The organism is Chryseobacterium sp. R2ACT005 (assembly GCF_049949215.1).
Lineage (GTDB): Bacteria > Bacteroidota > Bacteroidia > Flavobacteriales > Weeksellaceae > Chryseobacterium.
Window position 1 is genome coordinate 1,324,811 of the sequence record NZ_CP188192.1, and the last position, 230,686, is coordinate 1,555,496.

Here is a 230,686-nt window from a genome sequence, read left to right on the forward strand (position 1 = left end):
AATTCTTATTTTTGGACAGAAAAATGCGTCAGCTACTCTTGCGGAATATATGCAGGCTCAGGTTGAAATAAATAATTTTAGTGGAACTGTTCTTGTTGCGAAAGACGGCCATGTTTTACTAAAAAAAGCGTATGGTTTGGCAGATTATGAGTGGAATATTAAAAACACCATAGATACTAAATTTCAGTTGGCCTCAGTCACAAAACAATTTACCGCCACAGCTATACTTCTATTGATTGAAAAAGGGAAACTGTCCCTTGATGATAAACTGAGTAAATTTCTGCCAGATTATCCCAAGTCAGATAGTGTTACGATCCATATGTTATTATCGCATACTTCAGGGCTGGCTATGGGTTTTAAAGACATAGCTTTAAGCTCTATGGACAAAGATTCTGCCTATACCGAAATAAAAAAAATACCGTATGAATTCTCTCCTGGAATTAGAGGTAGTTACAGTAATATTGGCTATTATTTATTGGCTAAGATCATTGAAAAAGTGTCAGGTGAAAAGTATGCCGTTTTCTTAAAGAAGAATATATTTGAAAAAGCAGGGATGAATAATACGGGCGTCAGTAATAATAAATCGATAGTTGAAAAAAAAGCAAAGGTTTATTGTCTTACAGAAAGCGGGCTTATTCATAATCCCTATATCAACTGGGAGATTAATTTAGGACATGATGGTGTTTATTCTACTGTTGAAGATCTGGCCTTATGGGATAAAGCTCTGTATGGAACAGATATTCTTTCCGCACAGATGAAAAAATTAATGTTTAAGTCCTATAGCACTGAAAATTGGGGATATGGCTTTATAATCAATCCGTTTTATAATCACGGACATCAATTAATTGCCCATGACGGAGGTTTTTTTGGTACAATGACTTCCTTTAACCGATTTACGGATGACAAACTTTTTGTGACTGTACTTTCTAATAACGAATCATTTTCCCATATTATAGCGTATGGACTTTCCGCTATTGCATTGGGAAAAAAGGTTGACCTTCCTTACAAACACCACCGAATTGAAATAGACACAAGTTTATACAATCAATATGTCGGTAAGTATGATAAAATTGCCATATTGAAAATTGACGGTAAGCTTTATTTTAATAGTACAGAGATGGAACTTATCCCAGAATCTAAAACCAAATTTTTTAGAAAAGATAATAATGACAGAACAATTGAATTTATTCCGGACAGTATGGGGCTTTACAATTCTATAATTCTGACCAAAGGCGGAGTAAAAGAAGTTATAAGAAGGAGTAAATAACTATGATGATCAGGAGGTTTATTTATCTGAATCCGGAATGTATGACTATGGAGCAAGAATGTATATGCCAGAAATTGGAAGATGGGGAGTCCTGGATCCGTTGGCTGAAAAAATGACAAGGCTGAACCCTTACAATTATGCCTTTGATAATCCTGTAAATTTTATTGATCCGGACGGAAGAGAAGGGGCTGGCTGGGGCTATAGAAATGGAGCATGGGTCTTTTTGCCTGGAATGCAGCAGGGAGATGAAGAATATACAAAACGAGGTTTCACAGATTTCCGCCCTGACGGAAGTGTTGTAGATAATGTTGTCATTACCAACAGTTCTGAGCAGAATACGGGACATACCTATCTGGGTTTTAATGGCGAGGCAAAATACGTTACGCAGGGCTCATCTTTAGGAACGGCAATTCCACTTACTGTAGGCTGGGGAAACACGGGAGTCGGAACAGGTACGGGTACTATAGCAGGAACTGGAGCAGGACTTTCATTATTAACGATCCTTGCTTCAGCTGTAGCAATCTGGACACTGCATGGAGATGCTGCGGTTGATACTCCGGCAGACGAACCTGAAGACTTAAATAACTTATATTTGTACAGGAATATGAGAAGTGTTGGAGGGCTTCCTGAATTGGGTAACTCTCTTAACACTTTAGGAATAAGAAATAAGGATATGTCTAATAATATCTTTGGTGAAATAAAAGCTGATACAGATTATGTTTATGGCAGTTCAGGAATGGGAATGTCAGTAACACCAGGATATGGCAATGTTGTTCCGGTTGTAGAATTTGCTACTCCTAAAACAACTCTATTCAGAATAAAAGCCACAGATGTGTACAGATCCGGCTTAGGTATCAATGTAGATAAGATCAACCATGCAAATATAACACCAGTCGGAAGAATAATGTTACAACAATTTAGAACCCAAATACAAGCTACAGCACCATTATGGAAACCAGTAAGATAACAGAAGTAAATCATATTATAGATACCTATTTGAATTTTGAATCCCTTTCAGCTATTGATGATGAGCAATATAAAGAGGTTGTAATTGAATTTTTTAAAAAGCTGGATCAATTAAAGAACAAAGGGTTGGATAATGATGATGAGCTTACACGTTTTATCAATGAAAAATATTTTGGGATATCAGAAAAATTTGAAGAAAATCCTATTTATGAAGAACGGATTCAGACGATCTTTCCAGAAATAAGTGAGTATTGCTCGCCTCCTTATTTTTGGAGTACACCGCTAAATGATTATATGAAAAATAAATGGGGATTAATTATCAATGATACTGATATACAATCATAGTTCCAAGCCGAACTAAAATCATGCTCTAATAGAATGCCAATATCCTCTCATTTTTGAGAGGGTATTTGTAAGTTTTTAAGAATTGAAATTGAACTCAATATTATCGTGAAGAATGGAACAGCTGTCGTTCAAAATAAAATTTGGGGCTATCCAAACTCTTTTTTTACTGATATATAAAATGTCTTAGAATTATATGGTTGAAAATAAGGAGTATATAAATATTATCTTTACGTATAAACTTAAAAGATGCTCTTCAAACACATTTCCGGAAGATTTGCTCTTATAAATCAGTTTGATTTGCTAGAATAATTATTTTATATCTTAACGATTGATAACATATTGGTTGGTGACCAAAATATTAGCTGAGAAAAGAGCTGGAATATTGTGATTCACTTTTCTCCAATATATTATATGATGTGGACTAATTAGTAAATTTATTTGAACTAAAAAGGATAGTGTGCTCTTTACAGAATACATAAATTTGTATATAAATAATTTCATGGGCAGGCACCGAGCATATCCCGTTAACAGATTATTTAAAATTAAACTTATGAAAGTATTGGTCATTGGCGCAAATGATAGAGTAGGATCTCTCTTGGGTAATAAATTAGCTCGTCAGCATCAGTTTTAGCAGGCTCAAGAGATCCAAATTCAGCAAATAATACAGATCATATTGAGCACGTTTATATTGATCTGCTCAGCAATGCTGATACGCTTGTAGAAAGTATGAATGGTATTGATGCCATTTATTTTGTCTCCGGATCGCGTGGGAAAAATCTCTTACTGGTATCACCAAATGCTTTGATAATTTCAAAAATTTCGTTTTCAGTTAATTCTTTCGGAAGATTTTCTTTTTCGGAAAGTAATAGAGGCCCACTCGAAACAGCACTTGCACATACCACTTCGCCATTGGCAATTAGACCAGGAATTGTTTTATTTCCTGCGTGAAACATTTGTAAAATTTCCAAAATGGGAAATGGCTGATTAAAGAAAGAATCGGGTATTTCGTAATGATTGAATCGAGAACAATTTCATAATACAAAATTGTAAAGTATTAAGTCTTTTCAAGATTTTTTAAAGCGATAGAATTTTTTGTTTCGACAGAGAATTCTATTGACGTTTTACTTCTGTAATGATTTTAGAGCTGATTAGTTTGATTTTCTTAACTTTGAAAAATGAAAGAAAAGCTAAAAAGAGTTGTTTCGGAGTTTAATACTGAATTAAAACTAAAAGGCTTCCGTGCATTCCAGATTGAACAGGATGGAAGTGAAACCCGTGTCTACAGCAGAAAAGAATTTTATAAAATCTGCCTTACGACAGGGAAAAGTAAAATTCATTATTCTGATAAAAGTTTCGAGCAGGAAGGAACGGTGCTTTTTTTTGGAAATCCGCATATTCCGTATTCCTGGGAAACCATTTCAACAACTTATAAAGGCTATACCATTCTTTTTTCTGAGGAATTTTTCAAGAATTCTGAACGTTCCGAAAGCCTCCAGCAATCTTCTTTCTTTAAAATTGGCGGAACTCCCGTTCTGAAAATTACCGAAGAACAGAGACTCTTTCTCAATACAATTTTTCAAAAAATGATTGCTGAGCAGAAAAGCGACTATGTCTACAAGGATGAGCTGATTCGCAATTACATCAGCTTGATTATCCACGAATCTTTGAAATTAGAACCTGCAGAAGATTTTGACCAGAACAAAAATGCAGCATCAAGATTATCATCCGTTTTTCTGGAACTGTTGGAAAGACAATTTCCCATCGAAACTACAGACCAATCTCTGCAATTGAAATCAGCTCAGGATTTTGCAAAAAATTTGAATGTTCACGTTAATTATCTCAATCGAGCCGTGAAAGAAGTTACAGGAAAATCCACAACGACTCATATTACGGAACGAATTCTCACAGAAGCAAAAGCATTGCTGCAGCACACCGACTGGAATATCTCAGAAATAGCTTTCGCATTGGGATTCGATTATCCGACATATTTTAATAATTTCTTTAAAAAACAAACCGGAACCAATCCAAAAGCATTTCGTTTGACTGAGGTTTGATTTTCTTAATTTTTGGTTTGATTATCATTAACTGTCAGAACTACGCTGTTTCTAATTTTGTATCAGTAATTTTTAAAACAAAATTCAGATATGAAAATAATAACAACAGTGATGGCTCTGTCCTTTCTTTTCATTGGACAGGCATTTGCGCAGAATAAAAAATCAAATCCAGGAAAAATGAATGCAACAGAACAAAACGAACATTATACTTTCCAACTCAGTGATAAAGTTACCCGAAAAGCAGTTACCTTTAAAAACCGTTACGGAATCATACTTTCCGGAGATTTATATCTTCCAAAAAATGCAGAAAACGAAAAACTGGCAGCGTTGGCAATCAGTGGACCGTTTGGTGCGGTGAAGGAGCAGTCTTCCGGTTTGTATGCCAATCAAATGGCGGAAAGAGGTTTTGCTGTTATCGCTTTTGACCCTTCTTACACAGGCGAAAGTGGTGGCGAACCAAGAAATATAGCTTCACCCGACATCAATACCGAAGATTTCAGTGCAGCTGTTGATTTCCTGGGACTTCAGAAAAATGTAGACAGAAATAAGATCGGGATCATCGGAATTTGCGGATTTGGAGGAATGGCACTGAATGCTACTGCAATCGATAAGCGAATAAAAGCCGTTGCTACCACGAGTATGTATGATATGACAAGAGTGATTTCTAAAGGATATAATGATGTAGTTACACTTGAGCAACGAACAAAAACACTCGTAGACCTGAATCTGCAAAGATGGAAAGATGTAGAAACTGGGGAACAAGCATATCCATCTTCTCATCTTCCGGAAAAATTAACTGGCAGTGAGCCTCAATTTGTACAAGATTATTTTAATTATTACAAAACTCCAAGAGGTTTTCACGAGCGTTCAGTAAATTCAACAAAAGGTTGGAGATTGACCAGCGCATTTTCATTTATGAATATGCCCATTTTAAGTTACATCAAAGAAATTTCACCGAGACCTATTCTTTTAATTGCTGGTGAAAATGCACATTCAAGGTATTTTTCAGAAGACATTTACAAAATGGCTGCGGAACCGAAAGAATTGGTGATTATTCCGAATGCGGTTCACGTTGACTTATACGACAAAGTAGATGTGATTCCTTTTGAAAAACTGGATAATTTCTTCAGAACCAATTTAAAATAATTGAACATTGCAATAGCTGAATCTGCTTTTTTAAAAAGCGGATTCAGCCTTTTTATTTCTTTAAATATTTAATAATGAGCTTTAACGAAGATATCTTTACCAGACTAAAAAATAGTGAAACAATAATGCCCGGCGACCCGGAAATTCACAAATTGCTAGAAGCTTCTTATAAGGTTAAGAAACAATTGATTGAATTAAATAATTCTACAGAACCGGATGAGATTTTAAAAATATTAAGTCAAATTATCGGCAAAGAATTGGAGAATGTAGTGGTATTTACACCTATTTACATCAATTATGGAAAGAATCTCAATATTGGTAAAAATGTATTCATCAATTTCGACTGTACCTTTCTGACTCTAGGAGGAATTACCATTGAAGACGATGTTTTAATCGGCCCGAAAGTAAACCTGATAACGGAAAATCATCCTTTAGAACCTCAACATAGAAAAGGATTAATTGGAAAATCCATTTTAATCAAGAAAAATGCTTGGATTGGAGCCAATGCAACCATTTTACCGGGAGTTACGATTGGAGAAAATGCTGTAGTTGCAGCCGGAGCGGTCGTTTCTAAAGATGTTCCGGACAATGTTGTGGTGGGAGGAGTTCCTGCAAAAATCATCAAAACAATTGCATAAATTAAATGTAAAACAATGAAATATTTAATCATCATTCTTTTAGCGTTTAGTCCAACTGTAATCGCACAAAATAAAGTAAATTCAAACAAAATAAAATCAAACGAAATGAGTACAGATATTCCTAAAATAAGTGATTTTCCGACAGGTGAAGAAAACACGGCTTATGCGCAGTATTTTATTGGCAAGTCCTATTTGGCGCCACTTACAAGCAATAAAGATTTAAATGTTCCCCTTTCTAATGTCACATTTGAACCCGGTTGTCGTAACAATTGGCACAGCCACACAGGCGGACAGCTTTTGATTGTTGTAGGTGGTGAAGGTTTATATCAGGAAAGAGGAAAACCCGCACGTCGTTTAAAACCCGGAGATATCGTAGAAATTGCTCCGAATGTTGAGCATTGGCACGGTGCCGCTGCTGACAACTGGTTTTCGCATTTAGCAACGAATGGAAATCCGCAGACCAATCAAAATGTTTGGCTGGAAGCTGCTTCCGATGAAGAATTTGCTGAAGCCAACAAAAAATAATTTTCTATGATGAGCAAAAACAAGTTTCTACAATGGATAATTCTTTTTATTCTCACATTAAGTATGACAAAAATGAATGCACAAGAAAATAAAACCAATCAAAATTTGAATGCTAAAGAACAAAGTTTGGTAAAGATTTCTTCACTCACGACAACTGGAAATCTTGGAAGTCTAAAACTTCAGTTGAATGCCGGATTGGATTCTGGTTTGACGATTAATGAAATTAAAGAAGTCTTGGTTCAATTGTATGCGTACTGTGGTTTTCCGAGAAGTCTGAATGCTATTAATACTTTTAAATCAGTTTTAGACGAAAGAAAATCAAAAGGTATTAATGATATCGAAGGAAAGAAAATCATTGTCGAAAATAATGTTGAAGACAAATATGAACAAGGCAGAAAAACCCTTGAAGAACTTACAAAAATGCCACAAACCAAACCAGCACCAGGTTTTGGTGAGTTTGCTCCACGGGTTGACGCTTTTTTAAAAGAACATCTTTTTGCCGATATTTTTGTGAGCGATGTGCTGACTTATAAGCAAAGAGAAATCGTCACGATTTTTGCTCTGGCTTCTTTGGATGGAGTAGAAGGACAGTTGCAATCGCATATCAATATGGGAAAAAACACAGGAATTACTGAAAATCAATTAGCTCAATTGGCTGATTTGGTTCAAGAAACCGTTAATAAAACTCAGGCAAATATAGCTCGAAAAATCATTGGAAAACCGCTTGTTCCGATTATTGAAAACGATATGATGATTCGGATTTCCGAAATTGAAATTATCCCTGAATTTTTAGAAGAATATAATTCTATTCTGAAGGAAGAAGCTTCAGCATCAGTAAAGCTGGAGAAAGGTGTGATTGCAATTTTTCCGATGTATCAAAAGGAAAATCCAACTCAGATAAGAATTGTAGAAATCTATGCGGACAAAGAAGCATATCAGTTTCATTTGCAAACGCCGCATTTTTTGAAGTATAAATCATCAACCTTGAAAATGGTAAAATCCCTGAAATTAATAGATATGGAAAGTATTGACAAGGAAGCGATGTCTGATATCTTTAAAAAGATAAAGTAGTATTAGACCAGTAAATGGTAATATAAAGTCATTTTATTTACACGTTTAATTTTGAAAATTTTTTTAAAGACTTTAGAGAAATTAGTCTAAAAGAAATTCAATAAAAAAATGGCGTCATTTGTTTATTTATGAGGAAGATAACTGTATCTTCAAATACGTGCTTCATTTAAGCCAACTAAAACAAAAATTGTAAAGCTCATTTTTATCAAGTAATTTTTTTGTAGACTAATTTTAGTACAATTTAACTTTAAGCATTTTACAAAGGCAATCTTGGTATAGCCAGTCTTCAATTGACCTTATTAGTCTTTTATTACATATAATGAATAGAGCAGATTTAATACAAAATACTATCATTAAAAATTGCCTGTCTGCAACATCTTCATTAATATTGTGTTAATATGTTACCAATAAAATTATTAAAATTTTTCAGTTTTCTTAAAGCCTACAGGATATTATTCCTTCTGTTTTTCCTTGTCTTTTTTTCTTGTAAAAAACCGCAGAAAGCTTCAGATAAAATTACTATCGGGTTTTCGCAGGGATTGGGCAATCATCCCTGGAGATTGGCAATGAACCATTCTATGGAGATACAGGCATCGCTTCATTCCGAAGTAGAGTTGAATATACAGAAAGCAGAAAGTTCTGTAAGCAAGCAGGTTCAGGATATCCAAAAAATGATTGATGGTAAGGTGGATGTGATTATCATTTCACCCATTGATCCGCAATCCCTGGTTTCGGTAGTGGAAAAAGCAGCTACTAAAAATATTCCGGTTATTTTGCTCGACAGAAAGATCAATTCAGAAAAATATACGACTTATATCGGTGCAGACAACGTGGAGATTGGGAAAGAAGCGGCCAATTACATTCTTTCAGATTCCAAAAATTATAAAAAAGTAATCGAAATAAGAGGTGATGACCAATCTTCCCCAACCATAGAAAGAAGTCTTGGCTTTCAGGAAATCATCAGAAATAGCCCCAACACAGATCTGATAAAAACATTTAAAGGTCTTCCGGCTGATGCTTTCAGGAAATCATTGGATTCCTTAGGAAATCAAAGTCTGTATGTTTTTGCCTTTAATGATGAGCTTGCCACCAATGCATGGCAGGTTGCACGAAATAGAGGTTTGGAAAATCAAATCAAATTTATCGGCGTTGACGGCCTGAATACAAAAGACGGTGGAATCCAGATGGTTTTGGATGGAAAACTGAATGCCACTTTATTGTATCCGACTGGTGGAGCAGAAGCGATCGAGACGGCGATTAAGATTTATAATGGTGTTGCTGTTCCGAAACGCATTAAACTCAGCACAACGATCATTGACCGGATGAATGCGGAAATTATGCGCAATCAGTTTGATAAAATTATTGAGCAGCAAGGCGTTATAGAAAATCAGGTACAGGCGGTTAAAAAACAGGTCGAACTATATTCTTCGCAAAAAGAATTATTCCGATGGTCTATTATATTGTTAGTGTTGATGTTTTGTCTGGTTGCCTATTCCATTTACCTTATTTATGCAATAAAGATAAAAAATAAGCAGCTTACACTTACCAACGAGAGAATTACTATTCAAAGAAATCAGATTGAAACCATTGCCAATGAGTTGAAAGACAGCAATGAAGCGAGGGTTAATTTCTTTACGGGAATATCTCACGAATTTAAAACACCCATTACGCTTATTCTCAGTTCATTGGAGTCTTTAATGGATTTTGGCAAAACCAAAGGTACAAAACCATCCTATGAGCTGGAGCTGATCAATAAAAATTCCAACAGATTATTACGATTGATAGACAACTTGTTGGACTTCAGGAAGATAGAAAATCAAACTTTTAACCTAAGAGTTTCCAAGACGAATATTTATGATTTTACTTACTCAATTTTTCGTGATTTTGAAAATGAAGCTAAGAAAAGAAATATCAAATTCGAAATTCATTCACAGAATAAAAATCTTGAGCTTTACATCGACAGAAACCTGATGGATAAAGTCTATTTCAATCTTTTGTCCAATGCTTTCAAATTTACACCAGATAATGGAAAGATTAAAATCACGATTCAGGAAAAAGGAAATCAGGCGGTGATCAGCTTCAAAGATAATGGAATCGGAATCCCTGAAAAAGAAATCAGCAATGTTTTTGAAGCGTATTTCAAAGGCTCCAACAATAGAAAAAACAGTTCAGGAATTGGGCTTCATCTTAGCAGACAGTTCATTGAGCTCCATCTTGGGAAGATAGAAGTGAACTCTTTTCAGGGAACGGAGTTTATCATCAGTCTTTATAAGGGAAACAAGCATTTCAATGAAGACCAAATGGTAAAAGAACCTAGTCTCGCAGATGCCGAAAGCCTGACAAACGATGCTATTTTAAATGGATTGGAAGACGAGATTAATATCCAACATGATGAATCTCAGGGCGAATGCTACTCGCTTCTTTTGGTGGAGGATAATTTGGATTTGTCCTTCTTTTTAAGCAAAAAGCTTCAGAATGAGTTTAAGGTGACGGTTTCTGATGGGAATGATGCAATTGATAGGGCACTGAATGAAATTCCTGATATTATCGTCTGTGACGTTAATCTTCCAGGCAAAAATGGTTTTGAAATCTGTGAAATTCTTAAAAATGATCTTCGTACATCACATATTCCGGTCATTCTTCTGACAGCTCTTGATAATAAAGAATCTTATCTTCAAGGCTTGAAATCCGGCGTTGACCTTTATCTCACCAAACCTTTCAGTTACCCGATTCTGATACAATCACTACATACGCTGCTTTACAACCGTGAAAAGCTACGTTATTATTATACAAATAATATTGGCAGAATTTTGGATAGCAAATCGTTTGGAAATATAGAACAGAAATTTGTGAACAATCTGAATAATCTCATCAAAACCAATATCGATAATGCCGATTTTTCAGTAGAGAATCTTGCAGACCTGCTCAATATTTCCAGAATTCAGTTGTATAGAAAGATTAAAGCAATGTTTGATGTAAACGTTAGCGATTATATCAATAATTTCCGTCTTGAACAGGCCAAATCTATGCTTCAAAATCCTGAACTGACGATTTCGGAAATTGCATACAAAACCGGTTTTTCTTCCCCGAATTATTTCTCTACTGTTTTCAAGAATAAGTTTGGTATATCCCCGAATGCCTTTAGAAAGTCTGCGGGGAAGGAGTGATAATACTACAAAATCAAATGATTAAATATTTGAATATAACATTAAAGTGATAAAATATGGAGCTTCAATTTGTATTTAAAATCAATCCTCACATCTAATATTTTTTACAATATTGAGCAGCAGTAAATCAAACTGCTGCTTTTTTTATTATACTTTCACAACAACATACCTTCATCTAAACTAATAAACAGCTTTCTGAACGATTTATAATTCCTAAAAGTTCCTGAGCTAAAAACCATATAGCTTGATTCGTTTTTTGGTTAAAATTTTCATGACATTAGTTGTTCTTAAATCATAAAAACACCAAAACATACGTAACATTTTTATAAAACAATGTTACATTTTTGTAACCTGATGAAACTTTAATAAAATTATTTTTAAATAAATTATTGATTTTCAGTTAATTGAAATTAATTAACAAATAATTAACCTTGACGAAATATTTAGTTACATAATTAGACCTTCGGATTGCCGCCCGGGGATATATTAGCCAAAAACAAATAAATATTTTAACAGATGAATAAAATTCTTATGTGGTCTATCACGGCAGCTTTGGCAGGATTTCTTTTCGGGTTTGATGTGGTCGTGATTTCCGGCGCAGACAAAAAGTTGCAGACGCTCTGGAATAGCTCAGATGCATTTCACGGAGCAGTCGTAATGGGTATGGCATTGTGGGGTACAGTGATAGGCGCTATTTTCGGCGGAATCCCGACCAATACATTAGGACGGAAAAAAACGCTCTTGATCATTGGTGTCTTATATGCGTTTTCTGCTATAGGAACGGCGCTTTCCAATGATCCTTATCTGTTTGCATTTTTCAGGTTTATAGGTGGTTTGGGCGTTGGTGCTTCTACGATTGCTGCACCGGCCTATATTTCAGAGATTGCCCCTGCAAAAGATCGTGGCAGAATGGTTTCCCTGTATCAGTTCAATATTGTTCTGGGAATTCTGATTGCATTTTTATCAAATTATTTACTAAGCGGTATCGGCGATAATGACTGGAGATGGATGCTTGGTGTACAGGCAGTTCCCGCAGCAATCTATACATTATGTGTGTTTACTATTCCGGAAAGTCCGAGATGGCTGGTTTCGCAATCTAGAATAGAAGAAGCGAAAAAAGTGATGAAAATCCTAAGTCCCGATCAGGATTCTGACACCTTGATCACCCAGATGAAAGATGACCACGCAGAATCGCCAAAGGAAAATATCTTTATGAAAAAATACCGTTTTCCACTGATGTTGGCTTTTCTAGTAGCTTTTTTTAATCAGATGTCGGGGATCAACGCGTTCCTGTATTATGCACCAAGAATTTTTGGCGAAGCAGGATTGGGTGAGAAAACAGCACTTCTCAGCAGTATAGGAATTGGTGTTGTTAATATGGTTTTTACTTTGGTTGGAGTCAACCTTATTGATAAAGTAGGAAGAAGAACATTGATGTATTTGGGTTCCGTAGGTTACATCATTTCTTTAGGATTGGTTTCTATGGCGTTTTATTTTCATTGGTCAGGATTGGCGATTCCTATTTTCTTGTTCCTCTTCATTGCTTCTCACGCTATTGGTCAGGGAACGGTAATTTGGGTGTTTATTTCAGAGATTTTTCCAAACCATCTGAGGGCATCGGGACAGGCTTTCGGTAGTTCCACACACTGGCTTCTGGCAGCAATCATTCCATCACTAATTCCTACATTATTTTCCACCATCGGAGCCGGGACCGTATTTTTGGTCTTTACCGTTGCAATGGTATTCCAATTATTATTCGTAATGTTTATGATGCCGGAAACCAAAGGAATATCACTGGAAAAATTAAGCAAAACACTGACGAAGTAGATTTACAAACCAATATAATCATGGCGAAGAACACCTCTAAAATTTTTAAATAATTCGAAAATTTCCTATTAAATAATCATAATGAAGAAAATCATATCGACTTTAATAATGGCTTTCACGTTTTGTTCCGGACTCAACGCACAGTCGGACTCGAAAACGTCCGAAGAGCAACTTTACAGGCCCAATTATCACTTCACTCCTCAAAAAGGCTGGATGAATGATCCGAACGGTCTCTTTTATCTTAACGGAACTTATCATTTATTTTTCCAGCATACACCGTTTCAGAGCGTGCCGGATTTTGGTAAGATGCATTGGGGGCACGCCATCAGTAAAGATCTTATAAAATGGGAAGAATTGGCTTCTGCAATTGCCTATGACGAGAAGGGTGCAATATTCTCAGGAAGTGCAGTTGTAGACAAGGATAATACATCAGGTTTTGGAGATGGAAAAAATGTTCCGTTGGTAGCAATTTTTACCTACCATGATATGAAGAAAGAGAAAGCCGGAGAAATTGATACGCAGTCTCAGGCAATCGCTTATTCTTTGGATAATGGAAAAACCTGGACCAAATACAGTAACAATCCGGTATTGAAAAATCCCGGAATAAAAGATTTCAGGGATCCGAAAGTTTTTTGGGATGCGAAAAGAAAACAATGGGTAATGGGATTGGCGGTACAGGATAGACAGCATTTTTATGCCTCAAAAAACCTGAAAGACTGGACATTCCTTTCAGAATTTGGTAAAGATTTCGGCGGACACGGTGGTGTTTGGGAATGTCCAGATCTTTTCCCGGTAAAGGTAGAAGGAACCAATGAAGAAAAATGGGTGCTTATCGTTAACATCAATCCGGGTGGGCCAAACGGAGGTTCTGCAGCCCAGTATTTTGTAGGTGATTTTGACGGAAAAACTTTCAAAATGGATGATGCTTTTACAAAGCAGCTTGAAAAAGAAAAAGTAGTCTGGCTGGATTGGGGACGCGATAATTATGCGAGTGTCTCGTTTGATAACGTTCCGGATAACAAAAGAGTAATAATAGGTTGGATGTCAAACTGGGACTATTCACCGAATGTGCCTACAGAAAAATGGAGAGGAAGTTCCACTATTCCTCGTGAAGTAATATTGGAAAGGACCAAAGAAGGTTACACTCTGAAAAATATTCCTGTTTCCCAACTTAAAAATTACGAAGGAAAGACAGTTAAAAAAGAAATTAACCTTGTTTCGGATAAAAAACTTATCAGCAAAGGAGAAATAGACCTTTCCAAAGCAGTTTTAGATGTTGATCTCAAAAAAATGACCAAAGGGATTTACACTTTTGCTTTGAAAAATTCATTGGGAGAACGTGTAATTTTCGGAATTGATAATAACAAGCAGGAATTGTTTATTGACCGTACCCAATCCGGCAAAACCGATTTTAAGAACAATTTTGCAGACAGGATCTCAAAAGCTCCATTAGCAGAAAACTATCAAAACGCAACGTTCAAAATTGTATTGGATAAAACTTCCATCGAAATTTTCTTCAATAAAGGCGAAAAGGTAATGACCGAAATCTTTTTCCCGAATGAAAACTTCTCGGAACTGAGCTTATTTACAGATACCAAAGGAAGTACGGTGAACTTCAATGCTCATCAGATTAATATCAAATAAAAACTATAGTATGAAGAAATATAAAATAGCCATCGCCTTTTGCCTTCTGCCTTTTTCGTATGTGTTTGCGCAGGAAGTCATTAAAGGTAAAGTAGTTTCCTCAAATCAGAAACCGTTAAGTGGGGTTATCGTAACCGTTTCGGAAACCGGAGTCAATACCACCACAGACAATAGCGGTGCATTTCAGATCAACGACCTGCAAAAAGGAAACACTTTAGTTTTCACGTATCCGGATTATTCCACCCGTGAAGTCGTGGTGGATGGAAAAACAGTCCTTAACATTGTTTTAGCTGCAGAGAAAATAAAAGGTATAGATGAGGTGATCGTAACCGGGTATACCAAACAGAAAAAAGCAGACATTACCGGTGCGGTTTCTGTGGTAGATATGAAAGACCTGAACAAGCAAACCGAACCCAATCCGATCAAATCTTTACAAGGAAGGGTAGCGGGTGTTAACATTGCAGCTGACGGATCTCCTTCCGGCAGTAACACAAAAGTGCTGATTCGCGGGGTTGGAACACTGAACAATACAGATCCTCTGTACGTAATAGACGGTGTTCCCACAAAAGCCGGAATGCACGAGCTTAATTCAAGTGACATCGAATCGATGCAAGTACTGAAAGATGCTTCTTCAGCAAGTATATACGGTTCCAGAGCGGCTAATGGTGTGATCATCATCACGACCAAAAAAGGAAAAAAAGGGAAGATGAGAATCGACCTCAATTATTATACAGCATATTCACAATATGCAAAGAAAACAGAAGTTCTGAATGCAAAACAATTCGGACAGGTGCTTTGGCAGGCCAACATCAATGACGGACTGAACCCGAATAGCAACAACCTGAGCTACAGTTTTGACTGGGGGGTACAGAATGGTATTCCGACTTTATACAACAGCTATGTTCCGGAATACCTGGATGCCGGAAAAACGATTAAATCAGCCAATACCAACTGGTATGATGAGGTTTCGCAGACCGGGGTTGCCAATTCGCTGGATGTTTCTGCTTCAAGCGCTTCGGATAAAGGTTCTTACTTTTTCTCTATGGGGTATTATGACAATGATGGAATCGTGAAACTTACCAATTTCAAAAGATTGTCTGCCCGGGTTAATACTTCTTATAACTTTTTCGACGGAAAGTTGAAAATCGGGGAGAATTTCACCTTCAATAAAACCAATGAACTGATGGATCCGGGCGTTTTGGATCCTGCTTTACGTGCTTTGCCCATTATTCCGGTTCATACTGTGGACGGAATCGGGTGGGGAGGACCGGTTGGCGGAATGAATGACAGGCAAAACCCTGTCAGACTTTTAGAATATAATAAAGACAACGGCTACCAATACCAAAGATTCTTCGGAAATGTTTATGCAGAATTACAGCCTGTAAAAAATCTGACTTTAAAATCCAGCTTCGGAATAGATCTTTCCAATTATTACAAAAGAATGTTGCAAAGAAGCTATGTTTCAGGTTACCTGCAAAACAAAACCAATGCAGTAAACATCGACCAGTCAGACACCGAAAAATGGACGTGGTCCAATACCGCACAATACACCGCAAAAGCAGGAAAACATCATTTTGATGTTTTGGGTGGAATGGAAATGTACAAGGATACGTATAAAAATACCTGGTTGAGAAAAGAAGGATTCCTGATAGAAACACCGGATTATATGTATCCCGATGCAGGAACAGGGGATGCTTTCAATGGAGGAAGTTCCACCTATTACAGCCTGTTGTCCTACTTCGGAAAATTCTCTTATGATTATGACAATCGTTATCTTTTCTCTGCAACAATGCGCTATGACGGCTCTTCAAGATTCGGTAAAAATAACCGTTTCGGGACTTTCCCTGCATTCTCGGCAGGATGGAGAATCAATAAGGAACATTTTGCAGAAAATCTGATTCCGTTTTTCTCAGATTTGCGATTAAGAGCGGGTTGGGGGCAGACCGGGAACCAGGAAATCAGTAATTCCGCGGTGTATTCGCTTTATATAGCAAATTATGCGGGAGGAAATCCAACTTGGGCAACATCTTACGGTACGGCTTACGATATTTCCGGTGTCGGAAGCGGATTACTGCCATCAGGATTTATCGCAACTCAGACAAAAAATGATGACCTGAGATGGGAAACCACCACGCAGACCAATCTCGGTCTGGATTTCGGATTTTTTAATCAAAAACTGACAGGAAGTGTCGATGTGTATAAAAAAGCAACAAAAGACATTCTTGTACTGCCACCTTATCTTGGTGTGATCGGAGAAGGAGGAGATCGATGGATCAATGGTGCTTCTATGGAAAACAAAGGGATTGAAGTTGCATTGTCTTATCAGAATGAAACCGCAGGTGGTTTCCGTTACGAAGTTTCAGGGAATATCTCGATGAACCGCAACAAAATTACTGAACTTCCACAATCCGTTATCAACAATTATGGCGGAAACGGAACAACGGATAATATTCTTGGGCGTCCGGTAAACTCAATGTACGGTTATGTTGCCGACGGACTTTTCAGGACTCAGGCAGAGGTGGATAATTCTGCAAGTCAGTCAGGTAAAGGATTGGGAAGAATCCGCTATGCAGATTTAAATGGTGATGGAATGATTGACGACAAAGACAGAACGTGGATTGGCAATCCGAATCCGGGATTTATGTATGGTGTCAATCTCAACTTTTCATATAAAAATTTTGATCTTTCAACATTCTGGCAAGGCATCAGCGATGTAGATGTAATCAATTCAAAAAAATACCAGACCGATTTCTGGAGCGTGGATGATGTAGGTTCCAATAAAGGAACAAGACTTCTGAATGCATGGTCACCTCAGAATCCGAATTCGGATATTCCTGCGCTTACGACAGTGGATGGCAATGCAGAATCCAGATTCTCATCATACTATGTGGAAAGCGGAAGTTATCTGAAGCTGAGGGTTCTACAGTTGGGCTACACATTCCCGAAATCTCTGATGGAGCATTATAACATTGTTAATTTCAGAATGTATGCAAGTGTTCAGAATCTTTGGACGATAAAATCCAAAAGCTTTACAGGAATAGATCCTGAAACGCCGGCATTCGGTTATCCGTTACCGCTGACGTTTAATTTTGGAGTTAATTTTTCCTTATAATTTTTAAATAATAAAAAATGAAAAAGAATATACTTTTTACAATAGCTTTTGCCTTTTTGCTTGGAACTACTTCCTGCAACGATTTTCTGGACAATGAACCAAGAGGTGTTTTGTCGGAAGCTGATGTGGTAACACCTCAGAATGTGGATGGTTTTGTGGTTGCAGCCTATGCATCTCTCGGAAATGACCACTATGATACCCCTTTCAGTCTTTGGCCTTATGGAAACGTCCGTTCTGATGATGCGTACAAAGGAGGAAGCGGAACCAATGATATCCAGACTTTTCACTTTTTTGAAATTTCAAATAATATCCGTTCAGATTTTGGTGAGTTAGACAGATTATGGTATCTCAATTATGTAGGGATTTCCAGATGTAATAAAGCGATTGCAGCACTTAAGCAGCTTTCAGACTCCGAATACCCAAACAAGCAAAAGCGGATTGCCGAGATGAGTTTCGTAAGAGGACATTACTACTTTTTACTGAAAACGTTATTTAAATACGTGCCTTATGTCGATGAAAATACACCCATTGATGATTATCCGAAAATCTCCAACAGAGCAAAAACCGACCAGCAACTTTGGGAAGCTATTGCTTCTAATTTTGAATTTGCAGCGGCTAATCTGCCTGCAACACAGTCAGAAGTGGGAAGACCCAAGAAAAGTGCAGCTTATGCTTATCTTGCTAAAGTAAGGCTGTATCAGGCGTATCAGCAGGATGATAACTATACGGTAACGCAGGTAAATCCGGTTACGCTTCAGAAATCTATTGATGCTGCCAATCAAGTGATCGGAAATTATACGCTGGAGCCTGATTTCGGGTACAATTTCCTACCGGGAACACATGAGAACGGCCCGGAGGCAGTTTTTTCCATTCAATATTCTGACAATGACGGAACGCTCTTCGGAAGGCTCAATTACGGTGATGTTCTTTCTCTGCCACAAGGTTTGGGATGCTGCGATTTTCATAAACCAAGCCAGAATCTGGTGAACGCATTCAAAACGACGGCTCAGGGATTACCGATGTTTGATACTTTTAATGATACAGATTTGAATTACAATCAGCTCAACAATTATAAAGTGGATCCTAGGCTTTACCATACGGTTGCCTTGCCTGGACTGCCTTGGAAATATGAAGAAAATAAAATTTTTCAGGAAAGCTGGAGCAGAAGCCCTGGAACTTATGGTTATTATTCTTCATTGAAGGAAAATGTACCTGTAGGATGTGGCTGTACCGTGAATGTAGACCCTTTCTACGGTAATTCCAAAAATAGAATCATCATAAGATATTCTGATGTTTTGCTGATGAAGGCCGAAGCCTTAATTGAACTTGGACAAATCAACGAAGCATTGCCATTAATCAATCAGGTGAGACAGCGTGCAGCGAACAGTACGGTTTTGACCGGAAGTTATACCACGAACAATCTGATCAGCAAGTATGAGCCGGGCGTGAACTGTACCTGGAACCAGGATTTTGCAAGGAAAGCATTGCGATGGGAGAGAAGAATGGAATTTGCAATGGAAGGAAGCCGTTTCTTCGACCTTGTGAGATGGGGTGTTACAGCAGGAACGATGAATACCTATTATTCCGGTGAAAAAACAAAAAGATCTTACTATTCTCAGGCAGGATTTGACCACGGAATTGAAGAATATTGCCCGATTCCTTTGGCTCAGATCAATTTCAGCCAAGGGGTTTATAAACAAAATAACGGCTACTAAAAATATTAAAATATGAAAAGTATATTTAAAAATTTGCAGTTGGTTATAATGGTATTACTTTCAGCCGTAATTATAATGTCTTGTGATAACAGTAATGAAGATGGACTTGTTACGGATGTTTCGGTCAATATTTCTTCTTTCAGGGTGAATGGTGTTTCAGGGGAAATTGATCATAAGAATGATAAAATCACAATCACACTTCCTTACGGGACAAGCGTTAAGACATTGGTTCCGGTTATTGAAATTCCGCAGGGAGCAGTAGTTTCTCCGGCATCAGGAGCAACGCTTGATTTTTCACAGCCGGTTAAATTCAAAGTGAAAAATGGCAATATCTACAAAGATTATCAGGTAACTGTAAAAGCTCAGGATCCTATTATCAGCTTTAAGATCAATGGATTATCTGCTACTATCAATAATTCGGGCAAAACCATTTCTCTTACAATGCCGGAGGGAACAAATCTTACCGCATTGCAGCCGGTAATAGAAACAGGAAACAGCGTCAGCATCAATCCTGCATCGGGAACGACTCTTAACTTTACCAGTCCTGTTTCGTTTACTGTTTCTAATGGCAGTATTACAGAAGTGTATACGGCTAAAGTAACAACGCCTGTTTCAGGACCGTCCGTTGCATTCCTTGGAACGGCTGCTACAAGAACTGGATTGACAAATCCGGATGAGATTGCAGCTTCTGACTGGCTTTTCGGAAAATATTCAGGGGCAGTATATGTTTCGATTGCTGATGTCGCAAGTGGTGCAGCCAACCTTACGGGAATTAATGTGATCTGGTGGCATTTTGACTCGGCTACCGCTCTGCCGGGCGATGCGCTGAATACGAATGTAACTTCCAAAATCAAAACCTATCTTAATGGTGGAGGAAATATTTTGCTCACAAGCTTTGCTGCACAATATGTTGACGCGTTGGAAATAGTTCCCGCAGGAAAAGGACCGAATAATGTTTTCGGAGATTTTCTTCCGAACGGATTTATAGATACAGGAAGTGATTGGGGAATCTCTTTCAAAGGAAATGAGAATCATCCTGTTTTCGATGGTCTTCAGACTTACGAATCCGGGAAAGCCAATCTGCTTGAGAAAGGTACATTCCGTCTGAATCATACAGCCTGGTGGTTCCTTCCGGATTGGGGTGGATATGTAAATGGTGCCGGATGGAGAAACCAGACAGGTGGTAATAATCTTGCCAGCGAGGCTTGGGACAATACTTTGGACGGACGTGTCGCTATTGCTGAATTTCCCGGCGGAACTGCCAACAAAAAATGTATGGTCATCTGTACGGGTGCCTACGACTGGTACAATGAAACAGTGAACGGAAACCCAAGCCAGCCCAACTCGTTTCAGGATAACATCAAAAAGATGACGGAGAACAGTCTCAATTATCTTGTAACCCATTAATATCAGAACCAATGTCAATTAAAAATATATATGTAGCAGCTGTACTTTCGCTGGCAATATTCTCCTGTCAGAATCACGATTCGGATACGGAGGTTAATTCGGAAGATATTTACAGCAAAACCAATATCTTTCCTCAGCCACCCAACCGATGGATGGGAGAGAATAATCCTTATTATACAGAAGGTTATGCAGGAGACGTAATGCCTTATTATGAAAACGGGAAGTTCCATCTTTTCTTTCTTCACGATGCAAAAACAAAACCTGCAGGAGAAGGATTTCACGATATTCACAGCTTCGAGACCAGTAATTTTACAGATTTTACTTATCAGGGAAGACAGATTCCTTACGGAACTTCATCAGAAGCCGATTTCGGAGTGGGAACGGGAAGCCTTGTAAAGGTTGGAAATACTTATTATTACTATTATACGGGTCATAATGAAGTAGCTTCATTTCTTTCAGGTAATCCACGGGAGAGTGTTCTGTTGGCAACAAGTACGGATATGAAAAACTGGACGAAGATCAAGAATTTTAAAATCACTGCTCCGGCAGGGTATTATGATTATGAATTCCGTGACCCACACGTTTTCTTTAATTCTGAAGACGGAAAATATTGGATGCTGGTTTCTGCTCAGACCTCTGACAAGAAAGCAGTTGTGCTGAAATTTATCACCACCAATCCGGCAACCGGCAACTGGACCGTAGAAAATCCGATTTATACGACCAGTTCTTCCGAAAATTATATTATGCTGGAATGCCCGGACCTTTTCAAAATGGGCAATTATTGGTATCTTGTTTTTTCTGAAAACTGGAGCAGCAATACCGGAACGCATTACCGAATTTCCACATCGCCAAACGGACCCTGGACCACACCTCAGAATGACCGTCTTGACGGCTCTTATCTCTATGCGGCTAAAACGGTTTCGGATAATACAAACCGTTATCTGGTAGGCTGGACCGCAAGAAAAACTCCTGAAAATAATACCGGTGGAAAAGATTGGGCAGGAAATATTGTTGCTCACAGACTGGTTCAGAATTCGGACGGAACACTGGCTGTGAAACCTGTTTTAGGATTACAATCTGTATTTGGTCAAAATGCTGTATTATCAGTAGATAAGATTACAGGTAATGTTTCTCAGAACGGGAATAGTTTTAATCTTTCCGCGAATTCCCAGGTAATGTTCGGGAAGCTCCAGAAAGCCAATCAGATCAGCTTTACGTTGAACGCTTCTGTTAACGGAAAATCAGGATTGATTTTAGCGCAGGATAATGATGGGAAGAATAGTTTTAAAATTTCATTTGAACCTTCTTCCAACAGAATGGTAAGTTATGTAATGAATGGCGGGAGTGAGGATTTTGCCAATGCTTATCCTTTGTCTGGAATTTCAGGAACCAATTATAACGTAACGGTTTTCATCAGCAATGATGTTTGTGTAGTGTATGTGAATGATAAATTAGCGTTCAGCAATCGTGTGTACAATGTTGTAAACAAAAAATGGAGTATTTTTGGTACTTCGGACAGTTCATTCAACAATATTAATGTTAAAAATCCTTAATTAATGTTTCTTAATAAAAAAATAAATGCAGTAAGCTACGGAGAAGTTCTCTTCGATGTCTTTGGTGGAGAAAAGAAAATCGGCGGTGCTCCGCTCAATCTGGCACTCAGAACGGCGTCTTTCGGATTTCCGGTAGCGATGATAAGTGCTGTTGGTAATGATGAGGATGGAAAAGTAATTTGTGACTACGTTAGAGAAAATCAACTTGATACCAGCGGAATTATGACAACCCAGAATTATGATACGGGTATTGTCCAGGTAACACTGAATGAACGTGGTTCCGCAACTTATGAAATCAAATTTCCTTCTGCCTGGGATTTTATTGAAATCAATAATGATACTTTGAATGTCGTTAAAAATGCCGATGTCTTTTTTTACGGAAGCCTTGTCTGCAGGAATGATGCTTCAAGAAACACGCTTTTCAGGCTACTGGATTCCAACCCTGAAATGTTTAAGGTTTTTGATGTGAATCTGAGAAAGCCTTTCTACCATATTGAGCTTCTGGAACAATTAATGAACAAATCTGATTTCATTAAATTTAACGATGAAGAAATCCTTGAAATTGCCGGTGAGTTGGGTTTTAAATCAGATGATATTGAAGAAAACATCCGTTTCATTTCAGAAAAAACAAATACAAGTTCTGTTTGTGTCACGTTGGGAAAACATGGCTCAATATTACTTTGGAACAATAAATTTTACAAACATGGTGGCTACCCTGTGAAAGTGGTCGACACGGTTGGAGCAGGGGATTCGTTTCTGGCAAGTTTAATCACCCAGTTGCTATCAGATAAAAACCCCGAAACAGCACTGGATTTTGCAAGTGCGGTTGGTGCTTTGGTGGCGAGTTATTCGGGAGCTAATCCGAAGCTTCAAAATGATGAAATTGTGGAATTTATGAAAGAGCGGGTTTGATAGAAGTTTAGTTTTTGAAGAACGGAAAAGGTATTGCTATTCAGGCTCAGTATCCGCAGATTGTGTGGGTTCCCAATGCAGACACACAGGGAACATATACCTCTCCGTCTAATACCTTAGCTAATGAGCCGGATTGTGATTATGTCATTGAGCAGTTAATTATTAGTTTTTCTCAGGATCCTGAGAAAGAATCTTGTTATAAAAGTTTCTTGAATAAATATAATGATGTGCTGAGCAGCGGCGGAAGCTTCTGTGCCTTATTGAATGAAATCACCAACAGCAATCCTGATGGGTGTTTGACAGGAGAGACAATTCCGGAAATCCTGAGTTCTGAAATGTATTGGATACATCCTGATCATTTGGGAAGCTCTTCAGTGCTAACAAATAGCGTATCTAAAATCACCAACTGGTATGAGTATATGCCGTTCGGAGAACCATTGATGGAATTATCCAATAATGAATATGGTAATCCTTATAAATACAACGGCAAAGAATTTGATTCTCAAACTGGATGGTATTATTATGGAGCGAGGTATTATGATCCGCAAAGAAGCTTCTGGCTATCGGTAGATCCATTGGTAGAAATCACCATGTCACCATATGCCTATACATGGAATGATCCTGTAAACTATACAGATCCTACAGGGATGATGGGGGAAAGGATAGGGGAGCCTGGAGGGAAAAATCCTGATAGTTTTTGGCATATTATTTTTTGGTCTAAAGCACGTAGAAATGCAGAACGATATGCCAACTCTATGCGCTTTGGAAATAATGATGTTAATGTATATAAACATAATGATGGCGACTGGTCAGTAAATACTAATTATGGAAATGGAACCGGAAACAGAGCGACATTCTCAAGAGATGGGATGCGATATAATAGGGACTGGGGAGTTTATACGGGGGATATCCAAAGTCAGTTGGAAGGTTCCAATGTTATTAATAATTATCCTGCACCAGCTCCGAATCCTTCGGGACCAACTATAGGACCTGTTCCAGATAATCCATATGCAAATCCTTCATCTCAGCTAGCGTATACAACATTGATCGCGTTACAGGAAGCACCATTGACAATCCTTCCTGAACTGATTCCCGTAAAGTATTTAAATGCTGCCAAAGGTATTGTTTGTGTTCCTGTAAGACAGCTAACAAAAGGATTAATAAGTATATGTTTTGCAAAAGGAACTTTAGTTGCCACAGAAAAAGGAAACAGAAAGATTGAAGAAGTCAGGAAAGGCGATCTGGTATGGAGTTATAATGAAGAAACAGGCAAAAAGGAACTGAAAAAAGTTCTGGAATTATCCCGTAATATTTCTTATTCATTGGTGAAAATCTCTGTAAATGGTACGGAAATTATATGTACTCCGGAACACCCATTCTATGTAAGCGGAGGCTGGATAGAAGCCAAAGAACTTACCAAAGGAATGTACTTAACTACTTTAGATGGTAAAACTTCTTTGCTGGAATCTATTATTTTCTTGGATGAAAAAGTAGAAGTCTATAACTTTGAAGTGGAAGACAACCATAATTATTACGTTTCTGAAAAAAGTATTTTAGTGCATAATACTTGTTGGCCTGAGCGACTTGCAAAGTTTATGGAATATGCGGCAAATATTGAAACAAAAACTCTTACGTCTCAAGAAGCTACTATTAATCATTTAGAGAATGTATTTAAAGCATTAGACAAAACGAGAACAGATAAACGAATTTTAAAATTAGTTGGAGAAAATAATGTAGTCGTTCAAGATGGAGTTAAAACAATATATCAGGCTGGTAGCGAAACAGGAGGTAATTATACTAAAGTGTATCCAGATGGAGGTTTTCAGGTATTTATAGATCACAAAATAATAATTAATAAATTAAAATAATGGATTTTGAAAATTTAAAAATAACACTTTTTAATTTATATTGTAGTACAGGTGTTAATCCTTTCTTTGAATTTCTGTATGTTCAAAATGGAAAAATAATAGCAAAGAATAGAAATGTTTGCATTGAAGGAAATGAAAAAGAAATAATTGTTTTTTTTGATGAAAGTTTATATTTATACCCAAAAAAAATACTATACCTTAAAAAAGAGAATACATATAAAACGTTTCAATCAATTAATTTCGCGCTTGAATATTTTCAATACCTTATTAGAGCAACTAATGATATCAGATTTGAGTTATATCATTATTTCTTATATAGATTACAAAAAAATGGAATTACAAATGATTCCTGGAATTTTCATTATACAAATAATGAAAATATGGAAAGTATAATACTTAATCTTAGTATTTTTGGTTTAACAAAAGGAGATAAAAAATTATTTTTTAACATTGAAGTGTTATTTTTTAAAGAAAACATGTGTAAATTAAGATTTATTCCGGAACAACCAGCTTGGAATGAAGGAAAAACATGTCCCGAAACAGATGTTGATAAAATAATAGCATATGTTTTAAATCTCAGAGTTGATAATTATAAAGATATTCCATTAATAGAATCATGATCTTGCCAGCCGATATAGATAAAAAATAAAATGTATAAAGAATTTGGATTTTGGAAAGAATATGGAAATAGATATAAAGATTATCCATCTGTTAATTTGTATGTTAATAAAGAAATTAATCAGTCTTATAACAAGAATAAGTTAATTTCATATTTAAATTCGGGAGGTATTATCGCAGTGTCTAGTAAAATTAATTTTCCTCATTTATTTAGAGATAATGATAAAAAAATAGGTGAATTTTTATTATTTACTGATGGTTTTTGGATATGGCCAGAAGATCTATCGGAATATGTATCTGATTTTAATGTGATTTTGCCTGATGAGTGGTATCAATTGATATTAAAAAATGATTATAAAATATTAGATAAGGTTAAATTTCAGCAGAAAGATGTAGACTGGATTCGTTAATAATAAATATGGAATTCCGATGTTCCCTGCTGGGAGTAGTGTCGGTAGATAACAATAATCCACTGCAATTGCGGTGGATTATTGTTTTAAGTGGGATTTGAATCGAATGTAATGAAAATGGATTTATAGCAATTATGCTATTTTAGTGACAGATATTAAAGAAGCTTCTGGCTATCGGTAGATCCATTGGCAGAAATCACAATGTCTCCATATGCCTATACTTGGAATGATCCTGTCAACTATACAGATCCTACAGGAATGATGGGGGAAAGGATAGGAGAGCCTGGAGGACTGAACGTTAACAAAGTATATGAAGGTGGGGTTATAGAAGAAATCGTGCTTAAAGGCAAAAAATTGAATTGGCTGCAAAGAGTTGGTAGATTTTTGGGCTTCGGAAATTCACCATCCAGAAATGCAACGGCAGGAACAATCCCGACAATGTCCCAAGCACCTTCTGGGCGAACTCATAATACATTAGGACAATGGACACAAGCCTATAGAGATTATCAGCCTTCTTCTCCAGATATGTTTGGGCTAGTAATTAAACCTATTATTAATGGAGGTCTTGATGCCGCTAACTTGCTAAGAAATGTTAATCCTCTTTCTGATAAAAGAGACTATAATGGACTGGCTACTAGGATGACTAAGTGGGATGGTAATACAATGGGAGGAGAAGAAGGTCAAAATGCTACATTTAATGCGATTCTTTTCGCCGATGGATTAGTGACAGCTGGAGCTCTTACACCACAAACAACATCTGTTTACAGAGTGCAACGAACTGGTCAATTCTTAGAATTGGATGGTGCTAATAATGTGATTTATAATTCCATGAATGGTAAACCAAAGACAGTTTATATGTTTGTGGGTGACGAGACAGCTGCTTTAAATTATGCCAGAAATAAGCCGGGAAGTACAATAACAAAATTTGAAATTAATTCTAAATATGCAGATAAAATTTTAGAGATTAAACACCCACAAGAATTAGGGCTAAAAAGTATTTCTGCCTCTGATGCCAATGTGGTAGGAGGGTATAATAGAATTGGTGTTCATTCCTCTAAAATTAATGGTTTCCTAAAATGGCAGAAACGAGGAAGTGGTAAAATAATAAAAGTTAAATAATATTATGAAAATTAAAGATGTATTACAAGCAAAACTCGATAGCGAATTTTTATACGAAGAGTTAGTAGAGTTAAATGAAGGATGGAGTTTTTACACATTACTAAAATTGAACTCATCTATTCTCATAGGATGGTTAACAAATGACGATCTTTTAATTGTAAATGGTGATGGTATTTTTTTATATGATATAGAAAATAAAAATATTACTATGGAAGATTATGAGTCAAATTTTAAAAAAAATCTTTCCGCAGATAATTTAAAGTATTCATTAAAAGAAAGAAATGAGATTGTAGATGTTTTTGGATTAAGAGGAGGAGGAGGCAATTTATTAACTTCAGATAACGAGTGGAAATTGGAAATAAATAATATCCATAATAATTTCAAGATACCGAGATTAATGAATTATAAAACAAGAAAATCATGGTTTTTTCAGCTTCATGAGATGAGCTATGAAGGATATATGTATTGTGGATTTTCAAAAACACAGAAGTATTTTCTAATTATGGGCGATCAGGGAATAAACATTTATAAAAAGGATTTTTAAGGGTGAAATTGATTTCAGTAACGTATCAGATGTATTGATTTGATATTTTTTGAAACGATAACAGTTAATTTTAGTTATTTACAAAGTGAAATTTATTTTTTATAAATTCTCGCTTCACTATCACCTAAAAATATAATATGATTTATATATCATGGAATTATAGAGGAATTTCTTTCTTTAAAGAAGAGATTATTTATTTTACTGGTGAGAATAAATAATGAATTCCCATCAATAAAAAACTTTCAACAAAATGGATTCTATACATCAGAGATTAGAAATAAATTGTGTAATTATTTAGAGAATTGTCCCGAAATTGTTTCTAAAAGAACAGTAAAATAATGTATATGAAAACAAAGATTGTAGGATTAATACATATTATAAAAAGGCACCCTGGTATGGTTTTTTTTAATGGAGCTAATGCTGTTTTAAAAGATTATATCCATTTTTTTGAAGGTGTTTTTTATAGTTTAGGATTTAGTTATAATATAGATTTTGAAAGAGAAATTTCACAATGGTATCAAAACCGAACTAATTTTAAAGCTCCGAATATGAATTGGTTCGCACAGTTTGAGCATGTAAATAAAGATTTATCTGAAATAGAAAAGACGAATAAATTTTTAGATATATTAGAAGAGTTTTTTAAGAATCATGATGCTCTGTCTAGTTCTTAGATTAGTATGTGAAATATGATAAGAATATTGAACGAGGGCCTAATGGATTTAAAATTATTTGGTAAGCTGTAAAAAACTTATAAAAATGATAAATAATATTTTTTGTTGTGATGGACTTTTTACAGCTATCAATAATGCTGGACAAAGTGGATTTTCAATTTTAGTTAAAAAGGATAGCTATGATAAAACTTTTTTTTTCGTTCAACAATATAGAAACAAGGATAATGATGATAAAACAGGAATTTTACATGTAGGAGAAGTAGGTATAAAATATTGCCCTTGGTGTGGATGTGACCTTAATACAATTATCAGTAATCATTCACAATTAATAAAAGAAATGTATGAGAAAAATAAAGAATTTTTATTAGAGTTTTAATTATCAGAAATATAGTAATTCAAAAAATAAAATAAACATCTTTCTTAAGATTATCAAAGAATGGTTAATGCAAAGCATTTGAAATAAAATAAATTAATTCAAAAATTAAAGTTTATAACTCTACAATAATATGATAAAAGACGAAATAATTTTTTTAAAGCATGTAATAGAAAAAAATGGAGTTTATTTGATTAGTGATGTAATCGAATTTTATTTATTTTTCTTAGGGTATAGTATTGGAAATAGTGAGAAGTCAGATGAGCTCAATGAATTTTTTGATGAATTTACAGCGTTTTTACAAAAAGGTTTTGAAACAAAGGAAGAATTACAGTGGTATAAACTAATTCAAATGCGTTCATCAACAAAATATCATTCTTTAGAATTATTAAGAAAAACCTTTAATGAATTTTTAGAGTCTAGAGAGAATCTTGATGCTTAAGGTTTACTGACCTGAAAAACTTAAAATTAAAAGAGGCTGTACAAAAAAAACGGCTTTTTTAACAATTTAACACTTGATTAGAGAAGGCAGTACTATGCCAAAATGTAGTATCTCAAAAAAAGTATTATAATTACAAATGTGAGGAATGATATTTCGAAACCAGCTTGGTTGCTATTATACTGCGGGTAAAGACATTTTAAAGTGAACTGGCTAATTTTAGTCTATTATTGTAACATTTGGAAAAAGATAAAATAATGAAAGCAATAAGAAAGTTTAAACAATTAGCAATTCAAATTGCTTTGAAAAGTATGGATAAAGGAGAAAGAGATTGGATAACGTTTAATGATAAAATTCATACTAAGATAATAGGAGATGATTATTTTAGATCTGATATTATACTCTTAGTAAATGAGCTTCCTATTATGGAATGTGATCTTAAAAATTCTTACTTTTTAATTACAACAGACCGAATTATATCTGCAATAGACGGTTATTATAATGAAGTATTTTTTATTGAAATGAATAATGTATCAAACGAATACAATGCTGAAAATTTTAAACAAATAAACGGGAAGTATCCAAAAACAAATATAATTGCTGTTAAAAAAAATGATAATACAACCTTGATCGCAAAAATAGATTCTTATTATCCTGCTTATTTTGCTAAAATGTTGATATATAATATTTTTTCGTATAAAAAGCTTGGGAAATGGTATGTTAATCCAAAGTAATGTAGTCAATGAAAGTAAAACTCTTTCATAAATAAAAATTGTATATTTTCAGAAACTCACTAATTCAGTAGAAAAATGCAATTCAACTTAACAATATAGATATAAGGTGTAAGCCTATTTAACAAAAAATTAATGAATGAATTTGTAATATTAAAGTCAAGCTGGGGAATAGCTATATTTTATAATATAAAGGAAATTATAAATCATAATCAAAATGATAAAAATATGTACGAAGTTAGCCCTTCTGTCTTTGTTATGTTAAAGAGTAATTTTCTGGATAATAGCTCGTTAGAGTATTTAAAGAAAGGAATACAAAGTATAACACAATTTGTCAAAATATTTCCAGTCTGTTTTTCTATAGAAAAATTAGAATATAATGTCTGTGACTATCAGCCTGAGGGTATGTATTATATGTTTAGAAAGTGGTTTTTTGAAAGTCATAATATGGAAGTTCCCTCGATTAATGTTTATTATGATAAGGAAACAAATAAATACATTTTTCCAGATTTGATTGATATAGAAGAATTAGGTTAATTCATACACGTTATATGAATAAATCAATTAAAGCAGAGAATACGGAATTTATTTATTGGGATAATTTTGATTACCAAATAAATGATAATATACTTGTTTCTAATGACGCAAAAAAATATGTTTCTTCTGAAGAGCTATTGAAAATATGTCGGCCGGTTTTTACAGAGTATTATAAGAAGGGAGTCTTCATGCTGGATTATCTGTTTTGGATAGATTTTACTGATATTACTAATGTAGATTTAAAAGTAGAAAATAATACATTTCAGGATATAGATTTTGAAAGGTCTGTTAAAACTTATTTTGTAAATGATTTGACATGTTTTAGCTGTGGAAAAGTATATAAAGGAGCTTTATCTGTTGACCCGGGGTTAATATATCCAAATAATTTTGGATTAAGAGATAAGAAATTAAAAATGATTAATGAGGAAAATAAAACTCTTCAGTGTCATAATTGTGGAAATCGTTTTACAAGCAAAGTTTTGCACATATTTTAGAAATTTTCTCACAAATTGAGATTGTGATGGCTAACTAATGATTAATTACAGATGAAAATTCTGGACATAGATGGAATAATCAAATCAGAAAACAATTTGTAAACTGCATGGAACAGAAAGCAGGTCTAAAAGTTAATCATACAATATGGAAATAAGAATAATATATATATCAGAGATTAATTATGAGTGTTATTTTTACGATAGTTGTTGGAAAATAGTTTATGAAGGTAAAACGACAAATATTAATATAAATAATTTCCATGGTTATCCTTTTTATATAATTTTTGAAAATATAGAAACGGTGAGTAAACAGTTAACAATGCTAACTAATAAAAATAATATATTACTTTCCGATATTTTTCCAATAGAACTAATCTTGAAAGATATTATTGATCACGACCAAGGTTACTGGTTAAATTTATGTTTCCATTTTATTATTAAAATGGAATATTTAAACAGTAATATTATACAGCTTTTGATTACAACCCAAAATAATAAAAAATTTAGTCAAGAATTAAGGAATAAAATAAGAAAAGTTATACTTCTTAATAATTAAGTATAATACACTTTGTTTCTAATGACTTTAAAAAAGTATTGGTAAAAGAAAAAATACAGATTGATGGAAGGAAGTTCATCAATGTGTATTACGTTAAGGAAACAAATAAAGAATTTTTTCCAGATTAACTAATGTTAAAGAATTATGAGTATTATCTTTACTTGTACACATTAAATTGTAAACTAAAAAACAATTATTCAAAGTAAATAAAAATAGCGCCAACTGTATTCAGTTGGCGCTATTTGGCTTTTGGTGACCTCGACAGGATTCAAACCTGTAACCTTCTGAGCCGTAATCAGATGCGCTATTCAGTTGCGCCACGAGGCCTTGTGTTACCTTGTTGTTTAAAGGTTTGCAAATATAGCACTTTTTTCCGTTCTTTGAAAGATGAAACAAAGAATTTTACTTTTATTTACGGTTTTTGCGCTAACAGCTTGTAAAAGAGAATCAAAAATTTCGTCCTCAGATTGGACAAATATCTCCGCCCGGACCCAATTTAAGGAACATGATGGCACCTTGGAGCTAAAATCGGGGAATTTCACTTATCATTTTAAACAAAATCAGACTCCATTCAAGAAAATAATTCTGCTGAATGCAAGTATGGCAGGGTATATTTCAGAGCTTGGAGCAGAAAATCTAATCATAGGAGTTTCCAGCCCGGAATATATTTATTCAGAAAAAATTCAGAATATGCTTAAAGAAGGAAAAATCCAGAACGTAGGAAGCGAGCAGAAATATGATGTAGAGAAGATTATCTCCATGAAGCCGGATGCTATTTTTACCAATCATATTGCCAGCTTTGACAATACTTACGAACTGCTAAAAAACAATGGTATTCAGGTGATATTTCTGGATGAATACATGGAGCAGAAGCCTTTGGAAAAGACAGCTTATATTAAACTTTTCGGAGAGTTTTTAGGAAAGGAAAAAGAAGCGGAAACGAAATATCAGGAAGTTGAAAAAAATTATAATGATCTGAAACAGCTTGCATCAAAGGCTAAAGAAAAACCTTTGGTACTGGCTAATGAAATGTACGGGGATGTATGGTATCTTCCTGGTGGAAATACCTCTGTTGCCCATTATATTTCGGATGCCAATGCCAATTATGTCATGAAGGACAATAAAGATGAAAAGGCATTGACGATGAGTTTTGAAGAAGTATATGCCAAAGCTGGAGGTGTTCAGTATTGGGTGAATGCAGGAAGTCATACCTCAAAAAAAGAAATGTTGGGGATGAATCCTTTCTACGGAAAACTGGATGTATTCAATAAAGGAAAAATTTACACCATAGCAGGAAAAGAAAAACTGAAAGCCAACGATTTCTTTGAAAGTGGTGTAGTAAGGGCAGATTTGATCCTGAAAGATTATATTAAAATCTTTCATCCGGAACTTTTACCGGATTATCAGCTTACTTATATGAAAGAATTGCAGTAACTCGTACTATTTGCTTATTTTTGCCTTTCCTTTTTATAAAATTATGTGGAAAAAAATTAAACAGCTTATTTTCATCATTCTTGTTCTGAATGTAGTTTTTATTATCTGGGGCAGATTTTTTAATCCCCCGATTACCCTTACCCAGATAGGAGGGCTTTTTGAATATGGAAAACTACACAGAGATTATATTTCCTATGACGAAATGGGAAGCAATGTGAAAAAAGCCGTAATTGCTTCTGAAGACCAGAAATTCTTTGATCATAATGGTTTCGATTATACAGCAATCGAAAAAGCGATGAAATATAATGAGAAAGGCAAAAAAATAAGAGGAGGAAGTACAATTTCCCAGCAGACCGCAAAAAATATATTTCTTTGGCAGGGCAGAAGCTGGGTGAGAAAAGGGCTGGAAGCAGTCTATACTTTTATCATTGAAAAAGTATGGAGTAAAGATATTATCCTTGAAAGATACCTGAATTCCATTGAAATGGGGCAGGGTGTATTTGGAGTGGAAGCTGCTGCACAATATTATTTTGGAAAATCATCCAAAGACCTAAGTGCTTCAGATGCAGCCTGGATCGCCGCTGTATTGCCTAATCCAAAAAAATACGACCCTAAAAATCCATCTCCCTATTTAAGAAAGAAACATAATTGGATTATGAGACAGATGAGGAATGTGAGTTTGAAATAGTATCTTTGTACTAATGAAATTCTTTAATTCCAGCACAAACTTTGAGTCAGTTCTTAAAAAATATTTTTCTTTTAAGAATGAAACCCTTTCTTTAGAACCCTTTGCAGAGTTTTTAGAGACCATCAAAGAGGCAGACTTTACAGATGTGCTCAATTTTTTCAGAAGCAATCCTAATTTTGCTGAGAACTTTAAATATTACATCCACAATATTTTTAGAGGACGACCTTTCAATCTTTCGTTGACGGAAGCTAATATTCTTTCAGAGAATGCCTTCTTTCCGGAGCTTAAAAAAAGAATCCTGAACAAGGTTTTACCACCCGTTGAAAACGAAAAGACAGTGTGGTTTATGATTGATAATGTGAGTCTGAGACCTAAGAAAGATCTGAGATACCTGCATAACCTTCCCGAAAATGAGATTGATGAATTTTTAAACATGCTGGGGGCATCAGATTTTATTCTGAAACCCAATGTGAAAAAAGAACTCATTTTCTCTATGAATATTCTTTCCTGGAGGGTTACTGGGATGGCTATGGAGGTGGAAGTGGTGAGAATGGCCCCACAGTACAGAAATCTGGACAATCCTTTTCTTGCCCTTCAGAATGAGCTGGAAACATTAGCAGATGATCTGGTAAAAGAACCCGAACTTCAGCTTCACTCTAAAGACAGCAGATATAAACAGATAAAAATCTACGCAGAGCAATGTCAGGAGTTTGTAAATATTGCTTTTAAAAATTCCGCTAAATATGGTATTTCCGGAAAGATTAACCAATCCCTGCTTAAGATTCGCCAGCAGACTGAACGGATTTATGATATCGTACAGTTATTGGTCATTGATACCGATGAAGATGCTCTGATAAAATCTAAACAGTTGGTCTTTAATATTCTGAGCTATAAATCTCATAAAAACAATATTTCTGATCTGATTAACGATAGTACAAGGCTGATTTCCCACCTTATTACCAATCATACCGCAGAAGCCGGAACGCATTACATCACTTCTACCCGAAAGGAATATATGACGATGTTCTACAAGGCGAGTGGTGGTGGAATCATTGTAGGAGCACTTTGTGTTTTGAAAATGCTGTACGGGTATATTCCGGGAAGTGACTTTTCACACGCTTTTCTGTATTCGATGAATTATGCAATGGGATTCGTAATGATCTATCTGATGGGCTTTACTCTTGCTACAAAACAGCCGGCTATGACTGCTGCTACCATGACAAAAGTATTGTCTGAAGAAGGAAAGGCCCAAAGAAATAATACTGAATTTGCCCATTTGGTATCCAAACTGTTCCGAAGTCAGTTTATTGCCTTTGTAGGAAATGTATTACTCGCTTTTCCGGTGGCGCTTGCCATTATTTATGGACTGGATGTATTTTTCTCACAAAATCTGGCAGTAGACAGATCTGATAAACTATTAAAAGACCTTGATCCTTTTAAATCAAAAGCGATTCTGCATGCAAGTATTGCAGGGTTTTATCTTTTTATTTCAGGAATTATTTCAGGAAATATCGGGAACAATTCTGTGTTTTACCAGATTCCGGAAAGAATTGCCAAAAATCTTTCAATCAGAAGCTTTTTCGGAAAGAAATTCGCAAAAGGACTTTCAAAATATTACGCTAAAAACTGGCCTGGGATTGTTTCCAATTTTTGGTTCGGGGTGTTCCTTGGAGCAACAGCTCCGGTAGGAATGTTTTTCGGGCTGGATCTGGATATCAGACACATCACCTTTGCAGCGGGTAACTTTGCGTTGGGATTGTATGGAAAAGATTTTTCAGTAGATTCCTATACATTCTGGATGTCTTTTGTAACGGTTTTCCTTATTGGTTTCTTCAACTTCCTGGTAAGTTTCAGTTTATCCATGTTCCTGGCATTCAGATCGAGAAAAATGAATTTTGGACAGGTAAGTGATATCTATAAAGAAATTTTCAGATATTTTACAAAGCATCCGCTGAAATTCTTCCTGCCATTAAGTTCAAGATTGGATAAAAAAGCAGATGACCTGATGAGCAGTACTATTTCCAATAAATCTGAAGAGCATTAAATAAAAATAAAAAATGCTACCCTCAGGTAGCATTTTTCTATAGAATATCTTTTGTCCTTATAAAATCTGAAGGTCATTAAATTTTTCTGTCCCAAATTTATCCTGGAACTTTTTCAGGTAAAAGTTTTTACGCATTTTAAAATCATGTTTCAGTAAAGGAGAATCAATTTTAATAATAACACATTTATTTTCTATATTGACACTTCTAATTTCATTAAAAAGGCTTTCATCAAGATACTCTTCAAGGAAATCTTTAATGTCAAATGCAATAAGTTTATGTTCAAAACCGTAGATTCTGGCAAAAGATTTTACCAGTTCGGAGGATTGATATTCACGTTTTTTCTTCTTCATACTATTTTTTTCTCTTCATATTCAGTTGTTAGCCCCTTACTTTTAAAAAACTTTTGCAAATCTGGATAAAGATACTCACAAGTTTTGAAAGGATCTAGAATATTTCTGGGCGAAGATTCAATTCCTGAGCATTCAAAACAAATTTCGAAATAAGCAAAAATTTTATCATCTTCATCATAGAATAATATTGCATTTCTTGGAAAGAAACAACCACTGGAGGAAACTGATTTAAAATAATACTTATCACAGGTATTGTAGATTACATCGGTGAGCTCAGAAATCTCAGACAATGTTAAAGTTCTGGATTCCTGAATACCTGCAAAGATAGATTGTTCAATAGCTTCTCTTAATTCAAACTTTGTATTTTTTTTAATACTATCATAATATTTTGCAAGTCTAATGGAGTCTTCCTTCGTTTTTGACGGTGGCGGGGGAGGTACATAAGAATTGGCAGTGCTTCTTTTTAAATTCAGATTATAAGAAATGATCTTTACCTTAGTTGCTTTACTAAAAGGAAATGCAGCTATTCTCTTATTGAGAGGTGTAGGGCTGAAGTCCTTTCTAAGCTCGCCGTCTTTAAAAGAGTGATACTCCGCTAGTAGATCTACATGTTTTTTCTTTTTCTTCTGCCCGTAAGAAAATAGAAAAAGCCCTGAAAATAAAAAGATGAGGATTTTTGCTGTCATATCTCAAATTTCAAACGCGTCTCGGAACTCGCACCCCGTATCCCGAATTACACTTCAAAAATAATACTTTCTTCGTTGATTTTCTTTACCACACTTTCAGTTCTTTCCCTATGGGTGTCGGTAATGAAGATCTGTCCGAAACTTTCACGATTAACAAGTTCAATCAACTGTGAAACTCTGGTATCATCAAGTTTATCAAAAATATCGTCAAGCAATAGGATAGGCGTCTTTTTTGTGAGTTCTTTCACAAGACTCATCTGAGCCAGTTTTAAAGAAATCAGGAAAGATTTTTGCTGTCCTTGCGATCCAATCTTCTTGATCAGAACATGATCCATTTCAAAAAGAAGATCATCCTTATGAATTCCTTTTGAAGTATAGGTGAGCATACGGTCTCTTTCGATGCTTTCTTTTAAAAGATTTTCAAAAGAATTTTCCAGCAAATGAGATTCATAAATAACAGATACAGTTTCTTTCCCACCGGAAATAATCTGATAGAAATTCTGAACAATTGGATTGAGCTGTTCTACAAATTCCTTTCTTTTCTTAAAAATTTTAGTCCCGAATCGGGTAATAGGGTCATCATAAATTTCCAGCGAATCCTTGTCCCAAGTTCTGTTTTTGGCGAAATATTTCAGCAAAGCATTTCGCTGTTGAATGGTCTTCTGATATTGGATAAGGTCAAAAAGATACTCTGAATCCGTCTGAGAAATCATAGAATCCAGAAACTTACGCCTGCTTTCCCCGGAATCCGAAATAAGATTGGAATCATAAGGTGAAATCATAACACTCGGAAGGTAGCCGATATGATCCGCAAGCCTGTCATAGCTCTTATCATTCTTTTTGATGACCTTTTTAGCTTCCTTAGGCTGAGTGATTCTGATGATATCTTCGCTGTCTTCATTCTGAATTTCAGCATCAAGAGTAAAGAAATCTTCCTCTCTTTTAATATTATTGGCATCTGTATTTCCCAGGAAACTTTTTCCTACGGATAAATAATGCAGAGCATCCAGAATATTGGTCTTTCCCACACCGTTATTTCCTACAAAACAGTTGATTTGTGGTGAAAATTCAAATTTTTTCTCAGAGTGGTTTTTGAAATTGTAGAGGGAAAGCTTCTTGATAATCATTCGTCAAAAATACTCCATTATTAGTAAAAATAAAAAAGGAAGTGCCGAACAAGTTTCCACCCCGAATGAGTAATAAGCGTCATCTCTTTTATTATCAGAGAAATAGATAAGAATATAAGTTACGATGCTTGTCATAAAAAAAGCAAGAGCATATTCTAATTCAAGGTAGAAAATTGAGAGTATGCTGCTGATGAAAACAAGTGCGTAGGCAATGTATTTGGTGTTTTCTACACCTATCAGCATAGGAAAGGTCTTTACGGTGTCACTATTCATGTCCCGGATATCAAAAGGAAGCACAAGAGCAGTGATAAAGAAAAAGCTGATCAGGAAAATGGGAATGTTGAATTCCGGAAGGGTAAGCCAGCAATTCACCAGTGCCCACACCAGTCCTACATAGAAAACTTTAAGCAGAGGGATTCTCCGGATATAAACATCGAGAAAAAAACTGTTGTAAAGCAATCCAAGAACGACAATAATAAACCATTTCAGAAGTCTTATTTCATTATGATTGTGAATGATTAAAAAAGCACATGTGACTCCGGCTATTGCATTTACAATTACTATTTTAAAAAAATGTTTGGTGTATTGGTATTTAGTATACAGATAACCACTGAAATAAGTGATGAAAATTAATGCAAAGGTAGGGAAACGGAATGTGTTTTGCTCTTTCATGAAAAATACTGCAAAAAGAGTTCCCATAAGAGAGACATAAAGTTGGCTGTCTATGACAGTTTTTTTCAGTATTTTTAAAATGTTCATTTATCAAAATTAATATATATGAAAAGATTTTCCAAGATTTTTATGCTTTTGCTTGTAATGCTAAGCTTTTCAACGGTATCCGCACAAAAATATTACGATACCCAATGGAAAAAAATTGCTGAAAACAGTACGAAAGGAGCTTATAAATCTAATCTTCCCATTATTTTAGACATACAAAAACAAGCGATGAAAGAAAATAATGCCTTTGAACTGATCCGTTCTCTGAAAGCGGAGTTCAGTATTGTAAACCAAACGGTGGATGATGACCAGAACGATTCCGCTTCCCAATTTTTTAAAAAGCTTAAAGATGCAGAAGGCAAGATGAGCGGGGAAGGTAAATTGGTATACAAAGTTTTACTGAATGGTTTTTTCATGGATTATTACAACCAGAACTCATGGAAAATAAACGGAAGAACCAATATCAATTCTCAGGATGTTTCACAAATTGAGACCTGGAGTAAGCTTGATTTTAAAAATTATTTGACAAAAAGCTTTCAGGAACTTGATCAGGAAAAGCCTGAAATGAAAAAGATTTCTCTGGAAAAGTATAAGAATATATTTTCCGGAACGGGTGATACAGCCTATTTTCCAACATTGTCTGATTGGTATGCAATAAAGAAAGTAGAGTTTTTATCTGAAAACAATATTTTCACAAAAAATGAACTGACAGCAAACCGTACAACGATCAATGCGATTTATGATGAGCTGATTGCTCAGAATACAGGAAATGCAAAGCTGTATTTCATGAAAGAAAAGATTACAGAGAATTGTAATTTCAATCACTGCGAAGATAAACTTGAACAGCTTCAGAATCTTTTAAAATATAATGTAGAAGGAGATTATAAAGTGGTAATCATGGGAGAAATCATGGATGAACTTGTGGGCAAGAAGAAACCTAAAGAAGCTATTGCGTTGGCTGCCCAGGCAAAAAATGAATATCCGAAATCTCCATTTATTGAGAATATCAAAAGCAAGGAAGCTCAGATTGTAAATCCATATCTTACTCTAAAATATGAAGCCCAGACTCAGAATAACCTGCCGATTCATTTTGTTGCACAATATCAGAATGTATCAGAATTTACCCTGAATATTTATGAAGTAAAAGATGATTTTACATCACTACTCCAATACGTTCAGAATTCTTATTCTGATACTTTCGGAAAATTAAAGAAGAATCTGGTAAGGAAAGAAACATTCCAGCTTCCTGATCCTAAGGATTATCAGAATCATAGAACTTCACTGGAAGTGAAACCGCTTCCTTCAGGAGTATATGTAGCAGAATTTACGGTTGCCGGAGCCGACATGAAAGACTCAGACTCCAGACAGAATTTTTACTTTCTGGTATCCGGAAACAAGATCATCTACCAGTCTAAAACAGACAGAAAACCTCTTGCAGATGAATTGAAATTGGTTAACAGTGAAAATGGGAAACCTCTAACAAATGAAGGTCTTAAATTTTATGAATTTGTTTCCAATAAAACGTTAACTAAAATTGAAGGAACAACGAATGCAAGCGGAGTATTTAAGTTCCCTTCTTCTGAAAACAAAGACTATTACAGAACTTTCCTGATCCAACAGCCTAAGACCAATGATTTCCAGATCATGCAGGTCTATGGAAACAGAGGAAATGCTGACGATTATAATCCTAACAAAGAAACCCGTTCAACTGCCCAGATTTTCATAGACAGAGGGATTTACCGTCCTGGACAGACTGTTTATTTCAAGGTGATTAATACCAGAATCAATAAAGAAGTTGAATCTGTTCTTTCAGGATTAAAACAAAAAATTACCTTATTTAATACCAATAGCGAAGAGGTTTCTTCCCAGGAATTTACTACCAATGAGTTTGGTTCTTACCACGGAAGCTTCATTCTTCCTAAAGGAAAACTGAACGGTAATTTTTATCTGAGAATAGACGGTGAAAGCCAGGGATATAAAAATTTCAGAGTAGAAGAATACAAAAGACCAAAATTTGAAGTCACCTTTGATCCGGTAAAGGATGAATACAAATACGGACAGACTATAGAACTGAATGGAAAAGCAGTCATGTTCTCCGGTGTTCCGCTGAATAATTCTACAGTAAATTATGAAATCAAAAAGCATAATATCAGATGGAGATATTTCAGCTGGTATCCACAGGACAATGATAATGAAAACTCAATTCTGGGTGAGGCAAAGACCAATGAAAAAGGTGAGTTTACGATTCGTTTAGAGCTTAAAAAAGATGAAAAACTGGAGGGGATACAAATTGATAACTATGCCATCAATGCTTCTGTTACAGACATCAATGGGGAAACACAGACCGCCAATACGCAATTGAAAGTAGCTTCGGTCTCTCATTATATTCAGGCAGAAAATATCAACAATACTTTTGCAGATGAAAATGTAAAAGTAAAGGTAGAAACCAAGAATTATAATGATCAGAATCTTAAAAAACCATATCAGGTTAAGCTGTCGAAATTGATTGCTCCAGACAGAATTTTTAGAGATAATTTTAAATCTGATGTTCAGAATCTGCCGAAATATTCAAAAGAAGAGTTTATCAGCAAATTCCCACACGATCTTTTTGATAAAAATGATGAGATCAAGAATTGGAAAACAGAAAAAGTACTGGTAGAAAGACAGCAGCAGCCATCTGCTGACAATGCGCAGTTTTCAACGAATCTTGATTTAGGAAAGCTTGAAGCAGGAGATTACCAGCTGGAACTTTTCAATATCGAAGGGAAAGATACTATAAAAAAAGCTCAGAATTTCAGTGTTTGGGATAAAGCCTCTTTAAAACCGGCTCAAAAAACTTTCCTTACGGTGATTGCTCCGAAGGAAGAATTGTCAAGAGGAGAAAAAGCTAAAGTGTATGTGTTCTCAGCAATTCCTGATGCATTAGTGAATGTTTTTGTACAGGATGGATCCGGGAAAACGGTTTCAGAAGTTCATCAGATTAAAAAAGGAATATTGGAATATACCGTTGAAATTCCTAAAGACAAAAGTGTGTCCACACTGAATCTGCAGTTCCAACTGGTTGCATTTAATGATGTGAAAACAGAATCTGCAGCTTTAAATATAAAAGACACTGAAAAACCTTTAAAAATTGAAACAGTAACCTTCAGAGATAAACTAGAACCGAACTCTAAGGAAAAATGGACGGTAAAAGTAACCGGAAACGATAAAGAAAAGATTAATGCTGAGGTCTTGGCCAATATGTACGATATGTCTCTGGATCAGTTTGCCGCAAACAGCTTTAGTTGGAGAAAATTGTACACGCCATTTGTGATTGTTACTTCTTACGGAATCAACAATTATCTGCAACAGCAGAACTATCAGAAAAGACTGAGATATTTTGAAGACAAATATGTACAGGTTCCACAGTTTAACTGGTTTGATGGTGACTTTTTATATTCATTACAGGGGAATGTTGCAGGAGTTGTAATTCAGGAAGGAGTTAAATCCCCGGCTTATGCACCGCCGCCATCACCAATTGCTGGCGCAAAATTTAAAACTGCCAGAGCATCCGTAGCAAAAGAAGTTGTAATGAACGAAGCGGTAGACGCAATGGCATCTAATGCAGATGGTGTTTTAGATAAAGATGATCAAGAAAAAGCACTGGATAAAGTGGCCGTTCGCCAAAACCTGAACGAAACAGCATTCTTCTATCCGGATCTTAAAACAGATGCCGAAGGAAACGTAAGTTTTGAATTCACTTCTCCGGAAGCATTGACAAAATGGAAACTGATGTTCCTTGCCCACACAAAAGATGCAAGAGCAGCCACATTGGAAAAAGAAGTGGTAACACAGAAAGAATTCTCAGTAACTCCAAATTATCCAAGATTCCTGAGAGAAGGAGATGAGCTGAATCTGCAGTCGAAGTTATCTAACCTTACAGATAAAAAACTAAACGGTTCTGCAGAGTTACAAATTCTGGATGCCTTTACCAATGAAAATATTTCTTCAAAATTTGGAATAAATTCAGGAGTACAAAACTTTAGTTTAAATGAAAATGGAAGCAGTGCATTAACATGGAAATTAAAGGTTTCGGAAAATGTTTCCTCTGTTATTTTTAAAGTGGTTGCTAAAGCTGGTCAGTATTCTGATGGTGAGCAGCAGGCGATTGCAGTGTTACCAAACAGAATGCTGGTGACAGATGCTGTTCCTGTTTTTGTGAAAGAAGGAGAAACCAAAACATTTGTGTTGGACAATCTTAAAAATAATACATCCACAACAGCTTCTAATGTTTCCAATACGTTAGAACTGACAACCAATCCGATCTGGGAGATCATGTTTGCCCTTCCAAGTCTGAAAAATGATCAGAATAATTCAGCAGATGTGATCTTCAATAAATGGTTCGCAGATGTGCTGGCTTCAGAAATATTCAAAGCTAATCCGAAAATGAAAACGGTTTTTGAAGAATATCAGAATAAAGGATTATTAAATTCAAATCTTGAAAAAAATCAGGAGCTGAAACAACTGTTGCTGGAAGAAACACCTTGGGTACTGGAAAGTAAAAATGAAGGGGAGCAAATGCAGAAACTGGCATTACTGTTTGATGCCAATACGATGAAAAATTCTATCAGTCAGGATTGGGATGAGTTCAAAAAACTGCAAAATCCGGATGGTGGATTCTCATGGTATCCTGGTTATCCAAGTTCTTACGGTACCTCATTGTATATTCTTAAAAACTTAGGAAAGATCAACTCTTGGTTAAAAGAAAATGTAAAAGACTATCAAAGTGCCGACCAGAATGCTATGACAGCTAAACTGGTTCAGTATGTAGACAATGAGGTCAACAAGTATTTTGATGTGAAAAAAGGGAACGTTTGGAATAACTGGGCTATGGATTATCTTGATACCAGAAACTATTGGGAAAAACAATATCCGTTGAAAGGAAAAGGTGCTACTCTGAAAACGTTAGTTAAACAAAAAGCAAAAACAGCTAAGATTACAGATTTCACATTCTTCGGACTTCACCGTGCAGCATTGTTAATGAATGATTATGGTCTGAAAGATGTATCTGATAAATTGATGACTTACCTTAAAGAAACGTCAACGGATACAAAAACACAAGGCGTTTACTGGAAGCAGAATCTTAATGACTGGGGATGGTTTGGTTCAAAGGTGGTCAACCATGCTGGTGCACTGGAAGCATTCAACAAGTTAAAATCTAATGATCAAAACTTTATTGAAGATATGAAAATCTGGCTGGTAACTCAGAAGGAAGTCAACTCATGGGGAAGCTCAAGAGGGACAGCAGAAGTGATTTTTACTATTTTAAATTCAGGAAAATCATGGACAGGAGCAGAAAGTGATAAAGCTGCTGTCGTTTGGGGAGGAAAAGAATTAGCTCCTCAGACACAAGCCACGGGTTATGTGAAGTCAACTTTAAAACCAGAAGCCGTAGACAAAAACTTAGCGACAGTAACCGTTACAAAACCTGGTCCAGGAATTGTGCAGGGAGGATTGTTCTGGCAGTATTATGAAGATCTCGATAAAATCAAATCTTCTGAGAATTATATTTCCGTAACGAAAGAACTCTATAAAAAAGTGAAAACCGTAAACGGTGAAGAACTTCAGAAAATCTCAGCAGAAACCCCATTGAAAGTAGGAGATAAAGTAACCGTAAGAATGATTCTGAATACAGACAGAGCGATGGAGTTTATCCACATTAAAGATATGCGTGCGGCAGGATTTGAACCTGTAGATGTATTATCCGGATATCAGTGGAAAAATAATCTTGGATACTACCAGTCCACCAAAGATGCTTCTACCAACTTCTATATTCAGTACATGCCAAAAGGAAAATATGTTTTTGAATATGATGTGGTTTCCAATGCATCAGGGAAGTTCTCCAACGGAATTACAACCATGCAGAATTACTATGCACCACAGATGAATGCTCACACAAAAGGAAGTAATGTGACAATATCAGAATAATGTATAAAAAAACTGCAGTAATTTTTTACTGCAGTTTTTGTTTAAAGATTTCAAATAAAAATAGAATTAAATCGAAAAATCAAACAATTGTTTAATTCTGGAATGGTTTTTGGAATTAGGTTAGTAGAAATTAAAAAAATTATAAAGATGAAATTTTCTAAAACTTTAATTACTGGATTGGTATTGATGGCTGGAGTAAATGCTTTCGCGCAAAAGAAAGCAGAAAAGTTTGAAAAACTACAGATTGAAATGTTCCCCAAAGCTAAAGAAGGATATAAACAAGTATATATTCAGCTTCCCGTAGCAAAAAACGAAAACGATTTAAAAGTTGAACTTTTTGTAGGTGCTGAAAAAATGTTAGATTGTAACAATTATTTCCTGATGGGAGAAATGAAAACTCAGGATCTTCAGGGATGGGGCTACAATTATTATGAAGTAGAGTCTAAAGGAGAAACAGCAGGAACTCTTATGGGATGTCCAGGGCAGAAACAGACTAAAAAGTTTGTTACCCTAAAGCCTGAAACTGTAAGATACAACAGTAAACTTCCATTGGTATTTTATGTACCGAAAGATATTGAAGTTCGTTACAGAATTTTACGTCCGGATGCTGGCATGAAAAAAGCAGTTCAAAGATAAATCAGCTTATTATAATTATACAGAAAAATCCTCACAGCGATGTGGGGAGTTTTCGTTTTTATACAGTATCAATTTAGAATTAATTCAATGTTTTCCCCATTATCTTAACTAAGTGAAACGCCTTTGCGAACAAGTTTAAACCGATTCATAATGCATTTGCGGACATAGCGTTGTAATATATTTTTTGGCTAAAGCCGATAGAATTTGATCTTTTATCAAACGGACTCCCTTCGTCTCCGCTCAGGATGATAGTCCGTTCCTATTGAATATTGTTTTTCGCAAATTTTGCTAATTGAAAAGATTGTAATTTTCGGTGTCTCCCATCCAAGTTTGTCATTCCGCAGGAATCTAAATCTCAAAATTCAGAATAAAATACTAAAGCTTGTTTTTCCGGTCGAGTACTTTAAAACCCTTTTATTTCTTAATAAAATTACTTTAGAATTATTGTAAAAAAAGTAGAGTTAAATTTTTTTTCAAAGTTTTTTAGTTTTTAATTAACATTTAAACGATTCGCCCAAAACTTTATTTTATAAGATGTTAAATTTAAACACATTTTAAACTTACTTTAAATTCACCATATTGTAGAATTATCTTAAAGGATTTTATCTTTTTTTGCATTATATTTGTTATAAACATAAACCATGAAAAACAATTTATTGATTTTTACGTTTAGTTTTTTTGTTTTCCCCGCTTTTGGCTGGGCACAGTCTGCGCCGGATTTTAAAGAACTTCTGGATAGTGCTATGGTTCGGGATTCGAACCTCAAAATGCAGGTTACCCAAAACAAACTTACCGATCTTGACGAACACAAACTGAAAGACCTCTTTCTTCCTACCCTGGAATTGAGTGGTAAAGCCGGCTATCTTAACGGAACAGCAAGACTTACGTCACCGGAAATCAATCTCGCTCCCTTTATCAATATTCCGGAAGGAGCTTTTAACAATAATTTCAATGTATCAGGATTTTCAGGTATTGCCAAGGCAGATGCCAAAATGCTGTTGTATTCCGGAGGGAAGGTAAAGTACATGAAAAAAGCGGTTGAAGAAAAGAAGAAATCTGAAGATATTCTGCTGGAGAAAACAAAAGATGAAGTGATTGCCGGTATTTCCAGAGCATATGATCAGCTAGCCTTGATTCATCAGTCTAAAAAAGTGCTGGATGAAAGCAAAAAAAGACTAGATATCAACAGAAAAACTGCCGATAAAGCGCTTGGCTACGGTTTGATTACTCCTTATGACCATAAGAAAATCGAACTAGCTCAGGTCACCTTAGATGCAAAAATGGTAGAATATGAAGGGAAGAAAGAACTGCTTCTTACCCAGCTTTATATTTTAACAGGAATCAGCAGAGAAAGGCTCAGAATGATTGATCCGGTATTATCTCCTGTAGAATTGCTTGCGGCAGAAAAAGGGATAGAGCAGAGAGCTGAAATCCGTGCACTGGAACATGGGATAAGTGCAGCAGACTATAAAATAAAGGCTGAAAGAACATGGATGATTCCTAAAGTACAGCTGATGGCTTCCGCATATTATATCGGCTTGTACGGAAACAGGATCAAATCTTCAGAAAATGTAATCCCGGCAGTTCCACTACTTGGTTATGAAGGAAAAAAACTGGACTGGAGACCCAATAATATCAACGTATTTCCATTAATTACAGCAGGAGTAGGGTTTAAGTGGGAGATTTTTGATGGTAAAGAAGGAAAACACGCTGAAGAAACAGCTAAGGTCGGAAAAGAAGTATTACAGAACCAGAAAGAAGATGCGCTGAAAAAACTGACATTGAATCTGGCTAATAATCAAACCAATTATGATATAGCTTCTGCTCAGATTACCTTAAAAGCCAAAGAAAAAGAACTGGCAAAAAATGCACTCGTACAGGCAGAAAAAGAATTCAGGTACGGAATGAGCAAATCTTCTCAGCTTATTGATGCAGAAAACGATCTTGAAGCTGTTGAACTTGAATATCAGAATGCCATTTTCAACCAGAGAAGAGCGGGAATAGAACTGATGAGATCTACCCAGGAACTGGATATCACCAAATTTTATTTAATCCCTTAAAAATTTAAATGATGCATAAAAATATATCTATACTCTTCGCTGCTCTGTTTTTGCTGGGGAGCTGTGACAAAAAAAATGAAAAGATCAAAGAACCTGAAGGAAAAACCAAGAAGGATGTAATCTCTTTTGCCCCAAAAGTTACCGGAAGGATCTTAAAAATATACGTTTCCGAAGGCCAAACAGTGAAAAAAGGAGATACTTTGGCTCAGTTAGATGTACCTGAAGTGTCTGCAAAAATAGCACAGGCACAGGGCGCAGTAAACGCTGCTTCAGCCCAGGAACAAATGGCAAAAAATGGAGCGACATCCGATCAGTTGAGACAGCTTCAGGCCAAATATAAAGGTTTGAAAGAGCAATATGAATTTGCTCAGAAATCTTACAAAAGAGCAAACAATATGTTCCGTGACAGTTTAATGTCTCCGCAGGCTCATGACGAAATCTATGCAAAACTGCAGGGTGCAAAAGCACAATATGATGCGGTTGTAGCAGAGCTGGATGACGTAAACAGAGGAACCCGTTTTGAGAAAATAGAGATGGCAGCAGGACAGGCATCACAGGCCAAAGGAGCTTTGCAGGAAGCCAATGTAGCCTATTCTGAAAGATACATCATTGCCACCAACGACATGGAAATAGAAACCATCAGTTTAAACACAGGAGAGCTGGCTACAGCTGGTTTTGCCTTGTTTAACGGATATATTCCGGAAAGTACCTATTTCAGATTTACGATCCCGGAAAGTGCTATTTCAAAATATAAAAAAGGGCAGGAGGTTACGATGCAGATCGTTTATAATAAAGAAAATCTTACAGGAAACATTGTATACATCAAACAGCTTACAAAGTATGCGGATATTACAACGGCTTACCCTGATTATCAGTTGCAGGATGCGATCTATGAGATCAAAGTAAAACCTAAAGACATGAATAAGGCTAAAAGTATTTTAGTCAATGCTAATGTAATCCTGAAATAAATTGAAAAGAACGGATGAAACTTCTATTGAATTTCATGTTGTTCTTTAACATATAAAAATCTACAGATGAAAGAATTTTTCCGTCTTTTAAAACGTGAGTTCAAACTTTTTATCGGCAATTCTACCTTAAGAACCGTGTTCTTTTTGGCACCGGTTTTTTATGCAACCTTGCTGGGGTTTGTCTACAAAAGCGGAAAAGTTGAAAATACTCCCGTATTGGTGGTCGACAGGGATAATACTCCGCTGTCTAACCAGTTGACGGAAATGCTGGATGATAATAAGAGCATCAGGATTATCAGATACCTGCAGGAACCTCTGAGCATCAAAGATGAGGTGATCAGACATGAAGCTGCCGCTGTAGTGATTATTCCCTCAAGATTTGAAGGAGACATGCTTCAGAAAAAATATCCCGAACTGAATGTTTATATCAATACAGGAAATGTTTTAACGGCAAATTTTGCCTCCAAAGCCCTTCAGCTGACCATAGGAACATTTTCTGCCGGAGCATCCATCAAAGGACTTCAAAAGGCAGGAATGCCTGCAGCAAAGGCAGCAACACAATATGAGCCTTTCAAAGCCAATTATATTACCCTTTTCAATACTACCGGAAACTACCTGATCTTTATGTGGCCGGCAATGCTGGCAGTAGTATTGCAGCAGGTGATCTTATTAGCTATGGCCGTAAGTTTTGCCGCCGAATTTGAAAGAGGATCTTTTGTGAAAGAATACCTCAAGATGAAAAAATGGGCCTTCCCAACCATGCTGATAAAAGTGATCCCTATCTGGGTATTTTCTATTCTCATTGTAGGTATTTATTACTTTATGCACATGATTTTCCATGTTCCGATGCCTGAAGGAATATTTAATTTTATTCTCCTGACAGCGGTCTTTGTAGGATCAGTTTCATTTTTGGGAGTATTTATTAGTATTCTGATTCCCGATGCATTGAAAGCAACACAGATTTTGATGGTGATTGCCTCACCGGCTTTCATTATCAGTGGTTTTACATGGCCATTGAATGCGATGCCTGCTTTCGTTCAGTTCATCGCCAATATTATTCCATTAACCCCTTTCTTGCAGGCTTTCAAAATCTTATTAATTCAAAAAGGATCCGTAGAACTTACATTTCCTTACCTGAAACATTTAAGTGTCCTTTTAGTGGTATACGCCATTATTGGCTGGATTGCTTTAAAGATCAAACTTTGGTTTATTTTCAGAAAAGCGGCACCACAGGAAATTGCAGTTGAGAACACTTCTCCGGAGGATGTTGAGTAGTCGTAGAGGGACTAATCGCCGATATCAATTAACCTTAATTAGAAATAAGATTGTTTGTCATGATTTTATACAATATTATCTTTAATGTTTGCAAAGTTATATTGAAGAATATCTTTTAATTTTCCGATCACAAAGACACTCCGTTTAGCAAGACTTGATTACAGTTTTCGCTGAATGTAATGCCATTGCGAACAAAATTATTTTAAACTAAAATAATATTTTGCGACTCTTGCGTTAAAAAAATCATATTATTTTCTTCATTGGAATTCAGGTTAATTAATAACCAATAATCATTTGGTAAGCAGTTTCTTGTCTTGTATTTCAAATGCTCAGTACTGTGTAAGTCCTCTAATGAGTAATTGCAATAATTTCTTCTTTCCTTTTTTCAACCAACGATAAAATCAAACAAAAAAACTGATATATTTGTCCATAGTAAAATAGAAATTATATGGAAAATGTATTTGATGCAAAAGATGCTCAAAATTATATTGATAGGATAAACAAATTGGTAGAAGACACCCATGGTTTATGGGGAAAAATGACGGTAGACCAAATGCTGGCACACTGCTGTATAACCTATGAGATGGTTTATGAGCCGGAAAAACATAAAAAACCGGGATCTATTGCAAAATTTATATTAAAAACCTTTGTGAAATCTAAAGTAGTAGGAGAGAAAGCATATCCAAGAGATTCTCCTACGGCTCCACAGTTTTTGGTGACAACCAGAAAAAACTTTCACGAAGAAAAAACAAGACTAATTGGTTTTATCCAGAAGACACAGCAATTGGGGGCAGACGCTTTTGATGGGAAAGAATCTTTTTCTTTCGGGAAATTAAAAGCTCAGGAGTGGAACAATATGTTTGCTAAACATCTGAACCACCATCTGTCACAATTTGGCGTTTAAAACACACAGCATGAAAAAAATTTTATTATTCTTCCTTCTGGCGGCCAATTTTGTATTGGGCCAGATGCCGGATATTTCAAATACCTGGCTGAACAACAGCAAACCTTATCTGGGAACTATCGGAAACAAAGGCCAGGAACTGAAACTTAAGATCAATATTTCTGAACAGAATAAAAAGAATGACCAGGAGTATTTTGTTTCAGGATATTCCCTTGTGGATACCAACTACACAAAATTTGAAGGTAAGATTACCATTTCAAAATATAAAGATTCCAGGAAGCAGGGAACCGTGTTTGGGGAATATGAACTGGCAGAAGAGAATAAAGGAAAACATTCAGGACTTTTTAAGGGAAGATTTGTCTACAATTTTAAGTGGAATAAGAAAACAGAAAAAATTGAAGAGCAATATATTGAGCTTATAGGAGACTGGAAAAGCTATGACGGAACTATAGCGTTTAAAACCCATTTAAAAAACCAGTAACCATGCTGAGAAGAATATTAGCTGTAGTGGTGGGGCTTCTTGTAGGCTCCATTTGTATTACAGTCGTAGAAAAAATAGGACATTATCTGTATCCTCCTCCGGCAGAAGCGGTCGCCGGAGATATGGAGGCACTGAAGGTATATATTAATGATACTCCTTTTATGGCTCTGTTTTTTATCATTCTGGCATATGCCTTAGCAGCAGTTGTTTCCGGATTTACAGCCTCAAAAATCTCAAATAACGGAAAATCTACAGCAGCTGTAATCTGTGGAATCATTTTTCTACTGATAACCATCTATATGATGACCTCTTTACCTACTCCAATCTGGTTCTGGACTGTAGGAATCCTTGTTTGGGGATTGGTTTTCGCAGGACATAAACTTGCTTTAAAAACAAAAAAAATATGAAACTAGGAGCATTTTCAATCAGCTTAAGTGTAAAAGATCTTCAGAAATCCAAAGACTTTTATGAGAAACTGGGCTTTACAACTATGGCAGGAGCTACAGAAAGTAACTACCTGATCATGAAAAACGGTTCTACTTTGATAGGCCTTTTTCAGGCAATGTTTGATGGAAATATGCTTACTTTCAATCCGGGATGGGACGAAAATGCACAGAATCTTGAATCTTTTGAAGATGTGCGTGAAATTCAGAAAAGATTAAAAGAAAGTGGAGTTGAGATCGGTAAAGAAGCCGATGAAACAACCTCAGGGCCTGAGCATATTTACCTTAAAGATCCCGATGGAAATATGATTCTTATAGATCAGCACAGATAATATAAAAGCAATGGATCAATGGAGCCCATGGAATGACCTTGATCCTGCTATGAGAAAAGACTGGACGGGCACAACGGGGCAGCCCGGAGAAAAAGTGTGCTGGGACAGTAAAAATGAAAATGCTGGAAAGGGTTGTCAGGAACTGAAAAAGGTAGATGAGACAGGTAAAAGAATAGATACGGAAATCAAATTTCTTACTCCATATGAAAGTGAAGCAAACGCTTATGTAACAGTAGTTCCGGAAGGAAACGGAAGCAAGGCAACGTGGGGATTTACATCACAGATTCCTTATCCGTTTACTTTGATGAAACTATTTATAAATATGGAGGATGCTATTGGAAAAGACTATCAGAAAGGGCTTTCAGGATTAAAAGCTTTATCTGAAAAGCCTTAATAAAATATAAATTAAAACTAAACTTAAAAAAACAAAACAATTATGGCAACAGTAAACGTCTACCTTACATTCAATGGAAATTGCAAAGAAGCATTCGATTTCTATAAATCTGTTTTCGGAGGAGAATATCCTTACATCGGAACATTTGGAGAAATGCCTCCAATGGAAGGAAAAGAAACTTCTGAGGAAGACAAAGACAAGATCATGCACGTTTCACTTCCGATTTCTAAAGAAACAATATTGATGGGAAGCGATACAGGAGGAGAGTGGTCTTCCAATTTCAAAGCAGGAAACAATTTCTCCATTTCTATAAATGCAGAATCTAAAGAAGAAGCAGACAAATTATTCGGCGGTCTTTCTGCAGGAGGACAGGTAACAATGCCAATGGCAGATACTTTCTGGGGAGCTTATTTCGGAATGTTTAGTGATAAATTCGGGATCAACTGGATGGTAAACTATGATGATCCTGCTAAAATGCAGCAGCATCCATAACATTAATATTTTGTATTTGAAATATAGTTAGAACATACCGGCAATGCAATTGCCGGTTTTTTATTTGATATTATATTTGCATCCCAAAAATTTTTAAATTTGATGGAAGGAGTATATCAGACTCATAAAATGATAGAATATTTTATACTTAACACAAAAAATAGAAAAGATGAAATTTACAATTGAAGACATTAAAACAGAGCATCAGAAAGTGAAAAGCGGAGCCGATTTCCCGGCTTATATTCAGGCTGTAAAAAAGTTAGGAGTTTCTCATTATATAACCTATGTCTCAGATGGAAATACAATATATTTTGACCACGAAAACCAATCTGTTCAGACCGGAAGCAAGTATCATCCGCTTACTGTTTCAGAAAACCTAAATCTTGAAAATTTTAAACTAAGACTCAGACTTCACCAACAGGGAGGAACAGATTATATGACTTTCTGTAATGACTGTGCAGAAAACGGTGTCAAAGGCTGGAAGATGGATCTTCATGCGATGACCTGCACTTATTTTGACCAAAATGAAACTGATGTGCTGACAGAACAGGTTCCAGGATAATCTTTTAGAGAAAACCGTATGCAAATTATGGTACCCAACTTTCTTTAAATCGTTTTGAAATAGTATTTGCTATTATTGATTTAAATTATTAATTTTGTTAAAAACGATAGATAATAGTAATTGGTAAGCATGAGAAAGGTTTTTACGAAGTTGGCATTCACAGTATTAGGTTTGGGGTCCATATTGACATTTGCCCAAAAAAATGATCTGGGAGCATGGTATATGTATTTTGGAAATAACAAGATCAGCAAGAAGCTGAACTGGCATAATGAAATTCAATACCGTAATTTTGATGCAGTTGGAGATCTGGAACAGTTACTTATCCGTACCGGGATTGGATATGATCTTACAGAAAATAATAACAATGTTTTATTGGGATACGGTTTTATTCTGAGCCAGCCGTATGTAAACGGCGAGAAAAAAGAAAATATAGAGCACAGAATTTTCCAGCAGTATATTACCAAGCAGAAATTTGGACGTTTTTATCTTCAGCACCGTTACCGTTTGGAAGAACGTTTTCTGGAAGATGATTTCAGGATGAGGTTCCGTTATATGCTGGGAGTGAATATTCCGATTACTCAAAAAGAGATGTTGCCGAAAACCCTTTATGCATCAGTATACAATGAGATTTTCCTGCATTTCAACAGCCCGGTTTTTGACAGAAACAGAGTCTATGGCGCTTTAGGATATGTGATTAATAAAAACATGAGGATTGAAGCCGGTTATATGAACCAGATTCAGGAGAACAGAAACCGCGGACAGATTCAGATTGGTTTTTATAATAATATTCCATTTACCAAAAACTGATCATCACCGCTGCTGAATGCTTGATGAAAGCCATTATTTGAAAAATAAAAATAATAAACACAAAAAATAAACACCTATGCATTCAGGAAAAAGATTTGGAGCCCGTGAGTTCATTATCTGGACCAGACGGAGTATTTATGCTCTGATCGTATTATCAGCTATTCCTACAGTTCTGTACTTCCTAGGATTGAAATTTCTCTCACTTCCGTGGCAGCCCATTGCTATCATGGGAACTGCAGTTGCTTTTATCGTCGGATTTAAAAACAATGCCAGCTACAGCAGACTCTGGGAGGCAAGACAGATCTATGGAGCCATTATCAATGACAGCCGCAGCTTTGGATATATTCTGAGAGATGCGCTGCTTTCCAAAGATGCAGGTAAGGTAAAAGAAATGTTTCTCCGTCATTATGCATGGCTTACCGCATTGAGGTTTCAGCTTCGTGAACCAAGAGCATGGGAAAACATGGGGACAGAGCAGTATGATGAATATTCTAAAAAATATGACATTCCAGAGAGACTTTCCAAACTGGACGAGGAATTGAAAAAATACCTGTCCGAACCGGAGCTTCAGTATATTTTAAGCAAAAAGAACAGAGCAACACAATTGATGGCAAAACAGAGTAAAGCCTTGTCTGAAGCCTATGAAAAAGGAGAACTCAACGATTTTCAATGGACGCAGATCAATCAGCAATTGGTGAAGTTTACTGACGATCAGGGAAAAGCAGAAAGAATTAAAAACTTTCCGTATCCCAGAAACTTCTCTTCAATCACGACTTATCTTTTATTGTTGTTCATTGTTTTTGTGCCTTTCGGATTACTGAAAGAGCTTGATAAATTAGGAGACGGAACAGTAGTAGAAGGCTGGACAGTATGGTTTAATATTCCGTTTTCTTTATTAGTGACATGGTGTTTTCATACCTTAGACAGTGTTGGAGAAGCTTCTGTAAACCCATTTGAAGGAAGTCCCAATGACGTTCCAATCACTCAGATCAGCCGTACCATAGAGATTGATATGAGAGATATGCTGGATGAATCTGACCTTCCGCCAGCCATCACTCCAAAGAACAATATTGTACTCTAATTTGAAAATTAAAAGATTAGATATTCTCTGTAAAAAGCAGAAAGTGTATTGATCAAAACAAAAAGTAACATTAAAAAAAACAACTTAAAATGATTCACAGCTATGTTATAATATCCATTGCAGTACTGCTGTCTGTGATGATATTGGTAATGATCGGCCAGAAATTAAAAGTCGCTTACCCGATTTTTCTTGTGATTGCAGGATTGCTGATAAGCTTTGTGCCGGGAATGCCGCGTATAGAAATAGAACCTGATCTTGTTTTCCTTATTTTCCTGCCACCTATTCTGTTTGAAGCAGCTTGGTTTACTTCATGGCAGGACTTTCATAAATGGAGAAAACAAATATTTTCAATGGCTTTCGGATTGGTATTTTTAACATCCATCGTTGTGGCTTATCTTTCGTCTTCCATTATTCCAGGACTTACTTTAGCAATGGGATTTTTGCTGGGAGGCGTAAATTCTCCACCAGATGCGGTAGCGGCCACTTCGGTACTGAAGCATATGAAAATTCCTAAAAAAATCACCAATATCCTGGAAGGAGAGAGCCTTATCAATGATGCGTCCAGTTTAATTGTATTTAAATTTGCCCTTGCAGCGGTTATTTCAGGACAGTTTATCTGGAGAGATGCTGTTCAGGATTTCTTTACGATGGCTATTGGAGGAATTGCTGTGGGAGTGGCGACCGGCTTTTTATTTGGAGCATTGCTCAGAATTATTCCTACCAATTCCAATATAGATACCATTATTACCCTTATTGTGCCGTACATTATGTATGTGGGAGCAGAGCATTTCCATTTTTCAGGAGTACTGGCAGTAGTGGCCGGAGGATTACTGATGTCTTATAACTCACACTGTTATCTGAGCCACACTTCAAGGATACAGTCCGGGAACGTGTGGAGTGTATTGATATTCCTGATGAATACAATTATTTTCATTCTGATTGGCCTTGAACTTCCCATTGTAGTGGAAGGAATGAAAGAATATACAATCTCAGAAGGTATTTTCTACAGTGTAGTGATTGGGGGAGCTATCATCGGGACAAGAATTATTTACAGCTATGCATTGATGTATTTCCCAAGAGTTTGTTCCAAAGAATTAAGATTAAAAGTTCCGAAACCGGATTGGAGAGAACCTTTCATTATTAGTTTTGCAGCAATGAGGGGTGTGGTTTCACTGGCTGCAGCCTTGTCGATTCCTGCTTTTTTACCAAACGGAGATGCATTTCCACACCGGAACATTATTTTATTTGTAACCTTCGTTATCATATTGATTACACTGGTAGGACAAGGATTATTGCTGAGCCCGATCCTGAAATTATTGAATATTCAGGATGCCGGAAGTGAATTACCTGAAGAAAAGCAGGAAGTGATTCTGATGCGCAAGCTGAAAGAAACAGCACTGCACAAACTGGATAATGATTTTTCTGAACTGGCAGTCACAAACAGTCTGGTACGTCATCAAAAACACAAGCTGGAAAATGAAATGATGCTGATGGCCGACAAAGCCCAATGTATGGCTTCTACAGGAGACTATGTATCGGCAATCAATGAAAATAAAGACGTCTTGCGGCAGGTTATTCAGGCGCAGAGAAACGAACTGCACAGAATGAAAAGAGAAAAGATATTTGATGACCATGTGATGAGAGCCATTGAAATGCAGCTGGATTTTGATGAAGCAAAGATCACCGGATTTTCACATTGATCATTAAAAGGAAACCACAAAAGATAAGCTTGAGTTATAAAAAAGTCACAAAATGAAGAATCTCAGATTTTTCAAAGCTTAAATGTATTTTTCTTTATTTGAAATTTAACTTTAAACAAATTCAGGTTAAAACTTTTATGGCTTTTGTGGTTAAATATTTTAGACAAAATGTTTAATTTTAGACATATTAAATCTATAATATGAGCACACCCATCACTGTTCAGTATAAAATAAATGCTCCGGCAGAAAAAGTCTGGAAAGCATTGACCGATAAAAATGAAATGAAATCCTGGTATTTTGATATCCAGGATTTTGTATTGGAATCAGGTGCGGAATTTAATTTCTATGAGCCGGGAGGAGCCAATAAATACCATCATCACGGTGAAGTTTTAGAAATAATACCTGATCAGAAATTGAAACATACATGGTCATATCCTGATTTTTCAGCACTGAAGACCATTGTAACCTGGGAATTGCAACCCGAGGACGGACAGACTTTAGTAAAGCTGACTCACGATGATATTGAAAACTTCAAAGATTTAGGAGATGGTTTTTCAAGAGAAAACTTTACAGAAGGCTGGAAAACTATTTTGGGACAAAGCTTAAAAGAATATGTAGAAAAATAGACCATGATTACATTAAAACCTTTTACGATTCAAGATGCACCTTTGCTGATTTCAAAGATAGAAGATGAAAGAATGCTTCTTCAGTTTGCCGGACCCGCATATCGTTTTCCACTTACTACTGAACAGCTGGAAACCGATTTGTCTGATGAAAACAGAACCTTGTTTACCATTGCGGATCACACAGAAACTACCATTGGTCACGCTCAGATTTTTTTAAAGGAAAAGACATTCCTGCTGGGCAGAATTCTGATCTGGGACGAGAACAACAGAGGAAAAGGCTATGGTAAAAAAGTAATGCAGGAACTTCTGAAATATGGGTTTAGTCATTTTGATAAAGAAACGGCAGAACTGAATGTTTACGACTGGAATACCGGAGCTATTGAATGTTACCGGAAAGTAGGGTTTGCCTTTGACCCTGAAGTAAAAAGCGAAGCGAAGATTGATACAGAAACCTGGGTTTCCCTGAATATGAAAATCCATAAAAATACTTTTGAATTACAGGAATCATGACACAGTTTACAGCACTTCGTCCTATTCTCTGGACAGAAAATATTGATGAGACCATAGGATTTTATATGCGTGTTCTCGGTTTTATATTGATGGATAGAAATGATGACTGGCAATGGGCTTCCCTTCGTAAAGATGAAATATACCTCATGCTTTCTCAGCCTAACCAGCATGAAAAAAATACTTCAATTGGTTTTTCCGGCTCTTTTTATTTCAATGTAAATAAGGTGGATGAGCTTTGGGAAGACCTTAAAACAAAGGCCAAAGTCTGCTATGAGATTGAATCTTTTGAGTGGGGAATGAGAGAATTTGCGATCTATGATAACAATGGTTATATACTGCAATTTGGTGAACCCATAGATAATATTGGCAATACGGAATAAAATTTGCTATTTTTGGGGAAATATTTAGAAATTCAATGAAAAAAAATATAATAGCGGGTTTCGCAGCGATTTTATTACTGGCATCTTGTAACAAGAATAAAGAAATTCTTGATACACTGAATACTTATAATAATTCAATGGAGGCGAAAGGATACCATTTCGGAGATAAGCTTGAGCTTCCGAAGGAGGTGACGGAAAATGCAGAAAGTGTAACCATCAGCTTTGGAGATAAAGAAACAACAGATTTAACCGTTGATCCTAAGTTTTTCACATTAGGTGATAATGCTGTGACATTCAACGTTAAAACAAAAGGAGGAGAAGTATTGAATCAGGATGCAACCATTAATGTATTTGCAAAAAATCCTGAAAAAAATATTCCTTACCAGATTGTAGCAGAATATCCTCACGATCCTAAAAACTTTGTACAAGGTTTCCAGGTGGAAGGAAATACCATTTATGAAAGTGACGGACAGAACGGAGCTTCCCAGATTTTAAAATATACATTGGGAACTACAACTCCGCTTGCTTCTACCAAACAGGCTCAGGAAGATTTTTCTGAAGGAAGTACCATTGTAGGAGATAAAGTATATCAGCTGACATGGCAGAGCAAAAAAGGATATATTTATGATAAAAGCTCTTTAAAGCTACTTTCAGAATTTGCTTATCCAAATGTATTGGGTGAGGGCTGGGGACTGACATATGACGGGAAAAGTCTGATTGCTTCTGACGGAAGTAAACTGTTGTATTTCCTTGATGTCAATAACCCTTCAAAACTGATTAAATATATCGCTGTTGCCGGTAGTGCTCAGGCTTATGATCAACTGAACGAGCTGGAATACCACAACGGATTTATCTATGCCAATGTATGGCAGAAACCAATTATTTTAAAAATTAACCCAGCCAACGGTGAAGTAGTGGGAACTTTTGATTTCACAGAAATTGCAAAACAGAACACAAAAGGAAGTGATGACGTATTGAACGGAATTGCTTTTAAAGGTGAGAATATGTTGGTAACAGGGAAGAACTGGCCGAAGATTTACGAAGTTGTCATTAAATAACAAAAGTTTAATAACAATTTCTATCTGAATAAAATAAAGTATGTAAATTGGTAGCGTTCCATAGGGAGCGCTATCTTTAGTAAAAAAGAATTTTGAGATTACTATATCTGATATTAACTTTTGCTTTCTGCACATTTTCTGCGCAGAATATTATCCCATTAGATACTTTAAAATTGAAGGAAGCGAAAGATATGCTAGCCGATGACTATGGAAATCTGTATATCTATAAAAACAAAGATTTTAGTTTTACCAAATATGATTCTTTAGGAAAACAGATCGGGAAAATGATGCTTACTGTTCCTTATAAGGTGCAGAACGTACAAAATCCACTGAATGTGCCTTTATTTTCTGAAAACGCTCAGGAAATGAAGTTTATAGATCAGAATATGAATGAAATTCAAAGGCTTGATTTTAAGCAAAAATTTGGTTTCATCAGAATGGCTTATGCCGAAGATCTGCAGCAGCTGTGGCTTTTGGATGACAGCACAAAACGATTGATACAGTATAATTTCAGGAACGATACCACGATCAATTCCTATCCGTTTGATATCAGTTTTGAAGATATGACGGATATGCTGGTCTATGAAAATAAGGTCTATATTTTAACAAGAAAACATATCAGAATTTACAGCCTGAAATTTGAAAAACTTTTTGAAGTCCCTTTAGAAAACGGAAAACGGTTTCGAAGAGAGAATGATGCAATTTTGGTTGTTGCCAGTAATTTCATTTCACAATACGTTCCTGAAAAAGGAATGGTAACGGTTTTTGAAGATCCAGAGGCGCAAATTGTGGATAAAAATATCCTTTCTTATTTTGAAATCAAGGGGAACAAACTCTATCTTTACAGCCTTGAAAAAGTAAAGAAAGCCAAACAGCAGAAACAGCTTGAAGCTCAGCCGGAATCTCTACAGCAATCTACAGAAAAACCAGTAGAAAAAACTGAAGAAAAACCCGATGAGAATAAGGATGAAAAGACTTCAGACAATACGCTGCAGAAATTGCTTGAAGATACTTCCAAAGTTCAGACTGAAGGGATCGAAAAACTTATCAACTAATCAGTAAATACAAGGAAAAGAATATTATGCATATTGCAGTTACAGGAAACATCGGAGCGGGAAAAACAACTTTGACAACGATGCTTTCCAAGCATTACGGATGGGATGCACAATTTGAAGACGTAGATCATAATCCTTATCTGGAAGATTTCTATTCAGATATGAGTAAGTGGAGTTTCGCATTGCAGGTTTATTTCCTGGGAAGCAGATTCCGTCAGGTAAAGGAGATCAGAGAAAGTGGTAAAAATATCATTCAGGATCGTACCATTTATGAAGATGCCCATATTTTTGCAGAAAACTTAAATGATATGAATCTTCTTTCGGACAGGGATTTCAATAATTACTCATCGGTTTTCAATCTGATGAAGTCTTTTGTATCGGCTCCGGACTTACTGATCTATCTGAAATCTGATGTTCCCAATCTGGTTAAAAAAATCTATAAAAGAGGTCGTGAATATGAAGCTTCTATCAGTATTGAATACCTTTCAAAACTGAACCAAAAATATGAAAAATGGATATCCAATTATACAGAAGGAAAACTTCTTATCGTTGAGGTAGATGATCTTGATTTTGTGGAAAAGCCGGAAGATTTCGGGCTCATTCTGGAGAAAATTGAAGCAGAACTTCACGGGCTGTTTTAACATATTTTTATCAGAACATTAAGACAGACTCTGTTCAATTCTTTCTAAATTTGTTGAGAGAGTTTAATTTTTTGAATAATTTATCATGGTAGTTAAAGTTTTACATAACGGGAACTGTTCAAAGTCAAACGCCGTACTGGAATATCTTGACGAAAACGGAGTGTCTTTTGAGATCATTAATATCATTGAAGATCCACTAAGTATTCTTGAGCTCAGAACCGTGTTGAAAAAGCTCAACCAAAGTGTTTTTCATATCATCCGCAAGACAGATAAGCTGTATATTGATAATTATGCAGATAAAAATTATTCAGAAGAAGAATGGCTTAAAATTCTCTCCGAAAATCCTTCTCTGATCCAAAGGCCAATTTTGGTAAAAGGGTCAGTCGCTATGTTGGGAAGACCTATTGAAAATGTGAAATTCTTTATTGAAAAATAATAAATATACAAACATAAAAAAATCCGTTCTGTAAAAGAGCGGATTTTTATTTTATTGAGCTTTTGTTTTCTCAGTTCCGTTGATTGCATTATATAATGCTTCCAGTTCTTTTGGAGGATGCCCGGAATCAAAACTTGAAGAAGTATACTCTTTTCCGTTAGAAGTAATAATAATAGAAGCAGCCATGGCACGGTCAGAATGTCTGCCTGTAGTAGGAGATTTAAGATCTGATATCTTAGATAAATCAAGGGTTTCAGCAAGTTTAGAAACTGCTTTCCATTCAGCAGTAGATACCTTAGCATTGACGATGTCTTCATTTGTATTTGTTGTTTTTAATGAAGGAGTAAAAACAATGCTCTTACTAAACCCTCTCGTTCTTTCTGCTAACTGAATCTGTTCAATCCTTTGCTGCTGTACTACAGTGGTGATAGTTGTTGTGCTGTTTTCACTGCTGTTTTTGTGAACGCAGCTTGTTGCAGATGTGATTAAAACAATATTAAATAGGATCAGTTGGATGTTCATAGTGTTTTTATTTACATTTTTAAACAATAAAAAACCGCTTCATTACTATGAAACGGTTCCTGTTTTTACAATAGAATAACGCCTTCTATTTTTGCTACTTCTTTATAAATATTCACAACCTGGTCTGCATCCAAAACAAATGCATTGATGTTGCAGGCAGTGTATTTTCCATTTTTACTTTCGCGGTTTCCCAGTGTAAATTTAATGCCGTCAAAAACTCTGTATATTTCAGTAAGCTTTGACTGGTCTGTAGGAATAATAAATTTAAATAAATAATCTTCCGGAAAATCATGATGATCCTCCAGTTTATCCTTCAAAGACTTGTAAAAATCTTCAGGATTTGCGTGTTGATTTCCTTGTAATATATCCATCTGCAATTATTAATATAATATAAATATAACGAAATTTCTCCTATTTTCCAAATGGTCCCAGAAGAGATTTGGAGTTCTGATGCTCGTAATCTTCAATGATATTGAATAGCCCGTTTACCAGTTGTTCGGAAGCTAGCTGACTCAGTCCGCCTGAATTAACCGTGTTTTTATTTCCACCTAACAGACTGCCCAGAAAATTGCTTCCCGACAATGCGGAGTTGATGGTTTTTACAATCCCGTATTCATTCAGTTTCTCATCCACTTTGGGAGCAATCGCTGCAATAAGCTGCTGGGATGTTTTTTCTTTCAGAACCTGTGTTGCGGTAGTTCCCTGCATGATTCTTGTTACGTCCTGAGCATTCAGACTGTTGACGGCACCTTCCAGAATAGGTTTTGAAGTATTTACCGTGTAAGCTGCTGCCTGTGCAATATAATCTCTTTCTTTAGCAACCAATGACGGGGCCACCTTTTCCAGCATAGAATTGATGTCTCTCAGCTCTTTGGGAAGTGCTTTATCTACCATGTTATTCTGCAGAAAGGCTTCCTTATTTCCATAGATACCCATTCCTTTATCAATACCATTAAGCAGAATTCTTTTAATAATAGAAAGCCCCATGTCTGATGTGGCCAATGTTGTACATGATTGTACACTGGTGGTAATAACAGCACCGGTTCCTATGATAAGAGCGGCTGCAATGATATATTTTTTCATTGATCTTTTTATTATTGATTTCTAAATGCTTTTTTCTCAAAAACTGCACCAAAGGTAATTACTATTCTCTATTTAACAAAATATTAAGCTCGCAACAGGATTTGGTGATTTTTTGTATTGAAAATGTTAATTTATAATTAATAAAATGATTGATAATTAATAATTATTTTAAATATAAAATTATAAAATTTAGAACTTTGTCAATTTTAATACAGTAAAACTTTATAATTTTTAAATATTTAAGATAGTTTAACATTGTTCAATATTTTTTCTATTTTTGGCTAATGTCTTTTTTTGAGATTTTAAATAACTCCACTATTTAGAGACAGGTACAAAATTGAATTTATTTGAATAAAATTGAAACTATATGAAACAAAGTAATTTAAAGTATTCATGTCTCATTGCCGTATTATATTTTGGGATGAACGTGAATGCGCAGGTTACGCAGGATTCTGCTAAAGTCCAGAAAATTGACGAAGTCGTTATGATTGGATATGGTAGCCGTAAAAAAGTGGATAACACCACTTCTATTAGTTCTATCAGTGCAGAAGAAGTAACAAGAACAAAGGTATTGAATGCATCACAGGCTATCCAGGGTAAAGCAGCTGGGGTACAGGTAATTGCTTCCGATGCACCCGGATCGACACCTACGGTGATGATCAGAGGACTTGGAACCGTACTTGGAGGAAGAACTCCTTTGTATGTAGTTGATGGTATGTTTACTGATAATATTAATAATATCAACTCAAATGATATTCTGACATATGATGTATTGAAAGATGCCGCAGCATTGGCGATTTATGGTAACAGAGCAGCCAATGGGGTAATCATTATTACTACAAAGTCAGGTAGAGGGAAGTTAAGTGTTTCTTATGATGGATTGGTTGGATTTAGGACCCCTTTAAAAACCATCAAAATGGCTAATGGGTCTGAATTTGCAAATTACAATAATGCAGGTACAGCAAGTAATTATTTGAATCCTAATCAGCCATACGAAACTGATTGGTTTAAAGAAATTACAAGAACAGGTATTTACAACCAACATAACTTATCCATTTCCGGATCTTCAGAAGTTGCAAAATACTTTTTAAGTTTAAGCAATTATGATGAACAGTCTATCCTTAAAGGGACGAATTATAACAGGACTACAGTAAGAACGAATAACGAGTTCAGAATTACCAAAGGTATCAGATTAGCTCAAACCTTAAGTGCTACTTTTACTAATGATACTCCTAAATCGTATGGCGCTTTTACAAATGCTTATAAACAATCGCCATTAGTACCTGTATATTATCCGAATGGAAAATATGGTCAGCCAATTTATAATAAAACTACCGGAAATATCGATTATGAGGGAGGAAGATTTAATAATGTAGGTAATCCTGTAATGCAGCTTGCTTACGACAATCAAAGAGGTAGAAATTTTTTACTACAGGGTGGATTAAAATTGGATATAGATATCTATAAAGATTTAAAGTTTACTTCTCAGTTTAGTGGAGAATATGGAAATTATAAATACTATAATTTCGTAAATTCTAAATCTTTCTGGTTAGATAGTGACCCGATGAGAACGGATAATCAATACTCAACTACATCACCATTAACAAGGTTAACTAATAAAAGTCAGAACTACTTCAACTGGTTGCTCAATAACTATTTAACATATACAAAGAAAATTGAAAACCATGATATTGAAGTTGTTGTAGGTACAGAAGCTTCAGTAAAGAACGGTCTGGAGACTTTAATTATTAACAGAAAAGATGTTCCAATTTCAAAAGATTACTGGAACCTTAGCGGAGTTGATTACTATGGTAACCTATATAGTGATAGTGATACAAAAGCTCTTGAATCTATAAAAGGAAACAGAAATACTACAATTTCTTACTTCGGAAGATTCCAATATAAATTTATGAACCGTTACTTATTAAGCGGAACGATTAGAAGAGACGGTTCTTCTCAATTTGCGGCTGGTAACAAGTGGGGTACATTCCCATCATTCGGAGCAGGTTGGATTGTTTCTGAAGAAAACTTTATGAAAGATGGCTTCTTTGATTTGTTGAAAGTTAGAGGAGGTTGGGGTAAAATTGGTAACCAGAATGTTCCTTTGAATTATTTACCGCTTTCAATGGGAGCAACTTATAATTATGCGTTTGGAAGTTCTCCGGTAAGCAATGGAGTTACTGTTAATAAAGGTTACGATCCGGATTTAGGATGGGAAGTTACAGAAGAATCGTCTTTAGGATTAGACTTTGGTATCCTGGATAAAAGATTAACAGGTACTTTTGATATCTATAATAGGAAAACCAAAAATCTTATTTTGGGTGTTGTTCCATATATGGCAACCGGAATTTCTGATTTGAATTATTCCCATATGGGAAGTGTTGTAAATAAAGGTGCTGAGGTAAGTTTAAACTGGGCAGATAAAGTAGGTGAGGATTTTACCTATTCAATTGGTGCTAATTATTCTTATAATAAGAATAAACTTGCCAGCATTGATCTTTCTAAGCCGGTTTCTCAAATCGTGGGAGGAAATCTTGGAAACGGACAAGACACAAAACTTTTCAACGCTAATGCTGTTGGATACGCATTAGGAAGCTTCTATTTATGGGAAGCAGATGGTTATGATGCAAACGGTAACCTGAAATTTAAAGACTTAAATGGTAATGGTGTTACAGGAAGTGCAGATCCGGGAGACAGACGTTTCTTTGATTCTTACATACCAAAATCAACATTAGGTGTTAATATTTCAATGTCTTATAAAGATTGGGATTTTGCCCTAAGCGGTTATGGAGCTTTTGGCTTTAAAGTTTACAACGGTAAAAAAGCACAAAGAAATGGTGGAGAAAATGTTGAAGCATCTGTAGCGAATGATTTCTGGACACCAACAAACACTAATGCAGCAAATCCTGTAAATCCTGCAAATATTCCAATTGCATCAACGTTCTATTTAGAAAGCGGAGATTATTTCAGAATTAATAATATCTCAGTAGGATATACATTTAAGAACTTAACTGATTATGTAAAATCAATTAAACTTTATGTAAGTGCAATTAATCCTTTTGTGTTCCAGAAATACTCAGGATATTCTTCAGAGTTATCCGGATATAATCCTGCGGATCCCACTGCAGAAGGAGATCCATATAAACGTGCAGGGGTAGAATTGGATGCTTACCCTACATTGAGATCTTTTGTATTTGGTGTTAACCTAAATTTTTAAAAAATGAATAAGAAATATATCATAGCAGCCGCGTTTTTAATTTTAGGAGCTGTTAACCAAAGTTGTAGTAATGACTTTATAGATGTATCACCTACAGAAGCAATTCCTGAGTCTGCATTGGGTGAAATTTACAATAACGATGCAGGAGCAAATAGCTTAGTTACGGCTATTTACGCTAAGTTTTTAGACTGGAACATGAGTACGTTTGCCTGGATAGGAGTTACATCAATTGTTTCTGATGATGCAGATAAAGGTTCAAGTGCGAGTGATTCAGGTTCAGATAAAGATATTTTAGATGCTTTGACATTTACATCATCAACGCCATCGTTTAAAGAATTGTTTGCCTCTAATTATCAGGGAATTAATAGATGTAATCAGGCATTGAAATATCTTCCTCAATTAGATAAAGCTGATCCACAATTACGTGAAAGATTAGCAGGTGAAGCTAAATTTTTAAGGGCGTTCATGTATTTTACTTTAGTGAAATCTTTTGGAGGGGTTCCTTTGGTAGATCACGTTCCAGTAACGGGAGTTGAAGCAGATAAATTGATGACACTTACGAGAAAAAGTAAAGAAGAAATTTACGCATTTATAGAAAAAGATCTTAAAGATGCTGCTGCAGTTTTACCAGCCGGAACCGGAGGTCAAAGAGCAACAAAAGGAGCTGCTCATGCGCTTTTAGCTAAAGTTTATTTATATCAGAAGAAATGGCAGTTGGCTGTAGATGAAACTAATTTGGTTACAGGTTATTCGTTGACACCAGTTTTCCAGGAAATTTATAAAGTTTCTGGAGAAAATAACGCTGAATCTATCTTTGAAATTAATGGTAGCGGTGGAACAGCAGGAAGAGCAATCCAGCAGTATAGCCAGGTTCAGGGTGCAAGAGGTACTACAGGCTGGGGTTGGGGATTTGCTACACCTACCCAAGGTTTATATGATGCTTATTCCGCAACAGATTCGAGAAGAGATGCTACAATTATCCATAGAGATATGACATTATATGATGGATATTATGTAGGTCCAAATACCGAAAATAAATTCTATAACTATAAAGCTTACTCTTCAAATTACAGAGATCAGGCTTCAACAGATGTGAATATTCGTTACTTGAGATATGCTGAGGTATTATTAATCAAAGCTGAAGCAATGAACGAATTGGGACAAACTTCTGCTGCTATTCCTTTCCTGAATCAGGTAAGAAACAGAGCTAATATCGGTAATACTCCTGCTTCTTCTCAGACAGATGTAAGATTAGATATCTGGAAGCAAAGAAGACTGGAATTGGCTTTTGAACATGACCGATGGTTTGACTTAGTAAGAACAGGTCAGGCTCAGGCTGCAATGGCTGCCGATGGAGGAAAAGTTTTCAAGGTTGGAAAGCACGAATTATTCCCACTTCCACAAGATTTTATTATGGAATCAGGTGGATTGTCGGCTCAAAACCCTGGATATTAAAAATAAACCATAAACTTAGAGGAGAATGAAAGTTCTCCTCTTCTTTTAGAACCTATAACAAGAGATCTCATGAAAAGGAATGTATTATCAATGGCTGTCACCTCTTTATTTTTTGTGTATTCCTGTAAAAATGCTCCTGCAGCAAAACAGGAAGTTGGAAAAATTGAAGCTGTAAAAAGTAATATTACTGATGAACAGCTTATGGATAGAGTACAAAAAGATGCTCTGAAATATTTCTGGGATTATGCAGAACCTCATTCAATGTTAGGAAGAGAGCGTTATCACGAAGATAATATCTATCCGGATAATGATAAACATGTTATCACTACAGGAGGTTCAGGCTTTGGGCTGGCAACCATTCTTGTGGGAACAGAAAGAGGATTTGTTCCGAGAAAAGAAGCAGTAAAAAGGCTTACTCATATCATGGATTTCCTGGCCAAGGCAGACCGTCACAAAGGAGCCTGGCCACACTGGATCAATGGGGAAACCGGAAAGACGGTTCCTTTTGGCAAAAAAGATAATGGCGGGGATCTTGTGGAAACCGCTTTCCTTACTTCGGGAATATTGATGGTCCGTGAATACTTTAAAAACGGAAATGCAGAAGAAAAAGCACTGGCAGCAAAATGTGATGAACTATGGAAAGGAATTCAGTGGAACTGGTATACCAAAGGAGGCGAAAAAGTTCTTTACTGGCACTGGTCACCGGAATACCAATGGGAAATGAATTTTCCTCTGGAAGGATATAATGAATGTCTTATTACCTATATTCTGGCCGCATCTTCACCTACGTATTCCATTGATGCAGAAACGTATTATAAAGGCTGGACGAGAAACGGAACCTACCTTACAGACAAAACAAAATACGGATTACCTCTGTATGTAAAACACAACTACGCTGAAGAATATGGCGGGCCTCTTTTCTGGGCTCAATATTCATATATCGGACTAGATCCTACAGGCTTATCTGATAAGCTTGTAAAAAACTACTTTGACATCAATAAAAACCAAACTCTTATCGACTACAAATACTGTGTTGAAAACCCAAAACAATGGAAAGGTTACGGACCTAACTACTGGGGACTTACAGCCGGTTATACCAGAAATGAGGATGGAAGTATTGGTTATACAGCTCATATGCCGGGTAATAATGACAACGGTGTGATAACACCTACGGCCGCATTGAGTAGTTTTCCCTACACTCCGAAAGAATCAATGGCTTTCCTGAGATTCATTTATACCCAAAAACCTGAATTCATAGGATCTGCGGGTCCTTATGATGCTACTTCAGTCAATTACGACAACTGGTTTACACCAAGATATCTGGCGATAGATCAGGGAACAATAGCTCCAATGATCGAAAACTACAGATCAGGATTCCTTTGGAAGCTGTTTATGAATGCTCCTGAAATTCAGCAGGGATTGAAAAAATTAAGTTTCCAGTCAGCTAAATATGGAATTAAGTAAATTCAATAGAAACGGGCTTTAGCCCGTTTAAAAATAAAAAGATTCAAATCCAGGGCTTTAGCCAAAACTTAATAATATGAAACTAAAACTGAAATATATTCCTCTTTTACTGCTGCCGCTCTCATTACAGCTGAGCGGACAGGAAATAAAAGCAGAACTGAATCAAGAAATTAAAAGACAGGAAAAAATATCCTACATTCTGGACTATCCTCAGAATACCAAAGGGAATACACCTTTGATTGTTTTTCTTCATGGTTCAGGGGAGCGCGGAAATAATCTTGATCTGGTAAAGGCACACAGCCCGTTTACCTATAAAAACCTGATCAAAGAACCCGTTGCTATTCTGGCGCCTCAATGTCCGGAAGGTAAATGGTGGGATACCGTTACCGTTTATAATCTGATCAAGGAAATTCAGAAAAAATATAAAATTGATGCTTCCCGTATTTACCTTACAGGACTTTCTATGGGAGGGTGGGGAACTTTGAAACTGGCCATGGAGCATCCTGAAATGTTTGCGGCGGTAGCTTCAGTTTGTGCACCTACAGATCAGGTAATGACGGCCAATATTCATCAGTTTAAGGATTTGAATATGAAAATATTTCATGGCGGAATGGATGATATTGTTCTGCCTGCCAATGCTTTTAATTTTTATCAAAAACTGCATCCCGTAAATCCATCTGCAGAATTGGTTATTTTCCCGAATGATAATCATAACTCGTGGGATTCTGCCTATTCAAATCCGCAGCTTTATGAATGGATGCTGTCTAAAAAGAAGCAAAAATGACCTGACACACAATGATCGAAAGATAAACCCATCGAATTAAAACTAAAAATATAAAAACAATAATTTAAGAAGATAGATTTATGAAAAAGTTAATTGTAATCGCCACTTTAGCATTGGCACCTGTGTTTTCCGCACAGGAAATGGTAACGAAGCCCGTTCAGTCCTATCAGACGGCTCAGTACCAGGCTAAAAAGAAAGCATTTGTAGACAATCTTTTGTCGAAAATGACATTAGATGAAAAAATCGGCCAGCTTAACTTACCAAGTTCAGGTGATTTTACGACAGGTCTTGCTAAAAGCTCAGACATCGGTAAAAAAGTTGAACAAGGTTTAGTGGGTGGACTATTCAATATAAAAGGAGCAGAAAAAATCAGAGCAGTTCAGAAAGTAGCCGTGGAAAACAGCCGTCTGAAAATTCCTTTGATCTTCGGGATGGATGTTATTCATGGTTATGAAACAACATTCCCGATTCCATTAGGTTTAGCTGCTTCATGGGATATGAATCTGATTCAGCAGTCAGCAAGAGTAGCGGCAAAAGAAGCCTCTTCTGATGGTATCAACTGGACGTTTTCTCCGATGGTAGATATTTCCCGCGAACCAAGATGGGGGAGAGTATCGGAAGGTTCTGGTGAAGATCCTTATTTAGGAAGTGAAATTGCAAAAAACATGGTGTATGGTTATCAGGGTAAAGATTTGTCTGTTGGAAATACCATTCTGGCTTGTGTAAAGCACTTTGCATTATACGGAGCAGGTGAATCAGGAAGAGATTACAATACAGTTGATATGAGCCATGTGAGAATGTTCAACGAATATTTCCCACCTTACAAAGCAGCGGTAGATGCTGGTGTAGCTTCTGTAATGGCTTCTTTCAATGAAGTGGACGGAGTTCCTGCAACCGGAAACAGATGGCTTCAAACTGAGGTTTTAAGAAATCAGTGGAAGTTTAAAGGTTTTGTGGTAACGGATTACACCGGGATCAATGAAATGGTTGACCATGGTATGGGAGATCTCCAGCAGGTTTCTGCACTAGCTCTGAAAGCAGGTGTTGATATGGATATGGTAGGGGAAGGCTTTTTAACAACATTAAAAAAATCTTTATCTGAAGGGAAAGTAACACAAGCTGAAATTGATTTGGCAGCAAAAAGAGTTCTTGAATCAAAATACGACTTAGGATTATTTACAGATCCGTATAAATATGGTGATGCAAAACTGGCGGCAAAAGAAGTTTACAGCATGGAAAACAGAAATATTGCAAGAAGTGCTGCAGCTCAGTCTATGGTTTTAATGAAAAACGAAAACCAGGTGCTTCCTTTGAAAAATTCAGGAACTGTTGCCGTAATAGGACCATTGGTGAACAATTCATTAAACATGGCCGGAACATGGAGTGTTGCTGCAAAACATGATAAAGCAGTAAACCTTATGCAGGGGCTTCAGGCTAACTACGGTAAAGATGTGAAATTCCTTTCTGCTAAAGGTGCTAATATTGATTATGATGCTAAGCTGGAGGATATCTATGCAGCTCATGGTAAAAAAACAGATAGGGATAACCGTTCAAAAGAAGAATTGTTAAAAGAAGCGGTAGATATTGCAAACAAAGCCGACGTGATTGTTCTGGCAATCGGAGAATCTGCGGAAATGAGCGGTGAATCTTCTTCAAGAACAGAAATTACCATTCCTCAATCACAGGTTGATCTTTTAAATGAGTTAAAGAAAACCGGGAAACCCATTGCAATGGTACTTTTCACAGGTCGTCCATTGGCTTTAACCAATGTAAAAGATGCTCCTGATGCCATCCTTAATGCATGGTTTGCGGGATCTGAGGCTGGAAATGCGATTGCCGATGTTTTATTCGGAAAAGTAAACCCATCAGGAAAGCTGCCGATGACTTTCCCAAGAAGTCTGGGACAGGTTCCTATTTACTATAATGCTAAAAATACAGGACGTCCGCTAAGCCAGGAATTAACTGATAAATGTGAATATCAAAGATTCCGTTCCAACTATATGGATGAGTGTAATACACCATTGTATCCGTTTGGATTTGGTTTAAGTTATACAAAATTCGGGTATTCTGATATTGCAGTATCCAGTACCAATCCGAAAGGAAATCAGACTGTTCAGGCATCCGTTACCATAACTAATAATGGAAACTTTGATGGTGCTGAGGTAGTTCAGTTGTATATCAGAGATATGGTGGGAAGCATTACAAGACCGGTAAAAGAATTGAAAGGGTTCCAGAAGGTATTTCTGAAAAAAGGTGAAACTAAAAAAGTAACCTTCGACATTACTCCTGAAAATCTGAAGTTCTACAACGGAGATTTGAAATACGACTGGGAATCAGGTGAATTTGATATCATGATTGGAACCAGTTCTGATAATGTTCAACACTCAAAAATTAACTGGACTAAATAATTTAAAAAAGTTACTCACAGAAATGTGTATTATGTCTTTTTTGGCATGATTTTTAATAATACCTCGGTAATTACTATTATATGCAAATCGACATGAAAAAAACAATTTTATTGAGTACTATGTTCCTTGGTTCTTTAGCATTCGCTCAAAAAACACCTGTAGTAGGTGGAGACAGGGATGCACACGGATGTATTGGTTCTGCAGGATATACCTATTCTCAAATCAAGAAAGACTGTGTAAGAACTTTTGAACAGAAAATTAAATTGACAGAAGTAGCTCCAAAAGAAAGTTATACTTCAATAGCTGCAGTTATTTTCAGCAAAGACATGAAAAAAGCTGAGGTTTTTGTAAAAGATACCGACTCAGAAAGCATCATTCTTACCAGAGCAGGAGGTAAAGCCAAAGCATGGAAAAAAGATGGTTATGTACTGGTTCCTTACAAAAAAAACGGATATCAGCTTAAAAAGGATAATATTGTGATCTATCAGTAAGATCATATTTTCAAAATGAAAACCACTCGGAAGAGTGGTTTTTTTTGTACCTTAGATGAATCAACTAATACCCTATTGGGGGACATAGTTCTACCAACCAGAAAACAAAAATTTTACATATGAAAAAAACAATTTTATTCAGTGCAATGTTCCTTGCTACTTTAGTTTTTGCACAAAAACAGGCTCCTGTTCTGGGAGGTGATAGAGATGTTCACGGTTGTATCGGTTCTGCAGGATATACTTATTCACAGTTAAAAAATAATTGTATAAAAACATTTAATCAGAAAATAAAACTCAAAGAAGTAAATTCAGATAAAAGTTATACCTCAATGACAGCCATAATTTTCACGAAAGACATGAAAAAAGCTGAAGTTTTTATTCCGGATGGAGCAGCGAAAAGTATTATCCTGAATAAAGAGGGAAAAGGGAAAATATGGAAAAGCGGAGATTATATTAAAGACAGCTATGTTTTAACTCCCTATAAAAAAAGCTACCAGATCAAAAAGAATGATGAAATAATCTATCAGTAAGATCAGATTTTAAGAATAGGCAAACCACTCGGAAGAGTGGTTTTTTTTGTGCTGTATATTCATTAGTATCAAAATAGATTTTTATGCGACATGTTTTGTCGTTATCCGGAGATAATTTTGCATCAGGAAAATGAAAATATCAATATAAATAAAGTGAATTTAACAATAAATAGTATGATTTACAGGATACCATATGAAAGTGATTTTCATATCTTAAAAAGTGTTAAATTTGCGAAGTTTTAAGAAACTAATTACTAACTCAAAAAAACAACACGGGAATGAAAAAAATCTATCTCGGAGCGCTAACCTTATGCGCTATTCTGGGCACTTCTGCTCAGGAAGTAGTGTGGCAGAAAGACATCAAATCTTCTACCCAGGATTTTCTAAGCCAGGTTACTACAACCATTGATCAGCAGTATCTTATTACGGGAAGCTCTATAGAGTCAGGAAGCGGGAAGCTGGAGGCTGGAAGTAAGCAGAACAACGGTTATGATTTCCATTTGGTAAAACTAAACCAGCAGGGAAATGAAGTCTGGGAAAAATACTTTTCAGGCTCCAACCATGATTATTTATCAGCAACTGTTACCACACAGGACGGTGGATTTCTATTAGCTGGAACGTCCTATTCAGGAAAAGGACTGGATAAAAAAGAGGACTCTAAAGGAGGATCAGATATCTGGCTGATCAGAATCAATGAATTTGGTGATGAATTATGGCAGAAAACCTTAGGCAGTTCTTCCGATGAAGAAGCAAGAGCTGTTATCCAAACTACCGACTTAGGATTCTTTGTGGCCGGAAATGTACAAAATTCCTCAAAAGGTTACGGTTCCAAAGACGTTTTGATCACAAAATTGGATAAAGACGGAAAAGAACTTTCACAATTAATCTTAGGTGGAAAGGGCTTAGATGAAGTAGAGAAGATGATTCCAACGAGAGACGGCGGAGCATTACTAGGAATTTATTCCAGGAGTTCCGAGGTTCGCGTTTCGGGATCTGAAAAGGATTCCGGGATGCGAGATGCGGGTTCTGTGTCAAACATTCAAAACCCGAACCCCGTATCTCGAATCGCAAAATCAACAGACAATTTCGGTGAGGGAGACTACTGGATTGTCAAACTAGACAAGAACGGAAATGTAGAATGGGAAAAGAACTTTGGAGGAAAAGGTGATGATCATATCAGAACATTGGCTTTAACCTCAAATGGTTTCATCATCGGTGGAGAATCCAGATCAGAAAGATCAGGCAATAAAACCGTAGGAATAGAAGAAGGTACAGACCTTTGGTTGATTTCCTTAAATGAAAGAGGTGATGAACAGTGGCAGAAATCCTACAATTTCAAGAACAGAGACATCTTAATGAGTATGAGTGTTCTTCATTCTGCAGATGATAAATCATCCAAAGGAATTTTATTAGGAGGATATACTCAGGCAGAAGGAAGAATTCAAACCGATGATGAAACCTTCTGGATGCTTTATCTGGATCACAATGGGAATGAACAATGGAGGAAACACGTCAAAGGAGAATCTAGCAAGAAAGAAGAGAGATTATCTGATTTGAAACTGAACAGAGACGGTTCAATTGTATTAGCTGGAACCAGCGCAGAAGAACTGGGTAAAGAAAACTGGAAGATTGTAAAACTGGGCGACAAACGAGTTGATCAGCTGATTGAGAAATACGACATCAAAATCTATCCGAACCCTGTTTCAGATTATGCTTATGTAGAAATCGGCTTTGATTTTAAAGATGCAGATATTCTGTTGTATGATATGAGCGGAAGACAATTACAAAGTATAAAAACAAAGAATAGAGTCACTAAGATCAATACCCAGGCTTTGGTTCAGGGAGCTTATCTGATTACCGTAAAAACTGATACCAATAAAACGGCGAATGCTAAACTGATTAAGAAATAAATAGAGATGAAAAAGATATTAATACTTATTTATAGTTTATCTATAACTACAATATATACTCAGACAAAATCAAATTCTATTATCCAAAATGCTGTAAATAATACAGCAGTAGTATCTCCTAATACGGCAGCATTATTCAGGTATGCTGAAACACCAGTTTCTTTGTATACAGGAGTACCTGATATTACTATACCTCTTTATACGATTAAAGAAGGTGATATTGAAGTTCCAATCTCTATTTCATATCATTCTGGCGGAATAAAAGTAAATGATGAAGCTTCTTCTGTAGGATTAGGATGGTCATTAAATACAGGTGGGGTGGTATCACATATTATGGCGGGGGCCAATGACTTTAGTGCATATGGATATTATAATATTTATCCTAAAAATGCCACTGGTTATGTTGGATCAGTATCAGGTTGCCCTACTCCTACATGGAATAATAGTACTGCCGTAAGCTCATACTATAGTAATACTTTTCGAATGCTTGTTAATGATCCACAAGGTTCACTATATCCAGAATATGATTTTCAGCCTGATTTGTTTCTTATTAATTTGCCAGGTAAAAGTTATAAGGCCTACTTGGATATGGCAAAAACAACTAAAACTAATTATCCAAAATTTGCTATAGAGGGACAGGCTAATATTAATTTAAAAATTATTCCTAATATAGGTTTTCAGCCTAATGCTTTTGGAGATTATAACTTTCAGATTACTGACGAAAAAGGATTGAATTATTATTTTGATCAAAGGGAAATAACACGATCTAATTATACAACACCCGCTACCGGAATTTCTGATCTTCTTTCGAAAATAGAAGATACAAAAGGAAAAAGTGTTAAGTTTTTTTATTCTAATTTTTCACTTAGCGGGATATGGAGATTAGCAGGTTCAAGAAGTACGAGAGTGAACATTACGCAGACTCAGGGAATACCTTCAGGAAGTGGGGCAGGACCTGGCTATTTTAACAATAACCTTGGTGCAAATTATTATAGTAAACAAAGGATAGACGAAAATTATATTCAAAAAATTGAATTTACCAATGGTAAAGTTGAATTTACTTGGGAAGACCGGGAAGATATTAATAAATCCAAGAAATTAACTTCTGTTAGAATATATAACAACTATAAACTTATTAAGCAATATGATTTCAATTATGATTATTTAGTAGCTAATGATAATTTGAATACAGAAAAAATAGCTAGCTGGTTAGTTGCTCCAAACAATAAAGTACTAACACACAGATTGAGATTATTAAGCCTTACCGAATCACTGACTAATGAAAGATATTCTTTTGATTATAATACGGCTTATAATTTACCTAATAAATTGAGCTTTGCTGTGGATTTTTGGGGATATTACAATGGGCAGAATAATGATGATACTTTTATTCCATCTCCGGATAAATTTGTAAAAGGAACAAATCCATTTACCCTTACATCTTTTAATCAAGATCCAACAGGATACTGGTATCAACTCCCTGCGTATCAAATTCCAAGTCCAACAACACCTATTTTTGATGAAGAGACAACTATGCTTTATACTTACAAAGCAGATGGTAAAAAATATTTATCTGATAGGAGAGCTTCTCTTAGTGCATTAGCAGGAATTTTGACAGGGATAAATTACCCAACAGGGGGAAGAACAGAGTTCGAATATGAATTGAATACATTTTCCAATTATCCAATAAAGTCATTAATGGATAATATTAGTTCAAGTCCCGAAAAGGATTATAGTTTGGGAGGCGGAGTGAGGATAAAAAATATTAAAACAATAGAAAAGCCAGGTGCAGTACCTTTAATTAAAAATTATATTTATGAAGAACTGAATAATAATGGAACAAAAATTATATCCAATGGAAATTTAGCTGAATTTCCAAAATTTTATGAAATAGAAAACAGATGTTATTCCTTACAAAGTGATCTCGCTGGAGGCTCAATAGTAGCTAATCCAGGTTGTTCAATTCAATATTTACCTAGTACATATGCAGAATATCCATTTAGGATATCAGTATATGAAGGTACTCCGGCTCAAGGTGTATCAACTCTTACCCAAAAAGGCGCTGTAGGGTATTCTAAAGTTATAGAACAAGTTAATGGAAAAGGAAAAACGGAGAACTATTTTATTAATAATGTAAGTGGTTCTTGTTTGACCATGATGCCTAGAGGAAAGAATTATGTTATTGGAAATGGGGACATAACCAAACAAAGATATTATGATGAAAATAATTCATTAATTAAAGAGGTAGGATATAATTATAAGTTTAATTCTCAAGATAACTTAAATACCTATTTTATATCTGGAGCAGTATTAGAACCTGTAACTACGTTTGTTGATCATAATTTTACAACAAATGGTTATGCTCCATTTGGAGGACTTATTCATACTTATACGATTAGCCTATATAAGTCTTTGCTTGAATCTACCGTAACTAAAGAATATTTTCCAGTTGGTACTGGTAATTATATGGAAACAAAATTATTTACGACTTATAATAACAGATATTTACCTAAAACAGAGAAAACAACATTTCCCGATACGTCGATAAATGAAACCTCTTATAGTTATGCTGAAGAAAAAGGAAATCAGTTAATGATTAGTAAGAACATGGTTGAAATTCCAATGGAGACTATTGTAACACAAACAAAAAATGGATTAACCAAAACTTTATCAAAAATAGAAACTATTTATCCTACTTCATTACCCGATGTTCAGATTGGTGATTTTATACTCCCTAAATCTGTAAAATCCTCTGATTTGACTGATAATACATCTTCAACAGAAGTGACATTGGATAAATATGATGCAAAAGGAAATCTTATTCAATACACAACCAAAGACGGATCACCAGTATCTATTATTTGGGGATATAACTTTAGCTTACCAATAGCAAAAATCGAAGGAGCTAAATATGATGATGTAAGTACGTATATTCAGAACATCATTACATTATCTAATGAAGATGCAGCAAATCCTGTTAAAGAAGAGTTGCTATTAGTTGCACAGGATAATCTTAGAAAAAATAATAATTTAAGCAATTATCAGGTTACTACTTATACTCATGATCCTTTAATTGGAGTAACGAGTGTTACACCATCTTCAGGAGTTAGAGAGTATTATAAATATGATATTACTAATAGATTAGAAAAAATCGTAGATGTTAATAATAAAATAATAAAAGAATTTAAATATAGATACGGTAATAGCTCTCCTACAGTGAATACTAATGATGAAAAAAGTGGAGTGTTCACAAGAACAAACTGTACTGGTAATACAGTAGGAGGTTCTTATACCTATACTGTTCCTAGTGGAACATATACTTCTGATGTAAGCAAACTAGCAGCAAATTTGATGGCAATAGAAGACGTTAATACTAATGGACAAAATATAGCTAATCAAAATGGTGCTTGTATACCGATTGTATCTTGCGATTTTACATTCTCTCCAGCACTCGGAAATCCATCATATATTTATAATTCAACAACGACAGTAAATAACAATGTTAATTTTTATGTTTCATTTTCAAGTTATGGAATTTGGCAGAGCTGGGGAAGTGGGTTAACCTTTGGTAAGGTAGGAGCGTCTTGTATACCTTCAGTAAATAGAGAAATAATTTATACAGAAACAAGCTTTAATCGCAAATGGAGAATTTTTATTGATACCTCTGGAAATTGTAATGCAACACTTATTTCTGGAACGGTTGATCCTGCTTCGCAGAATTCAATAAATTTTTATTTTCAATACCAAAAATAAAAACAAGAATGAAAAATATACTAATTATAATAGTGATTCTTCTCATGGGAACAGCCAAGTCCCAGCTTACTAGTACAGAAAACTATGTGTATTCCAAGACTTATTTGTCAGATCCTACGCTTACTAATACTAAAGTTTCCGAAACGGTTCAGTATTTTGACGGGCTGGGAAGACCTAAACAAATCGTTAATGTAAAAGCCTCCCCATTGGGAAAAGATGTAGTCACTCCAATTAAATACGATGCGTTCGGAAGGCAGGTGCAGGACTATCTTCCTGTTCCCCAGGCAGGAACGCTCAACGGGGCCATTACTCCTGATCCCTTATCCAATGTGAGCAGTACCCCTTATGGTTCAGAGAAGATTTATTCAGAGAAGATTCTGGAAAACTCACCATTAGACAGGATTCAGCAGCAGGTTCAAGTGGGTACAGCATGGAGTACAAAACCTGTACAATTTGGGTATGACGCCAATGCCGATGGTGAAGTAAAAAAATACACTGCCACTTTTAACTATGCCACTTTTACTTCCCAACTCACCTTATCCGGCTCCTATGGAATAGGCCAACTGTATAAAAATACGGTTACTGACGAAGACGGAAACCCAACCATTGAGTTTAAAAATGGTCAGGGGCAGGTTGTACTGGTAAGAAAGGTAATCAGTGCTTCAGAAAATGCAGATACCTATTATGTTTATAATGATTATAACCAACTGGCTTATGTGATCCCTCCCAAAGCTTCTGTAGAAGCAGATCCCAATACGGTACTTAATGATTTATGTTACCAGTATAAATATGACGGGAGAAACCGTTTGGTAGAAAAGAAACTCCCTGGCAAAGGCTGGGAATATATGGTATATAATAAAGCTGACCAGCTTATCCTGACTCAGGATACCGTCCTTAAAGGAAAAGGGCAATGGCTCTTTACCAAATATGATCAGTTTGGAAGACTTATTTACACAGGAATCACAAATAATGCTGCCAGCAGGGCATCAATGCAGAACAGCATCAATGCCAATGCTAATGTATATGAAACCAGAACAGCTGCGGCAGGACTTACTTTAAACGGTATGCCTGTATATTATACTAATCTTTCAACTCCTACCGGTGTTACCCAGGTCTTAAGCGTTAATTATTATGATACCTATCCGGCAGGTTCTCCAGCAGTCACCAATGTCTTTGCCCAGCCTCTTCTTACGGATGATCCCGCTCAGGAAAGGACAACTAAAGGACTTCTTACCGCTTCTTATGTAAAGAATATAGAAGATGACAATTGGACGTGGAATTTCCTTTGGTATGATACCAAAGGAAGAAACATAGGATCAAGAAGTCGTAACTATCTTGGAGGCTATACTGTGATTAATAATAAGCTTGATTTTACCGGGGTTGTTCTTCAAACCAATACTTACCATAGAAGACTTGGTTCAGACCCTGAAAAGACCATCGTAGAAAAATTCACTTACGATTCCCAGAACAGGCTTCTGACCCATACCCATCAGATCGGCAGTAACCCAGTTGAATACCTTTCTCAGAATAAGTATAATGAACTTTCCCAGCTGGAATCTAAGAAAGTTGGGGGAACAGTTGCAGCATCCCCATTACAGACCATTGCATACCAATATAATATCCGTGGCTGGATGACAAAAGTTAATGATCCTGCCAATTTAGGGAGTGATCTGTTTGGCTATAAAATCAATTATAATCAGGTGGAAGGACTGGAAACGCCTAATTCAGATTTTAGTGATTTAAAGGTAAAACCGAAATATAACGGAAATATTGCTGAGGTATCCTGGAAAACCTTAACAGAAGATAATGAACCATTAAAAAGATATGGTTATGTTTATGATGGTTTAAACAGGCTGTCAGCAGGCTTCTATCAGAAAGCCGGATCTGAAACTGCCAAAGAATATTTTGAAAAGCTGGAGTATGATCTTAACGGAAATATTACACGGCTTAAAAGATCAGAAGGCGTTCTCCCGGGAAGCACTGTGGCACTGAGCATAGATAATCTTAAATATGATTACTCCGGAAACAGGCTGATAAAAGTAACCGATGAACAACAAAACTCTTCTGGTTATCCTTATCTCATAACTCCCAATACCATTGAGTACGATAAAGGCAGTATCACCGGCAATGGAAACATGACTAAACATTTGGATAAAGGTATTTCATCTATTGAATATAATTATTTAAATTTACCTAATCAGATTACCCAGAACTTAAAAGCAACAAGTTATCTTTACAGAGCAGACGGAGTAAAAGTAAAGAAGCTCTTTGGGGATTTGGAGACCTATTATCTGGATGGCTTTCAATATAAATCTACATTTTTAAGAGAATCCTGGGATGGTGAAGGAACATTCATTCCTGATCCGAACGAAGTTCCTGAATTGAAATTGAGGATAATTCCCACTTCTGAAGGATATTATGATGCTCTTCTTAACAAGTATGTCTACAATTTTACAGATCATTTAGGAAATGTGAGATTAAGCTATACCGATACAAATGGAGATGGAGTGATCCAGCCAAGAAGATATAATACATCAACCTGTTCACCTATATTGGGTTGTCTGGGAGAATGGAAACCGGGAGAAATTGTTGAAGTAAATAGTTATTATCCTTTTGGATTAATGCATAATTATACAGCTACAACGCAGAATGCTTATCAGTACAAGTACAACGGAAAAGAACTCCAAGAAACGGGAATGTATGATTATGGCGCGAGGTTTTATATGCCGGATATTGGAAGATGGGGTGTAGTGGATCCACTGGCGGAAACTTCGAGGAGATGGAATCCTTATACATATGCATATAATAACCCGATCAGATTTATTGATCCTGATGGTATGCAAGCAGAAGATAAGATTAAGATTTTTAATAACGGTAATATAGAAAGAACAAAAGACAATAATGCCTATGATACTATTACAAACGAAGATGAATCTAAATCTATTCAAATTGCCCGTACAAATGTGACAGAAGCAAACCCAACAGGAGATTCACAAATAGGAGAAGCTAAAGATATTAATTTTAAAACGCCAGGACACGAAGGCTCAAAAGGAAGTAACATTTATACGTATCTACAAATACAAAACGATGATGCAGCCAAACAATTTTTTGACTTTGCAGCAGAAAATACTAGTGTTGAATTCACTAGAGATACTTTCAATTTTGGAGATGGTTTTTCCTCAAATGTTATAACTACGAGTCATGTTACTAATGTAAGTGTTAGTGCTTATTTTGCTATTCCCTATGTAAACCTAACAGGAGGAAATGGTAATCACTTCATTAATCAAACCAAAAGTGTTGATTTTGATCATTCTCATCCACTAGGAGAAAGTATAGCTCCTGGAGGATTTAATTTTAGATTTGATAAAAATAATAGTCCTATTTTTTACAAAATCATTACAGGAGGTTATGTAGATGCTGATGTATCAAGCAGAAATAAAATATTTAAAACTACCAATGTCTATAGTACTTGGAAATGGCCAACACCAGGAAAAGGGTATGTTAACTTTAATGGTTCAACAGCAATATATACAGGTAGTAACAGAAAAATAAATTAATTATGAAAGCAAAATTGATATTTATTTTAGGAACTATACTAATTCTATTTTCTTGTAAAGCACAAGATAAAAAGATTGATCCTAAAGTAGTAATGCAAGTTATTGAAAGTTATATTGACTTCAAAAACAAAGAGCAATACGTAAATGCAAATGACAATATATTAATAGTTGGTGCAAGTAAAATACAAAATGAAAACAAATATTGGTTAAACGTATATTTTATGAATCCAGAACTAATGTCTGGCTTTAAGTATACAAAAGTCTATAAACTTTATAATTACAGAATAATAATTGATGAAGCACTGGATGAAACAATCATGTTGAAAAACGCATTTAAGAATATACAGGAAGTTCCATATGAAAACTTTAATCTAGCTTCTTATCCGTTTTCTTATAACACTAGTATGTGGTTGCTTACTTTCAATTATAAAAATGAAGTTATACAAGTATCACCCCAAGAAAAAGCTGAGACTATAAAAAATATTTTAGAAAAGAAAGGTATTAAGTTTTCAAAAGACTACGAAGAATAAAATCACATATACAATAAATATCAATAGACTGTCTCAAATTTAGATGGCCTATTACATATCAGTATAAGTACAACGGCAAAGAACTTCAGGAGACTGGAATGTATGATTATGGAGCAAGATTCTATATGCCTGATATTGGAAGATGGGGAGTTGTTGATCCGCTGGCGGAGGTAAACAGAGCGTGGTCTCCATATAGGTACACATATAATAATCCAATGAGATTTATCGATCCTGATGGAAAATTAGAAGATTGGGTAGGAACAACTGATGAAAATGGAAGTACAACATGGCATTGGGACGATAAGATAAAAAATGCATCACAAGCAGCAGCTCATTATGATAGTTATTCTGATGGAAAAACAAATAATACATATACATCTATTTCAGGATCAGAAGTAACTTTAAAAGAAAATGGAAATTGGTCTGAGGATTTTACTAATGTTAATAGAGAAAGATTAGGAACAGCCATTAATAATTGTACTGCATGTAAACAATTAGAGGGTGTTGAAAAGGCTTTGTTTATAGGTGTTCTATTAGCACTTGCAACAGGAGGAACAGGAGGTTTTGCTTTGTCCGGAGAAATCACTATAGGTTCTTTTGCAGCTAAATCACTTACTGATGCTTCAGTACAGACAGCAGCAAATTTTACAACGAATGGTGGGAATTTCATGGAGGCAGTACAGAATATAAATTTAACACAATCTGCTTTATCAGGGATAGGAATGAGCCCAGTAGGTAATGCGGTTATTTCAACTGCTGTAAATATTAATATGTCGGATAGTAAAACAGTATTTACGGGTGGCGTATCTGCTAGAACTTACATGATTCAAGCATCAATGAGTGCTGCGGGAGGAACATTGGTAAATAGAATAACTGGCTCTTCAGCTTTTCAACAAGCTGTAGCTCAAAAGACTTCAGGTTTAGGGCAAACAATAGGAACGGCCGTTTCATATATATATACGAATGGTCCTGATTATACAAGAGCAACTATTCAAAATAAGATACAATGATAAAAAGGTTATTGACTAAACTACATTATTATATTTTTGAAAGAAAATCAAAATGGAATTATTTAATCATTTTGATAATGATTTCTCCTTTATTTCTTTATATATATAATAAACAATCTCCTGTTAAGGCTGGTAATTACACAATTGGGTATGCTACAAAAATGTATTGGCCAATAATATCCTATAAAAGAATTAGATTCAATTATAATGTAAATGGGAAACAATATGAAACTACAAACATTTATGCCCAAGATCCTGAAGTAAAAATACCTGCAAGATATTTGGTGCAATTTTCTTTAGAAGATAATTCATTTTCTAACATTTATCCAAATATTCCTATTCCTGATAGTATCCAAAAATCTCCTCCAGAGGGGTGGAAAACATTTCCTGAATGGGCAAAAAAATAATTAGTAATAAGATGGAGATTTTACTTAACTAGATTGAGTATCCCCTCGCTGCCGCACGATTTCATTGTGTGGCATGATATAAAATAAGTAATTGCCTCAAAAGGCGGAGTTTGTGTATCTTCATTTTAAAAGTTCTAATTTTTTATGGATTAATTTTACAGTTAGTATTTTTGATTTTTTTAGACTAGAACAGGTGTAATTCCTATGAATAGAAAAGCAAAATTAATAATCGTTCCAAAAGACAGGAATGCCGAATTTGCACTAGAGTATGGCTGGGCAATCCCAGAACAAATGATAGAGTTGAGTTTAACTAACGAAGAATTTGAAAAACTGTGGCTTGAAGGTGTTTTTTCTTTGATTAATAGAATGTCAAATAGTAATATTGATGATTTTGAAGATGAGCATATTACAAATTTAGATTCTATATATAATTTATTGAATGAGTTAAAGAAAAATTCTAATAGCTCAGATGAAATCAATAGAATGTTTGAATTGGCTTTGTCATATGGAACCAGCATACATTTTTATTTCTAATTATCTTGTACCCCCGCTGGCGCGAGCGCCTTGCTCGTGTCCAAGCTAGAATAAATAACAATCCTTGCATTCTTTCAGGGGCTGTTTATATTATAAGTTTTACTACTTTTAAACTTTGAATACAAATCAATTTGCTTCAATCTAGCTTAATCTATAATTGAGTGTTGAACATGTAAATATATAAGATTGAGATATGAAAAAGAGTGAGTACCTTTATCAATAAGGAGTCTTTTATAAACGATCTAAAATATCTATATGGGATTTTTAAAAAGAAATATTAACAAAATTATTTTATTATTCTTCGGAATTGTACTTTGCGGGATAATTATAAAAAGAATATTTGATTCCAAACTATCTAAATATAAATATTTTAATCAGCAATGTAATGGACAAGTTATTTCAAACTCATATGACCTTATGACTCATTTTAATATTGTCAAATCATCAGATGGTAATAGAATTTATTTGGAAGATTTAAGAATAATTTCATTAATTAAAATAGGAGATTCTATAGTGAAGAATAAAGACATTACTTACTTTACTGTTTATAAAAAAAGCAATACTAAAGTAATTTATAATATGTACAATAAAAACTTGAAAATTATAAAATGAACATAATGTATTAATATTCATTTTTATTTTTAAAATTGTATAATTTTTGAGTATACTTTTCAGTCTCACTATCAGATAAATTATGCTACCACTCAACATTCACCTTATTCTAAAACTGATAGGTAGATTTTGTTTCATACATTAATCGTTTTTAGCATAAATCTTATATATTTTTTAATAGTTTATTATAATGTTTTTAAACTGGATAGATTTATAAATATCTATAAAGTGAATGATAGTGTTACTGTGGCCAAGAATATGATAATTATTGTATGTCTTATTCCAATTTTACTTTCCTATATGTACTATGCGATTTTTATTTATCGAAAGGAGAATTTATCTTTTAAAATTATTTTTTTTGTTGTGGTACTGATGTTGTCCCAACAATCTTATTCTTTTTGTATAAAAAATATACTAGATTAATATCAATAAATGAAAGTCATACTCAACATATTGCAAGCTATTTGTATTATTTCTTTTTTAATTTTTGTCTTTTTTTTATTAATGGCATTAGCGAGCAGTCACAAAATTCCTTTTCAAACTTATTTCACAGTAGGAATTGTACTGTTATTTTCAATTGTGCTTTATTTTTTTATTGGATATTTTAAAAGAAAAATAAAGTAGTTGGTGTTATATAATGGTCTACACTTATATCCATAATAAAAGTCTCTCATTTTGTATAAAATACCAATTACCACTTTCTAACCGTCTCTACCTACTTCAGAAGTCCCTCCAGCCACTTCCTCAACGGTCTACAACCCCTTGGTTAACGGTCTCTATCCCCTTATCAAAGAGGCTTTAGTCCCTTAATGAACTCCCTTTACCCATTTGTTTAACAGGGTATAGCCCCTTACCTAAGGGGGTAGAGGGGGTTGGTGAAGGGGGGAGAAGGCTATAGAGTGATATAAGTAGTATAAAATGAATAGGTTATATTGTATCTGAAAAAAATGTATATTGGTATTACCAAATTAAAGCGTAATCCGAAAAGCATATAGAGTAGGAAAAAAATCAAAAAATTAGTATTATGAAAAACCTAAGAAAACTTTCAAAAAGAGAATTAAAAACTGTTCAGGGAGGGATCCCAATGTGTCTGCCAGGATATTTCTGGTGTTCATTTGTAAAAAAATGTATCTCAGTAGGATCACCATGTGGACTTATTGATTAATTTGATTCATGAAAATAATGTAAAACAGGCTGTCTCAGAAATGGACAGCCTGTTTTTATATACGTTTATCAATAAACTTAGGAATCAGGAGCGTTAAGAAAATTTGAATGTAATCCGTTAAAAAATTTCCACTGTTTGAGCATGGGTTATAAGATAAAACCGAAGCAAAACCGTATGATCTATGCGAGTTTGGGAATTTTAGGAGTACAATCAAATTTTTAGCGGATGACTCCCGTCTTGAACTTTTGTATACTTTTGCTTCAAGGTAAAAGTATAAGTGAAAAAAATGTTATTTTGTAGTCCTAATTACAGAACTTTCGTGCGATCAAGAATAAATTATATACTAGCTATTAGTATCATTATCTTAAATATACTGACACTGTCAGCCAATATATACATTATTAAAAAAGGATTTTCTCCGCTTGAAGGAGGATTTAATTTTTCAATAATGCTAATGATTTCAAATACTTTTATCATTCCTGCACTCGCAACATTTTTTAAAAATTTAAGTTATAAATTCATAATATTATTATTGAATATATTAGGAATGTTTATAGCTGTTTTAGGAATTTTTCTGGCTTTTATGATGATAACAATCCAATGTTAACTTAGTATAACATTATAGAATCTAAGCAGAGCCATATGATTCATGCGAGTTTGGAAATTTTAGGAGTACAATCAAATTTTTAGCGGATGATTGATGTCCTGAACTTTTGTATACTTTTATTTCAGGGTAAAAGTATCAATGAAAACTCTTTATTTGATTCAGAATATGGTTGAAAAATCATAAAAGCAAGATTTTTATCTCTCACTGAAAAACCGTATTTTTGTACATCTAAAAAGTAAAAGAACGAATGAATTCCTACAAAAATCCATTGGAAGAGCGCTACTCCAGTGAAGAAATGTTATTTAACTTCTCACACAATAACAAATTCCAGAATTGGAGAAAGCTTTGGATAGCTCTTGCTGAGATCGAAAAAGACCTTGGACTTGAAATTACAGACGAGCAGATCGCTGAGTTAAAAGCTAATGCTGAAAACATCGATTATGTAAAAGCTGCAGAATACGAAAAAAAATTCCGTCATGATGTAATGGCTCACGTTCACGCTTATGGGGATGTGGCGCCTTCGGCAAAAGGGATTATCCACCTGGGAGCAACTTCGGCTTTTGTAGGAGACAATACAGACTTAATTCAGATTCGTGACGGACTTTTAATCTTAAAGAAAAAGTTGGTTAACGTAATGAAGAATTTAGCAGACTTTGCTATTCAGTATAAAGATCTTCCGACTTTAGGATTCACTCACTTCCAGCCGGCTCAGTTGACAACCGTTGGAAAAAGAGCGACACTTTGGTTACAGAGTTTGGTTCTTGATATCGAAGAATTGGATTTCTTCCTTGAAACCCTTCGTTTCAGAGGAGTAAAAGGAACTACAGGAACGGCTGCAAGTTTCCTTGAACTTTTCAACGGTGATTATTCTAAAGTAAAACACTTAGATAAAGAACTTTCAAAAAGATTCGGTTTCGAAAAAGTTTTCGGAGTTTCCGGACAGACTTACGATAGAAAAATTGATGCGAAAGTAGTTGCTTTATTAGGAAATATTGCACAGTCTGCACACAAATTTACAAACGACTTACGTTTACTTCAAAATCTTAAAGAAATTGAAGAACCATTCGAGAAAAACCAGATCGGTTCATCGGCAATGGCATACAAACGTAATCCAATGAGAAGTGAAAGAATCGGAGCATTGGCAAAATACGTAATGTCTCTGACAACAAGTTCTGCAATGGTAGCTTCTACACAATGGTTTGAAAGAACTTTGGATGACTCTGCGAACAAGAGATTAACCATTCCTCAGGCGTTTTTAGCAGTGGATGCAATTCTATTGATCTGGAACAACATCATGAACGGAATTGTAGTATATCCGAACAGAATCAACAAACATATTATGGAAGAACTTCCTTTCATGGCAACAGAATATATCATCATGGAAGAAGTAAAAGCTGGGGGTGACCGTCAGGAAATCCATGAGGTGATCAGGGTTCACTCTATGGAAGCTTCCAAGAAAGTGAAAGAAGAAGGAAAAGAAAATGACCTTATTGAAAGAATCTTAAATGATGATTCTTTAAAACTAGACAAATCAAAATTAAAAGAAGTTTTAGATCCTAAAAACTTTATTGGTTTCGCGCCGATTCAGACGGAGGAATTTATCCAAAATGAAGTACAGCCGATTATTGACCAAAACAAAGACTTAATAGGATTGGAAGCTGATCTTAAAGTATAAAACAATATGCAGTCTTTTCGGCTGCATATTTTATTTCCAACCCCAATTAATATGAAAAAACTACTGGTAACCATTTTATTGACACCAATCATATCCTTTTCTCAGGGTAAAGACGATTTGCATTATTTTAAATCCAAAGACTCTCTGGTTGGAGTAAAAAATAAAGCGGGAAAAATAATTGTTCCCGCGCAGTTCAAAGTCTTTTCATACCTTAAAGATGGAGATCCTGTAGAAGGAGAAACCATTCTTTTTGATGGGGATAAGGAAGGGGAAAAACCGGAAAAAAATGCCTGGGGAAATGTATATGATAGAAATGGTACATTCCTTTACAAGCCTTTTCTATATGATAATGGACCGGATTATTTCTCTGAAGGACTGAGAAGACTGGTTAAAAATGGTAAAGTAGGATTTGCAGACCGAAACGGAAAGATTGTGATTCCGGCTGAGCATGATTTCGCTTCACCTTTTAATTATGGATACGCCGCATTTTGTGATGGCTGCGATTGGGAGAAAACAAATGACGAGCACAGATCCATTGTAGGTGGAAAATGGGGAGTCATGAATACCAAAGGACAAACCGTTCAGCCTGTTGCAAAACGATCCGGTAATGAAGTTGAAATTGATGGTAAATATTATCTGAATCCATTTCAGTATAATGAAAAAGAAAAAAACATTCTTCAGTTCTTTGAAAAGCAGAAGAAAAAACTTTCAGATCTTTATTATGTAAACTTTTACAATAAGTTATCTGAAAATGAAAAGAATCTGTTTTTTGAAATTGTAGAAAGGCCAAAAGAGAATTTCCCGTATTATCAGGTAAATACCTATAATCACAGAAAGAAGGACCTGGATATGCTTTACCGTTTTAAGTTCCTGGTTTCAGAAGATGGCAAAATATTTTATGCAATAGGGGATTTTAATGAAAAGAAGATTTCTTTTGAAAACTGGCTGAAAGAAGAAATAAAAAATGCGGAGGACTATCAGAAAGAACATAAGGATAATCCGAATAAATTTAGAAACAAATAAATAAAATTGGAAATTCCAGGACTCAAATTTGAAGAAGATAGACTTATTCCTTTAAATTTGTACGGAATAATGGTTGAAGGGAAAATCTCTTTCAAAATTTTCCAATAGAGACGGATTTAAAGAAAGAAACTTTAAGTTCAGAAAAGTAAAAAGAAAAATAAATCTAATATTAAAAATCTGACATCTAATGTCTAATAACAAAAGAATTTTCGTAGAAAAAAGAGGAATTTTCGATGTTGAAAGTCCAAAAATTTTTGATGAAGTAAAAGCGGTTGTTCCGGCAGTTCAAAGCGTGAAAGTATACAATGTGTATGATATTTTCAATTTGAATGACGGAGAATTTGAAAAAGTGGTAAACAATACCTTCGTAGACCCTGTTACTGATATTTTGCATACAGAAAACCCATCAAAAGCTGTTCATTTCGGAATGGAGTTTTTGCCTGGCCAGTATGATCAGAGAGCAGATTCTGCGCAGCAGTGTATTGCATTGCTTACAGAAAATGAAAAATCAAAAGTAAGAAGTGGAAAATTAATCGAATTTGAAGGAGTTTCTGAAGTAGATTTGGTTAAAATCAAAGACCTTTTGATCAACAAAGTGGAATCTCAGGAAAAAGACTTATCAATTTTGGATATTCCTGCAGATGAAACCCCGTCAAAAGTAATCATCCACGAAAATTTCATCAGTTTCAATGATGCGGAACTAGAGAATTTCTATAACAATCATGGTTTTGCATTAGGGTTGGATGACCTGAAATTTATTCAGGAATACTTCAAAACTGAGCAAAGAAATCCTACAGAAACAGAATTAAAAGTATTAGACACGTATTGGAGTGACCACTGTCGTCACACTACGTTTGAAACAGAATTGTCAGACATTCAGTTTGAAGGTCAGTTCAAACATACATTGGAAACGATCTTCAATGACTATATTGAAAAAAGAAAATTCTTAGGCCGTGAATTAAAGCCAATTTCCCTAATGGATCTGGCAACAGTATGCGGTAAATATTTCCATAAAACGGGGAATCTTGATAACCTTGTCATTTCTGATGAGATCAATGCATGTACTATCCAGATCGAAGCCGAATATGATGGTAAAAAAGAGCCTTGGTATTTATTATTCAAAAACGAAACCCACAATCACCCAACGGAAATTGAACCTTTTGGTGGAGCATCCACTTGTTTAGGAGGAGCGATCAGAGACCCGTTATCCGGAAGATCTTTCGTTTTCCAGGCAATGAGATTAACGGGTGCTGCGGACGTTTTGGAGCCGGTTGACAAAACATTACCAGGCAAATTACCTCAGAAAACCATTACAAAACAGGCTGCCAACGGATATTCATCTTATGGTAACCAGATCGGTCTTGCGACAACAATGGTTTCCGAAATCTATGACGAAGGGTACAAAGCGAAGAGAATGGAAGTTGGTTTCGTTACCGGAGCTGTTCCTGTAGACTGGGTAAGACGTGAAAAACCTGAAAATGGTGATTCCATCATTATCTTAGGAGGCGCAACAGGTCGTGACGGAGTTGGAGGTGCAAGCGGAAGTTCAAAAGAACAGGACGAGACTTCAATCCACACCATGAGTTCTGAAGTTCAGAAAGGAAATGCAGTAGAAGAACGTAAAATTCAGAGACTATTCAGAAATCCTGAAGTGACGAAGCTGATCAAAAAATCAAACGACTTTGGAGCAGGAGGTGTTTCTGTGGCAATCGGCGAAATTGCAGACTCTTTAGAAGTAAACCTTGATGTATTACCCTTAAAATATGAAGGATTAAACGGAACTGAACTGGCTATTTCTGAATCTCAGGAAAGAATGGCAGTGGTCGTAGATCCTCAGGATAAAGAAAAATTCATTAAATTCTGTGAAGCTGAAAACATTGTTGCTGTAGAAGTAGCAAAAGTAACAGATTCAGGAAGAATGCAGATGTTCTGGAAAGGAGACAAAATTGTAGACCTTTCAAGAGCTTTCTTAGATACCAACGGATGTTCAAAATCTCAGGAAGTGAAAATCACTCACCTTGAAGACGTAAAAGAAGAAACCAAAGCTTTCACAGCAGAAAACTTCCTGAACATTTTAAAAGATAAAAATGTAGCTTCCCAAAAAGGACTGCTTGAAATGTTTGACTCTTCAGTAGGAGGAACTACAGTAGCAATGCCTTTAGGAGGAAAATACCAGCAGACCTTAATGGAAGGAAGTGTGCAGACATTACCTGTTTTAGGAGCAAAAGATATTAAAACAGTTTCTTTGGCGAGCTGGGGATTCGATGCTGAAATTTCAAAACAAAATTCACTGTTAGGATCATCTTACGCTGTAGTAGAGAGTGTGGCGAAGATTGTAGCGATGGGAGGTGATTACAAAAACATCAGATTAAGCTTCCAGGAATACTTCGAGAAACTAGGACAAACCCCGGAAAAATGGGGTAAACCTTTAGCTTCACTTTTAGGAGCTTATGATGCACAGATCAATTTGGGTCTTGCGGCTATCGGAGGGAAAGATTCCATGAGTGGAACGTACCAGGATCTGAATGTTCCGCCAACCTTGATTTCTTTTGCATGTGCCAACGGAGATAAAGAAAATATCATCTCTCCTGAATTGAAAAATGAAGGAAACAAACTGTATTTCTTTAATCATATTGCTCAGGAAAGCGGACTTCCGAATTATAATGCTTTAAAAGAAGTTTTTGAATTCATTTTCGAAAATATTAAAGCTGGAAAAATTGTTTCTGTGAAAACAGTGAAAGAAGGAGGTCTTGCAGTAGCTTTAGCAAAAATGAGTTTCGGAAACAGATTAGGTGCTGAGATCAATGCTGATGAAAACGTTTTATTGGCTAAAAATATCGGAAGCTTAATCATTGAAGCAAAAGAAGAATTAAGCTCAGCTGCTCTTCAGCTTATTGGGGAAGTAAAAGATTCAGGGATTGTAAAAATCAATGGTCTTGAATCCAATATTGTAGACCTTGTATCTGCGAACACAAACACATTCGAGAACCTTTTCCCGACAGTAGAAAAAGAAAAGATTACGGTTGAAATTGATGAAAAATCAAACTCAATCCATCCAAGAAATATCATCATTAAAAAACACGGAATCGCACAGCCGAAAGTGTTTGCTCCGGTATTCCCGGGAACCAACTGTGAATATGACACGCTGAATGCATTCCAGAAAGAAGGTGCTGTAGTTAGCAGCCTGCCTTTGATCAATATCAACCACCAGTTATTGGAGGAAAGTATTGATGCATGGGTAGAAGAGATCAGAACCTCTCAGATTCTGGCATTCTCAGGAGGTTTTTCCGCAGGTGACGAGCCGGACGGTTCTGCAAAATTCATTGTTAACGTTCTGAAAAACGAGAAGATGAAAAATGCAGTTCATGAATTGTTAGACAGAGACGGTATGATCATCGGTATCTGTAACGGATTCCAGGCTCTTGTTAAATCAGGATTGCTGCCTTATGGAAGAATCAAAGATTTGGATGAAAACTCTCCGACGTTAGCTCACAATGCCATCAGAAGACACATCTCTCAGATGGTAACGGTAAAAGTGGTAAATGACGAAAGCCCTTGGTTAAAAGGAATGAAAGGTCAGACTTTCACCATTCCGATTTCCCACGGAGAAGGACGTTTCATGGCTTCAGAAGAAGAAATCAAAAAGTTATATGAAAACGGACAGATTGCGACTCAGTACATCGATTTCGATGGAAACATCGCTCACGGAATGCCGTTTAACCCGAATAACTCATTATTCGGAATCGAAGGTGTCACCAGCTCATGTGGAAAAATCTACGGAAGAATGGGACACCCGGAACGATTTGCTGAAGGCCTCATGAAAAATATACCAACCGCGAATTATCACAATATATTCAAAAACGGTGTTGAATACTTCAAATAATAATACAAGAAAAATGATCGTCATCCATGGCGGTCATTTTTCGTCTTTAGCTGGTTTCTACAAAGAAATTTCCAATGTTCTGATGAAGGATGTGGATTGGAAAGTAGGAACGCTGGATGGCTTTGATGATATTCTCTACGGTGGTTTCGGAGTATTTGAAAACAAAGAAGAAATTGAAATCATCTGGAAAGAATCACAGAAATCAAAAGAAGATCTTGGCTTTACTGCCACCCGTGAATTCTACGAAAACAAAATCAGGCAGGGAAAACCATTCAATATAGAATTAATTCAGCAGAAATTAGATGATTTTACTGAAGGAAAAGGGCAGACCCTTTTTGAAATCCTGGTGGAAATTATCGAGTCACATAGGAATATTGCTCTGAAGCTGGAATGATGAATAATGAATAATGAGTAATTAGAAAAATCTTAAACCATTAAGAACAGTAAAGTTTTTAAGGAAAGTTAAGATTCATCAATGATGAATACAGTAGTCTGCTTATTAATAGCTTTAGCTATTACCTTCATCATTCTTCACCTCTTCACAAATCATAATGGTTCAAATCTCTTCATGGAACAAGGGGAAGAATACGTCTATTGCTGAGTGAAACGCCCTTGCGAACGAAAACATGGAATTAATATAAATACTTTGCGCTTTTTGCGTTAAAAATTATGTAAGTTGAAAGATATTAATAATTTTTCTCACTATTTTTACTTTAACAAAAAAGGAAACAATAAAAGTGGAATGAAGAAAATTATTTACGGGCTGTTCTTCGGTGACAGCATTACCTATGGGGAATATGATGGCGTTTTTGGAGGTTGGGTAGATATTTTGAAAAGATATGCCTTACAGCAATTTCACGAAGGAAATGGAGATGAACTGATTCTATTCAATCTTGGAATAGGAGGAGAAACTACGGAAGGTTTACTGAAAAGGATTCCTCACGAATTAGCCGCAAGAAATTCCCCTGATGGAAATATTGTTTTCCTAAGCTACGGAGCCAATGATCTGGCTGTGAAGGAAGGAATACAGATGGTAAATCCTGAAAAATTTAGAAACAATATTAAAGAAGCTGTTGAACATGCCAGACGATTCTCCAATGAGATTTATCTTGTAAGCATTCTTCCTTTCTCTCAAAAAATAGATGGAGTGGTAGTAAGTTCCGGTAAAAAAAGAATCAACGAAGATGTTGTTGTATATAATAAAATACTTAAAGATCTTGCGGCAGAACATTCACTGGGATATATTGATTTTTATTCTGCTTTTCTGGAAGATAAAGAAATTTTATTATCTGCAGACGGAGTACATCCCAACGAAAAAGGCTATGGAATGATGGCTGAGGTTGCCATCCCAATCATTGAAAAATATTTATAATGGCAAATTTATTTTCTTATGGAACTCTGCAGAAAGAACAGGTACAGCTTGAAACCTTCGGAAGACTTTTGCAAGGTGAGAAAGATGTTTTAACAGGATATAAACTGAACAGTCTAGAAATTACAGACCCTGAAGTACTGCGGAAAAGCGGTCAGAAATACCATCCTGTCCTAGAGTTTTCAGGAAACGATGACGATCAGATAGAAGGAGTGCTTTTTGAGGTAACAGAAGCGGAAATCCTACAGGCAGATGAATATGAAGTGGATGACTATAAAAGAATTGAAACTGTTTTTAAATCCGGGAAGAAAGGATTTATTTACGTCGGAAAATAGTCATTGCGAGCAAAGCGAAGCAATCTCAATAAAAAGTTAGTAATTAAATATTCAATAGGAGTGGGTTATTATCCTGAGCGTAGCCGAAGGGAGCCTACCCTTTCCATAAAACACAAATCCACGGCTTTAGCCAAAACTTAAAATACACCAATACTCCTGACATACTCTTGTCACAACCTGTCCTTATATTTGTCCTACAACAAAAATCAAGAAATGAATAACGTGAAAGTGGAACCTTTTAAGGTCATCGGAATCTCAGTAAGAACAACCAATGAAAATGAGCAGGCAGCAAAGGATATCCCTGTATTATGGGAAAAAATGATCAATGAGGATATTCTCAATTCAATTCCGGATAGGATAGATAACACCATTTATTCCATTTATACGGATTACGAAAAAGACCATACAAAGCCTTATACAACAGTTTTGGGATGTAAAGTGGAAAACCTTGACAATATCCCTGAAGGAATGGTTGGGTATTCTTTTGACGGTGGAGATTACGTAAAATTTACCACAAAAGGAGACCTTTCAAAAGGGTTGGTGATCAATGAATGGTTGAAAATCTGGAAAATGGATCTGGGAAGAATATTTACTGCTGATTTTGAAATCTATGGAGAAAAAGCACAGAATCCGTCAGATGCGGAAGTTGATATCTTAATCGCGGTGAAATAAAATCAGAAAGAAAATATTGACTGGTCAATAATAAAAGCCTGCCACATTCATATGGGCAGGCTTTTATTATTTCACTATTGATTACTTATATAAAATATATTTTGTATAATCATTAATTCCATCGTTGTTATGATCTTCATTATCAGTCACAAGGAAAATGAATTTGTTAGCAGAAAGTTCAAGTACTTTTGCCGTATTATTTCCTATTGTAATTTCCATATTGGCGGAAGAATAGGTATAATTAAGAGTAGCTTCAGCCTTTTGACATTCGGAATTCACACTGTTATAGTCTGTCATATAATATTTCCCGTCATTTCTGAATTCATAAGTGCTCTTCTTCTTGCAGTCATCGGGAGCATATTCTTTTATAACCGTTGTTTTATCAGTACCGGAAACGGTATATTCAGTTTGTATTTTCCATGTTCCGATAACATTATTTGTAGTATTTCCATTGTTGTCAACAGGTAAAGTATCGCTGTCGTTACTACATGATGAAAGAAGTACCAAGCCCAGAACTCCTGTCAAAATCTTTTTCATAAGTTAATTTTTCGCGAACATAATAAAAAATATTCAGAAGTATCTTGAATTTATAAAAACAGGTGTTTTATTGTTCTTATCAATCTTAAAATATATTTTCCATACACCAGAATCCCAACAATCACTGAGGCAACGGCTGTTAGCACAACGGCTCCTGCAGCAATATCTTTAATAAAGCCAATTCTTTTGTCGTAATCAGGCTGGATGATATCACAGATCTTTTCAATAGCCGTATTGAAAATTTCAGCACTTAAAACAGCAAAAGACGCAATAAGAACTAATGCAGCATCTGTACTGCTTAATTTGAAATAAAAAATAAAGAAGAGATTGACGAAGAATGCCAGCAGCTCAATCTGGAAATTTCTTTCCGTTTTTATCATCATGAAAACACCCCGGAAAGCATTGAGAAAACTTTTATGAATGGGAGGTTTTTGCATGATTCTAAAACTTTTCAGACAAAGATAGGATTTGTATTTTGATTGGTATGAATTATCTTTTATATTCGAAACAGGATATTATCAAAGAAAATAATCAATATTTACCCTCTTTTGCCTCCAATACCGATGTTTTAAATACGTTTTGAAGAAAAAAAGTACAAATAGAAATCCGGATAAGGTGAATATTTTAATGAATATTACAAGATCAAAAGAATTTTAAGCATAATATCAAGGCTCAAAACAGATTAAGGATATTTGTGAAAAACTCCTCCATATTATTCTTTTCTTTATTGTATCTATTTATTATATTTGTAGAAACTTATTTTATAAATCTATGAAATTTATTATTTCAAGTGGTGAACTGCAGAAGGCGTTGCAAACTGTAAGTGGCGTAATATCAAGCTCTCAATCGAGACCGATTTTAGAAAACTATCTTTTTGAATTAGACGGAAATAATGTTACCATTACAGCATCTGACGGCGAGACAACTCTTGTTACTTCTCTGGAAGTAAAGTCTGATGATACAGGTAAATTTGCTGTTCCTGCTAAAATTTTTCAGGATTTTATCAAGACATATGGTGAACAGCCTCTGACATTTGTTGTAAAAGACAATGCCGAAGGTACGGGAAGCCAGCTTGAGATTTTAGATGAAAAAGATAATTTCGCAGTAGCATTAGACAATGCTGATGACTATCCTGAATTGCCGGAATTTGACGCTTCACAAAGTGTTACAATGCCAGCTGGAGTTTTGTCTGAAGCTTTGACGAACACCCTATTTGCTACAAGTAATGATTCTCTTCGTCCGGTAATGACAGGAGTTCTTTTCCAGTTTGGAGAAAACGAAACCAATTTCGTATCTACAGACTCCCACAGATTGGTGGTATACAAAAGAGCTGATCTGATGAATGCTGAGCCGATGGAGTTTATCATGCCTAAAAAACCTCTTAACATTTTCAAAAATATCCTGGCAAGTTCCAACGAAGACGTTACGATTGACTTCAATGAGAATATGGCCAAGTTTACTTTTGATAAACATATCTGGATCTGTAGACTGATCGATGGTAAATATCCAAACTATACAGCGGTAATTCCAAAGGAAAATCCAAATGTATTGACGATCAACAGAAACCTTTTATTAGGAGCGATCAAAAGAGCATCTATCATGTCCAATAAATCTACCAATCAGGTAAGATTCAAGCTTTCCGGAAATATTCTTCACCTTCATGCAGAAGATACTGAATATGCAAACAAAGCAGATATGCAGATTCCTTGTGACTACAACGGCGAAGATATCAATATCGGATTCAGTTCTAAATTTTTAACTGAAATGCTGACAATTTTAGGATCTGACGATATCACTATGAAAATGTCTCAACCTAACAGACCTGGAATCATTGAACCTCTTGACGGTCTTGAAGAAAATGAAAATATCTTAATGTTATCAATGCCGGTAATCGGATTATAAGATTAATGTATATACATAAAAGAAAGCTGGAATTTTTCCGGCTTTTTTTGTAATTCTGCATTTCCACTCATAGTTACAATTATGTGGAATCAACTTAGGAATTAGGAGCATCAATAAAATTTAAATGTAATCCATTAAAAAAACACTGTTTGAGCATGGGATATACTGATGAACAAAAGAAGAACCGGATCATCCCTGCGAGTTTGGAAATTTTACATTCAAATTTTAGCGGATGATTGTATACTTTTGCTTTGAAGCAAAAGTATAATAAGAAAAACATTTTAATAAACATGAAAAAAATAACAATTCTCGGATCACTTATCTGCTCTATCTGGGCTTTCCCGCAGAAGAGTGCAAAAATATATTATGAACACTCAAAAGATATTATCACTTACTATGCTGATAATATTGAAATCTATCCAATTTCAATAACTTTCTCTGAACAGCCGGAAACAGAAAATTTGAAGAGTCCGGAGGCATTTAAAATGATCAGAGTACTACCTCCTAAATCAATGAAAAACAGAATTGCTTATTTTGTTGTCAATGATAATAAAAAAGGTTGGAAAATCAAGAAAATGCCTGCATATTATACGTTGGCGGGAGATGCAACGATAAAGACCTATGATACTGACTATACCTATGATCTTCCTTTTCAAAAAGGAAAGTCCTTCAATGTTTATCAGGGATATAATGGAATATTTTCTCACCAGAATGAAAACTCTTTAGATTTCGTAATGCCTGAAGGAACAGAAATTACAGCGGCAAGAGAGGGTAAAGTGATTGATGCCGTTCAGAATAATAATACAGGATGTCCTACATCAAGTTGTGCGAATCAGGCTAATTATATCTCAATTTTACACTCGGATGGAACCATTGCACAATATTTTCACCTGAAACAAAATGGAGTTAAAGTTAAAATAGGGGATGAGGTTAAAAAAGGTGATTTAATAGGATTGAGTGGCAACACAGGCTGGACAAATGGGCCCCATCTGCATTTTCAATGCTTTCTTCCCGATCCTTCAAAACCCAAACAGAAAAACACTCTTAAAACCCTTTTCAGAACTGGTAACGGAACTAAAACCGAATATTTAACAGAGAAAAAAACGTATTCAAAAGAATATTAGATACCAATTAAGAGCATCAGAATAAATAATCTATATGCTCTTGTTTTTTTATATTGTGCCAGCAACTTTTTCATCATGGAAATAAAAATACAGTCTTATCCTATCTCAGATTTTCCATCGGAACTCACTACTGAAAATTATAGTGTTGTTCTATGGAAAGGTTCCGGTATTTTCTCTGTGGATGATATTAACTATTCTTACAGCGGATACAATATACTGTTTCTTTCCCCTTACCAGAAGGCTAAATTGGTTTCAGAATCTGATGAGACTATTCATGTCCTTTTCTTCCATGGTGATTATTACTGTATAGAATATCATAAAGAAGAAGTAGCCTGCAACGGGCTTCTTTTCAATAATATTTATCTGAACCCGGGGGTTGAGCTGTCAGAAGAAAACTATAATTATATTCTCGAACTTTTTAATCATATCAAAAAAGAAGAATCCGAAAAGCATCAGTTTTCAGAATCCATTATCAAAACTTATATACAGCTTATCCTTGCCATTGGAAGCAAACAGAAAAGCAGTATTGAGAATAGTATGCTTTCTCAGGATAAATTACCCAATAAAAATGCTGCAGAATTTCAGAAACTGTTGGAGGTTCATTTTAAAAATGAAAAGGAGCTGTCATTTTACAGTGATAAACTTAGCATAACCAATAATGCATTAAGCAAGGCTGTAAAGAAAGAATTTTCGAAAACGCCTACTCAGCTTATCAATGAAAGAATCATCCTGGAATCCAAAAAATTGCTGCATTTAACCTATAGGTCTGTAAAGGAAATTGCTTCAGAGCTGGGATTTACCGACGAATTTTATTTCAGCAGGTATTTTAAAAAATCGGTAGGATGTTCCCCCAAAAAATATAGAGAGCAAGTAGGAATCTCTGTGGTGGCAAAAATGTCCATGTAATGTCCTCAAATATCTATGTTAGGGCTGTAAGCGTGTGAATACCTTTGTTAAAAAAATAAATCACATGCAAGACAACAGACTTTACCACCGCTTATTACAATTGGATATGTACTTTTTCAATTTTCTCAGAATTTCAGTTTTTATCGTTATGGCCTGGATTGGAGGCTTGAAAGCATTTCATTATGAAGCCGAAGGAATTGTCCCTTTCGTTGCCAATAGCCCTTTGATGAGTTTTTTCTACAAAAATGCCGGGAATAAAGTTCTTAATGAAGACAAAAAGCTTGTTGCAGAATATACCCTGTACAAAAATCCAGAAGGGAAGGTTATCCGGAAAAATATTGATTGGCATAAAGAAAACAGAACATACACATTTTCTTATGGTTTGGGGACAATGATCGTAATAATCGGACTTTTGATGCTGCTGGGAATCTGGTTTCCTAAAATCGGAGCAGTGGGAGGTGCTTTAACGTTTTTAATGTCATTGGTTACCCTGTCATTTTTGGGAACCACTCCCGAAGTGTATGTGCCGAATCTGGGTGGAGATTATCCGACTCCTCAGTTTGGATTTCCCTATTTGTCCGGAGCAGGACGTTTGGTCTTGAAAGATATTATCATGATGGCCGGAGGGCTGGTACTATTTTCTGATAGCCTGAAGAAAGTAATGAGACCATCTGACCAATAGATTCATCAATCAGAAGCGGAACTATTAATGAAAATTAATTATCTTAAAGTCGCTTCTAAATTTCTCTATTTCTCAAAAAAACACGACATTTGTAGCTCGAAAAATCACACCGGAATTAGGGGTGGAATTTCAAATAAAAGTTTCAAAATAGAGCAGATGAAACCTTAAGGCTCATTTGACGAATTAAATAAGTAGATAGATAAACAAATGAAAATATCAAACAACTGGCTGAAGGACTTTGTAAAAACGGAATCAAAAACTGAAAGAATCGGTGAATTCCTTACAGATATAGGTCTTGAGGTTGAAGGGATAGATAAATTTGAAAGCGTAAGAGGCAGCCTTGAAGGAATTGTTGTAGGTAAAGTATTAACCTGCGAAAAGCATCCGAATGCTGACAAACTGAAGAAGACAACAGTAGACGTAGGAAACGGAAAAATATTGAATATTGTTTGCGGAGCTCCTAACGTGGAAGCAGGGCAGACCGTTCCTGTAGCCGTTGTCGGAACAAAAATCTATGACAAAACCGGAAACTTTTTTGAAATTAAAGAAGCAAAAATCAGAAGTGAGGTTTCTCAGGGAATGATCTGTGCAGAAGATGAATTAGGTCTGAGCGATGATCACGGAGGAATTATGGTGCTGGATGAAACCAAATATGAAGTAGGTAAAAACTTCGCTGACTATTTTGAGCTGACTAATGATGAGGTGTTTGAAATTGGGTTAACTCCAAACAGAACAGATGCTATGTCTCACTATGGGGTTGCAAGAGATTTACATGCCTATCTTTCTACAAACCAACTGAAGTCTCAATTCAATAAAGTAGCTTCCGAAGTTTTGAATAATGAGGGAACTCATGATTTCAAACTGGAAATTGAAGATGCTGAATTGTGTCCAAGATATATTGGAGCCGTTATTGAAGACGTAAAAGTAGCAGAATCTCCATCTTGGTTAAAAGACAGACTAAAAGCGATCGGGCTAAGCCCGATTAACAACGTTGTAGATATTACCAACTATATTCTTCATGGCTACGGACAGCCGCTTCACGCATTTGATGCAGATAAAATTGCAGACAAGAAAGTGAAAGTAGGTGTCGTAAAACCGGGAACGAAATTTACCACTTTAGACGGGGTTGAAAGAACATTGAATGGTTCTGAAATCATGATCAAAGACGGTAAAGATAATCCAATGTGTATCGCCGGAGTATTCGGTGGTGAAAATTCCGGAGTATCAGAAACTACAAAAACCATATTCCTTGAAAGTGCTTATTTCAATCCGATTGCAGTAAGAAAAGGAGCAAAAGCCCATAGCCTGAATACAGATGCTTCTTTCAGATTTGAAAGAGGAGTAGACCCGAACCTTACAAGAACGGCAATTACTCATGCTATTAAAATGATTCAGGAAATAGCTGAAGGAAAATTGGTAGGAGACCTGTTGGAAGAATATCCTAAGAAAATAGAAGATAACTATGTGATTATTAGATTCTCTAAAATTGAGCAGATTTTAGGAACAAAAATTCATAGAGAAAAAGTAAAGGAAATCTTGAAAGCATTGGAAATTCAGGTTTTAAATGAAATTCCTAACGGTTTTGAAATCTCTGTTCCTGCTTACAGAGCAGATGTAACCAGAGAAATTGATGTCATTGAAGAAATCTTAAGAATCTACGGATACAATAAAATTGATGCTCCACAGAAGTTTTCATTTACGCCAGTTAAGCTTAGTACTAACGATCAGGATGAATTGGAAAATAACTGGGCAAGATCTTTACAAAGCATTGGCTTCAATGAAGTAATGAATAACTCATTGACTTCTGTAAAAGATGAAACTGATGCCGTAAAACTGTTAAATCCTTTAAGCGGGGATTTAGCATTCATGAGAAAGTCTTTATTGGAAGGACTTCTTCAGAATACAGTATACAATATCAACAGAAAGAATCAAGATATCAAATTCTTCGAATTAGGAAAAATTTATCACAAAAAAGATAAATACGAAGAAAGAAAACAATTGGCTTTGTTGGTTTCCGGAAGAGATGTTGCAGAAAACTGGCTTCAGCCTAAGTCTGCTGTAAGTTTCTATAACCTTAAGGCATATGTAAAAGTTTTATTGGAAAGACTTGCTGTAGATTATAAAGAAGGTGCTTTGTCTGATGAGAGATTCTCTGATGCATTGGTATATGAAGTGGATGGCAAAGCTTTGGTAAGAATCGGAAAAGTGGCACCAGCTTTGTTAAAAGACTTTGATATTGATCAGGATTGTTTCTATGCAGAAATTGAACTGGAATATGCTCAGGAACTGCGTTCTAAAAACGAATTGAAATTTAAAGACATTCCGAAATTCAACAAAATCAGAAGAGACTTAGCTTTATTGATTGATAAAAATGTAAACTATCAGGATTTATATCAGACTGCTAAAAAGAATAAATCTCCATTCATTAAGAGTGTTAATCTATTCGATGTGTATGAAGGTAAGAATCTTCCTGAAGGTAAGAAGTCTTATGCAATGAGCTTCGAGCTGTTAAACGAAGAAAAAACATTGGAAGAAAAGGAAATCACAGAAGTAATGGATTCTCTGATCAAAGCTTTCCAGAAAGAATTCAATGCAGAATTGAGATCTTAATACTTGAAAATATATATTTCAATATAATAGAAACGGACTTTTTAAAGTCCGTTTTTTTTAAGAATGTTGCTAGCGTTTGGCTGAAGCCATTTGAATGCTGGCTTTTATGTAAACGGGATGAAGCCTGTCCCTATTGAGTTGTATTCTAAGTATTCTTTTCTGACTTTATTTATACTCAATCTTTGTCACTCCGTAGGAGTCTTAGCACATTTTATAATCTAATTGTATAGATTTCTTTTGAATGACAAAGACAGTGTGAAATTTTATCGCAGATAAAATCCTGTGCCTTAAATTATTCGCTGTTTCTTAAAAATCATTTGGGGTTTTAATGTTTTCCAACCCTAATCAAGGCAATCAAAAAGACATTTATTATTAAAAATAAAACCAGAAAAAAAATCAAAATGTCAACTGTTAAAGAATAATAAAATTCACTGCAGCCCGTTTAAATAATATAATTTCCGTAAATTTGGATTAATTCAAAAAGAAAAAAATGAAAAATCTTTTTTTAAGTATATGTGCAGCAGCAGTACTGGCATCATGTGGATCCATGACAAGCCCGTCTGCATCTAAAGTAGGAAAGGCTCAGCCTGCTCTTGCCAATACAAAATGGACTCTGGCTGAAACTGTAAAAGGTAAGGTTCCGACATTAAATATTGAAGGAGAGAAAATCACTGGAAATGCAGGGTGTAACAACTATTTCGGAACAGCTTCAATAGATCCGTCTACAGGTGGCTTTACAGCCGGGCAAATGGGATCTACAAAAATGATGTGCAACAACATCGGAGTTGAGCAGAACTTTATGGATATGATGGGAAAAGCAAACAAATATGTGATTTCCGGAAATACTTTAGAATTGTATAAAGACAATCTCTTACTATTGAAATTCACTAAATCAGAATAAAAAACAAAAGGAACTCAATTGAGTTCCTTTTTTATGTTTAGAGTGTTATTAATCTTCCTCTTCTTCGTCGTACTTAGCCAACTCTTCGTCGCACCATTTAAACGCTGCTTCTACTACTTTAGTAGCTTCGTCTGCCATAGTTTCTTCATCATCACCTTCAAGATCATCTAACCACTCAACTTCTTCTTCCTCAACGTTTAAGATAAATCTTGGGTATTCTGTATGAACTACGAATAGATCTTCTGGAAACTCCGAATTATCTGCTAATAAAAACTTTGGTAATTTCATTTTTTTAATGTTTTAACTTTCTCAAAGATAAATAAAATTATTGACTTTAAAATTACTTCAAAAACATTTTTGAAACTTTTTCAGCTTTTTTGCTTTCAGAATAATCATAGAATCCTTCCCCTGATTTTACACCAAGTTTCCCTGCTGTTACCATATTTACAAGCAATGGGTTAGGGGCATACTTTGGATTTTTGAAACCATCATACATTACATTCAGGATGGCAAGACATACATCAAGACCAATGAAGTCTGCCAGCTGAAGCGGGCCCATTGGATGTGCCATTCCCAATTTCATTACTGTATCAATTTCTTCTACACCAGCCACTCCGTTATAAAGAGTTTCGATAGATTCATTAATCATTGGCATCAAAATTCTGTTGGCCACGAAACCTGGATAGTCATTCACTTCTACAGGAACTTTACCCAAAGTTTTGCTCATTTCATAGATTGCATCAAAAGTTTCTTTAGAAGTAGAATATCCTTTGATAATTTCTACCAGTTTCATAATCGGAACCGGGTTCATGAAGTGCATCCCGATTACTTTATCAGCTCTTTTGGTAGCTGCCGCAATTTTTGTGATAGATATAGATGAAGTATTGGTTGCCAGGATACAGCCTTCAGGAGCCAGTTCATCCATCTGGCCAAAGATCTTCAGTTTAAGATCCATGTTTTCTGTAGCAGCCTCTACAATAAGGTCTGCAGCTCCTACGGCCTCATTCAGTGCTGTAAAAGTAGTGATGTTTCCTAATGTTTCAGCTTTTTGCTCCTCTGTAAGGTTTCCTTTTGCAATGATTCTGTCAAGATTGGTAGTAATGGTTTTCAAACCTCTGTCCAGAGCTTCCTGAGATACATCTACAAGATTTACTTTAAAACCGCTTTGTGCGAAAGTATGTGCAATACCATTTCCCATGGTTCCCGCTCCGATAACTACAATGTTTTTGATCATTTTTCCTTTATTTTTTATAGATAGTTAAATTTTTTACGTCAATAAGATCTGTTTGAGAAACAACAGTTGCCGAATCAAAGAAAACGTTTCCTGTGTTTTGGGTTTTCTTACTGTTGTTCTGATTAGAAACAGTAGCCGTTAATCCTCTTATAAGACGGCTTTTTTGATTTTTTGTAAGATAGTCAGTACCAACATATAATGTAAATTCACCTTCTCTGCCTCTGCCTTTCTGTAAAAGAATTTCCAGGCTTTTTACCCTGCTTTTGTTCTTGAATTCCTTCAGATAGCTGATGACAGGTTTATCAGATGGTGGGCCGCAGCATACACTTCCATAGCTGATCTCTAAATAATTCTGATTCTTCTGTGAGTAAAAGAATGTGAAAGCCAGCAGAGCCGTTGTTACTATTATTTTTTTCATGTTAAAAATCGCTTTAAAAATAAGCTTAAAATTTTATTTATTAAAATATTCCCAAACCTCCTTAGAAATATCAGAAATCATCCTGCAGTTTACCGCATCCGTTTCCATTGAATTACTGATAAATACAGCTAATGCATAATGTGTCCCATTAGGTAAAGTAACGATGCCAATTTCATTTTCCGCTCCTGTTAAACCAGCCTTATTTTTTCCGGAAGCTCCCGTTTTTCTGGCCACAGGAGTGTTTTTTGGAAGTTGTTCTACCATTTTGTTTAATCCTGTTGAAGTAGACAGCATTACCTGCATCAGATAATCTGTTGATTTTTTTGATAATAATTTTCCATCATAAAACTTTTTCAGGACATGAACTGCAGATTTTGTAGTGCTGTAATTTTCATACTGAGCCTTCCAGTCTTTATGCATTCCCTCTTCATTATATTTGATCTGAAAACCCTTCACCCCTTTGAAATCCATGAATTTTTGTACGGGCTGGGTTCCTCCCAATAACTTAAGAAGAATATCGCAGCCATTATTATCACTTTTGGCAACAGTATATTCAATCACTTCACTTAACGGAACTTCAACATTGCCTCCCGGATACTTATCACGAAGCGGCGACCATGTATTTTCAAGTAAATTTGATTTGTTCAGTACAATTTTCTGATCTAACGAAAGCTTTCCCTGATCTACAAAATTCAGAACTGCAGCTGCAATGTGGAATTTGAAGACACTTTGCATCGGAAGCTTCTTATCCGCACTTTTATCATAGGTAAAACCATTTTCAAAACCCAGAACAGAAACTCCCACTGTTGCTTTTTTGTTCTTAAGAATTGAATGTATTTTTTGTTCCAATAGCGATGTCTGAGCAAATGTAAATGCAGAAATCAGAAGAAAAAGAAATGCTGTTTTTTTCATAATAGCGAAATTAAAAAGCCCTCCTTTGAAGACCAAAAGAGAGCTGCAATTTAAGATAATTATTACTATTTTACTTCAAAATAATTCAGATTGACCCCATCATTTTCAAAGAATATTCTGATCTTGTTTTCCCCCTTCTGAAGGCTAATGTTTTTAACAGAAACCGTTTTCCAAGTCTCATTTCTTCCACTGGAAGCTAATAATACGGTAGCTAAAACTTTTCCGGAAGCTGTTTCAATCCTTATTTTTGAATCACTGGCTGCCGCATACCGGATGTCAAATGTATAATTTTTGTTCCCTTTTGACTGAACAGTATACTGGAGCCATTCCCCGGATTCTGTTTTCCCCACATAATACTGATTGGTGATTTGATCATTACACTTATAAATGTCTACACCGTCATTTCTCATCTGCTGTCCGGAGTTCCATTCTGATCTTTTGGCAGGGTCACTTACCCATAGATTAATGAAATCTTTATCCAGATAGGCAGAACCCATTTTACCCAGATCATATTCTGAAGCAAATATCCTTCCCGGAACCTGATGATTTTTAAAAGGTTTTGTTGAAGCATCAGTTGTCTGCCTGAACATCGCATCAATAACATCTTTTTTGACTTCTGTATTGCTCAGTTTATAGTTGTCAGCAATCTGTAGTAAAGCTTTTTTTGCATACTCTTTAGACGGTTTTTCACCACCATTTTTCCAGTAATCCAGTAGTTTTTCATATTCAGGAGTGATCTTTACATTGGTGATCCCTGCAATATTATCAATCTTTTTCATCGGCCAGAATGCATACCCGATATTATGTTTATCCAAAAGTTGGATTAGCTCAGTAAACCAAACATTGGAATTTTCACCTGTTTCACCCAGCCAGATAGGCATATTATGCTTTTCTCTGAGATCCAGTGCAAATTTCAGTGTTTGATCATCATTGTAGTTCCAGTATTTATGGAAGCTGAAAGCCATATTGTTGTCCCAGATAGCCGGCAGCCCGTTATAATTATTCCCCCAGCCGTTTCCTTCAATGAAAATTATATGCTTTTTATCAACCTCTCTGATTGCTGCTGTAATATCCTTCTGAAGTTTCCAAAGCGGGGCATTAGACATTTCATCTGTACCATTAGGGTTTTTATCTGTGAAATTAATATTAGGCTCATTAATCAGGTCGTAGCCGCCAATCCATGGGCTGTCTTTATATCGTTCAGCCAGTTTTTTCCAGAATGCTATGGTTTTTCTCTGATTTTCTTCATTGGCCCAAAGTGAAGGTTTAGACTTATCATTATCAGAAATATTGACATCATTTCCCTGTCCGCCCGGAGCAGCATGAAGATCCAGGATGAGGTAGATTTTATTAGCGGCACACCATTGAAGCAGGTCATCGGTCATTTTAAAACCCTCTTCCAGCCATGTATCTTTTCCTTTTACAGGTTCTTTTTCAATCGGAAGTGTGTAAAGATTATAATGCATGGGAAGGCGTATTGAATTGAATCCGGATTTTGCCAGAAAATCAATATCCTGTTTGGTGATTCCGTTTTTCAGATAAGCTTTGTAGAATTCATTCATTCCGTCTTCACCAATTAAATCCACAATTTTTTCCTTAATCTTATACTGAGGGCCGGCAAAGTCAGCTGTTTTCAGCATATAGCCCTCCTGAAGCATCCAGCCGCCCGGGCCCAGGCCTCTCAATTGGATATTTTCACCTTTATCATTAACGATTTTCTGTCCTGAAGTCTTTAATAATTGTGATGTCCCAAATTGAGACAATAAAAGTACGGATATTACAATAGCTCTTTTCATAATGGTTTCAATGGTTTAAAATAATAGGAAAATTAGAGGTTATAATGAATGACGACATCACAAAATGAATCTGTATTCAGATCATTTATGGGGTCATATATCCATATATGTAAAACAAAATCTTTCAATATTGTATTGAATTGTTCTTCAAATATATTGTTTTTTTGTTTTGAAAAGGATTTTTTATTGATAAATCAGTAATTTTTAACGAAAAAATATTAAAGTTTAAAGATCCTGATAAATGTAATGGCCTATTTGAAAACTAAAAATGCTACCTCATAATCATTTTTCGAATATAAGATAGCACTATATGTATGGCTGTGATAAAAACAGCATATTTTTAGCTGATCAGCTTCATGATTTGCAAAGCAATTTTCAATGCTTCAGTTCCGTCTTCAAGAGAAACCTCTACATTTTTACCACTGGTGATGGCATCTGCGAAAGAATTTAACTCATCCAAAATAGCATTGTTGGACTGAATATTTGGGTATTCAAACAAGATCTGATTCTTTTCTCCATCTGCATTTTCAATGATCATATCAAATGGAGTAGGGTTTTCAGGAGCATCTTTCATTCTGATCACTTCGGCCTTTTTCTCAAGGAAGTCTACAGAGATATAAGCATCTTTCTGGAAGAATCTGCTTTTTCTCATCGCCTTCATAGAAATTCTGGAAGTCGTAAGATTGGCAACACATCCGTTTTCAAACTCTATCCTTGCATTGGCGATATCCGGAGTCTTGCTTACCACACAAACACCGCTTGCGTGAATGTTTTTAACCTTAGATTTAGCCATGCTCAATAGAATATCCAGATCATGGATCATAAGGTCCAGTACTACAGAAACGTCTGTCCCGCGGGGATTGAATTCTGCCAGTCTGTGGATTTCAATAAACATCGGATTGCTGATATATTCCTTAGTGGCAATAAAAGCAGGATTGTATCTCTCAACGTGTCCTACCTGTGCTTTAATTCCTTTTTCCTGGCATAAACGTAAAATTTCTTCTGCCTGCTCAAGAGTCTGGGTTACCGGTTTTTCAATAAAGAAATGCAGCCCTTTTTCAATGGCTTTTAAAGCATAATCATAATGATAAACTGTGGGAGTGACAATATCAAGCATGTCAATCTGCTCAAGCAATTCATCAAAATTTTCAAAATATTTATATCCGAATTCGGCTTCTAATTTCTTTCCGTTTTCAATATCTTTATCATGGAAACCTACAAATTCATATCTATCTGATTGATTAAGAAGTTTTAAATGTATTTTCCCCAAGTGTCCGGCACCTACCAAACCTGCTTTTAACATAGCTGTATTAAATTTTTGTAAAGATAGTGAATGTACATTTATAAAATACATGACTTTTCACTTGGAAATATTTAAGTTTGAACGCATGTATTCATTAAAGAAATTACAGTAAATTCACGGTCAGAAAAATAACGATGAAAAGAATAATTTCGATATTACTTATCTTAGGATTATGTACTGCCGGATGTATAGGAGATAGTCCATATGACCCGCAGGCTAGGTGGAACTCCAGAAAATCTGATATTTGAAAAAGGAAGTAACCAGCTTTCCTGGAATATGATTAGCCAGGGCGAAGGATATTATGAAATACAGTATGGAGAGCAAGGTTTTACTTTAGGAAATGGAACCACAGTTGTAACCTATAAGAATTCCTATAGTCTTCCATTGTATAAGAATAATAAATATGACCTTTACGTAAGAAAAAACTGCGGAATAGACAATGGCCGGAGCAACTGGGCGGGACCTGTTACCGTTTTGGCCAGTAATACAACAACTTGTGTAAAACCGGGATATGCAACGTACTCAAAAACGACTTCTTCCGCATATTCTTCTATTTTTGATGCTACAGTATCCTGGGAAAATGATGGGATTTCTATGTATGAAACGGTGTTAACAACCAGTTCTGCACCACCGGCAAGTGGGGAATTAGTGATTACAGGTCAAAAAGCCATTTATATAGGATTAAGTAAAACAGTGAACTATAACTTTTTTGTAAGAAAAAGGTGTGCGGATAATACTTTCAGCGATTTTTATGGGCCCTATCCAATAAAATGGAATTGAGAAATAAGAATAAAGCGGTCATTTTTAGACTGCTTTATTTTTTGTGGATAATTCTTTCATACGATTTCTGGAATCTAATTTCTAAATTCTTATTTTTGTCAAATGCAGGATTCGTTTGTACATAAAGGAAAAAGAAAGATTTTAGTTGATTATCTTCGAAACAGAATTGGAATTTCGGACGAAAATGTACTTTCGGCAATGGGTGAAGTTCCGAGACACCTTTTTATCGAAAGTATCTTTGAAGATTTTGCTTATGAAGACAGGGCATTTCCCATTCTGGCACATCAGACCATTTCCCATCCTTCAACGGTTGCAGAACAATCTGAGCTGCTGCAGGTAAAACCAGGAGAAAAAGTACTGGAGATTGGTACCGGATGCGGATATCAGACGGCTGTTTTAATAGCAATGAAAGCTCATGTATATACGGTTGAAAGACAGAAAGACCTGTTTGACTTTTCTAAAAAGAAACTCAGAGAACTTCATCTGTTTCCAAAATTTCAGAGCTTTGGAGATGGCTTTGCCGGGCTTCCTACTTTTGCTCCATTTGATAAAATTATTGTAACCTGCGGTGCTTCTACCTTACCAACAGAACTTTTAAAACAATTGAACATCGGAGGAATAATGGTAATTCCTTTGGGACCTACGGATGAACAGGTTTTATACAGATTTACCAAAATAGGTCTTACAGAATTTGAAAAAGAAGAATTCGGGGCTTATAAATTTGTGCCGATGCTTGGAAATACCAACCAATAATAACGGAATTAGCAGAAGAACTGGTGTTTGAGACCAGTTCCATCGAATACCAATCTTATCAATAGGAACGGACTATCATCCTGAGCGGAGACGAAGAGAGTCCGTTTTTTTTATCAACATACATTCTATCGGCTTAGCCAAAATTTAAAATATTTTAACTCATTTCGGAATGAAAATTGGACTCATATGAGAACCCAATCACTAAAATCTATTATTATGGATACGAACAGATTCAAAGCGTCACATGATTTTAGTAATCTTCAGAAAAACCTGAATAATAATCCGGGATATAACGCAGAAAGTTATTCCCAGCAGGTAAAAGATTACATTCATGACATGAAAAGCAGGAATCAGGAAGCGACCAAACAGGGATTTATGACACAAGCTCAGAAATCTGCGAAAGAAGTTTGGACAGAAATTCAGGAAATTGCTTCTGAAGCCTGGGAGAAGAACAATGACCGTTCATATGAAAAGAAATAATTTTTAATATTAAAGTTCAGGAACCTTACTTTTTTCGAGTGAGGTTTTTTATTTAGAATCATTAATCCATACCAATGAAAGTCTTTATCAATAAAAAAATTCCCGAAACAGGAATTAAAATGCTGGAAGAAGCAGGACTGGAAATTACAGTTCCTGAAAAAGAAAACCTTTCTTATGAAGAATGGCTGAATTACTGTAAAAATACCGATACCATTGTAAGTATTGGCGCAGAATTTAAATATGACAAGAATTTCTTTGAAGCCTGCCCCAATGTGAAAGCCATTGCTTTATATTCTGTGGGGTTTGATCATGTAGATATCAAAGAAGCTACCAAAAGGAATATTCCGGTAGGCAATACTCCTGATGTTTTGAGCAGGGCAACTTCAGATGTTGCTTTTTTACTCATGCAGTCCGTAGCGAGAAGAGCAAGCTACAATTTCCGGAAAGTAAAAGATGGAAGCTGGGGCGCATTTGATCCCCTGCATGCTTTAGGACAGGAGCTTTATGGGAAAACCCTGGGGATTTTTGGACTTGGTCGTATCGGTTATGAAATGGCTGAGAAATCTAAGAAAGCTTTTGGAATGAATATCATTTATCACAACCGTCATCATAATGAAGAAGCGGAACAGGAATTGGGAGCAGCTTATGTTTCTTTTGAAGAGCTCATCAAAAATTCAGATGTATTGAGTGTTCACGCCAATTTTACTTCTGAACATAAAGAACTATTCAATGAGTCCATATTTGAACAGATGAAACCGGATGCTATTTTTATCAATACTGCCAGAGGTGGTTTTCACAATCAGAAAGATTTGTATCAGGCATTGGTTGATCAGAAAATCTGGGGAGCGGGTCTTGATGTTACCAACCCTGAACCTATGTCAGCAGACGATCCTATTCTTGAACTTTCAAGTGTTTGTATCTTGCCACACATTGGTTCTGCCACTATTGAAGCCCGAAACGGGATGGCAAGACTGGCTGCAGGAAATATCATCGCTTTTTCAAAAAACGAAAAAATGCCGTATTGTGCAAATCCTGACGTTTATTCTGCCCCTTCATCATAACTTGGAATTATTTTTGTTCTGATTATATAAACTTAAAATCTTAAACATCATGGCACCAGAGAAAAATATTAATCAACAGAACAAGAGGTTAGAACAGATGGATTATAACCCTAATGAAGATATATTTAAGAGAGAAAAGCATATTTCGCTTGATGGAGACGGCAATCCTATTTTAGATGAAGATTTTGATGAGGATAAAATAGATAAAGGTTTAGATATTCCAGGAGCCGATGACGATGATGAAATGGAAGAAATAGGGGAAGAAGATGAAGAGAACAACTACTGGAGTCTCAGCGATAATGAAGATGACCATGAAGAAGAAAATGATGATGTTTTAACCTAAAATTTGATGATAACAGACTAGCCTTGCTGAATTTCAGTGAGGTTTTTTATGTTGAATAACGACTTCTTTTAGTAAGACAATTCCCCTCTCTTGGAGGGGTGGATTCAAAATTCAAAGAATTTTTGAAGACGGGGTGGTTCCATAGTACAACACAATAAAATCCTCCAGCTCCTTCATCACCACACTCAGATGATTCCTCACATCAAAATCTGTAATTCTGAAAATAAGCAGTCCTAATGACTCAAGATATTCCTCCCTTATCCCATCATAAACTTCTTTCTTATCATGGCTTGAACCATCAATCTCAATGATAAGACCCAATTTACATAGAAATCAACAATATAATTTCCAATAATTCTTTGTCTGTCAAAATCAATTGTATGAAAATTTTTAGCACGGACTTTTCTCCAAAAGATCACTTCACCCAAGATCCGGGCTTTACGTTTTTCTTTTAATAATATTTTTAAATAGGGGTTGTAGGGCAGGTTCTCAACGAAATTCCTGCGGATCGGAATTCCGTTGATGATGGTGAGGATTTCTTTCATTGTTGTGTTTTAAACCACCCCGTCTTTCAAAGCTCGCACTTTGAAATCCACCCCTCCGGAGGAGGGGAATCGAAGTTCGTTTATTCAAATATAGTATTTAATAGGAGATTGTGATTAATATCCGGATTCGATAATTTTGTATAAACCATAAGCTGAAGCCATTTTCATCCTTTCACTTGCCTATATTTTCTAATTTGAATATCTTTAAAACTTCAAACATTGTTTCAACATAGACCTTTAAATAGCAATATGACATTTCAAGAACAGATACAGCAGGGGATTCCTAATCAGCTGCCACAACCAAAACCATACGAGACCAATATCAACCATGCTCCAAAGCGTAAAGAAATCCTGGGGGAGGAAGAGAAAAAACTGGCATTGAAGAATGCACTACGTTATTTTGATCCTCAGTTTCATGCAGAACTGATTCCTGAATTTAAGCAGGAACTGGAAGATTACGGAAGAATTTATATGTACCGCTTCCGTCCGGATTATGAAATGAAGGCGAGGCCTATCACAGATTATCCGGGACAATCTGAGCAGGCAAAAGCGATCATGCTGATGATTCAGAATAACCTGGATTATGCAGTAGCACAGCATCCTCATGAATTGATCACTTATGGTGGAAACGGAGCTGTATTCTCCAACTGGGCTCAGTATCTGCTAACCATGAAATATCTTTCGGAAATGAGCAACGAGCAGACATTGGTGATGTATTCAGGACACCCAATGGGGCTGTTCCCGTCTCATAAAGATGCACCAAGAGTGGTTGTAACCAATGGAATGATGATCCCGAACTATTCAAAACCGGATGATTGGGAGAAGTTCAATGCATTGGGTGTTACTCAATACGGACAGATGACGGCAGGAAGTTATATGTATATTGGCCCGCAGGGAATTGTTCACGGGACAACCATTACAGCGTTGAATGCTTTCAGAAAAATAAAAAAAGACCCTAAAGGAGGGCTTTTCGTGACTTCAGGATTAGGAGGAATGAGTGGTGCCCAGCCAAAAGCAGGTAATATTGCTGGCTGCATTACTGTATGTGCAGAAGTAAACCCGAAAATCACCAAAATCCGTCATGATCAGAAATGGGTGAATGAGATTTATGAAGATCTTGATTCATTGGTGAAAAGAGTAAGGGAAGCACAGGCTGACAAAGAAACGGTTTCATTGGCTTATCTTGGAAATATTGTTGATGTTTGGGAGAAATTTGATCAGGAAGATTTAAGAATTGACATCGGCTCAGATCAGACTTCACTTCACAATCCATGGGCTGGTGGTTACTATCCGGTAGGCCAAACATTCGAAGAATCTAATATTATGATGGCTGAAAACCCTGAGTTATTCAAAGAAAAAGTTCAGGAAACATTAAGAAGACATGCGGCAGCCATCAACAAACATACAGCAAAAGGAACCTACTTTTTCGATTATGGAAATGCCTTTTTATTGGAAGCTTCCAGAGCCGGAGCTGATGTAATGGCAGAAAATCCGACATTGGGAAGAGAATTCAAATATCCGAGTTATGTACAGGATATCATGGGACCTATGTGCTTTGATTATGGTTTCGGACCGTTCCGTTGGGTATGTTCCAGTGGAAATCCGGAAGATCTTCAGAAAACGGATAATATTGCATGTGCAGTATTGGAAGAAATGGTGAAAAACTCTCCTGAAGAGATCCAGCAGCAGATGAAAGACAATATCCAATGGATCAAGGGAGCACAGGAAAATAAACTGGTTGTAGGTTCACAGGCAAGAATCCTTTATGCAGATGCAGAAGGAAGAATGAAAATTGCAGAAGCTTTCAATAAAGCTATTAGAAACGGAGAAATCGGGCCTGTGGTATTAGGAAGAGACCATCATGATGTTTCAGGAACAGATTCTCCTTACAGAGAGACCTCCAATATCTATGACGGATCGAGATTCACAGCAGATATGGCTATTCACAATGTCATTGGTGACAGTTTCCGTGGGGCAACCTGGGTTTCCATTCACAATGGTGGTGGAGTAGGCTGGGGTGAAGTGATCAACGGTGGTTTCGGGATGCTGTTGGACGGAAGCGATGATGCCGACAGAAGATTGAAGTCTATGCTTTTCTGGGACGTAAACAACGGAATCTCAAGAAGAAGCTGGGCAAGAAATGAAGGCGCTGTTTTCGCCATTAAAAGAGCGATGGAAGCAGAACCTAATCTGAAGGTAACTCTTCCAAACCTTGTAGATGAAAATTTACTGTAAAACATTTTAGATATAAAGAAAACCTGCTGTAAAGCAGGTTTTTTGTTTCTTGTTGTAATAAGAGTTTAGATTTCTTTGGAATGACAAAAGGAGCGCTTAGATTATCCACACAGTCTGTCATTCCGTAGGAATCTCTGCTTTCTCAAGTAGTTTTAGATTCCACGCTTCACTTCGTTTCGCTCTGAATGACAAACATGGTGTATATTTTAATGTGTTTTTAAAGGATCAATCTTACTCGCACAATTATCGGAAAACTTTTTAGCGTCCTCTTTGTCATTCCGCAGGAATCTCAAAAAAAGCTTTGCGATTTTCCAACAAAATTAAAATATTAGAAAATTTCACAACTCTTTCCAACTTTTTCTGTCATTAGTACATCTTTAGAAGAAAAGAGATCCTATGAAAATTACGATACCCAAACCCTGTCATGAAAACTGGAATACGATGACCCCTGATGAAAAAGGAAGATTCTGTGCTGTTTGTTCCAAAACAGTACGAGACTTCAGGAAAGCTCCGGATGATGATATTATAGATTTTTTTTCCGGGACTTCGGAAGAGATCTGCGGGAATTTTAATCCGTCACAGCTCAACAGAGATCTGAGTTATTCTTACATCAATTCTCTTTTTGTGAAATTTGCGGTAGGTGCCATGCTGACAACGGGAGGAATTGTAAGTGTGAATGCACAGCAAAATAAAACCTGTGATACCCTAAAGACCGAAGAAGTACAGGAAATTGTTTTCAGTACTCAGAGAGACAGAAAATTGCTTGGCTCAGTTTCAGTAATACCGGCTAATGCTTTATTAGACAGCAAAGAAAAGGAAAGAAAAGAACTCATTACAAAATTGCCGGGATTATCTGTTGAGCAGCCTCCTAAAGATAATAACAGTATACGTATTGGTGGGGCTCCTTCAAGCGGAGTAATCTATCAGCCTATGTATATTGTAGATGGAAAAATAAGCGATTATGAAAAAGTAAAAACACTGGATCCTAATCTTATAAAGACTATGAATATTCTGAAGGGAGCTTCTGCATCTACAAAGTACGGTGAAAAAGCCAAAGGCGGAATAGTAGTGATTACCACTAAGAAGAAAAGAAAGAAATAAGAACTCCGGCGATCGAAGATCGCCGGAGTCTGTGTTATATCCAAATAAATATGTATTATTTCACCGCTGCAATTGCCGCTTCATAATTCGGTTCATGAGAAATATCTGCAACCTGCTCTTCATAGATGATCTTTCCTGAAGGATCTATCACCACAACCGCTCTGCTCAGAAGGCCTTTCATTGCAGAATCTACCAGCTCCACACCATAGTTCCACCCAAAGTCTGAACGGAAATCTGAAAGCATCACTACATTTTTAATTCCTTCGGCACCGCAGAATCTTTTCTGTGCAAACGGAAGATCTTTGGAAATACAAAGGACTACTGTATTGGGAAGGTTTCCTGCCTCCTCGTTGAAATGATGTACAGAAGCTGAACAAACACCTGTATCTACACTAGGAAAGATATTTAAGATCACATTCTTCCCTTTGTAAGATTCCAGAGTCTGATCATTCATATTCACATCTGTAAGGGTAAATTTAGGGGCTGGCTTATTCAGCGCCGGTAATTTTGCATAAGTATGTACTTCCTTTCCTCCCATTAAAACCGTATTGGTTGCTTTAGATTTTTGTGCAAAGCCTATTGCAGAAAAGAATAATAGGGTACTGAAAACTAATTTTGAAAACATGAAATTTTATTTTTCAGCTAAATTATTCTTTTTTCAGGAGCTGAGATTAATTTTAATTCAAATAGATCAAATCTATTGTCAGATTGTTTTTTTCAAAACATTTTACTTCTACCTTTATATTATTAAACGAGGCTGTCTCAAGAGTCAAATAGTTTGGCTTTTGTCATTCTAACGAAGGAAGAATCTTATTGATGCTTGGAATGTAGATTCTTCACTACATTTCATTTCTTTCAGAATGACACGTTTGAGATAGTCTCAATCTTATCACATAAAAAATAGAAAGATTTATGAGTTCAGAAAATACAGCATCATTCCATCACATTTTTAAGAGTGAAAATGAAATTCCGGAAGAGTATAAAGTTCCGGTCATTCACCAGAGAACTTATTTGTTGAATGGTGAACTGGTAGAATGGAACGGAGATGTCACCGAAATCTATTCTCCGGTGTGCATTCCTACAGAAAACGGATTAGAAAGAAAGCTTTTGGGTAGTATCCCGAATATTGGCCCTAAGGAAGCTATGGATGTTCTTGAAGCCTGTGTAAAAGCCTATGATAACGGTCTTGGTGAGTGGCCTACAATGTCTGTGGAAGGACGTATCAAATGCATGCAGAAATTCGTATATCTAATGATCCAGCAAAGAGATCTGATCATTAAATTACTGATGTGGGAAATTGGGAAAACACTTGCTGATTCTACCAAAGAATTTGACCGTACCGTAGATTATATCAATCAGACCATTGATGCCCTGAAGGATCTGGACAGAGAATCCTCCCGCTTCCAACAGGCAGAAGGCACCATTGCGCAGATCAGAAGAGCTCCGCTTGGAGTGGTTTTAAGTATGGGACCATTCAATTATCCTCTGAATGAAATTTTTACCACATTGATTCCTGCTTTGATCATGGGAAATACCATTCTGTTTAAACTTCCAAAGCACGGTGTATTGGCTCATTATCCTTTATTAAACGCTTTTAAAGAAGCATTCCCGAAAGGAACTGTAAACACATTATATGGAAAAGGATCAGAAATCATCACGCCAATTATGGAAAGTGGAAAAGTGAATGTTCTGGCCTTCATTGGTTCAAGTAAAGTAGCTAATGGCTTAAAAAAGCTGCATCCGAAAGTGAATCGTTTAAGAGCTATTCTGAGTCTGGATGCGAAAAATGCAGCCATTGTTACCAAAAATGCGAATTTAGATGTAGCTGTGAGCGAATGTATTTTAGGGGCGCTTTCCTTCAACGGACAGCGATGCACAGCACTGAAGCTGATATTTGTTCAGAAAGAGATTGCTTTGGAATTTACAGAAAAACTAAGTGCTGCGGTTTCTGCTCTGAAACCGGGATTGCCATGGGAAAAAGACGTAAAAGTAACTCCACTTCCGGAAGTCAACAAACCTCCTTACCTGAAAGAATGTATTGATGATGCTTTACAGAAAGGAGCAGCTGTTTTAAATAAAGATGGAGGCTATACGGATGAATCTTTTGTTTTTCCGGCGGTAGTTTATCCGGTAAACAGTGAGATGAAACTGTATCATGAGGAACAGTTTGGTCCGGTGATTCCTGTTGTTCCATTTGAAGACATAGAAGAGCCTATAGAATATCAGGTGAATGCTTCACACGGGATGCAGGTAAGTATTTTCAGTGAAGATCCTCAGGAAGTAGCAAGATTGATCGATCCGTTTGTGAATCTGGTAAGCCGCGTTAATATCAACTGCCAGGCACAAAGAGGTCCGGATGTTTTCCCTTTTACCGGAAGAAAAGACAGTGCGGAAGGGACACTTTCTGTTTTTGATGCACTCCGTTCATTCTCAATCCGGTCTCTGGTAGCGGCAAAACTTACAGACTCCAATAAAGAATTACTCAACACGATTGTCAGAGAACATGATTCCAATTTTTTAAGCACAGATTATATTTTCTGATCATTTTATATTTAACATAAATAAAAATCCTCAATAAATTTTTTTATTTATTGAGGATTTTTTTAACTTAATGCCAGAAATTAGAGCTTTGTGTTATAATAAGATGATGTTTTTTAGAAATATTATCTAAGGATCAGTGTGTAAATCATGTCTTCACCGGAAAAAGAATTTTTAGAGAAAATTGAAAAGCACAAAGGTGTTGTTTTCAAGATCTCTAAAATGTATATGGATAATAAGGACGATCAGAATGATCTCTATCAGGAGATCATCTACCAGGCCTGGAAATCATACGGTGATTTTCAAAAGAGGAGTGATTTCTCCACATGGCTGTACAGAACTGCGCTCAACACAGCAATTGTTTTCCTGCGAAGTGAAAAAAAACGTAGTTTTATACAGAATCAGAATGTAGATGGGCTGAGTGCCCGGCAGGAACCTTATAATGATACAGATGATGTGAATATGAAGCGGATGTATGAAGCCATTCATCAGCTGAGCCCTATTGATAAAGCGCTTATATTTTTCTTTTTGGAGGGTTTTTCGGGAAAAGAAATTGCCGTTCAGTTAGGAATTACCGAAGTCAATACAAGGGTAAAGCTGAAAAGGGCAAAAGAGAAGCTGAAAGAGATCATTACCAAACAAAGTACAGGTTCTCATTAAAAGATAAAACGATGGAGTTAGAAAACTTTAAAGAACTTTGGAACAAAGATACAGGACAGGAGTCTCCTGAAATTTCTCTTGAAAAACAGAAGGAAATACATTCCCCGTTACAGATGCTGAAAGTAAATATGGAAACAGAGTTCTGGCTGATGATTGTAACGCTGCCTTTACTTTTAACCAATTTCCCGTTTGCTTCTGCCGATTCTAATATTAAAATCATATCCGCATTTGTCACAGTCCTGACCATTGTTATTATCGTCTATTTTTATTCCCGTTTTCTGAAATTGTATAAGCTGCTTCAAAAGAATAGTATCAATACAAATTATGATTTGTTCAATCTTAAAACCCAGCTTCTCATATCGAAAGAAATTTATATAGCCTATTATGTGTCCTATATTCCTCTTGGGTTTCTTCTCTCCCTGATCAGAATTAATTTCCATTTTGAGATGGAATATAATCTGGCTATTTTCGGGATCAGCCTTCTGATCACTCTGCTCCTGATTGCTTTTATCATAAAATACTGGATCTATTATATGTACGGAAGGTATATTGATGATGTAGTACGCCTGGTAGATGAACTGAATGAGATTGAGGTAAGTCCGAGACCTGAAAAGAAAAAAACATGGTTTGAGCGTTCACAGAAATTTTTTATGAATAAAATGGGTATCAAAGGAAATATTCTGAATACCGTTATATGGTTTGTTTCAATGTATATTTTTATCATTTTATTTTTGACAGCAGTACTTTTAATAATTATCGTGGTTGGTGCCAAATTTCATTTTCTTGATATAGGAGCACTGCAGAAAGCTTTAGACCAGTTGAATTAGAAATTGCTCTATTTTCTTTTATTTCCTATCTTTAAAGACGTTGAGGTAAAAAATGTAATATGGATGAGATCAAAAATCAAGTATATCCCATAGAGGAATTTCTTGAGCTTGTAAAGAATAAACAGGATCGGAAGACATCCTTTGATCCTGATTATAATTATGCGGTATACTCTTCAAAAGATGAATTTGAACCGGAAATGAAAATTTTTATCGGTGATCCTTTGGATATTGGTGAAAATGATAACGAAATCTTACCCGATTTTGTTTTTCAAAATAAACTGAGCTATATGTGTTCTGATGAGAATATTCAGGATGTAGTGGATCTTGCTTTTCGGCAGTATGCTGGTGTCACTTCATCTCAGCTTATTGATGCCCTGAACCATTATCTTGAAAAAGACGACTTCTTAGATTTTAAATAAAGACTGAACGATGGACCTTATATTTCCCATATCAGGTTCTTTTTTTATACACATTTTTACTGCTTTTTACTAGCTGTTTAGGTCAGTAAGGAAGATACCTTTAAGGATGATTAAAATTCAACAAGAATTATTTCAGGTACTATTCAAAAAAATAATAAACTTATAAGGACGCACAATGAGAGCCTGGCAGTATCTTTCTGTCCGGTTTTTTTATTTCTTTTGTAAAAATACTGTAACAATTTTTTTAAATGAAAACTAACTCTATAGAGTAACAAATCATGACCTCATTAGAACAAGAGTTTATAAGTCAAATTGAACAGCATAAAGGAATCCTATTTAAGATTTCTAAAATGTACATGACTGAAAAGGATGATCGGGATGATCTTTTTCAGGAGATTACCTATCAGCTCTGGAAAGCATTTCCTGGTTTCAGAGGTGAAAGCGAATTTTCAACATGGCTGTACAGGATCGCTTTGAATACAGCTATTATCTTCCTTAAATCAGAAAAAAGAAGAAGCTTTATTGCCCATGAAGATTTTTCCAATCATATCATTGTACAGGAAGATTATGATTACCGGAAAGAAGAGCGCCTGGCTGAAATGTATAAGGCTATTCATCAACTCAATCCTATTGATAAAGCCTTTATATTCTATTATCTGGAAGATTTTTCAGGAAAACAGATTGCGGAGCAGATGGGAATTTCTGAAGGAAATGTAAGAGTGAAAATGAACCGCTCAAAAAACAAACTTAAAGATATCTTAAGCCAAATAAAAACCAACAAACATTAAAATCAGTAATCCAATGAATATCGATGAATTGAAAAATACCTGGAATGAAGATATTATGGAGGAAACTCCTGAAATAAGTATAGAACAAAGAAATAAACTGAATCTTCCCCTTGAAAAAATACGTAAAAATATGCGTGTGGAATTCTGGTGGGTAATAGGGATTTTTGTTTTTGCTTTTCTGGTTTGCTCAGTCTGCAGGCCTTTTAAATTGCAATTATATATAACGGTTTTAATTGCTTCCATGCTTATTGTTACCGTTTTCTTTTTCAGTAAGTTCTTTAAACTGTATAACGAAATCAGTAATCCTGCACCTAAGACCTACGATTCTCTGAAAGATCTGGTGATGCAGCTGAATCTGAATAAACAATATTATCTTTCATACTACATCAGTTTTGCACCGTTTCTGGTATGTGAGATTCTTATTGTTCTGGAATTTATCCCGTGGCCAAAACCTTTGAGTGAACTGAAAATTGCAGTGATCTTAATAGGTTCTGTGATTGGAGGATTGTTTTTACTCTACCTGGCCGGGAAATTCTGGTTTCACCGGTATTACGGAAGATATATGCAGCATATTGAAAATCTTTTGGAAGAGTTGAAAAGATAGAAAAGAGTTCGGCGGGCTGAAAGCCCGCCGAACCTTTATAAATTATTGTCCCTTATTGTCTTTTTCCTTAGCAATTTCATTTTTTATCCAATCCAGTTGTGGATCTTTTTTGTCAATAATATCCTGCATGCTTTCAGTTACTACTACATCGGGAACAACACCTTTCCGAGAGTCTGAGAATTTGATATTAGGCTGCACCAGAAGTAATCCGATTGGAAACCTGATTTTAGAATTAGGAAGTTTCTGATAAGAATAGAAACCTGCAACAGTTCCATCGTTAGCGCCACCGGTTTCTTCACCTACAAGAGTTGCCCTTTTATCATTCTTAAGCTTGGCAGTAATAATAGAAGATGCTGAGAAGCTTCCTCCGTTGATCAATACAAAAACTTTTCCGTGGAAAGCCTGTTTATTAGGTTTTGTGGGTTTATCAGCTTTCATTTTATAGAAAACTTTTCCGTCTTTTTTATACGTACTGAAAGCCTGCGCGAAGAAATAACTTGGATAAGCAATACTTTTAAGAGCATATTCTAAAGGATTGCTTTTTCTGAAATAATTTGTACGCAGTGGAGTATCCCTTGACGTTACCTGGGAAGGTTTGATCAGGGTAAAAGGTGAATCCGCTAAATAGGAGTACAGGTTATTGATCTCATAGAGAGAACCTCCATAGTTATTTCGGACATCTATGATGAGGTAGGGAGCTTTGGCCTCATTGATCTTGGCAAAGGTTTTTTTATAAAATTCATCAGAATAATCTCGGGAGAAACTCTGTACCTTTATATAAGCGATAGTGCTGTCTTTATCCAGGAATTTAAAACTTCTGTTATAAGAATTACTTGAAACTACATAATCGTTCAGTTTCTTTTCAAGCGTCTTTTTCTTCATTTCCTTATCCTTTTCAAGATCGGAATCAGATTTTATTTCCCTGCTTAAAGTATACGTTCGTTTTTCTCCCTGATAAAGTGTTTCAAGAGTTGCTTTACTCCCCAAACCGTTCTCTGCAGTATAAAAATTAAAGAAAAGGTCTTTTAAAAAATAGGGGTGGAAAGTTGTATTATCACCATCACTGCTGATCAGACTTCTGTACTTCTTTATATAATCTGATACAGGAACATTATTAATTGATAAAATTTCAGTTCCGGGTTGTATATGCTCAATAGAATCTCTGTTTTGAATAATATACATCTGATCGCCTGATATATAATATTCGAGACGGCTGAACATTCCCTTCTGATGTTCCAGTCTTTTAAACTCTCTTTTGTTAAACTTTTTTCTGGGAATTCTCAATGAAAGATGCCCTTCCCGGATTCCCGCAATGACAGGCTGAAGTTTAAAATAAAACTGAAGAGGAGTAAGAGATTCGGTGAGAGTCTGTTTAAGACTATCAAATTTATGATCCAATTCCTTCTTGGGAATATACCAGTATAATTGAGGATGCATTTGCTGTAATTTTGAATAAGCAAAGTCCACATCCTCTTTGAGTTGCTCCGGTGGAATACATGAGGCCCGCTGTTCGTTGTGTTTTTTTATAGAGGCACAAGACGAAAGTATTGCGAGAAGAAATATTACCGAATAATTTTTCAATAGATCTGAGTTTTTTAGGATGCTAAAATAGAAAGTTTAAATTTAATCATGACTTAAATGAATAATAAATTTTCCAAAATACATGATAAATTTAGTTAAAACAATATACTAAAACTGAATAAATTTTCATTTAAAGGCAAAAGTCAATACATTTGATATTTATTTTCTACAGATGATTTATTGGATTATTACGACAGTGGCTGTTCTGACAGTTACCTTTTTTATAGTGATCAATATGAAGGCGTTTGGCGGGGTGCCAAAAGGAAAGCGGCTGAAGCGTATAAAACATTCAAAACTCTATAAAAAAAGACAGTTTCAGAATATCAGCCATACCCCATCTATTACAGAAGGCTACAAAATGTCAAAAGTGACTTACGATTTCCTTTTGGGAAAAAAAGATCCGCTCTTGAAGCCTTTGAAAGAAATTCCATCCCTTCATACCGATTTAAAAAACAGAGACAAAAATCAGGATGTATTTATCTGGTTGGGGCATTCATCTTATTATCTACAGACCGATGGTATTTCCTTCCTGATTGATCCTGTGTTGAGTTTATATGGTTCACCTTTTAAATATTTTAACAAAGCATTCAAAGGATCAGACATCTTTAAACCTGAAGATATTCCCAATATTGATTATCTGGTAATATCCCACGATCATTTTGACCATCTGGATTACCCGACTGTAAAATCGATCAAAGACAGAACGGAAATGGCTATTTTGCCTTTGGGAGTGGGAGCACATTTAGAAAGATGGGGTTATGCTGAAAATTCGCTTATTGAAGAAGAATGGGGAACTGAAGTGAGGTTGAAGAATAATATAAAGATTGCCTTTACCCCCGCCAGACATTTTTCAGGCAGAAGAATCAGACAGAATGATACGCTATGGAGTTCCTATGTTTTGATAACACCAACAAAGAAAATTTTCTTAGGTGGAGACAGTGGATATGATAGCCATTTTAAAACTATCGGCGAACAATACGGGCCTTTTGATTATGCTATTCTTGAGAACGGACAGTATGGAGAAGCATGGAGGTATATTCATACGCTGCCGGAAGATGTTATTCAGGCTGGTATTGATCTTAAAGCCGAGCGTATCATCCCTGTTCATGCAGCAAAATTTGCACTCGCACTTCACCCATGGAATGAACCTTTACAAAAGATAACTGCTCTTGGAAAAGAAAAAGGATTGAATATCCTCACTCCGATGATTGGAGAGGTAGTAGATCTGAATCAGCATGAACAGCAATTTACAGCCTGGTGGGAAGATTGATCAGGCATGCCAGATATCTTTATATCTTACAGGGTGGTTTTCAAACTGTTGTCGCACAAAATCACATTCCGGGTCTACAAGCAAATCTTTTTCCTCTGCGTAGCGTACCAGCTCATCCAGTAACAGTTTGGCGTATCCTTTACCCTCACGCTCTTCATCAAGTTTCGTATAATACACAATAAGCAGTCTTCCATCAACTTCTATGGACATATAACCTGCCTTTTTTCCATCAATAAGTAGCTGCAATTCATCCTGATATGGTGATACCTGAAACTTTATATTTTCCATGATAATGTAAGATTTGGTTGATAAAAAATAATTTGGAGAACTTCCCAAAAAACATTCTCTCCACTAAAATTACGAAATTAAATAATATGAAATAATAGTTTTCAGAAATCTTAACGAAATTTATAACATAATGATTAAAAGATAAAAGATAAAAGATAAAAGATAAAAGATAAAAGATAAAAGATAAAAGATAAAAGATAAAAGATAAAAGATAAAAGATAAAAGATAAAAGATAAAAGATAAAAGATAAAAGATAAAAGATCTTGTCGTTAAAATTCAATAGAGGTGGGTTTTAACCCATCCTACAATAAATGATCCATTCATTGGCTTTAGCCCAAACTTACAATATTTATACTTTAAAATTCAAAATTTAATTCTAATGTGCTGATTTTTATTTGCTTACTAAAATACTTTGTTTAATAAAATTAATTGTATTCTGATTGTCATTTCAGGATGATTAATAGGTAATAATTTCATTAAAATGTATAAAATATTTCAAAGATAATCAGTTGTTTGTGATTTTTATTAACAAATATTAGTATTTGTAATTAATATTTGGCACTTTAATTGACTATACCATCATGTTTAATTTAAAAGGGGAATGAAATGAAAAAGTTACTTATAACAGTATTTTTGGTTGGAACATTTAGCTTGAGTTATGCCCAGTCAGATTATTATAACGATTACAGAAGGAGTATTTCGGATGTTAACTGGCAAAGAGTTGTTGCCGATCTGTTGCTGTCTACAACACAGGCAAACCAGATTTATGTACTCAATGACCGATATCGTGATTACAACACGTGGAACAGAGTGTATGTGGTAGAACCGGGAAGATGGAGAAACGACCGTTATTCGGAGCTGGAAAGAATTCTGGGTAGAGAAAAATATATCCTTTTTAAAAAGAAATATTATAGAGGTCAAAATCCTGTGATTGTTTATGGCAGAAATAAAAACGATTATAAAAAATATCGTAAACAACAGGAGAAATATTATAAAAATCAAGAAAAATACTATAAAAAACAGTCTAAACATCATGGCCGTGGTCATGGTCATGACGACGACGATTGGGATTAAAATTATTATCAACTATATATTCACTTTCAAATGGCTGGCATCTTTGTCAGTCATTTTTATTTTTTCAAACAGAATTGTTTTTATTGATTAATTTGTTTGAATTTTATAATTTTGATTCATGGAATCACACGAATCAATCAAAGGTTTTTATGAAAGAAATGCTCCCAATCTGGCATCACAGTGCATTGGAGTCAGCAGAATGGGGCACTTCAATGTATTTTCACGGGAATACTGTTCTCCGTTGACTCCCTACAGCAGGAGAGATTATTATAAGATTTCACTGATCATAGGAAAAGGAAAACTCCATTATGCAGATAAATGGATTAAAGTAGACCGGCCTGCTTTATTGTTTTCAAATCCTATTATTCCTTATTCCTGGGAAGCAGATGATGAAGATCAGAAAGGCTGGTTTTGTCTGTTTACCGATCAGTTTTTGCATAACGGAAGCCGTATGGGAAACCTGCAGGATTCTCCGCTTTTCAAGATTGGAGGAACTCCGGTTTTCTTTGTGGATGAAGAACAGCAGAGGATACTTTCTGATATTTATACGAAAATGATGACGGAGATTCAGTCGGATTATATTCACAAATATGATATGCTGAGAGCTTACCTTCATCTGATGATTCATGAAACCATGAGAATGCAGCCGGCAGAAAGTTTTGAACCCTATCAGAATGCCTCACAGCGGGTTGCTTCCTTATTTATGGAACTTCTGGAGAGACAATTTCCGATCGACAGTCCTGAAGCCTTTTTAAAATTAAAAACCCCCAACGATTATGCTCAGAGTCTTTCTATACATGTGAATTCCTTAAACCGTTCTGTAAAAGAAATCACAGGGAAAACAACCAGTCAGCAGATTACCGGAAGGATTATTCAGGAAGCCAATGCTTTACTGAAACATACAGACTGGAATGTAGCTGAAATCGCCTACGGATTGGGTTTTGAAGAACCCGCTTATTTTACCAATTACTTTAAAAAACAAACCGGAATTACTCCTAATGCCCTAAGAATGGACATTGTTTGAATTTTATAATTCTTAGTTTGAATTCTATATCGGGATTTGCCTTTTCATGTTCTAATTTTGTCTTATAAAATTAAATCATACCTATCATGAAATTTAAAAAATTAGGAAACACAGACGAACAGTTATCAGCAATTGGTTTAGGATGTATGGGAATGAGCTTTGCTTATGGTCCTACGGATGAACAGGAAAGTATCAATACCTTACACAAAGCTTTGGATTTGGGTGTAAACTTTTGGGATACAGCAGATATGTATGCCAATGGGGAAAACGAAAAACTGATCTCTAAGGTATTGGTTCCGAATAGAGATAAGATCTTTATTGCAACCAAATTCGGATTCAGGTTTAAAGACGGTAAAGCCAGCCACAGCGGAGCTCCGGGAACTTATTTTGACGGTTCTCCGGAATGGATCAGAAAAGCAGTAGATCTAAGTCTTCAAAGATTAAAAATAGACACTATTGATTTGTATTACGCTCACAGAGTGGATCCTAATGTTCCGGTAGAGGAAACAGTAGGGGCAATGGCAGAGCTGGTAAAAGCAGGAAAAGTGAAATACATCGGATTATCTGAAGCTTCAGCAGAATCTATCAGAAAAGCAAATAAAATTCACCCGATTGCAGCATTACAGTCAGAATATTCCATCCTTACAAAAGATGTTGAAAAAGAAATTTTACCAACCATCAGAGAACTGGGAATTTCTTTAGTGCCTTATTCGCCTTTGGCAAGAGGTCTTTTTACCAATATTTATGACGTACAGAACCTGGGTGATGATGACTTTAGAAAATCTTTACCACGCTATCAGCAGGAGTATCTTGAAAATAATACCAAACTGGCCAATGAGATTAATGATTTTGCCGCTTCCAAAGGGGTAAAAGGAACCCAGCTCGCCCTGGCCTGGGTATTGAATCAGGGAGACGACATCATCCCGATTCCGGGTACCAAACGAATTAAATACCTGGAAGAAAATATTGCAGCCGTCAATATAGACCTTTCCCAATCAGATCTGGATACTATTGAAGCCATTCTGAAAAAATACCCGAATGTAGGGGAAAGATACACTGAAGGTTCAATGAAACTGGTGAACAACTAAAAACTATTATAAAAACTGAGTTCCTGCTTCTGATGGGAGCTCAGTTTTTTTGTTATTATTCTCAATGAGAATGTATAAATAATGAAAAAAAACTAAGTTATGAACAGAAGAGAACTATTAAAGAATGGATTGTTGGCGGGAACATTAAGCATGATTCCTTTTTCCAGTGTACTGGCAGAAACTCCGAAAATCCCTGAAAAAACAGGTGATGATCTTTCCGGCTTTAAAAAACTGAAGCTTGGAGAACTGGAACTTTTTGTTCTTACAGACGGATATATTCATGAAGAAAATCTCAATGCATTTGCTCCCAGAGGAACTGTTGCTGAGCTGAAATCAATCCTTAAAAATAATTTCAGACCGGACAATTATATTGATATGGCAATGAATATTCTATTGGTTAAAACAAAGAATAAACTTATCCTCTTAGATACCGGAATGGGTATTTTTGCTGATGAAAGAACCGGATTCTTATTAAAAAGTCTCCAAAAAGCCGGCTTTTCACCAAAAGATATTACCGATGTTTTTATCTCTCATGCCCACCCTGATCATATTGGTGGCGTAGTTGACAAAAAGCAGAACCTCGTTTTTCCAAACGCCAATATTTTTATTTCAAAAATTGAACATGATTTTTGGATGAAAGCCACTATCAAAGATTTTAATAATAGTGCTTTGAAAGAGCAGCCTGAATTACTTAATCAGATTATTCCTGCTGTTCAAAATATTCTGAAAACGATTCAGCCGAAACTGAAGTTTTATGACCTTAATAATCCGCTTTATGACTATTTCAGTTTTCAGCTCGCTCCCGGTCATACTCCGGGTTTAACAGTGACAACCATTTCTTCAGGGAATGAAAAGCTGATCTACATTGCAGATTTGATTCATTCCGATGTAATCCTTTTTCCACATCCTGAGTGGGGCTACTTTGGAGATACTGATCTGGATATTGCTAGCGCTTCAAGAAAAAAGCTTCTTCAACAGCTGGCAGATACCAAAGTAAGAGCGTTTGCTTATCATTTGCCATGGCCGGGTCTGGGCTTTACAAAAACAAAATCCGGTGCATTTGAATGGTTTCCGGAAAGTTTTATGAATTAGGTTGCAGGTAATAGATAATAGGTTGCGGGGATAGGGATTAGGGATGCGTTGACCAAGATTAATAAATATGTGTTCAATATTCCCATCCTCTGGAGGGGTGGCGAAAATTCAAAGAATTTTTGACGGGGTGGTTAAATATAAAAGGTAATTCAATCAATAACAGCGGACTTTAGTCCGCTTTTTCAATAAATATTTATGCATTTGGCTTTAGCCAAAACATATTAATCATCGACTTGATATAACAGATCCTCCCGGCAACGAGAGGATCTGTTTCAACATAAGAAAAAATTAAAGTTTTATTGTAATTACGCCTCTCCAAATACCAGCTCTGGAGAATACATCTTTCTGAACATCAGGTAAGTCATCGTAAGGACAGAGAAAGCGACTATTGCGTCTATTGTAGCTGGAAAACCAAGTACCGCAATTTTTGAGAAGAAAGCAAAAATAATATCAAAAAACATTCCTGCAAATACCCATTCTTTCAACCTCAGTAATCTGTTGGGAAGGAGAAGAACAAGAACCCCCGAAATTTTGAAAACCCCCAGTATATAAATAAAATGAGATGGATAGCCAAGCTGTTGGGTGATATCCCAAACGACAGGATTTTTTGTAAGTTCAAAGAAACCGCTGGCTCCGAACCATAATGACATAAAAATAGCGCCCGCCCAATAGATGATTTTTGTTGTTTTTGTTTTCATTGTAGTATTATTTTTAGTTGTTATTATTACTGTGTTGTGTAAAAGTTATTTGAAAGCTGTTTTTGCAGACCCTGATATCTCTCCTGTTTTTTGGTTTTGAATAAAAGCTATGACTTCCCAGTTTTCAGCAGAAAAACCATTAGGAAGCTGAAATGTTGTTGTTCCTTCCATTTGTTTATTCAATGAGATCTGATTTTGCTTGTGAACAATCTGCCAATGGTGCAGATGGTGACCCTCATTTTCACCTTTTCCTACCTGAGTAGAAGAATGTTTTTCAACCAGATTAATGAGAAGTGTATTTTTAGGATCGGTGCCCGATGTTTTATATTCTACATTGATGCCCTTTTGAGAAACGTTTGCCGTTAATGCTATATTTGTTTTTTTAGAATTAAATAGAGCTTCCCGGATTGCATTTTTAATATTGTTTTCATCAGATCCTACAAATTCTGTTTTTCCATTGACAACCAACTGAGGCGTATAAACCTGTGAATTTAAGATACGGCTGTATTGCTGTTGTCGTTGGGAGTTATCTGCAGTACTGAATCGGTCTTTCCATCCAAGACGGTTCCAGTAATCCACATGGTAGGAGAGTAGATAAACGGGCTCATCTTTATATTCCTTCCCGATTTTGCCCATTAGTTCATCTGCCGGAGGACAGCTGGAGCAGCCTTCTGACGTGAAGAGTTCCAAAACAGCAAAACCATTTTCTGTGGTTGGATGTTGTGCTGTCTTTTCTGGTTTATCCTGATAAATAAATGCTGAAGTAGCAAATAATAACGCAGTGAAAGCAATTACTGTGATTAAGTTTTTTAGTATCATGTCTTTTAATTTGATTCAAAAGTAGATACTCTGGGAAGGCAGAAGAATACAAAAAAGGTTTAACCGGACAAATTAAAAGGTGAATCAGGAAATTGTGAGGGGAAGGGTTTTAAGGCTGGAAGCTGGAAGTGGGAGGCTGGAAGTTTTTGGGGTGTGAAAAGGAATAGCGTTTTATTTTTTTTAGATATAAGCAGGAAGAAGCTTAAGAAATTGATACAACCAAATAAAGAATAAAAAAGAAAACCCTGATCATATCAATCAGGGTTGTAATGTATTTCAAAAGAGTTCTATTTCTTAGAATGACTGCAAGTACTTCCAGCTTCCAGCCTTTCACTTTCAGCCTTTCAACTCCTCTATCTATCTTCCAGCCAGGTAAAGAAACTATGAGTCTTTTCTTTATTAATAAGAAGTTTTTCAGGTGTTTCAACAGTAAGTTTCACCAGTATTTTACGTTGAAAATAATGTTCCATCTCTTTAATAGCTTTGAAATTAACCAAATATTGTCTGTTAACCCTGAAGAATTGTTTATCAGAGACCTGTTCCGCAATTTGTCCCAAAGGCTGACTAAGGGAAAACTGCTCTTTGCCGAAGGTTACCAGATGGGTTATTTCATTATGGATATAAAAATAGGCAATGTCTTCCGTAGGAATCGTTGTATATTTTTGATTTTTAAATACCAGAAAATTACTCTTCCCGGCAGAAGCAGGCTGGTTGATTTTTTGTATCAACAGTTCCAGGTCAGGAAGATCATTCTTCTGAAAGAATTTTTTTAATTCGTCAACCTTTCTCAGAGCTTCAGCAATATCTTCTTTAGAAAATGGTTTTAAAACATAATCAACGCCTTTACTCTTAAAAGCATCCAGCATATACTGATCAAAGGCTGTACAGAAAACCACCGGGCATGTAATGTCCACTGATTTGAAAATCTCAAATGAAAGTCCGTCCGAAAGCTGGATGTCCATAAAAATGAGATCGGGTTTCACGTCTTTCAAGCCTTCAATACTTGTTTCGATACTGTCGTAAACCCCCAGTATCTTAGAATCCGGTTTTAAATCTGAAATTAAATTCTGAAGGGATTTTGCAGCCCTGAATTCGTCTTCAATAATGATGATATTCATGAATTAATGGTAGTTTTATCTGAAAATTCTTTTCGTCTGAGTTAATCGTAATTTCCTTTTCCAGCAAATGTTTATAGCGCATTTTAATATTATCAAGTCCCACTCCCAGAGAATCTTCAGTATTCATCTTTCGCTGTATAGGATTCTCAATCACAATTTGATCATCAGCGGTATATATTTTAATGTGCAGAGGTTTACTTTGCGAAACAATATTGTGCTTGATGCAGTTCTCTACCAAAAGCTGAAGCGTAAAAGGAGGAATAAGGGTTGGGTCAGTTTCTTTTCCGAGATCGTTGGTAAACTTAATTCCTTCACCAAAACGTGCTTTTTGAAGAAAAAGATAAGCGTCTACTATTTTCATTTCTTCCTGAACACTGATCAGGTCCAGTTTTCTGCTTTCAAGTGTAAATCGGTAAAAATCAGAAAGTTTTACAATGAAATCAACCGTTTCTTCGTCATGTGTTTCTGCCATTAATTTTAATGTATTCAAACTGTTGAAAAGAAAATGCGGGTTGATCTGTTGTTTTAATAATTCATACTGAGCTCCTAAATTGTCACTTTTTACCTTCTCCAGTTCAAGCTGTATCTGCTGGCCTGTATAGTTATTCTGAAGCAGTGTCAAAAACATATAACATACCAGATTGATTAAAATTCCTCTTACTTCAACCATTAGCATTACCGGGCCGAAATTGATATGAGATAAAATAAGCTGCTGAATCCAGGCAAGTCCAAACATAATTATCATCCCGAAAGCCAGTACGACCATCAATCTTGAGTAGGAAATCTGCTGTCTCCGTTTTGTGGTACGATTTAACATATAAATGTTGGCATACCACATGATGATGGAAAATGCTGCGGTAATAGCTGAGTTGACTATCGCTTCTTTCCAGTTGAATTCATGAGAAGCAAGCTGAGGAACAGAAGATAAAATACCCAGAAAAATAGAACTTATCCAGATAATGGCTTGTGAAATTTTTATTTTTTGCTGTTGCATGAAATCTGCTGATTTGAAAAGGTTAAATTAATGCTTTTTATTGAAAATATTATGATAAATAGTGAGGGACATCTGTTATGGTCTGCTAACAGGACGGTAGCTCATGAAGTACTTTATTCTTTCTTCTTTATCAGGAGAACTGCTTTCTGTAAGATCATCTTTAACAGCATAAGAAATATTTCCCGACTGATCGGTCTGAACTGTTTCGATACTTACCAATTCACCCGTGATGGTACCACCAATATATTGAGGGTTGTCGTGATATTTCCAGGTCACCAGTTTCATAGCAGCACCAACTTCCGGTGTCTGGCTTTCTTTCGATAAAGATTCCAAAGCCTTTTCATTGCCGTATAAAGCGGACATTGTTTCTTTTTTAGGATTTAAAGAATTGGAAATGAATTTAAGATGGCCGGGGTCAAAAACAACCCTTGAAAGCCCATTATCTTTATCGTTATTTTCTTTGCTGCAAGAGGTAAGAGCAACAAGGCTCACCAGTAAAATCAGGATGGTATTTTTCATTTTTTTTGTAAATTTTGGATTAATCTTTGTGTATTTACTTTCATCGGAACATCAAAAAGATAGCCTGTTTTTTCTGCGAGCTGTCTGTGGCAGGCGATGCATGATTCTTTAGCAAAAGATGCAGTTTTTCCTGTAGGATGAAGATCATCTCCGGAGAATTTTGCAAATCCCCAGCCTTCAGTATCTTTATATTGATGGGAATCTTTTACCATAAACTGAGCATTGATAAATTTTCCAGGTCTGATTTCCCCGTTAGAAAGTTCTTCCTGTTTCCATACGGATTTTACGACAATACTTCCGTCTGGCCATGGATGAAAGTTTTCTGTTTCTACAGCTTTTACAGCAATATCATTTCCGTAGATGACACGGATGGATTTGTCAAACAGCGTACTCATACTGATCACTTTCCAGTTTTTAAAATCAGGAGTGTACTGAACTCCATTGGGTGAAACCGGAAAATTTGTGGGAGCTGAAACAAAGGTAGTGGAAGAGGGTTGAGGTTCATTCTTATGTTGTGCTGCCGGATTTACTGAAGATAATGAAAGTGTATATTTTTTAATGATTTCAATATCTTTTGGGGTAATCTTAGCAGATGGATGCAGAAGAGTGTATTCATGAAGAGGCATTTTTCCGCTTTGCATCATATTAAGAATTGCATACATATTTCCCTGATGTTCAGCAGGAGATAGTTTTTCCCATTCTGAAAAATTCAGGACTTCCCGGGCTCTCCTGATGTCTTTATTCACAGCCCAGGAAACAGGGGCAATTTTATCATACCAGCTGAGGTTTTGCTGATTGGAATGACAACTAAAGCATGAGTTTTCAAGAATACTGATCACTTCCCTTGGTGCTTCAATTTTTCCTGTAACAGGTTTTCCTTCCAGGGGTTTGCTGAATAGCTGCAACCCTCCGAAGATTCCTAGTATAGCCAGAAATACGATAGCAATGGGGTTTCTTTTTTTCTTTACGGTATCCATAATGAGTATTGTTTTTATTTCTGGATCAAAAGTAAATGGATGGTATATGCCGCGAAACGGAAAACAGGCTTAACCGGACAAATCAAAAGGTGAATACAGAATTTTAAGTCCCGAAAATACACAAGAAAAATCCCGGTAATTATGTTACCAGGATTTGATTAAACCTATTATTTATAAAGTAATACCGCCGTCTATCACAATTTCGGTTCCGGTGACGTAACTTGAAATCTGATCATCTGACAAATAGGTAACCAGTTTGGCAACTTCTTCAGCGGCTCCCATTTTCTTCAATGGAATCTGGTCTATGAGATGATTTTGAATATTTTTTAAAGTTTCTTCATCAAGACCGGCTTTGCTCATAATCTCGGTTTTTATAGGACCGGGGCTTATCATATTCACTCTGATTTTTCTTGGAGCTAATTCTGCTGCTGCTGTTTTTGCAATCGAGTTCAATGCGGCTTTACTTGCCTGGTACGCTGAACTGTTGGGTTTATAAGTAGAAGCCACAATAGATGATAAAAATATGACAGAAGCGCCGTCATTCAATAAAGGAATGAATTTGCTTAATGTAAAATATGCACCCCTGAAATTGATGTTCATCACCTGATCAAAATTTTCGACATCCATATTCTCAATTGGAGTCAGGCTTCCTGTAATTCCTGCGTTAATAAACAGGATATCTATTTTCCCGAACTGTTTCTCTACTTCTTCCTTTAAAAGATCAATATCATTAAGGTTTGCCTGATCTGCGATGAAAGGGATGGCTCCAAGTTCCTGAGCGGCTTTTTCTACAGCTTCCTTTCGTCTTCCTGTGATAATAACCGTTGCTCCTTCTGAAATAAGTTCTTTTGCGGCAGCGAATCCGATGCCGCTGTTTCCTCCTGTTACGATAGCCAGTTTATTGCTTAATTTTTTCATTGTAAAATTTTTGACAAAGTTATTTCAAAATGGTATACTTTTGTAATCAGTATCACAGAGTATACCAGTATCATTCATGATATCACTTAACTTTGCAACTATGGAAAGAGATCAGACAGAAGAACTTAGAGCTTTACAGGATACCCTTTATTTTATCGGAGGGAAATGGCGAATTCCTGTGATCAATTCACTTTGTAATGGGAACAGACGTTTCAGGGAAATTGAAAGGAGTATTCCCGGAATTACCACCAGAATGCTTTCAAAAGAACTGAAAGATATGGAAATGAATAAACTGTTAAAACGTACCGTTTACCCGGAAACTCCCGTTTTAATAGAATATGAACCCACAGCATACTGCAGAACCTTTGGAAATATTATTATGGAAATGATTAACTGGGGGAGGGAGCATAGGAGAGTGATTGTTGAGGATAGGTAGGTGAGATGGCAGATATTAGGTTGCAGGTGATAGGTTGTAGGGATTAGGGAGTTGCCGATGTTTACCTTGATGAGTAAGTACGTGTTTATTATTCCCCTCCTTTGGAGGGGTGGCGAAAATTCAAAGAATTTTTGACGGGGTGGTCTTTATCGGTATATTTTTGACAGAGTAGTTAGAAACAAAAAAAGCCCCTTTAAAAAAAGGAGCTTTTTATCTATATCAGAACGAAAAATTAGATTCCGTCAATAATTTCATTTAAAACGGTACTAGGTCTCATTGCTGCATATGTTTTATACGTATCAGTTTTGTAGTATCCTTCAATGTTCTGAGGTTTACCCTGAGCACCTATTAATTCTGCATTGATTACCTCTTCGTTTTCCTGCATTACCTGTGCAACAGGAGCAAACTTAGCTGCCAGTTCAGCATCAGCAGTCTGGTTAGCCAACGCTTCAGCCCAGTACATTGCTAAATAGAAGTGAGAACCTCTGTTGTCGATCTGACCTACTTTTCTTGCAGGAGATTTATCTGTAGCTAAGAACTTAGCATTAGCTTCATCCAATGCATCAGCTAAAACCTGAGATTTTGTATTTCCCTGAGTTTGTGCCAGGTGCTCTAAAGAAGCCTGAAGTGCTAAGAATTCACCTAGAGAATCCCATCTTAAGTATCCTTCTTCTAAGAACTGCTCAACGTGTTTCGGAGCAGAACCTCCGGCGCCTGTTTCAAATAAACCACCACCGTTCATCAATGGAACGATAGAAAGCATTTTTGCAGAAGTACCAAGCTCAAGGATAGGGAAAAGGTCAGTTAAATAATCTCTTAATACGTTTCCGGAAACAGAAATAGTGTCTTTACCTTCTCTTGCTCTCTTCAGCGTTTCAGTCATGGCATCTTTTACATCAAGAATTCTGATGTCAAGACCTGTTGTATCATGATCAGCAAGATATTTTTCTACTTTTTTGATGATTTCTCTATCGTGAGCTCTTCCTTTGTCTAACCAGAAGATAGCCGGAGTATCAGATAATCTTGATCTGTTTACCGCTAATTTTACCCAGTCCTGGATAGGAGCATCTTTTGTCTGACACATTCTGAAGATATCATCTTTTTCTACTTTTTGAGAAAGAAGAACGTTTCCAGCTTCATCCTGAACTTCTACAGTTCCGTCAGCAGTTAATTGGAAAGTTTTATCGTGAGAACCATATTCTTCAGCTTTTTGAGCCATTAAACCTACGTTTGGAACAGATCCCATTGTTGTAGGGTCTAATTTTCCGTGCGCTTTCATATCGTCAATTACAGACTGATAGAAACCAGCGTAAGAACGGTCCGGAATGATACACACTGTATCTTCTTCGTTTCCTTCTTTGTTCCACATTTTACCTCCGCCTCTTACAAGAGCAGCCATAGAGGCATCAACAATGATATCAGAAGGTACGTGGAAATTCGTAATTCCTTTGTCAGAATTTACCATTGCCACTCTAGGTCCTGCAGCAAGAGCTTTTTCAATATCAGCTTTGATATCAGCTTCCTGAGCATTTCCTTTGATTTTATCAAAAAGATCAGCAAGACCGTTATTTGGATTGATGTCTAAAGACTTGAAAGTCTCAGCATATTTAATAAATACTTCTTTGAAGAATGTCTCAACGATAGCCCCGAAAATGATAGGATCAGAGATTTTCATCATCGTAGCTTTAAGGTGGGCAGAAAGAAGTACATTTTTTTTCTTAGCTTCCTCAATCGCTTCCTGAACAAATGCCTTTAATGCCTTTAAGTTCATTACAGAAGAATCAATTACTTCACCAGCCTGAAGACCTGCAAAGTCTTTTAATACAGACTCAGAACCGTCGTTTCCTTTGAATACGATTTTGTATTTTGTAGCGTTTTCTAATGTTGTAGAAGTTTCTGTACCGTAGAAATCACCATTGTTCATGTGAGCTACGTCAGTTTTGCTGTCAGATGCCCAGTCACCCATTCTGTGAGGGTTTGCTTTTGCATAGTTTTTAACAGCTTTTGGAGCACGTCTGTCAGAGTTTCCTTCTCTTAATACAGGGTTTACAGCACTTCCTAATACTTTAGCATATTTAGCTTTGATTGCTTTTTCATCATCATTTTTAGGTTCTGCAGGATAGTTTGGAACGGCGAAACCTTTACCTTGTAGTTCAGCGATTGCTGCATCCAGTTGAGGTACAGAAGCAGAAATGTTAGGTAGCTTAATGATATTAGCGTCAGGTTGAGTTGCCAGTTGGCCTAGTTCAGCCAAAGCATCACCTATTTTTTGGTCGTCTTTTAAAAACTCAGGGAAGTTGGCAAGAATTCTTCCTGACAAAGAAATATCCGGAACCGAGATTTCGATATCTGCTGATTTTGTGAAAGCTTTTACAATGGGTAAAAACGAGTGAGTAGCCAGCATTGGAGCTTCATCAGTAAGTGTGTAATAGATTTTTGATTTTTCTGACATTATACTGTTATTTTTTATTTGAAATTTTAAGTCCCACAAATTTAGTAAATATCATTGTTTTATTTAGGATATTTCCATAAAAAAGTGGCTTTTATATCTTTAATTTTATATCTGTGCAATTGTATTGCTTCCGGATGTGCTGCCATTAATTCTAAAAATAATTCTATTATTTCAGGTATTGAACTTTTGCAGTCTGAAACTTAATTTTTTTAGGAGCGCAGGTGCGTAAGTAATTTTGTTTGAAAACCGATGAGCAGGTGAAAAAGTTTTATTTTCACTTTAAGATTAATTTAACCATAATAAGTCGGGAAAAATTTTCTTTTTTGATTAAATTTGAAAAACTAAAAAAATAAAATTATGTCCACGACAATCACTTTAAAAGGAAACGAAGTACACACAATAGGAGCATTACCATCTGTAGGAACCACAGTAAAAGATTTTGCATTGGTAGATTCAGGATTAGCGGTGAAAACGCTTGAAACTTTTGCAGGAAAGAAAAAAGTATTCAATATTTTCCCAAGTATTGATACGCCTACTTGTGCTGCTTCTTCAAGAAAATTCAATGAAGAGGCTTCAAAACTTGACAATACAGTAATCATCAATGTTTCAAAAGACCTTCCATTCGCTTTAGGAAGATTCTGTGCCGCTGAAGGGTTGAATAATGTTGAAACACTTTCAGATTTCAGAAGCAGCTTTGGAGATGATTATGAAGTGACAATCGCAGATTCTCCTTTGAAAGGGTTATTGAGCCGTGCCGTGATCGTTACAGACGAAAACAACAAAGTAGTATATACGGAACAGGTTCCGGAAATTGCTGACGAACCTAATTACGATGCAGCTCTTGCAGCATTGAAATAATAGAAATAATTTTTGTAGAAAAGCCTTGTGAATGTAATTTGCAAGGCTTTTTTTGAATGTAAAATCTAATCGACAACACCAAATGATGCAAGACCATTACAAGAAATACGGAGAACTTTTTCAGATAGATTCAGATCATTTTAAAGAATTCTACGCTTTACTTCATGATACAGTGCTTTTAAAATCTGACTTTTTTCTGAAGCAGGGAGAAAAATGCAAATATCTGGGCTTTATCAAAAAAGGAACCATCAGGTCTTTCTATATCAATGATCAGGGACGTGAAATCAATTTTGGATTCTATTTTGAAAATGAATTTTTTACCGATTATGAAAGCATACTTTGTGATACAGTCTCCAATATGAATATTCAGGCGCTGGAAAACTGTGAAATATTATTGCTGAGTAAAGATCATCTGCAGAATCTATATAAAAAAGAAGCCTATTGGCAGCAGTTTGGGAGAATGATGAGTGAAAAGATTTATCTGGATGCCAAGAAACGGATCGACGACCTGCTGTGTTTTTCCCCTGAAAACAGATACCTTAATCTTGTAAAAAAACAACCTGCTCTTTTTCAGAAAATCGCTCAGAAATATATTGCCAGTTACCTTGGTATAACAGAACAGTCACTCAGCCGTATAAGAAGCCGTATTGTAAATTAACTTAAGTTAACTTCCACCGACATTTTATACCGTAGCTTTACCATTATCAAATTCTAACACAATCATTATGGAACAAAAAGATTTAACCATTATTTTGGTACACGGAGCATGGGGAGACGGATCACACTGGCAATACGTGATTCCTTCATTGACAAAAGCAGGATATAAAGTAAGAAGTGTTCAGAACCCATTAACGTCGCTGCAGGATGATATTAATAAGACCAAAGACCTTATTGATGCCCAGGAAGGGAAAGTGCTTTTAGTTGGACATTCTTATGGAGGAGCCGTTATTTCAGGAGCCGGGCACCATGATAAAGTAGCCGGATTGGTTTATATTGCTGCTTTTGCACCTGATGCCGGAGATAGTTTGGGATCTCTGTTAGGAAGAAGAGAATCACCGGGTGGAGCAAGCATTTATCCTGATAACAAAGGTTTTTTATGGATTAAATACAATGAATTTAAATCTGCTTTCTGCCAGGATTTAGATGATGAAAAAGCACTGGTTATGTCATTATCGCAAAAACCTATTCATGGTCAGTGTTTTGGTGATGTTGCGGGCGAACCGGCATGGAAAACACGCCCAAGTTGGTATCAGATCTCATTGCAGGACCGTATGATCCCTGCAGAAACTGAAAAAGAAATGGCAGAGCGTCTTGAACCTAAGAAAATAATCTCTCTGGATGCAGGACATGCTTCATTGGCATCACATCCTGAAGAAGTTACCCAGTTGATTTTAGAAGCAGCAGCTTCCATTTAATACAAGATACAATACAATAATTTATTAAGCCTTGTGAAATTTTATGTAATTTCACAAGGCTTTTTTTAATGAAAAACTAGTGCAAAATGGTAAAAAGAATTGTAGCCAATATCAAAACGGATGATCTTTCCAAAGCCAATCAGTTTTATCAGGATATTCTGGAACTGGATGTTCTGATGGATCATGGCTGGATTAAAACATTGGGAAACGATGAAGAAGCAAAAATTCAGATCAGTTTTGCCGAACAGGGAGGAAACAATACAGAAGTTCCCGATCTTTCCATTGAAGTAGATAATGTAGATGAAATCTATGACAAAATGAAAAATGCCGGTTTTGAAATTACTTATCATCTAACCGATGAAGACTGGGGAGTCCGCAGATTTTTCGTTAAAGATCCATTTCAGAAACTGATCAATATCTTGTCTCACCAATAAAAACATACAATGAAAGCAGAACGTATTATTCCTATACTAAGAATTTTTGACTATCAGAAAACAAAAGAATTTTATGTAGAATGGCTGGGATTCGAGATCGTCTGGGAACATTATTTTGATGAAAATACTCCCGTTTATATGGAAGTGAAAAGAGAAAACATGATTTTCCATTTAAGCGAACATCACGGAGATGGAACGCCCGGAACAAGGATTGCGGTCTGGGGTGAAGGCGTTCCGGAATATCATAAAGAACTTATTGACAAAAAATATAAATATAACCGTCCCGGACTTGAAAAAACGTTTTACGGATCCGTATCGTTTACTGTAGTTGACCCTTTTGGAAATAAAATTACCTTTGAAGAAGAATATAATGAAGCAAAACATAAAGATCTGAAACTGTACTCTCACGATTAATAAAGCAATGTTTTCAAATATACATCAGGAGTTTGCAGTTCCGGAAGAACTTAGGGATACCATTAAATGTTTTTGGTATAATAGAAGAGACTATGGTGAACAACAGTCCGGATTTACGGTGATGCCGGATGGTTATGCCGAGATCATCTTTCATTTTGGAAGTGGATGCAGTATTACCCATCAGGGAATTTTACAGGATTTACCTTCTCCGTTCATTATGGGACTGCTCAATCAGCCTGCTCTTTTTCATGCTCAAAACCAACTGGAAATTATCGGGATCAGGTGTTTTCCATGGACTGTTTTTGATTTGTTGGGACTGTCATCAGAAAAAACTGAAAACGGAGTCCATACATTTGAACATCCCGTTGTACAGCTTCAAACTATATTGAATGATCTCATCAATCAGAGGAAAATAGAGGAAGCTGTCTCTCAGGTAGAACAATATTTTCTGAAATTACATTCACAGATTACAATAGACAGTCTGCTCTTCAAAGCAGGTGCTGCCATGAGAAAAAATAATGGAGCGATCCCTGTCAATCAGGTGGCAAATTCAGCCCATACAACAGTTCGTACGCTGGAAAGAAAATTTAAGCAGTCTTCCGGTCATACCGTAAAGGATATATCCGGAATTATGCGTTTTGAACAGATAAGAAACCGTTTGTGGCACGCTCCGGAAGCTTCAATTGCTGCACTCGCACAGGAATTTGGATATACAGACCAATCACATTTAAGCAGAGAATTTAAACGGTACAGTGGTATAACACCTGCTGCTTTCGCACGGGAAGCCAGAAAAAGAAAACAAATCTTAAGCAATGATTTTGTCGCATTTGTACAAGCGTGATACCATTGCATTCCGGAATTTTGTACTATAATAAATACATTAAAAATTATGGTACTGAATCATAAAAAAGCAGCAATTATTGGCGCTGGGCCTGTAGGTTTAACCATGGCCGTTTTATTACAGCAAAAAGGTGTTGAAGTAAAAGTCTATGAAAGAGATATCAATGCACAGACAAGAGTTTGGGGCGGCACATTGGATCTTCATAAAGAATCAGGACAGAAAGCTATGAAAAAGGCTGGATTGTTGGATAAATATTATGAGATGGCGCTGCCTATGGGAATCAAAGTTTCTGATGAACACTGCAATATACTTTTTACGAAAGAAATCACCCCTGAAAATCAATATGACAACCCGGAAATCAACAGAAATCATTTAAGAGAAATATTATTGGATAGTCTGGCAGATGATACGGTAATCTGGGATATGAACTTTACAGGAATGGAAGAAAATAACGGCAAATGGTTGCTTCACTTTAAAGACAAACCCGATGTAACTGCCGATCTTGTCATCGGTGCCAACGGTGGAATGTCCAGAGTAAGAAAATATGTGACAGATACGGAAGTGGAAGAAACCGGAACTTTTATTATCCAGGGAGATATCCCTCAGCCTGAAAAAACTTGTCCTGAATTTTTCGAATGGTGTGACGGAAAAAGACCAATGGCTGCTTTTGAAGGCAATTTATTGGTAGCTAATCCTTTTAATAATGGAGCTTTGACTTATGGAGTCATATTCAAAAAGCCCGAAGAATGGAAAGATTGCTGTACCCTGGACTTTCAGAATACAGAACAGGTTCGTCAGTTTCTCGCCAAAAGATTCTCTGCATGGAATGAGCTGTACCAGCAGTTATTCCTGTCAACCTCCTTTTTTGTAGGGCTGCCAACAAGGAAGATCCCATTAGACCAACTCTGGAAAGACAACCGCTCTTTGCCTGTAACACTTATTGGTGATGCTGCTCATCTGATGCCGCCTTTTGCAGGACAGGGAGTAAATAGCGGGTTGATGGATGCTTTAATTTTATCAGAAAATCTAATAGAAGGAAACTATCAAAGCATAGAGGAAGCTATTGATGCTTACGAACAAAAAATGTTTATCTACGCTAAAGAAGCACAGGAGGAATCCAGTAAAAATGAACTGGAAATGCGTGATCCCGGTTTTTCTTTTACAAGCCTTATCCAATAACTGTAATAGTAGAATTAATGATCCGGATCATTAAATAGTAAGGGGAATAAAACTTAACTTTACATTTTTAAAAATATAATGAAACGTTCCGGAACAGCAGATTTACCTCTTCACTATGGCAAAGTACCGCCATGGCTGTATGAACGTATGTCGCTGGGACTTTCCATTATTGAAGTCATTCTCATGGATTACGGTAAAGATGAGGTATTGCGTCGATTGGCAGATCCTTTCTGGTTTCAGAGTTTTGGAGCGGTAATGGGAATGGACTGGCATTCTTCAGGCATTACCACTTCTGTCATGGGAGCGCTGAAACGTTCCATTAATCCCAATTCGCAATCGCTGGGACTTTATATCTGTGGTGGAAAAGGAAAGCTTTCCAGAGAAACGCCTTCAGAGTTAATCAGAATTGCAGATAAAACCGGACTTAACGGAACAGATCTGGTAAGAGCCAGCAAACTTTCTGCGAAAGTAGATAATACGGCCATTCAGGATGAGTATCAGTTGTATTTGCACAATTTCATTCTTTCAGATAACGGAAACTGGAGTGTTATTCAGCAGGGAATGCATGAATCGGATGGAACAGCAAGACGATATCACTGGCATTCCGAAAACATCACTTCATTTGTAGAGCAGCCTCACACAGGAATCAACGGAATCTCAAGAGGAAAGATTCTTAACCTTACCGATACTGAAGCTGCAGAGAATAGAAAAGGAATTTTAGATATTTCCCATACCGATTCCGCAGAAGTGATGAAAGATTTTGCAAGATTGATTCTTCCTGCCCATCATGATGTTCAGGCTTCCGATGTAGATCTGAAACGTCTGGGAGCACTTCTGTATGTTACCAGAGAACAGCAGCCACAGAATTTTGAAGATTTGCTCATGCTGGAAGGAGTAGGACCAAGAACCATGCAGTCATTGGCTTTGGTAAGTGAAGTAATTCATGGAGCACCGTCAAGATTTGCCGATCCGGCAAGGTTTTCCTTTGCTCATGGGGGTAAAGACGGACATCCTTTCCCTGTGCCTGTCAATACCTATGATGAAAGTATCAGCATTCTCAGAAGAGGAATAGAAAAGTCCAAACTGGGAAATTCTGATAAGCTAAACTCTTTAAATAAACTTCACCAGATCGTTGCCGAAGCAGAAAAGGACTTCACTCCGGATTTTGATATCCAGCAGGTCATTGAAGAAGAAAGACAAAACTCCTGGCGCTTTGGCGGAAAAACCGTATTTGGAGATGCTCAGAAACCCAGCACTCCAAAATCCATACAACTTTCTCTATTTTAAAAAATATCTCCTGTAAAAAATCTACAATTACTATCATCGGCAAATAGTTATTCCCATCCTTTGGAGGGGTGGCAAAAATTCAAAGAATTTTTGACGGGGTGGTAAAATAGTATTTTTTAAATAGTTGTTTAAAAAATATCAGTCTGTAAATCTCTTTCATTTCAGTGTAGTATGTGTCATTTTATAAAAGTGCTGAGTTCTTTGTTTAATGTTTTTTGCTCTTAATTCAATTAAAAATTTTACTTTTAAAGACTTAAAAAATTGACACCAATGACCAATAAGGCTTTAGAAATCTGCTATGATTTTCCCTTCTTCTTCCCTGAAGAGCTTGCTGAAATATTTCAGGCTCATGAAAAAACATCTTTCCAGAAAGGTGATTTCATTCTTGAAGAAGGAAAAACAGCCAATGAATATTATATTCTTGAAAACGGATTGGCGCGTTCCTATGTTAATGATTTCAACGGAAATGAAGTAACCACTCATTTTTTCGTAGAGAATGAAGTGATTATTGAAGTTTTGTCAATGTTTCAGCGAGTTCCGTCTCAGGAAAATATCGCTTGTATTACAGATTGTGAATGCTGGAGGCTGGATTATGATACGTTCCAGGAATTGTTCCATAAAATCCCAAATCTCAGGGAATGGGGAAGATCATGGATGTCTCAGGAGCTTTTTGCCTACAAACAGCGCTCCGTAGAAATGTTCACGCTCTCAGCAACCAGAAGATACCTTAATCTGCTGGAACAAAAATCTAAAGTCATACAATTTGCGCCATTGAAGCAGATTGCTTCCTATCTGGGAGTTACAGACACCTCCTTAAGCCGTATTCGTAAAGAAATAGTTTCCCATCCTAAGAAAAATTAAATCTTGCCTTATGACAAGTTGATTTTCATTGCACCTTGGTAATTTTGGATTACAAATTAACACTAAAATTATAAAAAATGAAAGTCAATCAAATTTATGTGAACCTTCCTGTAAAAGATGTACAGAAAACAAAAGAATTCTGGACCAAGGTAGGTTTTTCGATTAATGAACAATTCTCTGATGATAAAGCAACCTGTGTTGTGTTGAATGATACCATCTATGTGATGTTTCTGCAGGAGGATTATTTCATGACCTTCACCAATAAACCTGTTGCCAAAGAGAATACCAGTCAGGTTCTTGTAGCAGTAGGGCTGAACAGCCGTGAAGAAGTAGATAAAGTAGTGAATACCGCTGTAGACAACGGAGCGTGGCAGCATGAAGAACCTCAGGATTACGGATGGATGTATCAGAATTCTTTCTGGGATCTGGACGGGCACGGCTGGAATATCACTTTTGCCGATCTATCTCAAATGCCAACAGAATAATTAAATCCAAATAAAAATTAAATCTTGTCCTATGACAAGCATATTCTTACCGTATCCTGGTAATTTTGAACTACAATCACCACTAAAATTTACAAAATGAATATTAATGATATTTACGTCAATTTACCCGTAAAAGACGTACAAAAAACCAGAGAATTCTGGACAGATCTTGGCTTTTCTATCAATGAACAGTTTTCAAACGATAAGGCAATATGTGTAGTAATGAAGAAAGATCATATTTACACGATGTTTCTGAAAGAAGAATTTTTCCAAACCTTTACCAACAGGCCTTTTGCTAAAGGAGATACCACACAGGTACTTCTTGCCATTGGGGTAAACAGCCGGGAAGAAGTAGATCAAATGGTAAAAACAGCCATTGGAAACGGAGGCTCAAAATATGGTGAGCCCGTAGATTACGGATGGATGTATCAAAGTAGTTTTGCTGATATCAATGGCCATCAGTGGGAAGTGATGCATGGAGATGTATCTCAGATGCCTGCAGAATAACATTATCATTCACTTATTAAATACATATCCAATGGAAGCAATATCAAACGATATAGAATTAATAAAGAATCAGGTTGTAAGCAACTATCAGGTGATTTCTTTGAATATTGACGGCATTACCCATGAAGAATCTATGATTTTTCCTAATGGTGAAGCCAATTGTATGAATTGGATTCTGGGGCATTTAATCCATATCAGAAATCCCTTTCTTAATATTCTAGGCGAAGAATCCGTTTGGGACAGTGAAAAGTTTTCATGCTATAACAGAGGGGAAATTCCTTTGGAACGGAAAGATGAATTGGTCAGCTTTGAAGATTTAAAATCCTACTTGAAACAATCTCAGGAAAGGCTGGAAACAAAACTCGGTACTCTTACGAGCTTTAAACCTGAAATGGTTAATGATATTTCAACGCTAAGCCTTCATGAGATTTACCACAGCGGACAACTGGGTTATCTCCGCAGAATTTTAGGAAAACCGGGCGCTATAAAATAAATTCCTTGCTTCGCTTGGAATGACAAATGAACTGTCAAATTTTTCCATGCTATTTTTAGAAGAGTACAACTTTATCGAAGATAAAATCTTCGCGCCTTAAAAACACACAGCTTATAGAAACCTTGTGTCTTTGCGTTTATCCGACTCTTTACCCTTTAATTTCTAACTTCTAATCTCTAATTAAAATGGACACACCAAAATCAAAAAAAATGGAACTCGTTATTCCGGCTTACAGAATGCATTCCCAAAGCTTTATGAATGTTTTGGACGGCATTTCGGAAGAAGACGCGTTGAAAAGAATTGAAAATAAAACCAACCATATTGTATGGATGGCAGGAAATTTTGTTAACATGCGCTATGGCTTAGGCTGGGTGCTTGGAATACAGGAAGAAGACCCTTACAGTGACTTGTTTTTCCAGGGAAAAGCACTGGATGAAAGCTTTAAATATCCAACTTTAACTGAATTAAAAGAAAACTTTCATAAAATTTCTGCTAAAGTATACCAAAGACTTTATGAAGTAACTGATGAAGAACTGGATGAGATATTTGAAATAGGAATGAATATTCCGTTTATTAAAGAGACAAAACTCAATTTTGTCGGAATGTGTATCGGCCGTGAAGATTATCTCTGCGGGCAGATAGGCCTGATGCGCAGAATTCTGGACTATCCCGGAATGAAATATGATGTGGACGAAAATCTTAAATATTAATTATGAATCCGGTAGAAAAAGGCTATAAAAAAGTCAATGGAATCCAATTATATTACGAAATCTATGGATCCGGAAAACCCCTGGTTTTAATCCATGGCGGAGGTTCTTCTATTCTGTATGATTTTAAAGAAGTCATTGCCAGACTGGAAGACAAGTTCCAGCTCATAGGGATCGATCTGCAAAACCACGGACGCAGTGAACACCGCGATATTCCTGAAACATTTGAACAGGATGCTGACGATGTTGCCGGACTTTTAGCAGAATTAAACATTGGAAAAGCTTCCTTCTGGGGATTCAGCAATGGTGGAAGTACGGTAATGCAGATTGGACACCGCCATCCCGGAATTGTAGAAAAACTGGTCGTTGCCTCAGCATTTTATAAAAGAAACGGAATGATAGACGGCTTTTTTGAAGGAATGCAGGAAGCAACTTTTGAATCGATGCCGGAACCTTTCAAAATTAATTTTTTAAATCTCAATCCTGATTTTTCAAAACTGGAAAACCTTTTTGAGAAAGACTGCAAACGGATGCAGACGTTTAAAGACTGGGATGATGAGGTGCTGGCTTCCATACAATCACCTACATTATTCATCAGCGGTGATCAGGATGTGATGAAACCGGAGCATGCTGCAGCGATGTGGCGTCTGGTGAAAGGCTCCCGGTTAATGATACTTCCTGCAACTCATGGTGTTTATATGATGCCTGACTTTGACGGAAGTATTGATGTAAACTTAATAGACTTTACCGTAAGAGAAGTGGAAAAATTTATAAACCATTAAGAATTTTGAAAAATAGGAAATGGAGCTCAGTGAATTGTAATGATTTAACAATCAAGCTGTATTTACTATTCATACTAAATTAATTATTCCTTAATGGATCAACAATAGAACCTTATATTTTATAATAATAACTTTAAAATTAAAAATCATGGCTAAATTAAATCCGTATCTGAATTTTGATGGAACAGCTGAAGAAGCGTTCAATTTTTACAAAACTGTTTTCGGGGGTGAATTCGTCGGAGGAATTCATAAAATGGGAAATGCTCCCGGTACAGAAAACCTTTCAGAAGAAGAAAAAAACAGGGTAATGCACATTGCTTTGCCTATTGGAGGTGACCTTTTAATGGCATCAGATATTGTACCGGGTTTTGGGCAGACTCTGACTGTAGGAAATAATAATTATGTTTCTATTTTCCCGGATTCCAGAAATGAAGCCGACAGAATCTTTAAAGAACTTTCTGATGGCGGAAATGTAGAAATGCCGATTGAAGATCAGTTTTGGGGAGACTATTTCGGATGCTTTCAGGATAAATATGGTGTTCATTGGATGGTGAACTATAATGATGAATATGCAAAATAATCTTATATTTAACTAATGATAAAAAGAGGTGTGGCTGTCTCGTAAGTGTCATTCTGAATGAAATGAAAGGTAATGAAGAATCTCAAGTACTTGTTTATCAGTAAGATTCTTCCTTTGTCAGAATGACGAAAAACAAATTATTTGACTTTTGAGACAGCTATAACTCTTTACTTAAACTATAAAAAAATTAGAACTATGGATCCAATTAAAATAGACATTACAATTTTAGCACCCGTTGAAAAAGTCTGGAATTATTTCAATGAGCCAAAACATATCACAAAATGGAATTTTGCCCATGAAAGCTGGCAGTGTCCTAGTTCTGAAAATGACCTGAAGGTAGGAGGCAGATTCAAAAACAGAATGGAAGCTAAAGACAAAAGTTTCGGATTTGATTTTGAAGGCGTTTATGATGAAATCATTCCTCACGAGGTGATCAAATATCATATGGAGGACGGACGGAAAGTAGAAGTTGTTTTCGATAAAATAGATGAAAATACAACGAAAGTTATTGAAATTTTCGATCCGGAAAAACAAAATTCTGTGGAAATGCAGCGAGATGGCTGGTATGCTATTCTTAATAATTTCCACAAGTATGCTGAGAATCATTAACAATATTTTTTGTAGCCATGATCAATTTAGTTATCATGTCCAAGAGTTTAAATTCCATTTATGCTTTTAATTATGACCCTAAAGAAGAATTTCTTCATGGGGTTATTGCAATACCTGCAAGAAGAGCCTTAGAAAAAGAAAAAATAAATTCTTTGGAAAAACTTTCAGATTATTCCGAGAAAGAAATTATGCAGCTTCATGGTTTCGGGAAAAATACGATGGTAAAGCTGAAGAATTTTATGAAAGAAAATCAGGTATGCTTTAAAGAAGCATAGAAAGTATAACCAGACATATCTAAGATGTCTTGCAGATAAAGTGAAGCAGCTTCCTTTAAATGTAAAGACATAAGATTTCTTTTGCTGTAAAATTTCAGCAGGTAAAAACTATCCCTAAGAAAAAAGAAAAACAATATAAATCAATCCATTTAAATATAAAATTATGAATAACGATATTTTCCCATGTCTCTGGTATGACGGAGATGCCAAACAGTCTGCCGAATTTTATTGTAAAGTTTTTGGGGGTGAGATTACAGCAGATACACCTGTAGTGATGAATATTGATTTGTTCGGACAAAGATTGATGCTTCTGAATGGCGGTCCGCAATTCAAAAAAAATCCTTCCATATCTTTCATGGTAATTTGTGAAACAGAAGATGAGGTACAAAAATACTGGGATCAGCTGCTGGAGGGCGGAATAGCTTTGATGGAGCTGGGATCTTACTCATGGAGTCCAAAATACGGTTGGGTTCAGGATAAATATGGAGTAACATGGCAGTTGTTTTTGGGTGAAAAAGCAAGTGAGCAGAAAATAATTCCTACCTTAATGTTTATTCATCAGAACAATGGAAAAGCAAAAGAGGCAATGGAACTTTATACCAAAACGTTTCCCAACTCAAGCATAGGAAACATATTGACCTATGGAGCAGGAAGTGAAGGGCACGACATCCCGGAACCAGCAGAAAATGTTCAGCATGCCCATTTTACGATAGACAATTACAACGTATTCTGCATGGATAATTCTTACGATCATCAGTTTGATTTCAATGAAGGAATATCATTGGTGGTAATGACGGACAACCAGCAGCAGACCGATAACTACTGGAACACTCTGACAGCAGATGGTGGCAGAGAAAGTATGTGTGGCTGGCTGAAAGATAAATATGGGTTGAGCTGGCAGATAGTGCCTAAAAGACTTATTCAGCTAATGAACGATTCTGATCAGGAAAAAGCCTATAAAGTAGTTCAGGCTATGATGAAAATGCAGAAAATTATCATTCAGGATTTGGAGGATGCTTATCATTCTTAATCTATTTCGGCGTATTGTTTGATGTGATTTAGAGAAAAGATTTGCATATGAAAACACAGAACAAATCAGAATCTAAGTCAAAAGTCCCTAAAGAAGGGCTGTTTCCGGAAATTATCCGGAACGATTATCAGGGAAGTCGGAAACTGCTTGGAAAAAAAGCGGTAATCTCAGGAGGAGACAGTGGAATAGGACAGGCTGTAGCCGTTCATTTTGCCAGAGAAGGAGCGGATGTTGCTATCATCTATAGAGAAAGTGACGATGATGCCAGAGAAACCAAAAAACTGGTTGAAAAAGAAGGACAGAAATGCCTTCTTATAAAAGGCGATCTTACCCGGAAAACATTCAGGACCAAGTGTGCAGACAAGATTAAAAAAGAGTGGAAGAAGCTTGATATTCTTGTGAATAATGCAGGAATTCATACTTCCAAAAGCAGCCTGGAAAAAATCTCTGATGAGCAGATTCAGGAAACATTTGATACCAATATCATTTCTATGATTTCTTTCACCAGAAATTTTCTTCCACTGATTGGAAAAGGAGGAAGAATCATCTGCACAACCTCTGTCACAGCATACCGTGGAAGCGATCATTTATTGGATTATGCCGCTACAAAAGGAGCAGTGTTGTCTTTTATCCGTTCACTGGCGGATAATCTTGCCGAAAAAGGAATTCTGGTGAATGGAATTGCACCCGGACCTATATGGACTCCGCTGGTGAAAGAAGCTTTTGATGATCTTTCCAGATTTGGAAAAGATACTCCGCTGAAGCGTGCGGGGCAGCCGTCGGAAGTAGCTCCTGCTTATGTTTTTTTAGCTTCTAAAGATGCAAGCTATATCACAGGAGAAATCATTCACATCAATGGAGGTGATTTTGTCGGAGGATAGAATGAGAAGTTAGGAAGTTAGAAATTGTAGTTTAATACACTCTTACTTTAAAACCTTCAATTCCAACCCAATCACTTGCCACCCATTATCTACAACCAAATACCTAAAATAAAATGGAACGATTATCATATGAAATAGAAATCAATGCCGAACCTGAAAAAGTATGGAGCGTCCTGTGGGCAGATATTACATACAGGCAATGGACAACGGCATTTACAGAAGGTTCTTTCTATGAAGGAACACTTGAAGAGAACAATATTGTTAAATTTCTTGACCCAAAAAACAATGGAATGTACAGCAGGGTAGAAAAAGTTATTCCCAACGAAGAAATAAAATTTCTGCACCTGGGAGAAATTTATGACGGTATTGAAGTTCCTCAGGACTGGGGAGAAGCAACGGAAGCTTATTTTCTTGAAGAAAACGAAGAAGGAACTCTGCTGAAAGCAGAAATACAGACTCCTCCCGAATTTAAAGACTTTTTTGAAGAGAAATTTCCAAAAGCGATGAACATCGTTAAACACCTTTCAGAAAATCAGCTTTAAACACATCAGGTTGAAACAGACCTGATATTGAAAGTAATTCATAACCAAATCACTGTAAAAATATAAAAAATGGAAACTTTATCATATGAAACAGTAATTGATGCTCCTCTACAGAAAGTATGGGACATTCTTTGGAATCCTGAAACGTATAGTGAATGGACCCTGTTTTTCGGTGCAGGATCTGTCATGAAATCCGATTGGAAGGTAGGCGGAAAGACCTATTTTCTTAATGCTGAAGGAGAAGGAATGGTTTCAACCATAGACAGCCTGGAAGAACCCAATCAGATTGTTTTTAAACATCTGGGAATGGTAGATAAAAACGGAATAGAGGATACCCAAAGCAAGGAAGTAATGGAATGGAACGGAAGCTTTGAAAAATATTTTTTAATAGACTTTGGTGGGAAAACAAAACTTCATGCTGAAGTTCAGGTTGAAAAACAATGGGAAGATCACATGAACACTGGCTTTACAAAAGGTCTGATGGTCGTGAAAAGTCTTGCAGAAGGAGTAAGTCTTGATTCTGTGTAAAGGAGTTCAAAGTTTAAAGTTCAAGGTTTAGAATTTAAAGTTTGAAATTGTTGATTATCTAATCATAGTCTCAAATCTTTTACCTTCATCCCTAATCCCTAATCCCTAATCCCTAATCCCTAATCCCTAATCCCTAATCCCTAATTACTGCTACCTATCCCCTAAAAAATGAAACTACTCATAATACTTTTTACAACATTTATTCTGGCTTTGCTGGGAACTTTTTTGCTCCATGGAAAGCCGGATTTTATATTTTCAGGAAATCTGGGAATGGCTGTATTTATCATATTTACAGGTTTTTCACATTTTAAATTCCAAAAAGGGATGGCCATGATGATTCCGGAGTTTATTCCTGCCAGAATGTTTTGGGTATATTGTACAGGAGTACTGGAAATTGCAGCGGGAATCGGGCTTATGATTCCGGCAATTCGTGAAATTACCGCAATTTTACTGATCATTTTTTATGTATTGGTTTTTGTTGCCAATATCAAGTCTTCCAGGAAAAGGATTAATATTTTTAAAGCAGATTACACCGGCCCGGGAATGAAGTACCTTTATACTCAAAGGATTCCCATGCAGATTATCTTAATTGTCTGGACATGGTATTTCGGAATTTATTTACACTAGATAAAAAAGACAGTCACTAAGGCTGTTTTTTTCATATAATTGATATTTTTTTTAATTAATTGATAAAAGAGTGTAACGTTTTGTGGGTATCATATGTCTTATTATATAATGCATTTGTTTTCTATTGTTTTAAAAATGAGTGCTTTCTGATAACTTGAACCTTAAAAACAGAAGTTATGAACCTAAATCACAACATTTTCGGTACAGCCCTTGTTGTACTATCTACCATTATGATCAACGCACAGAGCTCTACTGCCAAACTGCCGGGAGATCCTACCTTACCGTCTTCCAAAGGTAATCTTGAGAAACTTATTTCTTATGACAAAGGAAACTTTAAATACAAAGTGGAAGACTATTTTGCAAGACCAAAAGCTTCGGCATTTAAAATTTCTCCTGACGGAAAATACCTTTCCTATAAAGAAAAAGATCAGGATAAAAAGAACCACGTTTATGTAAAAGACCTGAGTACAGGAAAAATTACTAAAGCCATCGTAGAAAAAGATGACCTGATCAGAGGGTATGGCTGGCTGAATAAAAAACGACTTTACTACACACAGGATAGAGGAGGAAATGAGAATATTCATTTGTATGCTACAGATGCAGATGGTGGAAATCAGAAGGATTTAACACCCTTTGACGGAGTAAAAGTACAGTCGATCATTCCTATCAAAGATACAGACTTTGTTGTGGTTACCATGAACAAAAACAATAAGCAGATCTTTGAACCTTTTAAAATCAATTATGTTACTGGAGAAATGACCCAATTATATGAAAATAAAGATGTCAACAGTCCTATTGACGACTATATTTTTGATAAAGACGGGACTTTGAGAGGCTACAGCATTCTTGAAAACGGATTGACAACAAAGACTTATTACAAAGATCTGCAGACAGGAAAATTCAATCTGATCAAATCCGCAGACTGGTCTGATACCTTCAGTATTATAGAGTTTAATGAAAATTCTAAAAATAAAGATGAAGCGTATGTAGTGACGAATCTGGATAGTGATAAAGCCAGAATTGTACTGTATGATCTAAAGAAAAATGCAGTGATTAAAGAAATTTATTCTAATCCTGTATACGATGTAAGTTCTATAAGTACAGCCGGTAAAAACAGAAACTATGAACTGGATTTTATCAGCTATGAGGGAATCAAGGGAGAAACAGTTCCTGTAAGTAAATTTTATAAGGAAATAGACGACAAATTGAAGTCTCAGTTTGGAGACAAGGAATTCGGCATTGTTTCTTCCGATGACAATAATGATAAACTTCTGGTTGTTGTAGGAAGTGATAAGCTGTATGGAACCTATTACGAATATGATACAAAAACCAAACAGACCAAGCTTCTTTACAACCTGATGCCTCAGCTGAAGGAAGAAGATATGGCTGAAATGAGACCTATCGAATTTAAAAGCAGAGATGGATTGACTATCCATGGATATATCACACTGCCTAAAGCCGCGTTGGAAGGGAAAAAAGTTCCTTTGATTGTAAATCCTCACGGTGGCCCGCAGGGAATCAGAGACAGCTGGGGATTCAATCCGGAAACACAGCTTTTTGCAAGCAGAGGATATGCCACACTTCAGGTCAACTTCAGAATTTCCGGAGGATACGGAAAATCATTCCAGAAAGCTGGTTACAAACAGATTGGAAGAAAAGCGATGGATGATGTAGAAGATGGAGTAAAATATGCCATTGAGCAAGGGTGGGTAGATAAAGATAAAGTAGCCATTTATGGAGGAAGCCATGGTGGATATGCCACTCTGATGGGGCTGATCAAAACTCCTGATCTCTATGCTTGTGGTGTAGATTACGTAGGGGTATCCAACATTTTTACCTTCTTTGCTTCCTTCCCGGAATATTGGAAACCCTATAAAGAAATGGTAAAACAAATCTGGTATGACCTTGACAATCCTGAAGAAGAGAAAATTGCTAAAGAAGTTTCACCTGTTTTCCAGATTGACAAGATCAAGAAACCTTTATTTGTAGTACAGGGAGCTAATGATCCAAGGGTAAATATCAATGAATCTGATCAGATTGTAAAAGCAATGCGTGCCAAAGGCTTTGAAGTTCCTTATCTGGTAAAATATGATGAAGGACACGGATTTGGAAAAGAGCCGAACAGAATAGAACTTTACAAATCAATGTTAGGATTCTTTGCGGAGAACTTTAATAAATAAACGATTAATGTAATAATAACGGAAACGGAAGGCTTGGGTCTTCCGTTTTTTTTGTCATTACGAGCCAGGCAAAAGAGTTTTATGGTAAAATTTGTTCTTGTACAGTTAGAATGAATTGCCAACTACTTTTGCTATTCAGAGCGAAATAGAGTGGGGCGTGGAATCCCAACTCACCGTATTCCATCCTAGCCCTGATAGCAGCGGTTACCCCGGAGCATGGGTGGGAGAGTCGGAGGGTTGGGGTTGCGGGACAGCTTGGCGTGAGGAGTATGAGCGGATAGCGGGAAATAGCTCCTTAAAAAAACATGAAATAAAAACTCGATGGATAAAAGAAAAATTAAATTATAAGAAAAATATTTTAAATTTATTAAAGTAAAACCAAAAGGCTGGCCGTCATAGCAATATGGAGGTTGTCGAAAAAATAACAATGCCACAGAAGGAGAAAGAAAGCATCATCTCACAGACCGTTTCCAACTACGGAGGGAAGCTGATGTCCTATATTCGTCCGAAAGTGAAAAACACGGAGGATGCGGAAGATATTCTGCAGGAAGTGTGGTATCAGTTCAGTAGCCTTACAAATATTTCGGAGATTGTAAATGTTGGTGGGTGGCTATATAGGGTAACGGCGAATAAAATTACAGACCGTTACCGTAAAAAGAAAACAGAAAATCTTGAAGATTTCGTATATGAGGATGAAGACGGGAGTTTTTCTATCAAGGATATCCTTTTACTGGACGATAGCGCAGGTCCTGAGGTAAAAATGTTTCAGGATGAGATCTGGAAAAAGCTGTTTGAGGCACTTGACGAACTTCCCGAAAAACAAAGACTGGTCTACGTAGAAAATGAACTGAACGACAAAACCCTCCAGGAGATTGCCGATGAACAGGGAGAAAACATCAAAACCATCATCAGTAGAAAAAACTATGCTGTGAAGCATTTGAGAAACAGATTGAGAAAATTGTACGAAGATTTAAAAAGTTAGAAAAAGAAATTATGAATTATAAACACAAAAAGGGTTGGATTTTTTTATTGTTATGCCCGCCATTAATTTTAGCCGCTGTTACATGGATTGTAATGCTGCTTTGGAATTGCCTTCTCCCGGAGATTTTAGGAGTAAAAGCCATCACATTCTGGCAGGCAATGGGAATACTGATCCTAAGTAAAATTCTTTTTGGAGGTTTCCATTTCGGTAAAGGAATGAAAGATTTTAAGGAAAGAAAAATGAGAGAAAAAATGGAAAGCTGGTCACCTGAAGAAAGAGAAAAATTCAAAGAAGTATGGAGGAATAAATGTTCAGGTGGATTCTTCAACAGAAACAACGAATAATTTGAGAATTTTAAAGAAGTAGTAAAGTAAAATGCAAATTCATTCGTCTCTATAAAAAACAAGAAGTAGTAAAATTTAAAATTTTGAAAAAATGAAAAATTCAGCATTAAAAGGAGCTCTGGGAGCATTAGCTGTTGTGGGCGTAGCCTTAATCGCTAAAAAAGCAATACAAAGAAAAAGATTTATCAAAGGTATTTTTGATGAGTATGGAATCAAGGAAAAATCACCTTTCGGGCTGGCAGATAAGATCAGAGAAATGAATGATGAAGACTATCAGGAACTGAAAGGGAAATTCAAAAAAGAATTCCATTCAAGATGCTGCAAAAAGGATAATACCTGCGAAGCATAATACGTAAAGACTAAATTGAAATTGTTTAATTCCGGCGCGGGAAGCAGAGCTTCCCGCGCCGGAATTTTTTATATAAAACGGTTTCCACAAAGGCTTTTTAACACTATATTTGTTATTACTAAATGCTATTTCACGTTATGATGAGGGTCAAAAATATTTTCATTACAGTATTTTTCTTTTTATCAATGATTGTGTTGGGTCAAAAGTCACAACAAAAACAATACATTTTCTTTTTACATAATAAATTTTTGGAAGATCATTCTTTTTGGGAAAAACATCCCAAATATGGTGTTGTAGAATATGAAGCAATACTCAACAAACTAAGGGCTCAAAATACAGTTGTTATTTCTGAGAAAAGAAAAGCAGGCATAGATCCATCGGGGTATGCTGAGAAGGTAAAGAAACAGATTGATAGTCTCCTGAAAAAAGGAATTCCAGCTGGAAGAATAACAGTGGTAGGAACTTCTCAGGGAGGTTATATTGCACAATATGTGTCTTATTATGAGAAGAATCCGCAATTGAAGTTTGTATTTATTGGAGCTAGTTTCAAAGATGATTCTTTGGAAAAGGATAAAAACTTCAGGTTGTACGGAAGAATTCTTTCCATTACAGAGAAATCAGATGACGGACATGTACGGTTATCACAGGAACAAAGGTTTATCAGATCCGGTATTAAGGATTTTAAAGAAATAGAGCTTAATACAGGAATGAATCATGGTTTTCTTTTCAAAGCTCTCAACGATTGGGTTATCCCTACCAAGGATTGGATTTCCCGTAAATAGATATTGGTAAGTCTATTACCTTTTAGTGGTTATCATTGAAGTTGTTGCGAAATGATCTTCGTAATCTGCGGGAAATACCTCTAATCGAAGTTGAGATTTTTCGCTATGCTCGGAATGACAAAAGTGCTGTTGAAATATCCATTTCACTTTTAGAGAAGTACAATTTTATCGGAGATAAAATCTTTGCGTCTTAAAAATATTCAGGCAGCTTAAAAAAACTTGGCGCCCTTGCGTTTTTCAACCAATAGATTACGAGCTGTATTGAGATTGCTTCACCTTCGGTTCGCAATGACTTTTTGATCTATACTTTCAACAAAATTTTACCGTAAACATCAAACACAAAGAAAAATAAATCCTTATTTTTGTATTTCTCAATGAAAGATTACTACTATTTTCTCGGTATATCCCAGGATGCTTCGGAAGAAGACGTCAAAAAAGCGTATCGAAAACTGTCTTTAAAATATCATCCTGATAAAAATGACAATGACGACTTTTTTGCTGATCGTTTTCGCGAAATCCAGGAAGCTTATGAAACGTTGAGTGATCCTGTCAGAAGACGTGCCTATGATCAGAATTTAGAAAATCATCAGAGAAGTTTCAGATATAATATTCCACCTGCGATCAAAACTTTTACAGCAAATAAAATTCATGCGAAAAAAGGGGAGGAGATTATCATCAACTGGCAGACGAGTAATGCCGATGTGGTGAAAGTACTGCCTTTCGGATTAGAAAAGCCATATGGAGAAAGGATCTTTAAGATCACAGAATTTAAAGATGGAAAATTCCAGCTTTTGCTTCATGCAACGAATTCTCTTTTGCACAAAACCGTTGTTCAGGGAATTACCATCACAGAAGTTTTTGAGAACGATTCTGAGAAGTTCAAAAACACGGTGGAAGAAATGTTTAAACCACAGCCTAGAACACGGATTAATAAATCCGGTCAGTCTAAGATTATGATGCTGATCTGGGGAATTGTTATTATAGCGATTGCTATCTATGTGCTGATAAAAAATTTCAGCTAGTTTATGCCATTTTCTTTCTTCCCGGACATTTTTTGCATCTTTTCCCTTTCTTGAATTTCTTACAACACGATTTCTTTTCACAGAACATCTCTTCGTTATTGAATGAGTAAGGTGCCAAAGGCGGAACTTTAAATGGGATAATCATATTCATGCTGCAAATATATTAATTTAGAATAAATATAATTAATAAAATTTCATAAAATTCTTTAAACCTGATCTATAGCAGATATTGCTTGCTTTTTAATAGAGTCTCAGGCTTAAATTCTATGCCCGAATAGTTCTTAGATTATCCTTTAATTGGGTTTAAGTTTACATTTTGAATAAAACTAATGATTGGAGAATATTCTAAAGATAACTTTAATCAGTAAGACATAACTCGTAAATAATTTACATTGTTTTAAATATGGTGTCAGTATTTTATTGAAAGTGAATTGATTGTTTTGTTGCATATTATGTATAGAATAAGGAATGTGTTTGTTGGGATTTACATAAACATTGTTAAAAGGTTAATTAAAATAGAGTGTGATAAAAATCACAAATATTTTTGTGAATTATCACCCCGGAAATGCTCTTGTACAATCATTCAAAAAATTGTAATTTTACACATCTTTTTACAAACAAAATCTAATAAATAAAAATGAATACAGAACAGTTTGTGAGCCGTCACATTTCCCTTAATGAAGCCGATAAACAGGCGATGTTGGAGAAACTTGGCGTTTCTAGTATTGAAGAGTTAATTTCTCAGACCATTCCATCTTCTATCCGTTTAGAGAAAGATCTTGAGATCTCGGAACCGCTTTCTGAATACGAAATGTTGAACCACTCAAAAGAATTGGCATCTAAAAATACAGATTATACGAGTTATATCGGATTTGGATACCACAATACACTTTTGCCTTCAGCAATCCAGAGAAATATTTTTGAAAACCCTAGCTGGTATACAGCCTATACTCCTTATCAGGCAGAAATTGCACAGGGAAGACTTGAAGCTCTTCTTAATTTCCAGACTGTAGTATGTGATCTTACAGGTTTTGCATTGGCTAATGCATCTTTGCTGGATGAATCTACTGCTGCAGCTGAAGCAATGCATATGTTCTTCAACAACAGAACGAAAGATCAGAAAAAAGCAGGAGCTAATAAATTCTTTATTTCTGACCTTGTTCTTCCTCAAACAGTTTCTGTATTAAAAACAAAAGCTGAGGGATTAGAAATCGAAATCGTAGTAGGAGATCATAAAACACACCAGTTTGATGGTTCTTATTATGGAGTTTTATTACAGTATCCTGGTAAAAACGGAATCGTTTTAGATTATACAGAAGATATCGTAGAATACAAAAAACTTGACCTTCAGGTAGCTGTTGCTTGTGATCCGATGGCTTTGGTGAAACTAAAGTCTCCGTCAGAAATGGGAGCTGACTGTGCGGTAGGAACTACACAGAGATTTGGTATTCCATTAGGATATGGAGGTCCTCACGCAGCTTTCTTTGCTTGTAAAGAAGACTATAAAAGAGATATTCCGGGAAGAATCATCGGAGTTTCTCAGGATATGTACGGAAGACGTGCATTAAGAATGGCGTTACAGACAAGAGAGCAGCATATCAAAAGAGAAAAAGCTACTTCAAACATCTGTACAGCTCAGGTTCTTTTGGCAGTAATGGCAGGAATGTATGCTGTATATCACGGTCCAAAAGGATTAAACTATATCGCTGATCAGATCCACTTTAAAGCAAATGCTTTGAAAGGAGGTCTTAAAGCATTAGGTTATCAGGTAGTAGAAGAGCCAATCTTTGATACTGTGAAAATGACGATGCCTGAAGATGAGAAAGGAAGATTAATCAGATTGATGCAGGATCACAGACTTAACCTTAACTACTTCACAGAAGGTGTGGTAAGCATTGCGATCAACGAAAGCACAACATTAGAGAAATTGAATATTCTGATGGCTTCTTTCGCTCAGTTTAAAGATAAGCAGACTTTCAAATTAGAAATAAAAGAAGGATACAGCATTCCGGACGAAAACTTAAGAAAAGACGAAATTCTTACGGAATCAGTATTCAACAAATATCATACGGAAACAGAATTGATGCGTTACATCAAGCGTCTTGAGAGAAAAGACTTATCATTGACACATTCAATGATTTCTTTAGGATCTTGTACAATGAAACTGAACGCAGCAACTCAGATGTTACCGCTTTCATGGGAAAACTGGGGTGCCGTTCACCCATTTGTACCTGTAAATCAGGCTGAAGGTTACCAGGAAATGATCCGCGAATTAGAGAAAGACTTAGCAGAAATCACAGGTTTTGCAGGAACTTCTCTTCAGCCAAACTCTGGAGCTCAGGGAGAATATGCAGGATTAATGGTAATCAGAGAATACCATATCTCAAGAGGAGACCACCACAGAAATGTAGTATTGATCCCTCAGTCTGCACATGGAACCAACCCGGCTTCTGCAGCTATGGCAGGAATGAAAATCGTAGTTGTGAAAAACCTTGAAAACGGTGAAATCGACTTCGAAGACCTTAAAGCTAAAACAGAACTTCATTCAGCAAACTTATCTGCTGTAATGATCACTTATCCTTCAACTTACGGATTCTTTGATGCTAACATTAAAGAAATTACCAACCTTATCCACGAACACGGAGGGCAAGTATATATGGATGGTGCGAACATGAACGCTCAGGTAGGATTTACAAGTCCTGGAAACATCGGAGCTGACGTTTGCCACCTTAATCTTCACAAAACTTTCGCAATTCCTCACGGAGGTGGAGGTCCTGGAGTAGGTCCAATCTGTGTTGCTAAACACTTAGTACCTTTCCTTCCTTCTAATGCGAATATCAGAATCGGGTCTAAAGAAGCTATTGAGGGTATTTCTGCTGCACCTTACGGTTCAGGATTGATCCTTAATATTTCTTATTCTTACATCAAGATGCTGGGAACTGAAGGTCTTAAAAAGGCTACAGGTCACGCAATCATGAATGCTAACTATCTGAAAGAAATTTTAGCAGAACACTTCCCAATCTTATATTCTAACGAAAACGGAAGAGTAGCTCACGAATGTATCGTAGATTTCCGTCAGTTCAAATCTTTAGGAATTGAAGTGGCTGATGTGGCGAAGAGATTGATGGATTATGGTTTCCATGCTCCTACTGTTTCTTTCCCTGTTGCGGGTACCTTGATGATTGAGCCTACAGAATCTGAAAGCAAATCTGAAATTGACCGTTTCGCAGAGGCATTGATCTCTATCAAAAAAGAAATTGATGAAATTGCTAACGGTGAAGCAGATGCTGCAAACAACGTATTGAAAAACGCTCCTCACACAGAGCAATTGGTAATCTCTGATTCTTGGGATAAACCATACAGCAGAGAAAAGGCTGCTTATCCATTAGAGTGGGTAAGAGACCACAAATTCTTCGCTTCTGTATCAAGAGTAGATGAAGCCTACGGAGACAGAAACTTAGTTTGTACTTGTGAGCCGATTGAAGCTTATATGTAATCTTAGTTTTTTAACTATAAAAAATCCCTTTCAGCAATGAGAGGGATTTTTGTTTTCTGTCATTACGAGCAGAGAAGTTGAAGTTTTTGAACCAGATTATAATGTAATTTCTTTAACGCAAATTTCGCAAAGATTTTTCTACTAACTGCTTACAATGTTCGCAAAAAGGCGTTCCACTCAGCGAAATCTAAACTATGTGTTTTTTTGCAAATCGGGAGATTTTGTACGGCTATTGTCATTGCGAGCAAAGCGAAGATCTCAAGTAACTTTTATGATCTCAGTTTGTAATTTACCGCTAGCTCCATTTTGCGGCAAAAGCAACAATCACAAAATAAATAGCCAGCATTACAATATTTGTGAAAAGATTGACCAGAAAAAATGGTTTTAATAATCCCCATCCTTTCTGTTTTGTTTTCAGTGAAAGCCAGTAAAAAGGGAATTCAATGATCAAAGTTGCTCCAAAACTGTATAGAAATCCAATAAAAAAACCTCCCAGTTCATATTGGCCTACCCTTGATTTCATACCCCAGAAGTCCGAATATCCGTTGATGAAAGAAAAATGAGGGGCAATGAAATAATATCCTATAAACATTGAAATGTAGTTGGCTGCAATGATCAGCCATTTTCTGTTTTCAAGATTAAACTTTTCTAAAAGAAGTTTGCTTTCAAATGTTCCGATTATAAAATTGATCCAGATCAAATGTAAAAAACTAAACCAAATCATGGGAGAACCAGCATTGGCTAAGAGAAAATTTGGAATCAGTAAGAGAATTAGCAGAAGATAGTTTTGGTTATTGGTTTTGATCATATAATAAAAATGAATGAATTTTAAAGGATAGAGCACTTCATTTGTGAGATGTTCTGCTTTATTTTATTAAACAAATTCTATTGAAATATCCGGGAAACAGGCTGTAGGGTTACAACAGTCTCAATATTATTACAAATGATTGATGTGGTATCATTCGAATTATTTGTATTTCTCTCTGTAATTTCCTTTTGCTTTAAAACGCTCTGTTTTTTGATCGTAAAGAAAAATGTATTCTACAGGAATTTTTTTGTAGGGATTATTGATAGAATATTTGATTTGCCTGCCATCTATTATTATATTGTCATACCAGAATCCATCCGGTGTTCGTCTCTGGATCAATACAAGTTTTCCTGTGAAAGCAATATCATTGAATCCATCATTATTATAATCTTTTATTTTTAATTGTAATTCATGAGGTTCATAAACCTTGCTGTCCTCATTAGTATCATAAGTTTTGACATTTCCATCATAAATATTTACTAAAGAATCTGCCGTTATTTTATAAATTTCATGACCTCCATTTCCGTGGCCTGTTACTAATGTCGCCAATAAGAAAGGGTTTTGTTTGGGAAATATTTTTATAAATTCATATCGTTGTGCAAACAAAGTTTTGACAAGCTTTCCATCGGATGTTAATAATATTTGGTTTTTCCAGGGATATCCTGCAGTGGGTCCTGTTTTCCAGTCATATTCAATGAAATAATAATCCTGATCTGAACCATTTATTTTTACCTTTCTGAATGTCGTTATTTTTTCACTTTCCTGCTGAAGCGGGCTTTTATGAATATGAAGATCAAAAGCCTGTCGAAGATTTGTAATAAACTTTGAAGAATCTTTGATTGCAGGGTAATCCGCAAGATATTCAAGTGGTATGGACATTTTAAGGTTTGGGTTCTCTTTTTTTGCCTGTTGAGTATTTTCTTTTTTATGAGTACAGTTCAAAATGAGCAAAGGTAAAAGTACTGCCAGAGGTATTTTTTTCATAGGTTTATTAGTTGCGGAAAGGAATTTTTTGAAATTTATTATATTTTAATGAAATGTCAATCATTTAATTACTATTTTAAAATAAAATCACCTCTCAAAACTGAGAGGTGTTCTATTATTTCTGTCATATTTCTTTACCTTCTTTTAATGCTATAGGCAAGCAAAATCGCTACACCCATAGTAACGCAGGTTATAATTGAAATAGTTTCAATTGAAATTCCACTTTTCATCTGTGTGTTTTCTTTTTCACATGAATAAAAGAATAATACTGCTATAAATAGGCAGCCCGAGAGTAATTTTTTTGTCATACATGTATTTGTTTGGTTACGAAAGTTTTACATCAAAAAGTATACCGAATTTGTAGACTGTAAAAAGCCTTTTGTTGTAAGGTTTTTGGCTATATCCTAATGTTGGTAATAAATGATAAACAATTAGGACAAATAGTTAATTTTATGAACGATTTTTTTTTATCAATCCCCGGTTTCCAAAATAGCAAAGTAAATGATTGATCAAAAGTGCTGAAAAAGGAAACAGATTACCGAAGATATCTTTAAAATTAGCCATGGTAATAATGAGAAAAATAAGCGAAAAAAGGTTTAGTTTCCATAGCTTTACTTCGTAAGTCAGTGTTTTATTGTTTTCATTATAAATGAATTTCCCATTGTCAATTAAAGATAGATAATGCCAATTGGATCTTTCTGTGAAAAGACCTTCATCGAAAGAAACAAAATTCGGCCCGTAAAGAATGTTTTGAACCTTTTTTTTTCCGCAATATATCACGGGTTGTATAAAATAACCTGATCAGATGTTTTGTCTTTGATAATTTCTCTCTCAAAAGTATAAGTAAATGGAAACATATAATTTTATGCTTTTTTATTATCTTCATTCCAATAGTAACTGTCCGGATAGATTCTCGCCCCAAAAACTGCAGTTCCCACCCGTACAATGGTGGCTCCTTCTTCAATAGCTGTTTCCAGATCTCCGCTCATTCCCATAGAAAGTTCTTTCATCTCCACATTCAGAATGTTTTCACGGATAATATCCTGTTGGAGTTTTTTCAGGATTTGAAAACATTCTCTTATTTTCTCGGTTTCAGCACTGAAGAGACCAATGGTCATCAAGCCCTTTATTTTCAAAGTAGAGTAGTGAGAAATTTTCCGGGTAAGCTCAATCGCTTCACTGGGATCAATTCCGAATTTACTCTCTTCATTGGACGTATTCACCTGAATTAAGACATTCATCGTCCTGTTTTCAGTCAAAAGTCTTTGATGAAGCTTTTCAGCAAGTTCCAGACGATCCAGAGACTGAACGCAGGTAACACCATATTTCAGGATATCTTTGATTTTATTGGTCTGAAGATGGCCTATAAAGTGATTTTCATGGGGGATGTTCTTTAAGTCCTCATACTTCTCCTTCAATTCCTGTACTTTGTTTTCTGCAATTAAGGCTTGTCCGTTTTCCAAAGCAATTTTGATATGATCTGCAGAAACTGTTTTAGTGGCCAATAATAACTTCACTTCATCAATATTCCTTCCGGATTTTTCACAGGAATTTTTTATTCGGTTATTGATCAATGCTAGATTGTGCAGGATATCTTCTTTCATGATGAGATGGATTCTTTTGCTTCCAGTTTTTTCATTAAAGCCACTTTAACGGCAGTTAAGGCATAGTCTTCAGCAAAAGAAATAGAATACTTTCTTTCAACTGTTTTTACGCTTAAATTAATACAACATTTATATTCATAAATCCTTTATCTCTTAATCTAAATATTTTCGTCTTCCCAAATAACTGAATTTATTTTCCAACCTTTTGCAGTCTTAACATACTGAAAAAATTTAGTCCCGCTTCCTTCAAAATAATTACCATTAAGGTATCCACGCTTTTGGTATTTAGAAAAGCGTTGGGCAATATTGTTAACTATTTTTGTTTCCTCATTTACTTCATATTCCTCAAATTCGATAAGGGTTCCGTCTGTTAAATTTTTTTTTCTTGGAGTAATAAAACTGTCAAGGGTATAAACTTCTTCGTTATCTTTATCCTTTTTGATTATTATTGTTTCATTTAAACAAATATCATCAATACTTTCAAAGTCCGGCTTTTTTCCATTAGTATTGGTAAACAAATTAAAAAATGATTTGGTTAGCTGATTGAGTAAAAATTTATCATCCATTTGTGTTGATTCTAGTGTTTTAAAATTAATAAATTTTCAAATTCAAAATGGGTTTTAATCAGTACTTACTAAATTGACATTTTTTAATAAAGAAAAAAAATAGTTTCTAGTAAAACGGAATCATATAATTTTGGCAATTAATTTAGTGATCTCAATTCTCAACTATTTTTGCTTCCAACTTTCTTATTAAAGCACCTTTAACCACGGTAAACGCATAATCTTTGGCTTCCGCAAAAGAAATTCCATACTTACGCTCAATATTCCTCATATTTTCCGGAAATTTAGACAATAAACTATCGTAAAACTGATCCAGAAATTCCTGAGACGGCATTTCATAATTGATCTTTAGCTGGAAACGTCTTAGCAGTGCCGTATCAATAATTTCAGGATGGTTGGTAGCACAAATTAACAGCGCATTTTCAGGATAATAGTCAATGAGTTGGATTAAAGTATTAACCAGTCTTCTCATTTCCCCTACATCTTTATCATCACTGCCTCTTGCTTTTCCGATCTGATCCAGTTCGTCAAGAAAAAGTACTGTTCTTTCCCTTGCAGCTTTATCAAATATCATTTTAATATTCTGGGATGTTTCGCCGATTCGTGAGGAGACAATATTGCTCAGGTTAAGGATTATAATGTTTTTTCCTAAGGCATTGGCAACAGCTTTTGCTGTCATTGTTTTTCCGCATCCTGAACTTCCCTGAAGCAGAATCTTATTATTAACCGGAAGTCCATATTCCTGCAGCTCTTTTATATAGTTGTGTTCCTTGATAAGCTGAACGAGATGCTCCTTGTTGTTTTTATCAAGAAATATTTCGTTAAGGTTGACTTGTTCTTTATCCTGGATAATAAGATTGTACAGATTCATGATGACGATAAAATAATTATTGGATAAACAAAGATAAAGCTTTATTGAATGTTAAAAAGAATCCTGAATAATAATAAACGCCTGGTCCAGTGTAAAATGAATGATGAATAATAAATGATGAATGGAAATCTATAGTAGGAAACAATTTTACCGCAACACGAAAAAAAGTCCCCAAACAATCTGTGAAGGTTTGTGAAAGCTGTGGGCAATAAACAATTTACACTTTTGCGGAATTCCTTAATAAAAAAGAAAAGCCAGACTTGCGACTGGCTTTTCTCATTTGGATATTAAAATTTGTTATGAAACTAAGATCTTTTTGTTTATGTTTTTGGGCCCTTTTACCCGATGGTAAAAGAGCAATCCGATCTCTCAGACTAAAAACATAAAACAATATAATTAGTATAGATTTTCTATAGGCTTGTTTTATTTAAGATTAGTTTCTTTCTCTTCTTACTGTCATGAAATATGAAGTGATTACTACTAAACCTGTTACGATACCGATATAAGTTATCATTTTGTATTATTTTTAATTATTTGACTTTTTTTTATTAATCTTTCAATTGCAATATTACTACTTTCAAATCACGTGCCAAAGTAAATACTTATGATGTATATCAGTATATTACGGTGGTTTGTGTTAATTTATTAGTGAATTTTTGTTTACATTAAATTAATGCATTATTGAGAATTTATTAATACTTTTATTATTCTATCTGTAAAATTATGTGAAAACGTTAACCGTTTCTTGACTTCTATATTGGAGTTGATAAAACAAATAATAAATAATGCTTAGCATAATATTGTTTTAAACCGCTTTTTTTGAATGTAAATTTTTCACGTGAAAAGGATTTTCATGTTAAGAAAATTTATTTTTAGCCTCATTTTTTGATTCGGAATTTTTGTCATCTGTCACATTTCATAACATGGAGAAATATTTTTTTGTGCCATATCGGAAAAATAAGTTTGTACAATGGCATACTTTTTCAAAATCTTTACAATATTGGATGGAGCTAAAAATAAAGCACTTAAGATGAATTAAGTGCCTGAAAGAAGTATAATTGCAGGATTGATAGTTAAAAAAAACTAAGAGTTTTCAAAGCGTTAAAGAAAGAGAAACATTTGCTGTCTCTTGATCAATAGCGAATTTTCCCATTATTCCTTTTTGGAATTACCAAAGTGCTTTTGTTACTTTTGTATAAAGAATAAATTTATGGGACGCAGTTATATTTTTCTTGCCTTAGCGATTGTATTTGAGATCATCGCCACGAGTTTTCTGAAAAAATCTGAGGAATTTTCCAAACTATGGCCATCCGTAATAACAGTCATAGGATATGCCTGTGCTTTTTATTTTCTAAGTCTCACGCTTCGTCAGATTCCGGTAGGGATTACCTATGCCATCTGGTCCGGCGTGGGAATTGTCTTTATAACAATGATTGGAGTTATCGCTTTCAAGCAGATTCCTGATCTTCCGGCGATTATTGGTATTGCTCTGATTGTAATAGGGGTGATTGTTATTAATGTATTTTCAAAAATGGGAACGCATTAAAAAATAATCTCCTGACGCTTTTGCATCTGTTTCCAATGTTGAGACCTTGATTTGTATAAAAAGAACTTTCCCAGTTTATATTTAAACTTTAAATATCCACGGAACTCAATGCCGCGAAATAGTCTAAAGGGAATAGCCGGATTTTCCTCTAATGATTCTCTGATTGCTTTACTGAATACAGTAGGACCTGTAGTAGCATGTACATCATGCGGAAAGCGGTGGTTTTTTATATTATCAATCATCAATTCCAATGTTTTCTTTAGAAAAGGATGATTTTTATTGAAAATAAGTGCCCATTGAACATATAGATTTTCGTGTCTTTCTACACTGATTACAGCTTCATCATCTTCCTGGATGAGTTGTTTAAAAGGTTTTATAATACCGCTGTCTATATCAAGGTATATTCCGCCTTTTTTATATAAAACAGCATATCTGAAGAAATCTGCTTTTGAAGCTCCTATAGCCAGTTTACGATAATTTTCAATATATTCAGGAGGAAATTCTTCAGTGATAAATTTCTCTATATCTTGGTCGTCATAGAAAAAATAGCGGTATTCCGGGTTTTTTCTTTTCATATTCCAGATGTGATATCGTGTAATTAAAGGAAGTTTTTTAGTTTTAAAAGTTTGAAATATCTGTTTGGGTACTGCCATTTTCTATTTTTTAAATTCTATTCTTATAAAATCTTTAAATCATTTGCATAAGAGGTAATAAGATTTTTCATAAAAGAGAATCTCTGAACTTGTGTTTTTCTGTAGTTTTGATTGCAATTTGTAATAATGGTTAAATGCTGAGAGGAGAAAATTTTAATTTTTTTTTAATATCCTTGATTAGAGAACTCTGGAGATCTATTCGGATATTGTAAAAATCAAAATCAAGTATTTACGGGAATTGTTTTCAACATCATTTTGTTCTTTTTCTTTCAAATGGATTATAAGAAATTCCAACATTGAAATAGAATGAAGGTTTATAATTCCCTTTCCATATATAATCATTAAAGGAATCCTGTTTATTAAAAGCTCTTGAGTTGATATTTGTTCTGAGTCCTGTTTTAAAAGTTCCTATAAAGTTTCCTCCAAGATTATGCTCATAAATTGCCCCTGAATTAAGAACAGCCTGCCGGAATTCATAGGTGTTGTTATTGCGGTAGGTATAAAATGATGTGTTATCCATTTCCGTTCCCAGAGAAATCCTGCCATCGGAAGAAATATCTTTTCGGATCAATACTTTTTTCGGAAGCAGAACATCCAATACCCATCCGTTGTTGAATTTGTTTTCATAAGTGAAGATAGGGAGTACAGGAATCTGGGTGCTTGGGTCAATAATTCCAGCCAATCCAAGCGTCATTTTTGTTTTTGGAGTTACTTTTAAAATCAATGAAGCAGTTACCAATCCTCTGATCCGTTCAAAATGCTGATCACTACCATCAGCAGAAATGCTGGCTGAATATATCGCTGTCTTTTTGAATAACCTTGAAAAATAGCTCAGATTAATCGCTTCCGAATGATAGTGAAAGTTTTCTTCAGATCCAATTCCCGGAATTACAGGATTTTCGTTCCTGATTGAAGTGTAGCGGTAGTTCAGTGTAGTACTCAAAAGCCAGCTTCTGTTTTTGATGAAATAAATATTGGCATCTGCCTTCATCTGCTGAAGGCTTTTTACTTTATTGTCCGGCAGATCCTGACCTTGGAGCTGTGATGAGAAGGAGGATGGCGTGACAAAGGTGTATTCGACGTTGAAGTTCCGGGCCTGCGGAATTTTATCAGCAAAAAAAGCACGTACCTTCAAAGGAATACTGTCCTTTTTCTGGGCATACGTAATGTTCTTTAAAGGGAGTATTGCCAGTGGCACAAGTACTCTTCTCAATGTTTTCATGGGTCGTTTATTTTAAAGGGTGAATAATAGATTGAAAGAAATTAAAGCTGAAAATCTTGTCATAGAAGATGTCCAGACTGTTTTCAATAATCGCATCAGCATAGGCGGATGTATCCGGTACAAATGTTTCCTCTACAAAAACAAACCAGAGTTCCGAAAGCCCGTATCTCCTTCTAAACTCTTCAGAAGCATTGCTGTCAGGCACTGCAGAATGTTTCAGGTCACAAAACAGGATTCCTTTTTTATCTCCATTATGTTCCACCATGTTAATAGGATGATGGAGGTAGCTGAGAATTTTCATTTTCGGTTCAAAACACTCAATAAAATGGTGCAAATCAATAAGCTGTATTACTTTTTCTTCCTGTTGAGATTCTGTCATAAAGAAACATTCCAATGATATTTCCTGAGTCAATTCGTGAAAAGCTGTTAATTCCATATGTGTTCATTTTACAGCACAAAGGAATAGAGAAAAGAGCAGCGTAAATTTGTTTTTATACAAAGTGGCCGGTATTTTATACGAAATCCCGGAACATCATAATTGGTATAATAAAAGAGAGGTTTCGTATAATAAAATAGTTGTAAATTCCGTTATTGTCTATTTTTGTTAATGATAAAATAAGCCTATCGTATGAAATACAGTCCGCAGAAATTTGAAGAAACCTTTGCAATGGATTTTTTGGTGGAAGCGAAGTATGGATTCCGAAGGCACCTCCTGTTTCTGATTTTCTTTTTCTTTTTGCTGTACAGCGCGAGATTCTGGCATTGGTATTCGGGAATATATCAATACTATGTTTTATTCTTTGTGTATACGATCCTCATTGCAATGGTCTATATAAATATATATGTATTGGTTCCGCGGTTTTTCTTTAAAACAAAATATGTTACCTATCTTGTATTGCTTGTTCTGATGGGAGTAGCGGGGCTTAATTTTATTGGTTACGGTTTCAGACTGTTTTTCGAAGAATTCAGAGTGAAAAATATTCTTAAGGAAAGTGAAAAGGGAGGAATTTATGAAGGAGTTCTAATGTGTATTCCGATCATTATGACGACCACAACGATAAAACTTTTGCAGAAATGGATTAATGATAATAAAAGGATCAATGAGCTAAGCAGCCTTACTATGAGTATGGAACTGAATGAACTGAGAAATCAGATCAATCCCCATTTTCTGTTTAATATGCTGAATAATGTAAAAGCACTGATCAGAACAGATCCTGCAAAAGCTTCAGTAGTGATTGTAAAACTTTCTGAATTTCTCAGATATCAGCTGTATGAAAACAGTGAAGAAAAAACGTTACTGGCTTCAGAAATTGATTTTTTGGGCAATTTTTTAAACCTTGAAAAAATAAGACGTGATCATTTTTCTTTTGATATTCAAACCGATGTTGATAAAAGAATAATCAGCAGCACATTTATTCCACCGAATTTGTTTACCACTTTTGTTGAAAATGCTGTAAAGCACAGTGTGGATCTCAATGGAGGAGAGTCTTATGTGAAAATAGAAATTAGTATTGAGAATAAACAGCTCCATTTTATATGTGTGAATTCAAGAAGTGCTGGTTATACCGTTTCGGACAAAAAAAGCAGTGGACTTGGGCTTGCCAATATCACCAGAAGGCTGGAACTTCTTTATAACGACACTTTTGACCTGCAGATAGAATCCGGTGAAAAAGAATATATTGTAAATTTAAAAATTCCCGTTTGATGAATTGTATTATAGTTGATGATGAACCTTTGGCAAGATCCGAAATGAGATCTCTGATCACTGAAACTTCCAATGTTGATATCCTTGGCGAATTTTCCAATGCTCCGTCTGCACTCGATTTTCTTAAAGAAATTGATGTAGATCTTATTTTTCTTGATATAGAAATGCCCATGGTGACAGGTCTTGAGTTCGCAGAAATGCTTCCCAAAAAATCGCTGATCATCTTTACAACAGCCTATTCTCAGTACGCACTGAGGAGCTATGAATTGGAAGCTGTAGATTATCTTCTGAAACCTGTTGATCCCAAAAGGCTGGAAAAAGCAATTGATAAAGCCATACTTTATACTGAACTTTTATCCAAAGACACTGTAAAAAATACGGTAGAATCCAATACTGCAGATTTTTTATTCATCAAAGCAGAACGAAGGTTCTATAAAATCAGTTTTGCAGATATTAAATTTATAGAAGGGCTTAAGGATTATGTAGTCATTCATACAAAGCAGCAAAAGCTTATCACTGCAATGAATTTAAAAACAATTCATCAGAAAATATCCGGAGAAACCTTCATCAGAGTAAGCAAATCTTACATCGTCAATATGAATTATATTGATTCATTTGACAATCATAATATATATATTGAAGACTCCGAAATTCCTCTTGGAGAAGTATACAGATCCGAGTTTTTTACAAAATTTGCCGGAGGGCTTCTGAACTCAGACTAATGTAAAATGAGTAGTGAATCATAAGGAATGGGTAATGTAAATCTCAGATACTACATCATCAGTGAAAATCTGTAGGGCAGGAGGTGTCATTCTGAACGTAATAAAATGTAGTGAAGAATCTTATGTTTTGAACAATAATAAGATTCTTCCTTCGTCGGAATGACAAAAGCTAAATGGTACAAAAGACCTCTTTAAATAAATAAACCCTTCAACAGCTTTAGCTAATTAATCTAATAAAGTTTCTGATCTTTTTCACAATAGAAGCTTCTTCTTTTTCCAACACCCGTTTGTTTTTTGATCAATTTCTGTCCACATACCGGACATATAGATTTAGTATGAACGAGCCAGTGTTTTTTCAAAACAAATTCTCTTTTCCATTTCAGGAAATCAAAACTGTAATTTCTGGCTTCAGCTATAAGTTCTTTCCTTTTTTTGACAGGTAGATTTCCCAACAGACTTTCCGGCTGTACTCCAATTCTGAAAAGCACTTCGTTTTTAACGATATTGCCGACACCCGAAAAAATATCCTGATTCATCAATGCATCACAAACCATCATTTTCGGATTGGATTTTAATTTCTCTTCGGCTTTCTTAGGATTCCACTGATCGCTCATTACATCTGCTTCCCAATCAATTGTGGAGAGGAATTCAAGGTCTACAGACTTTACAGAACAGGTGTAAAAATAAATGCTTCCCGTAGAGAAAAACAATGCTAAACGCAAGCTTTTATCCGGTTTGGTTTGTTCATCAATGCTGTAAGAACCAAACATTAATAAATGAATCCGGATCGCTGCTTTTTCAAAAACGAGATAAGTTTGTTTTCCAAAAGTGCGGATTTCCAGAAGGGATTGGCCAATGAAAATTTCTTTCTCGAATTTGGCAATTCCTGAAACTTCTGTTACTTGCTGACCTGCAAATGGCTGCAGGCTTTCTTTCATTAATATGATGGATGGACCTTCAGGCATACGTTTATTTTGAGATAAAGATTCAAATAATATTCCATAACCAAATAAAATCTGAGCTTTATCCCAAAATAAACCTGTTTAAAATATTCAGACCAGTTTCTGTCCGACAAAACGGATTACAGAGCCTGTTCCATTATGAAACAATCCCTCATTGAGCTCTATTTCTGTTTCTGCCAATTCAATAATGTTATAATCCGGAAAATCAGCCTTAATCTCTTCAATAGAAAATAAGGATTCAACGTCCTTTGGCCCGCCAACCTTTTCATTCTTTGCAATATACTCCAAGTGGCTTTTACTGAAAGCTTCAAAAATAATAAAACCGCCTTTACGCAGATACTGATTGAGCATTTGGTGAATGGAAGATTTAATATCTCCCGGAAAATGGGCATAGATCAGAGCAATAGCGTCAAACTGTTGTTCCTGATAATTCAGAGTTGAAAGTTCTCCCACCCGATAATCAATTGTAGTTCCGTGTTGCTCAGCAAGCTGTAACGCTTTGTTTCTGCCATTGGCACTGATATCGAAAGCTGAAACCTGCCATCCCTGAGTTGCCGCAAAAACAGCATTTCGGCCTTCACCTTCTGCGGGGAAAAGTATTTTACCTGGTTTTAATAGAGTAAGTTGTTCTCTCAGATAATTGTTGGGTTTTGTTCCATACGCAAACTCTTCGCTGCTATACCTTTCGTCCCATCTTTTGAGCCATGTGTTGTCCGTCATTGTAAAAGAATTTTAAAATTTGGATAAAGAAAAACTGTAAGTATTCTTCGGTTGTATTAGTTGCATCAAATGTAGAATATTTCTTCAAGCTTTCCGATCCCTAAAAAACGTTTACTATTATAGATTTTTTGAATGACAGATCTGTTTAATAAAAATCCAAATACTATTCCATACAATTAAAATTTGGAGTAATTTTGAAAAATGATGAATTTAAACCAGATTTTCACCAATCAACGTACAGGAAACAATCCACAGACCAAAGCTTCACGAACTGATTTTCAAAGGGATTTCGACAGAATTATCTTCTCTTCTGCTTTCAGAAGACTACAGAATAAAACGCAGGTTTTTCCTCTTCCCGGAAGTGTTTTTGTACACAACAGACTTACCCATTCTCTGGAAGTATCATCTGTAGGAAGAAGTTTAGGAAGTATTATCGGTGAATTTATTGCTGAAGATTTTAAAAGTGAACTGACTGAAGATTCAAAGAATTTTTATCTCTATAATCTGGGAAACGTAATTGCAGCTGCATGTTTATGTCATGATGTCGGAAACCCTGCTTTCGGACATTCTGGAGAAGATGCCATTGCAAGCTATTTTGAAAGGAATGAAAGAGACCTGAAGTCAAAATTCAATGAAAAAGAGTGGGCGGATCTGGTTAACTTTGAAGGAAATGCCAATGCGATCAGAGTACTGGCACAGCAGCAGCAAGGGAAAGATGCGGGAGGTGTTCAGCTTACTTTCTCCACACTGGCAAGTATTGCAAAATATCCTTGTGAGGCTGTAGCCAAGAAAAAAGGAATCATTCACAGGAAGAAATTCGGGTTTTTCCAGAATGAAAAAGACATATTCCTTGAAATTGCCAAAGGAACCCAGCTTATTTCTGAAAGTGAAGAACCTTATATTTTCAAAAGACATCCTTTTGTATGGCTGGTAGAAGCTGCTGATGATATCTGCTACAACATCATTGATATGGAAGATGCCCACAGATTGGGAATTGTTTCAACAGCAGACTGTAAAAATTTATTTTTTGAACTGGTAAAATCTGAAACAAATGATGTTCAGAGAATTGAAACAAAGCTAAGTTCTATCTCCAACGAAAACGAACAGATTTCTTACTTAAGAGCAAAAGTAATCAATGCTCTGATCAATAAGTCGATTGAGATGTACAAACATAACTTTGAAACGATTCTTGAAGGCAATCTTGGCAACGGCTTACTTGATATCTATAAAAAAGAAAATAAAGCACTGCAGGATATTGCAAGTTTCTCCGTAGAAAAAATCTATAATCATAAAGCGGTTGTAGAAATTGAAAATGCAGGATATAATGTAATGTATGAATTGCTGGATCATTTTATTCCTTCCATTCTGAAACCGGAAGACCATAGAAAATCTTATGATGAAAAAGCTTTGAAATTAATTCCAAAGCAATTCATTTACAATGATGGTACCGATTATCAGAAAGTTCTCGGAGTAATTGATTTCGTTTCAGGAATGACTGATAACTATGCTACCGATTTATATAGAAAAATTAAAGGAATAGACATCGGAATGACCGTGTAAATTCTATTTATTCAATAATTCAGAAGCCTCTTCAATTAATGACTGCATTAAAGTGGAGGCTTTTTTATGCTTTAAAAGCGGGGCAATCTGACCTGCCCAGAAAAATACCAGCTCATGCTTTTGCTGTTCCAAAGCAGCCTTTCTCAGTGCGCCCATAAAATGGGTCTGTAAAGGAAATGGTAATGTTTTGTCAGTGGCAGCCAATACATCCCGGGATATTTTTGTGGTAATTCCGCGTCCTAATCTTCCGGTATACGCTCTGGTGAGAGCGGTAGATCTTGCTGCATCAGAAAACAAAAACTCTTTATGTATCGGTAAAGCTCCGGATTCTTCAGTGACCAGAAATGCCGTTCCGATCTGTACCGCTTCTGCGCCCAGTTGGAAAGCTCCGGCAATTCCACGCCCGTTGACAATACCTCCCGCTGCAACTACAGGAATTTTTACCCGATCCTTTATCAGTTGAATCAAAGCGAAAGTTCCTGTTGTAGAAAGTTCAGCCTGATCCAGAAACGAAGGTCTGTGGCCGCCACTTTCAAAGCCGGAAGCCACAATAACGTCCACTCCGGTTTTTTCCAGAGCAACAGCTTCATCCAAGGTTGTTGCAGTTCCCAAAATAACAGTTCCCTGCTGATGAAGATCTTCGATGATACTTTCATCCATCAATCCAAACATAAAGCTGAAAACTTTAGGTTTGATATCAAAAATAACACTCAGCTGATTCTGAAATCTTGATTCAAAAGAGAGTGGAGGTGAAGGAATATCCGTGTCTAAAAGATCAAAATAAGGTTTGAAAATTTCAATGGCCTTTTGATACTGGTCTTTTGTATGTTCTTTATCAATAATATCGTGATCGTTTACCCAGAGATTAAGATTATAAGGTTTATCCGTTTTCGTTAGTATTTCTTTGTGAATATCATAAATTTCCTGCGGTGACAAAGTATACGCTCCGAATCCGCCTAGTCCGCCAAGATTGCTCACTGCTGTTGTCAGCTCAACTGTAGAAAGACCTCCGCCAAAAGGACCTTGCAGAATAGGATATTCAATACCCAGTAATTCCGTAATTCTATTTTTATTCCACATGATTTTGTTGATTTTTAATTAAAAAAACTTGAATTAAGGGTGTACATTGGTCAATGTCTTATTAACGATGAGCCATTTTTCGTCTATCTTATTGAAAGTTATGAAATTATAATAATTAAAATCATACATTCTTACATTTAATTTCACTGTAGCAATTGAATTAATGATGTCAATAGAAAGGATTTCAGCTTTAAAATCTTTTCCGGATTTTTCCGGACTTACACGGTTTCCGACTCCCTCAATATATTGATCCGCAGTTTTGAAATAGGGAACTCCATCTACATCTCCGAAAAACAAAGCTCCTTTATAGAAGGCTTTTCTAAGAAGGTCTGTATCTCCTTCATAAATTCCTCTGAAATAATAATTTTCAATGACATTTCTTATTTCAGTTTCTGGTGTTGGGTTGGTTTTCATATTCTTTACATTTTGTGCATGGCCGCTCAATGGAAAACTGAGCAGCCATGCTATAATTAATGATAGTTTCATGATAAATGATGTCCGGCACCCATTCCCCCGTCAACATTGATGATGGCTCCGGAAATTAATTTGTTTTTAGCAATCGCATGAATCATCTGAGCTACTTCTTCCGGCTCCCCGATACGGTTGATGAGGTGCATTCCGGCATTGTTATCAAGACCTGCACCATGCATCGGTGTTCTTATCAAGCCCGGAGCGACCGTATTTACCCTGATATTTTCTTTTCCAAACTCTGCAGCCAGCTGCAAAGTCAGTGCATGAATAGCTCCTTTGCTTGAAATAGGCGCTGTAGAAGGAGACTGTGCAATCGCATGATATACTAATGGAGTTCCTACATTGATCACAACACCGTCTTTTTGTTTGATCATTTGAGGAATGACAGCCTGTGTTGTAAAGAATGTTCCTTTTAAATTGGTTGTTAAAAAACGGTCCAGATAGTCTTCAGTGACTTCCAGAAAAGGTTTGTTCTCGTAAATTCCCGCATTGTTGACCAGAACGTCAATTGATCCAAATCTTTCAAGTGCAGTTTTTACCAAGGCTTCTCCCGTTGTTTTCTCGGATACATTTCCGGCAACCATGGCCAGGTTTTCTCCGGCTCCCAGCTCATGGTAAACTTCCTCTAATTTAGATGCTGTTTGTGAATTGATGATTACATTATCACCTCTGTCTAAGAAATAACGGGCTGTTTCCAATCCTATCCCTGAAGAGGCTCCTGTTACAATTATCGTTTGCTTTTTCATTTTATGTTTATTTTTTTTCTGTTGAAAATCCTTGTTCTTTTAATACTGAAACCTGTTCTCCGGCATATCCCCAGTTATCATCTTCGATTTCGTTGATCACAATATGGGTCAAATGAGGATCCTTATTCAAAACTGAAGTTACAGCTTCACTTATTTTTCTGATTAATTGTTGTTTCGTTTCGCGGTTAAGATCTTCGCGAAGCACATCTACTTTTATGAATGGCATGATGGTAAATTTTTAAGGTTAAATAATCTTTAAGTTCTGTTAGTAAGCTTTTGCAACAAGATGAATATGTAAATCAAAATTGTTATAGATCAGCGTATCACCAAGATTGGTAAAGAAATTGGAGGATCTGAATTTGATATTGAATTTTGTTCTGTCGACTACAATTTTAGCATCTAAAACAGCCGTATTATCCGTTGTTACAATCTGCAGACTTGTGTTGATAGAATGAGTAATCCCTTTTATGGTAAGATCTCCGGTTACGTTATACAGATTCTGATCACCAGGTTCAGCATGAGTGATTTCAAAAAGAGCTTCAGGAAACTGATCAGAATTAAAGAAATCGTCAGAGGTCAGGTGGCCTGCAAACTGAGCATTGGTTTCAGCATCCTCGATATCAAGGATTTTGATAGCACGGGTATCAATGACAAATTTTCCAGATACAGGTTTTCCATCTTCAAATGTGAAGTTTCCATCTTTTACACCGATTGTTCCGTTGTGGGCTCCGGTTACTTTTCTTCCGATCCAGTCGATCGTACTGTTTTCATTATTGACTTTGAAATTTTTTGTGTCCATTTTTATTTGGGTTTAATTAATGACACAAAGTTCAGCCGGTTGAAAGAAAAAGTTACGTGATGTACCTCACAAAATAGAAGAGAGGATAGACGAGGTAAGGGTGTTGTTTATTGATGAAGTCTGCTCAGGGTTTCCCTGGTTACTCCAAGATAAGATGCAATCAGGTGTTTAGGAACCAGATTGTACAGTTGAGGATACATGGCCAAAAGTTCCTCATACCGGAATTTAGCATCATTATTCATGAAAGAAAGCAGACGTTTTTGTGCTGCTACATATCCTTTGTTGGTTCTCCATCTGAAAAAATGTTCAACTTCATGAATTTCATTGCAGATTTTTTCCCTGTCTTCGTTGGAAATAGAAAGAATAGTAGCGTTCGTAATGCAGTCTACATTAATAGTAGCCCTGGTTTTACTGTAAAGTGCATCAAAATCTGTCACCCACCAGGTCGGCATAGCAAACTGAAGAATAAACATTTTCATGCTGTCGTTAAGATAAAAAGCTTTCAGACAGCCTTCCAGAACGAAATATTCATGATTTACGAAATCACCTTCCGAGATCAGGCTTTGCCCTTTTTTTAAAGTAATCAGGTTAAAATGCCCAAAAACATAATCAAGTTGTTCTTCAGCAAGAGAAGTGAATTTAGAGATGTGATTCTTTAATATTTCTTTAGAATTGACCATGATATGCAATGAATATTCAAAAGTAAGTTTTTTTCAGGATAATTTTAATTTAAAAATAATCAATCATTCTTGGGCTTGATTATTAGGAGATAATGTATTAAACCTTAGATTTATTTTTCATATATTTAAGCAAACACCAATAAAAATGTTTTAACAAAACAGGATTTATTACGACCTATTAAAAAATTAAAAGCTATGGGAATATATTTAGCGCCCGTTATTTTCTTCGGGCTAATCATTTTATTCGCTTCGTTCTTTGTAGTTAAGCAGGAGACCGCAGCGATTATTGAACGTTTTGGAAAGTTCCGGGCAGTAAAACATTCCGGTCTCCATCTTAAGCTGCCAATCATAGATCAGATTGCGAAAAGACTGAATCTGAGAATTCAGCAGCTGGATGTAATGATTGATACTAAAACATTAGACAACGTTTTCATCAAAATGAAAATTTCTGTTCAGTATCAGGTGATCAGAAATCAGGTTGGAGATGCTTATTATCGTTTGGAAAATCCTGAAAATCAAATTACTTCATTTGTTTTTGATGTGGTAAGAGCAGAAGTTCCGAAATTGAAACTTGATGATGTTTTTGTAAGAAAAGATGATGTGGCGATTGCAGTAAAAAGTGAGCTTCAGGAGGCTATGAACAGCTATGGATATGATATTATCAAAGCTTTGGTTACTGATATTGATCCGGATGAACAGGTAAAACATGCGATGAACAGAATCAATGCGGCGGAAAGAGAAAAAACTGCTGCAGAATATGAATCCGAAGCACAAAGAATCCGAATTGTAGCCGTTGCAAAAGCAGAAGCAGAATCTAAAAAACTTCAGGGACAAGGGATTGCAGACCAAAGAAGAGAAATTGCAAAGGGTCTTGAAGAGTCTGTAAGGATGCTGAATAATGTAGAAATCAATTCACACGAAGCATCAGCACTTATCGTAGTGACACAGCATTATGATACATTGCATTCCATAGGAGCAAGTAACAGAAGCAACCTGGTTCTTCTTCCCAATTCACCTACAGCAGCCAGCAGCATGTTGAATGATCTTGTAGTAGCTATGACTACTGCAAATACGGTAGGTGAGGCAGCTAAAGGTAAATACCCGGATCCACCTCAAAAAGAGAGTGGATTTTAAAATAGGGAAAAAGAGTATGAATACTGGAAAGATGAATCCTTGGAGAATTTTCCTTGATTGTCAAAAATAACTTCAGACTTCATTTCCTTCATAAAACAAAAAAGCTTCTGAAATTTTCAGAAGCTTTTTTTATTATTTTTTCGTTTTAGAAACCTGTTCTATCAATGTATATTTTATGGAAGAAGCGTTAGCCGGTGGATTTGCTATTTTTTCAGTTTTTACTTTTAAAACATATTCGTAACCTGGTTCATAGGTAAATCCTTCAATATTGCTGTAGAAATTGGTCCAGCTTTCGGAAGCATTTTCTTTTACCTGCATACACTTCATACGGCCTGCTCCTGCAGAACAGTCTACGGTTTGTGGGCCTACGATAAGTGTTTTTTCATTGGATGCCATTTCTTTCTTTTTCGTTTTAGAAACCTGCTTTACCAAGGTGTATTTTATGGATGATCCGTCAGCTGGAGGATTGGCAATTTTTTCAGTTTTTACTTTTAAAACATATTCATATCCCGGTTCATAGGTAAACCCTTCAATATTGCTGTAGAAATTGGTCCAGTTTCCGGAAGCATTTTCTTTTACCTGCAGACATTTCATAGGAGCTACGCTGGTACAGTCTGCTGTTTGTGGTCCTACGATGAAGGTGGCTTCATCGCCTGTGGATGCATTGGCTGTGGTTGTACATTGCGTCATTGCAAATAATGCTAATGCGGGTGCTGCCCCTTTTAGAATTGTTGCGATACTTTTCATAAACTTGATTTTTCCCCCATACTTCGCAATTACCATGCCGAACTTGGCTTTCCTGAATTTGTAGTACTTCTGCTATTGCTTTTTATTTTTTTAATCATTTAATTTGAAGTTCTTAAACACTAACCGCAAAACATAATTCTTACAATAAATATGGAAAATCAAATGCAAGTTGAAAATTACAGGATTCAAAAACCTGAAATGTGGGCAGGAAATATTGGAGATGAGGAAATAAAAAATAGAATCAAAGACTCCGAATTTGCCAAAAAACAAATTGATGAAGGCCGTGATTACTGCTACTTTTTAGACAAAAAATATTACACGAGCAATACGGAAAACAGTGAATATGTCTGCATGGCTTATACTCTGAACGAGCCGGGAAATCTGGAGCGAGCTTCTGTGTCTGATGTCATTGTGGAGGAAAATGAAGTCTATCAGATTCACAGGATCAGTGTTTTGAGAGATGGAGTACTGATAGATAAAATTCCGGATACGAATATTAAAGTTCTTGACAGCGAAAACCAGAGCAGCGGCGGAGTTTTGAGCAGTAATAAAAAGATCAATATTACTATTAAAGATCTCAGGCTGTATGATGTACTGATTTTAGAAGATTCAAGGATTAAAGCATTTACAGACCGGGATTTCCTAAGAAAGGAATTCTCAAAATATGTATGGGTAAGTCCGGATAATTACTGGGCCTATGGCAATTTTAAATTTACTTTTATCAATGAACGTGAGCAGACGATTGCCTATAAAAAGACATTTTTCAGAGATGAGCAGGGAGATGTTCTGGAACCGGAAACGAACCATCTGAAAAAAGGGGAGAGGTTTGTGATAGAAGAACAGAATTATATTAATCCTGTAGATTCAGGAAGAGAAATTTTCCCTTATGTGGACTTTGCTACCGAAAGCAGCTGGAAAGACCTTTCCAATTATATTGTGCCTCTTTATGAGGAGATTTTCAATAGCTCTTCCTTGAAGGATTTTGCGCCGAACCTGATTGAAAAGCTGGATGCTATTGCCGATCAGGGTGAAAAGCTTCAGTTTGCTGTAGAATATGTTCAGAACCATATCTATTATATCTTCAATGCGGATGAAATGAATGGACATAAGCCGCAAGCACCGTCTGTAACCTATGAAAATAAGCAGGGAGACTGTAAAGCGAAATCAGTTTTATTAAAAGTGATCCTTGATTATATTGGAGTGGATGTTTCTGTTGTATTGGTGAATTTCAATACAGATTATTATATCAAATATTACCTTCCATCACTGTTAAGCTTCAATCATGTTGTCGTAAAAGTGAATTATAAAGATCAGGAATACTTTATTGATGCTACGATTCGTGATGAATTCGGACTGATTGAAAACAGAGGATTCATGTATTTTATGCATTATCTGGAAGTGAAAAAAGATCAGGAGCTCCAGATAAGAAAACCTTATCAATTTCCTTATTTCTGTATTGACGAAAAAGTAGATTTTAATGTACAGGGGACTGTCGGAAAGTTTACTCTGTCAACAACTTACAAAGGAAGCAGGGCCAATGCCATGAGAAGGTATTTTAAAAGCACCAACAAAAGGGAAATTATAGACAGCTGGAACAGTTTCCTTTTCTATGGCTTAAATTATTCGAGTGACAGAAATGGTACAGATGTACGGAATGTATTCAAAGATGCAACCATTGATGTGATAAGTGATGATAAAAGACTGAATGAAGTGAAGATTCAATATACCGCTATCATTGAGAATCCTTACTATGTAGACCCTCAGAACAACCGTTTCCTTATGTATTTTGACAGAAATGTTGTGAAGGCAAGTGCAAGAGATTTTATGCATAAAGATTTATCGTTCTGGCATAATTTCGATACCGAAAAGTATGAAATTAATCTCTATACAGATCAGAAGATTGATACCGAAGAAAAATATACGGTTCAGGAATGCACCATTGCCAATCCGTATTTTGACTATAAAAGCCGTAAAAAAGTAAGCAAGAACGGGGCAAGTGTATACATCGAATACAACCCTCTGATCAATCTTGAAATTCCGCAAAGTGAGTTTGAAAAGTTCAGAACAGACCATCATACCATTGCAGACAGCAATTTTGGAATTGGAATTGACATCATAGAACCAGGGCTGATGAATAGACTTAAATTCAGTTTTAAGAAGAAATTTAAATAGAGCCTGGATTCTAAAATTCAAAGTTTAGAGTTTAGGGTTTAAGTTTCGGCGGGCGGCGGAGCCGCCCGCCGAAACTCTTTATTCCAATTATTGTATATTCATTTAAAATCATATAAAACACACAAATTTATCTATGCAGAAGATATTTTCTCTTGCTTTTCTTATGGCAGTATCTTGTATGAATGCCCAGAAATTAAAGAAAGAAAACGTTACAGGATTCTGGAAACTGAAAGAATCCGGGTTTTATGAAAATAAAAAGAAAGTGGTAAAAGAATTTGATAACTGCCGTCTGATGAGAAATTATGCCATCAGGGAAGACGGATATGCCATTTATAATTATGTAGAAGGGAAAACAGGTGACTGCAGCCCATCTGAACCAAGACTTTCTTTTTGGAGAATCGTAGAAAACAGAATTCAGTTTTATGTAGATGAGCAAAATATACTTGAAGAAGTGGAAGTGACCCTTAATCAGGATAACACAATGACTTTTTCAAGTTACATTCCCAATCCTATTAAAGTAAAAGGAGATGCTCTTGCTGAAAAAGTGGTAAACACCATCCACTACGATATCCTTGAGAAAAAATACTAACAGCCAACAGTAAACTTTTGATGTAATGAATTATGTAACGATAATCTATCTCCTTAATATTGTTCTGTATGCAATGTATTTCTTTACAAAAACTGGCGGAGAAACAGATTTTTCTGGTGTAGATTTTTTTATTTCAGGAATTTTATCTCTTTTTTTGATCTTTGCGGGATATCTGAATGCAAAAAAAGGAATGATCTACAGAACCGTTCTGTGGATGTTTTTTTTGAATGTTTTCTTATTCGCTTGCTCCGGTTTATTCGATCAGTTTGGAAGTCATTTTAATATTCTTTCTACAAATAATAGTGACAGTTTTATTTTTACATTGGCGCTCATTGTTTATAATGGATATCTTTTTCCTCTAACGATTAGTCTTGAGGGTTCTGGCCTTTCATTGATATTCCCGGTGGTATTATCTTTTATTCTGCCCTCATTGGGATATCTGATAGGGAAGAAGCTTCATCCAAATAAACAAAATCCCACTGAATTATAGTCATTGCGAACCGAAGGTGAAGCAAACCCAAAATTAAAAAATTATAAGTAGAAGTTTTTTTGAACACACAAAGGCGCTAAGATTTTTACAAACCATGTGTATGTAAGACGCAAGGATTTTATCTTTGATAAAATTGTAAACTGCATATTCTTAACCTCTCAAAGTTTTTACAAATTAGGCAGATTCTGATGAGAAAAAATGTTAAATCTCCGGAATGATCTCTGGGAAATTGATAATATTTCTTTGCTGAAAATCTTAGATTTTTTTTGCGCCTTAAAATTGACGAAATGTATAAACTTTTGCGCCTTTGCGTTTCCCAACACTCAATATTTTTCGTATAAAAAAAGAACTGGAAAAAGCTTTAAGGCTGTTCCTGCTTCTGTGGTTGATTATTGGATGTAAAGAATTTCTGCTTACCAATCAACAGTTCAAAAAAAAGTCTGAAATCCGAAATTAAAGACCATAATGGATATTTAAAAGTAGCCGGTCTGTTTCTCTCAATCACTGCATGACTGAACCAGGCAAATCCATATCCGAAAATTGGAATATACCAGAGAAATCTTTCCTTTCCGGAACTGATCACATATCCTATGACGAAAAATATGAGCAGTGTTCCTATAAAATGAAAAATCCGGGTTCCTGTTTTACTGTGTTCAGTAAGGTAAAACAGATAAAATTCTCTGTAGGTTTTAATTCTTTCAGCCATGGTAGGTTAGTTTATTGATTATATTGAAGTTATAGCAATAATTCGGCCGATTTTTTTAGAGTGTAAAAAATAAAAAAGGCAAAATCGCAAATCAGTCTGTTCAAATGTTCGACTTTTTTGCCATTTTGCCTTTTCGAAGTTTTGCTGCTATTTTTTAGCTATTCTTTAATTCTTTTCCAAGTTTACTGTTTTTATATCCGTAGCAGAAATAAATAACCATACCGATCAGGAACCACATTCCGAACCAGAACCAGTTTTCATGGCTCATTCCTGTGAGTAGATACAGACATGAACTTAATCCAACCAATGGAATCAATGATAAGTTCTTGACAAAAGCTACTACACATAAGATCAGGTTGATGATAATAAAGAAGAAAATAGAAGCTCTGAATTCTCCTTCATTAGGATCTGACCAGTTCATCAGGTTGTCAAAAAACTCCGGTTGCCACTTATAGAAAGCCATCAAACTACCAATGAAAACAACAGGGAAAATAATTTTACCATTCACATACGGAAGGTGAAATCTGCCTTTGATTTTCTCTTTGGCCGGAAGCATAAGTACCCCTGCACATACCAATACGAAAGCGAAAATAGTTCCGATACTCGTAAAATCCAGGATAAATGTTTTATCTGTGAATAGGATAGGAATACCAACTACAATTCCGGTAACAACAGTTGCGTAAGAAGGAGTTTTATATTTTGAATGTACCTTCTGGAATCTCTGAGGCATCAGTCCGTCACGGCTCATCGCATACCAGATTCTCGGCTGTCCCATCTGGAAAACCAATAATACAGTGGTAATGGCAACAATAGCAACAAAGGAAACGGTAAGTTCCATCCAGGCTACATTAGCATTTGTTTTTTCAAAGATGAATGAAAGCGGATCTCCTACGCCATCAAACTTTTTATAATCTACCATCCCTGTTAGTACAAGCGTTAGGGCAATATAAATTACCGTACACAGTACAAGAGAGATAATCATTCCTTTTGGTAAGGTCTTTTGTGGATCTTTGGTCTCTTCAGAAAGTACACTTAAGGCATCAAATCCGATATAAGCAAAGAATACTCCGGATACTGCACTCATTACTCCGGCAAAGCCGTTTGGCATAAAGGATGGTGTTCCGGTAGTAGGGCTTACTGGTGTCCAGTTTTCAGTATTGATATAAGAAAAACCAACCAGGATAACCAATATAATTACACCTAGCTTTAAGATAACCAGAGAGTTATTGAAGTTTTTACTTTCTTTTACTCCTACATAGCAAAGCCATGTAATCAAACCATTGATAACCAATGCCGGAATGTCTACAATGAATTTCAAACTTCCAATCAATGGAGCTGTTTTCCAGGCATTTAACAGTTCTTTGTTTTCTGAACCATATTGAACTGCTTTTCTTGCTTCAGTATAGCTGCAGGTCAGATAATCAGGGATATGCATTCCGAGACGCCCTAAGAAACTGGTGAAATAGTCCGACCAGGAAAAGGCTACGTAAATATTTCCGAAAGAATATTCCATAATCAGGGCCCAGCCGATTATCCAGGCAATCAGCTCACCAAAACTCGCATAGGCATAGGTGTAGGCAGAACCTGCGGTAGGAATTCTGCTGGCAAATTCAGCATAACATAAGGCGGTAAATCCACAGGCAAAACCGCAAATCAAATATAGAAGAATAACACCGGGACCACCTCTGAAAACGGCTTCTCCCAAACTGCTGAAACTCCCAGCTCCTATAATAGCCGCAATACCAAAAAATACAATGTCCCATACACCTAGGACTCTTAAAAGTCCCGTTGAAGTATCTGTATCTGAATAGATTTTTCTTCTAAAAAGTTGACTCATTCAATAACTATATTTGATTTGAAAAAAAGCAAATGTAATGATTTTTTATTTTGATGTTAACATTTGTTAAGAACATTTAGGTAAAAATGCTCAAACAAAAGGTTTTAATCCTTATAAACAGGTATTTCCACATAGCTGTCATTATACCATTTTACCTCCAGAGGTTCCCCGGAATCTTTTATCGTTTCGTCACTTACATCCTTGCCTGTCCCATAATTGATCTGCCAGTTAGGGTTTTTATTCACACCCACCAATAATAGCAGTTTACTTCCTTTTTCTATTTTTTTACTCATGAAATACGAGTTATTAATGGGAATCTGCTCCATTTTATTGGGTTCAAGAAGCTGTCTTACTTCATTGTTCTTTGCATAGCTGGCTCTCACAATATGAGTTGATAATAAAGATGATTTTCCGTCCGGCTGAATCTGATACAGATAGGTGTCAGTATCAAAGTCTTTTTTATTGATGGAAACATTGAAGAATCCTGAAAGGTTTCCGCTGATGATCATATCCTTATCCAATACTTCACTTTCAAAAGCAATTGAAGTAGTCATTTTTATACTGTCTTTTTTACTGACTTTGTAGTAAATGTCTTTCTGATCTCTGTTTTTAAAATCAACAATTTGTTTTGTGAAATTTTGGGTATCCGGTTTATTAAACACGGATGAGGTGTTTTTCTTGTCCTGAAGATAGAATTTAACAGTGGAAGTATGCATTTTGTCAAGATCAGAAACATGTTTCCACGTATTGGTATTCATCACCTGGAAATTAATTCTGTCTTTTAAAATTTCCGGTTTTTTGCCTCCTTTAAGAATATAATCAAACCATGAAAATGCAAGGTCATCGATACTTATTCTGGCTGCCGGATCAATAGGGCTGCCATTCACATAAGTAAAGCCGAAACTCTGTGCTCCTCCATGATTATAGGGACCTATTACCAGATAATGGTCTGCATTTTTATTGTATTGATGATGCTTTTTAAAATAATACAGCGCGCCTATCTGATCATCATCATAATATCCGGTTGTTGTCAGAATTGGAATGTTGATTTTAGAGAAATCCTCTTTGTAAGGAACCATTTTCTGCCAGTACTGGTCATACCCCGGATGATCCAGCCACCGTTGAAAGATTTTGCTGGGTTTCCCGCTTATCGTGTCCAAAGACCTGAATGATTTTCCACTTTTATACCATTCTGTATTGATTAAATTCCATTTTGCGAAATTGCTAAAGTCTACTTCATCAGTAAGTTTATTGTTGGTAACATACTGTATCCACTGCAGCATATAGCTCATAAATATATTATTCTGTGCCGGATAGTCTATCCCGATTCCTACTGCAACCTGCGGTACAATCGTCTTTAATGCAGGATGCAGTTTTTTAACAGCTGCCCACTGGCTGAAACCTAAATAACTTCCACCAATCATTCCTACTTTTCCGTTGCACCATGGCTGTCTGCTTATCCAGTCTATTACCTCATAGACATCTTCCGACTCATGCTCAAAAGGATCATTTACATCCTTACTGTTTCTCTTGCCGCGGGTATTGACAACAACTCCTACGTAATTATAAGTAGCCGCTCTCTTTCCAAAAAATTCATCAAACGGACCCGCATAAATATTATTGGTAAGTATAACAGGAAGTGGGGAAGTGTTTTCCTTTTTTCTGACAATGGTAATCGTTAAGGTATTCCCGTTCTTTATTTTAAGATCTCTGGTTTCAATAATGAATCTTTCCTTATCCTTTGAAGCCAGCAATTTCATCACCTGGGGTTTGATACTTGAATATGTTTTATAGTTGAGATAACTTTTGCATAGTGAGAGAGCAGTTTTGTAATCAATACTATCTTTGTTCTTTTGCGCGTCCAGTATTTGATTCATTTGTTTTCTGGATTCTTTCACATTGCCGTCAACTGCAAGAGGTAATCTGGGAATCAGTTTTTCCGGAATGCTTTCATATTTTTGATTAAATGCCTTCTGAAGCGCATCAGAAAAAGAGAGGCTGCTTTCTTTTTGTGCCAGTTTAGCCATGCTGTACAATTCAAAGCCCATCAATCTATAGTCTCCCATATGATGATCGGCAAAGAGATTACGGTTTTCTGACAGAGAAGCCAACGAGTTTTTATAATCCTGAGCTACTATCTGTAAACGGAAAAGATTGTCCAGAAGGTCGATCTTGTTTTCCGGTTTGTACTTTGCAGACTGAAGTTGAGGGATCACTTGCAGAGCAAGTCCTGGCATCTGTTTTTCCAATATAAGAGAGTCTGTTACAGCTGTCTTTGGAAACTGAAATTTTTGTGCCTGCAGCGGGTTTACAAAAATTAATGCTAAAAGTATCTTAAATTTCATGTGATAGTGTGTTTATGGTATGTTTTTAGCTGCTGTTGAAAAAGTATCAACTTAAAATATGTTTTTGATAACTTATTATTAAAATTGTTTACATTTTATCAGACGAAAGTAGTAAATTTTATCATTGAATGGTGAGAAATTTTTCATCATTGCTAAATTGCTATTTAAACCTAATAAATCTGTTAAAACTTGCTTAAACAATAAGTTTTTAATATTTTCGTTAACTTATTTAGACTAATTTTCTTATATCAAGAAGAATGAAATCAAAAAAAATACTTTTAGCGGCTGCAGTAGTTTATTTCGGAATCTCCGATGCTCAGCAGTCCCAATATTTTACCCAGAAAGAAAATTACAGGTTTAATCTAGCCGAAAATCTTTATCAGACCAAAATATACAACGCTTCTCAATACGAATATGCAAGACAATATTTCTACAATCAGAACTTGTCTCGTTCGAAAAAGGAAGCTGCGCAGTTTTTTGATAATGTGATTGGCGTGATTCTTCAGAAAAATCATGCTGAAGAAGGATTAACCGCTTTCATGAAAGAATATCCGAATTCTGCTTATTTTGCACAGGCTAATCTTCCATTGGCAGATTACTACTTGGCAAAAAAAGATTTTGATAAAGCTTTGGAGACTTTGAAAAAAGTAAACCAGTATCAGCTTTCAAAAGAGGAAAACACGCAGTATATTCTGAAGCTTGGGTATGCGAAATTCATGACAGGTGATTCTAAAGGAGCTATCGATGCCCTGGAGGAAGCTTATAAAACAGCTGATCAGTCTCAAAAAGGAGAAATCGCTTATATGTTGGGGCATTTATATTACAGCAACAGACAAAATGATAAAGCTTTCCAGTATTTTGATTCTATAAAAGATCAGGATAAGTTCTCAAAGCTGGTACGTCCTTATTATGTACAGATGTATTACAATGATAAGAACTACGATCAGGCAATCACGGAAGGAAATGCTTTGTTGAACGAAAATATTTCTGATTCTTATAAAGCAGAAGTTCATAAGATTATCGGGGAGAGTTATTTCATGAAGAATGATTATACGTCTGCTTATCCACATTTGAAAGATTATCTGAGTGTACAGCAGAATCCGTCTGAAAACGATTTGTATGAGATGGGATTTGTAGCTGCACAGCTAAAAAAATATGATGAGGCGGTTTCTTATTACAACCAGCTTCTGAACAGCAATTCAGCCCTGGCACAGAATGCTTACTACCAGTTGGGAAATGCTTATCTGGCAGTAGACAAAAAACAGGAAGCTCTTTCTGCATTCCGTTCTTCTTATCAGATGGATTATGATGCAAAAGTGAAAAAGCTGGCTCATGAGCAATATGCTAAATTAAGTTATGATATTGGAAACCCGTTTGAAAGTCCTTCTGCGGTAATCCAAAGTTATATCAATGACAATCAGAATGGAGCTAATGATTCAGAAATGAGATCATTATTGGTAAAATCATATCTGTATTCCGGAAACTATAAAGAAACTCTGAACGCTATTGACAGATTACAGAGTTCAACTCCTGAGATCAATAAAGTAGACCAGGAGGTTTCTTATTTATTGGGGACTGAAGAATTCAACAAAGGAAACTATGACGAGGCTGAAAAGTATTTCTTAAGAAGCCTTGGTTTCAATCTTAATAAAGAATTTAACAGCAGAGCTTTATATTGGCTGGCACAGGTGTATTACCAGAAAGGAAATTATCCGTCTGCCATTGTTCGTTATGAAAAGCTTCTGAACGAAAACTTCCCTGAAAAACAACAGCTTCCTTATGATTTAGGATATGCTTATTTTAAATCCAAGAAATTTGATCAGGCCGCTGCTTATTTCAAACAATATCTTACCAATCCGAAGCCGGAATTCAAAAATGATGCAGAACTTCGTCTGGCAGATATTCATTATGCCAATAATGATCTGAATGAAGCGATTGCCATCTATGATAAAAATGAAGATGCAACGGATTATACTTTGTACCAAAAAGCAATGGCTTTAGGATTCAAAGGAGATACTCAGGCGAAAATTACCAACCTTAAAAACCTTTTATCAAAATATCCGGATTCTGAATATTACGATGATGCTCAATACGAAATAGGAACAGCCTATGCTGCTCAGGATGATTTTACAAACTCCAATGATTATTTCGGAAAAGTGATTAAAGGATCTGCTGATAAAGATTTAATTGCTAATGCTTCAATCTACAGAGCACAGAATTATATTGATCAGAACCAGAATGATAAAGCACTTTCTGAGCTGAAATCTTTGGGTGAGCAGTATAAAAATACAGCATATGCCCAGAAGGTTGTTCAGGCAGCGAAACCTGTCTTCACGAAAAACGGAGATGTTTCAGGTTATGAAGCCTTCGCAAGAAATATTGGTGTCAATGTAGATGCTGCAGAAATTGATGAGATCAATCTGTCAACAGGTAAACAATTGTTTGCGAAGAAAGATTATAAGAATGCAATTTCTTATTACGAAAAATATCTGACTCAGAACCCAACAGGGGAAGGATTGTACCAGGCGAAGTATGAATTGGGGGAAAGTTATTACCAAACTAATAATTCAACTAAAGCTTTACTTGTGCTTCAGGAAGTTGCTGGAATTCAGAATGATTACCAGGATGATGCACAAACTCGTTTAGCTCAAATCTTTATTGCACAAGGGAATACTGCAGAAGCGAAAAAGTACCTTGAGGGAATTAAAAACTCTTCCAATATCAGCATTAAAAATTATGCAAATGTTGAGCTGATGAAGCTGTATGCAGAAGAAAATAATTTCTCTGAAGCTGAAAAATTAGCCAATGCTGTAATTGCTAATTCTAAAAACTCGGCAGCTGTTATTGAAACTGCGAAAGTGATCAAAGCAAGAAGTCTGATGAACTCAGGAAAAGATAAAGATGCACAGTCTGCGTATGTTTCTCTTGAAAAATCATCCAACACTTCAGTAGCTGCAGAAGCTTTATATGCAAAAGCCTATTATCAGAACAAAGGGAAAGCGTTCAAATCTTCTAATGAGACGATCTTTAAGCTTGCCAATAACTATGCATCAGAAGAATTTTGGGGAGCAAAAGCTTTGGTATTGATGGCGAAAAACTATATCGGCCTGAAGGATAACTACCAGGCAAGTTATACATGTGATCAGATCATTGCGAACTATAAGGATTTCCCTGAAATTGTTGCAGAAGCAAAAGAAGTTAAAAAACAGATTAAGAAATAGGACATGAAGGTTTTTAAAATTGCTATTTATTCTTTCTTTGTTTCGGCTTCACTCTGGAGCTGCATTCCATCATACAGTGCATATCCTAAAGAGTATAACCGCGCAAAAACTGACTTTCCAAAACAAAAGGCTTTTGTAGTGAACAAAGAGCTTAAGAATGAATTTGAGATTTTAAAACATTCAGATATTTATGAAATTGTAGAAGACAGTACCCATGCAGCTAAAATAACACTGCATCCCATGCTTACCCGTACTCCTCCATGTGGAAATCCTATGATTGGGAGTATGCTTACAGTCGGGTTATTGCCTTCAGGATTTCCGTATGATATTTCTTACAGTTATGATGTAGCTGAGAACAGTACAACGAAAAATTATCAATACAAATTACAAGTTTATCAAAGCCTTTGGCTGTTTAATATATTCAGACTAGGGAGAACTTTTTCAAAACAGTCAGGGAAAGCTTTATTAGGCAATTATATTGCTTCCAATAAGTAAAACCCGTTATATATTTTTTTCAAATAAAGAAAATATGAACAAGAAGATTCAAATATTATCCATATTATTTTTAGGAATTTCGTCAGTGGCGTTTTCCCAGATCAAGGAGGAAAAACTGGTTCTTAACAAAAAAAGAGAGCCGGAAGTGAAGAAGATCGAGAAGAAGAAGACTTCTGTGGAAACCATTAAAAACTATCCGCCGGAAGAGAAATCGCAGACTCCTGTGAAATATACCATCACGGATGTTCCCGCTGTTTCTGATTTCAAAACTTCAACGATTCAGGGTGAGGATGTTGCTCCGAAATTTGACGGAACGGCTCAAAATAATTATTTCCAGTTCGGAATGGGTAATTACGGTAAAATCTTAGTAGATGGAAACATCTCCAAGACCCTTGAAAATAAATTTGAAGTGGGAGCGGATGTTCACGTTCTTTCTACTAATGGTCTTAAAAAAGAGTATGACTGGAAATCCGGACAGACTTCTGCCAATATTGGTGCTTTCCTGAACTCTTACGGAGAAAAAGGAAAATTCAATATCAATGCTGAATATGGTTTAGACAACTATAATTATTACGGGATCTATGCGATGCAGCCGACTGGTGAGCTTGATCTGAAGCAAAAAGTAAATCAGTTTAAAGTAAACGGATATTATGACTTTTATTCCAATGAAATCTTAAATGATGTAAGGGTAAAATCATCATTCCTTAAAGATCATTTTGATGCTCAGGAAAACCAGGTTTCCATTCTTGCCAACTTTTCCAAGCATGCGGTAGAATTAGGAAAATCAGGAATCAATCTGAATGCTGATCTTGGAGTAGGATTGGATGCGGTGAAGACTGATTTTGCCATCAGAGATAAAAACTCTTCCAATTTCTTCAATACCAGCCTGACTCCGAAAGTGACGTTCAGAAAAGGTGATTCCTATTTAATGTTAGGTTCATCATTCTCTTTCCTGAATGCTAAAAACTCTAATGATCAGCTGGAACAGCAAAAAAATAATAAGACCTATTGGTTCCCGCAGGCAGAGTTTCAGTTTGCTGCAGCCAAAGAATTTAAATTCTATGGTGGGGTAGACGGAGGTCTGAAACTGAATACTTACGGAGATATGTTACAGACGAATCCATTCATCCTTTCTGATCAGTTTTTAAAGCCTACAGAGACGAAGTATCATTTTTATGTAGGATTGAGAGGAGATATTGACGAAACGCTGAAATACGACTTCTCTGCAGGGTATGGAAAGATGAGAGATATTATGTTCTTTAAGGGCAATGGTCTTTTTGATAATACCTCTGTTGAACGTTCTGCCTATAACTTTGCCAATACATTCTCTGCGGTCTATGATGATGGAAATGTAAGCGATATCAAAGGGAGCGTGCAGTATTTCCCATTAGCAAACCTGATTTTAGATGGAGAATTAAGATTTACAAAGTATGATCTTAAGAATTACGACAATATTTATAACGTTCCATTGTTCAATGCGAGCATCGGGGCAAAATATACGATGCTTGACAAAAAACTATTGTTAGGATTTAAAGGAATCTTTGCAAGTGACAGAACGACAAACTCTTTTGCCATTGAAGGAGTGGGATCTCCGGTAATCTACCAGTCTACGGAGAATACAAACGATAAAGTGGGTGGCTATGCTGATTTAAATCTTTCTGCAGAGTATAAAATTCACAAAAACTTCAGCGTTTTCGCACTCGGAAATAACCTTCTGAGCTCAAAATACCAGACGTACAAAGGCTATAAAGTCCTTGGTGCACAGATTTTGGGAGGAGTGAAAATTACATTCTAAACTTTAAGATATTTCAATAAAACAAAAAACCTTACATTTCAGGATGTAAGGTTTTTTTATTACTTGTCTTTAGCAGTTGGTAAGACGTCATTCAATAAGGTAACCAGCATTTTTCCGGGTTCTTCCCAGGGAATTAAATGTGCTGAATTTTCAAACCAGATTCCTTTTTTTACAGGAGCTTTTACATTTTGTAACCATGCATTGGTGGGTTCAGAAGGGGTTGTATAATCGTGGCGTCCCATGAACATGAAAACGGGAATAGGGAAATTTTTTACGGTTTTGAAATCAACGTTTAAAAACTCCGGTAAAAGTTTTTTCAATGTAAAAAGACTTCCGCCGCCAAGGGCATCAAGATCTTTTTCAGAATATTCTGAGAAGAGCAGAGGGGCCTGGAAATAATACCGTGAATTATTTCTGAAAGCCGTTAAACCACCATAATATTGCGGCCATTTTCTTGCAATAATAATTTTTTCCCGTGTAACCGGCTGATTTCCGGGATAGGGTGCAATGGATTTCAATTCTTTTATGGCAGTTTCATTTTTTAAACGGGTTGTTTCTTTTAAAGCAAACTCTACGCTTAAACGCTCATTATCTTTGGTATTGATAATCTGACCTATTCCAACATAGGAATAGAAGAGGTCAGGTCTTTTTAAGGCAGCATTCATGGAAACAATAGTTCCCCAGCTGTGGCCCATTAATATTACTTTTTTCTTATTGTATTTTTTCTGAATATATTCCGTCAGCTGAATCACATCTTTTACATATTGGTCAATATGTATGGTTTTTCCCAAATTAACGGTATCATTAATAGCATAGGTTTTTCCTGCAGCTCTCTGATCATAATTAACGACTGTAAAATACTCTTCAATGGGTCTTTGAAACATCCACATAACCGGAGCTACAGGAGAGGCGGGCCCTCCGTGAACAAACAGTATAATTGGATTTTCTTTATTCTGTCCTCTTACATATACCTGCTGTTTTATACTTCCTATGGTAACAGGATAGCTTTCCTGAATCCCATTGGGGGAAACAATGGAGTCGAGATCTTTAATGATTTCTTTAGCTTTGGTATACTCATCATTGGATGGGTTATTCTGTGCAAAAAATACAGCTGCCCAGAAAAACAGAAAGGCTGATAATATTTTAATTTTCATAATTTTTGATCTGCGAAAATGTGCTTTATGTTTATGGTATGAGTCTGAAGTTTATTTTGAATGTTACATATTTTATTTTTTAAACATCTGAACTTTAAATGTTTGCTCTTTTTCTTCATAATATTCCCCATTGATCCGGTTGCAAAAAGATAATTTACCTTATCAATGATTTTGTAATTAAACTTTTGCAGGCTTTATAAATTGTAAAAAAATCAGTATTTTCGCAGTCGAAATCATGACAATGGTATTTTGAGATTACTCATTACGTATTGTTTTATGAACACGGCTGCATAGTTTAATGGATAGAACTTCGGATTTCGGCTCCGACAGTGAGGGTTCGAATCCTTCTGCGGTCACTAAGGGAAATAATCAACCTGCTGTTTTTCAGTGGGTTGATTTGTTTTTAAAAACCTTATTTTGTAATTGTTTAGAGAATAGGAGTAATTTAAATGCAAGAAACTATTAATGAATTTTCAATTATAATATATTAATATCGTAAAACATATAGATTAATTTGCTGTTCTGGAACTACGGTAAAGTAAGTGTTTTTAAGCTATTTTAGGATATTTTATCAAGTTTTAAGCCTGAGTATGATGTAAGTATAAAAGTGGCTTAAAATAAAAATGATTGGCTTTACCTATCTGTAGTAGAACCAATCATTTTTTAGTTGAAGATATTAAGCGTAATTACTGTTTAGTAAAAATCAAATCTTTTGTTTCTGGAAGATAAATGGTTGTATCCAAAGTTGAGGGACATTTAAGTTATTGCTTTGTCAACACGATATCTTTAGGAAAATTCATTGGAAAGTCATTATTCTGCTCTACATAGGCATTGTGCTGGCAAACGTCATTATAAAAGCTTGGCAAATATTCAAAGTGCAAAGTCACTTGGTTTGGAGTGAAATTAGTAATGATTAATGTTGCTGTTTTTCTACACATATTTTTAGGAGAGAATGTAAGAGTTTTTTGTAGACCATTTTTTAGGTTTATTCCCATTCCTCTAAACTCTGGTGCTTTATAATCAAAATCAGAAATTCTGTCTATTTCCACAATCCCACTTGCGTTGATTATTTTTCGTTCTCCCAAAATTTCATCTCGATAATATGGATGTGTATCTCCAGGAATAGAAGAATAAGATTTATTTTTTTTCAATTCTAAAAAAAGTGTTTTACCATTCCAAGTGCCCTTCCATAATCCAACATATTTATCCAGTTCATTATTAGTATCTTTTAGATAGGCATTGTCTGGAATGTCACTTGGGCTTGTATTAAGAGGGTAAATCTGTGCTTTACAGAAAATTGTAATAATTATTGAAAATAATATTAATAATAATTGTTTCATAATTTTATGTTTTTGGACATTGTCTTGTTTTTCTGCTTCCGTTTTCAAGGTAAATTTCTGTATTAGTTCCATCACTATCAATTTTGAATAGTTTAAATCCAACCATATTCATTTTATCTTTCATAAATTTTAAAAACTCTTTCTCCAATTTCTCCATATCATATATAACTTCTTCACTTACATTTGTTACCTTAACAGCACTGCTAAGATAATCAATATATTTCGTGTTTAACTCTTCAAACTGTTCTGCTGTATAATTAGGAAGAGAGACAACATCTGTACCATCAAAAGCCATTAAATAATTACCATCGCTAGTTACTACTGTATATGTAAGGTCATTTAAAGGAATTTGAGGCGTACTCGTTAGCGTACTATTCAATCCATTCGCCCAAATTATCCATTGATTAAATTGTAAAATATCTCCTGGAGAAAATATTGGATATAAACCATCATAATGAGTATGTTGTATTGCAAATGTATTTGGGAAAAATTTAATGTCTACTTGCTTTGTTCCAGGCCTATTTTGTAAGAGTTGGTTTTCTGTTCCTGTTTGAGATGTACCCAATCTATAACCATTTTCATAACTGAAACCTGTTTTCTCCTTTAATGCAGTTATGTTAGCTTTAAATTTTTCATTATTAGTAGATTTTTTTATCCTTCCACAAGGAGTATACTTTGGAAGTACAAACGTCGGCAATGTAGGAGTCCCTTCATTTGGCCCACTTCCTAAGCCTGTAGTAGATCCCAATTCGCCACCTCCTGGCGAGCCGTCATCTCCCAGGGCTGTACTTGCTGTGCAGACTAATGCAACTACAGTAAGATGTTGAGCTGGATATCCTCCTTGATTTTGCCAATTACAGCCACCCCAGGAGCTCTCATTACCTTGGTGATGTTCTCCTGTATAGCAAGAGAAATACATGTCTACAGTTTGGTAAGAACAAGATGCTGTACCTCCCATATTTCTATTGGAAAGGCCCGCTCCATATGTTCCTTTTACAAGTTCTACTGCTGTTGTTTTTCCTGTTGTTTTCACTCCTTTTCCTGAAAGTAAGTCTAGTTTTTCCTGTAGTGTAAAATTATAAGTTACTAAAAGTTCTTTATAGCTACCGTCGGGTAAAGAAGCCAATACCAGATTTTCTAAAGGAGCATTTTCAGGAGCATTCTTTCTAACTAGATTAAATGTGTAAGTGTGGAAAGTAGGTCCAGATTCAATATAAGTTACATTGTCTGTATTAATAGAAAATCCATTTGTGAAATTAATTGTTTTCCCTGATACACTAATGCTGGTCTTTTGAAGAGTAGTTTGTGTTTTTTGTAATTCAGTTTTAAGAACCAATTTGTGTTTACTTTGTTCTAGACTAATTGTTTTAGATGTTGGTCTGAATTGATTGCTGTTGTTGTATGTCTCTTGTTCTGATATTAGTTCATTCCTACAGGAATATAACAAGATTAAAATGGTCACTAAGGGAAGTAACCTCGAAATAAATTTATTTTTCATTATTTGTATAAAATTTGAAAGTTATTTAGTTTTCTAGGCGACAAATATATAAAAATCATTAAATTGCTTACTACGGGAAACCATTTGTTGTTTAATAATACAAATATATTGGTCAAAGCGACAAAGCGTGTCGTATTATGATTTTCTCTGAATTTTCCCATTTAGAATATTTAATTAAGAGCCCAGAAATATTTTGTCGTTTACAATAAACTATGCATGATATTTCGTAATTAGTTTTATTTATATATTTTTGGTAAATAAGCAAAATGTTTATTAAAAAACTAATTCATTAATAAATAATTATGAAAAATCTAAAGAAAATTGCAAGAAATCAAATGAAAAGTGTACAAGGAGCGGGTACTCCAATTATGTGTCCTGCAAAATATTATCTTAAATGTGAATCTATCTATGTTTGTGATCCTGATCAAGGTATTTACGATTGTGTTTGCTCTTGCGTTTCAATCGGATCATAATAAGAATTTTTTATATACAAATTTGAGTCCTTTCACTGAGAGGGCTTTTTATATTTGATAAAGCTAAATTAAAACATTAAAACCCGTAAATATCGGGAAATTAAAATGGCTTCCCTAATGATTTGGTCTTATCTTATTCCTCGTTTTTAGGTTTAAAATTTCTTCCTACGCCTTGTCGCAGAAATGTAATTTTTCCCTGTGTTTTCTTTGCTTTTTCAAGGATTTCTAAGGCTTTAGTTCTCTCATTAACTTTGCCTGCGTGTGTTATATTGTCCTGAAGATCATTTTTTTTCATATATCAATATAGTGATTTTTTTTTATAAAAACAAATAATTTAGTGGAGATTATGAAATACTTGTTTTTTATGCTAAGTCTCTAATTAAGACATTTTACAATTAAAAGCCCTTTCTTCGTCTAATTTCCAAATTTCTTGACGTGTATCCTTTTCTCTGATACTTTGATAATAAATGGTTCAATGTTTATTATTTTTCCTGCCTGAACTGTAAAGTCCCGGTTTATTTTCTCACAATAGGTGTTTGCGGGTAACGAACTTTCCACAAGTTCTATTCTGTAATTTCCAGACCCAAGGAAAGAGCCGATTTCGCCATTGTCATCTGTAACAACACGCTGTATAAACTTATCTTTATCATAGATGCTGAAAATAATTCCTGCAGTTTTAGGTTCAAATTCCAATGCTTTTTTAGGGTCAAATTCATAAGTGATTTTTCCCAGCATGGTTCCGTTTTGATGCAGTGGAACTTGAAGAGAATAGCTGCTTTTTTTCACTTCAAACTCCATTTCATTATAATACCATCCCTGCTGGATTACCTGTTTTACCCTATACTGACCATATGGAATAGCTTTGTACACAATTTTACCATCATGATTTGTTTTGAAAGAGACATTATTGATCATAATAATGTAATTTTCAGCACTTTGGTCACCTTCATCATAGACACTGTTATTATTATTATCATAAAATACAAATGCAGCTATTTCTCCTTTTTTGCTGGCGATAAGTCTGTTAGGTTGAAGGTTCAGAGTGACACCTGCTTCAATAGTAAAAAAATTATTGCTGAAATTGTTGGAAGAATAATTAAACCAGGAAGAATTCAGGAATACTCCATATTTTTCTTTTGTATATTTCAGGTTAACAAATCCCGAAGGAGACTTACCATATAAAATATCATCAGTATAGGATAATCCTGAAGTAATATTGAGCTTTTCGCTTAACAGGTTTTTATTGACAAAAGCGGATACTGAAAATTTCTTATACATGATGTCCTCATTGAAATTTCTGGATGAAGCAAATTCGGAAAGGTAATAGCTGCCATGCTGATATATTCCGTTTATATTGAACCATTTATAACTGTAATTACCAGTGATTTTCATCTGATATTCTGCATTGTGGCCATCGGGATACTGGACTGAGCCTGCTTCCAGTGCAAGTAATGAAGAGTGTTTTCTATTATTGCTTATCCATGTTGTATTCTGAATGATTCTAAGTGCTTTCAGTGTTTGCAGTTCCTGATTTCCTGAAGTATCAAAAAAATTATTGTAGCTGTTAGAGCTTTCCTCCTGATATTGCATGCCCACAGCAAATCCGAAATTTTTCCTTTTCGCGAAGTTGATTCCAATATCTCCTCTTATGGTATTTGATTTAAAATCATTGTTGTAAGAGTGAAATTTTGGTGAAAAGTTAGAGATCATCGCATTCGCATACAAATAGTGGTTTTCAAAAATGGGGGTTGAAAAATTCTGCTGTATTTGCAGCATTCCTCTTCTATTTCCAGGATAATAGTCACTGCTGTAGAAATAGTTTCCATTCAGATTAATTTTTTTGATACTTCCTGAATACTGTGTTTCCAAAGCCAGAGAAGGCTGGGTAAGATGCGTATTTTCATAATAACTTAAACCACTGTATATTTTGGAATTCATTTTCCATTCTTTATTGAAAGAATACTGAATATCTGTACCTAAGACATGATGATTCGCTTTTTCATAAGGGTCATTTTTAAAAATATAGGTTGCTGAGAAATTTTTCGATGCATTTTGAGCGCCCATTATTCCTCTGGCATAAAAACCGTATCCATATTTCAGAAAAGAATTTCTTTCAATAAGACTGAAACTCTGATCTACAAAACCTACTTCAATTTTCTTGTCTTTATCTGAAGAAGTGTAAGCATATTCTGCACCTCTTCCAAATAAGGAGACTTCCATAATTTTACTGATATTCCCTAAAGTGAATTCACTTTGCTCTTTATGATAAGATATATAGGTATTGCTTACAACAGGATCTCTTTGATTGTTCAGCGTATAAATATTACCGCGGATAAACATATAACCCGAAGGAAGATTAAAGCCGCCTGACCCCATCAGCTGATACATGTCTGTAGTGTTGCCAACACGTCTGTAACTCGCAGTGATGGTGTTTTTGCTGTAATTTGAAAATATATCGAACTCCATATCCTGATAACGCTGGGTAGAAGAAACGTTTTGTACCGATATAGAAGTGTTACCAAAAATTTCCTTGTCCGGTTCTCTGAAACCTGCAATATTAATGGTAAACTGAGGGCTCTTAAGCAGATTTCCGGAAGGCAGAAACCGAAAAACAAATACAGAATCTTTCTGCACGTCGATAGTTCCTTTTTTTTCAATAAAAAGGTTCTTCTGGGCAGCTTCAGGAATTTTAAATACAAGGGTAACATGCTGTCTTTTGTTTCCTAAATTGGAAACCCTTGCCCGGACTTCCAGAGAATCTTTATAAGTTCCCATGTAGACAACAGGATTTTCAGCTGTTATCTTCATGTTGTTATTCTCCATCACCACATAGGAAAGGCTCTTTTTTACAACCTGTTGATTTTTTTCATCAGTAATGGTGAATGTGAGATCTGCTTTACCGGAGATGATCGTGTTGCTGGTCAGTATTTTGATGGGAATAAACAGATTCTGGCCAGGATTCAGTTCTATCTCTGAATTGCTGTCAGATATTGTTCTGAAACCTTTGGGAGTCCTGACTTCAACCTTGCCTTTGAAATGTTTGCTTTCATTGTTTTTCAAAACGAGCAGGATTTCTATAATGTTAGGATTAGCCTGATTGGGCTCATTACGGATCTCCATGCTTATAGCTGTACCAGTTTGAGCCGAAATCCAAATGGAAAACGGGATCACAATAAAAAGTATTATTTTCCTGAACAGCCTGTTATAAAGCATTATAAATTATTGAGGAGTAATCTCGAATTGTAGGGTTGTCGTATAATCTTCTGCTTTGGCATTGATAAATCTTTGATCATTAGGTTTAGTAGAATACTTCATGTCATAATAAACATCAGTATTCTGTGTAGAACTACCAGCTGCGATAATTTGGGGCGCCGTACTCAGCAAAACAGTATATACAGTTCCCATGTTGCCTGAAATAGGAATCAGATTAAGCTGTACTGCATCAAGAGGCAGGAAGTTACCGGCAGATGAACTGAACTGAGTCTGAAGGGATTTTAATTTGATCTGATACTTCGTATTGCTTTTTACAATAAGTGCATTAGAATACGTTACATTAGCCCCATTTACGTAATCCTGTATATTTTTAAATTCAAGAGTGCCGTTCATGGCGGCAGCTCCAAACTTCATAGACATCTCCGGAATATCCGTAGGAGTTCCTGAAAGCGTGCCAATCTGAAATTGAAAATTATGATCCATAGTACCAATAATATTGTTGTACTGATCATAAGCAGTAAACTGTAATGGCGCTGTAAAAGTAATCCAGGCAGGATATGCTCCCAGATAGGTTCCTCCTGCCAGATTCATGCTGTATTTAATCTGAAGGCTGTAATAACCATTCGGTTGTGCGGGCTGATTAAATAATGCTGCATTTGACTGGGGAATTAAGAAAACTTCTTGCCCTTCTTTCAAAATCACATTAAGCGGCATGCCAATTTGCGGGATAGACGGAACAGGGTTAGGGTAGGCCTTTCCTGAGGATGAAACCGGCTGAAAAGAAATTTTATTCGCAGGTAAAATATAATTTCCATTATTGGACGTGATAGGCTGTTTCAACTTTACCGAAACCCTCCAATAAGGGATGTTGATATTTCCATTACCCGATAAGGTAAGCGTGTACGCATCCGGATTTGTATTGCCGTTATAAGAATTAATTTGCAGATAACTGTTTACCCACGAGCTGTATGAAATTTGTGAAAAACAGCTCATGTAGATCAATAACAGGATAAGAAACAGTTTTTTATTCATGCGTAAAATTCAGCTCTGCCAGCTCCAGATTATTGTTGTCTCCATAATCAATCATTACCGATGCAGTATATTTTCCTTTTAAAAGGGTTGCAGGAAGAGGTATATTCACTTCTCTTTTATTTCCGGGCATAGTATAGAAAATAATCTGATCAAGTGATACTTTATTGCCGTTTTCTGTATTGACAAGTTCTGTTTGTATTTTTCCATCTGTCCATATATTACCCTGATTTTCGAACAAGATGCTGAGGTCTTTTTTTGACTGAGCTAGGGTAAGATTATGGATTTCAATTTTTTTACTGGCTTTGGCAGTTAACTTATGAAAGAGTTTAATTCCTGAACGGATACTTACTTTTATATTGGCTCCTTTATTATCTACATCATTCACGGGATTCATCTGGCTCACATACAGAACAGCAGTATGGGCTAACATCTGATCTGACAACGTGCCGGGAGGAGTTATGGTTACATCAATATCTTTTCTTTCCCCGGGAGCTAGGGTAAAATAGGTGTCTTCATTTTTTATAGATATCCAGCTGGCGCAAGATGTTGGCAGCGTATTGGCCGGAGACATTTTGTTTTCTCCTGTTTCATTATATTCCCAGTCACCTAAACTGACAGCCATATCCAAAGAATTTTTTGCACTTACATTGGTTACAGTTACTTTCTGGGTGGTGCTTTTTCCTGCATCAGATTCAAAATAAAGTCTGGGAGGAGACACAGATACACCTGTCTGAGCTTTGAGTTGAGAACAGAAAAGGAGTAAAGAGAATACAATGAAGATATAAGATCGGTTCATTATTATACTTTGCTATTAAAGTACAGATAAAGTGCTACAATTTGTAACACTTTATCTATAGTAGTTTATATAATATTTAAATACTTATTGAGAAATAATAGTATAGGTCAACTCTGTTGTATAAACGGTAGGATCCTGACCTGCAATATAATTGTCAAGATAAGCATTGGCACCAGCACCTTTATATTCAATGTTAATCTTTTTGTCTACACCACCATTAGCGGATGTTACTAATATTGCGTCATTAGCTGAAAGCTGTACATTCTGTGCATACTGAGCTCCGTTAAGAACTTCAGTTCCGGCACTGGCCTTAATCTGGATTGTATTGGCCTGGATATTCTTTGCCCCACTTTGCAATGCTTCATTGGCACCTTTTACTTTAACCTGGAAACCTCCTGTACTATAAATACTTAAATGGTCAGCATTTACAGAAGATACTCCGTTTGCATAGTCATCTTTGGTTTTATAGTCTAAGTTAACAACTTTTTGAGAAGGATTAACGATAAGCGTTTGGATAGGTTTTAATCTAACATTTAAAGTTACATTTTGCTGAGCCTTGAATGCAACAAAACCAAATAGCGACATAGAGGCTACAATATATTTCTTCATAAAATAACGGAGTTTTAATAGTATATTAATTCTTGTTTTTTTTCAGGTGCAAATGTAGAAAGAGGTATAGGTACTTATTTTGTGAAAAAGTACTAAAGATTTGTAAATTTGGTTTTGGAAATAATCTTGCTGAAAAAAAGTATTTTATAAAGAAATATGCGGATTTAAGTTAATTAAAAATTAAAAATATTGTTAATATTATTAAATCAATATTACATTATTGTCAATTTACTAAAAACGGATGGTTGAAAATTTAAAAAAATAATATTTATTGCATGATAAATAAGCTATAGAACGGCCTATTGAGAGATTAAAGTTAACATCATAGAAGTAGACTTATCTTTAAACAGTTTTATAATTTTATCTATTTTTTGATTTATCATGAATTTTTTTTCTATAACTCCATCCTGACTTTTGATGAGGTTATACTCGTCCTTATCATTCTGTTGAATTCCCAGCTGAAAGCCTGACGGACTTGAAATGATTACAGAACTTATTTCCGGCTGGATACTTTCATCTGTATCATCAGCCATTTCGCTGTCACCTCCAAGCGCCAGCATTTGTGTAGGATAAAGTCTTACATTCACCTGAATATCATCTGTCTGCGCATAGATGCTCATGGAAACAAAAAAGAAAATTACTGAAAAAATATATCTTTTCAACATATATTAATTTTTCACTGATCTGTTATTTATCCAAAAATACAATATTATTTTTACATTATTTCATTTCTGAGGGATTTTTTCCTGTATGTTTTTTAATAAAATTACTGAAATTTCCTTCATCACTGAATCCCAGATCATAAGCAATTTCAGAAATGTTGTAGCCTGAAAAACTAAGGGATTTTTTACACTCATTAATAAGTTTTTCAATAATAATGTGTTTGGCAGTTTTTCCCAGAACATACTCGGTCATTTCAGTTAGTTTTCTGGGAGTGATATTGAGTTCATTAGCATAGTGGGAAACCTTTTTAGCCTTTTTATAATCTCTCTGCAAAAGCACTTTAAATCTATTGACATAGTGGAGATAATCAAATTTGATGTCTTTTTTCAGTGTTTCTGCCGGGATATGTAAAAATGCATCCAGAATTAATCTTTCAATAGCGTTATGGGCTGCAGAAACATATAGACTTTCATCTTTATGCTGAAAGTTGTGCATCCTTCCCATAAAAACAATGTTCATTTCTTTAATATTTTCAAAAGGTGCTATAAAAACATCAGAATCATAATTGAAAAAAAGCCTTGAATTGATAAACATGCTGTCTTTTGCAGATCTTTCATAAAAACTTGAGGAAAATGCAATCACATAAATCTCACCTCGTTTAGTTTCACCAAATACAATTTGTTTTTGAGGACCTACAAATGCTATATGACCGCCTTTTACGGAATGTGGAATGTTTTCTATCTCTAATGTGATATCTTCGATAATGATATAGATACAGAAATACTCGAGTGTATTAAAACTTCTTTTATTATTATTTCTCTGTATTATATTATTCAATGTGTTGATGCTAAATCCTAAATTCTTTAATTGGTCTGTAATAACGTACATAGTTAAGCTTCAATAAAATGATTAATTTGTTATGTAAAGGCAGATTATAAAGCTAAAATGAGTTTAAATATCAAACGTTGTGGCATAGTTAGGATATTTGGGTACTTATTTTGAAGCTTGAGTTGAACTTATATAAATGTATAAAAATAATTATGTTTTATCATTAAATTCGGGCTGTTATCAGGATTTCTTTCAGATTCCTTACCCTAAAGTTCGCTTATAAATTATAATTACATTTAAGTATATTGAATACATTATCTTAACATTATTAAAACTGATTTATTGTATTGATTATGAAATTTCTGACTTTAATATTAACAGATAAATCCTGCGAAATCATTGATTTGCAGGATTTTTTTTTATTTAGTTATTCTATTATCGTTTTCTGAAATGCACCAAAGATTGCCGCAAAATTGGTTGGACTTTTATTTTTAAATGGGCTGGGGAATCTCAATTTGACTACAATCTATTGTTTTTGGGATGCATTTTTTTACTTTTTCACACCATTGATGAGTGTATATGCATACTGACGGAAATGGGCCGCCAATTGCTCCAGCTCCTGTTACTGTTTTTAATTCATTTCTTGAAAGTTTTTTTAGATTTTTCATAATACAAAATGTTTTTATTTTCCTACTCTTTTATATAAAGCTTTTCGGATACCGCTTATTTTATAGTTCAAAAATGAGATATAAGATATTCAATGCAAAGGAGAGGTTAATAAGTGGTGGTGTTTTTTATGTAAGTGAAGCCGTTTAAGGGTTTACTGTATGGGTGGTCGTAGGATGAAAATCTGATAATCTTTATTGTAATGCAGCCTATTTTTTTCATATTGATAGAAAATACCTAAGCTTTTAGATTGTAATACTCAATTCATTAGAAGCCTCTGAAAAAGCTACTCAATACTACTTGAAAAATGATTTTTATTGATTTCATTTTATGATTATAAATGGATTATCCGGCATAGTATAAAGAAATCCGGAAGCTGAAATATTACACAAAAGTGCTATAGACAGGCAGTTGATTTACATGTAATTTTACTATGAAATCAATCAATATCGTTAATACAGGTTTATCCTCAATCTTAAAATATAAAATCATGAAAACAACTTTACTTGTAATTGTATTAACCGCTGTTTTTTCAGGCAGCCTTTTTGGGCAAAGAAATTTTGAAATAGTGATTGAAAGAAAACTGTCATCGGCGGCCTGTACCTTAGGATATCTCATTGCAGATAAAAAAGTTATCTGCCATACGTTGGAACTGCCATGGGAAAATAATACAAAGAATATCAGTTGTATTCCTCCCGGATCCTATAACGGCATTTTGAGATATGATAAAAATGACGGATGGAGAATACAGCTTGAAAACGTACCAGACAGAGATGGGGTACAAATTCATATGGGAAACTATACAAAGCAGATCAAAGGATGTGTTTTGGTGGGGATGGAAACAGATATTAAAAGCTGTACTGTAGGAAATAGTAAACTCGCATACAGTAAATTGAAAGATGCTTTTTACGGAACCTCAAATCCTAACAGTACTCCTGATAAAAACATTATAGTAACCTTTAAATAAACTAATCATGAAAAATTTTTATGTAATCATGGTATTGCTTTTTGCCAATACCGGAGTTATTTGGTCACAAGTGACACCAAATTCAAACAAATTTTCAGTCGAGAATTATGCAGCTATAGATAGTAAAGGGAAATATGCGCTTTACAACACCCACGGCTTTTATGAAAATGTTGCCAAGGGTACTGTTGCTAAGGTGTTTATACTGCCTATTCTTAAGTTTGATATCAATAATATTAAATATATAGACAATAAAGGAAATGAAACATCCAAGAGTTCTGATCAAATCCGGACGTTGATTATTCCGGTAACTCAGGAGCTGGCATTACCCAATGAAAGCCAGAAAGCATCGATTTGTGCTGCAATAAGAAGCACAACAATAGCAGCCTTTTATGCTCCAATTTTAAAAAATATAAACGGGCAGCCCGTGTTAACACCTTACCTGATTACTAATCCTGGATTGACCAATCATTTCTTTTCCTTAGCCAAGCAGTATGAAACTACCATGCTGGCTCCTCAGGAACAGTTGATTAATGATTATAATACAAATTTTCAAAGCCAGATCATTTCACCTACTGAGGTAGAATTCATTGTGGAAGCAGGAGGGGAGGTTGTTTACAGCAAGCGCATTTCAGGAACTCTGGTTGGAAATAAAAGCTTTAAAAATATAAGTATTGAAAATCCTACGGAATATGTTAAGAATCTGCTGGCCAACGGAAATGGTGATATATCGGTTAGCTATAAATTTAAGAATTCTAAAAACAGTTATATTAATGCGCATATAGATGGGAGTACAGTTGTTAACCAATTTTTAAGTGATGCTCAAAAGAGCAGTGTCAGCCAGAGATCAAGCGGATGGGCCTTTCTCGGTTTAGGAAGCAGCAGGAAATCGATGAAGTCTTCATTTAATCAGCAGGTTGACAGTCAGTATGATGCTGAAAAAATTAATAATACAAGAATCGAAATGTATGATGCGGATGATGATATGATTTATCAGTTTGAAGAAAAATTCTTTCCTGATATCTCTCGGGAAGAAGCCATTAAAAATCACTTTCAGGCAGCCGAAAAAGCAAAAGCGGAAGGAAACGAGAAATTGCAGAATTTACATTTGCAGTTTGCAGAATCATTGCAAAAAAATGATCCTAACCTAACTCCTAATATCGAAGCAGCTGTAGCCGCTCTTGGCAGAAAAGATTATATCGGATTTATAGCCAATGGAGTAAGATGGGGGAATAATGAAGCCCGTGGTAACACCACCTTTAAAAGGGTGCTGAACAGTACTGAAATGACAAAGATGGTGGAGGATTATAGTCATACGAAAACCATATCGGTCCAGCATGCGGTTACTCAACCTGTTATTGCCAAAGAGGATATGAAGTTTAGAGCTTCTGTAGGAGTTATAGATGTTATTCCATGGGATGTACAGCTGTATATTTTTAACGGATATAATACCGTTTTGCAGAATGTAAAAGGGGTACTGATAGGTCCAACAACTTTAGGTGGAGCTTTACATCTTAATAATATCCTTCCCGGTACCCTGGTTAAAAAAGTAGGTTCTTATTCCGTATATGATGCGCAAACATTTTCAGATGCTTTAAAAAATTATGAGCCTGGTGAGAGGACTAATTTGACTTTAGTAGTACCCAATGCCATGAATCCCAATATTTATCAGGAAAAAACCGTACAATTTACTTTGGGGTCTTTTCCGGTAATTGATTAGGGTGGACGATTAGTATATATCAAAAATCATTAAATGACTCCTGTAGATTTTTCAGCAGGAGTTCTTTTTTGTGGAATACTCCCATTGGAATATTTTAAAATCTGGTATCTTTTTCCATTATTACTTATTTTTTCAACAATCTTATAAAATCAATCATAATATAATTATATTAATTATTTGATTACAGGTAAAATATTGAATATTTATCTCTTTTTGAAGTATTAATTTGTTGATAATCTGATGTGTAAATTTGAGTTATTATCATTGGAGATCTGTAAGTTGTTGTTATTCAATATTATAAATATATTTAATAATATAATGAAATTCCGTATTATTTAATAAAATTAATTTGTACATTTATTTCATTCATGAATGTATCTTGTTGGTAATTAGTGTAATATATTTTTTAAAGTATAGTTGCTGTTTTTATAAAGAGCTATATGTTTAAATAAAACTATTATACGATAAAAGATAAAACCATTAAAACATATAATCATGAGTAATGAAAATTTTAATCCTCTTGAACTTCTTCGTACAAAGTTCAGGTACCCGTTCCCAACCTTAAAAAATCCTCATGCGGATCAATTGCAGGAAATTACAGAAAATCAATGGATTGATGGTGAATACATGTGGCTGTACCAAAATAATCCTGATTTGCGTAAAAAGTACAAGAAAACCAAAACGGCCCACATCGCTGCTCAATGGTTTCCTACCGCTTCTGCTGAACGTTTCCGGCCTATCTGCAGACTGATGCTCTGGACACTTTACAATGATGATCTGTATGAAGAAAGTAAGCCTGATGACATTGATGATGTACATGCTCAATCCATTGCTATATTGAATGGTGAAATGTCTGTTTCTCAGTCTACAATACCTTTAGCTTCTATGCTTGCTTCGTTAAGACAGGAGTTGCTTCAGTTTATTCCAAAAGAATCTATGCATCGTTTCACACAGATGATCAGCAGGTATTTTAGCGGGCTTAAAAAGGAACAGCAATACAAAGAGAATAAGATGTTCCCTACAACGGCAGAATGTATTGTCTTAAGGGAAGATTCTATCTGTCTGTATCCTTTCCTGCAGCTTACTGAAGTTGAAACAGGGATCACACTGCCGCCAGAAATTCATGATCATCCGGTGATTCGCCGGCTCCAGGCACTTGCCTGCCATCTGGTAACTTTTTTCAATGAGGTTCAATCTGTAGTAAAAGATGAAGCAACGGACAGTATCTACTATAATATTGTGAAGGTAATCCAGAACGAACGCAGGGTCTCGCTAGAGGAAGCCTGCCTGGAAGACCTGCGCCTCCATAATGAAGATCTTAAGGAATTTATAGCCCTGCAGGCTTCACTTCCAGACTTTGGTATATGGCACGAGGCTGTGGTCAATTGGGTACATTATATGAGTATGGTATTGAGTGGCTGGAAAAATATATCCACTAAGCTTGACCGTTATAATGCTATGGAGTTTCCTCAGACAAATGAATTGAAAGAAAGGCTGAGCCAATTTTAATACCAAAATCGACAAAATTTCCAATTACATATTGCAATTTGAAAAAAACAAGATTATTGAAAATGTAATTTTTATTCTATTAAAATTAAAACAACATATTATGAACAAACAATTTAATGTACCCAAGCCGGTATATCCTTGGGAAACTCTTCGAAGTCCTTTTGCAGGAACTTTAGACCAAGAAGAAACTATCTGGTATGACCAGGATTATCAGTTTCTTTCAAAAGAATCCATGGCAAGATATAGGAAAATGCGTTTGATAGATGTAGGTCCTTTTATGGTACCCGGTGCTGCTGAAAAAGAAAGAATTCTTCATGCTACACGTTTTGCAATATATATGACAGTAACTGATGATTATGCTGAACTTTTACCCATAAAAGAAATTGCAGGTTTTAGAGACCGGATTTTTGAAGTTATGATGGGGGATGATCCCAAACCTGGCGAAATAGGAATATTCCGCCAGATGCAAGCCAATAGAAAAGAGTGGATAGCACTTGGAATGCCAGATTTCTGGCTTGAACGAATGGCTAAAAAATATAAGTATAATTTTGTTACTGATGGAATTATGGAAGAATCTCCTTATAAAATCAGTAAGGAAATTCCTCCCATTCCTTTATTTCATTTAATTCGTGCCAATTCAATAGGTATGATTCCATTTGTTGATTTGATTTGCCCAACAACGGGATTTGCTTTGCCTGATTTTATTTATAATCATACTGTTATCCAGCGCATAATTATGCTGCAGTCAATTATTGTTGCTTTACAGAACGATTTTGCAACTATAGGAAAAGAACTTGCGATAGAATCAGAAATGTTCAATATTATCAAATTACTGATGTATCATAATAAAATGTCTTTTGATGAAGCCTGTAGGGAAGGAATGAGAATCCATGACGAGCTTGTAGATGAATTTGTAACGCTATCCAACCATTTACCGGATTTCAGCCCATATCAAAAAGAAACAGAAGAATTTATTTATTACATAAAGCAAATGATTAGTGGATTAAATAACTGGTACTATCAAAGTGGGACAAAAAGGTATGAACCGGGAGGATTTGCTGTACCACCCAACGGAAAAGGTGAAACACTGGAAAGGGTGGAAATTAAGCATTTTTAATGTGCAACTCAATAATTAGTCTTCTAATTTTAAATGATATGAAACAGCAAGATGTTCCTGTTTTACAATATCCCTGGACCTATGAAATAGGCCCGTTTTCCCAATCATTCTATGAAGAACAGGATCGTTGGATTGATACGGATTATCAGTTTATGTCCGAAGCCACAAGGACTAAATATAAGAAACACGGCCTCGTAGAGGCCACGTTTTACATGTTTCCGGCGGCTAGTACCAAAGACAGATTACCTATAGCAAGGGCTGACTCTATTTGATGATTATTATGAGTATGGTATTGAGTGGCTGGAAAAATATATCCACTAAGCTTGACCGCTATAACAAAACAGAATTTCCAAGTGTTTCTGAATTAAAAGAAACATTAGGACATAACCAACTTCAATAAAAATTGAATGGTTGCCATCGCATTCCACTACAATGGTGATCATATATTAAGAACCTGCCAGAAGTCAGGTATACCAATATGCTTTACCTGAGTGAATGCATGATCTACAATACAGTTTTAGAGTAATAATCACGATGCAGAAGAAATTCGGTTGTGATGTATTGCATAAAGCTGTTCATGTTTATTTAAGTACAATAATTTTAAAATATAGATAAAAAATGACACCAGAACAATTTAATAGTGCAGATTACTTGCCAAGGGGATGCTATCCATGGCCTGACCTTATAAATCCACATGCTGAACAAATGGGGAAAGATATGGATGGCTGGATTGATAATGATTATACTTTTTTGACAGAAAAACAACGGAAAATTTATAAAAAAATGGAGCTTCATATGTGTACCGCACGTATGTGGCCGCACTTAACCTATGAGCAGGCCATTCCATGCAACAGGTTTATGCTCCAATATGTTGCTCTCGATGATCAGGTGGAGCATTTGTCCCTTGAAGAGATCCAGGAGCTACGGATCCGTTGTACAGATATTCTCAAGGGGGCTCAAGCTATGCCGGAGGAAAATGCGCTCTATCATCACATGGCAATGATCCGGGATGAATTTCGTGCTTTCATGCCAGACCTATGGTTTGAGCGTTTTGTATACTATTTTTATCAGTCTTTCAGATATGGAATCGAATTGGAATATCCATACAAAATAGCCCACCGCCCGCCATCACTGAATCTTTACAAAACCATTAGAGAATATTCTGTTCTAATGCGTCCTTATCTGATCTTTGGTGAGATTGAATCTGGTCTTGTCCTGCCGGAACATATCTTTGAGCATATCGTAGTGCAAAAGATGATTTCCCATATGACCCTGGTTGTTGCCTGGCAAAATGATCTTCACTCCCTGCCAAAAGAAATGGCGAAAGGAACAGAGGTTTTTAATCTGGTTTTTGTTTTGCAGCAGGAGTATAATCTTTCTTTGGAAGATGCTTGTGCAGAAGCTTTACGCATTCATAATGAAGAGCTGGCCAGTTTGAATGGCTTACATAATGAGTATCGGGAGTTTGGTGAATATCAGGAACACGTAGACAAATTCGTTTATTATGCCGGTGTTGGACTGCAGGGTGTTAATACTTTTTACCTGGAAACCAATAGGTATAAGCACGGAGGTGTTGGTTTTGCCTGGCCTGAGGATAACCTGACCCCCAAGACTGTAAAATAAGCTTAATTCAATATAACAATTTTAAATTTTAAAGATGAAACAGCAAGATGTTCCTGTTTTACAATATCCCTGGACCTATGAAATAGGCCCGTTTTCACAATCATTCTATGAAGAACAGAATAATTGGATTGATACGGATTATCAGTTTATGTCCGAAGCCACAAGAACTAAATATAAGAAACACGGCCTCGTGGAAGCCGCATCTTATATGTTTCCGGCGGCTAGCACCAAAGAACAGATCAGACCTATAGCAAGATTTATGGTATGGCTGACTCTGTTTGATGATTATTATGAGTTGTGTCCGGTTGATCAATTTGCAGATATCAGAGACCATATAATGGATGTCATGCTGGGAGAACAGCCTAAAGCGGATGATATCGGACTTATAAAACAAGTGGCTCTAAGCAGGCAGGAATTTATTCCTTACGTTAATAATGATTGGTTGATACGTTGGACTAAAAACTTTTATAATTATACGACCTATGGAATTATGGAAGAAACATCTTATAAATTGAAAAGAGAATTCCCAACCCTTAGTAATCTCCTGCTTATCCGTGAGTATTCGATTTCTATGTACCCCTATGGAGATCCGGTAGAACCTTCCATTAATTATATTGTTCCGGGGTATATATCTGAACATCCGATTATAAAACGGTTAAAAATGCTGATGTGCAGAATAATGGCGATTCAGAATGATTTTGCTTCAATAGAGAAGGACCTAGGAATTGATACAGAAATTCTGAACATTATATTGGTGATAAAGAATCAGTATCATGTTTCATTGGAAGAAGCTATTACTGAAGCAATGCATATCCACGATTCATATGTTCAGGAGTTTGTTGAACTCCAGAATAATTTGCCTGATTTTGGTCTTGAGCAAAAAAATGTTGTACGGTTTGTACATAATATGGCATTGATGATCTCAGGATTAGGAGCATGGTATCATAAAGGCAATTCCACCAGGTACAAAACTCCTGGTGAGTTTCCTAAACCAGAATATGGGATAATTACACAATAATCTTAATGAAAACACAGAGAGCAGGATCAATTCTGTTCACCCATATTCAATAACAGGCTTGAATTTTACTTTTGTAATCACTTTTAGAAGCTGTATCCTATATTTGCATCGTCAAATATAGGATACAGCCTTTTATTTGTGTTCATATAAACCTTTGTATCCTCTATTTAGTATGAAGTCTGAAGGTTTTGTAGAGCGGAAAACAAAAATTTAAACAAAACAATTATATAAAAATTTAATTGCGGGTTTCTTGATCTATTTCTTTGGAGTTAAAGAAAAATTATCCATATAAACAGCCTGATGTACTCCATTCAGTAAAACTTTCAGCCCCAGATGGGAGTCTTTTTTCAAAGAAATGGTATATGTTTTTTTCTCTCCTGTTATCTTTGATGGTTTAGTGATTGAAACATAGGATTTTGCATCAGAAGGGCTGTTTACAGAGAAAAGTTCTAATGTTGTTTCGCCTCCGTTATCCGAAAGGTCAAGTGAAAGTGTATAAGTTCCGGCTTTCATTTCCGGAGTTACCAGATACATATTTTCTCCTGGGTTGCTCATTGAATAAAAAATAATTCTTTTATCACTGGCATACAGCATAGCTTTCCCTGGTTGAGCAGTCCAGCATTTATTGATATCTTTCCAGGTATCAAAATTTTCTGCAAGAGTAGATACAGGTTTACACTGTGCATTTGCTGCTAGAAACCCTCCTATAACTGCGATTCCCGAGAGTACGATTTTTCTCATGTCTTATTTTTATTTATAATGAGTAAAAATAACAAAAAAAATGCATTGAAATACTCTTGCTTTTATGATTTAAGTTAGCTTTTCAGTTGACATGCTGGACACAAATAAAACATCTGGGCTTTAGCCTTCTCTTAGAGAGGGCTTTTCGTTATATTTGTGTTCTGGCACTTATTAGTGATTATTTTAAAGGTATATTTCTTTTTTACGCTGTAGAAGGAACCTTTTTATAATCTAAACTATTACGATGATGTAAGAATGGAGTATACAAATAAAAATAATATCTATTTATTGTTGAAAACTATAGTTTATACAATTGGTTTTCTAAGTTTAATAGGAATATCACGATTTTGGACAGGATCAAAAGAAAATTGGGATCAGATAAGAGAAAATGAATTTATTCCAGCTCTTATCACGAGAACTGTTGTTTTTACAACAGCAGGATTAGTGTTTCTAGGATTATCATTCTGGATCAATTATATTTTTAAAAAAGAGAGCCGTTTTTCGAAAGAACTGATTATTTTACTGTTGTTTTCTTTTACTCTGAATTTGATAGTATTGTCAGGTTTCATCTAATAAAGACTGAAAATAATGTATATTCTAAAATATCAATTATCATAACAATTTGTTTTTAGGATGTTACAAGAAGAAGCGGTCATTCTTTGACCGTTATATTATTTAAAAAATAAAAATATAAAACATAAAACTTTAAGTGGAAAATTTTCTAATTCTTGTCCATTTTAAAGCCTGTTGGCGTATAAATTGATACTACAAACTGTATTGAATTTTGATGACTAATGACTAGAACGATTGCAATTTTAATTTTCTTTTTAGGTGGTTTTTTCTTTTTAAATGCACAGGAGAAGAAAGATTCGCTGTATTACAAAATAGAAGAATTTTCAGATAAGAGAAAAGTTACCAAATTTATTCACCGCTTTATATTTCGTAGAGAGCCGGATTCAACTTCCGTTAAGTCCAGGACTGAAAAACTGTCGCAGGAGGCTTATAACAAAAAATACATCAGAAAAATCAGGATAGAGACTATTGATCCATTTGGATATGGTTCCAGGGACACTAAAGAAAGATCCAGATGGTATGATTGGGTGGCAGATCATCTTCATGCCAATACAAAAAACTCCACCGTAAATAATTATCTGCTTTTTGAAGAAGGTGAAGAATACAACGCCCAGAAACTCTATGAATCCGAGCGTTTGCTCAGAGCAATGCCATTTGTGAACAGAGTGAATATCAGTGTTTCCGACAGTACATCCAGTAAAGATTCTATTGATGTAGTGGTAAAAGTCCTGGATTCCTGGAGTCTGAAACCCAGGATCAGCTATTCAGGAAGTAAACTCGGTCTGGGAGCTACTGAAGAAAATGTATTGGGATTAGGACACACCCTTGATTTTCTTTACAGAAATGATTCCAAAGAAAAGCAGGATTATCTTTTGGGAAGCTATACAGCCTATAACCTTTTAGGCACTTATATCAATGCCCAGCTTCTTGGCGAACGGGATTTTTTGAGAAACGAAAGAATCAATTTCAATGTAAGAAGAGACTTTTTCTCGCCTTTGACGAAATGGGCGGGTGGTTTTACATTTGAATATTTTAAGAGGAATGTTTTGCTTCCTACAGAAACGGATACGGCTTTTCCGGAAGTTCAGATCAAAGTGTACAGCCAGGATTTATGGGGTGGTTATCAGATTCCCGTTTCATCAGATCCAAACGAAAAAGTATCCAGCAATATTGCAATAATAGGACGATTTCAGAATTACCAGTATAAAGACAGTCCGGGAATAGACCAGTATAAATACTTTAGCTCATACAACAGTTTTCTGATGTCTGTTGGGTTTATCCACAGAAACTTTTCGGTTCAGAGAAATATTTTTCAATATGATTTGCCGGAAGATGTTGCGTACGGTAATTCGGTGAACATTATTGCGGGAGGCTTATCAAGAAATAAAGAAGTGAACCCTTATGTGGGAATCTCTGCTTCTTACGGTAGTTTTATAAAGGTAGGATATTTCACTGTCAAAGCTCAGTTTGGACGTTTTTTTAATGAAGACAGTCAGAATAGGGAGTCTTTCCGTGTAGACGGAACTTATTTTACGAATCTTATGGATTGGAAATTTGCCAAAGCAAGACATTTCTTTTCTCCAACGTTAGCCCTTGGAAATCCACAGCATAATTACTCATACAAGGACAGGATAAACCTTTCTTCTGCAGATGAATTTCCTGTTTACAATTCAGATTATATCGGAACTAAAAAACTGGTTTTAAGATATCAGCTCCAGTTGTTTATTAACAAAACCTGGAAGAATTTCCATTTCAGTCCTTATTTAACTACCGCGGTTGGCTGGCTGGGAATGCCTGATGATAAACTATTGAAAACCAAAGCTAATGCAAAAATCGGAATAGGTGTTTTAATTAATAATCCGTATCTGGTGTTCAACAGGATTCAGATTTCTTTCATGTATTATCCGCGGGTTCCGTTTGATAACAACTCTGTTTTTGATTTTAACAGCAACAGAAATAATCTTTTACCAATGAATAATTTTGCAACAGATGTTCCTCATTTTGTGAACTTTGGGAATTGATAAAGGAGTGTTTTAAATTTCACCCATTACAAACATATTCTCCATGGTAGGCACTTTACTTCCGCCTTCTTTTTCGAGCGTAATGGCAAAAGCCTGAGCATTGGAAATATTGGCCAGTGCAATGTTGCTGTCTTTATCTTCGGTGTACATTCCTGCACTCACAGGTTGTCCGTCTTCGATGGCCCAAAGCTGATATTGCATTCCAGTAGGAGCTTTAGGCAGTTTTTCCGCATTCAGATAGACTTCTTTTGTTTTTTTATCCCAGAAAACCATTGCTTTGGAATCCGTATGTTTTTCTACCCCTTTCAGCATGACCATCTGCATATCCGGATTGGAGAACATATCAATCTTACGGTTCATTTTTTTCATTGCCAGATCCTGAGCTTGTTTTTCTGCAGACAGCAAAGCGATTTCCTTTTTATGGGAGGATTGGCTGTTCATCCAGAATAAATTGCCGGCAACACTTATCAGGAACAATGCAGAAGCTGCTATTGCATAGGTTTTCCAGCGGGTATTTCCCTGAATATTTACTCTTTCCGGAATTTCTTTATGATCTTTGGTCTCAGGAATATCTGTTGAAAGAACAGGTGTTACTTCTTCAACAGTTTGTTCCTGCTGAATTTTATTCCAGATTTTAGATTTCAAATCACTTGGAGGTGTTACAGCCTGAGCGGTAGCAAGATGTTCCAAAGTTTTTTGGGCTTCTTCAAAAGCAGCCTTTACTTCAGCATTATTTTTCATCACACACTCCAAAATCCCTGCTTCCTCAGGAGAAGTATGGCCAAGAATATAAGATTCTATAATTCCGGATGATATGTATTCTTTTGTGTTCAATTTATTGATAATCTTTTAGCAAATCTTTTAATTTCATCAGTGCATTACGCATTTTCGTTTTCACTGTTCCCAGCGGTATCTTCAGCTTTTCGGATATTTCATGTTGAGTGTATCCCTGATAATAAGCAAGATTTATGAGTTCCTGCTTGTCTGTTTCCAGCCCTTCCAGCACATTGTTAAACCCGATATAATCAGATGAATTGTTGACCGTTGAAAGCTCTGTAGTATTATATACGAAATCCGGAAGTGGTTGGTTTTTAAGCTCATTCTGGAATCCTTTAGACTTTAAATAATCAATAGCCGTATTTCTTGCAATATTGATCATCCAGGTATAAAACCTCCCTTTGGAGGCGTCATACTGATGGATAGAGTTCCATATTTTAACAAAAACATCCTGAATTACTTCCTCAGTATATTCTTTAGATTGAACGATCCGGAGAATGATTCCGTACAGCGCACCAGAATAGTGGTCATACAGATAATGAAAACCAGTTTCGTTTTTTTCTTTTAATAAAACGATAAGTTCTTCTTCCGAATAGGTTGTTTTAATAGCTTTTATTTTTCTATTCAAATGTAATAAAATAAAACATATAGTCAATAAAATCCAATTCGTCTTTTATTTCGTACATGATTTTTTGAAAATTATTGAAAAATATTTAATGTGAGAGATTACATTTTCAAGATTGTTTCTTTTTTTTAATAAAAAATAAATTACTGTAAATCAATGTGTTGTAATAAATTTCATTTTTTTTCAATCTGAAATGAAACCGACCTCGTAAATGACATTAAAAGCACAATTAAATATAATTAATTAAAAATCAACGCAATGAACACACAGTCAAAAATCACAGTTTTAGCAATGGTCGTTTTATCATTTGCTTTTGGCGGGAAGGTAACAGCACAAACGATGAAAGAAAAAACAGTAATGGTAGGAGGAGCCCCTATGTATCCCTCCAAAAATATTATTGAAAACGCAGTCAATTCCAAAGATCACAAAACCCTTGTTGCTGCAGTGAAAGCTGCCGGTTTGGTAGAAACATTACAGAGCGCAGGGCCTTTTACCGTACTGGCTCCCACAGATGCTGCGTTTGCAAAACTTCCGAAAGGAACGGTAGAAAGTCTTGTAAAGCCTGAAAATAAAGCAATGCTTGCAAGTATCTTAACCTATCATGTTCTTTCTGGAAAATACAGCGCAAAAGAAATCTGGGCTGCTGTGAAAGCAGGAAATGGAAAAAGTATGATGAAAACTGTACAGGGAGAAGATCTTACATTCTGGACTAAAGGAAAAGACCTTTACATAAAGGATGCAAAAGGAAACAGTGCCAAAGTGACTATCGCAGATGTGAACCAGTCTAACGGGGTGATCCATGTAATTGATACGGTTCTAATGCCTTAATAATGTAAGATACAAAACAGCATACCGGAATATGCTGTTTTTCTTTTTTATATATCCGAACACTAAAAAAATAATAGCATGAAAAAAACAATTCAGGTTTCTAATCAGGGAGCTACCCTTGATACAAGCAGAAGAAACTTTTTAAAATTAAGTGGAGTAGGATTAGCCATCGCAGGTCTTACCTTCATAGGATGTGATGACAATGATGATTTTCAGATCATAGATGAACCTAAATATGATCTGGGGACAGGAGATGTAGGTGTATTAAACTATGCCTATGCACTCGAGCAGCTGGAGGCAGATTTTTATACGAAAGTGGTGAATAATTTTTATACGGGAATTTCAAGTATTGAGAAAGAAGTTTTCACAGACCTTTATCATCATGAAGTGATTCACCGGGATTTCTTTAAAGCAGCCATCAGCGGTGCTACAGACCATGTGCTACCCAAACTGGAATTCCAGTATCCGAATGTGAATTTTAATGATCGTAATTCCGTATTAGCCACAGCAAAAGCTTTGGAAGATACAGGAGTAGCAGCCTACAACGGGACAGGGAAATATATTTCCAATCCTGCTTATCTGGTGATTGCCGGCAAAATAGTTTCGGTAGAGGCCAGGCATGCTTCCGCCATCAGAAATTTAATTAATCCGGGAACTGCTGATTTTTCGGGAGATGATGTGATAGATGCGAACGGACTTGATCTTGCAAAAGAGCCCAAAGATATCGTAATGGCTGCCGGAGCGTTTATCAAAACACCTTTTACCTGGAAAGAAAGAGGCATTAACTAATCATTCACCTTTAAAAATTACATTATGAATATTCTTAAATTACTGGATAAGCTCTCTTATGATCAATTTTTCACAAAGGAAGCTTCAAGACTGGAAACGATTACGAATATGTCTTTATTCGGAAAAAAAGCAGCTACAGCTGCAGTACCGCTTGGATTAGGAACGCTGATGGCTGCCTCCGCCAAAGCGGAAACTACAAAAACAAATTTAACAGGCTATGCTTTAAAAAGTACCCTGACGGATGCCTTACAACTGGCATTGGTTCTGGAATATCTTGAAAATGAATATTACAGTATAGGATTATCCACACCAGGATTGATCCCCACTGGAGACAGAACTGTTTTTATGCAGATTTCAAAACATGAATCAGCCCATGTCAGCTTTCTGAAAAGTACACTCACTTCTCTTGGAACAACACCGGGAAATAAACCAACCTTTGACTTTACAGCCAGCGGAAATTTTTCGCCTTTTACAGATTATAATCAGTTTCTTATTCTCGCCCAGGCTTTTGAAGATACCGGAGTAAGAGCTTATAAAGGACAGGCGGGAAACGTAATGTCCAATAAAGTTGTGCTTCAGGCTGCATTACAGATTCACTCTGTTGAATCCAGACATGCTTCACAGGTAAGAAGAATGAGAGCTAATAAAGGATGGATTGAGCTTGCTGACGGGGGAAATATGCCGTCCGCAACCAATCCTGTGTATGCCGGAGAAGACAATGTAAACCAGGAGGGCTATAATACAGGAACTTTATTTGGAGCGGCAGCAGGTTCTGCAGCTTACGATGAAATATTAAGTGGCAGCGATGCACAGACTATTGCTTCCTTGTTCATAGTTTAGTTGTGATTTGGATGATGATAAAGTGGTGTCCATTTCCGGAATTTTCCGGAAATGGATTTTTTATATTCTGTCAAATTGTATGGGGTTCATGGAATTTACTTCCCTCCTTTCTTTAATAATACTTTTGAAGTACTGATGGAGCAGAATTGGGCAGGTATTGGTTGAAATAAAAAATCCCCAGTAATCCTGGGGATAAAAACTAATAACCATGAAACTCAAATTAATGAGATAATCAAGCCACAAATGTATTGAAAAAAGATTCAAAGTCCCATTATTTTGAATTATTTTTTTTCTGTTTTTTTTTAAAATGTACAGAAGGTCTCAACGTTTGCTGCCCGAAAGCATCTGATTTGTGTTTTGAATATTTTACTTTTTTTAAAAACAAAACCTTCCTTGCCAAAAAAACAAGGAAGATTTTCAATCAGAATGTTCTTATGACATGCTGATAACTACACCACAACATCTATCTTTACATTGATATTTCCACGGGTTGCTTTTGAATAAGGACATGTCGCATGTGCCGTTTCCACAACTTTTCTGGCTTCATCTATAGGAAGACCCGGTAAAATAATCTGTAAATGAGCCTGTAGAAAAAATCCGTCATTATTGGATGCCAGATCTATTGAGGTATTGACAGACAGGTCCGTAGGAAGATTAACTCCCATCTTAACAGCACCCAAATGCATAGCTCCGATAAAACAAGCGGACCATCCTGCAGCTAATAACTGTTCCGGATTGGTTCCGTTTCCTTTTGCCCCTGGAGAGGTCAGTTCAATGTCCAGTTTTCCGTCACTGCTTTTAGCTTCCCCGTTGCGTCCTCCGGTTACTACAACGTTACCTGAATACAACACTTTACTGATGTTAACTACTGTTGTATTTTCTACTTCCTGAATGGTATTTAATTCCATATTTTTGTTATTTAGATTGAAAAATATTGTTGATTGATCTCTTATTAAAGTTTTTTTCTTAAATCTTTGAAAGCGGCTCTAAGTTCTTCTGTGAAGACTTGTGGCTGTTCCCAGGCGGCAAAATGTCCTCCTTTTGGAGCTTTATGATAATAATATAAAGTAGGATAGGCACGTTTTGACCAACTTTCCGGAGCCTGGTAAATCTCGTGAGGAAATACCGAAATGGCTACAGGAACTTTAATGTCTTTTGTTTTCTGTGCATCAGCGCTGAAGTTATTTTTATTGTTCTCCCAATAGAAACGCGAAGAAGATGCTCCTGTATTGGTAAGCCAGTAAAGCGTAATATCATCAAGAATCGCATCACGGCCGATTACATTTTCAGGGTGGAGGTCGCTTTCGCTCCATTCAGCGATTTTCTCGTAAAGGAATGCGGCTAAAGCACTTGGGGAATCAGAAAGTAAATACCCTGTTGTCTGTGGACGTGTTACCATCATTCCTCCATAGGCTGCATTTCTTCCAAAGAAAGTACTCATTGCATTGTAAGCCTGTGCTTCTGAAGCGGAAAGTCCGGCAGGCACAGGATCGCCTGCATTGATGGGTTTTACAAGCTCAGCAGGAATAGTGGCCGGCATGGTAAGGTGAATCCCCAAAAGACCGGAAGGAGCCTGTTTTGCCAAAGCATCAGATACTACAGAACCGTGGTCGCCACCCTCAGAAACATAGTTTTTGTAACCAAGTCTTTTCATGAGAACATCCCAGGCGCGGGCAACACGATCTGGATTCCAGCCCAATTCAGTAGGTATTTCTGAAAAGCCATATCCCGGAATAGCTGGGATGATCACATCAAATGCATCACTTGCTTTACCTCCATATTTCACGGGATCAGTCAAAGGGCCTATGGCATCAATAAATTCCAGTGGAGAACCCGGCCAGCCATGAGTAAGAATCACAGGCATCGCATTAGACTCTTTTGAACGTACATGAATGAACTGAATATCAAGTCCGTCAATCTTTGTTACAAATTGTGGAAGCGCATTCAGCTTATTTTCTACTTTTCTCCAGTCATAACCATTACCCCAATAGGTGATCAGTTCTTTTAACTGAGCGAGCTGAATTCCCTGAGAAGCATCTTTTACTGTCTCTTTATCAGGAAAACGGGTTTCCGAGATTCTTCTTTTGAGTTCATCCAGTTGAGATTGTGGAATATTGATATGAAAAGGACGGATACTGATGTCAGATTTTGACGAAGCCGTATGGGTGTTATTAGCTTGCGCTTTGAATATTGCAGGAGTACTTAAAATAAAAGTTGCTGCTAACAGGATGTTTGAAATTGTTGTTTTCATTGTTTTGTTGTATTTAGATTTAGATTTGTTTTTCTTTTTCTTTTTCTTTTTTGATGAGACAAAATTATGCTCTGAGAATCGCTAGGGAAACGGGTAATGTACTCAAGTAGTCATATTTCGTATCGAAATAGACACTACAGGTGGTAAATAGGAAATAGTATAAGGATTGATCTGGTGAAAAGACGTGTTGGAGAAGGCACCTGGTTCTTCATTTTTTTTGTAGTTTCGCTTTTCTGAAAACACGGTTTTCGGCCTATCACATTATATAAACTTCTATGAAACGAAATTTTATCAATCAGGAAGAACTTTCTGATAAATTCTGGAATATTGACTATTCAGGAACTATACAAAAAATTGCATTCGGGAAAACCGGAACCAAAGGACGTGAAACTATTAAAGAATTTGCTGACGAAAAGGAGTGCATCCGGGAATCTGAGAAACTCATCAGCCAAAAGATAAAAAAAGGATATACTGAAATTCAGGAGAACGAAGAAATACCCCAGAAAAAAGAGCTTTCAGAAAATGAAAAAGCAGATATTTATTTCTGGGAAGCTATCGAAAAATCTAATACATATAAAAAAGCCCATTGGAGTGAATATGATATTGATGAACACCTGGAAAATCTAACGGCTTATCTTGCCAAATTTGGGAAAGAAAGACTTATTCTTTTTGAAAAAACCCTTCAGGAAAAATTGAGTGAACTGTATACTGCCGAAATTGCTGAACTTTCCTTTATCCTTGAAGGTGATTTCAGATCAGAAAAAGGGACATATGTTTTTGATGGCTTCCTTTCTGATGACGGATTTATTTATTTCCGATGCTGGCTGATCCTTAAAGGAAAAGATTTTTTTGAAGATATTACGCAGGATATCCAGTCATTTGTAAGTGGAAAATATAGCTTTAATATTGGTGATTGCTGGGGAGAAGGACTTCTGTATGTATCAGATGAAGCCTATTCCGAAAATCATGACAATGAGGATGAGTCAGAAATAAGAGATGCGGTGCACGAGCAGTATCCGAATAATCATTATGACGGTATGAACCGCCAGATGAAGCGTAAGCCAAAAGGAGGCACTGATCTTCATAAGATGTATCCTAAATTAGTAAAAGAGATCTGTGAGTTAAGAAAATAACAGATTCCTTTTTTAAAAGATAAAAAATAAGCTCCGTTTTATACAAAAACGGAGCTTATTTTATGATTGTATTTTCTGAAAAATTATCCGTGAGCTTCTACGGATACTTCATTCCATTCTTCCCAGACTTTTAATCGCTGTTCATAATTTTGTTTTACAAAAGGAAGAGCGACTTTCCCAAGCAATAAACGCAATGGAGGATTTTCAGTTTCGGCTAATTTTATCAATGCCGGTGCTGTGGCTTCTACATTTCCGAAAGAGTTCTCAGCTTCCGAAAAGACTTTTTTAAGACCATCATAAACGGGGTTGCTTTGGGTATTAATTCCTGTATGCCAGATATTGGAAGCATAGCCGTTAGGTTCTACCAAAGTAACATGAATACCGAATTCTTTTACCTCTGTAGCTAGAGTTTCACTTAACCCTTCCAATGCAAATTTAGAAGCATTATAAAGTCCCATTGTTGGTAAAGTTGCCAATCCCAGAATAGAAGATACCTGAATGATATGGCCGCTTTTCTGATCTCTCATAATAGGAAGTACAGCCTGCGTAAGCCACAGAGTTCCAAAGAAATTGGTTTCAAACTGTGCTCTGGCTTCCTGTTCATTCGTTTCTTCAATAGCACCCGTTAATGCATACCCCGCATTATTGATCAGGATATCAATGCTGCCAAAGTGCTGTTGTACCTTTTGAGCCACAGCCAAAGATTCTTCCCGTTTGTCTACATCTAAGGTTAAAGGCAATACAGAATCTCCATATTTTTCTTTTAAATCATTAAGTGTTTCTACATTTCTGGCTGTTGCCGCTACATTGTATCCTTTTGCTAAAAAAGCTTCTGCCCATGCTTTTCCGAAACCTTTTGACGCCCCTGTAATTAAAACTGTTTTTGACATTGTTTTGTTTTTTAATTAATTGTTATGATTATACTTTTTAAAGTTTTCTTTTTAATTTAAATGACCGATCGGTCATATTTTTAATAAAAAAAATTACACTCTATTTTCTTCTATCATTTTTTTCAGGCTGCTGCCAATGATCTCCATTCTGTCATTATTACCAGACATTCTTGACATCAAATGACCTCCTTCAAGCATGGCAAAAAGAACTGTTGCAAAATCAGCCGGATTCCAGTCTGCTCTGAACTCTTTATTAGCAATTCCCTTTTCAATAATACCGGAAAGTAATTCCTGTCCCTGTTTAATGGCACGGTTTACCTTTTCTTTGACCACAGGATTAGTGTCATCAGCCTCCATTCCAAAATTTAATAAAGGACAGCCTCCGACAACCGGTGGGTGATTGGGATCACTAAAAAAATCAATATATGCTAATAATTGCTCTTCGGAAGTTGTATGCCGGCTCAAAACTTTTTGGAGTTTATCACTTAACAGTTTCATGTTATGCTCAACGGCAGCACAGGCAAGAACATCCTTATTTTCAAAGTGAACATACATACTGCCTTTAGACAATTTAGTAGCTTCCATAATATCGCTCATAGAAGTAGCTGCAATCCCTTTTGTGTTAAAAATAGGAGCTGCTTTTTCTATAATGAACTGTCTGGTTTCTTCACCTTTTGCCATGATACCTTTAAATAATGATACAAATATATGACCGATTGGTCATAAAAACAAAACTTTTCTTAATTTTTTTTAATGCATGTGTTTTAAAGTATTGATAATCAGTATTTTATTTATGCTTGTTCAGCAAGGAAGCATTGAAAGAATTTCAGATCCATTATGAATCCTTCCACAAAAGTTTTCTTTTGTGATTTGTTTCCCAGTCCTTAAGAGAAAGTATTTCTTCTTTTTAT

The 230,686-nt window shown here is 35.8% G+C and carries 218 protein-coding genes, 2 tRNA genes and 2 pseudogenes (1 of these 222 only partly in view); 155 read left to right on the forward strand and 67 right to left on the reverse strand.

All coding sequences use genetic code 11. From position 1 onward, the window contains the following. From ACPF63_RS06010 to ACPF63_RS06020, 3 genes are all read left to right on the forward strand, one after another. On the forward strand, positions 1 to 1,267 hold the 3' portion of the coding sequence (locus tag ACPF63_RS06010) for a serine hydrolase domain-containing protein (protein ID WP_426482379.1). 32 nt of this gene lie to the left of the window's left edge; 1,267 of the gene's 1,299 nt are visible here — the last part of the coding sequence; its start codon lies off the left edge, out of view; its stop codon occupies positions 1,265 to 1,267. Positions 1,268 to 1,331: 64 nt separating this feature from the next. After that, positions 1,332 to 2,234 (forward strand): hypothetical protein, encoded by a 903-nt coding sequence (locus tag ACPF63_RS06015; RefSeq protein ID WP_426482380.1) that lies wholly within the window; start codon positions 1,332 to 1,334, stop codon positions 2,232 to 2,234. Next, on the forward strand, positions 2,216 to 2,578 hold the full coding sequence (locus ACPF63_RS06020; RefSeq protein WP_426482381.1) for a hypothetical protein: 363 nt from the start codon (positions 2,216 to 2,218) through the stop codon (positions 2,576 to 2,578). The genes ACPF63_RS06015 and ACPF63_RS06020 overlap by 19 nt, the downstream gene beginning before the upstream one ends. A 746-nt stretch (positions 2,579 to 3,324) precedes the next feature. On the opposite strand, the gene ACPF63_RS06025 is transcribed toward ACPF63_RS06020, so the two are convergent. Continuing rightward, complete coding sequence (locus ACPF63_RS06025) at positions 3,325 to 3,531, reverse strand: hypothetical protein (protein WP_426482382.1); 207 nt, start codon at positions 3,529 to 3,531, stop codon at positions 3,325 to 3,327. A 222-nt stretch (positions 3,532 to 3,753) separates the two neighbouring features. Here ACPF63_RS06025 and ACPF63_RS06030 point away from each other — a divergent pair, with 222 nt between their 5' ends. The 25 genes from ACPF63_RS06030 to ACPF63_RS06150 all read left to right on the forward strand — a co-directional run bounded on the left by ACPF63_RS06030 (position 3,754) and on the right by ACPF63_RS06150 (position 31,709). Beyond that, on the forward strand, positions 3,754 to 4,632 hold the full coding sequence (locus tag ACPF63_RS06030) for a helix-turn-helix domain-containing protein (RefSeq protein WP_077418713.1): 879 nt from the start codon (positions 3,754 to 3,756) through the stop codon (positions 4,630 to 4,632). 90 nt (positions 4,633 to 4,722) lie between these two features. Further along, a complete protein-coding gene (locus tag ACPF63_RS06035; RefSeq protein WP_426482383.1) occupies positions 4,723 to 5,778 on the forward strand; it encodes an alpha/beta hydrolase in 1,056 nt (351 codons plus the stop codon). A gap of 74 nt (positions 5,779 to 5,852) precedes the next feature. Further along, a complete protein-coding gene (locus ACPF63_RS06040) occupies positions 5,853 to 6,416 on the forward strand; it encodes a DapH/DapD/GlmU-related protein (protein WP_426482384.1) in 564 nt (187 codons plus the stop codon). Positions 6,417 to 6,431: 15 nt separating this feature from the next. Continuing rightward, positions 6,432 to 6,941, forward strand: a complete 510-nt coding sequence (locus ACPF63_RS06045) for a cupin domain-containing protein (RefSeq protein WP_426482385.1) — start codon at positions 6,432 to 6,434, stop codon at positions 6,939 to 6,941. A gap of 63 nt (positions 6,942 to 7,004) precedes the next feature. After that, positions 7,005 to 8,012, forward strand: a complete 1,008-nt coding sequence (locus ACPF63_RS06050; RefSeq protein ID WP_426482386.1) for a carboxymuconolactone decarboxylase family protein — start codon at positions 7,005 to 7,007, stop codon at positions 8,010 to 8,012. Positions 8,013 to 8,410: 398 nt separating this feature from the next. Then, entirely contained in the window at positions 8,411 to 11,179 is a 2,769-nt protein-coding gene (locus tag ACPF63_RS06055; protein WP_426482387.1) for a substrate-binding domain-containing protein, read from the forward strand. 516 nt (positions 11,180 to 11,695) lie between these two features. Continuing rightward, positions 11,696 to 13,006 carry a sugar porter family MFS transporter gene (locus tag ACPF63_RS06060; protein ID WP_426482388.1) on the forward strand — a complete coding sequence of 437 codons (1,311 nt, stop codon included), beginning with the start codon at positions 11,696 to 11,698 and terminating at the stop codon, positions 13,004 to 13,006. Between the two features lie 81 nt (positions 13,007 to 13,087). After that, positions 13,088 to 14,650, forward strand: a complete 1,563-nt coding sequence (locus ACPF63_RS06065) for a glycoside hydrolase family 32 protein (protein ID WP_426482389.1) — start codon at positions 13,088 to 13,090, stop codon at positions 14,648 to 14,650. A 10-nt stretch (positions 14,651 to 14,660) separates the two neighbouring features. Then, the gene (locus ACPF63_RS06070) at positions 14,661 to 17,762 is read left to right on the forward strand and encodes a SusC/RagA family TonB-linked outer membrane protein (RefSeq protein WP_426482390.1); all 3,102 of its coding nucleotides are present in this window, start codon (positions 14,661 to 14,663) and stop codon (positions 17,760 to 17,762) included. Positions 17,763 to 17,779: 17 nt separating this feature from the next. Next, the gene (locus tag ACPF63_RS06075; RefSeq protein ID WP_426482391.1) at positions 17,780 to 19,477 is read left to right on the forward strand and encodes a RagB/SusD family nutrient uptake outer membrane protein; all 1,698 of its coding nucleotides are present in this window, start codon (positions 17,780 to 17,782) and stop codon (positions 19,475 to 19,477) included. 12 nt (positions 19,478 to 19,489) lie between these two features. Then, entirely contained in the window at positions 19,490 to 20,884 is a 1,395-nt protein-coding gene (locus ACPF63_RS06080) for a DUF4960 domain-containing protein (RefSeq protein WP_426482392.1), read from the forward strand. An 11-nt stretch (positions 20,885 to 20,895) separates the two neighbouring features. Beyond that, positions 20,896 to 22,437: a glycoside hydrolase domain-containing protein gene (locus ACPF63_RS06085; protein WP_426482393.1), complete on the forward strand. Its 1,542-nt coding sequence runs from the start codon at positions 20,896 to 20,898 to the stop codon at positions 22,435 to 22,437. Between the two features lie 3 nt (positions 22,438 to 22,440). Then, a complete protein-coding gene (locus tag ACPF63_RS06090; protein WP_426482394.1) occupies positions 22,441 to 23,349 on the forward strand; it encodes a carbohydrate kinase family protein in 909 nt (302 codons plus the stop codon). 14 nt (positions 23,350 to 23,363) lie between these two features. Beyond that, positions 23,364 to 25,217: a polymorphic toxin-type HINT domain-containing protein gene (locus ACPF63_RS06095; RefSeq protein ID WP_426482395.1), complete on the forward strand. Its 1,854-nt coding sequence runs from the start codon at positions 23,364 to 23,366 to the stop codon at positions 25,215 to 25,217. Next, positions 25,217 to 25,837, forward strand: a complete 621-nt coding sequence (locus ACPF63_RS06100) for a hypothetical protein (protein WP_426482396.1) — start codon at positions 25,217 to 25,219, stop codon at positions 25,835 to 25,837. Before ACPF63_RS06095 ends, ACPF63_RS06100 begins: the two co-directional genes overlap by 1 nt. A gap of 30 nt (positions 25,838 to 25,867) precedes the next feature. After that, positions 25,868 to 26,245, forward strand: a complete 378-nt coding sequence (locus ACPF63_RS06105; protein WP_414845052.1) for a hypothetical protein — start codon at positions 25,868 to 25,870, stop codon at positions 26,243 to 26,245. A gap of 186 nt (positions 26,246 to 26,431) precedes the next feature. After that, positions 26,432 to 27,364 (forward strand): hypothetical protein, encoded by a 933-nt coding sequence (locus ACPF63_RS06110; RefSeq protein ID WP_426482397.1) that lies wholly within the window; start codon positions 26,432 to 26,434, stop codon positions 27,362 to 27,364. Between the two features lie 4 nt (positions 27,365 to 27,368). Beyond that, positions 27,369 to 27,908 (forward strand): hypothetical protein, encoded by a 540-nt coding sequence (locus tag ACPF63_RS06115; RefSeq protein WP_426482398.1) that lies wholly within the window; start codon positions 27,369 to 27,371, stop codon positions 27,906 to 27,908. Positions 27,909 to 28,252: 344 nt separating this feature from the next. After that, the gene (locus ACPF63_RS06120; protein ID WP_426482399.1) at positions 28,253 to 28,579 is read left to right on the forward strand and encodes a hypothetical protein; all 327 of its coding nucleotides are present in this window, start codon (positions 28,253 to 28,255) and stop codon (positions 28,577 to 28,579) included. An 85-nt stretch (positions 28,580 to 28,664) separates the two neighbouring features. Continuing rightward, entirely contained in the window at positions 28,665 to 28,955 is a 291-nt protein-coding gene (locus ACPF63_RS06125; RefSeq protein WP_426482400.1) for a hypothetical protein, read from the forward strand. A gap of 130 nt (positions 28,956 to 29,085) precedes the next feature. Then, positions 29,086 to 29,394: a hypothetical protein gene (locus ACPF63_RS06130; protein ID WP_426482401.1), complete on the forward strand. Its 309-nt coding sequence runs from the start codon at positions 29,086 to 29,088 to the stop codon at positions 29,392 to 29,394. A gap of 254 nt (positions 29,395 to 29,648) precedes the next feature. After that, the gene (locus ACPF63_RS06135) at positions 29,649 to 30,125 is read left to right on the forward strand and encodes a hypothetical protein (protein WP_426482402.1); all 477 of its coding nucleotides are present in this window, start codon (positions 29,649 to 29,651) and stop codon (positions 30,123 to 30,125) included. Positions 30,126 to 30,257: 132 nt separating this feature from the next. Further along, the gene (locus tag ACPF63_RS06140) at positions 30,258 to 30,659 is read left to right on the forward strand and encodes a hypothetical protein (protein ID WP_426482403.1); all 402 of its coding nucleotides are present in this window, start codon (positions 30,258 to 30,260) and stop codon (positions 30,657 to 30,659) included. Between the two features lie 14 nt (positions 30,660 to 30,673). Beyond that, positions 30,674 to 31,153 (forward strand): hypothetical protein, encoded by a 480-nt coding sequence (locus ACPF63_RS06145; protein ID WP_426482404.1) that lies wholly within the window; start codon positions 30,674 to 30,676, stop codon positions 31,151 to 31,153. 145 nt (positions 31,154 to 31,298) lie between these two features. Next, entirely contained in the window at positions 31,299 to 31,709 is a 411-nt protein-coding gene (locus tag ACPF63_RS06150; RefSeq protein ID WP_426482405.1) for a hypothetical protein, read from the forward strand. 250 nt (positions 31,710 to 31,959) lie between these two features. On the opposite strand, the gene ACPF63_RS06155 is transcribed toward ACPF63_RS06150, so the two are convergent. After that, positions 31,960 to 32,036 (reverse strand) — tRNA-Arg (locus tag ACPF63_RS06155). 189 nt (positions 32,037 to 32,225) lie between these two features. On the opposite strand from ACPF63_RS06155, the gene ACPF63_RS06160 reads away from it, so the two are divergent. The 3 genes from ACPF63_RS06160 to ACPF63_RS06170 are packed head-to-tail and all read left to right on the forward strand — an operon-like array spanning position 32,226 to position 35,875. Beyond that, positions 32,226 to 33,143, forward strand: a complete 918-nt coding sequence (locus tag ACPF63_RS06160) for an ABC transporter substrate-binding protein (protein ID WP_426482406.1) — start codon at positions 32,226 to 32,228, stop codon at positions 33,141 to 33,143. A gap of 43 nt (positions 33,144 to 33,186) precedes the next feature. Further along, the gene (mtgA, locus tag ACPF63_RS06165) at positions 33,187 to 33,831 is read left to right on the forward strand and encodes a monofunctional biosynthetic peptidoglycan transglycosylase (RefSeq protein WP_426482407.1); all 645 of its coding nucleotides are present in this window, start codon (positions 33,187 to 33,189) and stop codon (positions 33,829 to 33,831) included. A gap of 13 nt (positions 33,832 to 33,844) precedes the next feature. After that, positions 33,845 to 35,875 (forward strand): recombinase, encoded by a 2,031-nt coding sequence (locus ACPF63_RS06170; protein ID WP_426482408.1) that lies wholly within the window; start codon positions 33,845 to 33,847, stop codon positions 35,873 to 35,875. A gap of 57 nt (positions 35,876 to 35,932) precedes the next feature. On the opposite strand, the gene ACPF63_RS06175 is transcribed toward ACPF63_RS06170, so the two are convergent. From ACPF63_RS06175 to ACPF63_RS06190, 4 genes are read right to left on the reverse strand one after another with little or no spacing between them, the layout of a single operon-like run. Further along, the gene (locus tag ACPF63_RS06175) at positions 35,933 to 36,226 is read right to left on the reverse strand and encodes a hypothetical protein (protein WP_426482409.1); all 294 of its coding nucleotides are present in this window, start codon (positions 36,224 to 36,226) and stop codon (positions 35,933 to 35,935) included. Beyond that, entirely contained in the window at positions 36,223 to 36,912 is a 690-nt protein-coding gene (locus ACPF63_RS06180; protein WP_426482410.1) for a hypothetical protein, read from the reverse strand. Before ACPF63_RS06180 ends, ACPF63_RS06175 begins: the two co-directional genes overlap by 4 nt. Before the next feature lie 47 nt (positions 36,913 to 36,959). Beyond that, entirely contained in the window at positions 36,960 to 38,039 is a 1,080-nt protein-coding gene (gene recF, locus ACPF63_RS06185) for a DNA replication/repair protein RecF (protein WP_426482411.1), read from the reverse strand. Between the two features lie 3 nt (positions 38,040 to 38,042). Then, complete coding sequence (locus tag ACPF63_RS06190; RefSeq protein WP_426482412.1) at positions 38,043 to 38,798, reverse strand: hypothetical protein; 756 nt, start codon at positions 38,796 to 38,798, stop codon at positions 38,043 to 38,045. An 18-nt stretch (positions 38,799 to 38,816) separates the two neighbouring features. Between ACPF63_RS06190 and ACPF63_RS06195 the strand changes: the two genes are divergently transcribed. The 22 genes from ACPF63_RS06195 (at position 38,817) to ACPF63_RS06300 (ending at position 61,564) form a co-directional block, all read left to right on the forward strand. After that, positions 38,817 to 44,723, forward strand: coding sequence for an alpha-2-macroglobulin family protein (locus ACPF63_RS06195; protein WP_426482413.1), 5,907 nt, complete (start codon positions 38,817 to 38,819; stop codon positions 44,721 to 44,723). Positions 44,724 to 44,870: 147 nt separating this feature from the next. After that, the gene (eco, locus tag ACPF63_RS06200; protein ID WP_077416337.1) at positions 44,871 to 45,359 is read left to right on the forward strand and encodes a serine protease inhibitor ecotin; all 489 of its coding nucleotides are present in this window, start codon (positions 44,871 to 44,873) and stop codon (positions 45,357 to 45,359) included. A 641-nt stretch (positions 45,360 to 46,000) separates the two neighbouring features. Further along, positions 46,001 to 47,419 (forward strand): TolC family protein, encoded by a 1,419-nt coding sequence (locus tag ACPF63_RS06205; protein ID WP_426482414.1) that lies wholly within the window; start codon positions 46,001 to 46,003, stop codon positions 47,417 to 47,419. Between the two features lie 11 nt (positions 47,420 to 47,430). Next, positions 47,431 to 48,387 carry an HlyD family secretion protein gene (locus ACPF63_RS06210; protein WP_426482415.1) on the forward strand — a complete coding sequence of 319 codons (957 nt, stop codon included), beginning with the start codon at positions 47,431 to 47,433 and terminating at the stop codon, positions 48,385 to 48,387. Positions 48,388 to 48,453: 66 nt separating this feature from the next. Beyond that, positions 48,454 to 49,662 carry an ABC transporter permease gene (locus tag ACPF63_RS06215; protein WP_426482416.1) on the forward strand — a complete coding sequence of 403 codons (1,209 nt, stop codon included), beginning with the start codon at positions 48,454 to 48,456 and terminating at the stop codon, positions 49,660 to 49,662. 448 nt (positions 49,663 to 50,110) lie between these two features. Beyond that, positions 50,111 to 50,566 (forward strand): DUF1569 domain-containing protein, encoded by a 456-nt coding sequence (locus ACPF63_RS06220; RefSeq protein WP_426482417.1) that lies wholly within the window; start codon positions 50,111 to 50,113, stop codon positions 50,564 to 50,566. Positions 50,567 to 50,576: 10 nt separating this feature from the next. Beyond that, positions 50,577 to 51,047 (forward strand): hypothetical protein, encoded by a 471-nt coding sequence (locus ACPF63_RS06225; protein WP_426482418.1) that lies wholly within the window; start codon positions 50,577 to 50,579, stop codon positions 51,045 to 51,047. 2 nt (positions 51,048 to 51,049) lie between these two features. After that, positions 51,050 to 51,454: a hypothetical protein gene (locus tag ACPF63_RS06230; protein WP_426482419.1), complete on the forward strand. Its 405-nt coding sequence runs from the start codon at positions 51,050 to 51,052 to the stop codon at positions 51,452 to 51,454. Then, positions 51,451 to 51,822, forward strand: a complete 372-nt coding sequence (locus ACPF63_RS06235) for a VOC family protein (protein ID WP_077416349.1) — start codon at positions 51,451 to 51,453, stop codon at positions 51,820 to 51,822. The genes ACPF63_RS06230 and ACPF63_RS06235 overlap by 4 nt, the downstream gene beginning before the upstream one ends. Positions 51,823 to 51,832: 10 nt before the next feature. Next, positions 51,833 to 52,216, forward strand: coding sequence for an SRPBCC family protein (locus ACPF63_RS06240; protein WP_426482420.1), 384 nt, complete (start codon positions 51,833 to 51,835; stop codon positions 52,214 to 52,216). 42 nt (positions 52,217 to 52,258) lie between these two features. Next, positions 52,259 to 52,708, forward strand: a complete 450-nt coding sequence (locus tag ACPF63_RS06245; RefSeq protein ID WP_077416353.1) for a VOC family protein — start codon at positions 52,259 to 52,261, stop codon at positions 52,706 to 52,708. 169 nt (positions 52,709 to 52,877) lie between these two features. Next, complete coding sequence (locus ACPF63_RS06250; protein WP_426482421.1) at positions 52,878 to 53,270, forward strand: DUF1398 domain-containing protein; 393 nt, start codon at positions 52,878 to 52,880, stop codon at positions 53,268 to 53,270. A 129-nt stretch (positions 53,271 to 53,399) separates the two neighbouring features. Further along, positions 53,400 to 54,077, forward strand: a complete 678-nt coding sequence (locus tag ACPF63_RS06255; protein ID WP_052198744.1) for a DUF2490 domain-containing protein — start codon at positions 53,400 to 53,402, stop codon at positions 54,075 to 54,077. A 76-nt stretch (positions 54,078 to 54,153) separates the two neighbouring features. Beyond that, the gene (locus ACPF63_RS06260) at positions 54,154 to 55,158 is read left to right on the forward strand and encodes a bestrophin family protein (RefSeq protein ID WP_426482422.1); all 1,005 of its coding nucleotides are present in this window, start codon (positions 54,154 to 54,156) and stop codon (positions 55,156 to 55,158) included. 89 nt (positions 55,159 to 55,247) lie between these two features. After that, positions 55,248 to 56,858: a Na+/H+ antiporter gene (locus tag ACPF63_RS06265; RefSeq protein ID WP_426482423.1), complete on the forward strand. Its 1,611-nt coding sequence runs from the start codon at positions 55,248 to 55,250 to the stop codon at positions 56,856 to 56,858. A 200-nt stretch (positions 56,859 to 57,058) separates the two neighbouring features. Next, positions 57,059 to 57,484, forward strand: coding sequence for an SRPBCC family protein (locus tag ACPF63_RS06270; RefSeq protein WP_426482424.1), 426 nt, complete (start codon positions 57,059 to 57,061; stop codon positions 57,482 to 57,484). Positions 57,485 to 57,487: 3 nt separating this feature from the next. Then, complete coding sequence (locus ACPF63_RS06275; RefSeq protein WP_077416365.1) at positions 57,488 to 57,994, forward strand: GNAT family N-acetyltransferase; 507 nt, start codon at positions 57,488 to 57,490, stop codon at positions 57,992 to 57,994. Then, positions 57,991 to 58,374, forward strand: a complete 384-nt coding sequence (locus tag ACPF63_RS06280) for a VOC family protein (protein ID WP_426482425.1) — start codon at positions 57,991 to 57,993, stop codon at positions 58,372 to 58,374. The genes ACPF63_RS06275 and ACPF63_RS06280 overlap by 4 nt, the downstream gene beginning before the upstream one ends. Positions 58,375 to 58,409: 35 nt before the next feature. Continuing rightward, positions 58,410 to 59,432 (forward strand): glutaminyl-peptide cyclotransferase, encoded by a 1,023-nt coding sequence (locus ACPF63_RS06285; RefSeq protein WP_180564024.1) that lies wholly within the window; start codon positions 58,410 to 58,412, stop codon positions 59,430 to 59,432. Between the two features lie 92 nt (positions 59,433 to 59,524). Then, positions 59,525 to 60,487 carry a hypothetical protein gene (locus tag ACPF63_RS06290; RefSeq protein ID WP_426482426.1) on the forward strand — a complete coding sequence of 321 codons (963 nt, stop codon included), beginning with the start codon at positions 59,525 to 59,527 and terminating at the stop codon, positions 60,485 to 60,487. Between the two features lie 26 nt (positions 60,488 to 60,513). Beyond that, positions 60,514 to 61,128 (forward strand): deoxynucleoside kinase, encoded by a 615-nt coding sequence (locus ACPF63_RS06295; protein WP_047388422.1) that lies wholly within the window; start codon positions 60,514 to 60,516, stop codon positions 61,126 to 61,128. 85 nt (positions 61,129 to 61,213) lie between these two features. Further along, positions 61,214 to 61,564 (forward strand): ArsC/Spx/MgsR family protein, encoded by a 351-nt coding sequence (locus ACPF63_RS06300; protein ID WP_426482427.1) that lies wholly within the window; start codon positions 61,214 to 61,216, stop codon positions 61,562 to 61,564. Positions 61,565 to 61,615: 51 nt separating this feature from the next. Here ACPF63_RS06300 and ACPF63_RS06305 read toward each other — a convergent pair whose 3' ends face one another. From ACPF63_RS06305 to ACPF63_RS06315, 3 genes are all read right to left on the reverse strand, one after another. After that, positions 61,616 to 62,086 carry a hypothetical protein gene (locus ACPF63_RS06305; protein WP_426482428.1) on the reverse strand — a complete coding sequence of 157 codons (471 nt, stop codon included), beginning with the start codon at positions 62,084 to 62,086 and terminating at the stop codon, positions 61,616 to 61,618. 65 nt (positions 62,087 to 62,151) lie between these two features. Continuing rightward, positions 62,152 to 62,457 carry a DUF493 family protein gene (locus ACPF63_RS06310; protein ID WP_047421595.1) on the reverse strand — a complete coding sequence of 102 codons (306 nt, stop codon included), beginning with the start codon at positions 62,455 to 62,457 and terminating at the stop codon, positions 62,152 to 62,154. A 40-nt stretch (positions 62,458 to 62,497) separates the two neighbouring features. After that, positions 62,498 to 63,169 carry a DUF4197 family protein gene (locus ACPF63_RS06315; protein WP_077416375.1) on the reverse strand — a complete coding sequence of 224 codons (672 nt, stop codon included), beginning with the start codon at positions 63,167 to 63,169 and terminating at the stop codon, positions 62,498 to 62,500. A 367-nt stretch (positions 63,170 to 63,536) separates the two neighbouring features. Between ACPF63_RS06315 and ACPF63_RS06320 the strand changes: the two genes are divergently transcribed. The 23 genes and pseudogenes from ACPF63_RS06320 to ACPF63_RS06430 all read left to right on the forward strand — a co-directional run bounded on the left by ACPF63_RS06320 (position 63,537) and on the right by ACPF63_RS06430 (position 96,560). Beyond that, positions 63,537 to 66,386 (forward strand): SusC/RagA family TonB-linked outer membrane protein, encoded by a 2,850-nt coding sequence (locus ACPF63_RS06320; RefSeq protein ID WP_426482429.1) that lies wholly within the window; start codon positions 63,537 to 63,539, stop codon positions 66,384 to 66,386. A gap of 3 nt (positions 66,387 to 66,389) precedes the next feature. Beyond that, positions 66,390 to 67,841, forward strand: coding sequence for a RagB/SusD family nutrient uptake outer membrane protein (locus tag ACPF63_RS06325; RefSeq protein WP_426482430.1), 1,452 nt, complete (start codon positions 66,390 to 66,392; stop codon positions 67,839 to 67,841). 69 nt (positions 67,842 to 67,910) lie between these two features. Further along, positions 67,911 to 69,305 (forward strand): glucoamylase family protein, encoded by a 1,395-nt coding sequence (locus ACPF63_RS06330; RefSeq protein WP_426482431.1) that lies wholly within the window; start codon positions 67,911 to 67,913, stop codon positions 69,303 to 69,305. Positions 69,306 to 69,381: 76 nt separating this feature from the next. Then, complete coding sequence (locus tag ACPF63_RS06335) at positions 69,382 to 70,089, forward strand: prolyl oligopeptidase family serine peptidase (protein WP_426482432.1); 708 nt, start codon at positions 69,382 to 69,384, stop codon at positions 70,087 to 70,089. Between the two features lie 80 nt (positions 70,090 to 70,169). After that, a complete protein-coding gene (gene bglX, locus ACPF63_RS06340) occupies positions 70,170 to 72,497 on the forward strand; it encodes a beta-glucosidase BglX (protein WP_426482433.1) in 2,328 nt (775 codons plus the stop codon). A gap of 92 nt (positions 72,498 to 72,589) precedes the next feature. After that, on the forward strand, positions 72,590 to 72,988 hold the full coding sequence (locus ACPF63_RS06345; RefSeq protein WP_426482434.1) for a hypothetical protein: 399 nt from the start codon (positions 72,590 to 72,592) through the stop codon (positions 72,986 to 72,988). A 119-nt stretch (positions 72,989 to 73,107) separates the two neighbouring features. Next, positions 73,108 to 73,518: a hypothetical protein gene (locus tag ACPF63_RS06350; protein ID WP_077418012.1), complete on the forward strand. Its 411-nt coding sequence runs from the start codon at positions 73,108 to 73,110 to the stop codon at positions 73,516 to 73,518. 278 nt (positions 73,519 to 73,796) lie between these two features. Further along, positions 73,797 to 75,428 carry a T9SS type A sorting domain-containing protein gene (locus tag ACPF63_RS06355; RefSeq protein ID WP_426482435.1) on the forward strand — a complete coding sequence of 544 codons (1,632 nt, stop codon included), beginning with the start codon at positions 73,797 to 73,799 and terminating at the stop codon, positions 75,426 to 75,428. 6 nt (positions 75,429 to 75,434) lie between these two features. Next, positions 75,435 to 79,181 carry a DUF5977 domain-containing protein gene (locus ACPF63_RS06360; protein WP_426482436.1) on the forward strand — a complete coding sequence of 1,249 codons (3,747 nt, stop codon included), beginning with the start codon at positions 75,435 to 75,437 and terminating at the stop codon, positions 79,179 to 79,181. An 8-nt stretch (positions 79,182 to 79,189) separates the two neighbouring features. Next, complete coding sequence (locus ACPF63_RS06365) at positions 79,190 to 82,738, forward strand: DUF6443 domain-containing protein (RefSeq protein ID WP_426482437.1); 3,549 nt, start codon at positions 79,190 to 79,192, stop codon at positions 82,736 to 82,738. Between the two features lie 2 nt (positions 82,739 to 82,740). Further along, the gene (locus ACPF63_RS06370; protein WP_426482438.1) at positions 82,741 to 83,268 is read left to right on the forward strand and encodes a hypothetical protein; all 528 of its coding nucleotides are present in this window, start codon (positions 82,741 to 82,743) and stop codon (positions 83,266 to 83,268) included. A 56-nt stretch (positions 83,269 to 83,324) separates the two neighbouring features. Beyond that, positions 83,325 to 83,513, forward strand: a pseudogene (locus tag ACPF63_RS06375) (RHS repeat-associated core domain-containing protein); the annotation flags it as partial. Positions 83,514 to 84,274: 761 nt separating this feature from the next. Continuing rightward, positions 84,275 to 84,685 (forward strand): hypothetical protein, encoded by a 411-nt coding sequence (locus tag ACPF63_RS06380; RefSeq protein WP_426482439.1) that lies wholly within the window; start codon positions 84,275 to 84,277, stop codon positions 84,683 to 84,685. 204 nt (positions 84,686 to 84,889) lie between these two features. Beyond that, positions 84,890 to 85,219, forward strand: coding sequence for a hypothetical protein (locus tag ACPF63_RS06385; protein WP_426482440.1), 330 nt, complete (start codon positions 84,890 to 84,892; stop codon positions 85,217 to 85,219). Positions 85,220 to 85,474: 255 nt separating this feature from the next. Beyond that, positions 85,475 to 85,831 (forward strand): hypothetical protein, encoded by a 357-nt coding sequence (locus ACPF63_RS06390; RefSeq protein WP_426482441.1) that lies wholly within the window; start codon positions 85,475 to 85,477, stop codon positions 85,829 to 85,831. 1,024 nt (positions 85,832 to 86,855) lie between these two features. Next, on the forward strand, positions 86,856 to 86,996 hold the full coding sequence (locus ACPF63_RS06395) for a bacteriocin-like protein (RefSeq protein WP_153816321.1): 141 nt from the start codon (positions 86,856 to 86,858) through the stop codon (positions 86,994 to 86,996). Positions 86,997 to 87,850: 854 nt separating this feature from the next. Next, a complete protein-coding gene (gene purB / locus ACPF63_RS06400; RefSeq protein ID WP_426482442.1) occupies positions 87,851 to 89,278 on the forward strand; it encodes an adenylosuccinate lyase in 1,428 nt (475 codons plus the stop codon). Between the two features lie 51 nt (positions 89,279 to 89,329). Further along, positions 89,330 to 90,301, forward strand: coding sequence for a WG repeat-containing protein (locus tag ACPF63_RS06405; RefSeq protein WP_426482443.1), 972 nt, complete (start codon positions 89,330 to 89,332; stop codon positions 90,299 to 90,301). A gap of 187 nt (positions 90,302 to 90,488) precedes the next feature. Beyond that, positions 90,489 to 94,184, forward strand: a complete 3,696-nt coding sequence (locus ACPF63_RS06410; protein ID WP_426482444.1) for a phosphoribosylformylglycinamidine synthase — start codon at positions 90,489 to 90,491, stop codon at positions 94,182 to 94,184. Further along, positions 94,165 to 94,578, forward strand: a complete 414-nt coding sequence (locus tag ACPF63_RS06415; protein ID WP_426482445.1) for a ribonuclease inhibitor — start codon at positions 94,165 to 94,167, stop codon at positions 94,576 to 94,578. Before ACPF63_RS06410 ends, ACPF63_RS06415 begins: the two co-directional genes overlap by 20 nt. A gap of 348 nt (positions 94,579 to 94,926) precedes the next feature. Then, positions 94,927 to 95,556 (forward strand): SGNH/GDSL hydrolase family protein, encoded by a 630-nt coding sequence (locus tag ACPF63_RS06420; protein ID WP_426482446.1) that lies wholly within the window; start codon positions 94,927 to 94,929, stop codon positions 95,554 to 95,556. Next, on the forward strand, positions 95,556 to 95,888 hold the full coding sequence (locus ACPF63_RS06425; RefSeq protein ID WP_077416403.1) for a gamma-glutamylcyclotransferase family protein: 333 nt from the start codon (positions 95,556 to 95,558) through the stop codon (positions 95,886 to 95,888). Before ACPF63_RS06420 ends, ACPF63_RS06425 begins: the two co-directional genes overlap by 1 nt. A gap of 213 nt (positions 95,889 to 96,101) precedes the next feature. After that, a complete protein-coding gene (locus ACPF63_RS06430; protein ID WP_426482447.1) occupies positions 96,102 to 96,560 on the forward strand; it encodes a GyrI-like domain-containing protein in 459 nt (152 codons plus the stop codon). Between the two features lie 81 nt (positions 96,561 to 96,641). On the opposite strand, the gene ACPF63_RS06435 is transcribed toward ACPF63_RS06430, so the two are convergent. Further along, a complete protein-coding gene (locus tag ACPF63_RS06435) occupies positions 96,642 to 97,097 on the reverse strand; it encodes a hypothetical protein (protein WP_426482448.1) in 456 nt (151 codons plus the stop codon). Positions 97,098 to 97,147: 50 nt separating this feature from the next. Continuing rightward, the gene (locus ACPF63_RS06440) at positions 97,148 to 97,534 is read right to left on the reverse strand and encodes a diacylglycerol kinase family protein (RefSeq protein WP_077416409.1); all 387 of its coding nucleotides are present in this window, start codon (positions 97,532 to 97,534) and stop codon (positions 97,148 to 97,150) included. 334 nt (positions 97,535 to 97,868) lie between these two features. Between ACPF63_RS06440 and dnaN the strand changes: the two genes are divergently transcribed. The 6 genes from dnaN (at position 97,869) to ACPF63_RS06470 (ending at position 105,222) form a co-directional block, all read left to right on the forward strand. Next, positions 97,869 to 98,999 carry a DNA polymerase III subunit beta gene (dnaN, locus tag ACPF63_RS06445; protein ID WP_077416411.1) on the forward strand — a complete coding sequence of 377 codons (1,131 nt, stop codon included), beginning with the start codon at positions 97,869 to 97,871 and terminating at the stop codon, positions 98,997 to 98,999. 290 nt (positions 99,000 to 99,289) lie between these two features. Next, the gene (locus ACPF63_RS06450) at positions 99,290 to 100,123 is read left to right on the forward strand and encodes a M23 family metallopeptidase (RefSeq protein WP_426482449.1); all 834 of its coding nucleotides are present in this window, start codon (positions 99,290 to 99,292) and stop codon (positions 100,121 to 100,123) included. A 75-nt stretch (positions 100,124 to 100,198) separates the two neighbouring features. Beyond that, positions 100,199 to 101,029, forward strand: coding sequence for a helix-turn-helix domain-containing protein (locus ACPF63_RS06455; protein WP_426482450.1), 831 nt, complete (start codon positions 100,199 to 100,201; stop codon positions 101,027 to 101,029). Between the two features lie 64 nt (positions 101,030 to 101,093). After that, positions 101,094 to 101,711 (forward strand): DUF417 family protein, encoded by a 618-nt coding sequence (locus ACPF63_RS06460; RefSeq protein ID WP_426482451.1) that lies wholly within the window; start codon positions 101,094 to 101,096, stop codon positions 101,709 to 101,711. A gap of 207 nt (positions 101,712 to 101,918) precedes the next feature. Then, positions 101,919 to 104,321 (forward strand): phenylalanine--tRNA ligase subunit beta, encoded by a 2,403-nt coding sequence (gene pheT / locus ACPF63_RS06465; RefSeq protein WP_180564009.1) that lies wholly within the window; start codon positions 101,919 to 101,921, stop codon positions 104,319 to 104,321. A gap of 490 nt (positions 104,322 to 104,811) precedes the next feature. Further along, positions 104,812 to 105,222, forward strand: a complete 411-nt coding sequence (locus tag ACPF63_RS06470) for an META domain-containing protein (RefSeq protein ID WP_047385554.1) — start codon at positions 104,812 to 104,814, stop codon at positions 105,220 to 105,222. 48 nt (positions 105,223 to 105,270) lie between these two features. Here ACPF63_RS06470 and ACPF63_RS06475 read toward each other — a convergent pair whose 3' ends face one another. The 6 genes from ACPF63_RS06475 to ACPF63_RS06500 form a co-directional block, all read right to left on the reverse strand. Continuing rightward, the gene (locus tag ACPF63_RS06475; protein WP_002977986.1) at positions 105,271 to 105,510 is read right to left on the reverse strand and encodes a hypothetical protein; all 240 of its coding nucleotides are present in this window, start codon (positions 105,508 to 105,510) and stop codon (positions 105,271 to 105,273) included. 52 nt (positions 105,511 to 105,562) lie between these two features. After that, complete coding sequence (locus tag ACPF63_RS06480; protein ID WP_172625701.1) at positions 105,563 to 106,453, reverse strand: 3-hydroxybutyryl-CoA dehydrogenase; 891 nt, start codon at positions 106,451 to 106,453, stop codon at positions 105,563 to 105,565. Between the two features lie 10 nt (positions 106,454 to 106,463). After that, positions 106,464 to 106,874, reverse strand: a complete 411-nt coding sequence (locus ACPF63_RS06485) for a hypothetical protein (RefSeq protein ID WP_077416421.1) — start codon at positions 106,872 to 106,874, stop codon at positions 106,464 to 106,466. Between the two features lie 33 nt (positions 106,875 to 106,907). Continuing rightward, positions 106,908 to 107,786 (reverse strand): CGA/CIA family class A beta-lactamase, encoded by an 879-nt coding sequence (bla-A, locus tag ACPF63_RS06490; RefSeq protein WP_426482452.1) that lies wholly within the window; start codon positions 107,784 to 107,786, stop codon positions 106,908 to 106,910. A 65-nt stretch (positions 107,787 to 107,851) separates the two neighbouring features. After that, a complete protein-coding gene (locus ACPF63_RS06495; protein WP_426482453.1) occupies positions 107,852 to 109,582 on the reverse strand; it encodes a cellulase family glycosylhydrolase in 1,731 nt (576 codons plus the stop codon). A gap of 340 nt (positions 109,583 to 109,922) precedes the next feature. Beyond that, the gene (locus tag ACPF63_RS06500) at positions 109,923 to 110,885 is read right to left on the reverse strand and encodes a Gfo/Idh/MocA family protein (protein ID WP_077416427.1); all 963 of its coding nucleotides are present in this window, start codon (positions 110,883 to 110,885) and stop codon (positions 109,923 to 109,925) included. A gap of 204 nt (positions 110,886 to 111,089) precedes the next feature. On the opposite strand from ACPF63_RS06500, the gene ACPF63_RS06505 reads away from it, so the two are divergent. From ACPF63_RS06505 to ACPF63_RS06525, 5 genes are all read left to right on the forward strand, one after another. Then, positions 111,090 to 111,665, forward strand: a complete 576-nt coding sequence (locus ACPF63_RS06505; protein ID WP_426482454.1) for a hypothetical protein — start codon at positions 111,090 to 111,092, stop codon at positions 111,663 to 111,665. 102 nt (positions 111,666 to 111,767) lie between these two features. Next, entirely contained in the window at positions 111,768 to 112,418 is a 651-nt protein-coding gene (locus ACPF63_RS06510) for a protein-L-isoaspartate(D-aspartate) O-methyltransferase (RefSeq protein WP_426482455.1), read from the forward strand. A gap of 216 nt (positions 112,419 to 112,634) precedes the next feature. Continuing rightward, positions 112,635 to 112,898, forward strand: a complete 264-nt coding sequence (locus ACPF63_RS06515) for a prevent-host-death protein (protein ID WP_077418015.1) — start codon at positions 112,635 to 112,637, stop codon at positions 112,896 to 112,898. Between the two features lie 74 nt (positions 112,899 to 112,972). Next, positions 112,973 to 113,959: a 2-hydroxyacid dehydrogenase gene (locus tag ACPF63_RS06520; RefSeq protein ID WP_426482456.1), complete on the forward strand. Its 987-nt coding sequence runs from the start codon at positions 112,973 to 112,975 to the stop codon at positions 113,957 to 113,959. Between the two features lie 49 nt (positions 113,960 to 114,008). Continuing rightward, on the forward strand, positions 114,009 to 114,302 hold the full coding sequence (locus ACPF63_RS06525; RefSeq protein ID WP_077416437.1) for a hypothetical protein: 294 nt from the start codon (positions 114,009 to 114,011) through the stop codon (positions 114,300 to 114,302). Between the two features lie 111 nt (positions 114,303 to 114,413). Here ACPF63_RS06525 and ACPF63_RS06530 read toward each other — a convergent pair. Further along, positions 114,414 to 114,847 (reverse strand): annotated as a pseudogene (locus ACPF63_RS06530) (endonuclease domain-containing protein). Positions 114,848 to 115,096: 249 nt separating this feature from the next. On the opposite strand from ACPF63_RS06530, the gene ACPF63_RS06535 reads away from it, so the two are divergent. After that, positions 115,097 to 117,082 carry a urocanate hydratase gene (locus ACPF63_RS06535; RefSeq protein WP_426482457.1) on the forward strand — a complete coding sequence of 662 codons (1,986 nt, stop codon included), beginning with the start codon at positions 115,097 to 115,099 and terminating at the stop codon, positions 117,080 to 117,082. 396 nt (positions 117,083 to 117,478) lie between these two features. Further along, on the forward strand, positions 117,479 to 118,183 hold the full coding sequence (locus tag ACPF63_RS06540; RefSeq protein ID WP_426482458.1) for a TonB-dependent receptor plug domain-containing protein: 705 nt from the start codon (positions 117,479 to 117,481) through the stop codon (positions 118,181 to 118,183). A 55-nt stretch (positions 118,184 to 118,238) separates the two neighbouring features. Here ACPF63_RS06540 and tpx (ACPF63_RS06545) read toward each other — a convergent pair whose 3' ends face one another. Next, complete coding sequence (gene tpx, locus ACPF63_RS06545) at positions 118,239 to 118,808, reverse strand: thiol peroxidase (protein WP_175627240.1); 570 nt, start codon at positions 118,806 to 118,808, stop codon at positions 118,239 to 118,241. Between the two features lie 287 nt (positions 118,809 to 119,095). Here tpx (ACPF63_RS06545) and ACPF63_RS06550 point away from each other — a divergent pair, with 287 nt between their 5' ends. From ACPF63_RS06550 to ACPF63_RS06575, 6 genes are all read left to right on the forward strand, one after another. Continuing rightward, positions 119,096 to 120,724 (forward strand): NADP-dependent glyceraldehyde-3-phosphate dehydrogenase, encoded by a 1,629-nt coding sequence (locus tag ACPF63_RS06550; RefSeq protein WP_426482459.1) that lies wholly within the window; start codon positions 119,096 to 119,098, stop codon positions 120,722 to 120,724. A 147-nt stretch (positions 120,725 to 120,871) separates the two neighbouring features. Then, positions 120,872 to 121,381: an RNA polymerase sigma factor gene (locus ACPF63_RS06555; RefSeq protein ID WP_426482460.1), complete on the forward strand. Its 510-nt coding sequence runs from the start codon at positions 120,872 to 120,874 to the stop codon at positions 121,379 to 121,381. An 11-nt stretch (positions 121,382 to 121,392) separates the two neighbouring features. Beyond that, positions 121,393 to 122,208 carry a hypothetical protein gene (locus ACPF63_RS06560; protein WP_426482461.1) on the forward strand — a complete coding sequence of 272 codons (816 nt, stop codon included), beginning with the start codon at positions 121,393 to 121,395 and terminating at the stop codon, positions 122,206 to 122,208. Between the two features lie 59 nt (positions 122,209 to 122,267). Beyond that, entirely contained in the window at positions 122,268 to 122,627 is a 360-nt protein-coding gene (locus ACPF63_RS06565; protein WP_426482462.1) for a DUF7716 domain-containing protein, read from the forward strand. A gap of 278 nt (positions 122,628 to 122,905) precedes the next feature. Continuing rightward, on the forward strand, positions 122,906 to 123,415 hold the full coding sequence (locus ACPF63_RS06570) for an RNA polymerase sigma factor (RefSeq protein WP_077416452.1): 510 nt from the start codon (positions 122,906 to 122,908) through the stop codon (positions 123,413 to 123,415). A 13-nt stretch (positions 123,416 to 123,428) separates the two neighbouring features. Next, on the forward strand, positions 123,429 to 124,019 hold the full coding sequence (locus ACPF63_RS06575) for a hypothetical protein (protein ID WP_047385521.1): 591 nt from the start codon (positions 123,429 to 123,431) through the stop codon (positions 124,017 to 124,019). Between the two features lie 42 nt (positions 124,020 to 124,061). Here the strand turns inward: ACPF63_RS06575 and ACPF63_RS06580 are convergent, their stop codons facing one another. Continuing rightward, on the reverse strand, positions 124,062 to 125,456 hold the full coding sequence (locus ACPF63_RS06580; protein WP_426482463.1) for a S41 family peptidase: 1,395 nt from the start codon (positions 125,454 to 125,456) through the stop codon (positions 124,062 to 124,064). A gap of 316 nt (positions 125,457 to 125,772) precedes the next feature. Here ACPF63_RS06580 and ACPF63_RS06585 point away from each other — a divergent pair, with 316 nt between their 5' ends. Then, positions 125,773 to 126,870, forward strand: a complete 1,098-nt coding sequence (locus ACPF63_RS06585) for an MBL fold metallo-hydrolase (protein ID WP_426482464.1) — start codon at positions 125,773 to 125,775, stop codon at positions 126,868 to 126,870. Here ACPF63_RS06585 and ACPF63_RS06590 read toward each other — a convergent pair whose 3' ends face one another. After that, positions 126,871 to 127,158, reverse strand: a complete 288-nt coding sequence (locus tag ACPF63_RS06590) for a GNAT family N-acetyltransferase (RefSeq protein WP_047385514.1) — start codon at positions 127,156 to 127,158, stop codon at positions 126,871 to 126,873. Between the two features lie 606 nt (positions 127,159 to 127,764). Here ACPF63_RS06590 and ACPF63_RS06595 point away from each other — a divergent pair. From ACPF63_RS06595 to ACPF63_RS06610, 4 genes are all read left to right on the forward strand, one after another. Further along, positions 127,765 to 128,232, forward strand: coding sequence for a hypothetical protein (locus tag ACPF63_RS06595; protein WP_426482465.1), 468 nt, complete (start codon positions 127,765 to 127,767; stop codon positions 128,230 to 128,232). A 118-nt stretch (positions 128,233 to 128,350) separates the two neighbouring features. Further along, entirely contained in the window at positions 128,351 to 129,256 is a 906-nt protein-coding gene (locus ACPF63_RS06600) for a helix-turn-helix domain-containing protein (protein WP_077416462.1), read from the forward strand. A gap of 86 nt (positions 129,257 to 129,342) precedes the next feature. Further along, a complete protein-coding gene (locus ACPF63_RS06605) occupies positions 129,343 to 130,344 on the forward strand; it encodes an aldo/keto reductase (RefSeq protein ID WP_077416464.1) in 1,002 nt (333 codons plus the stop codon). Positions 130,345 to 130,443: 99 nt separating this feature from the next. Continuing rightward, entirely contained in the window at positions 130,444 to 131,436 is a 993-nt protein-coding gene (locus ACPF63_RS06610) for an MBL fold metallo-hydrolase (RefSeq protein WP_426482466.1), read from the forward strand. Between the two features lie 305 nt (positions 131,437 to 131,741). Here ACPF63_RS06610 and ACPF63_RS06615 read toward each other — a convergent pair whose 3' ends face one another. The 7 genes from ACPF63_RS06615 to ACPF63_RS06645 all read right to left on the reverse strand — a co-directional run bounded on the left by ACPF63_RS06615 (position 131,742) and on the right by ACPF63_RS06645 (position 137,479). Further along, positions 131,742 to 132,134 (reverse strand): DoxX family protein, encoded by a 393-nt coding sequence (locus ACPF63_RS06615; RefSeq protein ID WP_077416468.1) that lies wholly within the window; start codon positions 132,132 to 132,134, stop codon positions 131,742 to 131,744. Positions 132,135 to 132,179: 45 nt separating this feature from the next. Next, entirely contained in the window at positions 132,180 to 132,953 is a 774-nt protein-coding gene (locus ACPF63_RS06620) for a DUF1223 domain-containing protein (protein WP_426482467.1), read from the reverse strand. A gap of 353 nt (positions 132,954 to 133,306) precedes the next feature. Next, positions 133,307 to 134,071, reverse strand: coding sequence for a LytR/AlgR family response regulator transcription factor (locus tag ACPF63_RS06625; RefSeq protein WP_426482468.1), 765 nt, complete (start codon positions 134,069 to 134,071; stop codon positions 133,307 to 133,309). After that, complete coding sequence (locus ACPF63_RS06630) at positions 134,052 to 135,065, reverse strand: sensor histidine kinase (protein WP_426482469.1); 1,014 nt, start codon at positions 135,063 to 135,065, stop codon at positions 134,052 to 134,054. The genes ACPF63_RS06625 and ACPF63_RS06630 overlap by 20 nt, the downstream gene beginning before the upstream one ends. Positions 135,066 to 135,140: 75 nt before the next feature. Beyond that, positions 135,141 to 135,584 (reverse strand): hypothetical protein, encoded by a 444-nt coding sequence (locus ACPF63_RS06635; protein WP_426482470.1) that lies wholly within the window; start codon positions 135,582 to 135,584, stop codon positions 135,141 to 135,143. After that, on the reverse strand, positions 135,581 to 136,561 hold the full coding sequence (locus tag ACPF63_RS06640) for a heme-binding domain-containing protein (RefSeq protein WP_426482471.1): 981 nt from the start codon (positions 136,559 to 136,561) through the stop codon (positions 135,581 to 135,583). Before ACPF63_RS06640 ends, ACPF63_RS06635 begins: the two co-directional genes overlap by 4 nt. Before the next feature lie 171 nt (positions 136,562 to 136,732). Then, entirely contained in the window at positions 136,733 to 137,479 is a 747-nt protein-coding gene (locus ACPF63_RS06645) for an SDR family oxidoreductase (RefSeq protein WP_180563991.1), read from the reverse strand. 100 nt (positions 137,480 to 137,579) lie between these two features. Here ACPF63_RS06645 and ACPF63_RS06650 point away from each other — a divergent pair, with 100 nt between their 5' ends. Further along, entirely contained in the window at positions 137,580 to 137,915 is a 336-nt protein-coding gene (locus tag ACPF63_RS06650) for a winged helix-turn-helix transcriptional regulator (protein ID WP_426482472.1), read from the forward strand. Between the two features lie 232 nt (positions 137,916 to 138,147). Here the strand turns inward: ACPF63_RS06650 and ACPF63_RS06655 are convergent, their stop codons facing one another. After that, positions 138,148 to 140,367, reverse strand: coding sequence for an NADP-dependent isocitrate dehydrogenase (locus ACPF63_RS06655; protein WP_077416479.1), 2,220 nt, complete (start codon positions 140,365 to 140,367; stop codon positions 138,148 to 138,150). Positions 140,368 to 140,724: 357 nt separating this feature from the next. On the opposite strand from ACPF63_RS06655, the gene tpx (ACPF63_RS06660) reads away from it, so the two are divergent. The 29 genes from tpx (ACPF63_RS06660) (at position 140,725) to gcvP (ending at position 164,857) form a co-directional block, all read left to right on the forward strand. Continuing rightward, positions 140,725 to 141,225, forward strand: coding sequence for a thiol peroxidase (gene tpx / locus ACPF63_RS06660; protein WP_077416481.1), 501 nt, complete (start codon positions 140,725 to 140,727; stop codon positions 141,223 to 141,225). Between the two features lie 82 nt (positions 141,226 to 141,307). Beyond that, positions 141,308 to 141,883 carry a Crp/Fnr family transcriptional regulator gene (locus tag ACPF63_RS06665; RefSeq protein ID WP_426482473.1) on the forward strand — a complete coding sequence of 192 codons (576 nt, stop codon included), beginning with the start codon at positions 141,308 to 141,310 and terminating at the stop codon, positions 141,881 to 141,883. A 67-nt stretch (positions 141,884 to 141,950) separates the two neighbouring features. Next, positions 141,951 to 142,640 carry an alpha/beta hydrolase gene (locus tag ACPF63_RS06670; protein ID WP_077416484.1) on the forward strand — a complete coding sequence of 230 codons (690 nt, stop codon included), beginning with the start codon at positions 141,951 to 141,953 and terminating at the stop codon, positions 142,638 to 142,640. A gap of 86 nt (positions 142,641 to 142,726) precedes the next feature. Next, the gene (locus ACPF63_RS06675) at positions 142,727 to 143,074 is read left to right on the forward strand and encodes a VOC family protein (protein WP_077416486.1); all 348 of its coding nucleotides are present in this window, start codon (positions 142,727 to 142,729) and stop codon (positions 143,072 to 143,074) included. Positions 143,075 to 143,083: 9 nt separating this feature from the next. Beyond that, positions 143,084 to 143,488 carry a glyoxalase superfamily protein gene (locus tag ACPF63_RS06680; RefSeq protein ID WP_426482474.1) on the forward strand — a complete coding sequence of 135 codons (405 nt, stop codon included), beginning with the start codon at positions 143,084 to 143,086 and terminating at the stop codon, positions 143,486 to 143,488. Positions 143,489 to 143,495: 7 nt separating this feature from the next. Then, entirely contained in the window at positions 143,496 to 144,329 is an 834-nt protein-coding gene (locus tag ACPF63_RS06685) for a helix-turn-helix domain-containing protein (protein ID WP_426482475.1), read from the forward strand. 48 nt (positions 144,330 to 144,377) lie between these two features. Next, positions 144,378 to 145,508 (forward strand): FAD-dependent oxidoreductase, encoded by a 1,131-nt coding sequence (locus tag ACPF63_RS06690; protein WP_426482476.1) that lies wholly within the window; start codon positions 144,378 to 144,380, stop codon positions 145,506 to 145,508. Between the two features lie 78 nt (positions 145,509 to 145,586). Further along, complete coding sequence (locus tag ACPF63_RS06695; protein WP_426482477.1) at positions 145,587 to 146,795, forward strand: DUF763 domain-containing protein; 1,209 nt, start codon at positions 145,587 to 145,589, stop codon at positions 146,793 to 146,795. 270 nt (positions 146,796 to 147,065) lie between these two features. Continuing rightward, the gene (locus ACPF63_RS06700; RefSeq protein ID WP_426482478.1) at positions 147,066 to 147,656 is read left to right on the forward strand and encodes a Crp/Fnr family transcriptional regulator; all 591 of its coding nucleotides are present in this window, start codon (positions 147,066 to 147,068) and stop codon (positions 147,654 to 147,656) included. A gap of 77 nt (positions 147,657 to 147,733) precedes the next feature. Then, positions 147,734 to 148,141, forward strand: a complete 408-nt coding sequence (locus tag ACPF63_RS06705; protein ID WP_077416497.1) for a VOC family protein — start codon at positions 147,734 to 147,736, stop codon at positions 148,139 to 148,141. Between the two features lie 96 nt (positions 148,142 to 148,237). Continuing rightward, positions 148,238 to 148,648 (forward strand): VOC family protein, encoded by a 411-nt coding sequence (locus tag ACPF63_RS06710; RefSeq protein ID WP_077416499.1) that lies wholly within the window; start codon positions 148,238 to 148,240, stop codon positions 148,646 to 148,648. 31 nt (positions 148,649 to 148,679) lie between these two features. After that, positions 148,680 to 149,141 carry a hypothetical protein gene (locus ACPF63_RS06715; RefSeq protein WP_426482479.1) on the forward strand — a complete coding sequence of 154 codons (462 nt, stop codon included), beginning with the start codon at positions 148,680 to 148,682 and terminating at the stop codon, positions 149,139 to 149,141. Between the two features lie 209 nt (positions 149,142 to 149,350). Beyond that, positions 149,351 to 149,851, forward strand: coding sequence for a DinB family protein (locus tag ACPF63_RS06720; RefSeq protein ID WP_228408794.1), 501 nt, complete (start codon positions 149,351 to 149,353; stop codon positions 149,849 to 149,851). Positions 149,852 to 149,853: 2 nt separating this feature from the next. Further along, positions 149,854 to 150,630: an alpha/beta fold hydrolase gene (locus tag ACPF63_RS06725; protein WP_426482480.1), complete on the forward strand. Its 777-nt coding sequence runs from the start codon at positions 149,854 to 149,856 to the stop codon at positions 150,628 to 150,630. A gap of 148 nt (positions 150,631 to 150,778) precedes the next feature. After that, entirely contained in the window at positions 150,779 to 151,210 is a 432-nt protein-coding gene (locus ACPF63_RS06730) for a VOC family protein (RefSeq protein WP_047377588.1), read from the forward strand. A gap of 195 nt (positions 151,211 to 151,405) precedes the next feature. After that, the gene (locus ACPF63_RS06735) at positions 151,406 to 151,819 is read left to right on the forward strand and encodes an SRPBCC family protein (protein WP_219072864.1); all 414 of its coding nucleotides are present in this window, start codon (positions 151,406 to 151,408) and stop codon (positions 151,817 to 151,819) included. A 35-nt stretch (positions 151,820 to 151,854) separates the two neighbouring features. Continuing rightward, positions 151,855 to 152,094, forward strand: coding sequence for a hypothetical protein (locus ACPF63_RS06740; RefSeq protein ID WP_228408796.1), 240 nt, complete (start codon positions 151,855 to 151,857; stop codon positions 152,092 to 152,094). Between the two features lie 163 nt (positions 152,095 to 152,257). Beyond that, positions 152,258 to 153,124, forward strand: coding sequence for a VOC family protein (locus tag ACPF63_RS06745; protein ID WP_426482481.1), 867 nt, complete (start codon positions 152,258 to 152,260; stop codon positions 153,122 to 153,124). A 47-nt stretch (positions 153,125 to 153,171) separates the two neighbouring features. Further along, entirely contained in the window at positions 153,172 to 154,005 is an 834-nt protein-coding gene (locus tag ACPF63_RS06750; RefSeq protein WP_426482482.1) for an SDR family oxidoreductase, read from the forward strand. Between the two features lie 113 nt (positions 154,006 to 154,118). Further along, positions 154,119 to 154,547, forward strand: coding sequence for an ATPase (locus tag ACPF63_RS06755; protein ID WP_077416511.1), 429 nt, complete (start codon positions 154,119 to 154,121; stop codon positions 154,545 to 154,547). Between the two features lie 69 nt (positions 154,548 to 154,616). Beyond that, the gene (locus ACPF63_RS06760; RefSeq protein ID WP_426482483.1) at positions 154,617 to 155,075 is read left to right on the forward strand and encodes an SRPBCC family protein; all 459 of its coding nucleotides are present in this window, start codon (positions 154,617 to 154,619) and stop codon (positions 155,073 to 155,075) included. Between the two features lie 168 nt (positions 155,076 to 155,243). Continuing rightward, entirely contained in the window at positions 155,244 to 155,702 is a 459-nt protein-coding gene (locus ACPF63_RS06765) for a DoxX family protein (RefSeq protein WP_426482484.1), read from the forward strand. A gap of 176 nt (positions 155,703 to 155,878) precedes the next feature. Next, a complete protein-coding gene (locus ACPF63_RS06770) occupies positions 155,879 to 157,882 on the forward strand; it encodes a S9 family peptidase (protein ID WP_077416516.1) in 2,004 nt (667 codons plus the stop codon). A gap of 427 nt (positions 157,883 to 158,309) precedes the next feature. Continuing rightward, positions 158,310 to 158,864 carry an RNA polymerase sigma factor gene (locus tag ACPF63_RS06775; RefSeq protein WP_228720129.1) on the forward strand — a complete coding sequence of 185 codons (555 nt, stop codon included), beginning with the start codon at positions 158,310 to 158,312 and terminating at the stop codon, positions 158,862 to 158,864. Between the two features lie 11 nt (positions 158,865 to 158,875). After that, positions 158,876 to 159,208 (forward strand): hypothetical protein, encoded by a 333-nt coding sequence (locus ACPF63_RS06780; protein WP_047385469.1) that lies wholly within the window; start codon positions 158,876 to 158,878, stop codon positions 159,206 to 159,208. 91 nt (positions 159,209 to 159,299) lie between these two features. Next, complete coding sequence (locus ACPF63_RS06785; protein ID WP_047385468.1) at positions 159,300 to 159,557, forward strand: hypothetical protein; 258 nt, start codon at positions 159,300 to 159,302, stop codon at positions 159,555 to 159,557. Between the two features lie 248 nt (positions 159,558 to 159,805). Next, positions 159,806 to 160,339, forward strand: a complete 534-nt coding sequence (locus tag ACPF63_RS06790) for an alpha/beta hydrolase (protein WP_426482485.1) — start codon at positions 159,806 to 159,808, stop codon at positions 160,337 to 160,339. A gap of 374 nt (positions 160,340 to 160,713) precedes the next feature. After that, complete coding sequence (locus ACPF63_RS06795; RefSeq protein WP_426482486.1) at positions 160,714 to 161,361, forward strand: J domain-containing protein; 648 nt, start codon at positions 160,714 to 160,716, stop codon at positions 161,359 to 161,361. Between the two features lie 637 nt (positions 161,362 to 161,998). After that, positions 161,999 to 164,857, forward strand: a complete 2,859-nt coding sequence (gene gcvP, locus ACPF63_RS06800) for an aminomethyl-transferring glycine dehydrogenase (protein ID WP_426482487.1) — start codon at positions 161,999 to 162,001, stop codon at positions 164,855 to 164,857. 295 nt (positions 164,858 to 165,152) lie between these two features. On the opposite strand, the gene ACPF63_RS06805 is transcribed toward gcvP, so the two are convergent. From ACPF63_RS06805 to ACPF63_RS06825, 5 genes are all read right to left on the reverse strand, one after another. After that, on the reverse strand, positions 165,153 to 165,665 hold the full coding sequence (locus ACPF63_RS06805; protein WP_426482488.1) for a hypothetical protein: 513 nt from the start codon (positions 165,663 to 165,665) through the stop codon (positions 165,153 to 165,155). Positions 165,666 to 165,824: 159 nt separating this feature from the next. Then, positions 165,825 to 166,649: a hypothetical protein gene (locus ACPF63_RS06810; protein WP_426482489.1), complete on the reverse strand. Its 825-nt coding sequence runs from the start codon at positions 166,647 to 166,649 to the stop codon at positions 165,825 to 165,827. A gap of 863 nt (positions 166,650 to 167,512) precedes the next feature. Next, positions 167,513 to 168,253, reverse strand: coding sequence for a YggS family pyridoxal phosphate-dependent enzyme (locus ACPF63_RS06815; protein ID WP_426482490.1), 741 nt, complete (start codon positions 168,251 to 168,253; stop codon positions 167,513 to 167,515). A gap of 158 nt (positions 168,254 to 168,411) precedes the next feature. After that, positions 168,412 to 168,819, reverse strand: coding sequence for a hypothetical protein (locus tag ACPF63_RS06820; RefSeq protein WP_426482491.1), 408 nt, complete (start codon positions 168,817 to 168,819; stop codon positions 168,412 to 168,414). A 151-nt stretch (positions 168,820 to 168,970) separates the two neighbouring features. Continuing rightward, the gene (locus tag ACPF63_RS06825) at positions 168,971 to 169,687 is read right to left on the reverse strand and encodes an AAA family ATPase (protein WP_426482492.1); all 717 of its coding nucleotides are present in this window, start codon (positions 169,685 to 169,687) and stop codon (positions 168,971 to 168,973) included. A gap of 1,210 nt (positions 169,688 to 170,897) precedes the next feature. Here ACPF63_RS06825 and ACPF63_RS06830 point away from each other — a divergent pair. Next, a complete protein-coding gene (locus ACPF63_RS06830; RefSeq protein ID WP_077416531.1) occupies positions 170,898 to 171,233 on the forward strand; it encodes a DMT family transporter in 336 nt (111 codons plus the stop codon). Here ACPF63_RS06830 and ACPF63_RS06835 read toward each other — a convergent pair. From ACPF63_RS06835 to ACPF63_RS06845, 3 genes are all read right to left on the reverse strand, one after another. Beyond that, on the reverse strand, positions 171,230 to 171,886 hold the full coding sequence (locus ACPF63_RS06835) for a glycosyltransferase family 32 protein (RefSeq protein ID WP_426482493.1): 657 nt from the start codon (positions 171,884 to 171,886) through the stop codon (positions 171,230 to 171,232). The genes ACPF63_RS06830 and ACPF63_RS06835 overlap by 4 nt on opposite strands. A gap of 250 nt (positions 171,887 to 172,136) precedes the next feature. Next, a complete protein-coding gene (locus ACPF63_RS06840) occupies positions 172,137 to 173,108 on the reverse strand; it encodes a hypothetical protein (protein ID WP_426482494.1) in 972 nt (323 codons plus the stop codon). Positions 173,109 to 173,115: 7 nt separating this feature from the next. Beyond that, entirely contained in the window at positions 173,116 to 173,544 is a 429-nt protein-coding gene (locus ACPF63_RS06845) for a hypothetical protein (RefSeq protein ID WP_077416538.1), read from the reverse strand. A gap of 192 nt (positions 173,545 to 173,736) precedes the next feature. On the opposite strand from ACPF63_RS06845, the gene ACPF63_RS06850 reads away from it, so the two are divergent. Next, positions 173,737 to 174,813: a sensor histidine kinase gene (locus ACPF63_RS06850; protein ID WP_426482495.1), complete on the forward strand. Its 1,077-nt coding sequence runs from the start codon at positions 173,737 to 173,739 to the stop codon at positions 174,811 to 174,813. After that, positions 174,813 to 175,535, forward strand: a complete 723-nt coding sequence (locus tag ACPF63_RS06855; protein ID WP_426482496.1) for a LytR/AlgR family response regulator transcription factor — start codon at positions 174,813 to 174,815, stop codon at positions 175,533 to 175,535. Before ACPF63_RS06850 ends, ACPF63_RS06855 begins: the two co-directional genes overlap by 1 nt. A gap of 230 nt (positions 175,536 to 175,765) precedes the next feature. Here the strand turns inward: ACPF63_RS06855 and ACPF63_RS06860 are convergent, their stop codons facing one another. Both ACPF63_RS06860 and ACPF63_RS06865 read right to left on the reverse strand, forming a co-directional pair. Further along, entirely contained in the window at positions 175,766 to 176,500 is a 735-nt protein-coding gene (locus ACPF63_RS06860) for a DNA-formamidopyrimidine glycosylase family protein (RefSeq protein ID WP_426482497.1), read from the reverse strand. A gap of 87 nt (positions 176,501 to 176,587) precedes the next feature. Then, on the reverse strand, positions 176,588 to 177,217 hold the full coding sequence (locus ACPF63_RS06865) for a class I SAM-dependent methyltransferase (protein ID WP_426482498.1): 630 nt from the start codon (positions 177,215 to 177,217) through the stop codon (positions 176,588 to 176,590). Positions 177,218 to 177,421: 204 nt separating this feature from the next. Between ACPF63_RS06865 and ACPF63_RS06870 the strand changes: the two genes are divergently transcribed. Continuing rightward, positions 177,422 to 178,777 (forward strand): deoxyguanosinetriphosphate triphosphohydrolase, encoded by a 1,356-nt coding sequence (locus ACPF63_RS06870; protein ID WP_426483201.1) that lies wholly within the window; start codon positions 177,422 to 177,424, stop codon positions 178,775 to 178,777. Positions 178,778 to 178,780: 3 nt separating this feature from the next. Here ACPF63_RS06870 and ACPF63_RS06875 read toward each other — a convergent pair whose 3' ends face one another. From ACPF63_RS06875 to ACPF63_RS06900, 6 genes are all read right to left on the reverse strand, one after another. Further along, the gene (locus tag ACPF63_RS06875; protein ID WP_426482499.1) at positions 178,781 to 179,857 is read right to left on the reverse strand and encodes an NAD(P)H-dependent flavin oxidoreductase; all 1,077 of its coding nucleotides are present in this window, start codon (positions 179,855 to 179,857) and stop codon (positions 178,781 to 178,783) included. A gap of 33 nt (positions 179,858 to 179,890) precedes the next feature. Continuing rightward, positions 179,891 to 180,343: a nuclear transport factor 2 family protein gene (locus ACPF63_RS06880; protein ID WP_426482500.1), complete on the reverse strand. Its 453-nt coding sequence runs from the start codon at positions 180,341 to 180,343 to the stop codon at positions 179,891 to 179,893. Beyond that, the gene (locus ACPF63_RS06885; protein WP_426482501.1) at positions 180,340 to 181,074 is read right to left on the reverse strand and encodes an SDR family NAD(P)-dependent oxidoreductase; all 735 of its coding nucleotides are present in this window, start codon (positions 181,072 to 181,074) and stop codon (positions 180,340 to 180,342) included. The genes ACPF63_RS06880 and ACPF63_RS06885 overlap by 4 nt, the downstream gene beginning before the upstream one ends. A 7-nt stretch (positions 181,075 to 181,081) precedes the next feature. Continuing rightward, on the reverse strand, positions 181,082 to 181,300 hold the full coding sequence (locus ACPF63_RS06890; RefSeq protein WP_047377560.1) for a tautomerase family protein: 219 nt from the start codon (positions 181,298 to 181,300) through the stop codon (positions 181,082 to 181,084). Between the two features lie 39 nt (positions 181,301 to 181,339). Next, a complete protein-coding gene (locus ACPF63_RS06895) occupies positions 181,340 to 181,873 on the reverse strand; it encodes a YceI family protein (RefSeq protein WP_426482502.1) in 534 nt (177 codons plus the stop codon). 107 nt (positions 181,874 to 181,980) lie between these two features. Beyond that, a complete protein-coding gene (locus ACPF63_RS06900) occupies positions 181,981 to 182,553 on the reverse strand; it encodes a Crp/Fnr family transcriptional regulator (protein WP_426482503.1) in 573 nt (190 codons plus the stop codon). 195 nt (positions 182,554 to 182,748) lie between these two features. On the opposite strand from ACPF63_RS06900, the gene ACPF63_RS06905 reads away from it, so the two are divergent. Further along, positions 182,749 to 183,687, forward strand: a complete 939-nt coding sequence (locus ACPF63_RS06905; RefSeq protein ID WP_077416554.1) for an SPFH domain-containing protein — start codon at positions 182,749 to 182,751, stop codon at positions 183,685 to 183,687. 132 nt (positions 183,688 to 183,819) lie between these two features. On the opposite strand, the gene ACPF63_RS06910 is transcribed toward ACPF63_RS06905, so the two are convergent. Continuing rightward, positions 183,820 to 184,434: a DUF4377 domain-containing protein gene (locus ACPF63_RS06910; RefSeq protein WP_426482504.1), complete on the reverse strand. Its 615-nt coding sequence runs from the start codon at positions 184,432 to 184,434 to the stop codon at positions 183,820 to 183,822. A gap of 150 nt (positions 184,435 to 184,584) precedes the next feature. Between ACPF63_RS06910 and ACPF63_RS06915 the strand changes: the two genes are divergently transcribed. From ACPF63_RS06915 to ACPF63_RS06925, 3 genes are all read left to right on the forward strand, one after another. After that, entirely contained in the window at positions 184,585 to 186,606 is a 2,022-nt protein-coding gene (locus tag ACPF63_RS06915) for a hypothetical protein (RefSeq protein ID WP_426482505.1), read from the forward strand. Positions 186,607 to 186,739: 133 nt separating this feature from the next. Next, entirely contained in the window at positions 186,740 to 187,195 is a 456-nt protein-coding gene (locus ACPF63_RS06920; protein ID WP_077416560.1) for a lipocalin family protein, read from the forward strand. A gap of 25 nt (positions 187,196 to 187,220) precedes the next feature. Next, positions 187,221 to 187,685 carry a hypothetical protein gene (locus ACPF63_RS06925; protein WP_426482506.1) on the forward strand — a complete coding sequence of 155 codons (465 nt, stop codon included), beginning with the start codon at positions 187,221 to 187,223 and terminating at the stop codon, positions 187,683 to 187,685. A 361-nt stretch (positions 187,686 to 188,046) separates the two neighbouring features. On the opposite strand, the gene ACPF63_RS06930 is transcribed toward ACPF63_RS06925, so the two are convergent. From ACPF63_RS06930 to ACPF63_RS06940, 3 genes are all read right to left on the reverse strand, one after another. Next, the gene (locus tag ACPF63_RS06930) at positions 188,047 to 188,391 is read right to left on the reverse strand and encodes a DUF962 domain-containing protein (RefSeq protein ID WP_077416564.1); all 345 of its coding nucleotides are present in this window, start codon (positions 188,389 to 188,391) and stop codon (positions 188,047 to 188,049) included. Between the two features lie 154 nt (positions 188,392 to 188,545). Beyond that, a complete protein-coding gene (locus tag ACPF63_RS06935; RefSeq protein ID WP_426482507.1) occupies positions 188,546 to 190,228 on the reverse strand; it encodes an APC family permease in 1,683 nt (560 codons plus the stop codon). A 104-nt stretch (positions 190,229 to 190,332) separates the two neighbouring features. Then, a complete protein-coding gene (locus ACPF63_RS06940) occupies positions 190,333 to 192,573 on the reverse strand; it encodes a CocE/NonD family hydrolase (protein ID WP_426482508.1) in 2,241 nt (746 codons plus the stop codon). Between the two features lie 257 nt (positions 192,574 to 192,830). Here ACPF63_RS06940 and ACPF63_RS06945 point away from each other — a divergent pair, with 257 nt between their 5' ends. The 3 genes from ACPF63_RS06945 to ACPF63_RS06955 are packed head-to-tail and all read left to right on the forward strand — an operon-like array spanning position 192,831 to position 198,084. Then, a complete protein-coding gene (locus ACPF63_RS06945; protein ID WP_077416570.1) occupies positions 192,831 to 195,794 on the forward strand; it encodes a tetratricopeptide repeat protein in 2,964 nt (987 codons plus the stop codon). A gap of 3 nt (positions 195,795 to 195,797) precedes the next feature. Continuing rightward, on the forward strand, positions 195,798 to 196,289 hold the full coding sequence (locus ACPF63_RS06950; protein ID WP_426482509.1) for a hypothetical protein: 492 nt from the start codon (positions 195,798 to 195,800) through the stop codon (positions 196,287 to 196,289). Between the two features lie 34 nt (positions 196,290 to 196,323). Continuing rightward, positions 196,324 to 198,084 carry a TonB-dependent receptor gene (locus ACPF63_RS06955; protein ID WP_426482510.1) on the forward strand — a complete coding sequence of 587 codons (1,761 nt, stop codon included), beginning with the start codon at positions 196,324 to 196,326 and terminating at the stop codon, positions 198,082 to 198,084. A 59-nt stretch (positions 198,085 to 198,143) separates the two neighbouring features. Here ACPF63_RS06955 and ACPF63_RS06960 read toward each other — a convergent pair whose 3' ends face one another. After that, positions 198,144 to 199,238 (reverse strand): alpha/beta hydrolase, encoded by a 1,095-nt coding sequence (locus ACPF63_RS06960; protein ID WP_426482511.1) that lies wholly within the window; start codon positions 199,236 to 199,238, stop codon positions 198,144 to 198,146. A gap of 284 nt (positions 199,239 to 199,522) precedes the next feature. Between ACPF63_RS06960 and ACPF63_RS06965 the strand changes: the two genes are divergently transcribed. Next, positions 199,523 to 199,594, forward strand: a tRNA-Arg gene (locus ACPF63_RS06965). A 405-nt stretch (positions 199,595 to 199,999) separates the two neighbouring features. Here ACPF63_RS06965 and ACPF63_RS06970 read toward each other — a convergent pair. Together ACPF63_RS06970 and ACPF63_RS06975 are read right to left on the reverse strand one after the other, a co-directional pair. After that, positions 200,000 to 200,578 (reverse strand): DUF6705 family protein, encoded by a 579-nt coding sequence (locus ACPF63_RS06970; RefSeq protein ID WP_426482512.1) that lies wholly within the window; start codon positions 200,576 to 200,578, stop codon positions 200,000 to 200,002. A gap of 4 nt (positions 200,579 to 200,582) precedes the next feature. Beyond that, positions 200,583 to 202,076 (reverse strand): hypothetical protein, encoded by a 1,494-nt coding sequence (locus tag ACPF63_RS06975; RefSeq protein WP_426482513.1) that lies wholly within the window; start codon positions 202,074 to 202,076, stop codon positions 200,583 to 200,585. Positions 202,077 to 202,378: 302 nt separating this feature from the next. Here ACPF63_RS06975 and ACPF63_RS06980 point away from each other — a divergent pair, with 302 nt between their 5' ends. Then, positions 202,379 to 202,549, forward strand: a complete 171-nt coding sequence (locus tag ACPF63_RS06980) for a bacteriocin-like protein (protein WP_426482514.1) — start codon at positions 202,379 to 202,381, stop codon at positions 202,547 to 202,549. A 133-nt stretch (positions 202,550 to 202,682) separates the two neighbouring features. On the opposite strand, the gene ACPF63_RS06985 is transcribed toward ACPF63_RS06980, so the two are convergent. The 8 genes from ACPF63_RS06985 to ACPF63_RS07020 all read right to left on the reverse strand — a co-directional run bounded on the left by ACPF63_RS06985 (position 202,683) and on the right by ACPF63_RS07020 (position 210,358). Continuing rightward, positions 202,683 to 202,844, reverse strand: coding sequence for a hypothetical protein (locus tag ACPF63_RS06985; RefSeq protein ID WP_156118919.1), 162 nt, complete (start codon positions 202,842 to 202,844; stop codon positions 202,683 to 202,685). A gap of 119 nt (positions 202,845 to 202,963) precedes the next feature. Next, a complete protein-coding gene (locus tag ACPF63_RS06990; RefSeq protein WP_426482515.1) occupies positions 202,964 to 205,669 on the reverse strand; it encodes a hypothetical protein in 2,706 nt (901 codons plus the stop codon). Positions 205,670 to 205,768: 99 nt separating this feature from the next. Next, a complete protein-coding gene (locus ACPF63_RS06995; protein WP_426482516.1) occupies positions 205,769 to 206,794 on the reverse strand; it encodes a hypothetical protein in 1,026 nt (341 codons plus the stop codon). Next, entirely contained in the window at positions 206,787 to 207,590 is an 804-nt protein-coding gene (locus tag ACPF63_RS07000; protein ID WP_426482517.1) for a fimbrial biogenesis chaperone, read from the reverse strand. The genes ACPF63_RS06995 and ACPF63_RS07000 overlap by 8 nt, the downstream gene beginning before the upstream one ends. An 84-nt stretch (positions 207,591 to 207,674) precedes the next feature. Next, on the reverse strand, positions 207,675 to 208,199 hold the full coding sequence (locus ACPF63_RS07005) for a hypothetical protein (RefSeq protein WP_426482518.1): 525 nt from the start codon (positions 208,197 to 208,199) through the stop codon (positions 207,675 to 207,677). A gap of 299 nt (positions 208,200 to 208,498) precedes the next feature. Further along, positions 208,499 to 208,864, reverse strand: coding sequence for a hypothetical protein (locus tag ACPF63_RS07010; RefSeq protein ID WP_426482519.1), 366 nt, complete (start codon positions 208,862 to 208,864; stop codon positions 208,499 to 208,501). Positions 208,865 to 208,919: 55 nt separating this feature from the next. Continuing rightward, the gene (locus ACPF63_RS07015) at positions 208,920 to 209,750 is read right to left on the reverse strand and encodes a helix-turn-helix domain-containing protein (RefSeq protein WP_077416586.1); all 831 of its coding nucleotides are present in this window, start codon (positions 209,748 to 209,750) and stop codon (positions 208,920 to 208,922) included. Positions 209,751 to 210,181: 431 nt separating this feature from the next. Further along, positions 210,182 to 210,358: a bacteriocin-like protein gene (locus ACPF63_RS07020; RefSeq protein ID WP_175627242.1), complete on the reverse strand. Its 177-nt coding sequence runs from the start codon at positions 210,356 to 210,358 to the stop codon at positions 210,182 to 210,184. A 488-nt stretch (positions 210,359 to 210,846) separates the two neighbouring features. On the opposite strand from ACPF63_RS07020, the gene ACPF63_RS07025 reads away from it, so the two are divergent. The 7 genes from ACPF63_RS07025 to ACPF63_RS07055 all read left to right on the forward strand — a co-directional run bounded on the left by ACPF63_RS07025 (position 210,847) and on the right by ACPF63_RS07055 (position 218,307). After that, the gene (locus tag ACPF63_RS07025) at positions 210,847 to 211,323 is read left to right on the forward strand and encodes a DUF5675 family protein (RefSeq protein WP_139348522.1); all 477 of its coding nucleotides are present in this window, start codon (positions 210,847 to 210,849) and stop codon (positions 211,321 to 211,323) included. 7 nt (positions 211,324 to 211,330) lie between these two features. Further along, positions 211,331 to 213,040, forward strand: a complete 1,710-nt coding sequence (locus tag ACPF63_RS07030) for a hypothetical protein (RefSeq protein WP_426482520.1) — start codon at positions 211,331 to 211,333, stop codon at positions 213,038 to 213,040. A 495-nt stretch (positions 213,041 to 213,535) separates the two neighbouring features. Next, complete coding sequence (locus ACPF63_RS07035; protein WP_426482521.1) at positions 213,536 to 214,549, forward strand: terpene synthase family protein; 1,014 nt, start codon at positions 213,536 to 213,538, stop codon at positions 214,547 to 214,549. Between the two features lie 100 nt (positions 214,550 to 214,649). Beyond that, positions 214,650 to 215,666, forward strand: coding sequence for a terpene synthase family protein (locus ACPF63_RS07040; protein ID WP_077416596.1), 1,017 nt, complete (start codon positions 214,650 to 214,652; stop codon positions 215,664 to 215,666). Between the two features lie 38 nt (positions 215,667 to 215,704). Beyond that, a complete protein-coding gene (locus tag ACPF63_RS07045; protein ID WP_426482522.1) occupies positions 215,705 to 215,938 on the forward strand; it encodes a hypothetical protein in 234 nt (77 codons plus the stop codon). A gap of 379 nt (positions 215,939 to 216,317) precedes the next feature. Beyond that, positions 216,318 to 217,289, forward strand: a complete 972-nt coding sequence (locus tag ACPF63_RS07050) for a terpene synthase family protein (protein ID WP_426482523.1) — start codon at positions 216,318 to 216,320, stop codon at positions 217,287 to 217,289. Positions 217,290 to 217,323: 34 nt separating this feature from the next. Then, a complete protein-coding gene (locus ACPF63_RS07055) occupies positions 217,324 to 218,307 on the forward strand; it encodes a terpene synthase family protein (RefSeq protein ID WP_426482524.1) in 984 nt (327 codons plus the stop codon). A gap of 255 nt (positions 218,308 to 218,562) precedes the next feature. Here ACPF63_RS07055 and ACPF63_RS07060 read toward each other — a convergent pair whose 3' ends face one another. Continuing rightward, positions 218,563 to 219,048, reverse strand: a complete 486-nt coding sequence (locus tag ACPF63_RS07060) for a hypothetical protein (protein WP_077416604.1) — start codon at positions 219,046 to 219,048, stop codon at positions 218,563 to 218,565. 794 nt (positions 219,049 to 219,842) lie between these two features. Between ACPF63_RS07060 and ACPF63_RS07065 the strand changes: the two genes are divergently transcribed. Further along, positions 219,843 to 221,642, forward strand: a complete 1,800-nt coding sequence (locus tag ACPF63_RS07065) for a hypothetical protein (protein WP_180563957.1) — start codon at positions 219,843 to 219,845, stop codon at positions 221,640 to 221,642. Between the two features lie 12 nt (positions 221,643 to 221,654). Here the strand turns inward: ACPF63_RS07065 and ACPF63_RS07070 are convergent, their stop codons facing one another. Together ACPF63_RS07070 and ACPF63_RS07075 are read right to left on the reverse strand one after the other, a co-directional pair. Continuing rightward, positions 221,655 to 222,476 (reverse strand): anti-sigma factor, encoded by an 822-nt coding sequence (locus ACPF63_RS07070; RefSeq protein ID WP_180563956.1) that lies wholly within the window; start codon positions 222,474 to 222,476, stop codon positions 221,655 to 221,657. A 1-nt stretch (position 222,477) separates the two neighbouring features. Beyond that, a complete protein-coding gene (locus tag ACPF63_RS07075) occupies positions 222,478 to 223,047 on the reverse strand; it encodes an RNA polymerase sigma factor (protein ID WP_228408798.1) in 570 nt (189 codons plus the stop codon). A gap of 255 nt (positions 223,048 to 223,302) precedes the next feature. Here ACPF63_RS07075 and ACPF63_RS07080 point away from each other — a divergent pair, with 255 nt between their 5' ends. The 3 genes from ACPF63_RS07080 (at position 223,303) to ACPF63_RS07090 (ending at position 225,501) form a co-directional block, all read left to right on the forward strand. Continuing rightward, a complete protein-coding gene (locus ACPF63_RS07080) occupies positions 223,303 to 223,872 on the forward strand; it encodes a fasciclin domain-containing protein (RefSeq protein ID WP_180563955.1) in 570 nt (189 codons plus the stop codon). A 78-nt stretch (positions 223,873 to 223,950) separates the two neighbouring features. Next, a complete protein-coding gene (locus tag ACPF63_RS07085; RefSeq protein ID WP_426482525.1) occupies positions 223,951 to 224,661 on the forward strand; it encodes a ferritin-like domain-containing protein in 711 nt (236 codons plus the stop codon). Positions 224,662 to 224,685: 24 nt separating this feature from the next. Further along, positions 224,686 to 225,501 carry a ferritin-like domain-containing protein gene (locus tag ACPF63_RS07090; protein WP_426482526.1) on the forward strand — a complete coding sequence of 272 codons (816 nt, stop codon included), beginning with the start codon at positions 224,686 to 224,688 and terminating at the stop codon, positions 225,499 to 225,501. Positions 225,502 to 225,950: 449 nt separating this feature from the next. Here the strand turns inward: ACPF63_RS07090 and ACPF63_RS07095 are convergent, their stop codons facing one another. Together ACPF63_RS07095 and ACPF63_RS07100 are read right to left on the reverse strand one after the other, a co-directional pair. Next, positions 225,951 to 226,409, reverse strand: coding sequence for an organic hydroperoxide resistance protein (locus ACPF63_RS07095; RefSeq protein WP_426482527.1), 459 nt, complete (start codon positions 226,407 to 226,409; stop codon positions 225,951 to 225,953). A gap of 44 nt (positions 226,410 to 226,453) precedes the next feature. Then, entirely contained in the window at positions 226,454 to 227,752 is a 1,299-nt protein-coding gene (locus tag ACPF63_RS07100) for an epoxide hydrolase family protein (protein WP_426482528.1), read from the reverse strand. Positions 227,753 to 228,027: 275 nt separating this feature from the next. Between ACPF63_RS07100 and ACPF63_RS07105 the strand changes: the two genes are divergently transcribed. Then, complete coding sequence (locus ACPF63_RS07105) at positions 228,028 to 228,885, forward strand: DUF4240 domain-containing protein (protein WP_426482529.1); 858 nt, start codon at positions 228,028 to 228,030, stop codon at positions 228,883 to 228,885. Positions 228,886 to 228,968: 83 nt separating this feature from the next. Here ACPF63_RS07105 and ACPF63_RS07110 read toward each other — a convergent pair whose 3' ends face one another. Then, the gene (locus ACPF63_RS07110; RefSeq protein ID WP_426482530.1) at positions 228,969 to 229,775 is read right to left on the reverse strand and encodes an SDR family NAD(P)-dependent oxidoreductase; all 807 of its coding nucleotides are present in this window, start codon (positions 229,773 to 229,775) and stop codon (positions 228,969 to 228,971) included. Positions 229,776 to 229,868: 93 nt separating this feature from the next. Then, the gene (locus ACPF63_RS07115; protein WP_426482531.1) at positions 229,869 to 230,456 is read right to left on the reverse strand and encodes a TetR/AcrR family transcriptional regulator; all 588 of its coding nucleotides are present in this window, start codon (positions 230,454 to 230,456) and stop codon (positions 229,869 to 229,871) included. Positions 230,457 to 230,686: the final 230 nt, after the last annotated feature.

Excerpts from the sequence above, each read along its gene's own strand:
- ACPF63_RS06015 (WP_426482380.1), top strand. The coding sequence starts at position 1,332 with ATGCCAGAAATTGGAAGATGGGGAGTCCTGGATCCGTTGGCTGAAAAA.
- ACPF63_RS06020 (WP_426482381.1), top strand. The coding sequence starts at position 2,216 with ATGGAAACCAGTAAGATAACAGAAGTAAATCATATTATAGATACCTAT.
- ACPF63_RS06025 (WP_426482382.1), bottom strand. The coding sequence starts at position 3,531 with ATGTTTCACGCAGGAAATAAAACAATTCCTGGTCTAATTGCCAATGGC.
- ACPF63_RS06030 (WP_077418713.1), top strand. The coding sequence starts at position 3,754 with ATGAAAGAAAAGCTAAAAAGAGTTGTTTCGGAGTTTAATACTGAATTA.
- ACPF63_RS06035 (WP_426482383.1), top strand. The coding sequence starts at position 4,723 with ATGAAAATAATAACAACAGTGATGGCTCTGTCCTTTCTTTTCATTGGA.
- ACPF63_RS06040 (WP_426482384.1), top strand. The coding sequence starts at position 5,853 with ATGAGCTTTAACGAAGATATCTTTACCAGACTAAAAAATAGTGAAACA.
- ACPF63_RS06045 (WP_426482385.1), top strand. The coding sequence starts at position 6,432 with ATGAAATATTTAATCATCATTCTTTTAGCGTTTAGTCCAACTGTAATC.
- ACPF63_RS06050 (WP_426482386.1), top strand. The coding sequence starts at position 7,005 with ATGACAAAAATGAATGCACAAGAAAATAAAACCAATCAAAATTTGAAT.
- ACPF63_RS06055 (WP_426482387.1), top strand. The coding sequence starts at position 8,411 with ATGTTACCAATAAAATTATTAAAATTTTTCAGTTTTCTTAAAGCCTAC.
- ACPF63_RS06060 (WP_426482388.1), top strand. The coding sequence starts at position 11,696 with ATGAATAAAATTCTTATGTGGTCTATCACGGCAGCTTTGGCAGGATTT.
- ACPF63_RS06065 (WP_426482389.1), top strand. The coding sequence starts at position 13,088 with ATGAAGAAAATCATATCGACTTTAATAATGGCTTTCACGTTTTGTTCC.
- ACPF63_RS06070 (WP_426482390.1), top strand. The coding sequence starts at position 14,661 with ATGAAGAAATATAAAATAGCCATCGCCTTTTGCCTTCTGCCTTTTTCG.
- ACPF63_RS06075 (WP_426482391.1), top strand. The coding sequence starts at position 17,780 with ATGAAAAAGAATATACTTTTTACAATAGCTTTTGCCTTTTTGCTTGGA.
- ACPF63_RS06080 (WP_426482392.1), top strand. The coding sequence starts at position 19,490 with ATGAAAAGTATATTTAAAAATTTGCAGTTGGTTATAATGGTATTACTT.
- ACPF63_RS06085 (WP_426482393.1), top strand. The coding sequence starts at position 20,896 with ATGTCAATTAAAAATATATATGTAGCAGCTGTACTTTCGCTGGCAATA.
- ACPF63_RS06090 (WP_426482394.1), top strand. The coding sequence starts at position 22,441 with ATGTTTCTTAATAAAAAAATAAATGCAGTAAGCTACGGAGAAGTTCTC.
- ACPF63_RS06100 (WP_426482396.1), top strand. The coding sequence starts at position 25,217 with ATGGATTTTGAAAATTTAAAAATAACACTTTTTAATTTATATTGTAGT.
- ACPF63_RS06105 (WP_414845052.1), top strand. The coding sequence starts at position 25,868 with ATGTATAAAGAATTTGGATTTTGGAAAGAATATGGAAATAGATATAAA.
- ACPF63_RS06115 (WP_426482398.1), top strand. The coding sequence starts at position 27,369 with ATGAAAATTAAAGATGTATTACAAGCAAAACTCGATAGCGAATTTTTA.
- ACPF63_RS06120 (WP_426482399.1), top strand. The coding sequence starts at position 28,253 with ATGAAAACAAAGATTGTAGGATTAATACATATTATAAAAAGGCACCCT.
- ACPF63_RS06125 (WP_426482400.1), top strand. The coding sequence starts at position 28,665 with ATGATAAATAATATTTTTTGTTGTGATGGACTTTTTACAGCTATCAAT.
- ACPF63_RS06130 (WP_426482401.1), top strand. The coding sequence starts at position 29,086 with ATGATAAAAGACGAAATAATTTTTTTAAAGCATGTAATAGAAAAAAAT.
- ACPF63_RS06135 (WP_426482402.1), top strand. The coding sequence starts at position 29,649 with ATGAAAGCAATAAGAAAGTTTAAACAATTAGCAATTCAAATTGCTTTG.
- ACPF63_RS06140 (WP_426482403.1), top strand. The coding sequence starts at position 30,258 with ATGAATGAATTTGTAATATTAAAGTCAAGCTGGGGAATAGCTATATTT.
- ACPF63_RS06145 (WP_426482404.1), top strand. The coding sequence starts at position 30,674 with ATGAATAAATCAATTAAAGCAGAGAATACGGAATTTATTTATTGGGAT.
- ACPF63_RS06150 (WP_426482405.1), top strand. The coding sequence starts at position 31,299 with ATGGAAATAAGAATAATATATATATCAGAGATTAATTATGAGTGTTAT.
- mtgA (WP_426482407.1), top strand. The coding sequence starts at position 33,187 with ATGTGGAAAAAAATTAAACAGCTTATTTTCATCATTCTTGTTCTGAAT.
- ACPF63_RS06170 (WP_426482408.1), top strand. The coding sequence starts at position 33,845 with ATGAAATTCTTTAATTCCAGCACAAACTTTGAGTCAGTTCTTAAAAAA.
- ACPF63_RS06175 (WP_426482409.1), bottom strand. The coding sequence starts at position 36,226 with ATGAAGAAGAAAAAACGTGAATATCAATCCTCCGAACTGGTAAAATCT.
- ACPF63_RS06180 (WP_426482410.1), bottom strand. The coding sequence starts at position 36,912 with ATGACAGCAAAAATCCTCATCTTTTTATTTTCAGGGCTTTTTCTATTT.
- recF (WP_426482411.1), bottom strand. The coding sequence starts at position 38,039 with ATGATTATCAAGAAGCTTTCCCTCTACAATTTCAAAAACCACTCTGAG.
- ACPF63_RS06190 (WP_426482412.1), bottom strand. The coding sequence starts at position 38,798 with ATGAACATTTTAAAAATACTGAAAAAAACTGTCATAGACAGCCAACTT.
- ACPF63_RS06195 (WP_426482413.1), top strand. The coding sequence starts at position 38,817 with ATGAAAAGATTTTCCAAGATTTTTATGCTTTTGCTTGTAATGCTAAGC.
- eco (WP_077416337.1), top strand. The coding sequence starts at position 44,871 with ATGAAATTTTCTAAAACTTTAATTACTGGATTGGTATTGATGGCTGGA.
- ACPF63_RS06205 (WP_426482414.1), top strand. The coding sequence starts at position 46,001 with ATGAAAAACAATTTATTGATTTTTACGTTTAGTTTTTTTGTTTTCCCC.
- ACPF63_RS06210 (WP_426482415.1), top strand. The coding sequence starts at position 47,431 with ATGCATAAAAATATATCTATACTCTTCGCTGCTCTGTTTTTGCTGGGG.
- ACPF63_RS06215 (WP_426482416.1), top strand. The coding sequence starts at position 48,454 with ATGAAAGAATTTTTCCGTCTTTTAAAACGTGAGTTCAAACTTTTTATC.
- ACPF63_RS06220 (WP_426482417.1), top strand. The coding sequence starts at position 50,111 with ATGGAAAATGTATTTGATGCAAAAGATGCTCAAAATTATATTGATAGG.
- ACPF63_RS06225 (WP_426482418.1), top strand. The coding sequence starts at position 50,577 with ATGAAAAAAATTTTATTATTCTTCCTTCTGGCGGCCAATTTTGTATTG.
- ACPF63_RS06230 (WP_426482419.1), top strand. The coding sequence starts at position 51,050 with ATGCTGAGAAGAATATTAGCTGTAGTGGTGGGGCTTCTTGTAGGCTCC.
- ACPF63_RS06235 (WP_077416349.1), top strand. The coding sequence starts at position 51,451 with ATGAAACTAGGAGCATTTTCAATCAGCTTAAGTGTAAAAGATCTTCAG.
- ACPF63_RS06240 (WP_426482420.1), top strand. The coding sequence starts at position 51,833 with ATGGATCAATGGAGCCCATGGAATGACCTTGATCCTGCTATGAGAAAA.
- ACPF63_RS06245 (WP_077416353.1), top strand. The coding sequence starts at position 52,259 with ATGGCAACAGTAAACGTCTACCTTACATTCAATGGAAATTGCAAAGAA.
- ACPF63_RS06250 (WP_426482421.1), top strand. The coding sequence starts at position 52,878 with ATGAAATTTACAATTGAAGACATTAAAACAGAGCATCAGAAAGTGAAA.
- ACPF63_RS06255 (WP_052198744.1), top strand. The coding sequence starts at position 53,400 with ATGAGAAAGGTTTTTACGAAGTTGGCATTCACAGTATTAGGTTTGGGG.
- ACPF63_RS06260 (WP_426482422.1), top strand. The coding sequence starts at position 54,154 with ATGCATTCAGGAAAAAGATTTGGAGCCCGTGAGTTCATTATCTGGACC.
- ACPF63_RS06265 (WP_426482423.1), top strand. The coding sequence starts at position 55,248 with ATGATTCACAGCTATGTTATAATATCCATTGCAGTACTGCTGTCTGTG.
- ACPF63_RS06270 (WP_426482424.1), top strand. The coding sequence starts at position 57,059 with ATGAGCACACCCATCACTGTTCAGTATAAAATAAATGCTCCGGCAGAA.
- ACPF63_RS06275 (WP_077416365.1), top strand. The coding sequence starts at position 57,488 with ATGATTACATTAAAACCTTTTACGATTCAAGATGCACCTTTGCTGATT.
- ACPF63_RS06280 (WP_426482425.1), top strand. The coding sequence starts at position 57,991 with ATGACACAGTTTACAGCACTTCGTCCTATTCTCTGGACAGAAAATATT.
- ACPF63_RS06285 (WP_180564024.1), top strand. The coding sequence starts at position 58,410 with ATGAAAAAAAATATAATAGCGGGTTTCGCAGCGATTTTATTACTGGCA.
- ACPF63_RS06295 (WP_047388422.1), top strand. The coding sequence starts at position 60,514 with ATGCATATTGCAGTTACAGGAAACATCGGAGCGGGAAAAACAACTTTG.
- ACPF63_RS06300 (WP_426482427.1), top strand. The coding sequence starts at position 61,214 with ATGGTAGTTAAAGTTTTACATAACGGGAACTGTTCAAAGTCAAACGCC.
- ACPF63_RS06305 (WP_426482428.1), bottom strand. The coding sequence starts at position 62,086 with ATGAACATCCAACTGATCCTATTTAATATTGTTTTAATCACATCTGCA.
- ACPF63_RS06310 (WP_047421595.1), bottom strand. The coding sequence starts at position 62,457 with ATGGATATATTACAAGGAAATCAACACGCAAATCCTGAAGATTTTTAC.
- ACPF63_RS06315 (WP_077416375.1), bottom strand. The coding sequence starts at position 63,169 with ATGAAAAAATATATCATTGCAGCCGCTCTTATCATAGGAACCGGTGCT.
- ACPF63_RS06320 (WP_426482429.1), top strand. The coding sequence starts at position 63,537 with ATGAAACAAAGTAATTTAAAGTATTCATGTCTCATTGCCGTATTATAT.
- ACPF63_RS06325 (WP_426482430.1), top strand. The coding sequence starts at position 66,390 with ATGAATAAGAAATATATCATAGCAGCCGCGTTTTTAATTTTAGGAGCT.
- ACPF63_RS06330 (WP_426482431.1), top strand. The coding sequence starts at position 67,911 with ATGAAAAGGAATGTATTATCAATGGCTGTCACCTCTTTATTTTTTGTG.
- ACPF63_RS06335 (WP_426482432.1), top strand. The coding sequence starts at position 69,382 with ATGAAACTAAAACTGAAATATATTCCTCTTTTACTGCTGCCGCTCTCA.
- bglX (WP_426482433.1), top strand. The coding sequence starts at position 70,170 with ATGAAAAAGTTAATTGTAATCGCCACTTTAGCATTGGCACCTGTGTTT.
- ACPF63_RS06345 (WP_426482434.1), top strand. The coding sequence starts at position 72,590 with ATGAAAAAAACAATTTTATTGAGTACTATGTTCCTTGGTTCTTTAGCA.
- ACPF63_RS06350 (WP_077418012.1), top strand. The coding sequence starts at position 73,108 with ATGAAAAAAACAATTTTATTCAGTGCAATGTTCCTTGCTACTTTAGTT.
- ACPF63_RS06355 (WP_426482435.1), top strand. The coding sequence starts at position 73,797 with ATGAAAAAAATCTATCTCGGAGCGCTAACCTTATGCGCTATTCTGGGC.
- ACPF63_RS06360 (WP_426482436.1), top strand. The coding sequence starts at position 75,435 with ATGAAAAAGATATTAATACTTATTTATAGTTTATCTATAACTACAATA.
- ACPF63_RS06365 (WP_426482437.1), top strand. The coding sequence starts at position 79,190 with ATGAAAAATATACTAATTATAATAGTGATTCTTCTCATGGGAACAGCC.
- ACPF63_RS06370 (WP_426482438.1), top strand. The coding sequence starts at position 82,741 with ATGAAAGCAAAATTGATATTTATTTTAGGAACTATACTAATTCTATTT.
- ACPF63_RS06380 (WP_426482439.1), top strand. The coding sequence starts at position 84,275 with ATGATAAAAAGGTTATTGACTAAACTACATTATTATATTTTTGAAAGA.
- ACPF63_RS06385 (WP_426482440.1), top strand. The coding sequence starts at position 84,890 with ATGAATAGAAAAGCAAAATTAATAATCGTTCCAAAAGACAGGAATGCC.
- ACPF63_RS06390 (WP_426482441.1), top strand. The coding sequence starts at position 85,475 with ATGGGATTTTTAAAAAGAAATATTAACAAAATTATTTTATTATTCTTC.
- ACPF63_RS06395 (WP_153816321.1), top strand. The coding sequence starts at position 86,856 with ATGAAAAACCTAAGAAAACTTTCAAAAAGAGAATTAAAAACTGTTCAG.
- purB (WP_426482442.1), top strand. The coding sequence starts at position 87,851 with ATGAATTCCTACAAAAATCCATTGGAAGAGCGCTACTCCAGTGAAGAA.
- ACPF63_RS06405 (WP_426482443.1), top strand. The coding sequence starts at position 89,330 with ATGAAAAAACTACTGGTAACCATTTTATTGACACCAATCATATCCTTT.
- ACPF63_RS06410 (WP_426482444.1), top strand. The coding sequence starts at position 90,489 with ATGTCTAATAACAAAAGAATTTTCGTAGAAAAAAGAGGAATTTTCGAT.
- ACPF63_RS06420 (WP_426482446.1), top strand. The coding sequence starts at position 94,927 with ATGAAGAAAATTATTTACGGGCTGTTCTTCGGTGACAGCATTACCTAT.
- ACPF63_RS06425 (WP_077416403.1), top strand. The coding sequence starts at position 95,556 with ATGGCAAATTTATTTTCTTATGGAACTCTGCAGAAAGAACAGGTACAG.
- ACPF63_RS06430 (WP_426482447.1), top strand. The coding sequence starts at position 96,102 with ATGAATAACGTGAAAGTGGAACCTTTTAAGGTCATCGGAATCTCAGTA.
- ACPF63_RS06435 (WP_426482448.1), bottom strand. The coding sequence starts at position 97,097 with ATGAAAAAGATTTTGACAGGAGTTCTGGGCTTGGTACTTCTTTCATCA.
- ACPF63_RS06440 (WP_077416409.1), bottom strand. The coding sequence starts at position 97,534 with ATGCAAAAACCTCCCATTCATAAAAGTTTTCTCAATGCTTTCCGGGGT.
- dnaN (WP_077416411.1), top strand. The coding sequence starts at position 97,869 with ATGAAATTTATTATTTCAAGTGGTGAACTGCAGAAGGCGTTGCAAACT.
- ACPF63_RS06450 (WP_426482449.1), top strand. The coding sequence starts at position 99,290 with ATGAAAAAAATAACAATTCTCGGATCACTTATCTGCTCTATCTGGGCT.
- ACPF63_RS06455 (WP_426482450.1), top strand. The coding sequence starts at position 100,199 with ATGGAAATAAAAATACAGTCTTATCCTATCTCAGATTTTCCATCGGAA.
- ACPF63_RS06460 (WP_426482451.1), top strand. The coding sequence starts at position 101,094 with ATGCAAGACAACAGACTTTACCACCGCTTATTACAATTGGATATGTAC.
- pheT (WP_180564009.1), top strand. The coding sequence starts at position 101,919 with ATGAAAATATCAAACAACTGGCTGAAGGACTTTGTAAAAACGGAATCA.
- ACPF63_RS06470 (WP_047385554.1), top strand. The coding sequence starts at position 104,812 with ATGAAAAATCTTTTTTTAAGTATATGTGCAGCAGCAGTACTGGCATCA.
- ACPF63_RS06475 (WP_002977986.1), bottom strand. The coding sequence starts at position 105,510 with ATGAAATTACCAAAGTTTTTATTAGCAGATAATTCGGAGTTTCCAGAA.
- ACPF63_RS06485 (WP_077416421.1), bottom strand. The coding sequence starts at position 106,874 with ATGAAAAAAATAATAGTAACAACGGCTCTGCTGGCTTTCACATTCTTT.
- bla-A (WP_426482452.1), bottom strand. The coding sequence starts at position 107,786 with ATGAAAAAAACAGCATTTCTTTTTCTTCTGATTTCTGCATTTACATTT.
- ACPF63_RS06495 (WP_426482453.1), bottom strand. The coding sequence starts at position 109,582 with ATGAAAAGAGCTATTGTAATATCCGTACTTTTATTGTCTCAATTTGGG.
- ACPF63_RS06500 (WP_077416427.1), bottom strand. The coding sequence starts at position 110,885 with ATGTTAAAAGCAGGTTTGGTAGGTGCCGGACACTTGGGGAAAATACAT.
- ACPF63_RS06505 (WP_426482454.1), top strand. The coding sequence starts at position 111,090 with ATGACCCGCAGGCTAGGTGGAACTCCAGAAAATCTGATATTTGAAAAA.
- ACPF63_RS06510 (WP_426482455.1), top strand. The coding sequence starts at position 111,768 with ATGCAGGATTCGTTTGTACATAAAGGAAAAAGAAAGATTTTAGTTGAT.
- ACPF63_RS06515 (WP_077418015.1), top strand. The coding sequence starts at position 112,635 with ATGGATACGAACAGATTCAAAGCGTCACATGATTTTAGTAATCTTCAG.
- ACPF63_RS06520 (WP_426482456.1), top strand. The coding sequence starts at position 112,973 with ATGAAAGTCTTTATCAATAAAAAAATTCCCGAAACAGGAATTAAAATG.
- ACPF63_RS06525 (WP_077416437.1), top strand. The coding sequence starts at position 114,009 with ATGGCACCAGAGAAAAATATTAATCAACAGAACAAGAGGTTAGAACAG.
- ACPF63_RS06535 (WP_426482457.1), top strand. The coding sequence starts at position 115,097 with ATGACATTTCAAGAACAGATACAGCAGGGGATTCCTAATCAGCTGCCA.
- ACPF63_RS06540 (WP_426482458.1), top strand. The coding sequence starts at position 117,479 with ATGAAAATTACGATACCCAAACCCTGTCATGAAAACTGGAATACGATG.
- tpx (WP_175627240.1), bottom strand. The coding sequence starts at position 118,808 with ATGTTTTCAAAATTAGTTTTCAGTACCCTATTATTCTTTTCTGCAATA.
- ACPF63_RS06550 (WP_426482459.1), top strand. The coding sequence starts at position 119,096 with ATGAGTTCAGAAAATACAGCATCATTCCATCACATTTTTAAGAGTGAA.
- ACPF63_RS06555 (WP_426482460.1), top strand. The coding sequence starts at position 120,872 with ATGTCTTCACCGGAAAAAGAATTTTTAGAGAAAATTGAAAAGCACAAA.
- ACPF63_RS06560 (WP_426482461.1), top strand. The coding sequence starts at position 121,393 with ATGGAGTTAGAAAACTTTAAAGAACTTTGGAACAAAGATACAGGACAG.
- ACPF63_RS06565 (WP_426482462.1), top strand. The coding sequence starts at position 122,268 with ATGGATGAGATCAAAAATCAAGTATATCCCATAGAGGAATTTCTTGAG.
- ACPF63_RS06570 (WP_077416452.1), top strand. The coding sequence starts at position 122,906 with ATGACCTCATTAGAACAAGAGTTTATAAGTCAAATTGAACAGCATAAA.
- ACPF63_RS06575 (WP_047385521.1), top strand. The coding sequence starts at position 123,429 with ATGAATATCGATGAATTGAAAAATACCTGGAATGAAGATATTATGGAG.
- ACPF63_RS06580 (WP_426482463.1), bottom strand. The coding sequence starts at position 125,456 with ATGCATCCTCAATTATACTGGTATATTCCCAAGAAGGAATTGGATCAT.
- ACPF63_RS06585 (WP_426482464.1), top strand. The coding sequence starts at position 125,773 with ATGATTTATTGGATTATTACGACAGTGGCTGTTCTGACAGTTACCTTT.
- ACPF63_RS06590 (WP_047385514.1), bottom strand. The coding sequence starts at position 127,158 with ATGGAAAATATAAAGTTTCAGGTATCACCATATCAGGATGAATTGCAG.
- ACPF63_RS06595 (WP_426482465.1), top strand. The coding sequence starts at position 127,765 with ATGAAAAAGTTACTTATAACAGTATTTTTGGTTGGAACATTTAGCTTG.
- ACPF63_RS06600 (WP_077416462.1), top strand. The coding sequence starts at position 128,351 with ATGGAATCACACGAATCAATCAAAGGTTTTTATGAAAGAAATGCTCCC.
- ACPF63_RS06605 (WP_077416464.1), top strand. The coding sequence starts at position 129,343 with ATGAAATTTAAAAAATTAGGAAACACAGACGAACAGTTATCAGCAATT.
- ACPF63_RS06610 (WP_426482466.1), top strand. The coding sequence starts at position 130,444 with ATGAACAGAAGAGAACTATTAAAGAATGGATTGTTGGCGGGAACATTA.
- ACPF63_RS06615 (WP_077416468.1), bottom strand. The coding sequence starts at position 132,134 with ATGAAAACAAAAACAACAAAAATCATCTATTGGGCGGGCGCTATTTTT.
- ACPF63_RS06620 (WP_426482467.1), bottom strand. The coding sequence starts at position 132,953 with ATGATACTAAAAAACTTAATCACAGTAATTGCTTTCACTGCGTTATTA.
- ACPF63_RS06625 (WP_426482468.1), bottom strand. The coding sequence starts at position 134,071 with ATGAATATCATCATTATTGAAGACGAATTCAGGGCTGCAAAATCCCTT.
- ACPF63_RS06630 (WP_426482469.1), bottom strand. The coding sequence starts at position 135,065 with ATGCAACAGCAAAAAATAAAAATTTCACAAGCCATTATCTGGATAAGT.
- ACPF63_RS06635 (WP_426482470.1), bottom strand. The coding sequence starts at position 135,584 with ATGAAAAATACCATCCTGATTTTACTGGTGAGCCTTGTTGCTCTTACC.
- ACPF63_RS06640 (WP_426482471.1), bottom strand. The coding sequence starts at position 136,561 with ATGGATACCGTAAAGAAAAAAAGAAACCCCATTGCTATCGTATTTCTG.
- ACPF63_RS06645 (WP_180563991.1), bottom strand. The coding sequence starts at position 137,479 with ATGAAAAAATTAAGCAATAAACTGGCTATCGTAACAGGAGGAAACAGC.
- ACPF63_RS06650 (WP_426482472.1), top strand. The coding sequence starts at position 137,580 with ATGGAAAGAGATCAGACAGAAGAACTTAGAGCTTTACAGGATACCCTT.
- ACPF63_RS06655 (WP_077416479.1), bottom strand. The coding sequence starts at position 140,367 with ATGTCAGAAAAATCAAAAATCTATTACACACTTACTGATGAAGCTCCA.
- tpx (WP_077416481.1), top strand. The coding sequence starts at position 140,725 with ATGTCCACGACAATCACTTTAAAAGGAAACGAAGTACACACAATAGGA.
- ACPF63_RS06665 (WP_426482473.1), top strand. The coding sequence starts at position 141,308 with ATGATGCAAGACCATTACAAGAAATACGGAGAACTTTTTCAGATAGAT.
- ACPF63_RS06670 (WP_077416484.1), top strand. The coding sequence starts at position 141,951 with ATGGAACAAAAAGATTTAACCATTATTTTGGTACACGGAGCATGGGGA.
- ACPF63_RS06675 (WP_077416486.1), top strand. The coding sequence starts at position 142,727 with ATGGTAAAAAGAATTGTAGCCAATATCAAAACGGATGATCTTTCCAAA.
- ACPF63_RS06680 (WP_426482474.1), top strand. The coding sequence starts at position 143,084 with ATGAAAGCAGAACGTATTATTCCTATACTAAGAATTTTTGACTATCAG.
- ACPF63_RS06685 (WP_426482475.1), top strand. The coding sequence starts at position 143,496 with ATGTTTTCAAATATACATCAGGAGTTTGCAGTTCCGGAAGAACTTAGG.
- ACPF63_RS06690 (WP_426482476.1), top strand. The coding sequence starts at position 144,378 with ATGGTACTGAATCATAAAAAAGCAGCAATTATTGGCGCTGGGCCTGTA.
- ACPF63_RS06695 (WP_426482477.1), top strand. The coding sequence starts at position 145,587 with ATGAAACGTTCCGGAACAGCAGATTTACCTCTTCACTATGGCAAAGTA.
- ACPF63_RS06700 (WP_426482478.1), top strand. The coding sequence starts at position 147,066 with ATGACCAATAAGGCTTTAGAAATCTGCTATGATTTTCCCTTCTTCTTC.
- ACPF63_RS06705 (WP_077416497.1), top strand. The coding sequence starts at position 147,734 with ATGAAAGTCAATCAAATTTATGTGAACCTTCCTGTAAAAGATGTACAG.
- ACPF63_RS06710 (WP_077416499.1), top strand. The coding sequence starts at position 148,238 with ATGAATATTAATGATATTTACGTCAATTTACCCGTAAAAGACGTACAA.
- ACPF63_RS06715 (WP_426482479.1), top strand. The coding sequence starts at position 148,680 with ATGGAAGCAATATCAAACGATATAGAATTAATAAAGAATCAGGTTGTA.
- ACPF63_RS06720 (WP_228408794.1), top strand. The coding sequence starts at position 149,351 with ATGGAACTCGTTATTCCGGCTTACAGAATGCATTCCCAAAGCTTTATG.
- ACPF63_RS06725 (WP_426482480.1), top strand. The coding sequence starts at position 149,854 with ATGAATCCGGTAGAAAAAGGCTATAAAAAAGTCAATGGAATCCAATTA.
- ACPF63_RS06730 (WP_047377588.1), top strand. The coding sequence starts at position 150,779 with ATGGCTAAATTAAATCCGTATCTGAATTTTGATGGAACAGCTGAAGAA.
- ACPF63_RS06735 (WP_219072864.1), top strand. The coding sequence starts at position 151,406 with ATGGATCCAATTAAAATAGACATTACAATTTTAGCACCCGTTGAAAAA.
- ACPF63_RS06740 (WP_228408796.1), top strand. The coding sequence starts at position 151,855 with ATGTCCAAGAGTTTAAATTCCATTTATGCTTTTAATTATGACCCTAAA.
- ACPF63_RS06745 (WP_426482481.1), top strand. The coding sequence starts at position 152,258 with ATGAATAACGATATTTTCCCATGTCTCTGGTATGACGGAGATGCCAAA.
- ACPF63_RS06750 (WP_426482482.1), top strand. The coding sequence starts at position 153,172 with ATGAAAACACAGAACAAATCAGAATCTAAGTCAAAAGTCCCTAAAGAA.
- ACPF63_RS06755 (WP_077416511.1), top strand. The coding sequence starts at position 154,119 with ATGGAACGATTATCATATGAAATAGAAATCAATGCCGAACCTGAAAAA.
- ACPF63_RS06760 (WP_426482483.1), top strand. The coding sequence starts at position 154,617 with ATGGAAACTTTATCATATGAAACAGTAATTGATGCTCCTCTACAGAAA.
- ACPF63_RS06765 (WP_426482484.1), top strand. The coding sequence starts at position 155,244 with ATGAAACTACTCATAATACTTTTTACAACATTTATTCTGGCTTTGCTG.
- ACPF63_RS06770 (WP_077416516.1), top strand. The coding sequence starts at position 155,879 with ATGAACCTAAATCACAACATTTTCGGTACAGCCCTTGTTGTACTATCT.
- ACPF63_RS06775 (WP_228720129.1), top strand. The coding sequence starts at position 158,310 with ATGCCACAGAAGGAGAAAGAAAGCATCATCTCACAGACCGTTTCCAAC.
- ACPF63_RS06780 (WP_047385469.1), top strand. The coding sequence starts at position 158,876 with ATGAATTATAAACACAAAAAGGGTTGGATTTTTTTATTGTTATGCCCG.
- ACPF63_RS06785 (WP_047385468.1), top strand. The coding sequence starts at position 159,300 with ATGAAAAATTCAGCATTAAAAGGAGCTCTGGGAGCATTAGCTGTTGTG.
- ACPF63_RS06795 (WP_426482486.1), top strand. The coding sequence starts at position 160,714 with ATGAAAGATTACTACTATTTTCTCGGTATATCCCAGGATGCTTCGGAA.
- gcvP (WP_426482487.1), top strand. The coding sequence starts at position 161,999 with ATGAATACAGAACAGTTTGTGAGCCGTCACATTTCCCTTAATGAAGCC.
- ACPF63_RS06805 (WP_426482488.1), bottom strand. The coding sequence starts at position 165,665 with ATGATCAAAACCAATAACCAAAACTATCTTCTGCTAATTCTCTTACTG.
- ACPF63_RS06810 (WP_426482489.1), bottom strand. The coding sequence starts at position 166,649 with ATGAAAAAAATACCTCTGGCAGTACTTTTACCTTTGCTCATTTTGAAC.
- ACPF63_RS06815 (WP_426482490.1), bottom strand. The coding sequence starts at position 168,253 with ATGAAAGAAGATATCCTGCACAATCTAGCATTGATCAATAACCGAATA.
- ACPF63_RS06820 (WP_426482491.1), bottom strand. The coding sequence starts at position 168,819 with ATGGATGATAAATTTTTACTCAATCAGCTAACCAAATCATTTTTTAAT.
- ACPF63_RS06825 (WP_426482492.1), bottom strand. The coding sequence starts at position 169,687 with ATGAATCTGTACAATCTTATTATCCAGGATAAAGAACAAGTCAACCTT.
- ACPF63_RS06830 (WP_077416531.1), top strand. The coding sequence starts at position 170,898 with ATGGGACGCAGTTATATTTTTCTTGCCTTAGCGATTGTATTTGAGATC.
- ACPF63_RS06835 (WP_426482493.1), bottom strand. The coding sequence starts at position 171,886 with ATGGCAGTACCCAAACAGATATTTCAAACTTTTAAAACTAAAAAACTT.
- ACPF63_RS06840 (WP_426482494.1), bottom strand. The coding sequence starts at position 173,108 with ATGAAAACATTGAGAAGAGTACTTGTGCCACTGGCAATACTCCCTTTA.
- ACPF63_RS06845 (WP_077416538.1), bottom strand. The coding sequence starts at position 173,544 with ATGGAATTAACAGCTTTTCACGAATTGACTCAGGAAATATCATTGGAA.
- ACPF63_RS06850 (WP_426482495.1), top strand. The coding sequence starts at position 173,737 with ATGAAATACAGTCCGCAGAAATTTGAAGAAACCTTTGCAATGGATTTT.
- ACPF63_RS06855 (WP_426482496.1), top strand. The coding sequence starts at position 174,813 with ATGAATTGTATTATAGTTGATGATGAACCTTTGGCAAGATCCGAAATG.
- ACPF63_RS06860 (WP_426482497.1), bottom strand. The coding sequence starts at position 176,500 with ATGCCTGAAGGTCCATCCATCATATTAATGAAAGAAAGCCTGCAGCCA.
- ACPF63_RS06865 (WP_426482498.1), bottom strand. The coding sequence starts at position 177,217 with ATGACGGACAACACATGGCTCAAAAGATGGGACGAAAGGTATAGCAGC.
- ACPF63_RS06870 (WP_426483201.1), top strand. The coding sequence starts at position 177,422 with ATGAATTTAAACCAGATTTTCACCAATCAACGTACAGGAAACAATCCA.
- ACPF63_RS06875 (WP_426482499.1), bottom strand. The coding sequence starts at position 179,857 with ATGTGGAATAAAAATAGAATTACGGAATTACTGGGTATTGAATATCCT.
- ACPF63_RS06880 (WP_426482500.1), bottom strand. The coding sequence starts at position 180,343 with ATGAAACTATCATTAATTATAGCATGGCTGCTCAGTTTTCCATTGAGC.
- ACPF63_RS06885 (WP_426482501.1), bottom strand. The coding sequence starts at position 181,074 with ATGAAAAAGCAAACGATAATTGTAACAGGAGCCTCTTCAGGGATAGGA.
- ACPF63_RS06890 (WP_047377560.1), bottom strand. The coding sequence starts at position 181,300 with ATGCCATTCATAAAAGTAGATGTGCTTCGCGAAGATCTTAACCGCGAA.
- ACPF63_RS06895 (WP_426482502.1), bottom strand. The coding sequence starts at position 181,873 with ATGGACACAAAAAATTTCAAAGTCAATAATGAAAACAGTACGATCGAC.
- ACPF63_RS06900 (WP_426482503.1), bottom strand. The coding sequence starts at position 182,553 with ATGGTCAATTCTAAAGAAATATTAAAGAATCACATCTCTAAATTCACT.
- ACPF63_RS06905 (WP_077416554.1), top strand. The coding sequence starts at position 182,749 with ATGGGAATATATTTAGCGCCCGTTATTTTCTTCGGGCTAATCATTTTA.
- ACPF63_RS06910 (WP_426482504.1), bottom strand. The coding sequence starts at position 184,434 with ATGAAAAGTATCGCAACAATTCTAAAAGGGGCAGCACCCGCATTAGCA.
- ACPF63_RS06915 (WP_426482505.1), top strand. The coding sequence starts at position 184,585 with ATGGAAAATCAAATGCAAGTTGAAAATTACAGGATTCAAAAACCTGAA.
- ACPF63_RS06920 (WP_077416560.1), top strand. The coding sequence starts at position 186,740 with ATGCAGAAGATATTTTCTCTTGCTTTTCTTATGGCAGTATCTTGTATG.
- ACPF63_RS06925 (WP_426482506.1), top strand. The coding sequence starts at position 187,221 with ATGAATTATGTAACGATAATCTATCTCCTTAATATTGTTCTGTATGCA.
- ACPF63_RS06930 (WP_077416564.1), bottom strand. The coding sequence starts at position 188,391 with ATGGCTGAAAGAATTAAAACCTACAGAGAATTTTATCTGTTTTACCTT.
- ACPF63_RS06935 (WP_426482507.1), bottom strand. The coding sequence starts at position 190,228 with ATGAGTCAACTTTTTAGAAGAAAAATCTATTCAGATACAGATACTTCA.
- ACPF63_RS06940 (WP_426482508.1), bottom strand. The coding sequence starts at position 192,573 with ATGAAATTTAAGATACTTTTAGCATTAATTTTTGTAAACCCGCTGCAG.
- ACPF63_RS06945 (WP_077416570.1), top strand. The coding sequence starts at position 192,831 with ATGAAATCAAAAAAAATACTTTTAGCGGCTGCAGTAGTTTATTTCGGA.
- ACPF63_RS06950 (WP_426482509.1), top strand. The coding sequence starts at position 195,798 with ATGAAGGTTTTTAAAATTGCTATTTATTCTTTCTTTGTTTCGGCTTCA.
- ACPF63_RS06955 (WP_426482510.1), top strand. The coding sequence starts at position 196,324 with ATGAACAAGAAGATTCAAATATTATCCATATTATTTTTAGGAATTTCG.
- ACPF63_RS06960 (WP_426482511.1), bottom strand. The coding sequence starts at position 199,238 with ATGAAAATTAAAATATTATCAGCCTTTCTGTTTTTCTGGGCAGCTGTA.
- ACPF63_RS06970 (WP_426482512.1), bottom strand. The coding sequence starts at position 200,578 with ATGAAACAATTATTATTAATATTATTTTCAATAATTATTACAATTTTC.
- ACPF63_RS06975 (WP_426482513.1), bottom strand. The coding sequence starts at position 202,076 with ATGAAAAATAAATTTATTTCGAGGTTACTTCCCTTAGTGACCATTTTA.
- ACPF63_RS06980 (WP_426482514.1), top strand. The coding sequence starts at position 202,379 with ATGAAAAATCTAAAGAAAATTGCAAGAAATCAAATGAAAAGTGTACAA.
- ACPF63_RS06985 (WP_156118919.1), bottom strand. The coding sequence starts at position 202,844 with ATGAAAAAAAATGATCTTCAGGACAATATAACACACGCAGGCAAAGTT.
- ACPF63_RS06990 (WP_426482515.1), bottom strand. The coding sequence starts at position 205,669 with ATGGAGATCCGTAATGAGCCCAATCAGGCTAATCCTAACATTATAGAA.
- ACPF63_RS06995 (WP_426482516.1), bottom strand. The coding sequence starts at position 206,794 with ATGAATAAAAAACTGTTTCTTATCCTGTTATTGATCTACATGAGCTGT.
- ACPF63_RS07000 (WP_426482517.1), bottom strand. The coding sequence starts at position 207,590 with ATGAACCGATCTTATATCTTCATTGTATTCTCTTTACTCCTTTTCTGT.
- ACPF63_RS07005 (WP_426482518.1), bottom strand. The coding sequence starts at position 208,199 with ATGAAGAAATATATTGTAGCCTCTATGTCGCTATTTGGTTTTGTTGCA.
- ACPF63_RS07010 (WP_426482519.1), bottom strand. The coding sequence starts at position 208,864 with ATGTTGAAAAGATATATTTTTTCAGTAATTTTCTTTTTTGTTTCCATG.
- ACPF63_RS07015 (WP_077416586.1), bottom strand. The coding sequence starts at position 209,750 with ATGTACGTTATTACAGACCAATTAAAGAATTTAGGATTTAGCATCAAC.
- ACPF63_RS07020 (WP_175627242.1), bottom strand. The coding sequence starts at position 210,358 with ATGAAAAATCTAAAAAAACTTTCAAGAAATGAATTAAAAACAGTAACA.
- ACPF63_RS07025 (WP_139348522.1), top strand. The coding sequence starts at position 210,847 with ATGAAAACAACTTTACTTGTAATTGTATTAACCGCTGTTTTTTCAGGC.
- ACPF63_RS07030 (WP_426482520.1), top strand. The coding sequence starts at position 211,331 with ATGAAAAATTTTTATGTAATCATGGTATTGCTTTTTGCCAATACCGGA.
- ACPF63_RS07035 (WP_426482521.1), top strand. The coding sequence starts at position 213,536 with ATGAGTAATGAAAATTTTAATCCTCTTGAACTTCTTCGTACAAAGTTC.
- ACPF63_RS07040 (WP_077416596.1), top strand. The coding sequence starts at position 214,650 with ATGAACAAACAATTTAATGTACCCAAGCCGGTATATCCTTGGGAAACT.
- ACPF63_RS07045 (WP_426482522.1), top strand. The coding sequence starts at position 215,705 with ATGAAACAGCAAGATGTTCCTGTTTTACAATATCCCTGGACCTATGAA.
- ACPF63_RS07055 (WP_426482524.1), top strand. The coding sequence starts at position 217,324 with ATGAAACAGCAAGATGTTCCTGTTTTACAATATCCCTGGACCTATGAA.
- ACPF63_RS07060 (WP_077416604.1), bottom strand. The coding sequence starts at position 219,048 with ATGAGAAAAATCGTACTCTCGGGAATCGCAGTTATAGGAGGGTTTCTA.
- ACPF63_RS07065 (WP_180563957.1), top strand. The coding sequence starts at position 219,843 with ATGACTAGAACGATTGCAATTTTAATTTTCTTTTTAGGTGGTTTTTTC.
- ACPF63_RS07080 (WP_180563955.1), top strand. The coding sequence starts at position 223,303 with ATGAACACACAGTCAAAAATCACAGTTTTAGCAATGGTCGTTTTATCA.
- ACPF63_RS07085 (WP_426482525.1), top strand. The coding sequence starts at position 223,951 with ATGAAAAAAACAATTCAGGTTTCTAATCAGGGAGCTACCCTTGATACA.
- ACPF63_RS07090 (WP_426482526.1), top strand. The coding sequence starts at position 224,686 with ATGAATATTCTTAAATTACTGGATAAGCTCTCTTATGATCAATTTTTC.
- ACPF63_RS07095 (WP_426482527.1), bottom strand. The coding sequence starts at position 226,409 with ATGGAATTAAATACCATTCAGGAAGTAGAAAATACAACAGTAGTTAAC.
- ACPF63_RS07100 (WP_426482528.1), bottom strand. The coding sequence starts at position 227,752 with ATGAAAACAACAATTTCAAACATCCTGTTAGCAGCAACTTTTATTTTA.
- ACPF63_RS07105 (WP_426482529.1), top strand. The coding sequence starts at position 228,028 with ATGAAACGAAATTTTATCAATCAGGAAGAACTTTCTGATAAATTCTGG.
- ACPF63_RS07110 (WP_426482530.1), bottom strand. The coding sequence starts at position 229,775 with ATGTCAAAAACAGTTTTAATTACAGGGGCGTCAAAAGGTTTCGGAAAA.
- ACPF63_RS07115 (WP_426482531.1), bottom strand. The coding sequence starts at position 230,456 with ATGGCAAAAGGTGAAGAAACCAGACAGTTCATTATAGAAAAAGCAGCT.